At 37.2% G+C, this 230,686-nt stretch carries 217 protein-coding genes, 13 tRNA genes, 6 rRNA genes, 4 pseudogenes and 3 riboswitches (2 of these 243 only partly in view); of the genes and pseudogenes, 73 read left to right on the top strand and 167 right to left on the bottom strand.

All coding sequences use genetic code 11. The annotated features are described in order from the left end of the window. The 6 genes from ACQCPR_RS01470 to ACQCPR_RS01445 all read right to left on the bottom strand — a co-directional run. Positions 1–836, bottom strand: the 5' portion of a protein-coding gene (locus ACQCPR_RS01470) for a DUF2971 domain-containing protein (RefSeq protein WP_090569850.1). Its footprint begins 76 nt before the window's first position; 836 of the gene's 912 nt are visible here — the first part of the coding sequence; the start codon lies at positions 834–836; its stop codon lies beyond the left edge, outside the window. A gap of 304 nt (positions 837–1,140) precedes the next feature. Continuing rightward, positions 1,141–3,195 (bottom strand): bifunctional diguanylate cyclase/phosphodiesterase, encoded by a 2,055-nt coding sequence (locus ACQCPR_RS01465; protein ID WP_427137968.1) that lies wholly within the window; start codon positions 3,193–3,195, stop codon positions 1,141–1,143. 238 nt (positions 3,196–3,433) lie between these two features. After that, positions 3,434–4,645, bottom strand: coding sequence for a glycine betaine/L-proline ABC transporter ATP-binding protein (locus ACQCPR_RS01460; protein WP_340878774.1), 1,212 nt, complete (start codon positions 4,643–4,645; stop codon positions 3,434–3,436). Continuing rightward, positions 4,642–5,502 carry an ABC transporter permease gene (locus ACQCPR_RS01455; RefSeq protein ID WP_093495293.1) on the bottom strand — a complete coding sequence of 287 codons (861 nt, stop codon included), beginning with the start codon at positions 5,500–5,502 and terminating at the stop codon, positions 4,642–4,644. The genes ACQCPR_RS01460 and ACQCPR_RS01455 overlap by 4 nt, the downstream gene beginning before the upstream one ends. A 76-nt stretch (positions 5,503–5,578) precedes the next feature. Further along, on the bottom strand, positions 5,579–6,574 hold the full coding sequence (locus tag ACQCPR_RS01450; RefSeq protein WP_093495294.1) for a glycine betaine ABC transporter substrate-binding protein: 996 nt from the start codon (positions 6,572–6,574) through the stop codon (positions 5,579–5,581). A gap of 442 nt (positions 6,575–7,016) precedes the next feature. Continuing rightward, positions 7,017–7,976 carry a D-glycerate dehydrogenase gene (locus tag ACQCPR_RS01445; RefSeq protein ID WP_340878772.1) on the bottom strand — a complete coding sequence of 320 codons (960 nt, stop codon included), beginning with the start codon at positions 7,974–7,976 and terminating at the stop codon, positions 7,017–7,019. Between the two features lie 310 nt (positions 7,977–8,286). Further along, a riboswitch (TPP riboswitch) is annotated at positions 8,287–8,394 on the top strand. Positions 8,395–8,473: 79 nt separating this feature from the next. On the opposite strand from ACQCPR_RS01445, the gene ACQCPR_RS01440 reads away from it, so the two are divergent. The 6 genes from ACQCPR_RS01440 (at position 8,474) to ACQCPR_RS01415 (ending at position 12,815) form a co-directional block, all read left to right on the top strand. Further along, positions 8,474–9,055 carry a YkoF family thiamine/hydroxymethylpyrimidine-binding protein gene (locus ACQCPR_RS01440; RefSeq protein ID WP_090569858.1) on the top strand — a complete coding sequence of 194 codons (582 nt, stop codon included), beginning with the start codon at positions 8,474–8,476 and terminating at the stop codon, positions 9,053–9,055. Position 9,056: 1 nt separating this feature from the next. Further along, positions 9,057–9,638 (top strand): ECF transporter S component, encoded by a 582-nt coding sequence (locus tag ACQCPR_RS01435; RefSeq protein WP_090569861.1) that lies wholly within the window; start codon positions 9,057–9,059, stop codon positions 9,636–9,638. Continuing rightward, entirely contained in the window at positions 9,631–11,001 is a 1,371-nt protein-coding gene (locus tag ACQCPR_RS01430) for an ABC transporter ATP-binding protein (RefSeq protein ID WP_427137967.1), read from the top strand. Before ACQCPR_RS01435 ends, ACQCPR_RS01430 begins: the two co-directional genes overlap by 8 nt. Continuing rightward, the gene (locus ACQCPR_RS01425) at positions 10,982–11,740 is read left to right on the top strand and encodes an energy-coupling factor transporter transmembrane component T family protein (protein WP_269922821.1); all 759 of its coding nucleotides are present in this window, start codon (positions 10,982–10,984) and stop codon (positions 11,738–11,740) included. The genes ACQCPR_RS01430 and ACQCPR_RS01425 overlap by 20 nt, the downstream gene beginning before the upstream one ends. A 63-nt stretch (positions 11,741–11,803) precedes the next feature. Continuing rightward, positions 11,804–12,304, top strand: a complete 501-nt coding sequence (locus ACQCPR_RS01420; protein ID WP_269922820.1) for a DUF1697 domain-containing protein — start codon at positions 11,804–11,806, stop codon at positions 12,302–12,304. Between the two features lie 142 nt (positions 12,305–12,446). Next, positions 12,447–12,815, top strand: a complete 369-nt coding sequence (locus ACQCPR_RS01415) for a VOC family protein (RefSeq protein WP_340878768.1) — start codon at positions 12,447–12,449, stop codon at positions 12,813–12,815. 38 nt (positions 12,816–12,853) lie between these two features. Here ACQCPR_RS01415 and ACQCPR_RS01410 read toward each other — a convergent pair whose 3' ends face one another. Next, positions 12,854–14,056 (bottom strand): DUF418 domain-containing protein, encoded by a 1,203-nt coding sequence (locus ACQCPR_RS01410; protein WP_427138890.1) that lies wholly within the window; start codon positions 14,054–14,056, stop codon positions 12,854–12,856. A gap of 115 nt (positions 14,057–14,171) precedes the next feature. Here ACQCPR_RS01410 and ACQCPR_RS01405 point away from each other — a divergent pair, with 115 nt between their 5' ends. Both ACQCPR_RS01405 and ACQCPR_RS01400 read left to right on the top strand, forming a co-directional pair. Further along, positions 14,172–14,876: a response regulator transcription factor gene (locus tag ACQCPR_RS01405; RefSeq protein ID WP_420877789.1), complete on the top strand. Its 705-nt coding sequence runs from the start codon at positions 14,172–14,174 to the stop codon at positions 14,874–14,876. A gap of 1 nt (position 14,877) precedes the next feature. Further along, positions 14,878–16,548, top strand: a complete 1,671-nt coding sequence (locus tag ACQCPR_RS01400; protein WP_340878766.1) for a HAMP domain-containing sensor histidine kinase — start codon at positions 14,878–14,880, stop codon at positions 16,546–16,548. 58 nt (positions 16,549–16,606) lie between these two features. On the opposite strand, the gene ACQCPR_RS01395 is transcribed toward ACQCPR_RS01400, so the two are convergent. The 4 genes from ACQCPR_RS01395 to ACQCPR_RS01380 all read right to left on the bottom strand — a co-directional run bounded on the left by ACQCPR_RS01395 (position 16,607) and on the right by ACQCPR_RS01380 (position 21,941). Beyond that, positions 16,607–17,638: a ribonucleotide-diphosphate reductase subunit beta gene (locus ACQCPR_RS01395; RefSeq protein WP_090569883.1), complete on the bottom strand. Its 1,032-nt coding sequence runs from the start codon at positions 17,636–17,638 to the stop codon at positions 16,607–16,609. After that, entirely contained in the window at positions 17,610–18,053 is a 444-nt protein-coding gene (locus tag ACQCPR_RS01390; RefSeq protein ID WP_427137966.1) for a flavodoxin, read from the bottom strand. The genes ACQCPR_RS01395 and ACQCPR_RS01390 overlap by 29 nt, the downstream gene beginning before the upstream one ends. After that, positions 18,053–20,278 carry a ribonucleoside-diphosphate reductase subunit alpha gene (locus ACQCPR_RS01385; protein ID WP_427137965.1) on the bottom strand — a complete coding sequence of 742 codons (2,226 nt, stop codon included), beginning with the start codon at positions 20,276–20,278 and terminating at the stop codon, positions 18,053–18,055. The genes ACQCPR_RS01390 and ACQCPR_RS01385 overlap by 1 nt, the downstream gene beginning before the upstream one ends. Positions 20,279–20,470: 192 nt before the next feature. After that, a riboswitch (cobalamin riboswitch) is annotated at positions 20,471–20,649 on the bottom strand. A gap of 410 nt (positions 20,650–21,059) precedes the next feature. Continuing rightward, a complete protein-coding gene (locus ACQCPR_RS01380) occupies positions 21,060–21,941 on the bottom strand; it encodes a DMT family transporter (RefSeq protein WP_090569893.1) in 882 nt (293 codons plus the stop codon). 114 nt (positions 21,942–22,055) lie between these two features. Between ACQCPR_RS01380 and ACQCPR_RS01375 the strand changes: the two are divergent. Beyond that, positions 22,056–22,668, top strand: a pseudogene (locus tag ACQCPR_RS01375) (helix-turn-helix domain-containing protein). A 275-nt stretch (positions 22,669–22,943) separates the two neighbouring features. Here the strand turns inward: ACQCPR_RS01375 and ACQCPR_RS01370 are convergent. Both ACQCPR_RS01370 and ACQCPR_RS01365 read right to left on the bottom strand, forming a co-directional pair. After that, the gene (locus ACQCPR_RS01370) at positions 22,944–23,225 is read right to left on the bottom strand and encodes a hypothetical protein (protein ID WP_427137964.1); all 282 of its coding nucleotides are present in this window, start codon (positions 23,223–23,225) and stop codon (positions 22,944–22,946) included. A gap of 56 nt (positions 23,226–23,281) precedes the next feature. Further along, positions 23,282–23,515, bottom strand: coding sequence for a DUF3953 domain-containing protein (locus ACQCPR_RS01365; RefSeq protein ID WP_340878761.1), 234 nt, complete (start codon positions 23,513–23,515; stop codon positions 23,282–23,284). Positions 23,516–24,091: 576 nt separating this feature from the next. Between ACQCPR_RS01365 and ACQCPR_RS01360 the strand changes: the two genes are divergently transcribed. Then, positions 24,092–25,227 (top strand): IS3 family transposase gene (locus tag ACQCPR_RS01360; protein ID WP_093496363.1). Its coding sequence is split into 2 segments (ribosomal slippage): positions 24,092–24,317 and positions 24,317–25,227, totalling 1,137 coding nucleotides; the frame shifts between segments, so codons are not numbered across the junction. Between the two features lie 210 nt (positions 25,228–25,437). On the opposite strand, the gene ACQCPR_RS01355 is transcribed toward ACQCPR_RS01360, so the two are convergent. Next, the gene (locus ACQCPR_RS01355; RefSeq protein ID WP_427137963.1) at positions 25,438–25,797 is read right to left on the bottom strand and encodes a hypothetical protein; all 360 of its coding nucleotides are present in this window, start codon (positions 25,795–25,797) and stop codon (positions 25,438–25,440) included. Between the two features lie 217 nt (positions 25,798–26,014). Here ACQCPR_RS01355 and ACQCPR_RS01350 point away from each other — a divergent pair, with 217 nt between their 5' ends. Further along, entirely contained in the window at positions 26,015–26,173 is a 159-nt protein-coding gene (locus ACQCPR_RS01350) for a hypothetical protein (protein WP_427137962.1), read from the top strand. A gap of 109 nt (positions 26,174–26,282) precedes the next feature. Beyond that, positions 26,283–26,852: a tyrosine-type recombinase/integrase gene (locus ACQCPR_RS01345; protein WP_427138889.1), complete on the top strand. Its 570-nt coding sequence runs from the start codon at positions 26,283–26,285 to the stop codon at positions 26,850–26,852. A 199-nt stretch (positions 26,853–27,051) separates the two neighbouring features. On the opposite strand, the gene ACQCPR_RS01340 is transcribed toward ACQCPR_RS01345, so the two are convergent. From ACQCPR_RS01340 to ACQCPR_RS01315, 6 genes are all read right to left on the bottom strand, one after another. After that, positions 27,052–27,786, bottom strand: a complete 735-nt coding sequence (locus ACQCPR_RS01340; protein WP_427137961.1) for a DUF4386 domain-containing protein — start codon at positions 27,784–27,786, stop codon at positions 27,052–27,054. Positions 27,787–27,832: 46 nt separating this feature from the next. Then, a complete protein-coding gene (locus ACQCPR_RS01335; protein WP_090569905.1) occupies positions 27,833–28,066 on the bottom strand; it encodes a helix-turn-helix domain-containing protein in 234 nt (77 codons plus the stop codon). 1 nt (position 28,067) lies between these two features. Then, positions 28,068–28,514: a hypothetical protein gene (locus ACQCPR_RS01330; RefSeq protein WP_427137960.1), complete on the bottom strand. Its 447-nt coding sequence runs from the start codon at positions 28,512–28,514 to the stop codon at positions 28,068–28,070. Between the two features lie 432 nt (positions 28,515–28,946). After that, positions 28,947–29,774: an undecaprenyl-diphosphate phosphatase gene (locus tag ACQCPR_RS01325; protein WP_340878756.1), complete on the bottom strand. Its 828-nt coding sequence runs from the start codon at positions 29,772–29,774 to the stop codon at positions 28,947–28,949. Between the two features lie 9 nt (positions 29,775–29,783). Further along, the gene (locus ACQCPR_RS01320; protein ID WP_090569914.1) at positions 29,784–30,386 is read right to left on the bottom strand and encodes a DedA family protein; all 603 of its coding nucleotides are present in this window, start codon (positions 30,384–30,386) and stop codon (positions 29,784–29,786) included. Next, complete coding sequence (locus ACQCPR_RS01315) at positions 30,386–31,474, bottom strand: metallophosphoesterase (RefSeq protein WP_340878755.1); 1,089 nt, start codon at positions 31,472–31,474, stop codon at positions 30,386–30,388. The genes ACQCPR_RS01320 and ACQCPR_RS01315 overlap by 1 nt, the downstream gene beginning before the upstream one ends. Before the next feature lie 205 nt (positions 31,475–31,679). Between ACQCPR_RS01315 and ACQCPR_RS01310 the strand changes: the two genes are divergently transcribed. The 6 genes from ACQCPR_RS01310 to ACQCPR_RS01285 all read left to right on the top strand — a co-directional run bounded on the left by ACQCPR_RS01310 (position 31,680) and on the right by ACQCPR_RS01285 (position 35,898). Then, the gene (locus tag ACQCPR_RS01310; RefSeq protein WP_090569920.1) at positions 31,680–32,033 is read left to right on the top strand and encodes an ABC transporter permease; all 354 of its coding nucleotides are present in this window, start codon (positions 31,680–31,682) and stop codon (positions 32,031–32,033) included. Between the two features lie 13 nt (positions 32,034–32,046). After that, complete coding sequence (locus ACQCPR_RS01305; RefSeq protein WP_090569923.1) at positions 32,047–32,685, top strand: PspA/IM30 family protein; 639 nt, start codon at positions 32,047–32,049, stop codon at positions 32,683–32,685. A gap of 340 nt (positions 32,686–33,025) precedes the next feature. Next, positions 33,026–33,727, top strand: coding sequence for a cell wall-active antibiotics response protein LiaF (gene liaF / locus ACQCPR_RS01300; RefSeq protein ID WP_090569926.1), 702 nt, complete (start codon positions 33,026–33,028; stop codon positions 33,725–33,727). Then, entirely contained in the window at positions 33,724–34,812 is a 1,089-nt protein-coding gene (locus ACQCPR_RS01295; RefSeq protein ID WP_427137959.1) for a sensor histidine kinase, read from the top strand. The genes liaF and ACQCPR_RS01295 overlap by 4 nt, the downstream gene beginning before the upstream one ends. Further along, the gene (locus ACQCPR_RS01290) at positions 34,787–35,428 is read left to right on the top strand and encodes a response regulator transcription factor (protein WP_090569931.1); all 642 of its coding nucleotides are present in this window, start codon (positions 34,787–34,789) and stop codon (positions 35,426–35,428) included. The genes ACQCPR_RS01295 and ACQCPR_RS01290 overlap by 26 nt, the downstream gene beginning before the upstream one ends. Before the next feature lie 188 nt (positions 35,429–35,616). Then, positions 35,617–35,898, top strand: coding sequence for a hypothetical protein (locus tag ACQCPR_RS01285; protein ID WP_090569933.1), 282 nt, complete (start codon positions 35,617–35,619; stop codon positions 35,896–35,898). A gap of 25 nt (positions 35,899–35,923) precedes the next feature. Here the strand turns inward: ACQCPR_RS01285 and ACQCPR_RS01280 are convergent, their stop codons facing one another. The 3 genes from ACQCPR_RS01280 to helD all read right to left on the bottom strand — a co-directional run bounded on the left by ACQCPR_RS01280 (position 35,924) and on the right by helD (position 39,520). After that, on the bottom strand, positions 35,924–36,439 hold the full coding sequence (locus tag ACQCPR_RS01280) for an AAA family ATPase (RefSeq protein WP_427137958.1): 516 nt from the start codon (positions 36,437–36,439) through the stop codon (positions 35,924–35,926). A gap of 2 nt (positions 36,440–36,441) precedes the next feature. Next, a complete protein-coding gene (locus tag ACQCPR_RS01275) occupies positions 36,442–36,906 on the bottom strand; it encodes a DinB family protein (protein ID WP_427137957.1) in 465 nt (154 codons plus the stop codon). 277 nt (positions 36,907–37,183) lie between these two features. Next, complete coding sequence (helD, locus tag ACQCPR_RS01270; RefSeq protein ID WP_427137956.1) at positions 37,184–39,520, bottom strand: RNA polymerase recycling motor HelD; 2,337 nt, start codon at positions 39,518–39,520, stop codon at positions 37,184–37,186. Positions 39,521–39,933: 413 nt separating this feature from the next. Here helD and ACQCPR_RS01265 point away from each other — a divergent pair. After that, positions 39,934–40,337, top strand: a pseudogene (locus tag ACQCPR_RS01265) (transposase); the annotation flags it as partial. Between the two features lie 183 nt (positions 40,338–40,520). On the opposite strand, the gene ACQCPR_RS01260 reads toward ACQCPR_RS01265, so the two are convergent. Further along, the gene (locus ACQCPR_RS01260; protein WP_427137955.1) at positions 40,521–42,632 is read right to left on the bottom strand and encodes a histidine kinase dimerization/phospho-acceptor domain-containing protein; all 2,112 of its coding nucleotides are present in this window, start codon (positions 42,630–42,632) and stop codon (positions 40,521–40,523) included. A 141-nt stretch (positions 42,633–42,773) separates the two neighbouring features. Continuing rightward, on the bottom strand, positions 42,774–43,466 hold the full coding sequence (locus ACQCPR_RS01255; protein ID WP_093495326.1) for a response regulator transcription factor: 693 nt from the start codon (positions 43,464–43,466) through the stop codon (positions 42,774–42,776). Positions 43,467–43,646: 180 nt separating this feature from the next. Here ACQCPR_RS01255 and ACQCPR_RS01250 point away from each other — a divergent pair, with 180 nt between their 5' ends. From ACQCPR_RS01250 to ACQCPR_RS01240, 3 genes are all read left to right on the top strand, one after another. Then, positions 43,647–44,513 carry a BsuPI-related putative proteinase inhibitor gene (locus tag ACQCPR_RS01250; RefSeq protein ID WP_427137954.1) on the top strand — a complete coding sequence of 289 codons (867 nt, stop codon included), beginning with the start codon at positions 43,647–43,649 and terminating at the stop codon, positions 44,511–44,513. Between the two features lie 84 nt (positions 44,514–44,597). Further along, positions 44,598–44,945 carry an ASCH domain-containing protein gene (locus ACQCPR_RS01245; RefSeq protein WP_090569951.1) on the top strand — a complete coding sequence of 116 codons (348 nt, stop codon included), beginning with the start codon at positions 44,598–44,600 and terminating at the stop codon, positions 44,943–44,945. Positions 44,946–45,287: 342 nt separating this feature from the next. Beyond that, positions 45,288–45,971, top strand: coding sequence for a BsuPI-related putative proteinase inhibitor (locus tag ACQCPR_RS01240; protein ID WP_090569954.1), 684 nt, complete (start codon positions 45,288–45,290; stop codon positions 45,969–45,971). A gap of 194 nt (positions 45,972–46,165) precedes the next feature. Here the strand turns inward: ACQCPR_RS01240 and ACQCPR_RS01235 are convergent, their stop codons facing one another. The 5 genes from ACQCPR_RS01235 to aceA all read right to left on the bottom strand — a co-directional run bounded on the left by ACQCPR_RS01235 (position 46,166) and on the right by aceA (position 51,790). Beyond that, positions 46,166–46,459: an RNA polymerase alpha subunit C-terminal domain-containing protein gene (locus tag ACQCPR_RS01235; RefSeq protein ID WP_427137953.1), complete on the bottom strand. Its 294-nt coding sequence runs from the start codon at positions 46,457–46,459 to the stop codon at positions 46,166–46,168. Positions 46,460–46,578: 119 nt separating this feature from the next. Beyond that, entirely contained in the window at positions 46,579–48,324 is a 1,746-nt protein-coding gene (locus ACQCPR_RS01230) for a methyl-accepting chemotaxis protein (protein ID WP_427137952.1), read from the bottom strand. Between the two features lie 399 nt (positions 48,325–48,723). Continuing rightward, positions 48,724–48,846 (bottom strand): protein YhfH, encoded by a 123-nt coding sequence (yhfH, locus tag ACQCPR_RS01225; RefSeq protein ID WP_139219695.1) that lies wholly within the window; start codon positions 48,844–48,846, stop codon positions 48,724–48,726. A gap of 30 nt (positions 48,847–48,876) precedes the next feature. Continuing rightward, on the bottom strand, positions 48,877–50,475 hold the full coding sequence (gene aceB / locus ACQCPR_RS01220) for a malate synthase A (RefSeq protein WP_427137951.1): 1,599 nt from the start codon (positions 50,473–50,475) through the stop codon (positions 48,877–48,879). Positions 50,476–50,506: 31 nt separating this feature from the next. After that, a complete protein-coding gene (gene aceA, locus ACQCPR_RS01215; protein ID WP_340878746.1) occupies positions 50,507–51,790 on the bottom strand; it encodes an isocitrate lyase in 1,284 nt (427 codons plus the stop codon). Positions 51,791–51,995: 205 nt separating this feature from the next. Between aceA and ACQCPR_RS01210 the strand changes: the two genes are divergently transcribed. The 4 genes from ACQCPR_RS01210 (at position 51,996) to ACQCPR_RS01195 (ending at position 54,924) form a co-directional block, all read left to right on the top strand. After that, positions 51,996–52,652, top strand: a complete 657-nt coding sequence (locus tag ACQCPR_RS01210) for a LytR/AlgR family response regulator transcription factor (protein WP_269922793.1) — start codon at positions 51,996–51,998, stop codon at positions 52,650–52,652. A 397-nt stretch (positions 52,653–53,049) separates the two neighbouring features. Next, complete coding sequence (locus ACQCPR_RS01205; protein WP_427137950.1) at positions 53,050–53,217, top strand: hypothetical protein; 168 nt, start codon at positions 53,050–53,052, stop codon at positions 53,215–53,217. Positions 53,218–53,401: 184 nt separating this feature from the next. Further along, positions 53,402–53,935, top strand: a complete 534-nt coding sequence (locus ACQCPR_RS01200; RefSeq protein ID WP_090569967.1) for a sigma-70 family RNA polymerase sigma factor — start codon at positions 53,402–53,404, stop codon at positions 53,933–53,935. A 5-nt stretch (positions 53,936–53,940) separates the two neighbouring features. Next, entirely contained in the window at positions 53,941–54,924 is a 984-nt protein-coding gene (locus ACQCPR_RS01195; protein WP_427137949.1) for a DUF4179 domain-containing protein, read from the top strand. 294 nt (positions 54,925–55,218) lie between these two features. Here the strand turns inward: ACQCPR_RS01195 and ACQCPR_RS01190 are convergent, their stop codons facing one another. Beyond that, on the bottom strand, positions 55,219–56,091 hold the full coding sequence (locus ACQCPR_RS01190) for a DMT family transporter (RefSeq protein WP_427137948.1): 873 nt from the start codon (positions 56,089–56,091) through the stop codon (positions 55,219–55,221). A 98-nt stretch (positions 56,092–56,189) separates the two neighbouring features. Here ACQCPR_RS01190 and ACQCPR_RS01185 point away from each other — a divergent pair, with 98 nt between their 5' ends. Beyond that, positions 56,190–56,420, top strand: coding sequence for an excisionase family DNA-binding protein (locus ACQCPR_RS01185; RefSeq protein ID WP_090569977.1), 231 nt, complete (start codon positions 56,190–56,192; stop codon positions 56,418–56,420). A 395-nt stretch (positions 56,421–56,815) separates the two neighbouring features. Here the strand turns inward: ACQCPR_RS01185 and ACQCPR_RS01180 are convergent, their stop codons facing one another. Beyond that, on the bottom strand, positions 56,816–57,802 hold the full coding sequence (locus ACQCPR_RS01180) for a homoserine dehydrogenase (RefSeq protein ID WP_427137947.1): 987 nt from the start codon (positions 57,800–57,802) through the stop codon (positions 56,816–56,818). A gap of 130 nt (positions 57,803–57,932) precedes the next feature. After that, positions 57,933–59,225: an O-acetylhomoserine aminocarboxypropyltransferase/cysteine synthase family protein gene (locus tag ACQCPR_RS01175; RefSeq protein WP_340878742.1), complete on the bottom strand. Its 1,293-nt coding sequence runs from the start codon at positions 59,223–59,225 to the stop codon at positions 57,933–57,935. Positions 59,226–59,338: 113 nt separating this feature from the next. Beyond that, a riboswitch (SAM riboswitch) is annotated at positions 59,339–59,453 on the bottom strand. 273 nt (positions 59,454–59,726) lie between these two features. Here ACQCPR_RS01175 and ACQCPR_RS01170 point away from each other — a divergent pair. Both ACQCPR_RS01170 and ACQCPR_RS01165 read left to right on the top strand, forming a co-directional pair. Next, positions 59,727–61,370 (top strand): pyridoxal phosphate-dependent decarboxylase family protein, encoded by a 1,644-nt coding sequence (locus ACQCPR_RS01170; RefSeq protein ID WP_427137946.1) that lies wholly within the window; start codon positions 59,727–59,729, stop codon positions 61,368–61,370. After that, positions 61,354–63,051 (top strand): methyl-accepting chemotaxis protein, encoded by a 1,698-nt coding sequence (locus tag ACQCPR_RS01165; protein ID WP_269922785.1) that lies wholly within the window; start codon positions 61,354–61,356, stop codon positions 63,049–63,051. Before ACQCPR_RS01170 ends, ACQCPR_RS01165 begins: the two co-directional genes overlap by 17 nt. A gap of 79 nt (positions 63,052–63,130) precedes the next feature. On the opposite strand, the gene ACQCPR_RS01160 is transcribed toward ACQCPR_RS01165, so the two are convergent. Continuing rightward, a complete protein-coding gene (locus tag ACQCPR_RS01160) occupies positions 63,131–63,706 on the bottom strand; it encodes a GNAT family N-acetyltransferase (RefSeq protein ID WP_427137945.1) in 576 nt (191 codons plus the stop codon). 501 nt (positions 63,707–64,207) lie between these two features. Between ACQCPR_RS01160 and ACQCPR_RS01155 the strand changes: the two genes are divergently transcribed. The 3 genes from ACQCPR_RS01155 to ACQCPR_RS01145 all read left to right on the top strand — a co-directional run bounded on the left by ACQCPR_RS01155 (position 64,208) and on the right by ACQCPR_RS01145 (position 66,547). Beyond that, positions 64,208–65,110 carry a M23 family metallopeptidase gene (locus ACQCPR_RS01155; RefSeq protein ID WP_427137944.1) on the top strand — a complete coding sequence of 301 codons (903 nt, stop codon included), beginning with the start codon at positions 64,208–64,210 and terminating at the stop codon, positions 65,108–65,110. Between the two features lie 194 nt (positions 65,111–65,304). Beyond that, positions 65,305–65,946, top strand: a complete 642-nt coding sequence (locus ACQCPR_RS01150; RefSeq protein WP_093495342.1) for a glycerol-3-phosphate acyltransferase — start codon at positions 65,305–65,307, stop codon at positions 65,944–65,946. A 13-nt stretch (positions 65,947–65,959) separates the two neighbouring features. Continuing rightward, positions 65,960–66,547 carry a YdcF family protein gene (locus tag ACQCPR_RS01145; RefSeq protein ID WP_093495343.1) on the top strand — a complete coding sequence of 196 codons (588 nt, stop codon included), beginning with the start codon at positions 65,960–65,962 and terminating at the stop codon, positions 66,545–66,547. Positions 66,548–66,610: 63 nt separating this feature from the next. Here ACQCPR_RS01145 and ACQCPR_RS01140 read toward each other — a convergent pair. The 3 genes and pseudogenes from ACQCPR_RS01140 to ACQCPR_RS01130 form a co-directional block, all read right to left on the bottom strand. Continuing rightward, positions 66,611–66,954, bottom strand: a pseudogene (locus ACQCPR_RS01140) (DUF6176 family protein). Between the two features lie 29 nt (positions 66,955–66,983). Beyond that, positions 66,984–67,331: a GIY-YIG nuclease family protein gene (locus ACQCPR_RS01135; RefSeq protein ID WP_241600506.1), complete on the bottom strand. Its 348-nt coding sequence runs from the start codon at positions 67,329–67,331 to the stop codon at positions 66,984–66,986. Positions 67,332–67,352: 21 nt separating this feature from the next. Continuing rightward, positions 67,353–68,108 carry a DUF2087 domain-containing protein gene (locus ACQCPR_RS01130; protein ID WP_093495345.1) on the bottom strand — a complete coding sequence of 252 codons (756 nt, stop codon included), beginning with the start codon at positions 68,106–68,108 and terminating at the stop codon, positions 67,353–67,355. Between the two features lie 159 nt (positions 68,109–68,267). Between ACQCPR_RS01130 and ACQCPR_RS01125 the strand changes: the two genes are divergently transcribed. After that, on the top strand, positions 68,268–69,965 hold the full coding sequence (locus ACQCPR_RS01125) for a M3 family oligoendopeptidase (RefSeq protein WP_427137943.1): 1,698 nt from the start codon (positions 68,268–68,270) through the stop codon (positions 69,963–69,965). Positions 69,966–69,987: 22 nt separating this feature from the next. Beyond that, positions 69,988–70,392, top strand: coding sequence for an RDD family protein (locus ACQCPR_RS01120; RefSeq protein ID WP_269922782.1), 405 nt, complete (start codon positions 69,988–69,990; stop codon positions 70,390–70,392). A 128-nt stretch (positions 70,393–70,520) separates the two neighbouring features. Here the strand turns inward: ACQCPR_RS01120 and ACQCPR_RS01115 are convergent, their stop codons facing one another. Together ACQCPR_RS01115 and ACQCPR_RS01110 are read right to left on the bottom strand one after the other, a co-directional pair. After that, the gene (locus ACQCPR_RS01115; RefSeq protein WP_427137942.1) at positions 70,521–72,425 is read right to left on the bottom strand and encodes a methyl-accepting chemotaxis protein; all 1,905 of its coding nucleotides are present in this window, start codon (positions 72,423–72,425) and stop codon (positions 70,521–70,523) included. Positions 72,426–72,891: 466 nt separating this feature from the next. Beyond that, positions 72,892–73,470 carry a TetR/AcrR family transcriptional regulator gene (locus tag ACQCPR_RS01110; RefSeq protein WP_090570025.1) on the bottom strand — a complete coding sequence of 193 codons (579 nt, stop codon included), beginning with the start codon at positions 73,468–73,470 and terminating at the stop codon, positions 72,892–72,894. A gap of 144 nt (positions 73,471–73,614) precedes the next feature. On the opposite strand from ACQCPR_RS01110, the gene ACQCPR_RS01105 reads away from it, so the two are divergent. Then, on the top strand, positions 73,615–74,373 hold the full coding sequence (locus ACQCPR_RS01105) for an SDR family oxidoreductase (RefSeq protein WP_093495350.1): 759 nt from the start codon (positions 73,615–73,617) through the stop codon (positions 74,371–74,373). Positions 74,374–74,641: 268 nt separating this feature from the next. Here ACQCPR_RS01105 and ACQCPR_RS01100 read toward each other — a convergent pair whose 3' ends face one another. From ACQCPR_RS01100 to ltrA, 3 genes are all read right to left on the bottom strand, one after another. Further along, a complete protein-coding gene (locus ACQCPR_RS01100; RefSeq protein ID WP_090570034.1) occupies positions 74,642–75,118 on the bottom strand; it encodes a hypothetical protein in 477 nt (158 codons plus the stop codon). Positions 75,119–75,242: 124 nt separating this feature from the next. Then, on the bottom strand, positions 75,243–75,869 hold the full coding sequence (locus tag ACQCPR_RS01095) for an immunity protein Imm33 domain-containing protein (protein ID WP_241600495.1): 627 nt from the start codon (positions 75,867–75,869) through the stop codon (positions 75,243–75,245). 147 nt (positions 75,870–76,016) lie between these two features. Next, the gene (gene ltrA, locus ACQCPR_RS01090; RefSeq protein ID WP_241600493.1) at positions 76,017–77,345 is read right to left on the bottom strand and encodes a group II intron reverse transcriptase/maturase; all 1,329 of its coding nucleotides are present in this window, start codon (positions 77,343–77,345) and stop codon (positions 76,017–76,019) included. Positions 77,346–78,172: 827 nt separating this feature from the next. Between ltrA and ACQCPR_RS01085 the strand changes: the two genes are divergently transcribed. Further along, positions 78,173–79,396, top strand: a complete 1,224-nt coding sequence (locus ACQCPR_RS01085) for an IS110 family transposase (protein WP_340878735.1) — start codon at positions 78,173–78,175, stop codon at positions 79,394–79,396. A 143-nt stretch (positions 79,397–79,539) separates the two neighbouring features. On the opposite strand, the gene ACQCPR_RS01080 is transcribed toward ACQCPR_RS01085, so the two are convergent. Continuing rightward, positions 79,540–79,716, bottom strand: coding sequence for a hypothetical protein (locus tag ACQCPR_RS01080; protein WP_241600805.1), 177 nt, complete (start codon positions 79,714–79,716; stop codon positions 79,540–79,542). A gap of 176 nt (positions 79,717–79,892) precedes the next feature. Between ACQCPR_RS01080 and ACQCPR_RS01075 the strand changes: the two genes are divergently transcribed. From ACQCPR_RS01075 to ACQCPR_RS01065, 3 genes are read left to right on the top strand one after another with little or no spacing between them, the layout of a single operon-like run. Beyond that, positions 79,893–80,285, top strand: a complete 393-nt coding sequence (locus ACQCPR_RS01075; protein WP_427137941.1) for a helix-turn-helix domain-containing protein — start codon at positions 79,893–79,895, stop codon at positions 80,283–80,285. A gap of 8 nt (positions 80,286–80,293) precedes the next feature. Further along, positions 80,294–80,452, top strand: a complete 159-nt coding sequence (locus ACQCPR_RS01070) for a hypothetical protein (protein WP_427137940.1) — start codon at positions 80,294–80,296, stop codon at positions 80,450–80,452. Beyond that, positions 80,416–81,279 carry an IS3 family transposase gene (locus ACQCPR_RS01065; RefSeq protein ID WP_427138888.1) on the top strand — a complete coding sequence of 288 codons (864 nt, stop codon included), beginning with the start codon at positions 80,416–80,418 and terminating at the stop codon, positions 81,277–81,279. The genes ACQCPR_RS01070 and ACQCPR_RS01065 overlap by 37 nt, the downstream gene beginning before the upstream one ends. 447 nt (positions 81,280–81,726) lie before the next feature. Here the strand turns inward: ACQCPR_RS01065 and ACQCPR_RS01060 are convergent, their stop codons facing one another. From ACQCPR_RS01060 to ACQCPR_RS01045, 4 genes are all read right to left on the bottom strand, one after another. Beyond that, complete coding sequence (locus ACQCPR_RS01060) at positions 81,727–82,158, bottom strand: hypothetical protein (RefSeq protein WP_093496838.1); 432 nt, start codon at positions 82,156–82,158, stop codon at positions 81,727–81,729. A gap of 276 nt (positions 82,159–82,434) precedes the next feature. Continuing rightward, positions 82,435–82,917 (bottom strand): hypothetical protein, encoded by a 483-nt coding sequence (locus ACQCPR_RS01055; RefSeq protein ID WP_093496837.1) that lies wholly within the window; start codon positions 82,915–82,917, stop codon positions 82,435–82,437. Beyond that, the gene (locus ACQCPR_RS01050; RefSeq protein WP_093496836.1) at positions 82,914–83,120 is read right to left on the bottom strand and encodes a helix-turn-helix transcriptional regulator; all 207 of its coding nucleotides are present in this window, start codon (positions 83,118–83,120) and stop codon (positions 82,914–82,916) included. Before ACQCPR_RS01050 ends, ACQCPR_RS01055 begins: the two co-directional genes overlap by 4 nt. Before the next feature lie 220 nt (positions 83,121–83,340). Next, positions 83,341–83,472: a hypothetical protein gene (locus ACQCPR_RS01045; protein ID WP_269915870.1), complete on the bottom strand. Its 132-nt coding sequence runs from the start codon at positions 83,470–83,472 to the stop codon at positions 83,341–83,343. 95 nt (positions 83,473–83,567) lie between these two features. On the opposite strand from ACQCPR_RS01045, the gene xerA reads away from it, so the two are divergent. Further along, entirely contained in the window at positions 83,568–84,407 is an 840-nt protein-coding gene (xerA, locus tag ACQCPR_RS01040) for a site-specific tyrosine recombinase/integron integrase (RefSeq protein WP_427137939.1), read from the top strand. A gap of 128 nt (positions 84,408–84,535) precedes the next feature. On the opposite strand, the gene ACQCPR_RS01035 is transcribed toward xerA, so the two are convergent. Together ACQCPR_RS01035 and ACQCPR_RS01030 are read right to left on the bottom strand one after the other, a co-directional pair. Then, positions 84,536–85,198, bottom strand: a complete 663-nt coding sequence (locus tag ACQCPR_RS01035; protein WP_241600771.1) for a zf-HC2 domain-containing protein — start codon at positions 85,196–85,198, stop codon at positions 84,536–84,538. A gap of 4 nt (positions 85,199–85,202) precedes the next feature. Next, the gene (locus tag ACQCPR_RS01030; RefSeq protein WP_093496835.1) at positions 85,203–85,685 is read right to left on the bottom strand and encodes an RNA polymerase sigma factor; all 483 of its coding nucleotides are present in this window, start codon (positions 85,683–85,685) and stop codon (positions 85,203–85,205) included. Between the two features lie 487 nt (positions 85,686–86,172). Between ACQCPR_RS01030 and ACQCPR_RS01025 the strand changes: the two genes are divergently transcribed. Next, positions 86,173–87,396 carry an IS110 family transposase gene (locus ACQCPR_RS01025; protein ID WP_340765914.1) on the top strand — a complete coding sequence of 408 codons (1,224 nt, stop codon included), beginning with the start codon at positions 86,173–86,175 and terminating at the stop codon, positions 87,394–87,396. A 126-nt stretch (positions 87,397–87,522) separates the two neighbouring features. Here the strand turns inward: ACQCPR_RS01025 and ACQCPR_RS01020 are convergent, their stop codons facing one another. The 3 genes from ACQCPR_RS01020 to ACQCPR_RS01010 all read right to left on the bottom strand — a co-directional run bounded on the left by ACQCPR_RS01020 (position 87,523) and on the right by ACQCPR_RS01010 (position 89,038). Next, positions 87,523–87,771: a hypothetical protein gene (locus ACQCPR_RS01020; protein ID WP_427137938.1), complete on the bottom strand. Its 249-nt coding sequence runs from the start codon at positions 87,769–87,771 to the stop codon at positions 87,523–87,525. Between the two features lie 107 nt (positions 87,772–87,878). Further along, positions 87,879–88,067: a hypothetical protein gene (locus ACQCPR_RS01015; RefSeq protein ID WP_427137937.1), complete on the bottom strand. Its 189-nt coding sequence runs from the start codon at positions 88,065–88,067 to the stop codon at positions 87,879–87,881. A 767-nt stretch (positions 88,068–88,834) separates the two neighbouring features. Beyond that, positions 88,835–89,038 carry a hypothetical protein gene (locus ACQCPR_RS01010; protein WP_241600669.1) on the bottom strand — a complete coding sequence of 68 codons (204 nt, stop codon included), beginning with the start codon at positions 89,036–89,038 and terminating at the stop codon, positions 88,835–88,837. A 154-nt stretch (positions 89,039–89,192) separates the two neighbouring features. Here ACQCPR_RS01010 and ACQCPR_RS01005 point away from each other — a divergent pair, with 154 nt between their 5' ends. From ACQCPR_RS01005 to ACQCPR_RS00995, 3 genes are read left to right on the top strand one after another with little or no spacing between them, the layout of a single operon-like run. Further along, positions 89,193–90,668, top strand: coding sequence for a spore germination protein (locus ACQCPR_RS01005; RefSeq protein ID WP_241600668.1), 1,476 nt, complete (start codon positions 89,193–89,195; stop codon positions 90,666–90,668). 4 nt (positions 90,669–90,672) lie between these two features. Then, on the top strand, positions 90,673–91,815 hold the full coding sequence (locus ACQCPR_RS01000; RefSeq protein WP_241600667.1) for a GerAB/ArcD/ProY family transporter: 1,143 nt from the start codon (positions 90,673–90,675) through the stop codon (positions 91,813–91,815). Continuing rightward, positions 91,790–92,884 carry a Ger(x)C family spore germination protein gene (locus tag ACQCPR_RS00995; RefSeq protein ID WP_340878734.1) on the top strand — a complete coding sequence of 365 codons (1,095 nt, stop codon included), beginning with the start codon at positions 91,790–91,792 and terminating at the stop codon, positions 92,882–92,884. The genes ACQCPR_RS01000 and ACQCPR_RS00995 overlap by 26 nt, the downstream gene beginning before the upstream one ends. Before the next feature lie 1,126 nt (positions 92,885–94,010). Here ACQCPR_RS00995 and ACQCPR_RS00990 read toward each other — a convergent pair. Both ACQCPR_RS00990 and ACQCPR_RS00985 read right to left on the bottom strand, forming a co-directional pair. Beyond that, entirely contained in the window at positions 94,011–94,655 is a 645-nt protein-coding gene (locus ACQCPR_RS00990) for a DUF6518 family protein (RefSeq protein WP_340878733.1), read from the bottom strand. Positions 94,656–95,109: 454 nt separating this feature from the next. Further along, positions 95,110–95,373 (bottom strand): hypothetical protein, encoded by a 264-nt coding sequence (locus tag ACQCPR_RS00985; protein ID WP_269923045.1) that lies wholly within the window; start codon positions 95,371–95,373, stop codon positions 95,110–95,112. A gap of 559 nt (positions 95,374–95,932) precedes the next feature. Here ACQCPR_RS00985 and ACQCPR_RS00980 point away from each other — a divergent pair. The 3 genes from ACQCPR_RS00980 to ACQCPR_RS00970 are packed head-to-tail and all read left to right on the top strand — an operon-like array spanning position 95,933 to position 98,821. Continuing rightward, entirely contained in the window at positions 95,933–96,580 is a 648-nt protein-coding gene (locus ACQCPR_RS00980) for a lysoplasmalogenase (protein WP_241600399.1), read from the top strand. A 36-nt stretch (positions 96,581–96,616) separates the two neighbouring features. Further along, positions 96,617–97,843 carry a peptidase T gene (pepT, locus tag ACQCPR_RS00975; protein ID WP_241600397.1) on the top strand — a complete coding sequence of 409 codons (1,227 nt, stop codon included), beginning with the start codon at positions 96,617–96,619 and terminating at the stop codon, positions 97,841–97,843. A 12-nt stretch (positions 97,844–97,855) separates the two neighbouring features. Then, positions 97,856–98,821 (top strand): DMT family transporter, encoded by a 966-nt coding sequence (locus ACQCPR_RS00970; RefSeq protein ID WP_241600396.1) that lies wholly within the window; start codon positions 97,856–97,858, stop codon positions 98,819–98,821. Between the two features lie 48 nt (positions 98,822–98,869). On the opposite strand, the gene ACQCPR_RS00965 is transcribed toward ACQCPR_RS00970, so the two are convergent. Next, entirely contained in the window at positions 98,870–100,066 is a 1,197-nt protein-coding gene (locus ACQCPR_RS00965; protein ID WP_269923046.1) for an NAD(P)-dependent malic enzyme, read from the bottom strand. Positions 100,067–100,772: 706 nt separating this feature from the next. Between ACQCPR_RS00965 and ACQCPR_RS00960 the strand changes: the two genes are divergently transcribed. From ACQCPR_RS00960 to ACQCPR_RS00950, 3 genes are all read left to right on the top strand, one after another. After that, positions 100,773–101,465: a hypothetical protein gene (locus ACQCPR_RS00960; RefSeq protein WP_340878731.1), complete on the top strand. Its 693-nt coding sequence runs from the start codon at positions 100,773–100,775 to the stop codon at positions 101,463–101,465. Between the two features lie 79 nt (positions 101,466–101,544). Then, on the top strand, positions 101,545–101,856 hold the full coding sequence (locus ACQCPR_RS00955) for a DUF3243 domain-containing protein (protein WP_090570057.1): 312 nt from the start codon (positions 101,545–101,547) through the stop codon (positions 101,854–101,856). Then, positions 101,849–102,058, top strand: a complete 210-nt coding sequence (locus ACQCPR_RS00950; RefSeq protein WP_090570060.1) for a hypothetical protein — start codon at positions 101,849–101,851, stop codon at positions 102,056–102,058. The genes ACQCPR_RS00955 and ACQCPR_RS00950 overlap by 8 nt, the downstream gene beginning before the upstream one ends. A 98-nt stretch (positions 102,059–102,156) precedes the next feature. Here the strand turns inward: ACQCPR_RS00950 and ACQCPR_RS00945 are convergent, their stop codons facing one another. The 4 genes from ACQCPR_RS00945 to ACQCPR_RS00930 all read right to left on the bottom strand — a co-directional run bounded on the left by ACQCPR_RS00945 (position 102,157) and on the right by ACQCPR_RS00930 (position 104,883). Continuing rightward, complete coding sequence (locus ACQCPR_RS00945) at positions 102,157–102,696, bottom strand: biotin transporter BioY (RefSeq protein ID WP_427137936.1); 540 nt, start codon at positions 102,694–102,696, stop codon at positions 102,157–102,159. Between the two features lie 163 nt (positions 102,697–102,859). Next, positions 102,860–103,246 carry a DnaJ family domain-containing protein gene (locus tag ACQCPR_RS00940; RefSeq protein WP_427137935.1) on the bottom strand — a complete coding sequence of 129 codons (387 nt, stop codon included), beginning with the start codon at positions 103,244–103,246 and terminating at the stop codon, positions 102,860–102,862. Between the two features lie 89 nt (positions 103,247–103,335). Further along, positions 103,336–103,791, bottom strand: a complete 456-nt coding sequence (locus ACQCPR_RS00935; RefSeq protein ID WP_427137934.1) for a PH domain-containing protein — start codon at positions 103,789–103,791, stop codon at positions 103,336–103,338. Between the two features lie 12 nt (positions 103,792–103,803). Then, complete coding sequence (locus ACQCPR_RS00930; protein ID WP_269923051.1) at positions 103,804–104,883, bottom strand: AI-2E family transporter; 1,080 nt, start codon at positions 104,881–104,883, stop codon at positions 103,804–103,806. Positions 104,884–105,017: 134 nt separating this feature from the next. Between ACQCPR_RS00930 and ACQCPR_RS00925 the strand changes: the two genes are divergently transcribed. After that, positions 105,018–105,458: an NUDIX hydrolase gene (locus tag ACQCPR_RS00925; RefSeq protein ID WP_427137933.1), complete on the top strand. Its 441-nt coding sequence runs from the start codon at positions 105,018–105,020 to the stop codon at positions 105,456–105,458. A gap of 217 nt (positions 105,459–105,675) precedes the next feature. Here the strand turns inward: ACQCPR_RS00925 and ACQCPR_RS00920 are convergent, their stop codons facing one another. After that, the gene (locus tag ACQCPR_RS00920) at positions 105,676–107,115 is read right to left on the bottom strand and encodes a DEAD/DEAH box helicase (RefSeq protein WP_427138887.1); all 1,440 of its coding nucleotides are present in this window, start codon (positions 107,113–107,115) and stop codon (positions 105,676–105,678) included. Between the two features lie 13 nt (positions 107,116–107,128). Continuing rightward, positions 107,129–107,428 carry a cupin domain-containing protein gene (locus ACQCPR_RS00915; RefSeq protein ID WP_340878725.1) on the bottom strand — a complete coding sequence of 100 codons (300 nt, stop codon included), beginning with the start codon at positions 107,426–107,428 and terminating at the stop codon, positions 107,129–107,131. A gap of 202 nt (positions 107,429–107,630) precedes the next feature. On the opposite strand from ACQCPR_RS00915, the gene ACQCPR_RS00910 reads away from it, so the two are divergent. Further along, positions 107,631–107,852, top strand: coding sequence for a DUF2187 family protein (locus tag ACQCPR_RS00910; RefSeq protein WP_090570704.1), 222 nt, complete (start codon positions 107,631–107,633; stop codon positions 107,850–107,852). Here ACQCPR_RS00910 and recQ read toward each other — a convergent pair. Beyond that, positions 107,837–109,603 carry a DNA helicase RecQ gene (recQ, locus tag ACQCPR_RS00905; protein ID WP_340878724.1) on the bottom strand — a complete coding sequence of 589 codons (1,767 nt, stop codon included), beginning with the start codon at positions 109,601–109,603 and terminating at the stop codon, positions 107,837–107,839. The two genes, ACQCPR_RS00910 and recQ, sit on opposite strands and share 16 nt — an antisense overlap. Positions 109,604–109,631: 28 nt before the next feature. Continuing rightward, positions 109,632–109,877, bottom strand: a complete 246-nt coding sequence (locus ACQCPR_RS00900) for a hypothetical protein (protein ID WP_090570698.1) — start codon at positions 109,875–109,877, stop codon at positions 109,632–109,634. A 114-nt stretch (positions 109,878–109,991) separates the two neighbouring features. On the opposite strand from ACQCPR_RS00900, the gene ACQCPR_RS00895 reads away from it, so the two are divergent. After that, on the top strand, positions 109,992–111,182 hold the full coding sequence (locus ACQCPR_RS00895; RefSeq protein WP_340878723.1) for a class I SAM-dependent rRNA methyltransferase: 1,191 nt from the start codon (positions 109,992–109,994) through the stop codon (positions 111,180–111,182). A 53-nt stretch (positions 111,183–111,235) separates the two neighbouring features. Here the strand turns inward: ACQCPR_RS00895 and ACQCPR_RS00890 are convergent, their stop codons facing one another. The 9 genes from ACQCPR_RS00890 to ACQCPR_RS00850 form a co-directional block, all read right to left on the bottom strand. Next, complete coding sequence (locus tag ACQCPR_RS00890) at positions 111,236–111,661, bottom strand: GatB/YqeY domain-containing protein (RefSeq protein WP_340878722.1); 426 nt, start codon at positions 111,659–111,661, stop codon at positions 111,236–111,238. Between the two features lie 244 nt (positions 111,662–111,905). Beyond that, on the bottom strand, positions 111,906–112,412 hold the full coding sequence (locus ACQCPR_RS00885) for a ferritin (protein ID WP_427137932.1): 507 nt from the start codon (positions 112,410–112,412) through the stop codon (positions 111,906–111,908). 151 nt (positions 112,413–112,563) lie between these two features. Continuing rightward, on the bottom strand, positions 112,564–113,385 hold the full coding sequence (locus ACQCPR_RS00880; protein WP_090570687.1) for a squalene/phytoene synthase family protein: 822 nt from the start codon (positions 113,383–113,385) through the stop codon (positions 112,564–112,566). A gap of 279 nt (positions 113,386–113,664) precedes the next feature. Then, positions 113,665–114,849, bottom strand: a complete 1,185-nt coding sequence (locus tag ACQCPR_RS00875) for an MFS transporter (protein ID WP_090570685.1) — start codon at positions 114,847–114,849, stop codon at positions 113,665–113,667. Positions 114,850–115,021: 172 nt separating this feature from the next. Next, positions 115,022–115,861: a MerR family transcriptional regulator gene (locus ACQCPR_RS00870; protein WP_427137931.1), complete on the bottom strand. Its 840-nt coding sequence runs from the start codon at positions 115,859–115,861 to the stop codon at positions 115,022–115,024. A gap of 633 nt (positions 115,862–116,494) precedes the next feature. Next, a complete protein-coding gene (locus ACQCPR_RS00865) occupies positions 116,495–118,153 on the bottom strand; it encodes a hypothetical protein (RefSeq protein WP_427137930.1) in 1,659 nt (552 codons plus the stop codon). A 115-nt stretch (positions 118,154–118,268) separates the two neighbouring features. After that, entirely contained in the window at positions 118,269–119,498 is a 1,230-nt protein-coding gene (locus ACQCPR_RS00860; RefSeq protein WP_427137929.1) for an MFS transporter, read from the bottom strand. Positions 119,499–119,774: 276 nt separating this feature from the next. Further along, positions 119,775–120,464 (bottom strand): GNAT family N-acetyltransferase, encoded by a 690-nt coding sequence (locus ACQCPR_RS00855; protein WP_340878719.1) that lies wholly within the window; start codon positions 120,462–120,464, stop codon positions 119,775–119,777. Positions 120,465–120,478: 14 nt separating this feature from the next. Beyond that, positions 120,479–121,591, bottom strand: a complete 1,113-nt coding sequence (locus tag ACQCPR_RS00850; protein ID WP_241600382.1) for a mandelate racemase/muconate lactonizing enzyme family protein — start codon at positions 121,589–121,591, stop codon at positions 120,479–120,481. Positions 121,592–121,680: 89 nt separating this feature from the next. On the opposite strand from ACQCPR_RS00850, the gene ACQCPR_RS00845 reads away from it, so the two are divergent. After that, positions 121,681–122,922 (top strand): hypothetical protein, encoded by a 1,242-nt coding sequence (locus ACQCPR_RS00845; protein WP_090570666.1) that lies wholly within the window; start codon positions 121,681–121,683, stop codon positions 122,920–122,922. A gap of 108 nt (positions 122,923–123,030) precedes the next feature. On the opposite strand, the gene nhaC is transcribed toward ACQCPR_RS00845, so the two are convergent. The 3 genes from nhaC to ACQCPR_RS00830 form a co-directional block, all read right to left on the bottom strand. Next, on the bottom strand, positions 123,031–124,434 hold the full coding sequence (gene nhaC, locus ACQCPR_RS00840) for a Na+/H+ antiporter NhaC (RefSeq protein WP_090570726.1): 1,404 nt from the start codon (positions 124,432–124,434) through the stop codon (positions 123,031–123,033). A gap of 129 nt (positions 124,435–124,563) precedes the next feature. Next, entirely contained in the window at positions 124,564–125,661 is a 1,098-nt protein-coding gene (locus tag ACQCPR_RS00835; protein WP_241600380.1) for an amidohydrolase, read from the bottom strand. A gap of 30 nt (positions 125,662–125,691) precedes the next feature. Further along, positions 125,692–125,886: a YwbE family protein gene (locus ACQCPR_RS00830; RefSeq protein WP_090570660.1), complete on the bottom strand. Its 195-nt coding sequence runs from the start codon at positions 125,884–125,886 to the stop codon at positions 125,692–125,694. A 148-nt stretch (positions 125,887–126,034) separates the two neighbouring features. Between ACQCPR_RS00830 and ACQCPR_RS00825 the strand changes: the two genes are divergently transcribed. Next, positions 126,035–126,583, top strand: coding sequence for a DUF488 family protein (locus ACQCPR_RS00825; RefSeq protein ID WP_241600378.1), 549 nt, complete (start codon positions 126,035–126,037; stop codon positions 126,581–126,583). Positions 126,584–126,679: 96 nt separating this feature from the next. On the opposite strand, the gene ACQCPR_RS00820 is transcribed toward ACQCPR_RS00825, so the two are convergent. Then, the gene (locus ACQCPR_RS00820) at positions 126,680–128,164 is read right to left on the bottom strand and encodes a DHA2 family efflux MFS transporter permease subunit (protein ID WP_241600376.1); all 1,485 of its coding nucleotides are present in this window, start codon (positions 128,162–128,164) and stop codon (positions 126,680–126,682) included. A gap of 163 nt (positions 128,165–128,327) precedes the next feature. On the opposite strand from ACQCPR_RS00820, the gene ACQCPR_RS00815 reads away from it, so the two are divergent. Beyond that, entirely contained in the window at positions 128,328–129,209 is an 882-nt protein-coding gene (locus tag ACQCPR_RS00815) for a TetR/AcrR family transcriptional regulator (protein ID WP_241600375.1), read from the top strand. Positions 129,210–129,784: 575 nt separating this feature from the next. Here ACQCPR_RS00815 and ACQCPR_RS00810 read toward each other — a convergent pair. Continuing rightward, positions 129,785–131,995 carry a YcdB/YcdC domain-containing protein gene (locus tag ACQCPR_RS00810; protein WP_427137928.1) on the bottom strand — a complete coding sequence of 737 codons (2,211 nt, stop codon included), beginning with the start codon at positions 131,993–131,995 and terminating at the stop codon, positions 129,785–129,787. 320 nt (positions 131,996–132,315) lie between these two features. On the opposite strand from ACQCPR_RS00810, the gene ACQCPR_RS00805 reads away from it, so the two are divergent. Further along, positions 132,316–132,756 carry a peptidylprolyl isomerase gene (locus ACQCPR_RS00805; protein WP_090570652.1) on the top strand — a complete coding sequence of 147 codons (441 nt, stop codon included), beginning with the start codon at positions 132,316–132,318 and terminating at the stop codon, positions 132,754–132,756. 99 nt (positions 132,757–132,855) lie between these two features. Here the strand turns inward: ACQCPR_RS00805 and ACQCPR_RS00800 are convergent, their stop codons facing one another. The 10 genes from ACQCPR_RS00800 to ACQCPR_RS00755 all read right to left on the bottom strand — a co-directional run bounded on the left by ACQCPR_RS00800 (position 132,856) and on the right by ACQCPR_RS00755 (position 143,293). After that, on the bottom strand, positions 132,856–133,962 hold the full coding sequence (locus ACQCPR_RS00800; RefSeq protein WP_427137927.1) for a DUF1648 domain-containing protein: 1,107 nt from the start codon (positions 133,960–133,962) through the stop codon (positions 132,856–132,858). Beyond that, entirely contained in the window at positions 133,959–134,348 is a 390-nt protein-coding gene (locus ACQCPR_RS00795; RefSeq protein ID WP_090570646.1) for a GntR family transcriptional regulator, read from the bottom strand. Before ACQCPR_RS00795 ends, ACQCPR_RS00800 begins: the two co-directional genes overlap by 4 nt. 190 nt (positions 134,349–134,538) lie before the next feature. After that, the gene (locus tag ACQCPR_RS00790) at positions 134,539–135,843 is read right to left on the bottom strand and encodes a D-serine ammonia-lyase (RefSeq protein ID WP_427137926.1); all 1,305 of its coding nucleotides are present in this window, start codon (positions 135,841–135,843) and stop codon (positions 134,539–134,541) included. 14 nt (positions 135,844–135,857) lie between these two features. Further along, positions 135,858–136,304, bottom strand: a complete 447-nt coding sequence (locus ACQCPR_RS00785; RefSeq protein ID WP_093495394.1) for a GNAT family N-acetyltransferase — start codon at positions 136,302–136,304, stop codon at positions 135,858–135,860. A 265-nt stretch (positions 136,305–136,569) separates the two neighbouring features. Next, the gene (locus ACQCPR_RS00780) at positions 136,570–137,517 is read right to left on the bottom strand and encodes a rhodanese-related sulfurtransferase (protein ID WP_090570639.1); all 948 of its coding nucleotides are present in this window, start codon (positions 137,515–137,517) and stop codon (positions 136,570–136,572) included. Positions 137,518–137,750: 233 nt separating this feature from the next. Next, positions 137,751–138,803 carry a calcium/proton exchanger gene (gene cax, locus ACQCPR_RS00775; RefSeq protein ID WP_241600372.1) on the bottom strand — a complete coding sequence of 351 codons (1,053 nt, stop codon included), beginning with the start codon at positions 138,801–138,803 and terminating at the stop codon, positions 137,751–137,753. A 237-nt stretch (positions 138,804–139,040) separates the two neighbouring features. Further along, positions 139,041–140,408, bottom strand: a complete 1,368-nt coding sequence (locus ACQCPR_RS00770) for an ABC transporter substrate-binding protein (protein WP_093495397.1) — start codon at positions 140,406–140,408, stop codon at positions 139,041–139,043. A 37-nt stretch (positions 140,409–140,445) separates the two neighbouring features. Continuing rightward, the gene (locus ACQCPR_RS00765; protein ID WP_427137925.1) at positions 140,446–141,258 is read right to left on the bottom strand and encodes a carbohydrate ABC transporter permease; all 813 of its coding nucleotides are present in this window, start codon (positions 141,256–141,258) and stop codon (positions 140,446–140,448) included. Continuing rightward, the gene (locus tag ACQCPR_RS00760; protein ID WP_090570628.1) at positions 141,255–142,166 is read right to left on the bottom strand and encodes a carbohydrate ABC transporter permease; all 912 of its coding nucleotides are present in this window, start codon (positions 142,164–142,166) and stop codon (positions 141,255–141,257) included. Before ACQCPR_RS00760 ends, ACQCPR_RS00765 begins: the two co-directional genes overlap by 4 nt. Then, the gene (locus ACQCPR_RS00755) at positions 142,163–143,293 is read right to left on the bottom strand and encodes an ABC transporter ATP-binding protein (RefSeq protein WP_427137924.1); all 1,131 of its coding nucleotides are present in this window, start codon (positions 143,291–143,293) and stop codon (positions 142,163–142,165) included. Before ACQCPR_RS00755 ends, ACQCPR_RS00760 begins: the two co-directional genes overlap by 4 nt. 188 nt (positions 143,294–143,481) lie before the next feature. Between ACQCPR_RS00755 and ACQCPR_RS00750 the strand changes: the two genes are divergently transcribed. Continuing rightward, on the top strand, positions 143,482–144,348 hold the full coding sequence (locus ACQCPR_RS00750; protein ID WP_093495399.1) for a glycerophosphodiester phosphodiesterase family protein: 867 nt from the start codon (positions 143,482–143,484) through the stop codon (positions 144,346–144,348). On the opposite strand, the gene ACQCPR_RS00745 is transcribed toward ACQCPR_RS00750, so the two are convergent. The 4 genes from ACQCPR_RS00745 to ACQCPR_RS00730 form a co-directional block, all read right to left on the bottom strand. Next, positions 144,345–144,797, bottom strand: coding sequence for a YaiI/YqxD family protein (locus ACQCPR_RS00745; protein ID WP_090570619.1), 453 nt, complete (start codon positions 144,795–144,797; stop codon positions 144,345–144,347). The genes ACQCPR_RS00750 and ACQCPR_RS00745 overlap by 4 nt on opposite strands. A gap of 174 nt (positions 144,798–144,971) precedes the next feature. After that, positions 144,972–146,057: an ABC transporter substrate-binding protein gene (locus ACQCPR_RS00740; RefSeq protein ID WP_090570616.1), complete on the bottom strand. Its 1,086-nt coding sequence runs from the start codon at positions 146,055–146,057 to the stop codon at positions 144,972–144,974. Positions 146,058–146,068: 11 nt separating this feature from the next. Beyond that, positions 146,069–146,848, bottom strand: a complete 780-nt coding sequence (locus ACQCPR_RS00735) for an ABC transporter ATP-binding protein (RefSeq protein ID WP_090570613.1) — start codon at positions 146,846–146,848, stop codon at positions 146,069–146,071. A gap of 4 nt (positions 146,849–146,852) precedes the next feature. Beyond that, entirely contained in the window at positions 146,853–147,674 is an 822-nt protein-coding gene (locus tag ACQCPR_RS00730; protein WP_090570610.1) for an ABC transporter permease, read from the bottom strand. A 119-nt stretch (positions 147,675–147,793) separates the two neighbouring features. Between ACQCPR_RS00730 and ACQCPR_RS00725 the strand changes: the two genes are divergently transcribed. Next, entirely contained in the window at positions 147,794–149,149 is a 1,356-nt protein-coding gene (locus ACQCPR_RS00725; RefSeq protein ID WP_427137923.1) for a M48 family metallopeptidase, read from the top strand. A gap of 312 nt (positions 149,150–149,461) precedes the next feature. Here the strand turns inward: ACQCPR_RS00725 and ACQCPR_RS00720 are convergent, their stop codons facing one another. The 4 genes from ACQCPR_RS00720 to ACQCPR_RS00705 all read right to left on the bottom strand — a co-directional run bounded on the left by ACQCPR_RS00720 (position 149,462) and on the right by ACQCPR_RS00705 (position 156,219). After that, entirely contained in the window at positions 149,462–151,015 is a 1,554-nt protein-coding gene (locus ACQCPR_RS00720) for a histidine kinase N-terminal 7TM domain-containing protein (RefSeq protein ID WP_427137922.1), read from the bottom strand. A 172-nt stretch (positions 151,016–151,187) separates the two neighbouring features. Continuing rightward, complete coding sequence (locus ACQCPR_RS00715; protein WP_427138886.1) at positions 151,188–151,709, bottom strand: nucleoside deaminase; 522 nt, start codon at positions 151,707–151,709, stop codon at positions 151,188–151,190. A gap of 269 nt (positions 151,710–151,978) precedes the next feature. Continuing rightward, a complete protein-coding gene (locus tag ACQCPR_RS00710; RefSeq protein ID WP_427137921.1) occupies positions 151,979–155,059 on the bottom strand; it encodes an AAA family ATPase in 3,081 nt (1,026 codons plus the stop codon). Further along, positions 155,056–156,219 carry an exonuclease SbcCD subunit D gene (locus ACQCPR_RS00705; RefSeq protein WP_427137920.1) on the bottom strand — a complete coding sequence of 388 codons (1,164 nt, stop codon included), beginning with the start codon at positions 156,217–156,219 and terminating at the stop codon, positions 155,056–155,058. The genes ACQCPR_RS00710 and ACQCPR_RS00705 overlap by 4 nt, the downstream gene beginning before the upstream one ends. 132 nt (positions 156,220–156,351) lie before the next feature. Between ACQCPR_RS00705 and putP the strand changes: the two genes are divergently transcribed. Beyond that, complete coding sequence (putP, locus tag ACQCPR_RS00700; protein WP_340878710.1) at positions 156,352–157,839, top strand: sodium/proline symporter PutP; 1,488 nt, start codon at positions 156,352–156,354, stop codon at positions 157,837–157,839. Between the two features lie 176 nt (positions 157,840–158,015). Here the strand turns inward: putP and ACQCPR_RS00695 are convergent, their stop codons facing one another. The 11 genes from ACQCPR_RS00695 to ACQCPR_RS00645 form a co-directional block, all read right to left on the bottom strand. Continuing rightward, entirely contained in the window at positions 158,016–158,204 is a 189-nt protein-coding gene (locus ACQCPR_RS00695) for a hypothetical protein (protein ID WP_340878709.1), read from the bottom strand. 67 nt (positions 158,205–158,271) lie between these two features. Continuing rightward, complete coding sequence (locus tag ACQCPR_RS00690) at positions 158,272–158,538, bottom strand: hypothetical protein (protein ID WP_340878708.1); 267 nt, start codon at positions 158,536–158,538, stop codon at positions 158,272–158,274. 13 nt (positions 158,539–158,551) lie between these two features. After that, positions 158,552–159,055 (bottom strand): M15 family metallopeptidase, encoded by a 504-nt coding sequence (locus tag ACQCPR_RS00685; RefSeq protein ID WP_340880778.1) that lies wholly within the window; start codon positions 159,053–159,055, stop codon positions 158,552–158,554. 20 nt (positions 159,056–159,075) lie between these two features. Continuing rightward, a complete protein-coding gene (locus ACQCPR_RS00680; RefSeq protein WP_340878707.1) occupies positions 159,076–159,354 on the bottom strand; it encodes a phage holin in 279 nt (92 codons plus the stop codon). Beyond that, a complete protein-coding gene (locus ACQCPR_RS00675) occupies positions 159,351–159,896 on the bottom strand; it encodes a phage holin family protein (RefSeq protein ID WP_340878706.1) in 546 nt (181 codons plus the stop codon). The genes ACQCPR_RS00680 and ACQCPR_RS00675 overlap by 4 nt, the downstream gene beginning before the upstream one ends. Before the next feature lie 91 nt (positions 159,897–159,987). Beyond that, positions 159,988–160,275 (bottom strand): hypothetical protein, encoded by a 288-nt coding sequence (locus ACQCPR_RS00670; protein ID WP_340878705.1) that lies wholly within the window; start codon positions 160,273–160,275, stop codon positions 159,988–159,990. A gap of 294 nt (positions 160,276–160,569) precedes the next feature. Then, on the bottom strand, positions 160,570–161,223 hold the full coding sequence (locus ACQCPR_RS00665) for a hypothetical protein (protein ID WP_340878704.1): 654 nt from the start codon (positions 161,221–161,223) through the stop codon (positions 160,570–160,572). Positions 161,224–161,259: 36 nt separating this feature from the next. After that, on the bottom strand, positions 161,260–161,763 hold the full coding sequence (locus ACQCPR_RS00660) for a zinc-dependent metalloprotease family protein (RefSeq protein ID WP_340878703.1): 504 nt from the start codon (positions 161,761–161,763) through the stop codon (positions 161,260–161,262). A gap of 448 nt (positions 161,764–162,211) precedes the next feature. After that, on the bottom strand, positions 162,212–162,580 hold the full coding sequence (locus tag ACQCPR_RS00655; RefSeq protein ID WP_340878702.1) for a hypothetical protein: 369 nt from the start codon (positions 162,578–162,580) through the stop codon (positions 162,212–162,214). A gap of 86 nt (positions 162,581–162,666) precedes the next feature. Further along, positions 162,667–162,789, bottom strand: coding sequence for a CD1375 family protein (locus ACQCPR_RS00650; protein ID WP_340878701.1), 123 nt, complete (start codon positions 162,787–162,789; stop codon positions 162,667–162,669). Then, positions 162,789–163,085 carry a hypothetical protein gene (locus tag ACQCPR_RS00645; RefSeq protein ID WP_340928214.1) on the bottom strand — a complete coding sequence of 99 codons (297 nt, stop codon included), beginning with the start codon at positions 163,083–163,085 and terminating at the stop codon, positions 162,789–162,791. The genes ACQCPR_RS00650 and ACQCPR_RS00645 overlap by 1 nt, the downstream gene beginning before the upstream one ends. 123 nt (positions 163,086–163,208) lie before the next feature. Here ACQCPR_RS00645 and ACQCPR_RS00640 point away from each other — a divergent pair, with 123 nt between their 5' ends. The 7 genes from ACQCPR_RS00640 to ACQCPR_RS00610 all read left to right on the top strand — a co-directional run bounded on the left by ACQCPR_RS00640 (position 163,209) and on the right by ACQCPR_RS00610 (position 169,235). Then, positions 163,209–164,375: a tyrosine-type recombinase/integrase gene (locus ACQCPR_RS00640; protein WP_340878699.1), complete on the top strand. Its 1,167-nt coding sequence runs from the start codon at positions 163,209–163,211 to the stop codon at positions 164,373–164,375. Positions 164,376–164,731: 356 nt separating this feature from the next. Further along, positions 164,732–165,784, top strand: coding sequence for a fatty acid desaturase (locus ACQCPR_RS00635; RefSeq protein WP_427137919.1), 1,053 nt, complete (start codon positions 164,732–164,734; stop codon positions 165,782–165,784). An 86-nt stretch (positions 165,785–165,870) separates the two neighbouring features. Further along, positions 165,871–167,001: a sensor histidine kinase gene (locus ACQCPR_RS00630; protein WP_427137918.1), complete on the top strand. Its 1,131-nt coding sequence runs from the start codon at positions 165,871–165,873 to the stop codon at positions 166,999–167,001. 5 nt (positions 167,002–167,006) lie between these two features. After that, positions 167,007–167,606 (top strand): response regulator, encoded by a 600-nt coding sequence (locus ACQCPR_RS00625; protein ID WP_427137917.1) that lies wholly within the window; start codon positions 167,007–167,009, stop codon positions 167,604–167,606. 105 nt (positions 167,607–167,711) lie between these two features. Then, entirely contained in the window at positions 167,712–168,242 is a 531-nt protein-coding gene (locus tag ACQCPR_RS00620; protein WP_427137916.1) for an RNA polymerase sigma factor, read from the top strand. Beyond that, the gene (locus ACQCPR_RS00615) at positions 168,242–168,982 is read left to right on the top strand and encodes a hypothetical protein (RefSeq protein ID WP_427137915.1); all 741 of its coding nucleotides are present in this window, start codon (positions 168,242–168,244) and stop codon (positions 168,980–168,982) included. The genes ACQCPR_RS00620 and ACQCPR_RS00615 overlap by 1 nt, the downstream gene beginning before the upstream one ends. 64 nt (positions 168,983–169,046) lie before the next feature. Then, positions 169,047–169,235 (top strand): CsbD family protein, encoded by a 189-nt coding sequence (locus tag ACQCPR_RS00610; RefSeq protein ID WP_090570570.1) that lies wholly within the window; start codon positions 169,047–169,049, stop codon positions 169,233–169,235. A gap of 47 nt (positions 169,236–169,282) precedes the next feature. Here the strand turns inward: ACQCPR_RS00610 and ACQCPR_RS00605 are convergent, their stop codons facing one another. The 7 genes from ACQCPR_RS00605 to ACQCPR_RS00575 all read right to left on the bottom strand — a co-directional run bounded on the left by ACQCPR_RS00605 (position 169,283) and on the right by ACQCPR_RS00575 (position 173,860). Continuing rightward, positions 169,283–170,080 (bottom strand): metallophosphoesterase, encoded by a 798-nt coding sequence (locus tag ACQCPR_RS00605; RefSeq protein ID WP_427137914.1) that lies wholly within the window; start codon positions 170,078–170,080, stop codon positions 169,283–169,285. Between the two features lie 10 nt (positions 170,081–170,090). Continuing rightward, positions 170,091–170,717, bottom strand: coding sequence for an NAD(P)-dependent oxidoreductase (locus tag ACQCPR_RS00600; protein ID WP_427137913.1), 627 nt, complete (start codon positions 170,715–170,717; stop codon positions 170,091–170,093). A gap of 183 nt (positions 170,718–170,900) precedes the next feature. After that, positions 170,901–171,173 (bottom strand): hypothetical protein, encoded by a 273-nt coding sequence (locus ACQCPR_RS00595; protein ID WP_241600360.1) that lies wholly within the window; start codon positions 171,171–171,173, stop codon positions 170,901–170,903. Between the two features lie 89 nt (positions 171,174–171,262). Then, positions 171,263–171,967, bottom strand: coding sequence for a CBS domain-containing protein (locus tag ACQCPR_RS00590; RefSeq protein ID WP_093495412.1), 705 nt, complete (start codon positions 171,965–171,967; stop codon positions 171,263–171,265). 18 nt (positions 171,968–171,985) lie between these two features. Beyond that, positions 171,986–172,768: an ABC transporter permease gene (locus tag ACQCPR_RS00585; protein WP_427137912.1), complete on the bottom strand. Its 783-nt coding sequence runs from the start codon at positions 172,766–172,768 to the stop codon at positions 171,986–171,988. After that, entirely contained in the window at positions 172,761–173,666 is a 906-nt protein-coding gene (locus ACQCPR_RS00580) for an ABC transporter ATP-binding protein (RefSeq protein ID WP_090570556.1), read from the bottom strand. Before ACQCPR_RS00580 ends, ACQCPR_RS00585 begins: the two co-directional genes overlap by 8 nt. Further along, complete coding sequence (locus ACQCPR_RS00575) at positions 173,663–173,860, bottom strand: PLDc N-terminal domain-containing protein (RefSeq protein WP_093495415.1); 198 nt, start codon at positions 173,858–173,860, stop codon at positions 173,663–173,665. The genes ACQCPR_RS00580 and ACQCPR_RS00575 overlap by 4 nt, the downstream gene beginning before the upstream one ends. Positions 173,861–174,012: 152 nt before the next feature. On the opposite strand from ACQCPR_RS00575, the gene ACQCPR_RS00570 reads away from it, so the two are divergent. The 4 genes from ACQCPR_RS00570 (at position 174,013) to ACQCPR_RS00555 (ending at position 176,984) form a co-directional block, all read left to right on the top strand. Then, a complete protein-coding gene (locus ACQCPR_RS00570) occupies positions 174,013–174,585 on the top strand; it encodes a GNAT family N-acetyltransferase (protein WP_427137911.1) in 573 nt (190 codons plus the stop codon). Positions 174,586–174,598: 13 nt separating this feature from the next. Next, positions 174,599–175,501, top strand: a complete 903-nt coding sequence (locus tag ACQCPR_RS00565; RefSeq protein WP_427137910.1) for an EamA family transporter — start codon at positions 174,599–174,601, stop codon at positions 175,499–175,501. Between the two features lie 92 nt (positions 175,502–175,593). Then, complete coding sequence (locus tag ACQCPR_RS00560; RefSeq protein ID WP_427137909.1) at positions 175,594–176,157, top strand: transposase; 564 nt, start codon at positions 175,594–175,596, stop codon at positions 176,155–176,157. After that, a complete protein-coding gene (locus ACQCPR_RS00555) occupies positions 176,121–176,984 on the top strand; it encodes an IS3 family transposase (RefSeq protein ID WP_427137908.1) in 864 nt (287 codons plus the stop codon). The genes ACQCPR_RS00560 and ACQCPR_RS00555 overlap by 37 nt, the downstream gene beginning before the upstream one ends. 84 nt (positions 176,985–177,068) lie before the next feature. Here the strand turns inward: ACQCPR_RS00555 and ACQCPR_RS00550 are convergent, their stop codons facing one another. From ACQCPR_RS00550 to ACQCPR_RS00355, 40 genes and pseudogenes are all read right to left on the bottom strand, one after another. Then, the gene (locus ACQCPR_RS00550; protein ID WP_427137907.1) at positions 177,069–178,361 is read right to left on the bottom strand and encodes an alpha/beta hydrolase family protein; all 1,293 of its coding nucleotides are present in this window, start codon (positions 178,359–178,361) and stop codon (positions 177,069–177,071) included. A gap of 93 nt (positions 178,362–178,454) precedes the next feature. Further along, positions 178,455–178,856 carry a hypothetical protein gene (locus ACQCPR_RS00545; RefSeq protein WP_090570543.1) on the bottom strand — a complete coding sequence of 134 codons (402 nt, stop codon included), beginning with the start codon at positions 178,854–178,856 and terminating at the stop codon, positions 178,455–178,457. Between the two features lie 12 nt (positions 178,857–178,868). Further along, a complete protein-coding gene (locus tag ACQCPR_RS00540) occupies positions 178,869–180,830 on the bottom strand; it encodes an MMPL family transporter (RefSeq protein ID WP_427137906.1) in 1,962 nt (653 codons plus the stop codon). Positions 180,831–180,904: 74 nt separating this feature from the next. After that, the gene (locus tag ACQCPR_RS00535; RefSeq protein ID WP_427137905.1) at positions 180,905–182,287 is read right to left on the bottom strand and encodes an ATP-binding protein; all 1,383 of its coding nucleotides are present in this window, start codon (positions 182,285–182,287) and stop codon (positions 180,905–180,907) included. After that, positions 182,284–182,958 carry a response regulator transcription factor gene (locus ACQCPR_RS00530; protein ID WP_090570538.1) on the bottom strand — a complete coding sequence of 225 codons (675 nt, stop codon included), beginning with the start codon at positions 182,956–182,958 and terminating at the stop codon, positions 182,284–182,286. Before ACQCPR_RS00530 ends, ACQCPR_RS00535 begins: the two co-directional genes overlap by 4 nt. A 1,136-nt stretch (positions 182,959–184,094) precedes the next feature. Further along, positions 184,095–184,210 (bottom strand): 5S ribosomal RNA (rrf, locus tag ACQCPR_RS00525). 185 nt (positions 184,211–184,395) lie between these two features. Further along, a 23S ribosomal RNA gene (locus ACQCPR_RS00520) occupies positions 184,396–187,324 on the bottom strand. A gap of 153 nt (positions 187,325–187,477) precedes the next feature. Continuing rightward, positions 187,478–187,553: transfer RNA gene (locus ACQCPR_RS00515), tRNA-Ala, on the bottom strand. A gap of 17 nt (positions 187,554–187,570) precedes the next feature. Further along, positions 187,571–187,647, bottom strand: a tRNA-Ile gene (locus tag ACQCPR_RS00510). A 94-nt stretch (positions 187,648–187,741) separates the two neighbouring features. Beyond that, positions 187,742–189,295, bottom strand: a 16S ribosomal RNA gene (locus tag ACQCPR_RS00505). Positions 189,296–189,431: 136 nt separating this feature from the next. Further along, positions 189,432–189,507, bottom strand: a tRNA-Ala gene (locus tag ACQCPR_RS00500). Between the two features lie 13 nt (positions 189,508–189,520). Then, positions 189,521–189,597 (bottom strand) — tRNA-Pro (locus ACQCPR_RS00495). 5 nt (positions 189,598–189,602) lie between these two features. Next, a tRNA-Arg gene (locus tag ACQCPR_RS00490) sits at positions 189,603–189,679 on the bottom strand. A 15-nt stretch (positions 189,680–189,694) separates the two neighbouring features. Beyond that, positions 189,695–189,783: transfer RNA gene (locus tag ACQCPR_RS00485), tRNA-Leu, on the bottom strand. A 15-nt stretch (positions 189,784–189,798) separates the two neighbouring features. Next, positions 189,799–189,873: transfer RNA gene (locus tag ACQCPR_RS00480), tRNA-Gly, on the bottom strand. Between the two features lie 17 nt (positions 189,874–189,890). Beyond that, a tRNA-Leu gene (locus tag ACQCPR_RS00475) sits at positions 189,891–189,975 on the bottom strand. A 24-nt stretch (positions 189,976–189,999) separates the two neighbouring features. Further along, positions 190,000–190,072 (bottom strand) — tRNA-Lys (locus tag ACQCPR_RS00470). A gap of 6 nt (positions 190,073–190,078) precedes the next feature. Next, positions 190,079–190,154: transfer RNA gene (locus ACQCPR_RS00465), tRNA-Thr, on the bottom strand. Between the two features lie 13 nt (positions 190,155–190,167). Then, positions 190,168–190,243 (bottom strand) — tRNA-Val (locus tag ACQCPR_RS00460). Between the two features lie 24 nt (positions 190,244–190,267). After that, positions 190,268–190,383, bottom strand: a 5S ribosomal RNA gene (rrf, locus tag ACQCPR_RS00455). 120 nt (positions 190,384–190,503) lie between these two features. Continuing rightward, positions 190,504–193,432, bottom strand: a 23S ribosomal RNA gene (locus ACQCPR_RS00450). Positions 193,433–193,666: 234 nt separating this feature from the next. Further along, positions 193,667–195,221: ribosomal RNA gene (locus ACQCPR_RS00445) — 16S ribosomal RNA — on the bottom strand. Together the 16S, 23S and 5S rRNA genes with 11 tRNA genes alongside form the textbook arrangement of a ribosomal RNA operon. A gap of 398 nt (positions 195,222–195,619) precedes the next feature. After that, positions 195,620–197,110 (bottom strand): lysine--tRNA ligase, encoded by a 1,491-nt coding sequence (gene lysS, locus ACQCPR_RS00440; protein ID WP_340878691.1) that lies wholly within the window; start codon positions 197,108–197,110, stop codon positions 195,620–195,622. Positions 197,111–197,286: 176 nt separating this feature from the next. Continuing rightward, positions 197,287–198,312 carry a tRNA dihydrouridine synthase DusB gene (gene dusB / locus ACQCPR_RS00435; protein ID WP_090570879.1) on the bottom strand — a complete coding sequence of 342 codons (1,026 nt, stop codon included), beginning with the start codon at positions 198,310–198,312 and terminating at the stop codon, positions 197,287–197,289. Positions 198,313–198,314: 2 nt separating this feature from the next. Then, positions 198,315–198,482: a helix-turn-helix transcriptional regulator gene (locus ACQCPR_RS00430; protein WP_336286020.1), complete on the bottom strand. Its 168-nt coding sequence runs from the start codon at positions 198,480–198,482 to the stop codon at positions 198,315–198,317. 2 nt (positions 198,483–198,484) lie between these two features. After that, positions 198,485–199,006: a 2-amino-4-hydroxy-6-hydroxymethyldihydropteridine diphosphokinase gene (folK, locus tag ACQCPR_RS00425; protein ID WP_090570872.1), complete on the bottom strand. Its 522-nt coding sequence runs from the start codon at positions 199,004–199,006 to the stop codon at positions 198,485–198,487. Then, positions 199,003–199,368: a dihydroneopterin aldolase gene (folB, locus tag ACQCPR_RS00420; RefSeq protein ID WP_427137904.1), complete on the bottom strand. Its 366-nt coding sequence runs from the start codon at positions 199,366–199,368 to the stop codon at positions 199,003–199,005. Before folB ends, folK begins: the two co-directional genes overlap by 4 nt. A 5-nt stretch (positions 199,369–199,373) precedes the next feature. Continuing rightward, a complete protein-coding gene (gene folP / locus ACQCPR_RS00415) occupies positions 199,374–200,231 on the bottom strand; it encodes a dihydropteroate synthase (protein WP_427138885.1) in 858 nt (285 codons plus the stop codon). After that, the gene (gene pabC / locus ACQCPR_RS00410; RefSeq protein ID WP_427137903.1) at positions 200,231–201,070 is read right to left on the bottom strand and encodes an aminodeoxychorismate lyase; all 840 of its coding nucleotides are present in this window, start codon (positions 201,068–201,070) and stop codon (positions 200,231–200,233) included. Before pabC ends, folP begins: the two co-directional genes overlap by 1 nt. Next, a complete protein-coding gene (gene pabA, locus ACQCPR_RS00405; RefSeq protein ID WP_090570863.1) occupies positions 201,071–201,661 on the bottom strand; it encodes an aminodeoxychorismate/anthranilate synthase component II in 591 nt (196 codons plus the stop codon). Continuing rightward, on the bottom strand, positions 201,658–203,037 hold the full coding sequence (locus ACQCPR_RS00400; RefSeq protein WP_427138884.1) for an anthranilate synthase component I family protein: 1,380 nt from the start codon (positions 203,035–203,037) through the stop codon (positions 201,658–201,660). The genes pabA and ACQCPR_RS00400 overlap by 4 nt, the downstream gene beginning before the upstream one ends. A gap of 197 nt (positions 203,038–203,234) precedes the next feature. After that, positions 203,235–204,158, bottom strand: a complete 924-nt coding sequence (cysK, locus tag ACQCPR_RS00395) for a cysteine synthase A (RefSeq protein ID WP_427137902.1) — start codon at positions 204,156–204,158, stop codon at positions 203,235–203,237. Positions 204,159–204,587: 429 nt separating this feature from the next. Continuing rightward, a pseudogene (locus tag ACQCPR_RS00390) lies at positions 204,588–205,970 on the bottom strand (Glu/Leu/Phe/Val family dehydrogenase). Positions 205,971–206,089: 119 nt separating this feature from the next. After that, complete coding sequence (locus ACQCPR_RS00385) at positions 206,090–207,013, bottom strand: peptidyl-prolyl cis-trans isomerase (RefSeq protein ID WP_427137901.1); 924 nt, start codon at positions 207,011–207,013, stop codon at positions 206,090–206,092. Continuing rightward, positions 206,997–207,878, bottom strand: coding sequence for an Hsp33 family molecular chaperone HslO (hslO, locus tag ACQCPR_RS00380; protein ID WP_090570851.1), 882 nt, complete (start codon positions 207,876–207,878; stop codon positions 206,997–206,999). The genes ACQCPR_RS00385 and hslO overlap by 17 nt, the downstream gene beginning before the upstream one ends. Continuing rightward, on the bottom strand, positions 207,875–208,660 hold the full coding sequence (locus ACQCPR_RS00375) for a type III pantothenate kinase (protein WP_090570848.1): 786 nt from the start codon (positions 208,658–208,660) through the stop codon (positions 207,875–207,877). The genes hslO and ACQCPR_RS00375 overlap by 4 nt, the downstream gene beginning before the upstream one ends. A gap of 116 nt (positions 208,661–208,776) precedes the next feature. Continuing rightward, entirely contained in the window at positions 208,777–210,780 is a 2,004-nt protein-coding gene (gene ftsH, locus ACQCPR_RS00370; protein WP_090570845.1) for an ATP-dependent zinc metalloprotease FtsH, read from the bottom strand. Positions 210,781–210,877: 97 nt separating this feature from the next. After that, entirely contained in the window at positions 210,878–211,420 is a 543-nt protein-coding gene (gene hpt / locus ACQCPR_RS00365; protein WP_090570842.1) for a hypoxanthine phosphoribosyltransferase, read from the bottom strand. Between the two features lie 18 nt (positions 211,421–211,438). After that, entirely contained in the window at positions 211,439–212,830 is a 1,392-nt protein-coding gene (gene tilS / locus ACQCPR_RS00360; RefSeq protein WP_427137900.1) for a tRNA lysidine(34) synthetase TilS, read from the bottom strand. 528 nt (positions 212,831–213,358) lie between these two features. Continuing rightward, complete coding sequence (locus ACQCPR_RS00355; protein WP_427137899.1) at positions 213,359–215,734, bottom strand: SpoIIE family protein phosphatase; 2,376 nt, start codon at positions 215,732–215,734, stop codon at positions 213,359–213,361. Between the two features lie 226 nt (positions 215,735–215,960). On the opposite strand from ACQCPR_RS00355, the gene ACQCPR_RS00350 reads away from it, so the two are divergent. Together ACQCPR_RS00350 and ACQCPR_RS00345 are read left to right on the top strand one after the other, a co-directional pair. Further along, positions 215,961–216,034 (top strand) — tRNA-Met (locus ACQCPR_RS00350). Between the two features lie 7 nt (positions 216,035–216,041). Then, positions 216,042–216,113 (top strand) — tRNA-Glu (locus ACQCPR_RS00345). 120 nt (positions 216,114–216,233) lie between these two features. On the opposite strand, the gene ACQCPR_RS00340 is transcribed toward ACQCPR_RS00345, so the two are convergent. From ACQCPR_RS00340 to ACQCPR_RS00275, 14 genes are all read right to left on the bottom strand, one after another. Continuing rightward, positions 216,234–216,683, bottom strand: a complete 450-nt coding sequence (locus ACQCPR_RS00340; protein ID WP_090570836.1) for a DinB family protein — start codon at positions 216,681–216,683, stop codon at positions 216,234–216,236. A gap of 123 nt (positions 216,684–216,806) precedes the next feature. Then, a complete protein-coding gene (locus ACQCPR_RS00335; RefSeq protein WP_427137898.1) occupies positions 216,807–218,012 on the bottom strand; it encodes an EAL-associated domain-containing protein in 1,206 nt (401 codons plus the stop codon). Positions 218,013–218,230: 218 nt separating this feature from the next. Next, positions 218,231–218,662: a S1 domain-containing RNA-binding protein gene (locus ACQCPR_RS00330; protein WP_090570830.1), complete on the bottom strand. Its 432-nt coding sequence runs from the start codon at positions 218,660–218,662 to the stop codon at positions 218,231–218,233. Positions 218,663–218,801: 139 nt separating this feature from the next. Next, on the bottom strand, positions 218,802–219,197 hold the full coding sequence (locus ACQCPR_RS00325; protein ID WP_427137897.1) for an FtsB family cell division protein: 396 nt from the start codon (positions 219,195–219,197) through the stop codon (positions 218,802–218,804). A gap of 19 nt (positions 219,198–219,216) precedes the next feature. Further along, on the bottom strand, positions 219,217–219,720 hold the full coding sequence (gene yabQ / locus ACQCPR_RS00320) for a spore cortex biosynthesis protein YabQ (protein ID WP_427137896.1): 504 nt from the start codon (positions 219,718–219,720) through the stop codon (positions 219,217–219,219). Further along, positions 219,717–220,007 carry a YabP/YqfC family sporulation protein gene (locus tag ACQCPR_RS00315; protein ID WP_427137895.1) on the bottom strand — a complete coding sequence of 97 codons (291 nt, stop codon included), beginning with the start codon at positions 220,005–220,007 and terminating at the stop codon, positions 219,717–219,719. Before ACQCPR_RS00315 ends, yabQ begins: the two co-directional genes overlap by 4 nt. A gap of 751 nt (positions 220,008–220,758) precedes the next feature. Continuing rightward, the gene (locus ACQCPR_RS00310) at positions 220,759–221,049 is read right to left on the bottom strand and encodes an RNA-binding S4 domain-containing protein (RefSeq protein WP_090570816.1); all 291 of its coding nucleotides are present in this window, start codon (positions 221,047–221,049) and stop codon (positions 220,759–220,761) included. A 9-nt stretch (positions 221,050–221,058) separates the two neighbouring features. After that, the gene (gene mazG, locus ACQCPR_RS00305; protein ID WP_427137894.1) at positions 221,059–222,516 is read right to left on the bottom strand and encodes a nucleoside triphosphate pyrophosphohydrolase; all 1,458 of its coding nucleotides are present in this window, start codon (positions 222,514–222,516) and stop codon (positions 221,059–221,061) included. Between the two features lie 13 nt (positions 222,517–222,529). Beyond that, positions 222,530–224,143 carry a putative polysaccharide biosynthesis protein gene (locus tag ACQCPR_RS00300; protein WP_427137893.1) on the bottom strand — a complete coding sequence of 538 codons (1,614 nt, stop codon included), beginning with the start codon at positions 224,141–224,143 and terminating at the stop codon, positions 222,530–222,532. Positions 224,144–225,081: 938 nt separating this feature from the next. After that, entirely contained in the window at positions 225,082–225,618 is a 537-nt protein-coding gene (gene spoVT, locus ACQCPR_RS00295; protein WP_090570896.1) for a stage V sporulation protein T, read from the bottom strand. Between the two features lie 86 nt (positions 225,619–225,704). Further along, a complete protein-coding gene (gene mfd / locus ACQCPR_RS00290; protein ID WP_090570801.1) occupies positions 225,705–229,238 on the bottom strand; it encodes a transcription-repair coupling factor in 3,534 nt (1,177 codons plus the stop codon). Positions 229,239–229,299: 61 nt separating this feature from the next. Beyond that, entirely contained in the window at positions 229,300–229,536 is a 237-nt protein-coding gene (locus tag ACQCPR_RS00285; RefSeq protein WP_241600580.1) for an anti-sigma-F factor Fin, read from the bottom strand. Positions 229,537–229,578: 42 nt separating this feature from the next. Continuing rightward, positions 229,579–230,142 (bottom strand): aminoacyl-tRNA hydrolase, encoded by a 564-nt coding sequence (pth, locus tag ACQCPR_RS00280; RefSeq protein WP_090570798.1) that lies wholly within the window; start codon positions 230,140–230,142, stop codon positions 229,579–229,581. 89 nt (positions 230,143–230,231) lie between these two features. Then, on the bottom strand, positions 230,232–230,686 hold the 3' portion of the coding sequence (locus tag ACQCPR_RS00275; RefSeq protein ID WP_241600581.1) for a 50S ribosomal protein L25/general stress protein Ctc. It continues 145 nt past the right edge of the window; only the last 455 of its 600 coding nucleotides appear in the window; its start codon lies beyond the right edge, outside the window — the gene reads right to left on this strand; its stop codon occupies positions 230,232–230,234.

Here is a 230,686-nt window from a genome sequence, read left to right as displayed (position 1 = left end):
CTTGCTGTGAATTCATTGGTTCCAGAAGGACCGATAATGATTTGATTGACAGGAAGCCTATTGTCATTTTGAAGTACTTTGTTATGCGTCTCTAACTCAATATATGGCAAAATAATATTATCTCGTGCACGGAATTTGAGTTCATGCTGATACGACATACTCTTGGAGTTCGTCACAATAATTCGCCATTCCTTTTCCTCTGAAAAAGTAGCATGTTTAAACAGTGGGAGAAAGTATCCAATCGTTCTTGCCACTTCCTTTGGAGAGAACTGTGGTTTCACTCCACTTAGCTCTAAGCTAAGGAGCGAGACGTTTATAATTCTGCGAATAATTCTTTCTTGTAGCTTATGATCGTATATGACCTTTCTAGGAAAAAAGTTTTCTTCACTTAAATGAAAAGAAACATCAAATAAGGATGAAAAGTCAAAGCCAATAGAGATTCCATGCTGACTTCTGCTATATCCTCGCCACTGACTTAGTAGGTCTCCACTTTCACAAAATGACACTACAAAAATATCCGTATCCTGTTCCTCTAGAATCGTAAAAACTTCTTCTAAATAAGCTCTTCTAGGATTTTCTACCGGTAATTCTTGAATGAGCTTTTGTACGATACTTTCACAAACCTCTAACCCATGACTATATTCTTTCGAGTCATTCATAAACTTTATATGCGAAGCCCAAAAGGTTTTATTGCTAATTATTCCTTGCGCTCCTTCTAAATTTGTATAATGATATAAAGCTTTAATATTTTTGGTAAAGTATTTTTTGAATTCCTTACTGATTAAAGGGATAAGAGCCTTCATATCGATTTTTGAAATAGGGTTTTGCTCAGACATTTCAATAGCACCTCCTATACTTTTATAGTATCACTTCCCTCTTTTTATGTACAAAACTGGTAATTCGAAACAGGACCAGCTAAATAAACGAGAATTATATGATAAAAAGTCCACCTGATACGTAAATCAGCAGGATTATTATTCTTGAAAGTGTCGAGAACCCGGTGTTTACTGGACATTTTTATATACTTTCTTATCTTTTAAGAAAAACCAAGAGAATGACATACCCGGTTCTTTAAGATCAAAACCTATTTCTATGGGTTTTGTATATACTTCATCTAAAAAAACCAGAAATGGAAAGATTTCAATCTTCCATTCTGGTTTCTAGATACCACTTGATAAGGTCATGAGGTTTCATCGGTTTTGCAAAATAATATCCCTGAAAAATTGGATTTTTACTGGTGTTCGTTAAGAAATTTACTTGCTCCTTTGTTTCTACTCCTTCGATGACTACATTTAAGTCTAAAGATTCACCTAATGTAACAATAGCTTGGATAATAGCTGAATCTTTAGCAGAGGTCGGCACATCATCTATAAAAGATTTATCTACTTTTAAGGTTGATATCGGCATTTGCTTTAAATAAGAAAGTGATGATACTCCGGTACCAAAGTCGTCTAATGCGACAGAGAAGCCTTCTCTTCTAAATGCTCCTACCGCACGCATAGCTTCTTCCATATTCTCAACAAAGCTATTCTCTGTTATTTCTAATTCTATTTGCGATGGTTCCAGACCATAGTCATTCAGTTTCTGTGTTAATACTTTTAATAGTAGCGGTGAAGTTACATACTCGCCTGGTATATTAATAGCAATTTGCTGAAAGGAAATATCCTGTTGTTTCCAGTTAGCTATTTGTTGACACACTCTGTCTATTATCCAATCTGTCACTTTAATCATACGATGATATTCCTCTAAAATAGGAATAAAAACAGCTGGTGATAGAACTCCATACTTCGGATGGTCCCATCTTAATAATGTTTCAAGCCCTACAATATTTTGTGAATTTAAACGAACCTTCGGCTGGTAAACAAGAAACAATTCATCATCTCTCATAGCTCGGTTTATGTCTTCTGCTATTTCGCGTTCAAATGTATACGTATGAATATTAGAGTCATAGTAAACAATATCATGATTATACGTAATGGATGGATAGTTTAGAACTGCTAGAACATTTGTATAAATATTAGAAGCATCACCCAAATGATCTGTCTCAGATATTGCACATACGCCATATGAAAAAACTTCTTGATCCTTTACGAGTATAGGTTGACGAAGAACATCTGATATTTCCTTCAAAGCCTCTATTAGTTGTTTTGCACTATCCACATCCCTAGTTAGTAGAGCAATGCGATGCCCCTCAATTCGATAAATCTCTGTTTTTGACGGTGTTCTAGACTTGAAGAGATGTACTAAAGCAAGAATCACATCATCGCCGAAGGAATAGTCAAACTGTCTATTAATATATTCTAAATCATGTATATGCCAGACCGCTAAAACTTTAGGTGATTGAAGTTTTTTCTCAAACAATCGGCGATTTGGTAATTGAGTTAATGCATCATAATAGTTTGCTCTGTACTGGATGTAACGGTCTATCAAACTCGATAGTAATAATATACTCAAAAGCATAGCCATTCCCACTGTCACAATAACTGCTAGTCCATACATTTCTGTCATATGAGAATGAACTAAGTGTAATTCATACCCCTCTGGAATATAAAAGTTCATAGCAGCCATGCCCGTGTAATGCATACTTGAAATAGCCAAACCCATGATCAAGGATATTAAAAGCTGAATTATATAATTTATTTTATAGGATTGGACAGTTGAAAAAATGTAGACTGCAATTATAGAAACAAATATGGCAATACAAATAGAGGCTACAAACAGTAAAGGATCATAAGTATAAACAACATCCATTTCCATTGCATACATTCCTATATAATGCATAGAGGAAATTCCTGTCCCCATTGCAATCCCAGCGAAAGTATAAGACCAAAAGTTTCGTTGTGGAAGATTCGCCAAATAGAAAGCTATAAATGATGCTAGCATAGCTGGGACAATTGAAATTAGCGTAATAATATTATTGTAACTCATATTTACCGGTAACGAAAAAGCCCCCATCCCTACAAAATGCATAGACCATATACCAAATCCTAAACTGAGAGAGGCTAGCAATAACCAGAAATTCTTATGAAAAAAACTATTTTCTTTCGCTCGTTTATTCAATGACAGGGCTGTATAGGATGCCACCACTGCAATAACTATTGAAAATAATACTATTAACCCGGAATATTCCCCATTTATCTCCATATATGAATTATTCACAGGACTATTGTTATTAATATTGAATATATTCTCCACCCCTCTCTATCCTTTAGACTATATCACATCTATTCCTTAGTCATAAATTAAGCAAAATTTTAAAAAATTATCATTTTTATAATAACCAAATATATCTATTTAAGAGGAATAAAGAATACTAAAAAACAGTTTGCAACATGATCATCGATGCTTAAATAACGAGAAGACTGGCCTCGTATTAGCAAGTAGCTCCCGCCTTTTAACATTTAAAATTTTTTAAAAAAAACACAGAAACTAGTTAAAGTTTCTGTGCATCGTTTTGTTCATTGTTACTCTCACTAATGAGACTTGCTAATACATGAACCCTCAGTATGATTCCCTTAATGGTTTGTTCTTCATCCGTAACGACGATTGGATATTTCGAGTCTAATACGTACGGTATAATATCTTGAACATATTCATCAGGTAGTACGGTTTTAACTTCTGTAGACATGACTTCTTGTAATGTTTTTTTCTCTTTCAGACCATCAATTGCTTGGTCAACCGTTACAATTCCTTGCAGCTGGCGTTTGCGATCTGTAACGAAAGCACTTGAGATACCACTTTCTCGCATAACTTGGATAGCTACATTAAGTCCATCCTTTAAGGAAACTAAACCATATGGTTTGGACATGATATGCTCTGCCTGAAGAATTTTAGAGCGATCAATATCCCGAATAAATTCCGAAATGTAGTTGCTAGCCGGTTTTTCCAAAATTTCTTCCGGTGTGCCAATTTGTTCTACTTTTCCATCCTTCATCACCGCTACACGGTCACCAATTTTAAATGCCTCATTTACATCATGTGTAATGAAGATAATTGTCTTTTGTAATTTGTTTTGAATATCAAGCAGCTCTAATTGCATTTCGCGTCGAATTAAAGGATCCAACGCACTAAATGGCTCATCCATCAGTAAAATATCCGGATCATTAGCGAGTGCTCTTGCAATTCCTACTCGTTGGCGCATTCCACCAGATAATTCATCAGGATACTGATTTTCATATCCTTTTAGGCCAACCGTCTCTAAATGCTTTTGGGCAATTTCTCGACGTTCTGTTTTTGACATTCCTCGTATTTCCAAGCCATATTCAATATTTTCCAATACAGTTCTATGGCTAAATAATCCAAAATGTTGAAATACCATGGCAATTTTTTTCTGACGAAAATATTTTAATTGGTTTTTATTATATCCGACTACATTTTCTCCATCGACATAAATAGCTCCATAGGTTGGTTTGTTCAACAAATTTAGGCAACGAATTAACGTTGACTTTCCGCTTCCCGAGAGTCCCATGATGACAAAGGTCTCACCTTCCATAATTTCCATGGAGGCATTATAGACACCTACAGTGTGCCCCGTTTTTGCTAGAATTTCATCCTTTGGAACACCCTTTTCAATCATAGGGATGACTTTTTTAGGTCTTGGTCCAAAGATTTTAGATACATTTTCAACCTTAAGTTTTACTGTCATGCTGCATCCCTCCTATGTTTCTGAAGGCGGTTTGCAATTCCTCCTGTAATTCGGTCAATAATAATTGCTAGGAATACAATACTAATCCCTGCTTCAAACCCTAGCGAAATATCAATTCGATTTATGGCGTATAGTACACGTTCACCAAGACCTTGGGCACCAACCATGGATCCGACAACTGCCATCGATAGTGCCATCATTGTCGTTTGGTTTACACCAGCCATAATAGTAGGCAAAGCTTGGGGCAATTGTACTTTCATTAACATTTGGGAAGTAGAAGAACCAAAGGATTGTGCAGATTCTACTACTTCTTTATCTACATTACGAATTCCTAGCTCAGTCAATCGAATAACTGGTGGAAGTGCATAAATAATAGTAGCAATAACCGCTGGAACATTTCCTAGAGGGAAGAAGAATATTACTGGTATTAAATAGACAAAGCTTGGCATTGTTTGCATTGCATCCAAAACAGGTCTCATTATTGTCGACATTGTTTTACTAAATGCAGTCCCAACTCCTAGTGGAATCCCAATTACAAGAGAAAGTATAACTGAGATTAATACAATGGATATAGTGGTCATTGTTTCGGGCCACAAATCGAATGTACCTATTAGGAATATAAAGAGGCCAAAAAGAAGTCCTCCATATAAATTTGTAAAGTACCACCCTAAAAGAAAGATAATTATGATAAAAATCCACCATGGGATTGCTAAAAGACCTGCTTCTAGCCCCTTAATCATGGAAGAAGATATAACAAAGATAAAATCAAAGAATGCTTCAAAATTCATCGCTAAAAAGTCAATGAAATTTTCTACTACATCTCCAATTGGAATTCTTACTTCAGGAAATTCTGTCATACATTTTGGACTGTATCAAAAAGAACAGTCGCATACACCTCACTTTTTATGGTTAAATTACTATGATCATGAACCATTATTTCAAAGCTGCTTTCACTTTTTCTGCAACTTCTTCAGACACCCAAGTAGTCCAAATATCTTCATGCTCATTCATCCACCACTGTGCGGCTTCATCTGCTTCTACTTCGTTTTCATTCATATATTTTAATGCTTCTTCTGTTAGAGCATTACTAGTTTCATATTTGCTTAAGAAATCAGTTACGTCTTTTGCTTGCGTTGGAAAATCTTTGTGTACTGCGATTACAACATCATTCGGAGGAAATTCAGTTCCTTTAGATTCTTCCCAAGTTGCTGCATCATAAGGAGTATCCTCAAGTAATGTTAAGTCATAACTAGCTGTTACCCATGTCGGCGACCAGTAATACCCTACCCATGGTTCACCCTTTTTATATGCTCCCGCTAAATCTGCTACTATTGCAGAGTCAGATCCAGGTGCTAAGTAATTGTAGTTCGCGTCAAGGCCATATGTTTCAAGTTTCGTCTCCAAGTGTTCACTTACAGCCCAGCTAGAAGGTGCACCAATTATTCTACCTTTGGTGTTGTCTTCAGGGTCTTGGAAAATATCTGGATATTTCTCTAGGTCTTGGACAGTTTTCAAATCAGGTGCAACTGCTTCAATCCCTCTTTCTTTATCCCCTTTTATCACGTAAGTTGGAACATATAGTCCTTGCGTATTATCATTGAAATTAGTTGCTAATTTCACAATGTTTCCACTATCAATTGCTTTTTCATAAATCTCCTTTGTATTATCTGTCCATATCTCCATATAAACATTGATGTCCCCTTGTTCAAGTGATTGCAATGTAGCTGCCGTAGTTCCACTTGTAACCTCGGTTTCATAGCCATAACCTTCTTCGACAATTAATTGGGCTATACTATTGTGAACACGTATACTATCCCACCCTGCATCTGCAAATTTAATCACTTCAATACTGTCTTTGCTAGATTCACTACTACATGCACCTAGTACTAAAAATGCACACAAAGAAATAAACAACATAATTTTCCTCATTATTTTTCCCCTTTTCTCTATTTATTAAAATAGACACATAGTCCTACCCTCCAATACATACCCTTTTTTCTCAAGTTTAATCATTTGAATATTATTATAGAACTATGCCCCCAAATTTCCAAAATTCTGGTACGTCTATTTTATGAGTTCCCATGTTACTAGAGTTTATGAAGTGAAGCAAATAAGAGATGGTTAAAAACAGTATATTATTCAATAATTACGAGTAATAAGAATTATATTTACAGACTATTAGTTATAGAGTTATGGTATTTATTATGTAATTTAAGATATTTTTTGTAGGTATTATGATTCAATCTGGGATTTATTGAATTTTCTACTTTTAGGAAGGGATATTAAATGTAATTTCTATAAATGAGAGATAATTGGTTTTATAAATTAATAAAAAAAGTGGTCACTAAATTTTAGGACCACCGCTTAAGTATTATACAATTCTATTCTGAGGCTCTCTGTTTTCTAACACTGCTTCTATATCTTTTGCGTTCAATTGCATCATTGCTTGACGAGTTCGAATACTAGCACTGCCAATATGAGGCAACACAGTTACGTTAGGTAATGTCAACAAAGGATGATCTAACGGCACAGGTTCTTGTTCAAATACATCAAGTCCAGCAGCCCATATTTTTTTAGATGTTAATGCGTTAAATAGAGCTTGTTCATCTACAATGCCCCCTCGTGCGACATTAATAATTGTTGCAGTATTCTTCATAAGATTGAGTTCACGTTCACTTATAAGTCCTTTTGTTTCTGGAGTAAGTGGAGTTAGAAGTATAACAAAATCAGATTGCTTTAGTAAGTCGTCTAATTCAGCATAAGTAAAACCATACATTTCTTCCGCTTCTAGTTTTCTAGATCGATTATGATATAACACATTCATGTCAAAGCCTTTCGCACGCCTCGCAACTGCTTCTCCTATACGACCCATCCCAACAATACCAAGCGTTGCACCGAAAATATCCATGCCTGTATATTGCATTGGCGACCAGGACGTCCAATTACCTGAACGAATTTCTTGTTCTACTTCTGTTATTCTTCGAGCTGTCGCTAACAATAAAGCAAATGTTAAGTCTGCTGTTGTCTCTGTTAATACACCCGGCGTATTAGTTACGATAATACCCTGTTCTTTTGCAGCTTCCACATCTATATTGTTATAGCCAACAGCAAAATTACTAATTACTTTTAAATTTGACAGACTTTCAATTAGTGCACGATCGATATTATCAGATAGCATCGTCCATAAAGCATGTGCACCTTTAGCATTTATTTTTATTTCTTCATATGTCATCGCAATACTTTCGCTATGCCACATATGTACATCAAATTTCGCCCTTAAAGGCTCGACGATTTCTTCAGGTAGTTTACGTGTAATGTATATTTTGTCCATAACTTCTTCCCCCTTTGTTGTATTAACCAAATCATGGACGAAAGTACGAAATTTTGCAAACATATTTACATCTTTTAATAGCTACGTTATACTTTGGGCACATAAGAAAAGTGCGAGCACCTATGTTAGCTTCAACAATGTTCTTTTGCGATAAGCTTTGCGCAGAAGCAGGCTCTGGATAGAAATTCACGTAAAGACGTCCTTATGCCTTTGCTGAAATTCCGAAGCGTCTCAAGCGAGCTAGGTGCTGAACTAGATAGATATGCGTAACAGCACATATTTTCTAGTCTTTTAAAAAACTACATACCGTTTTCTGCACTAGGGGTGCCCACTTTGGCTGTGATGAGAGCTTTTTAGCTCCGATCCCTTATTACTCGATCAGGATAATACCTGCGTGAGGAAGTGCGGTGACTTTCCTAATATTTTTGTATTGGATTAGTGACTGCATCTTCACGGATGTGGCCTTTTTTTATGAAAAAATTTAGGAGGTTTTACAAATGGAATGTGGATTAAGCCCAATTATCGGATTTCGTTTTTCGTTACATCCGATGAACAATGATTTTATTAAGGTAATTAAAGAAGCTTTGAAGGAGACGGATACGTCGAATGTGTGGATGCATACGGATGATGTGTCGACAGTCATTCGCGGGAAACAAGTGCACGTGTTTAATGTAGCAAAAGCTCTAACTTTACATGCAGCTAAAACAGGTGTACATGTTGCTTTATCTGGCACTTTCTCTGCTGGTTGCCCAGGTGACTCTGCTGGAGATGCCTATCTAGATAAGGGCGATATAATCGCCAACACAGATATTACAAAACAATATGTTTCCTCTCAATTTGCGCTATATCCGATGAATAATCCCAATTACATGGACGTTATTTATCGTGAAGTAGATCGTGCTAAAGAACAAGGTGTATTCAATGAATCGATGCACTATGCAAGTGGTATTCATGGTGATATACACGATGTGTTTGCGTTTTATGAAGAAGCATTCACGAATGCACGCTCAGAAAAACATAAGCATTTGGTCATGACAGTTTCTATGAGTCTTAATAGCCCTTCTCACGGAGGTCGCTGATATGCTGAAATCATGGAAGTTAAAAGAGATTGTACTAATGTCCTTGTTTGCGGTTGTCTTTGGTATTGTTTATCTATTGTTCTTGCATGTCGGCAATATTTGGGCTGGGTTCATCGGTCCAATTGCGTATGAATGGATTTTTGGAATTTGGTTTATAGTATCAATTATTTGTATGTATATTATCCGCAAACCTGGTGCAGCAGTCGTTTCCGAGACGATTGCAGCTGCGATTGAAGTATTATTAGGTAATGCTGTAGGACCCCGCTTAATACTTTCGGGAGTTATCCAAGGCCTAGGTGCTGAAGCAGTTTTCGCTGCTACACGATATAAACGCTTTGATCTATGGGTTCTGATGCTCGCTGGTGTTGGATCGTCAATCTTTAGTTTTGCTTATGGATACTTTCTAGGTGGATTTACAGTGTTCAGCACGGGTTATGTTGCATTAATGCTTGGAATTCGTATAGTAAGTGGTGCTTTGCTTGCCGGTGTCGGTGGAAAAGCAGTAGCAGATGGTCTACTAGCAACTGGTTCTCTTCGTGGATATGCCATTTCTCGATCGAAAAAAGGTGAAGTTCGTGCATGAAGTTATCGAATTTGAGAAAGTAAGTTTTCGTTATCCTGACGAGGAAAAATGGGTACTGGAGGGTCTTTCGTTTACTGTTTTGCGAGGGGAACGTATAGTCATCACTGGTCCAAGTGGATGTGGAAAAACGACTTTACTGTATTTATGCAATCGATTGTATCCGGATAATTGCGATGGTATTTTGTCTGGTTCAATAAAACTTTTTGGGAAAGAGAGCCTTTCCTTTATTCCCGGGGAAATAAACCATCGCATAGCGACAGTCTTTCAAGACCCTGATGCACAATTTTGCATGCAAACAGTTGAAGAAGAACTTGCTTTTACACTTGAAAATTTGCATACTAAACGCGATGAAATGGAGAAAAGAATTTCTGACGTACTGACTCTAACCGATTTAACTGAGTTTCGCCATGCAATCATACAAAAACTTTCTGGTGGTCAGAAGCAACGTATTGCCACTGCATGTGCACTTATAATGGAGCCAGAAATTCTGTTACTAGATGAACCACTCTCCCATTTAGACCCTTTCACAGCCAAAAAGTATGTGGAGTGGTTAGATAATTTACAACAAAAAAGATCGATGACAATTATAGCTATTGAGCATCGATTGGATTTATGGGAGGACTTTTTCGAAAGAAATATTCCCTTGCATAATGGCAAAGTAACTTCTAAATTAGAAAAACGAACAAGCAGTACACAAGAAAATAATTCGCTAGTCGTTAGTAAAGTACAGGCAATGCCTTTTTTGAAAGAAACTACTTTCACATTAAATCATGGAGAAGTAACAGTACTTGCCGGACCAAATGGTAGCGGAAAATCTACTTTGTTGAAAGCATTATGTCAGCTAATTCCTACTACAGGGACTGTAGTACCTCTAAATTTAGGATATGTCCCTCAATCTCCTGAGTTTTTATTTCTCACACAAAATGTGTTAGATGAAGTTAGTTTTGGTGGTGGAAATAGTTCAATGGAAATGATGACTAGATTGCAGCTGTTACCTATTGGGGATTCCCATCCATTTTCAGTAAGTCATGGACAAAAGCGACGAGTGGCTATTGCAGCAATGCTTTGTGATGGTAGAGAAATTATTCTAATGGATGAACCAACTTCTGGCCAGGACTCAGCAGCTTTGTTCGAATTATTCCATTTAATCGATGAGCGTGCGCGTGAAGGTACCACATTTTTGATCGTTACGCATGATATGGAGTTCGCTCATTATCTAGCTGACTCGGTTTTATTGATGAAAGATGGCCAATTGACTGGAAAGTTTAACGCTGAAGCTGTATGGGAAGACAGGCAATTGTTAATGGATCATCACCTACTCCGCCCGAAAGGAGTGATAGGTCATGAAGAATGCTTTGCATAAGATGAATCCTTCGATTAAATTTTTGGCGATTACAATTTGTATGTTTACGATGGCATTCTTCTTCGATCCTTGGACGCCACTTGTTTTTTGGATCGGCGTACTAGTGCTACAATTGTTGTTCACCCAGATCAGCTGGAAAAAATGGTTGTTGTTTATGCTTCCTTTTTTTGTTACTGCTTTCGGTTATTTTTGGACTACACTTGTGTTCGCAGAAGATCAATCAGGTCCTGTTGTATGGTCCATTTGGAATTTGCACGTTACCCAAACACAATTGAATCATGCTCTATCTTTAAGTTTTCGAGTGATGGCATTTTCCAGCTTGTCCTTATTATTCGCTTTAACGACGAATCCAGTGACATTCATTTTAAGTCTTATGCAACAATTAAAGCTCTCACCCAAAATTGCTTACGGAGTGATGGTTGGATACCAATTTTTGCCCGTCTTGAAAGATGAATTTGTGCAAATTAGGCAGGCCCACCGATTAAGAGGTGCTAACAAGGAAAAAAATGCGTTGCAAAGATTACTTGGCATACGACGTATTTTGATTCCTATGCTTGCAGGAGCTGTACGAAAAGCAGAGCGTGCGGCGTTTGCAATGGAAGCGAGAGGTTTCACTGGTGATCGAAGAAGTAGTTATTTTCATGTGATTACCATCGGGAAAGTAGACTTTGCATTAGTTAGCTTATTTTTAGTTGTGTTAGTTTTAAGCTGTTCGAATATGTTGTGGCTCCGTTTATAGATTTTGTTTCTCTTACTCTCTTACGATAATATAAAAGTATGTGAAATTTGGGGAGTGAGGATATTGTCATTTGTTGCTTTACTGCGTGGTATTAATCTCGGTGCTAAAAATAAAGTGGACATGAAGTCATTGAAGCTACTTTTTGAAGAGATGGGTTATGAAAATGTACGGACTTATATACAAACTGGGAATGTTATATTTGATAATAAAACTTATGACGTGCTTCAGTTGCAGAATACTCTTCGAGAAACTTACGGCTTTGACATACCAGTTGTTGTCCGTTCGAAGGACGCGTTTGAAGAGATTCAGCAGCATCCCATTTTCTTAAAAGAACAGGTATATGTAATGTTCTTAGAAAAAGATGTGTCGGATGAACAGCTTGCTGTCCTCGAAAACCTTGTGGATGATGAATTTATCGTATGGAATCGCTGCAATATCATTATTAATCTATCGAAAACCTATCATCAAACTAAATTTACAAATACTTTCTTTGAGCGAAAACTTGGTATGACATCCACGGCACGCAATCAGAATACGGTGAATAAAATATTGAAGAAAATGTGAATGAGCTCCCACCTTGTTAATAGGTGGGAGCTTTTTTACAGTTATATAAGTAATTTTTATACTTCTGTATAAAAATTATAAATTTTCCAAATGACCTAGCCTCACGTATGATTACAATAGAATATAACAAGGGGGATTTATGATGTCATTTGCTTTTAAATCAATAGACCATGTACAGCTAGCTGCTCCCAAAGGTTCAGAAATTATCGCGAAACATTTCTTTGGAGAAATTTTAGGATTTCAGGAAGTAGAAAAGCCTGAAGTCTTGAAAAAAAGAGGCGGAGTATGGTTTCAATTTGGCAATTATCAAATTCATATTGGTATTGAAGAGCCATTCTCACCCGCTAAAAAAGCCCACCCAGCATTTCAAGTCGAGAACTTAGAGGCATTGAAAACTCATTTGATGAAACATGAAGTCCACTTCATCGTGGATACCGATTTACCTGGAGCAAATAGAATTTATGTAAATGATCCATTTGGTAACCGCATTGAAATTTTAGAATGGACTTAATACGATAGATTTTTGCAGAAAAAACACCTTAGTTTACATTAAACCAAGGTGTTTTCCATCTCTGTTTTCTTAGATTTTTTCGAACGTTTTTTTCTTTTCTTCACTGCACCATTCCATGAGAAGTTCGTACCCATTCTTAATATAACCTCGAGTGGACCTCGTTGAAATTTCTTTAAATACAAGGAACTGCATACACACTGCAAAACGAATATAACAAGTCCAAGAATAATACTATTTAACATTCCAAGATTTCCAAACAGTCCTAAGCCGTAACCGTAAAAAATAGTCGTACATATTACGCTTTGCATAATATAGTTCGTAAAGGACAACTTTCCAACACTTTCAAAACCATGAAATACGTTTGAATTAGAATAGCTTACAAATAAAAGTGCAAATAAAGAAATATAGCCAAGAGAAAGGAACTGTGCACCGACATTTAATAATATTGCAGACCAATCATTTTGTAGAAGAAGTATACTACTTGCCTTTAACGCTAATCCGATTGGCAAAAAAACTACGCCTATTTTATACCATTTTTGTTCCAAACTAGGTCTAGTAAAAAGTTTCCCTTTTGCTGCTGCCATCCCAAACAAAAATAAGGGAGCCGTCATAAAAGGTGCTAAAATCATAACGAACAAGAGGAAAAATTCATCGTCGAAAAATAGTGGACTTTCATTATTTCTATGATCCATTATTTCTGTATAGTTGCCATTTGTATATACATCATTTGTTTTTACAATATAAGAGGATAACTCTTTTACCTCTTCATTTGTTTCTTCCACTACTCCATAGCCCATTGCACTTGTCAAAAGAAGTAAAATAATTCCCCAAATAATAAGAGTCTTTTTCTTTCTGTTTATAAAGAGGAATAAGAAGAATCCCATAAATCCATAAAAAGCTAAAATATCTCCTTCCCATAAGTATGTTCCATGCAAAGTACCAAAAATTATAAGTAAAATAAACCGTCTAACTAAATGCCACCTAGCCTTTACTTCTTTTTTCCTCAAAGATTCCACCAATTTGATAAGTGAGTACCCAAATAAGAATGTAAAGATCGGCATAAAACTGCCTTCTACTACAATTTTTATAAACTTGTATGCTCCTATGTCAAGATCTGACAAAGAGAAGTAAGAAATCTCATCTTTCCCCCACATTCCATATTGAAATATAAGCATATTTGCCAATAGTATTCCGAACAGACTAAGACCCCTTAGGCTGTCTATCAATCTTACTCTTTCCATTTTCACTAGAAATCCTCCTAGAGTTTTATATCGCTCATTTGTTAGTATAAAATAAGTAGCTTATATCAGTATGAAACGTACCTTAAAGAAATCTTAAATTTTGGAGTGGATATTGGTGTTAAAGGTAAAAATTTTAGTTGTGGATGACGAACAAGCAATTGGTGACATGGTAGATATCATTTTAAGAAAAGAAGGATTTAATCAGATAGATGTATGCACGAGTTTTATCGCTGCCGAAACACTTATCGCACAATATAACTATGACCTATTTATATTCGACATTATGTTACCAGATGGTACTGGACTTGACCTAGCAGAAAAGGTACGTACTAAATCAGATGCACCTATCTTTTTCCTAACAGCAAAAGCAAGTGATGCAGACAAGCTTCGCGGCTTTATGTACGGTGCGGATGATTATATTACAAAACCATTTAACCCTATGGAACTAGCTGCTCGTGTCAAAGTGCAGATGAAACGATATAAATCGCCTTCATCTGCCCCTACATGTAAACAAGTATTTGACTTCGGTCGTTTCCAATTAGATGTCGCTGCAGCTGAATTAACTGTTGCTGGGGATAAAATGAATTTAGCAGGGAAGCTCTTTTACTTACTGCAACTTTTTTGCGAACATCCAGGACAGGTTCTATCCAAGGAACAAATTTATGCTCACGTTTGGGGTGAAGAACATTTTATAGATGACAATACGATAATGGTTCATATCCGAAAACTTCGCGAAAAGATTGAGGTGCAACCTGGTAATCCAAAACTTCTTTTAACTATTCGCGGTATAGGATATAAACTTATAAGCGAGGAACATTAAAATGCGCTTATCTACAAAAATGACTACACGTTTTTTAGCTTATTTTGTTGTTTTTTATGCAGTATTGCTCATTGTATCGATTGGACTTATCGTATATTTTGTTTATGATGTAATGAATAGTAATAGTTATACAGATATTCGTGAATTAGATGCGTTTGAACTTGAGTCGGATTTTACAAAGGATTCAAATGGGACCTATCATTTGTCCCAAGACTTAATTGATTCAGCACATGAAAACAAAGGACTAGTTCAGTTAGTCAATAAAAACGGCAAGGTACTTGCTAGCTCGGAGAAGAGTAGTGATTGTTGCAACAGTTACACTATTTCTCAGTTCGTTGCCATGACAAAAACGAAGGAAGCATTTGTATGGGAGCAGGGTAACGGCTTGTATATTGTGTTTATCGAAAAACATCCTGCAACACAGTTACTTTCTATGATTGTTCAAGAAAACGGGACTGAATTATCGAATAACATACAAAAGAAACTAAAAGAAGCAGATGCCAGTTTTGAAATTTATACGCCAGATGGCAAGCGGGGAAAAGTTGTTTTCGGGCCATCCAATCCTGCTCTTAGTGGGATCGAAATACTAACCAGTTCACATAATTACTCTGAAAGAAAAGAAGTAATTGCCTCTGAGGTATTAGAAGATGGAAACGTTGCTGTTGTCAGAGTCAATAATTCAAACTATAACCCTTTCGAACCTGCATTTGAAGATGGGATGAAAAAGTTTGGGATAGGTCTTCTATTATTTCATCTTATTCTTTTTTTCTTTACTATATTGTTTTCTTTTTGGATCGGAAGTCGATTTGGTCGTCCTGTTTTATACTTTCTTAAGCGTATCGAGAAATTAGCCAAACAAGACTATGAAGTTTTAGATGATCGGAAATTAAGGAATCATAAAACCGGGCGATTAAAACGAAAATATCGTGTGTACGAAGATATTGACCAATCACTCTCCCATTTAGCGTTTACACAGGAAGCAAATGAGCGAAAAATTATGCAAACCGAAAAGTTAAGAGAGGACTGGATTACTGGTCTATCACATGATTTGAAAACACCACTTAGTTCGATCTATGGTTATTCAACCATGCTATCATCTGATAACTACGCTTGGTCAAATGAAGAGGTAAGATCCTTTGCTAAGATAATGCAAGAAAAGTCGACCTATATGAATGCTTTAATAGAAGATTTAACTTACACTTATCAACTAAAAAACAATGCTATCTCTATAGAAAAGATTAATGTTAACTTATTTGAATTTGTAAAAGCCTATTCGTCTAAATCTGTTTGGAAGGATATCCAAGATCCCATAGGAGACGAAGGTGCACAAGTTTATATTGATCCAAAGCTATTTGAACGAGTGCTCGATAATTTAGTAGGAAATGCCATTAAACATACACCGGAAGGAACAAAAGTACTTTTAATAATTGAACAAAATAAAGATAATGTGTTGTTAACTATTAAAGATGAAGGAAAAGGAATTCCGATAGAGGAATTAGAAAATCTATTCAATCGTTACTATCGTGGAACAAATACAACTACTGAAGTTTCGGGAACAGGCCTTGGTCTTGCTATAGCAAAACAACTTGTAGAAGCACATAACGGAGACATTCAGGTAAAATCGAGTGAGTTTGGCACAATTGTAACCATAACATTACCCTCTACAACATAAGAGTATTTTTAAAAAAAAGCGTCTATAAGTCAAAAGTGACTCATAGACGCTTGTTTACTTATAGGTCATCAAATCCATTATCAATGGCATTTACTTTTACGTATTGGCGAGACTTTTGTTCAAAGAAATCTGTTTTTGTTCCATCAATATTATCTGCATACGCACGTATCCATTTCATCGGATTATCCACATATTCGGGATAGATTTCATTAAGCCCAATTAGTCTCAGCATTTTGTTGGCACGGTATTTAATATACCCATGCATTTCTTCTAAATTGATTCCCTCAATATCCGCTAGTACATATTGCGACCACTCTATTTCTAATTCTACGGATTCTTTATATTGCTCGTATACCCATTCAATCATTTCTTCGTTATTCAGTTCTGGGTTTTCAGATAGTGTTGCTCTAAATAGTTCGGATATAAATCGACCATGCTCTAGTTCGTCTCGGTTAATATAGCTGATCATTGTAGAAGTCCCTACCATCTTGTTGTATCTAGCAAGATTATAGAAGTAGGCAAAGCCTGAATAGAAAAATAAACCTTCTAGCAGAGTTGTGTACGTTAGCGTTTTTAATATATTTTCTGTAGTCGGGTTTTCTACGAAGTCATTATAATACTTCGCGATATTTTGATTACGCTTGAGTAAAATTTTGTCGGTTCTTCCAAATTCGAATGCCTTATTTTGTTGATCCAGCGAAACTATAGAAGATAAAACATAGGAATAGCTTTCATTATGTACCGCTTCCTGTTGCGCTATGACTGCCATAATCGATTGAACCGACGAATCGGTTGCGTATAACGACAATAGCAGAGCAGTGCGTGTTTGAGGTGCATCCAATGTTGCAAGCAAGCCAATAATCTTCAAATAAGCATCTTGTTCTGATGTACTAAGGCTCGCGAACTGCTTAATATCGTTTGACATATTGATCTCATCTGCCTGCCAGTAGTTACCTAACAAACGCTTGTACATCTTATGCCAGTGGGGATACGCAATATCGTTCCAATTTAATATTCCACTTGACCTACCATTGAAAATTCCTGTCGATTTATTTGGATTTCTAGGATCTAATGTTTTTGCCTTCTGCATGTTCCAAAACTCCTTCTAACCATTTACTTACCAGCTGCTCCTGGCTACCTCTTGGCGATTGCTCAATTTTTAAACCTGGATAACCACTGTTATAGAAATTAACTAATTTTTCTACAGCATTACAAAACAGTTCATCTCCGCCAAACTGTGTGTCGCCAGAGCCGAATACATAGACATTATTTGGCTTACCTCCAACTTCTTTTGCAAAGTCCTTAATTTCCTCTGGTGTACTTCCCCTATCCCAAGTAAAAGTTCCAATAAAAATAAGATCATATTCAAACAAATTCGGTACCACTCCATAGCCAATGCTATGCATATCTATATCGATATCGCTAGCTTTTAATTGCTCTTTCAATAGTTCCGCGACTTCCTCGGTATTTCCGCTATAGCTTAGATAACAAATGATAGCTTTCATTAGCTTGAACAAGACTCACAATCTATTAATTCTACGGATGTAGAACGAACGTAATAAGTTGTTTTCAGTCCACTATTCCAGGCATCTAAGTGTAAATCTAATAATTCTTTTGCTTTGATCGTATTTTGCACGTATAGGTTTAACGAAACACCTTGGTCTATATGGCGTCCGCGTGCAGCATTTTGTTTAAGTGTCCAATGCTGATCGATGAAATAGGCTGATTTGTAATACCATGTAGTTTCAGAATTCAAATCTGGTACAGTAACCGGAATTTTATAATCCTTCTTCTCTTCCGAGTAAGACTTTTGGAAAATAGGATCGATACTTGCAGTACTTCCAGCTATGATGGATGTCGACGAATTCGGAGCAACTGCCATTAAATAACCATTGCGTAATCCATTATTACTCACTTGCTCTCGTAGTTCGTTCCATGATTCGCTCTCGTACCCGCGCTTGTCAAAATAGACTCCCGTTTGCCAATCCGATCCTTCAAATAATGGATATGCCCCTTTTTCTACTGCAAGCTCCGCAGATGCTTTAATCGTTAAGTATGCAATTTTTTCGTATAATGCATCTGCAAGCTCTACAGCTTCATCTGATTCCCAGCGAATATTCTTAAGTGCGAGTAAATGATGCCATCCAAACGTTCCTAAACCGATCCCTCTGTATCTAGAATTCGTCCGTTCTGCTTGAGGAACTGGAATCATGTTTAGGTCAATCACGTTATCAAGCATTCGAACCTGAATTTTTATAAGCTTTTCCAAAACATCCGCTGGAACTGCTCGTCCTAAATTTATAGACGATAAATTACATACGACAAAGTCCCCTGGCTTACGACGAGTGACAATTATATCGTCCTCTATTTGAATGGACTCGAATGTTGTTGCGCTTTGATTTTGAAAAATTTCTGTACAAAGATTACTACTATAAATCATCCCGGCATGTTTATTTGGATTGCTACGATTGACCTCATCGCGGTAAAACATAAACGGAACACCCGTCTCTAGCTGAGAGCGCATAATTCGCTTCATCAAATCGATAGCAGGAACTGTTTCTCGAGACAAACGATGATCGATTACACATTCCTCATATTTTTGGCGGAAGGAACCATCTCCACGTTTTTCATCATAAAAATCTTCTAACGAATAGCCCTTTAGCTGACGAACTTCTTGCGGGTCAAATAAATGCCATTCCTCTCTAGCATCCACTTTTTCCATAAATAAATCTGGCAAGCACACCCCAGTAAAAATATCGTGAGCTCTCAAGCGTTCATCTCCGTTATTTAAACGTAGATCTAAAAATGTAAAAATATCTTTATGCCAAACATCTAAATAAACAGCCACCGCACCTTGACGCTGGCCAAGCTGATCTACACTTACTGCAGTGTTATTGAGTTGTTTAATCCAAGGAAGTACACCGCTTGAAGCACCAACAAAACCTCTAATGGAAGACCCTCGGCTACGCACCTTACCCATATAAACACCAATGCCGCCACCAAATTTCGAAAGAGTCGCTACATCCGTATTGCTATCGTAGATACCTTGAAGACTATCGTCTACCGTGTCGATAAAACAACTAGAAAGCTGACCATGAGGTTTACCGGCATTTGAAAGTGTTGGTGTTGCTACTGTCATATATAAATTACTCATTGCCCAATATGATTCTTTTATTTTTTCTAAACGATTTTCATGCTCGTCTTTCATAAGTGTCATAGCAATAATAAGCCAGCGTTCCTGAGGCAGTTCTACAATTGTTTTATCAAAGTTCTTCGCTACATACCGATCCAATAGTGTTTTAAGGCCGATATAAGTAAATAAATAATCTCTTTCCTGTACGAGAACTTCAGATAGCTGCTCTAATTCTTGCTGGGAGTATGCTTGTTTAAGACGTTTGTCATAAATTCCTTTTTCACTTAACAGTTGAACATTACTAGCAAATTTTGTATACACTGCATCCGCAGTTGTGCTTCTTCTCTCAGCTACTTGTTCATAAACCTCTGCTAAATGCACTCTTGCTGCTACAAAGGTCCAATAAGTTTCTTGTTCATCTAGAAAACTTAATGCTTCCAGTGACATTGTCTTAGACCAAGCAGCTATTGTACCTTCCGGGTGCTTTTGCATCCATCTTTCATGTGTTTTTATAAGAGGAGCAATTTTTTCCTCCCCAAATTCTTTGATTAGATTATGTAATACTTCTTGTTTAGTAGTGTTTGAGATGATTGTCATTTTGAATTCCTCCTATTTTTTAATTGAATCATTTATGTGGTACTCCCCTTTGAAATAGAGCACAAAAAAGCGATGTCACAGCCATCTTCGGCTGAGACATCGCTCAAAATTAAAAGTGTAGGATACAACAAGACATATCAAGCATTCGAGATATTGGCCTTCGCTCCCACCTCTCAACCCCCGAAGAAAGTGTTGCTTACCGATGAAAAGGCAGGTCTACTGGCTCGTGTTTCACTCTCCTGTTGGCCTTCCCACGATTGCTCGCAGTGGCTATTCCAACAGTCGTCCACACTTACAGTTGCGGGGACAGCTTCGGCATTTTACCGAATTCCCTTTTAAACCATAAAGGTACCTTCTCATCGTTAACATACTATATATTGTGTTTAGTTCATTTATATAATCTAACATATTGTGTTTACAGGAGCAATAGATAATATATTATTAAACAAGAAATCTATAAAAAGTCCCATATGTATAAAATTTCTTCACTATTTTCAAGTGACTAAAATAATATAATATAGCTCCAACATTATATTTCCCATTGTTAAACTACCTCCCCTTCCTCTCAGGAGTTTTAAGTATCAAACAGATTCTATACAGTTCTGACTTCACTTTATACTTCCTTAAAATTAAGTTAATAAGAAAAGGGACCCTAGAGGTTTTTCAGAGGCTCTTTTGTTATGCAGTTTTATAGATTTTGAGCGTTTATTAATTAAAAGGTATTATTCTAATATGTGTTTTAATTTAATCTATTCACGTACCGCCAATTAGTCTCTATTATTTATTCTTTATTTCTATTCTGTAGTAAAAATAATGCTAGACCGATTAAGATAAGTACGATACCCATACCTTGTTGTAAAGAAATGACTTCATCCAAAATGAAATACGCGAGTATACAGGTTCCAATTGTCTCTCCTAATATACTCATTGAAATAATGGAGGTACTTAGCCATTTCAACAACCAATTGAAAATTGTTTGCCCTAAAATTGTCGCAATAAACGCTAATCCAATAAAGGACCACCATGTTTGTACAGAGTAATTAAAGAAGGGTGTTTGCTGACAAAAAGCAAAAACACCTAAAAGTAATGTACTGCTCCCGTAACTAATAACTGAATATGGGATAAGAGATAGCCTTTTACGTACATGCTGACCAATGAAAAAGTAAGCTGTTATGATGCCTGCCGCAATAAGTGCAAGTATATCGCCAAATAATGCTAGCCCACTAATTTGAAAATCCTGCCATCCAATGACAATACTTCCGGCAATCGCTACAAGAAAGCCCATTATAGCCCCTTTACTGAAACGCTCCTTGAATAAAAAATAACCGCCAATCATCGAAAAGAGTGGTTGTAATGTGACAATAACCGTCGAGCTTGCAACAGATGTGTAATTTAATGATTCAAACCACAATACATAATGTGCTGCTAGAAATGCCCCTGATAATAATCCGAGTCCCCATTGTTTTTTTGATAACAAACGTAATTCTTGTCGGTTCTTTTTATTAACTAATAAAAATGGAAAAAGTATTACAGTCGCAAAAAACATTCGATAAAATGCTGTAATTGTAGCAGGTGCATCTGCTAATTTCACAAAGATAGCTGAAGACGATAATGCGAATACGCCAAAAAATAAGAGTGCGTAAGAAATATGAGGAGATTTCAATTCTGGTCCTCCTAGATAATTATTTACAATAATAAAATTAATTTATTATAATGTACAAAGGTAAGTATAAAATATTTATGTAATTGAAAAAAGTATTATTTCGCTTTGTTTAGTATGTCAGCACAAAATGAGTTAAACATACATTATTGTAGAAAGGGGTTTTACTATGAATGATCATCGTCTCGGACAAACCGTATTAAATTATCGTAAAAAGAGTGGTATGACAATTCGTGAGTTCGCTGATTATGCTGGGATTAGCACTTCACTTATTAGCCAAATAGAAAGAGGACAAGCAAATCCATCTTTAAGTGTACTAAAACTAATTGCAAAGGCATTAAATGTACCACTTTTTACCCTCTTCATTAATGAAATTGATACGGATTCGCTCATTTCGAGAAAACATGATCGAAAGAAAGTATATCGTGAGAATAGTGACCATATTGTCTATGATGTGTTAACACCAGATTTCATGAAAGCACATATTGAACTCTTACTAATGGATTTAAATGCACACGCAAGTACTACTGAAAGTCACTATTCACACGATAACCAAGAAGAAATTGCTGTCGTGATGAAAGGACAAGCGTATGTCGAACTGGAAGGCACCGAATACTTTCTAAATGAAGGAGATGTCGTGCGCATTCCACCAAATGTTAAACACCGGTTTTTGAACAAAAGTGATGAATCGAATCATATATTATTCGTCCTAACTCCATCATTAATCTAAATAGCCCATCCCCATGTAAATATTTAAGAAAGAGGGATTTTAACCAATAAAAAGGGCAGTCCCAAAAATCGATCAAATATCGACTTGGAACTGCCCCGTAAAAAAGCGTTATTCAATCTGGCCTGATTGAATAACATGACCGGTGATTTCACAACTAGGATCCGAATTTTACAGCATTTCTTCTTCAACTAAAATGCTTCGTTACTTTAGTAAGAAAAAGACTTTACTCCCTCTTGAAGTAAAGCACCTGTTAGTTGAATAATATTGCTTTTTGATTAATATCGTTTTTTTAAATTTGGAAATTTATTATTATAAATTTTGTTCCAAATTTTCAAGGCACTTGGATAACAATCACTAATCGAAGGTACTCTACTCCTCGAAAACATTGCACCAAAGACTACATGTATAACTCCAGCTAATTTTTCAACAGATGCAGTTGGTAAGTGCGATACAATGCGACTTATTTCTGGATCATATTCATCCTCAGATGTGTAACTTAAAAGGCACATTGGGTCCCAATCATTAATTACTTCTTTTATAATTTGGTAGTAGTTCATACTATCCCTCATTCAAAATGTATTTATAGTTCGCCTTATTTAGCTAATATGCTTCTTTAGTTCAATAAGAAACCCATTATGGTAACAGTGAAAATAAATAAAGAAACAATAATGAATAAATACCCTTCAAATCTTTTTCGGTCTTTCTGAAGTTCGGATAATCCTGACGCTAACATAAATGTCCCTAAGCACATCATTACAATCGGCATTAAATCAAAATCTCTACTTATCAGACTATAACTTGATAAGGAAAAAGCAATTATTGCAAATACAATTCTAGTTATTTTCATCAAGATATCCCCCCTAAAATTATCTTAGCTTTAATTTCTCTTTTATTACACACTATGGTCGAACTGATACTTAGTTATTATTTAAACTTTTGAAACTTGTTGATTTCAGATACGTATAATAGATAATAAATATTTAGAAAGTTGGTATACTACCATGTTTAAATCAGAAGTAACCAACGGAATTTTATATATCTTATCCTTGTTTGTATTAATGGCCGTATTATTATCCAACGACTTAAACACCACATTTTCTAGAGTATTTGTAATCCTTGTATTATCAGCAATGATTTTAAAAAATATATACAGAGTTATTAAAATCAAGAAACAGAAAGCTGATTAAATTTCGGCTTTTTTACTACGCTTTATATGTCAAATACAAGATAAAAATTCTCATTCTATTATTGAACTAAGCGCTTTAGTTCAATAAAAAAAGGCCTTAACACTACTTGAAGTAAATCACCTGTTAGTTTAGTAAGAACAGAGACGCTTATTAACCATCTTGAATGTAGAATAGATGTATGGACACATCTTGGTTAAGTCAATAAAATTGAACTAACGAAAGGTCGTGTCTGTATTATGAGTAAAAAACGGTATAACCAAGAATTTAAACAAACAGTAGTGGAGCTTCACAGCTCAGGTACCCCGGTCAGCCAACTATCTAGCGAATATGGTGTTTCAGAAGTAACCATCTATAAATGGATTAAACAGTTCTCTACAATCGAAGGGACAAAGGAATTAACTGTATCCGATGTAGAAATGATTCAAAAAGAAAACCTCCGGTTAAAACAGGAGCTTGAAATCCTAAAAAAGGCTATGACCATATTCGCGAGAAAATAGAGGACGAAGAACTGATCAACTACATTACAAATGAAAGCGGGCATCATCCAGTACAAGTGATGTGTCGCATTTTAAAGATGCCTAAAAGTACTTATTATCATTCATTTCATAAGAAACCGAACAGCTACCACGTGGCCAATGAGGCAATATTGGATCGTATAATAGCCATTCATAAAGGAAGCAAAGGTATCTATGGCGCTCCCAAAATACATCGAGTACTTTTAAAAGAAGGCTATTCTTGCAGTATAAAAAGAGTCCAACGTCTGATGAAACAAGCAGGCATCCAGTCAAACATTGTGAAGAAATACCGTCCAGCAAGCACACAGACACCAGTGGAAGAACGAGAAAATGTGTTGAAGCAAGATTTTACAACAACCACAATCAATGAAAAATGGGTGGCAGATATCACGTATATCCATACACTTCGAGATGGCTGGTGTTATCTAGCGTCTGTCCTCGATTTGCATTCAAAGAAAATAGTAGGCTACAAGTTTTCCCATACGATGACCACAGAAATCGTGTTGGATGCTTTAAAAAGTGCCGTCGATTCCCAAAATCCTTCACCGGGATTGATCATCCATACGGATCTAGGTACCCAATATACAAGTGAGGCATTTCAAGAACAGTTAAAAAAATATGAAATGATTGCATCATTCAGTCGTAAAGGATGCCCTTATGACAATGCATGCATCGAGTCCTTTCATGCCACACTCAAAAAAGAAGAGGTCTATCGGAAACGATATGAAGATTTTGAGAATGCGAGAATCTCCCTATTTCAATATATAGAAGGCTGGTATAATCGTAGACGAATTCATGGAAGCATCGGCTTTGTAACGCCAGAGGCGTATGAAATAATGTGTCGCGCAGCAGCCTGAGTCTTAAGGGTAAAAGCCAATCCCCCTCCACATTTTTCATGCACAACATCCATTGGTTAATCTCTCCACGTCCCAAGTAGATTGTCAAAGGCTCTTTTCACTTTGACGATCTACTTGGGATGTGGAACACTCCATGAATGGTGGTTGTGCAGAAAAAACTTAATCTTTTTGTGTCCAGAATCTTGACGTAGATCCATCTTTCTTATTTATTTAAAACAGATAGATATAAGCAATTAGTACGGAAATCCCTATTGATATCATAGCAATACACTTAAAGGTACTTTCCTCTCCTTTAATCAGACCTACTACCCAAATTACAAACCAACCAAATAGTGCTAAAGCGATTCCCAAATCACGTAAGACTTTTATGTCAGATGCTACAACAGAGCCTGTAAGATATACGAGCAAACCAATAAAACCAGGTATAATACCTAAAATAGATAAAGGATTTCTCCATTCTTTTATAAGCTCTATCTGTTTCTTTTTCTCCATTTTTTTGAAGGAATACCAAGAACCCAGACTAGGTATTGTCCATATAAGCACTATATATATAACTTGAATTAGGCTCAATCAATCACCTTTTCCTTTCCCCTCGATTTTCCTTAAACAAAATGCCAGATTGTTGAACAGGTGTTAAACAACCCTTTTCAACTAACCTACTCATTTTCTTTAGTACGTTTGAAGTAAATAGGAATTCCAAAATCATCGTAAAAAACACGCCCTATGTCTATAATTCTATTAAACTAGCAGTAATCCTTTTAATATTACTATTTTAGGGGAAATCAAATTGATACTGTTAAAAGCTTGGGCTTCTTTTGAAGCTGACAAGCGAATAGGGGGCTTTTCGCCACAAACGTTGAAGGCCTACCTGTTAAAGTCTTTGCTACTAATTGATTATTTTAAGGATGTAGAGATGGAATTACTGGATACAAATAAACTGAAATAGTATCTCGCTGTATCCGGCAAGCATTTAAAACCGGCCAGTCTTGCACACCGTATCCGCTTTATGAAATCATTTTTTCGTTGGTCCCATGAAGAAGGTTACTTGAGTAAGAATCCAACTTCCAAAAATAAAGAACCCAGTAGGGAAGCGAATACCCAAGTATTTAACCGAAAGGGAGATTGAACACCTTCGTGAATCCTGTCATTCCCCAATGGAAAAAGTGATTTTTGAATTCATGTTTTCTACCGGATGTCGAATTGGAGAAATAGTTGATTTGGAAAAGAACCACATTAATTGGTCCAATCGATCCGCAATCGTTAGAGGAAAAGGCGATAAAGAAAGAGAGGTTTATTATAATACACGTTGCGACATATGGTTGAAACGCTATATAGAAAGCCGTGATGATCACAACTCTGCTATTTTTGTAACAGCTAGACAACCACATAAAAAGAGCGTCGCCCAAATGCGATACATCATCAAACGGATCTCCAATCGTGCAGAAATTAATAAAGAGATTCATCCGCACCAACTTAGACACAGCTACGCAACTCATTTGATGAATAATGGAGCTCCTATTGAAGTCATACAAAGCCTTATGGGGCATGAGAAAAGTGAAACCACTAGGATCTACGCTCAGTTAAGCGGAAGACTAAGGAAAGAGTATTATCAGAAGTACTTTTAAATGTAAAAGGAGCAACATCTAAATAGACGTTGCTCTACTTGACTAAATCACCCGATAGTTGAATAAGGTCACAATCGCGTACTTGAAATAACTTACGATAATTTCCTAGTTTGGAAAGAATAACAAGAATTATTAGAATAGATGAAATAAAAGAGTACAGTATTGTGACGATGTCATTATCCTGTACTCTTTTTTTTAATTAATGCAGTCGACCTGCATAAGCTAACCTATTGTCATTTTCTATTTTTGACAAGGAAGAAAGTGCAGATTCATTGAATCCCTTAACAAGGAGCCATACAGCTAAAATCATTTCAAATGCTGCTATTGGAAGCGCCATAATACCCCAAGCAGAAAGTTGTTCAACTACACCGAACAGTACTAATAGAGCATTAATGAATACTATCACCGCTCCTGACATACCCAAAATGGATAAAGGTCTGGGTACAAGCTTTAATTTATAAAATATATAACTATACATGATTGTGTTGATGCCTAACATGAATAGTGGTCCTAGCATAAACGTCCAGTCATGTATAGCTTTTAATAATGTTCCCGAAGCTTGATAAGAGCTAGCGTCTGCGACTCCAGCTGTTACGAAGTTCTGGCTTAATGTCAATAGAGACAGTACGCTAATTATACCAATAGTAATTATAACCGCTTCAAGAAACCTAAAGTAAACATGCCAAAGAGCTATAGTTTCATTATACTTTCTTAAAATTGGAAACATTGTCGTCGCCGTTCCAATCACTGATACGACAAGAATTAACTCCAAAAGTGCTCCTAGTGTCACCTGATTGGCATTTTCGGAACCCTTAATCAAGTAATCGGAACTGTTTAGGATAGGATCGTACAACAAAAGGCCAATTACCGCCGAAAGCGCTGCTAATAAAAATAGTACCCCCACAATCTTTGCTGCTTTCTGATTTGAACTCATTTTTTTATCCCCTTTTTTAATATTCATAAACGATAAGGAAAAACGATCATTGTTTTTTCAAGTTTGTGGTGTCCCCATAAAAGAAAACCTCTTCCAATGGCAAGTTAAAGGCTAAGGAAATGCGAAAGGCCAGTTCTAGTGATGGCGAATAATTTCCTTTCTCGAGAGCCACGATAGTTTGTCTTGTAACACCCGCCTTGTCAGCTAATTGCTGCTGGGTCATTTCATCATGGTTAAAGCGTAATTTTCGGATGTGATTGCCGACAAGATTTTTGCTCATATTAGACACCTTTCCGATAGTAATATAGCTTAGATAAAGAGCCAACCACATCTGAGATGAATCCTGAAGCAATTAGAATAATAAACATCATCTGTGACCACTGCTCAATAAATAACGATCCCATTGCAATAACAAAACCGATGATAAATACAAAGAAAGAGTTTCGATGTGCTTTCAAGTCAATTAATTTATCCAACTCATCTGCGAATGCTGGTTCTTTTTCTCTTGTTGTAATTCTAAACAAAATGTTAAATATAATGCTAATTACGATGTGTGCTACTATAGAGACCACAGTTAAGATGAGAATGAAGAAACCCCAATAGCGAAAGGTTTCGGACGAGTCTAGCCCCCCTTCTGGATAATGCGGATACATATACAAGCAGAAGGATATAAAAATGAAAATAGCGCTGAATAACGAGACGATACTTTTCTTTTCTTGATAGGTCATGCTTACATACCCCCTTTAAAATTAAGTAAGTGCTGTTTTACATATTGTATTGTATGCTAAACATTATGTAAGGTTGACTATACATGACATAAAATTTATTAAATGAATAATGAGCGAGTATAAATGAAGATCCAACCGGTTAGGAAAACTTAAAAATGAACTAAGACATAAATGATTTTCTGAACTTCATAGCATCAAAAAAAGCAATGCTAAGAGACAGCAATGCTTTTTTAAAAAAATATATTCCAAGCGATTTAGATTTCTCTTGTTCAACTAAATGCACCGTTAGTTTAAGTGTAATGTTTCACAAACTTTCTCCCTACACTCCATATTAAGATTTGATCACTTTGAAAAAAGCACTGCCAGCGGCAATGCTTTTTTCTATATTTTGTATCGCTCCTCGGACACGGATCACTTTATCAAATTCATTATTTACATAAATACAATAACGGCCAGAATCGCCGCTAAAATAAGGCGATAAATTGCAAATGGCATTAATTTAACGCGCGAAATTAATTTCAGGAAGAACTTAATAGAAATAAGGGCGAACACAAACGCACTAATAAATCCTACAACGTAAAAACTTAAATGGTTCATATCAATGTCTTCCCAGTTTTTAACAACAGATATTAGACTTGCTCCAGCCATTATCGGCACAGCCATTATAAATGTAAAATCTGCTGCTGTTTTATGGCTCATTCCAAATAATACCCCGCCAGATATGGTTGCTCCTGAACGAGAGAAGCCAGGCCATAAAGAAAGACATTGCACTAACCCTACCTTAAAAGCCTTTGCATATGTAATTTGGTCCAAGCTTACGATAGAAGGTTTTTTAGGCCCAAACTTATCTGCAACAATCATTAAAATAGAGCCCGCTACAAGACTAAATATTACTGTTTCTACTCCAAATAAATTTTTATCTATAAAGTCTTCTAATAAAACTCCTAATACTCCTGCTGGAATAATACCAACAATAACGTGCAGTAAATTGAACTGCTTACTCGACTCTTCTGTATCTATTTTGTATAACCCGACTAAACTAAATAGTCGTTTCCACATAACCACTACTACAGCTAAAATTGAACCTAATTGGACTACAATTTTAAACGTATTAGCAGAATACTTCCCTAAAAACTCCTCTGTTTTCAACCACATATCATCGACAATAATCATATGACCTGTAGATGAAACCGGTGCAAACTCTGTCATTCCCTCAACAAACCCTAGTATAAGTGCTTTTAATAGCTCTAAAAATTCCATATAATCTCCTTAATCTCGTTTTTTAAAATACCAAATAAGAAATGCAATACCACAAATAGCTATAAGTGCGTACACAATGTTAGAGTAAATATCCATATACCCAACAATTTCATCCCAATTATCTCCTACCGCTGCTCCTACCGAAACTAATACCGTATTCCATATTAATGTTCCAAGTGTCGTAAATAGAAGAAATAATCCAAACTTCATATTCGACATCCCCGCAGGTATCGATATAAGACTTCTTACAAGTGGTATCAATCTTCCAAAAAACACTGCCCAGACACCGTATTTATCGAACCAAGCATCAGCTTTGTGTATGTCCTTGATAGTTAATCTTAAGAATTTCCCGTACTTCCCAATGATTTTCTCCAAACGCTCAACATCTAACAGTGTCCCGATACAGTACAAAATAGCTGCACCAATGACAGAACCTGCCGTGGAAGCAATAATAATACCAAGCTTCGTCATGCTAGTAGTCGTCGTCATAAATCCTCCAAGTGTTAAAATCACTTCAGATGGAATTGGGGGAAACATATTTTCTGCCAAAATTAATAAAAATACTCCTAGATAACCAAACTGATTCATCCAGTCTGTAATCCATGCTTCCATTATACTTCCACATCCTCTAACTTAATGTTTACTGACCATAGCTCTGATTGACTACCTAACCTTATAGGTGGTCCCCAAAAGCCAAACCCAGAAGATACAATGGCATGTAAACTTCCTTTACATCTGTACCCATAATCTAATTCAAATATCCTTCTCGTAAATAAATGGTTTGGCCACATTTGTCCTAAATGCGTATGACCAGACACATGGAAATCTACCTTTTCCTTCTCAGGTATCAGTAAATTAGAAGGTGTATGATCCATAACAAACCAAGGTAGATCTCTTTCTTCTGGAGATAATTCAGATAATTGCTTTCTGTTTTTATTCGTCAAGTCTTCACGACCTGTCAAATAGAACGAATCTGCTACTAAAATAGTTTCATCTAATAACATACGGACATTCGATGCTTCCATCTCTTCTACTAATAGAGGAATCTTTTTTCCATAATACTCATGATTTCCAAGCACCCCATATATACCATACGTAGACTCGAGTTGTTTCATCACTTCGGACATGCCATTTTGAACAAACCAAATAGGATCATCGTCGACTAAATCTCCTGCTAATAATATTAAATCCGGCTTCTCTGCATTTGCTTTTTTCACAAAGCGACTTAAATGCGCCTTATTGGATAATAAACCAAGGTGGAAATCAGATGCAACCACTACTTTAACAGATTCTAGCTTAGATCCTTTTTTCGGCATTACAATAGAAAGTTCTCGAACAACAGGTGTGTATGCATTATAGGTCCCAAATATTAATATAAAGAGGAAAATCAAGAAAACCGTCCACCCTATTAAGTTCAAAGAAGATGGGAAGATCCACAGTAGTAAGGTAGCGATTGGAAAAAGGATAATCCCGTACTGCATGACAATAAACCAGTAGGATCCTATTATACTAAATAGCCGTAGCTTATGACTGAATCTTCCAATAACAAAGCCAAAAGCAATTAGTCCCCAGACAACACCAAATAACCAACTATTTATAGGAAAGTAAAGTTCTAACCACTTGGAAATGCCCCAGCCAAAGTAAAAGACAATGGCAGAATATAAGAGGATTGCTACTATTGCTCCAATAATTCTTTTCATGTATCAGTTCTCCAATGTATGTATTTTTTAACTCAACAAAGTATCAGGTACTACACTAATTCATGACTACTTTTCCATAAGTATAGCAGATTTTGTCTTAGTACTCCTAAGCCTCTAGACTGATAGGAAAATCAATTCTAAGCCCGTTTGGATTAGTTTCTAGAATTGGTAAGCTTGTAATACAAACGAGAGGAGGAACAAATATATGAAAAAATTTGGTTTATTAACACTAGGAATTATCGCAGGGATTGTAGCATTAGCTAACTTAGGTTCACTTTTAGCTCTTGGAGTTTCCGCTGCAGTTGTCTTTGCAGGGGTACATTTTTACTTGAAGAGTGATTCAACCTTTTTGAAAATCTTTTGGGCAAGCGTGGGTATCGTTGGTTTAATCACTGCAGTTGTAAACGTACCTGCATTTTTCGCTATCTTAGCAATTCTAGCAGTTTGGTATGTAGTGAAAAAATGGAACAACGAAACACTAAGCTTTTCATCACCAATCGTTAAAACAGACGACCCATTTGTAAACTTTGAAAAACAATGGAATGAGCTTTCAAAATAAGGAGGAAACTAACATGACATCATTATTAAACAGATTAAAATATTCAATAGAAGCAGACTTACACAAGTTATTTGATAAAAAAGAAGAAAAAAACCCGATTGCAATGCTAAACCAATATATTCGGGAAGCAGAAAAACAAACCGAACAAACCGGTAAATGGTTAGAGCGCCAAGGAAACCTAAAGCAAGAATTAGAAAAAGAACTAACCGAAACTATGCAAATGGTTGAAAAACGTAAAAATCAAGTAAACCTTGCAACTAACAGCGGTGAGGAAGACCTAGCTGCTTTCGCTTTAGCGGAAGTAAACGCATACGAGGAACGTGCCGCTGTATTACAAAATAGCATTCATCAAACAACAGAAGAGCTTTTCGGATTAGAACGTAAATACGAAGAGATGAAACATAAAATCAAAGACATGAAAGTTCGCCAATTGCAATTGATGGGCAAAGAGAATGTAACTCGTGCTCACCATCAAATGGATCGTATTTTACAGCCTGAGCAAAAAGAAAAGAATTTCGGCACATTTGAAGACATGGAACAATACATCGAACGTCTTGGAACAAAGATCGAAAAAGAGCATGAAATCACTTCAATGGAACAACGTTTAGAAATGTTAGAAAAAAACGCACAAACTAAAGCAGAAATTGTGTAAACTAGAAGAAAGGCGCAGGACGCGTTCTGCTGCGAAAAGCACTGGAAGGCTTGAAGTAAAGGCTCCCTTTACTTTTCAGTAAGTCTGAAGTGATCGAGCAGCTGGTGTCTGGAGCTAGACAGATAGAAAGATTAGCGGGTTATAGAGGAGGAGGCACTTGCCTTCTCCTTACTAATCTTTATCCCAGTTAAACATCCTGGGTCAACAGATCAGTGATCAATCAGGCATTGCCGCACGATGCGGTGTTATTTGACTTAGATTAATTTTACAATCAGCGGGAGGTGAAGAAACCCCCACTGATGGAAGCTTCACCTTATGCGAAGAAGGAGGAATACTCGTTATGAAAGAAAACCAGACAAACAGATTAGCTTTTATACTCATTTGTTTTGTTTTCCTTATGTTCATAGAGGCTACAATTTTTGGAAACGGCAGTATTGTATTAGTTCTTCTTGGCATTGGGATGATGTATTTTAGCATGCGAAAACGAACTCGCTTTTTATTTTGGACCGGATTTATCTTTTTGATCATTGCTGTTTTTTCTATGTGGAGCTTGAGACTCCTACTACTAGCTATAATGGGTTATATTTTGTTCAAATTATGGAAAAATGAACCCATTCAAAAAATGGTACGTCCATTTGACACCGTATATAAAGAAACTCCAAATAGTATTATTCAAAATAAGTTATTTTCTTCTCAAACGACTCCATTTAACGCTTACGAGTGGCAAGATGTCCACGTGCAAAGCTTTTATGGAGAACAAGTAATTGATGTAACACAAACAGTTTTGCCAAAGGGTACATCCTTCGTTTCTATTCGTCAGTCCCTTGGGAAAGTGACCATCTATGTACCATATGAAATTCCAGTAAGGATACATTACGCAACCGTTATTGGAGAAGCAGATATTTTTGGTCGCGGTGTACAACGATTATGGAACCAATCTGTCTTAGTGAAAGATGGTTATTTAGAGGATGTCACATACGCTTCTGAATTAGTTATTACCGTATCTACATGGATTGGGGATATTGAGGTGATCCGTAAATGAAGATTGTTTTTGGGCAAGGTCTCTCTATTTTTACCATTTTACTTACACTGGCAGCACTTCTACTCTATGCACTATGGGGATGGCCAAATGAAGATGCCTGGTGGTCCCTACTAGAAATAAAGTATGCAGAGGTTCCTTTTGGAGCATGGATTATTATCATTCTTGCAATTATGAGTTTTAGTTTTTCAATGAACACACTACAAAAGGTTCGAGATCAGGAAAAAAAGATTGATACTAGCCTACGCCCTTTGCTGGAGGCAGAAACATTTACACCAGCGAAGAAAAAGTATACCTATTCAAAGCGATTACATGTTACAACAACTCAATTAGAGCAACTTATCGTAACACAGCGTAAGACACTGCAGCGTATTACGAATGAAAAAGCGGAGGCTCAAGATAAGCTTATTCAGGAACGGATTGTGCAAGAAAGGCAACGATTAGCTAGAGAGCTACATGATTCCGTGTCTCAGCAATTGTTTGCTGCATCCATGCTATTATCCGCTATGGTGGAAATTGAAGAAACTCAGCATGAAAAAGCTCCAAAAACATTGCTACAAACTGAAAAAATTGTACAGCAGGCTCAATTAGAAATGCGCGCATTATTACTGCATCTCCGACCTGCAGCCTTACATGATAAAACGTTAAAAGAAGGTTTAGAAGAGTTACTTATGGAATTACAGGAAAAGGTATTTTTCACGATTCGTTACCGCTTGGAAGACGTTCCTTTATCAAAAGGTGCTGAGGATCATTTGTTCCGCATTGCACAGGAAACGTTATCCAATACACTGCGGCATGCAAACGCTACTGAAGTCGATATATTATTCGTTGAACGAGATAATCTTGCTATCTTCCGCGTTCAAGACAACGGTGTTGGATTTGAACATGTAGATTCCAAAAACGGTTCTTATGGATTGCAAAGTGTACAGGAACGGGCTGTTGAAATCGGCGCAATAAGTAAAATTGTTTCTGTTCCTTCTCAAGGCACAATTGTTGAGGTGAAGCTGCCAATTGAAAAAACAGATATTGAAAAAATTCAGTTAGAGAAAGGAGTGCGAGAGAATGATCCGAATCTTATTAGCGGATGATCATGAAATGGTACGCATCGGCGTTTCCGCATACTTGCAGGCACAGCCGGATATGGAAGTAGTAGCAGAAGCTATTAATGGAAAAGAAGCAGTGAACATGGCTCTTGAGCATAGACCAGATATAATTTTAATGGATATGGTTATGCCGATAATGAGTGGGGCAGAAGCTACACGTGAAATTGTTCAACAATGGCCTGAAGCAAAAGTAATGATTGTCACAAGCTTTATTGATGATGACAAAGTGTACCCTGCACTCGAAGCTGGCGCTATCAGTTATTTATTAAAAACTTCCAAAGCCTCTCATATTGCTGACTCTATTCGTAAAACATTAAACGGAGATGCGGTGTTAGAGCCCGAAGTAACCAATAAAATGATGAAACGTATGCGCCAAGGCTCGGACCATGCTCTTCATGATGATCTAACAGACCGAGAACATGAAGTACTGCTACTCATGGCTGAGGGCAAAACAAATCAAGACATAGCCGACACTCTCTTTATAGCATTGAAAACAGCCAAAACACATGTCAGCAATATTTTATCGAAGCTCGAGGTAAGCGACCGCACACAAGCCGTTATCTATGCATTTGAACATAAACTGGTTCCCACAAAAAAATAACTTATTCGTTCGCGTCATCATATGCTACTAAGAAAAGCGCAAGCGCCTATGGCAGCCTTGACAAGCGCTGGAAGAATTTCACTTAAAGGCGTCCTTTGCCTTTGCTGAAATTCTGAAGCGACTCGAGGGGCTAGGCGCTGGAGCTGGACAATAAAGCTAAAAAGACAGCATAAAGGATGTTAGTGCGCATGAATCCACCACTAGACCCTATTGAGCCGGAGAACGAGGAAACGACTAACCTAGCTGCAAAGGTTGGATTTTTAGGAACCGTTATTGTAACAATTGGGTACATTATTGAAACCATTGGCGAAGGCATCGCCCTTTCCGAACTAGCACAGGAAGAAAAGAATATTGAACAAAAAAAGCAAGTAAATCAACAGCAATTATCAGACATACAAAGTAAATTGGATTATTTAATAAAAGAAATAGATACGATGAAAAAAAAGGATGACCATTTCAGAAGATGGTGATCCTTTTTTACATTGACTTGTTTAGCTAGCTTTTTCCCACTGAAATCTCTCGCAACCAATTTTTTACTTCTTCATTTGTTCGAAGATAATGCACTTTTGTGCCATAAACTTCAAATTTTTGTATGAACTCCGGTTTCATTTGTTCTTCGAAGTATCTATTCCACCGAAACATCTTCCAGAATATAGTTAGGGTCGGTTTATAATTTACCTTTTCTATTTTTAGAAGCTGACGGATGTATCGTCTTATAATGCGCCATGTTCTTTTGTTCACGGGGATGTCTAAAAAAATAATTTGATCGGCTACTAGTAATGCCTCGTCAGTCCAATTGATATGAACGCCCTCTATTACCCATTTACTTTGCTGTACTGCATCACTAAATAATTCATTTCTGACATCCATTTCATTTCTAACGTCACCCGTTGGCTGATGATTCCATACAAAATTATCGGTTTCGAAGTGCGGAACTTGAAGCTCAGCAGCAACTTTACGAGCTAGTGTAGTTTTGCCACTCCCCACTGACCCTACAATGTAAATTTTCATCATTACGCACTTGTAGCACGGTTCAATGCGTGGATTATCCCCGCATGAACTCCCTCATGCCAAACTATGAATTGCACTAGTGCCTCTACTGTATTCATTTCATGTAGGTTCCCGATTGACATGGACTCTATTAGAAAATTAGATAAATTGTTGTCTAGCACTGTTTTTATCCGCTCTGTTTGTTCCTGTAAAGCACTGACTAATTCATTTGAAGTAGGAGGCTCAATACCCCATTCACTTGGTTTTGTTCCAGGGACGAATAGAGTTAGCCATTCTGGATGAACAATTTCATACGAAGGAATTGCCTTTTTCGCTAGCATCTCTGAATTTACAAAAATATGACCTACATTCCAACGAATAGTGTTATTGAAACCAGGTGGTTGTATATCCCATGCGACATCTTTCACCTGTTTAATCCTACCTAATGTATATATTCGTGCAAAATTAAATTGACCCAACGTTTCCATTTTCTCATCCCCATTCTTCATTTCAATATGTATATAACAGATTAGTACCTATCTAAAATATACCATAGATATCATGGGTTTCGATTTTAAACAATGTCTGAGTCCAAGCAACACAGGAGCACCTAACAGTGGATGTTCAGTCGGTTGGAAAAATAGGACTGCATTTTTATAAAAAAAGCCAAAAACATGTAAGCAGTGAACTTTACATATTTTTGGCTGATTAATTATTCTTTATTAGATAATCGCTCATGTGTTTATCGTTAAAATTACAATAATGTCAAGATTGGATTAAACTCTCCTGCAATACGTTTCCCAATAATCGGGTTGGTTCACCTACGCTGTAAAGTTGTAAATAATGCATAGCTCTAGTACAAGAAGTATAGAAAACTCTACGAAGGCTCTCATCGCCGTATACTAGCTCTGATGCATCATAAATGATGACAGCATCGAATTCGATGCCTTTGGATAAGTATGACGGTATGACAACAACACCTTCTTCATATTCACTAGAGCTGTTCTTCACGAGCTTAATATCATCAATATGAGACAGGGATTCGTATGCACTCTTACTCTCCTCATCTGATTTACATATTATAGCAATACTCTTATAACGAAGATTTCGCAAAGTCGCGACTTTGGATGTGATGCAGCGGTGTAGTTCTGTGTGATTCAGCAATTGTGTCAAAACGGGTTGCTCGCCGTCGCGATCGAATGGGATAATCCGTTCGCCGTTAGGTACTAGCTTGCGTGTAAACTCGATAATCGGCTTTGTGGATCGATAGCTACGTGTCATGTTAATCACTTCCGTTTCAGGCTGTCCGTATAAGCTCATCAGTGCGTCAAAGTTATCCTTTTCGCTTGCATGGGCAAATATCGCCTGATTAAAGTCACCTAACACAGTCATTTTTGCTGAAGGAAATAAACGCTTTAGAAACTCGAATTGAAACGGCGAATAATCCTGAGCTTCGTCAACAAGTATGTGCTTAATAGAACCGTTCGTTTGAAATCCTTGAATCAGCTCTTTCATAAGTAAGAATGGAGTAGCATCCTCGTAAGATAGCTTTCCTTCATTTAGCATCTCCATCGTCGCTTGACAAATCTCCGTCCATTCCGAGGGCACTTCCCCCTTTATCCACTGTTTAATTTTCAGTGAATCAGAAAAAAGTTGCTCGTATATCCCCTTAATGTCGATGAAACTAAATGTTTTTACTCTTTTACGCAACGGCTTTAGTTTCTGTTGAACAATTAATCGCGCAAGCGCTTCATGCTCGGGCTCATAATCTGCAATCGATTCTGCTTTATAACCGTGTTTTTTCGCCAAGTAGGTCTGGGCCTTATGATAATCCTCGTTGCTAAGCAGTTCGATTTTCTCCTGTACCCATTGCTTAGTTAATTCAACCTTTTGGGTTTCATTTATTTTCTTTGTTAGCCAGTCCTTTAACTTTTCAAGTCTATTATGGAAGCGGAGTGATGTGTCGTTACTATAAAATCTATCTGCTATTTGGCCAGCTGTAACAATAGGCTTTCCTCTGAAAATTATATCCTTGAATAACATTCCAGATAACTCTAACGACTTCCTATATGCTTCGATAGCTTCAAAAAAGAGTGGAGATGCTTTGAATCGAATGCTCTCAACTCTTGACCTGTAGGAAGGGGTATTCGCAGCAGTTAAAACATACTCCAATTGCTCGTAGGGATTTTCAACTTGAAACTCTCCACTCAGCCGACGGTCTAAATATTCCTGAAATGTGACCTGTTGCATATTCTCTTCTCCAAGTTCTGGTAAAACATTGGACACATAACTGTTAAACATCGAATTAGGAGAAAATAGAATAATTTGATCGGCATTTATACTATCTCGATATTTGTAGAGCAAAAAAGCAATCCGCTGCAGCGCTGCGGATGTTTTTCCACTGCCGGCTGCACCATGTACAATGAGCAATCTTCCACGATCGTGGCGGATAATTCGGTTTTGCTCCTCTTGAATGGTAGCTACTATATTGTGCATATGTTTGTCTGTACCTTTGCCCAGCACCTGTTGTAAAATCTCATCTCCAATGGTTAGACTTGTATCGAACATGGATTGGAGAACACCGCCTCGGATAAGATATTGCCATTTTTTCTCTAATATGCCTTGGACTTCGCCCGCAGGAGTTGCATACTTAGCCGATCCATTCTGGTACTCATAGTAGACGCTTGAGACAGGTGCCCTCCAGTCATAGACAAGAAACTCTTCACCACTTGCATCTCTAAGTGTGGAGATTCCAATATAAATTTGTTCATGAGTAGAATCTCCTTCTTCAATGAAATCGATTCTGCCGAAGTAGGGAACCTCTTGCATACGTTTAAGCGTGGATAATTTCTTAGTTACATGTCTATCGGTACTTTGAATAATTGATAGAGCTTGAGTCTCTTGTCTCAAGCCAATGATGGTCTCAAGATAATCGTCGAAGGTATCAACATTCACCTTGACTTCATCCCAAAAGTGTTTGCGTATATTAACCAGTTCGTTCCGACTCCGAGAAGTTTCTTCTTCTAATCTGATGACTTGCGCTGTTATTGTCTCAATTACACTATCCACTCGTTTTTGCTCCAGCTGAAATTCAGAATCCATAGCAACCACTCCTTATAAAGTTTGGGTTTGACAAACGAAAAAGTATAATGTATAATTTAAAATAGGGATATAATGCTACTTTATATTTTTAGCATATATCTATATAAATTTAACACAAATTCTCGTCTTTTACAATGTATTTGACGTGTTTTTTTGACCGCAATTTTTCTACATGACAAACTAAAAATAGTAGTGAAGCTGGGACAAAACCCACCTCAAAATTAGAACTGCTTTATTTTTCTATATACTTCGTAGCCGTTGTTTTCCGTTACGGCGTACGCTTTCCTGGGGGCACAGGTCGAGCCTGTAGTCTCTCCCACACGCTTGTCCCCTGGTAGTCGCCGCCTTCACTCCAAACAACAAATATCCCGTCTATATTAAGTAAACCCTACATAATTCAAGTATAAAAAAAGGACAGCTATACTTGTCCAAATGAAAAGCAACTAACCTTCCAATACAATGCCACACGTACCGATAAAACATGATTCCAGTGCCAATTCAAAATGTATGAATGTGAAAATTGTACAGGTTGTCCGCTGCGAACGTTATGTACAAAGTCACAAGAAGGTACGAATCGTGGGCTAATGGTCCAGGTGAAATGGGAACAACAAAAAGAATATGTACGAACAAAGCTTTCAGAAGAAAAACAGGTGCCATTTATCGTCAACGTAAGATTGACTTGGAACCAGTTTTTGGATACTAAAAGGCTAATTTAGGTTTTACCCGATTTTCAGTTCGTGGAAAATCTAAGGTCGAACACGAAATCGGCCTTGCATTAATGGCTGTGAATATCCGGAAATATGCGGCAAGCGTATAAAATCTTATCCGTATAATCTTAAAAATAAAGTAAAAAAAGTGAAATCGCGCTTGCGATTTCACTTTTTTTCATACATAGAGGCTACTTCTGTCCCAGTCTCATTACTATTTTTAGATTTATATAACAAGTTAAATTTTATTTTTTCGAGGTAACAGAACCCTTCACTCGTTTGGATTTCTTTTTTTAAATTATAGCTATTATTACAGTGACTTTGAACAAATCTCCGTCAACATCCATTCGCAGACTGCCCCCATGTAAATCCACTATAGACTGCGCGATAGCAAGACCAAGTCCGGAGCCTTCTGTATGACGAGATGTGTCTGCTCTCTTGAATCGCTCGGTTAATTCATTCACGTCGTTACCTAGCTCATATTTCGCTATATTTTTGATAACAAAAACTGCTTCTCCGTCGATTTGATCTAAATTAATATACACCCGAGTATTAGGCATTGCGTACTTCAGCGTATTGATGATTAGGTTATCAAGAACCCTCCACCACTTTTGTCCATCTACATATGACATGATTGGCTTTGTGCCAATGGCTACACGATACTCTAGCCCCGATTTATTAATATCTTCCTGATGCTCAGCGATTGCTTGCTGCAGGAGTTGGGTTAAATCCACTTTTCGTTTGTCTAATTCGATATTTCCTGTCGCCATTTTAGATACTTCAAATAAATCTTCAATTAGTGTTTTCAAACGCATTGACTTTTTATCCAAAATCGCAATATAGGATGCTCGCTCTTCATCCGTAATGCTTGGATTTTTCAACAAATCAGTATATGTGATAATAGATGTTAGCGGTGTACGCAAATCATGACTAACATTTGTGATAAGCTCTGTTTTCAAGCGTTCACTTTTTGCTTGCTCGGAATGCGAGGACTTTATTCGTTCACGAAGTCTGTTTAAGTTAGCCGCATGCTCAGCAATCGGTGACTTCCCTCTCACTTCGATTTCATTGCCAATAACGCCTCTTGCCATTTCTTCTGTTTTCACAATAATTCGGTTCAGGTATGACATTCTGGACAATAAAAACACAAGTACTGGTATACCAATAAACATCGTTGCAGGAACCCAAACGATAAAAGCAATTGGCATAACAACTGACAGTAATGTGCCAAACCCCCAGAAGAAAATGACCACAAGCATGATCAAAGTTTGTACACCAATCGTGCGTTTTAGGAAAAATCCTTCTAATGACTTAAACCAACTGTACACGAGACTTTTCTTCCACTCTATATTTCCATACACTTTTTCTATCCACATCCATTGATAAAATGCGAATACTGTAGATAGTAGTGCAATGATAAGCGTAAAGATAGGGATATCATAACCACCATAATGTATAATACCGATTCTTAACTCATTTATTGCAGTAAAAACAATAAAAATAGTGAGAAAAAATAATCCCCATTGAACATCTACCGGTAAGCTACGATATCTATACTTTCCATCCTCATTCTGAAAATGACTCTTGTTTTTTCTCCATATAAAAATAAATGCAATAGCTGCTAGAGTACCTAGGATAAGTATTCCGAAAAATAATCTCTCTTCTTTTTTAAAATACTGATAGCTCTCTGCTCGATCACCATTCATAATACTCGCTTCTGATATAGCAATAGTTCCTTCAAATTGAGGGAAACTGTAAGCAATTAACTCTTCCACATACCCAGAGTTTTCTATATATTCATTTACAACATTTTCTCTTAAAAAATTTGACTTATTAGAGTATTCCTTTTTGTAAGCAAGTTTAGAGTCCATGTCTCCGTTTGAAAATTCTTCACCTGTTTCTTTATTTGTTAAGCTATAAATAAACCCACCATTAAAGTTTAAAAACTCATTTTTACTTCGCTCTAATCCTCGAAAATACTCATCCACTTGTTTTTCTTTCTCTATTATTACCTTGTCTCTCACATAGACATTATCCTCAAAGTTTTTCGTAATGTCTTCCATTTTTTTATTGCGTTCTGCAATGGATTCATCGTCCGTTCTTGCTTCATACTGATATATGATGGAGTCAAGTTGCTCTTGTAGACTACCAAAACGGTAACGATATTCTTCTATTTCTTCCTCAGTAACGGTAATATTTTTCTTAACTTCTTCAATCTTAGGAACAGCTAAAACAAGGGAAACAACAGACGACTCAAAGTTACTCACTTCTTCATTAAAACCATCGCTGTCAAAATAGGTTTTACCTATATAATTTCCACCGTCTCTAATTAGCGTAAAGAATGCTAAAATTATCATTACCGCTAACAAAGATACTAGTAAATCCTTTATAATTGGTTTTTTCACCCCACTACCCCCTCTTTCATGTTTTGAATAATTTCAACAAAGCTCTCTCTAATTTCTACCACTGGCAATAGGTTGGTTAGACAATAAAACAAACAGAGTAACCCACAGACAATTGCAACTATAGATAAAAGAAAACTCATTTTACTTGTCGATTTTATAGCCAACGCCCCACACCACCTTTAAATATCTAGGATTTTTAGGATCTGCTTCTATTTTTTCTCGAATTTTTCGGATATGAACTGCTACTATATTTTCAGCGTTATATGCAGGTTCCTTCCAAACACGTTCATATATTTCATTGATGGAAAAAACGCGCCCCGCATTAGTCATCAGCAGCTCTGTAATTTTAAATTCAATCGGCGTTAGTTTAACGGACTCACCTTCTATAGAAAGATCCTTCGCTTCTTTATTCAAAATCAGACCATCTATTTCAATCACTTGCTGCTGTCCTTGGTAATTTCCTAATTTTGTATATCTTCTTAACTGAGACTTCACACGTGCCACCAATTCCATCGGATGAAAAGGCTTCGTCACATAATCATCTGCACCAATAGAGAGCCCATGAATCTTATCCGAATCCTCTGCTTTTGCACTCAGCATAATAATAGGAATATTTTTTTGCTCTCTAATTTTAAATGTCGCTGCAATTCCATCCATTTTCGGCATCATTATATCTAATATGATGACATGAACTTCGTTTTCTTCTATTAACTGCAATGCTTCTAAACCATTCGCAGCTTTTAAAACTCTGTAGCCTTCATTTTTCAAATAAATTTCAATACCATCTCGAATATCTTGGTCATCATCTGTTACTAATACCGTAAACTGTGTCATTTATTTACCTCCTTTGCCCATTCGATTCCATTCCTTATCGTTCTATGTTACTTATTGTACCCCTCATTCCTTAACATTCCAGTAGGGAAAATATGAAGAAATTCTTAAGAAAAAAAGACTATTTATTAAAATGTAACTTTCTACGTGTGAAACTGTCTAATTTGCAAAGGAGTGAATAGAGTGAATAGAATAATTGGAAGTGTATTTACCATTTTTCTCATATTTATCCTAACTAGCTGCGGAACAGATAATTCAGGTATTACAACCGTAAACGAACCTGAGCAACAGGAAGATAAAAGTGTCACCACAAAGATAGAAGTTGAAGAGGATGGTAATGCTAAGTTTACGATTAAAAATGAAACAGATGAAGAAGTGACTTTAACGTATCCTAATGGTCAAGATTTAGAATACCAACTTTTAGACAATGAAAAGAATACTGTATTTACTTATTCTGCTAATAAAGTATTTGTCCTAATGATTTCTGAAAAAGTGCTGAAACCAAGTGAAGAAATAGTCATTCCGCTTGATTTGAAAACAGAATTAGCAGAAGTGTCGGCTGGATCATACACTCTTGTGGCTTGGGCAACCGCTGAAGAATTAAGTGAGCAGAAACAAGAGATAGCGTACGAATGGGCTGGACATGAAGGAGAGAATGTAGTGCCTTCAGATACTACAGAAACACTTGTAGTCTTTAAAGGTGATGAAAATGCGGAAAACGTGGTGCCATACGAGGCCACTTTTGAATTCTCCGAAGACCTATTCCATCAAATTTTCGAAGAAATTATGGAGCTTGATGTCGAGCTGATTGATTATCGAATTGAAAACGATAATAAGAAACTAGTTTTAAATATGAAGGGATTAGATAATGTACAAGGAAGTGCTGGGGAGAATATTTTTATTGGAACAATTGTTCATTCCTATTTTGAAAACTTTCCGGATTTAGAGGAAATATATTTTGAAGAAGAAGGCAAGACTCCTGTTGAGCTCGCTCATACAGTTGTATCGGAGCCATTTACACGAGATCAGAACTATACAAATAAAAAATAGTCTTTTTATCCTCATAGTAAGAAACCCAATTAAAGTGTACACTTAGTTTTAAATAGCAAAATTTTTAAACAAGGTGGGCTAATTATGACAAATCACGAAGAAACGAATTTACCTGCAAAGACGTGTTCCGTTGAAAGATTAGTAACTATGGAATCCGATGTTGCTTTAGTATTACAAGGAAAAAAAACTGCCACGCGACGTAATGGCCGCTATGCTGATGTAGGCGAAATAATGGAGCTTCAAGGTCAGTCTTTCGTTGTAGACCGTGTATATATACAAACATTAGGCGATTTGACAGATGAACATGCAAAACAAGAAGGATTTGAATCAGTAGAGGACTATAAACAATCTATCCTGGCTTACCATCCCGGTATGCCTTGGTTGCCCCATATGACTGTGTGGGTTCATGAATTTAGCCCAGTAAAAGCGTAGTAACTACTTCCCTGTGTCTCACACAGGGAAGTTTTTTTAATGATATAGGTTATATAATTTTTAAGAATTAACAATTCCACTGAATTACATTTCAGCCGGAAGCTTGCCTTTTCAGATCGGACTTTCTCGCTTACCCCTGTTGGAGTCGACACTTTGTATTTCACTTAGTATTAGATTTTCTTTTAAACACATTGAACGTACTATATACAGGTTTTAGTTTCAACTGACGCATCATTTTTTCTTTGATGGTACTTTCGCTTTTCTTGCAAAAAATTATTGTTCTCATCGAGTGTAACTTTTTATCCAGGAAGCGGTCTAATTCTTAAACAGGAGGTGTACAACATGAGAAGAGGTAAAAAAGTAAGTTGGTTCTTACTATTCTTAATCCCTCTCTTTATCTTGGCTAGCTGTGGATCCGGTACAACTGAATCCAAAACAGGAACTGACGCGATAGAGGAACATATATCCACACAACTTGATCTAACAGGTGATGGAGAGGGTACTTTTACGATTAAAAATGAATCATCAGAAGAGGCTGTTTTGGAAATGTCGAGTGGGCAACAAATCGAATTCCAGTTATTGAATAAAGCGAATACAGTCATTTACACATATTCAACAAACAAATCATTCACAAATGAAATGCAAGAAAAGAAACTACGGCCTAGTGAAGAATGGACAGTTCCACTCAATCTAGAAGAAGAACTTGCAGGAGTACCTGCGGGGTCTTATACATTAATTGTTTGGTCAACGGCAAATGGGTTAAACGAGCAAAAAGAAAAAGTAGCTTATGAATTATTGACGTCACCTGGAAAACTTGTCGTTCAAACACAGGAAGTCACCTTTATCGGCCTAGTAGATCCTCACTCCATTGAAGTGAAAAATGTAGATGGCGGTACAGAAGTAATGCAATTATCAGAAGTGGCAATATCTCAGTTTGAAAACCTGGAGGAAGGCACACAACTAATCATTGAATATGTAGAGAAAAGTGGGCAAAAGACCGTTCAAACAACATTTCCTGCTGAATAGGTTTTTAAACACTACTAAAAAATGCATCGTGATTAAGCGATGCATTTTGTATTCTTTAAGGAATTATAAAATCTTATGGCGTAGGGATAACTTTTCACAAGTGATTATTCTTCCAAACTCGTGTGCGAGCTAGTCGAAAATAATTACGTTTGTAGGGGCTGTGGAACTACCTACTCACTAATATTCCGATGATTTTAATTTCTAAAGGACAAACTCTCTCTCTCCAAACTAGATTTAAGTGTCGGTATGGAGGCTGGTCCTATACCGTGAAATTTCAAAATTTCTTTTTCACTGAATTTAGAGAGTTCCTCCAAAGAAGTCACACCATTGTGGACTAATGCACGTCTTGCTGGTGCAGAGAGCAGCGAAAGAAATCCACTGTCTGGTTTGTTTTCTAACTCACAAGTTGGACATGTTCGACAGTTACTACTTTTATAAAACTTGTGCCCTTTGTTGCAAACCCTTAAATCTTTTTTAGCAGACGACATATTAACACCTCACTTGTTTTCCCGGTATCATTGAATCACTACTATTATGACACAAACACTCACTAAAATTATAAATACCCCTAACAAAATCCAAATGATTGAGGTCAGGGGGTTCTATTTTATATTTTAAACTTACTTACAAGTTCTTGTAGATTCATAGCCATTTCAGATAGATTGTTAGAAGCTGATGAAATTTCCTCCATAGAAGCAAGCTGTTCTTCCGTAGCTGCCGCAACTGTTTGGGAGTTCGCGGACGAATCTCTTGACATCGAAGTGCTACTAGCCACATTGGCAGAAACCTCTTGGGCACTGGCAGACATTTGTTCAGCTGTCGCAGCCATATCATCTATCTGCATACCTACTTGATCCAAGGAAACCAAGATTACTTCAAAGCTTTCTTCCGTTTTTCCAACTATCGTCAATCCTTCTTCCACATCCGATTTAACTTGATTAATTGATTCGTTAGACCGAGTCATTTCTACTTGAATTTCATTTATTAACTCAGAAATTTGTTGAGATGATTGTTGAGATTGTTCTGCCAACTTACGAACTTCATCTGCTACTACTGCAAATCCTTTTCCATGTTCTCCAGCTCTTGCTGCTTCGATTGCAGCATTTAATGCCAATAAGTTGGTTTGATTTGCAATTTCCGTAATAACCTTTGTAATCTCCCCAATTTCCTGTGATCGTTTACCTAAAGACCTAATGGCTTCGCTACTCTCATTTACCGATTCATTGATCGCATGCATTTGTTGAGTCGTTTTACCAACATACTCCCCTCCCATTTTCGCTTGAGAAGTTGCATTTGAGCTAGCTTCTGAGATACTATTCGAGCTTTCTGCAATGTTCTGTATCCCTAGTGTCACTTCTTCTAGACCTGTTGAACTTTCTTCTAGGCTAGCTGTAGAAGTTTCTGCCCCTAAGGCTATTCCTTGGATTGAATTTGTTATTTCCTCTGTTGCACGACTAGTATGTTCAGCACTTGCCGTTAACTCCTCAGATGATGCGGCTACTTGTTGAGATGTATTCATTACGTCTTGCATCAACTTACGCAAACTTATTACCATTGCATTCATCGATGTAGCTAGAACTCCCACTTCGTCTTTTGTATCAATATTTGTTGAGTGTGTTAAATCACCATTTGCTACTTGACCAACTAAAGTTACCACCTTTTTCAATGGTCTTGAAATCATTTGAGCAAAACCGTACCCTATAGCAATACTTAATAACACAGCAAATAGAATAACAATTATAGTCATAGTTTGCGCTTGATAATACTGTGCATTTGAATCTTCATTTGATTTTTTTGCTAAATCAATGTTCAGACTAATAAGATCACTAATAATACCTTCTACTGTATCTCCTGATACCTTAAATTCTGGAGCAATACCTAAATATCCCTCCTGATCGTTTGCGTATGCATACGCAACAGCTCTATCTAATATAGAGTAATATCCTTCTAAAGCAGGATATAAATCATTGAGAATTGCCTGTTCAGAATCAAGCATAATAGAACCAGTTTCATATGCCTTTAGTTCAGCATCAATCTCTTCTTTTATTGTGTTAATAACATTTTCAAACTCTTGCTTTTTAGAAGTTGTCTCTGCCACGAATACCATATCACGAATACTTACACGAATTCGCTGATATGAAGTCTCAACATCCCCAAGATTACTTATCGGAACAACCCGTTCATCAAACATAAATTGTAATTGTCCATTGGATTTCCCTAAATTCTTCACTCCGTATGACCCTACAGCACCAATAATGATGCCCATGAATACAAATGCAGCTATCAACTTTACTGATGTTTTTAAATTAAAAAACAACTTCACGACGAATCCCTCAATTCTCTTATTTCCCATTTCAAATTTCCATTTAAATTAGGTATTTTATGATACTGGATTTACAATTATTCAAAATTTATAAATTAACAATTATTTACTTTCATTATCTATTCAAATTAGAATATTATTATCTTCCTATAACATATAGTACTTAATAATTATTTTATCCAGAAAAGGATTATACCATAAGACCCAATAATTTTGTTGGGTTAGCTTGATGAAGTGTGTCTTTTTTGTGAATTTTTAGCGGTATTTGATTTAATAACTACTAAAATTTTATACTTGAAAAATAAACAAAAAATATCAATTAATGTGCATAGAACATTCACTGATACCCAACTTCCATATATATAATTGTAAAAAGCACGCAAAAAAACAGTGACGGCGATCTAACTCCTTCACTGTTTTTTATGTTCGTTATTCCTCATTCAAGCCGATACAACGTTCGCACTCGTAAAGGGATGATTCTACTTGCTCATTAATAACACATCCACATTCACGACAAACCTTTGTGTTTAGTTCTTGAGTAGTTGTTTTCACACAAATCACCTCCTTGAATGGTTTCATTATTCAGCTAATTTTTTCATAGCCTGGTAATGTTAGAAATTCGATAAATTCATCTTCTCTTATTAACAATAGGAATAGCTCCGCTGCCTCTGTATAGCTACCATTTCCGAATACTTCATTACCAAATGCGGCTTTTAGTTTTCCTAACTCCTCTGTTAACACTTGTTCTACTAAAGGTATGGTAATTTTTCGACCATCCTCTAATTTTCCTTCCGGATGTCTAATCCATTGCCATACTTGTGTACGAGAAATTTCTGCTGTTGCAGCATCTTCCATTAAGTTATTAATCGGAGCTGCTCCGTTCCCACGTAGCCAAGATGCTATATATTGAACCCCTACGCTACAATTCATGCGAAGACCCTCTTCGGTAATAGTCCCAATAGGTACCTCTAATAAGTCTGCTGCCGTTATATGAACATCCTCTCGTTTACGATGTATCTGGTTTGGTGTAGGCATATGCTCTTGGAATTCTTCCAAAGCGACTGATACAAGACCCGGATGTGCTACCCATGTTCCATCATGCCCCTCCATTGCTTCTCTTCGTTTGTCTTCACTTACTTTCGCAAAAGCTGCTGCGTTTGCTGCATCGTCCCCTTTAATCGGAATTTGTGCAGCCATTCCACCGATAGCAGATGCATTTCGTCGATGACAGGTTTGGATACATAATTGCGAATAAGCACGCATAAATGGGGATATCATGGTCACTTGACTTCGGTCTGGCAAAATCACCTGAGACTGGTTGCGGAGTCGTTTAATATAACTAAAGATATAGTCCCAACGCCCACAGTTTAGACCTGCAGAATGATCACGAAGCTCATATAAAATTTCGTCCATTTCGAATGCAGCCATAATCGTTTCGATTAATACAGTTGCCTTAATCGTCCCGTTAGGAACTCCCAATTGTTGTTGAGAATATATGAAAATATCATTCCATAACCGTGCTTCTAAATGGCTTTCTAACTTCGGCAAGTAAAAATAAGGGCCAGTTCCTTGAGAAATTGCTTCCTTTGCATTATGGAAGAAATAAATTCCAAAGTCGAAGAAGCTACCCGCGATTGCCTCACCATCAATTTGGATATTTTTCTCCAAAAGGTGGAGCCCCCTAGGTCTTACTATAAGTACAGCCGGCTGTTCTTGCAGACTATATACTTTACCGGTGTCAGGCTGTGTATAGGAGATTGTCTTGCGAACAGCAGCACGCATATTTAGCTGACCTTCAATCATATTTTCCCAAGTTGGTGAAGTAGCGTCTTCAAAACAAGCCATAAATGTCTTTGCACCTGAATTTAATGCATTGATGACCATTTTACGATTAACCGGACCGGTAATTTCGACCCGACGATCCTTTAAATCCTCTGGGAGTGGAGCTATTGTCCAATCCCCTTCTCGAATCACTTTTGTTTCTGGTAAAAAGTCTAATGTTCCACCGTTATCTAGCTTTCCCTGACGAACTTGCCTTTCTTCTAGCAATTTTTTTCTTCTATTATCAAAGAGATAATGAAGGGAAGCTACAAAATCTAATGCTTCTGGCGTTAAGATTCCGTGAATCCCTTCAACCTCTGTCCCTAAAATTTCAATTCTTCTAGTCGTTATTTGTTCCATTTTTCGCTAACCTCCCATCCCCATATTTGGTTTAAGCAAATTGTGCTACTTCAGTAGAGCCTTTCATCGCTGTTGTAGAAGAAGTTCCCCCTGAAACGATTTGTGAAATTTCATCAAAGTATCCAGTTCCTACTTCACGCTGATGTTTAGTAGCGGTATACCCTTTTGCCTCGTTTGCGAATTCTGCTTGTTGAAGCTTAGAGTACGCAGCCATGCCATTTGTTTTATAGTCATGCGCTAGTTCGAACATACTATGATTTAATGCGTGGAAACCGGCAAGCGTTACGAACTGGAATTTGTACCCCATTTTGCCCAGCTCTACTTGATATTTTGCAATTGTTTCTTGGTCCAGGTTTGCTTTCCAGTTGAACGATGGTGAACAGTTGTACGCTAGTAATTTGTCTGGGAATTCTGCATGAATAGCATCAGCGAATTGTTTTGCTTCCTCTAAACTTGGGTGTGACGTTTCACACCAAATCAGATCTGCATATGGTGCATACGCTAAACCACGCGCAATTGCTTGTTCTATTCCTGATTTTGTTTTGAAGAATCCCTCAGGTGTTCGGGCACCGGTTAAGAAATTTGCATCACGCGGATCAATATCACTTGTAATCATATCTGCAGCGTCTGCATCTGTACGTGCAATGAGTACAGTTGGTACACCCATTACATCTGCTGCTAGTCTAGCTGAAACTAAATTACGAATAGCATTTTGAGTAGGTAGAAGAACCTTTCCACCAAGGTGACCACATTTCTTTTCTGATGCAAGCTGATCTTCTAAATGTACACCCGCTGCTCCAGCTTCAATCATACCTTTCATTAATTCAAAAACATTTAATGGCCCTCCAAATCCGGCTTCTGCATCTGCAATAATTGGTGCGAACCAGTCAAAATCATCTTCTCTACCTTCTGCCAGATCAATCTGATCTGCACGTTGTAATGCTTGGTTAATACGCTTAACTACCGCCGGGACACTGTTAGCAGGGTATAAGCTTTGGTCTGGATACATATGACCCGAAAGGTTTGCATCTGCTGCAACTTGCCAACCACTTAAATAGATTGCTTGGAGTCCGGCTTTTACTTGCTGAACTGCCTGGTTTCCAGTTAAAGCTCCAAGTGCATTGATGAAATCTTCTTGATGAAGCGATCTCCATAAACGCTCTGAGCCTTTGCGAGCTAATGTTTGTTCAATCATTACAGATCCCCGTAATTTCACTACATCCTCTGCGGAATATGGACGTTCAATCCCTATCCAACGACTTTCTTCTTTCCATTGTTTCTGAAGTTCTTCTACCTGTTGTTTTCTTTTGGACATTTCCAAACACCCCTTAATAGTTTGTCGAGGAACATTATTTAAAAATACGACTTTTTCACTGTATCATAACAGTTCCTTTTCTTGTAATCTAATATATAACACGATGACTATTATTGTATTGGTTTTTGGATGAAATATCCTTTAATAAGGATGAATGAAGAATTGGAAAGACGAATGTTAAATATATGATTTCGGGGGTGTACTAGTGAATTTTAGAAAGGAACAATTAAAACAGTACAGTTTAATAATGGAGGAATGGATACCGAAAGGGGCATCTATTGCTATAGCAGCATGGGATCGGTATATATACTATCTTGCAGGGGGACATGATCTTCATTTGAAAGAGGGACAAAAAATCCAGACTAATAGTTTAGCGGATTTGGTACTAAAAAAAGGATGTAGAACAGAAGCTGTACTAGAGGATGCATTATTCCAGGTTCCTTATTACGGAATCGGTTATCCAATTGAGATTAATGGAGAGAAGGCTGCATTAGTTGTTTTCCTCCCCCTTCATCATGCTGTACCCATTACTTCTCCGTATAAGTATTTAACTGGGAAGCAAGAGGATGAGTGGAAGCCTATACCAATTGAAAAAGTGTCCCATATAGAAAGTCTTCAAAAAAAGACATGGTTCTATGCCAATAAAGAACCATATAAAACAAGTATCACTTTGAAAGACTTGCAGCCACGTCTACCAGATAGCTTTTTACGAATTCACCGCTCTTATATAGTAAATATTTTATTTATTGACCGAATTGTACGCGATTTTTCTTCCAATTTATTAATACAGTTGCAGGATGGGACCGAATTGCCTGTAAGTCAGTCTCATATGACGGAAGTTCGAGGAACGTTGGGATTTTAAACACGGAGATAGATGTATGCCCTTTTAATACAAAAACACTTAATCACTTACCTGAATCAATTTCATAAAGAATATTATATAGTTAAATCCGAACAACGCTGATTTCCGCTCTAGGCGGATGCTTTCCGCGGGCACGGCTTCAATCTCCTCGTCACTACGAAAACATATGCTCCTGCGGGGCTTTCAGCTCGCGCTGTTCCCGCTGGAGTCGCAGCCTGCCACTCCAATCAACGGAATCGCTTTTCAAAAAAAAAATAAAAACGAATAATATATTACGATATTAAGTAAACACTCATATTTTAATATGAAACAAGTAATTATGAAATTGACTTACCTAAATTTATTTAACAGTATTTTCTAGTTATGCTATAGTTTTAAAAAAGGAGGAGAGCATTTTATGAATACTTTTATTGCACTGATACCCTTACTTATTTTCTTGGCTTTTTGGGTTTTTATTATTTGGTTTGTTATTACACTTGTTAAATCTAGCAATGAACGCACTATGCTTTTAAAAGAGATTTCTAGAAAGTTAGACGGTTTACAGAATAACAACAAGATTGGTTAAGCAAGATATATTGTAAGGAGGGCATGACTCACGTCACACCCTCCTTTTTGCATTATACAGATTTTAGTTATATCGATAATGAATTTTAATCTAGTAATGTTTTATTTTTATATTTGATAGGATTTTATAACATTAAACGTATTAATAAGCAGGTACCGAATATAGAAAAAAAGGAGGAACTGAATTGAGGGTTACGGAACAAAACGTTGTACAACAAATAAAATATAAAAATGAAGATAGTATCTCTTACGTACTTCAATCATATGGTGGGCTGCTTAACACGATTATCCGTAAATATCTGCAAGGAAATCAACAAGATATAGAGGAATGTTTAGCAGATGTATTAGTTTCGATTTGGTTCCATATTAATTCATTTGATTCTACAAAAAATGAATTTAAACAGTGGATTGCAGCTATAGCAAAATATCGCGCAATTGACTATGTACGTAGATCCGAAAAATCAAAGCAATATATAAGTAAATTTGAATTGGAAGAAGCATCTAGTCAATCTATTTCAAAACAATCTGAGTTTGATATTACGTACTTGTTCAATAAATTAAATAGTACCGAACGTTCTATTTTTGAAAAGTATTATGTTGAAGGAGTGTCATCTAAAGAAATTGCAAACGAGTTTCAAGCAAAGGAATCCTGGGTGCACAATAAACTCTCCCGGGGAAGAAAAAAATTAAAAACAATTTTACAGAAGGGCGAGGTGTAAGGTGAATGTCTATTTATAAAGATTTGAATGACATTAAGTTAGATATAAGTGAATTTCAAGAAACTCAGTTGTCTCATCTGGAGCAAAAACGTATCTTAAAGGGTTTTAAAAACAAAATAATGCCAATTAGACAAAAGAGACACTGGTTATTAGCAAGTGTATCGGTTGTAGCATTAGCTTTATTCAGCTTGTCACTGGCAATAGATAAAGGAACAATTGCTAGTATGCCATTTGTAGGTGGAGTAGTTGAAAAATATAACTATCCAAACATTGAAAACCTAGATTTTTCATCGTATAAAACAGCAATTGGGGAAACAGCAGAAAATGAACTTGGAAAACTCACCTTAAACGAAGTTATGTTAGATGACCAACAAGTAGTTTTAAGTTCAACATTTGAACCAGCTGATGATGTAAAGTTTGATTACCAAACACATATTAGACCTGTAGTAAAAGTGAATGGACAAGATTACACGATAACAACAGGTAGTCAATCCATCGAATTAAACGATTCAATGTTTACTATTTATAACGATATTGATTTAAACCAAGCAATTGAAACAGAAGATATTCATATACAACTTAGTTACGAAACTCTGGGTCGAAGTATGGAAGATTCTATAAGAATAGAACAACCATGGACGTTCGATGTACAAGTATCACAAGCAAATTTGCTTGCAGCGAAAAAAGTGTTTGAAATGAAAAAGCCAATCACATTAAATAATGGAGAACAGGTTACAATAGAAAGGGTTGTTTCCACTCCTATTTCCACAACTATTTATTATGATTTATCGCTGGCTTCTAGTGAAAATATTTATTTTACCATTCAATCTGAGGATGGCGTACAACAAAGGTTTTCAACAGGTTTTACTAGCTTAGATCAGCAATCCTTTGGACGATTTAATGGCCTCACATTGACAGAAAATAGTTATTATCTAATTGCTCATGATTCCAATCATAATCCGCTAAGTGAACGAATCCCTATAAATTAATAATAAGAATAAACGAGCAAAATTAATGCCCATACCTTTAAGTTCAAAACCTCATTTCCGGAAGGGCTCTGGACAGACTTTCCGCTATATTATTACCGAGTGAATTTTTAGTGATATTGGTTGTGACATCCGTGACAACCAATATCACTTTTCTTAGGTAATCTTATGGCATTTGTCTGTCGCCCACCTATCACTTTTAGAAACAGGTTAATTCTTTTTTGGATAACTAGGGAAAAAATGCTTTCTTATTCATTAGGGGATGACAGTCACGAACATTTTACCTTCTTATAGCGCTTACGTGACTACCTTACCAGATTTACTCCCTAACGTTAAAATAACGATACTCCCGAGTAATAAACCAATCCCTACCCAAGACGTTGTACTAAGAACTTCACCCACCACAACAACCCCCAGTAAAGCGGCAGTTGTCGGTTCCGCCAGGGACAAAGTTAACGCTGAGGAAGCTGGGATTTTGCGAAGCCCCCAGCCGTATAATACATAAGCAATACTAGTGGTAGCTATTCCTAAATAAAAAATGATTCCTACGTTTCCAGCATCCCGCAACCAACTTACGTCAAGTATAAAATAGAAAGGTGTTAACAGTAGGGCACTAAGCGAGAAGGTCATCGCAACAACCGATATGGCATCTTCTTTTTGCAGCAAAGATTTGCTATTCATTGTATACAATGCAAAAATAAGACCAGCGACCAATGAATACAAAACCCCTATTGGATTAATGCTCACTTCACCTTTTGTAATAAATAAAAACATACATCCAGTAATCGCTAAACCAGTTGATATTCCCCAAACTTTTGTAGGAGGCATCTTTAAAAATATCCACTCAATCAATCCTGAAAATACCGGAGCACTTCCGATAGCAACCACACTCGCTATAGCTACCCCTGTTAAACGAACTGATGAAAAGAATAAGAGCTGAAACAATGAAATACAAATAGCGGCGTATAATGTTTGTTTCCAAGGCCATGAACGGAATTTAATTTTTTTTAATAGAATCATAATGATTAGAAGGAATAATCCTCCCGTTGCGGAACGTCCAGCACTAATTATAAATGGGTGTGCATTGTCTGGTAAAAATGTTTGTGCAGTTCCTGTTGTCCCCCATAGAATAGCACCTAATAGTACGAATATGTATGGTAATACGGTCAAGTTTTCCCCCACCTTCCCACATTTTCTAACTTCCAATATAGCACATATTGAGTTACTGCCAATCGTATCTTATACTAATACGATAGGAGGCATTTTACATGTATATGACAGTAGAAGAAACTGCGAATTATTTATCAATGCCTATTGATCAAGTAAAACGATATATTTCAGAAAAGAAGATTCGTGCTATTTTTGATGGTGAAGAGTATTACGTAAATAGCGCCCAATTTGAAACCCACTTACAGCAGATTGAGGATTTGAAGCGACAAATCGACGAATGGCGAAATACTCCTATTCCAGATGATATTGATGTAAAGGACGAAGATTAATACAAAGGAAAAGGACGTTCTCCGAATGAGGAGAATGTCCTTTTGTATTAATTGGGCATCCATACTTCTGTTGATTTCCGCTCCAGGCGGACGCTTTCCGTGGGCACAGCTTCAATCTCCTCGTCACTGCGAAAACATATGCTCCTGCGGTTACTCGTCGCAAAGACGTTGGCCAAACAAAGTTTGACCAATGTCTTTCCTGCGGGGCTTTCAGCTCGTGCACCTGTCGCTTCGCTATCGGTGCAGAAAACATTTGCTATTCCCACTGGAGTCACCGCCTTGCGCTCCAATTAACAAAGTCCACTTTAAATAAACCGATAATATCACATAAATATTCGTATTTTCTATGGTAATAAATAATTATGAAATTGACTCTGGTACCACTAAAATTAAACTTAGATCGTAATGAAAAAACCTGCTCTTTTACCGATTATCTCCGCGTAATCCTCTACCATTACACTTGCCGTTGGATACATTCCTGCTCCTGGACCGACTAATGTTAATGTTCCAATATAGTTTGTATCTAAAGCCACCGCGTTGTTTACTCCTTCAATCGAGTACAAAGGATGATCTGGTCCTACGAGCTGAGGTCCTACGGAAGCGTATAGTTCTCCATTTTCGTCTTGCTCTATTTCTGCCACGTGACGGTATCGTAGTCCCTGTTCTTTCGCTTTACGGACGTCCTCTAATGAGATTTCGTCTATACCTACTACTCGAACATCATTCCAATTGGGCTGTTTTTTAAATGCAAGTGCACTTAGAATCATCAGTTTACGGAATGCATCTTGCCCGGACACATCGTTAAATGGATCTGCTTCTGCATAGCCAAGGTCCTGCGCTTCTTTTAATGACTCATCAAATTGACATTCATCTTGTCTCATTTGTGTCAGGATGTAATTTGAAGTGCCGTTTAAGATACCTTGAATTCTTTTTACTGAGTTAACTTGTAGTAAATTTTTCAATGTCTTAATAACTGGAACTCCGCCTGCTGTTGTTGCCTCATATCCGATAAATACTCCACGAGACTTTGCACGCTCATGCAATGGGATACTATACTTGGAAAACATCACTTTATTAGCTGTTACAACGTGACACCCTTTATCAATTGCTCTACATAGATAGTTATATGCAGGTTCCTCATTTACGATTGCCTCGAAGACTACTTGAAGACCAGGAATATTGATAATATCCTCAAAGTTATCAGTAACTAGGACACCGGGTGTAGCTATTCTCTCTTTTCCAACATTGTTTACGAGAACCGCACTAATTTCTAAATCTAAGCCTAAAGACTTTTTAAGATCTTCTCTTTTTTCATTTACAATGTGGTAAATCCCTTGCCCCACTGTTCCGAAACCTAGGATTGCTGCTTTTATCGTCGCCATGCTATCTCCTCCAAATGAATCCGCACAATTGAGTTCCAATTTGCTTTTATTAGTAAAATTTATTCGCAGTTATATTAGAAGAACTATTTTACACATTGTAGCCTATTTTCACTCAATTATCAATAAAATTCTACCTAGAGAGGACATTTGTTTTTTCTAGGAGTACCTTTTCGAGTGCAGTCTGTAAATCTTCGACTGCCTCTAGCCCTACAGACAAGCGGATTAAGTCTTCTGAAACTCCCGATTTCACTAAGTCCTCTGGAGTTAACTGCTGATGTGTTGTAGATGCTGGGTGGATTATTAGTGATTTGGCATCGCCAACGTTAGCTACATGCGACCAAATTTCTATATTATCGATAATATTGCGTCCTGCTTCTTTACCACCTTTAACCCCAAAAGTTAGGATCGAGCCAAAACCATTCTGTAAGTATTTTTTAGCAAGCTCATGTGAAGGATGACTTTCTAAACCTAAGTAATTAACCCAAGTCACTTCTTCATTGTTTTCTAAGTACTCCGCAATTTTCTGCGCATTTTCATTGTGCTTTGGTACGCGTAAATGAAGTGTTTCTAATCCTTGTAGAAAGGAGAAAGCTGCTTCAGGACTTAGAGTTGGACCAAAATCACGAAGCAATTGAACACGTAATTTCACTGCAAACGCTACACTTGGAACATCTATTCCGTATCTTAAACCATGGTAGGTTACATCCGGCTGTGTGAATCCAGGGAATTTATCAGAGTTCCAATTGAAATTTCCTCCATCTATGACAACCCCACCGATAGTTGTTCCATGACCGCCAATCCATTTAGTTGCCGAGTGAATCACTACATGTGCACCATGCTTAATCGGATTCGATCCATAGGGAGTAGCAAAAGTACTGTCTACCAACAATGGAACTCCTACTTCGTTAGCAATAGCTGCAACGTTTTCAACATCTAATACATTTAAGCTAGGGTTTCCAATGATTTCTGCAAAAAACGCTTTTGTCTTATCCGTAACTGCTGCTCGGAAATTTTCTGGATTAGTTGAATCTACAAACTTCACTGTAATTCCATATCTCGGCAATGTATGAGCGAATAAATTAAATGTACCACCATACAAATTTTCGGCAGCAATAATTTCATCTCCCGCTCCTGCAATATTTAAAATAGAAAATGCAATAGCTGCCATTCCAGAAGAAAGTGCAACTGCTGCTGTCCCTCCTTCTAATAATGCAATTCGTTGTTCAAAAACATCCACCGTTGGATTCGTAATACGAGAATAGATATTACCAGTTTCCGCAAGAGCAAATAGGTTTTGCGCATGTTCTGTATTTTTGAAAACGAATGATGTAGTCTTGTGAATAGGTACTGCTCGTGAGCCTGTCACTGGATCTGGTTGTTGGCCACCATGTAAAAGTAGTGTTTCTTTTTGAAGATTTGTCATTTGAATTCCTCCTAAAATGTAGTTTAGATGGACGCTTATGGAGGCGAAGGAGGATTAGAACAAACAAAAAACCCTCTTCAATTAAGAAGAGGGTGCAAATTCGCATGTTCCTCCTCTTATCTTCCAAATTCGTATTAGAATTTGTAGGATTTAGCACCTTTCCAAGTTAAGAACTTGTTGGTTGCCGGGCATCGTAGGGCCTATTCCCTCCGCCACTCTTGATAAGAGTATTTAGATTTAGTTTTCCATCTTGTTACACAGTATAGATTTCTATCAAACTATTTGTCAACACTTTTTCGAAAAGTTAAAAAATATTTTGTTTACCCCCCTTCAAAATCTCCCCTTGCATAAATATTACAAATATTCTAAAGTATTCTTTATTTTCTATTTGCGACGAAATTTCTAGTCTTTTATAGTCTAATAAGTATATACTATACGGGAGTATAACGGACTATAAAATATATCTATCTATAGTAAATATTGACCAAGAAGGGTGAAAAAATGAAGAATATACAACAGCTTTTCCAAAGTGAAGATGGTAATGGAAAACAGAGAGAACAGCTATTAGGCTACGTAGAAACAATATTAACATCCATGGATGCTTTGAAAGATCCAAATAAAACGATGCTTGGACCGATACAAGAACGTTCCGCAAACTTTTATAAAGAGTTAATGGAAGATTACGAAGTACCGCTAAATAGCAAAGGAATGGACGAAGTAGTTGGAGAATTGACTGATTTAATGAAGGGTCATCCATATCATACACGAAACTTCGTAACAAATGTTTTGCCAATGGCAAGTATTCCCGGCGTCCTTGGACTATTAACTAACTCATTATTAAATGGTAATAACTTATGGGATGTTTACGGACCAGCTGCAGCTGAATGTGAAGTAAAAGTGGTCTCCATGATGTCGAAGCTAGTTGGATATGATTTTACTGAAAGCTTTGGTTACACAACTTGGGGCGGACAAGGCGCTGTGTTCAGTGGCTTGCGTATGGCAATAGCAAAACAGTTCCCTAACGCAAAAGAAGAAGGCGTTCCAAATAATTTATACTGTTTTGCATCTGAAAATGCACATTATAGTTTATTGAAGTCTGTAGAGGCTGTTGGTATTGGAAGCAATCATCTAGTTCGTGTCAAAGCTGGGACGGATCATTCTATGGATATGGAAGATCTAGAAATGCGATTAACGGAAGTTATTGAAAAAGGCGGCATTCCTGTGTATATAGTTGCAACTACTGGTGCAACAGATAACTTTGCTATTGACGATGTAAAAGCGATTAAAGAAATGGCCACAGCTTTCGAAGGTAAATATAATTTGAAACCTATCCATATTCATGCCGATTCTGCACTTGGTGGATTTTATGCATTCTTTAATGATTATGATTTTGAAAATAACCCTCTACATTTTGAACAAGAAGTACTAGTAAGTCTTCAACATATTCGTGAACGAATGCAGTATATATCATTGGCTGATAGTTTATGTTTTGATTTCCAAAAGCTTGGACAAACTCCTTACTTAACGAGTCTGTTTTTAGTGAAGGAAGGTAAATATCTAGGTTTATTGGACTTAGAAGATTTTGATACGCCGTATGTTGGAAATAGAGGGTATGGATCGTATCACACTGGTTATACGTTAGAATGCTCACGTATGGGTAGTTCGATTGCCATTTATGCTGCATTGTTGGCGTTTGGTAAGACGGGATACCAACAGCTCCTAGCAAATTATGTTCGTGTGAATTTAGCATTCCAGGAGCAAATAGCTATAAAGATTCCTTCATTATATGTGGTAAATGAATCGAATATCGGACCTATTACTGCTTATCGCTATTATGAAAAAGGATTGAATTGGAGAGATGAACAAGCAGGCCGTTATTCACTGGCACAAGTAAAAGAAATCAACGCTTTAAATTCATCGCTATTTGAAGTGTTAGGGAAACATCGTGATGATGTCTTTTTCGGTGATACAACTCGTGTATGCACTGTAGCAGTTTGTGATTCAGATGAACTGGTTCCTGTTGCAGCAGCGAAATTCTTTTCTATTTCACCGTATACCGAAGTGGAGCACATCTCAGCAATGGTAGATTCCCTTCATCATTCCATCACTACATTGGAGGCTGTAAAAGATGAAGTTATTTACTAAACTAAAGAGTTCTATGTTATATAAATATATTCTAAGTTTTATAGTACCGATCGCGCTATTCTCCATCATTTTTAGTTTAATATTGTTCATCTTCTCTAAAGCAATTATAGACGATTACGTTATCGACCAATTCGAAACTACACTACAATTAGTATCTGATGATGTTTTTGACGATCTAGATTCTGATCTAGTTGTAAGTGCTGATAGTGATAATGACGAACAATACAGTACATTACTAGACAAATTAAATGAAGCAAAAGCGAACCACGATGTGGAAAATGTGTATGTTCTTTCACGTTCAAATGGAACTGAACATATTGTTGCATTGAGTGATACGGATGACCGTAATGCCTCTTATACATTTGATGAAAAAATGAATGAAGCTATTGACAAAGGGGAAGTCAAAATTAGTGACATCTATACAGATGAGTATGGGACCCACAAATCTATTTTCATTCCCTTCAAGAATACAGATATAATTCTAGGATTAGATATGGATGCATCATTCATTACTTTACTAGAAAGCCAAATTATTAGGTTATCCATATCGATTACATTGATCTTTATTGTATTAGGTACGATAATTGCTTATTTCGTAAGTAAACGCATTATAAATCCTATTAAAGCTGTTACCGACTTTGTAGAAGAAGTAGCGAAAGGGAATCTAACAGTAGAGCATTTGCAAATTAAAGGCAATGATGAGATTGCACAGCTCTCTCATGGTATTAATAATATGACTGGGGATTTACGTTCCTTAATTACTCATATTGGCGAAAATGCTGAGCAAGTAGCAGCAACGTCGGAGGAGTTATCAGCGAGTTCTGAAGAAACAAGCGCGTCAATTCAGCAAATCACTTCCTCCATGCAAGAAGTTTCCGTTGGTTCAGAAAAACAAACAGCGGCTATAGAAGAAGTGGAGAAAAATGTTTCTACTATTTCTGAAGCTATGAGTAAAGTGGCATTAGAAGTTAATAGCGTGTCTGGCAAGGCTTTAAACGCATCTGAAATTGCCTCAAAAGGTAATGATACCATCCACATGGCCGTTCAAAAAATGGACACCACATCCGATGCTATTAATGCTACTTCAGATGTTGTAAAACGTTTAAGCGATTATACGCAAGAAATTGGGGATATTGTTTCATTAATTACAGAAATAACTGATCAAACAAACTTACTTGCATTAAATGCTTCAATTGAAGCAGCACGTGCAGGAGAGCATGGTAAAGGATTCGCAGTTGTTGCAGAAGAAGTACGAAAATTGGCAGATCAATCGCGTGAAGCTGCCAATAGTATTAGTACTCGTATTGATACGATTAAATCAGAATCTTCTCATGCGGTTAAATCGATGGCAATAAGCTATGATAATTTAAGAGATAGCGTTACTACATTTGATGAGGCGGGCAATGCCTTTAAAGATATCTATACAGCTGTGAGCGAGTTAACCAAACAAATGAATGATGTTAACAGCGTCGTTGAAGGTATGAACAAGGGTGTACTTAACATTGCTGGTTCCATGGAACAAGTAAGTGCTATATCTATTCAAGCATCTGGGAATATCCAGAATGTAGCGGCAGCATCTGAAGAACAAGCAGCGAGTATGGAAGAGATTACAAATTCCTCTAATAACTTGGCTGGTATGTCGGAACAATTACGTAACGCTGTTCATAGATTTGATATTTAATGTTAAGAGAGTCTCAATTCCATGTAAATGGTATTGAGGCTTTTTTATTTTCAGATTTAATTTGTTTTAAAACCCAGCACTATAAAATACTTGTATAGTCCCCTTTAAGAATGCCGTATATTTCTAAATCTATTATTCCTTTACCAGACCATATAGTAGCTTGTCTTAATAATCCTTCTTTCATAAAACCGTTTTTTAAGAGGACTTTCTTTGATACCTCGTTTGCAGGCATAACCTCAGCTTGAATTCTGTTTACATTAACTTCTTCAAATAAAAACTTTACTACCATCCCAACCGATTCAGTTGCAATTCCCTTACCCCAATTATCCTCTGCCAAAAAGTATCCAATAGAGACCGTGTTCACTTTTTGGTTAAAATCCATAGCTTCTATAATTCCCACTAATTTATCACTTTGATGTTTCTGAAAGATTCCCCACTTCACTCTACTTTTTTTGTGATAGTCTCTATCAAAATGCCCAATCATCTTCCTTACCGTTTGTACATTATGCTTTGGAATGATTCCACAATACTCAAATACATTTTCGTTATCGTAAATTTTATATACTTCCTCTAAGTGCACATCATCTATTTTTTTTAATACTAGATTAGCAGATTCCAATACTGGGAAATCTCCAAAAACTATTTCTACATTCATATTTTTCTCTCCTTAAGTTACGCCAAATAGACAGTCATTTTCTTTTCATTTGTTTTTTTATAATTTGGAAGCCCATATTAATTAGACCATAATGCTATTCACTCGGCTGAATTCCCATTAAGTCTTATTTCTTCAAAAAAATAGCTAATAGGACTTCCTTTGTATCCATACCGACGAAAGCTAAAAATTAGATACGGTAATTTTAATACGTTTTTCATAATCGATAGTTTCAATTTTAAGAGACTCTATTAAAGGACAAGATTGATTAATCATTGATCAATACGGAGAATGCGGTACTCATATAACTCTAGGTATTTATGTTAAAATAAATGTGAGATTTTAGGAGCATTCACTTAAACTAATGGTCCAGTTTAGTTGAATAAGAAGGTATTTTTGCGATTGTGTTGAATAAGTAAATTATTATATGGGAATTCAAGTAAATCAACATCTCTCATATTAGCGACATACTATACGAAAAACCCCTTTATAAGGAGAAAGCATATGACAACACTTGCAATTTTGGAGCTATTCATAATCCAATTGATATTACCGACAGTGTTTATTATTTCATTATGGAAAGGAAACTTTCCTAGTAAATTGAACTGGTTGACACTGGTAGTGTTTACAGTTCTATTTACAACCTGGCAATTTTTTTCATCGTCATGGGATTGGTTCAGTTATTATCTAAGATTCATAATGATGTTCTTTTTGTTACTGTCGACTTATAGTTCATGGAAAAAAGTACGTTCACTTCCATTTCGCATCAAATTCAACCGTAGCCAAAAGATGTCACTGAGTTTCAACGTGCTTCTTTTACTTGTTTTCGGTGCTTATAATATTTTGACATTCAGTGGTTTTACAACTAAAGATGATGCCGTTGAACTCGACTTTCCGCTGAAAAACGGGACTTATTATGTTGGTCAGGGTGGAAATCATGTGCTAATTAACTATCATAATGCTTATGCCAGTCAGCAATATGCCATAGACGTTGTTAAGTTGAATAAATTCGGGATACGAGCAGCCGGTATTTACCCAGAAGAACTTGATAATTTTTTCATATATGGAGAACAATTATATAGTCCGTGTACCGGTATAGTTCTCGAAGTCCGAAATGATTTACCAGATTTGACACCTCCCGATGCTGATTCTGAAAATGCAGAAGGAAATTTCCTCAACTTACTCTGTGAGGATGAAGATGTAAATGTCTATATCGCACATATGCAAAAAGGAACTGTTGTTGCAAAAGAAGGAGAAAGAATACAGAAAGGACAGCCAATTGGGTTAGTCGGCAATTCAGGAAATACATCCGAACCACATTTACACATCCATGCTGAAAAAAACGGGGTAGGTGTGCCAATCCATTTCAATGGAAGATTTCTAATAAGAAACAGCTTGGTGTGGTAAGCGGAGGTATTTAAGTTTTAGTCTTATACAACGACCGGGTTCTTTACTTCAAAAAGGAGTAAAGATATTATTTTAATTCAGCCTCTACCTTTAACATAGCCTGAACAAAATACATAGAACACTTCCACTTTAAAATTCTGAAACTTCTTATCTTTTCATTCGTTTAATATATTGAAGTTAGTGGGAGGTGAAAAATGGTTGTTTCAATGATTAGTATCCTCGTTATTAGTTATCTGATTGGATCCATTCATGGTTCTAAATTAGCACAATATCTAAGTGGTGTGAATATTAAAAAAGAAGGTTTAAAGAACTCGGGCGCATCAAATGCAGCTATTGTTTTGGGTGCAAAATATGGTGTTTTAGTTGCAATTATTGATATTTTAAAAGGAGTTATAGTCGTAATCGGGACGCGTTTCTTGGTGTTAAAGTACACAGATTTTACGTTAGTTGAGCAGGACATACTGCTATATAGTGTAGGTGCCGCGGTAATACTCGGGCATAACTTTCCTATTTACACTAAATTTAAAGGTGGAAAAGGCACTGCCACCCTTATCGGAGTGCTCTTAGCTCTTAGCTGGCCACTTGGCTTAATCGGACTTATATTATTGATAGGAACTACATTTTTAACGGATTACTTATTAATAGGTGTTTTTGTTTTTTACTTTGTCTTTATCGGTGCATCTATTTGGTTTGCAGAGGGAATTGGACCAATGGCTATTGCCGGATTTCTATTTTTGATGGCAGTTGTTTTACATATCGAGAATTTTCGTCGCTTAATGCGAAAGGAAGAGATGAAAATTTCCACCTTTTTAAGTAAGAAGAAACCGTCTGTATGAAATGAGGATAATTATGAAGAAAAAAATGAGGTGGATAGTGCTTGTCCCATTAGTCGTTGTTGCTTCTAGTGGAATTGGTATCTGGTTACTGACAAGTAAATGGTTAGAGGATGGTCTAGAACCAAAAGCAGACGGTACAAATGAGTATGCTATTGTTCTTGGTGCCAAAGTGAAAAAAGGTAATATCCCTTCTCTCGCCTTACAGTATAGATTGGATGCCGCTCTTATCTATGCCAAAGAGTATCCACATGTAAAATTAGTTCTTTCAGGAGGGCGAGGTCCCGATGAAGATATTGAAGAGGCTGTTGTTATGAAAGATTTTCTATTGGAAAATGGAATTGATGAAGACAGGCTCCTCTTAGAAGATAAAGCGACTTCTACGTATGAAAATCTTTTGCTTTCTCAAGAAATGTTACCAAGTGGTATTAATTCCGTTACACTTATTACAAGCGACTACCATTTGCACCGTGCCAAAATACTAGCAAATAAGCTAGGTTGGGATTCGGATGTAGTAGCTGCTAAAACTCCAAAAGTTGTCGAACTCAAGGTTCGTACACGAGAACGTGCAGCATTGTTAAAGGCATATATATTCGGAAAATAATCATATTAATAAGACGGGTGTAGGAAAGTAACGCCTCTACTTTCCTTTCACCCATCTTATAAGTTATTTCATAGAATTACGTATTCGATTGGGAATCATTACTACCTCTGCTTGTAATTCTACTGCTGGATAAGACTTATCTATGCATTCTTCCCAATAGGCAAGGTGTTTTATATCAATCCAATGCTTTGACTCTTCAACAGCTTGTCCACCTTTTCCTTGTACAGAATACCAATAAAGATATTCATGCTCGTTTATAAACTCTCTAAAATTGTTTCTATATACATTTTTTCACCTTCAAGAGTAACTAATACTTCCTCCATGTGTTCATTCAAAAAAGCTAACCATTCATTTACTTTGTCTGTTTTACCTTCATTCACTCTAAACCTTGTGCATTCAATATTCACGGTTAAACCATCCAGTCTTCGTTAGCTTGTTAACACGAATGATACCCCTCTTCCCCATAGGGCTGCAGCTTTTGCAACCATTTCTCCAGTAACTTTTGTAATTCTTTCTTTTCATCCGTGTATTGATTTTCTGATTTCTTTAAAACTTCCACTTGCTCAATGGTGAAATTATCTTTGCCATATTCAAACCATTCTTTTTGTAGCTCTTTATTTGTATGTGTCCCGCTTTCTAGCGTAAATCTAGTTCCGTTCAATGTCTTAAAATTAGGTGTTGATGACACAAATTTTTTACCGTTTTGTTTATTTGTGATGACGTAAATCCCTCCTTCTATCTTTATTTCTTTATATTCTTGTTTTAGCTCTTTCTTACGATCCATTTGTATTCCATCCTTCTTAGTTTATTTTTTTACCCAATATTCGCTACCATCATCTTTCCTATCTAAAAACCCATATTCTATTAAGTAACGTCTTAATGTTACGAAGTCTTCGTATGCTTTCTTTAAGACATGATTTATTTCTTTTTCTGTGTATGTTTTTTCTTTTTCAAATCTTTGTATAAGAACCCTCAAAGTTGCTAGTTTTTGCTTTTCTTTCTTCGGGAATTTCATAAGAGGGCCATCAATTCCATTAGGAAAAAATTTCGCTTCTACATCTTCCTGTTCTTCTTGGGTAATGTTATAGCGATCGTCCACCATCGTTGCTGTTTTATGAAGAGGCAAAAATGCGGGAGCGTGATCGTCTTTTTCCTTTAACAATTCCATCATTGCAAGAAATACTTTTGCTTGTCGCTCTTTTTCTTTTAGCACAAAACGATGATTACGAATCGTCGATGAGCTTCCAATATCCAATTCTTTCTGTACTTCTGCATCACTTCTACCCTCATAAAATAGACGTAATAAGCTATTTTGATGATCAGTTAACCCAGTCAACTTTTTGTTTAATCCTATTAAATAATGAAAAACAGATTCATGCTCCGCTTCAATATGGAATTTCATGAATTTTTCTGCTTCATATAACATATTATTCTTTGGATAAATGAATCCTTTTTCTACTTTATTTCCACATAAAAGACACACATACATGTCTTCCTTTTCGATATAACCCTTCTTTAACTGTTCTGAAGATGCATTCCATAATAATTCCGATAACTCCATATACAAACACAACCATTCTTTGTTTACTAATTTACAAACATTATATAATAACGTTTACTTTTTATCAACTTGTAAAAATGTGGTTGCAATTTATCTGAAAATAATAAACAATATGAATAAGACGTTTCGTAAAGCGAAACGATAGAGAGGGGAATTTAAATGGTCACATTCAAGGACTACGAATACAAACGTCCAAATTTAGAACAAGATAAGGCTACATTTCAAGAGTTATTAACAAAGTTTAAGGAAGCCACAACAGTTGAAGAACAAAATACTGCGATAGAGAATATCAATTCATTTCGCAATGATTACTCTACACATGCAAACTTAGTTTATATTCGTGCATCTATCGATACTAATGATGAATTCTATCAAAAAGAGCGTGATTATTTTGATGAGACCAACCCAGAAATAGAAGAGATGGTTACGGAATATTACAAGGAGTTAGTTGCATCACCGTTCCGAAATGAACTGGAAGCGAAATGGGGCAATCAGCTTTTTGACTTGGCGGATTATCAAATCAAGGCATTTTCTCCGGAAATCATTTCTCTTATGCAAAAAGAAAATAAGCTTTCTTCCGACTACTCAAAGCTCGTTGCTTCTGCACAGGTAGAATTTAATGGTGAGACATTAACACTTGCACAGCTAGGACCGTATGCAGAATCAACGGATCGTGATACTCGTAAGAAGGCTAAGGAAACTAGTAGTGGATTTTTCCATGAAAATGAAGCGAAATTTGATGACCTTTATGATCAACTGGTAAAAGTACGTCATGAAATAGCTACGACACTTGGATACAAGAACTTTGTAGAGCTCGGTTATATTCGTATGAACCGAATCGATTACAATGCGGAAATGGTTAAAAAGTTCCGTGACCAGGTGCGTGATTTTATTGTACCTGTTGCGACTAAGCTTTATGAACGCCAGGCAAAACGTATTGGGGTAGACAGTCTGAAATATTACGATGAACCTTTTAACTTCCTCAGTGGGAACGCTACGCCACAAGGTTCTCCTGAATGGATTGTGGAAAATGGAAAGAAAATGTATGAGGAGTTATCTCCTGAAACCGCTGAATTCTTCCAATTTATGATTGACCGCGATCTTATGGATTTAGTTGCGAAAAAAGGGAAAGAGGCTGGTGGTTATTGTACATTTATCGATAATTACGAATCTCCTTATATATTCTCTAATTTCAATGGAACTTCCGGAGATATTGATGTACTAACACATGAAGCGGGTCATGCTTTCCAAGTGTACACAAGTCGCAACATAGGGATCCCAGAATATGTATGGCCAACATTTGAGTCCTGTGAGATTCATTCGATGAGTATGGAATTCTTTACATGGCCTTGGATGGAGTTATTCTTTAAGGATCAAACCGACAAATATAAGTTTGCCCATTTAAGTAGCGGACTTCTCTTCCTCCCATATGGAGTTGCAGTTGACGAATACCAGCATGTTGTATATGAAAATCCGGAGATGACTCCTACTGAACGCAAGGCTGCTTGGAAGAAAATTGAGGAGATTTATTTACCTCACCTCGATTATGACGGAAATAGTTATTATGAGTCTGGCGGGTTCTGGCAACGTCAAGGACATATTTATGCTAGTCCGTTCTATTATATCGACTACACACTTGCTCAAATTTGTGCATTTCAATTTTGGAAACGCTCAAGAGAGGATCACAAAGCTGCTTGGAAAGATTATTTACATCTTTGTCAGCTTGGTGGCTCGAAATCTTTCACTAAACTAGTAGGTGAAGCTAATTTGATCTCACCTTTTGAGGATGGTTGTGTAGAATCAGTTATTGGTTCGATTGAGGAATATTTAAATAGTGTGGATGACTCTGTACTATAGTTAGTTGAAAGGAGTTGAAGCATTGAATCCAGCTGGATTTTGGATTAGGCTTGGTGCCAATCTTTTAGATGGCATTATTATGAGCCTGCCGCTTGCCATTATTAGTTACCTTATTCTTGGAGAAAGTGATACGTGGTTCACTACTTTAGGAACGTATTTATATTTCATATTACTCCCTGTATTTTGGGTAGGATATACTGTAGGAAAGAAAATTCTTGGTATCCGCATCGTGAATTTAGATGAGACCGATGTCAGTTTTTGGACAATGATTAAACGACAGTTAATTGCTAATATTTTTTACATTTTAACCTTAGGAATTGGTGTTATTGTTAGTGCATTTATGGTGGGGATTCGCGAGGATAAACGAGCAATTCATGATTTTATAGCGGGTACTTATGTAACTTTCCATCCTCCATGGCAAAAATGAATTTTAAAACAAGCATTCAGCAGGATGCTTGTTCTTTTTCACATTGAGTTGAAGAATGTACTATTAATAAAAACATATCTGCTTCTTACTCCAAAATGGAATAAGAAGCAGATATGTTATTTTGTTTATTAATATTTAAATTGCGAGATTACATCTTTTAGTTCCTGAGCCATGGAAGAAAGAGATTGAGCAGATGCTGAAATCTCTTCCATTGAAGCTAGTTGTTCCTCTGCAGAGGCTGCTACTTCTTCTGAAGTTGCTGCATTTCCTTGTGCAAGGATAGCTATATCATTGGCGATATGAGAAGTTTCCTGGACAGATGCAGATACCTGTTGTGCTGTTGCAGAAACGTCTTCCATTTGTGGTGTAATTTCTTTCATACTTTGCATAATTAGAGTGAACTTTTTAATAGCATCATTGGATACTTCAACACCTGCTTGAACATCTGCTGTCACACGTGCCATGATTTGGACAGAACTCTCCGTATCTTCCTGAATACCTAAAATAATTTCATGGATATCTTTAGCTGATTGTTGAGATTGTTCGGCAAGCTTTCTAACCTCATCTGCCACAACAGCAAACCCTTTTCCATATTCGCCAGCTCTTGCAGCTTCGATTGCTGCATTTAGAGCTAGAAGGTTCGTTTGGTCAGCAATTTCGGTAATAACATTTAATATAGAACGTACTTCTTGTGAACGGACGGATAATGAGTTGATCTTTGTGTTAGATTCAATTACGGATGTATGGATAGAACTCATTTGATTGACCGTATTTGTAATTGCCTGACCACCCATCTCCGCCTGTGTTGTTGCTTCATAAGAGAGTTCAGAAACTTTTGAAGCATGATTTGCAATTCTATCGATACCTATGGAGATTTCAGCTAGGGACTGAGCGTTTGAGTCAACACTATTCGTTTGTTTTTCTGCATTTTGAGAAACTTCTTGGATGGAAGTTGATACCATCTCTGTGGTGTCACTAGTTTGTTGCGCATTTGCCGACAATTCCTCAGAAGAAGAAGCCACTATTTCAGCGGTTTGTTCAACTTTATCAATGAGTGACCGAAGACTTTCCAGCATTGTGTTGAAAGCATCGCCTAAATGTCCAATTTCATCCTTGGAATTTACGATAATATTTTCAGTTAAGTCACCTTGACTAATCGTTAAAGCTTTTTCTCTTAACTTAACAATTGGTTTTATCACAGATTTTATTATAAAGTAAACAACTATTATCCCAATAATAATAGACAGAAGTATTACTAAACCAGTTTTATGCAATATTGGTGCAGTCGCTTCATTGATCTCCGAATAAATTACATTACCACCAATTTTCCATCCGGTCATCTCATTAGTTACGTAGCTCATTACTTTATTGTCGTCGTTTAATACATATTCAAAATTTCCTTTTTCATGTTTATACATATTATTATAAAAACTTCCTGACTCACTTCCTATTTCAGCTGTAGGATGTGAGATGAACTTTTTCTTGGCATCTAATAGAAGTGCGTATCCTTTATCGCCAATCTGTACCTGATTCGTAAGTTCTTGTATATAAGTTAGTTTTATATCAATGGCTACTACTCCCGACCCATCTTGAGTAGTTTTTGAAACAGTTACTACCATGTTATTTGTAGTTGCCGAAATATAAGGATCTGATATTACAACTTTTCCTTCTTGGGTCATTGCGTTTTTATACCAATCTCTATTTTTAGGATCATAATCTGATGACATTTTGGTATTCGGCTCTTGGATAAATAATCCTGTCTCAGTACCTAAATAAATAAGTTCAACTTCTGGATGTAACTGCATATATTGACCAAATTGTGTTCTTAACTCTGGGTTGCTATCGAAATTATATTGAGTGCTAGATACTTTTTGGGAAAAAGTATCTACATCATGTAATTTTGATTGAATCATATTGTTAATTGAGATATTTAATAAATTTAAGTTTTCCTCTATTCCATCTAATATTTCATTTACAACTGATTCTTTTGCGGTGGAATAAGAAAGATATCCTATAAAAATTCCTGGAATCATTAAAACTAACAAAAAAGAAACAAACAGTTTTACTTTTTAATTTCTGAACGCTTGGAAGATTTTTTTCATATAACTTGCCTCTCAATTCACTTTAATAAGCACAATATCCTATTACTTAATAGGAAAATGTACACTAGGTATCACTTTACTACTTAATAAGGCAAGATAGTTTGACAACTTTGTGTACAATACATGAAATAATAATAATATTATTATAATTTTTCATTAAAAACTGTAGTAAATAAAACTTTAACCATTAGCAATAGTATTATTGGTGAAAATAGACCTAATGATGATTCTTCAAAATTTTGATTGTTCATGTGAGGGAATGAAAGGAATTGCATTAGTCGGAGCTAATCAAGCGCTCGAGGAAACGGGTATTAATTAGAACACGTTTGCAAGAACTAGTAGAGGTATTAAGAACAAGAACTCCTAGATTTCTTGTTCTTTTTTCTAAATATTATCTTCATCTTCCCGTAGTTACATTTAAAGTTTCAACTAAATGTAGATTCATAACATCTACCGATTCTTCAAAGTCATTTCTATACCATTCAATAATTAATCCTATGATTGCATTTGTCATAAAGGAATATACGAATTTTTTAGATTCATCATATTTCCCTATTTTACTATCCTCCATGAAGTTTGAACGAATCGCATCAAAAAACATATAATAGTATGTTGTCGATACATTATCTGATAAAATGATTCGATAAAAATCTTCATACTTTTTGACATGATGAAAAATACGAACTGTTTTTGGATCTAAATTTTTAAAAGCTGAAGTTTTTAATTGGAGTGCAGAAATATATTTGTATGGTTCTTTATAGGATTCTTCTAAATCCACGATTACCTCTTCAAAAAATTCCTTAAAAACATCGCCAACTTCTTCATAGTGAAAGTAAAAAGTCCCTCTATTTATACTAGCTTCTCTACACAACTCTGACACTTTGATATCCGTAAGACGTTTATCTTTCAGTAAATGAGTTAAAGCCTGATAGATAGCTTTCTTTGTCTTTACGACTCTTAAATCTTTTGCTCTCAATAATATCTCCCCTTATCGAACACATACATCAAAACATGTTTAATATTGTACAACTATTGTGAAAACTGTTGATTGAATGCGTTTCCATTTTAAATTATACTGTTATTGTACAACTGTATAATAACATATGAGGAGGAAATAATAATGAGATTACAAGACAAAGTAGCTATCGTTACAGGCGCAGCTTCTGGGATGGGAAAAGCAATCGCTGAAGCTTATGCAAAACAAGGTGCAAAGGTCGTTGTTTCCGACTACAATTTGGAAGGTGCAGAAACTGTAGTAGCAGCTATTAAAGCGTCAGGTGGCGAGGCAATTGCTAACCGCACAAACGTAGCAGAACTTGCTGACTTAGAAAACTTATTCGCTGAAACAAAAACAGCATTCGGTAAATTAGATATTTTAGTAAACAATGCAGGTATTATGGATGGAATGGAGCCTGTTGGTGAAATTTCAGATGAAAAATGGGATCGTTTATTCGCAGTAAATACTACTGGTGTTATGCGTGCAATGCGTATCGCAACTAATATCTTCTTAGAACAAGGCCACGGAGTTTTCGTTAATAACATCTCTGCAGGTGGTTTACGTGGAGCTCGTGCTGGTGCAGCGTACACCGCTTCTAAACATGCAGTTACAGGTTTAACTAAAAATACAGCTTATATGTATGCAAACTCAGGAATTCGTTGTAACGGAATTGCTCCAGGTGGCGTAATGACAAATATTCAAGCTTCTATGACTAGCCTTTCTGAATTTGGTATGGGTCGCCAGCAAACTGGTAGCGGGACAATGCCACGTGTTGGTCAACCTGAAGAAATTGCACAACTTGCAGTATTCTTAGGTTCCGACGAGTCAAGTTTTGTTAATGGACAAATTATTGCTGCTGATGCTGGTTGGACTGCTTACTAATACTTCTTAAAAAGCAAGACAGAATTATATAAATATGAACTTAAATAAACCAGTTACCGATATTCAATCGGTGACTGGTTTTTCTTAACAGATAAGAGAGTATATAAAAATGCGGCATGATTACTAGGTTTACAGAATTTTTGAATAACAATACTGATTTCCGGTTCAGGTGGGGTACAAAGGCTAAAAGCGCCACCACGTGTGGCAACGCCTTCGTCACCAACATCCTGTTGGCCTCCGCGGGGTGAGAGATGAACCATCACCGCCCCTACGGGTACGTTGAGTTACAATTTAATTGTTTTTTCGCTTCTTTTATGATGTTTGTAATTAGAGATTCCCTTGTAATTTCCTCTACATTATCACCATATCGATAGTCGTCAATCATTTCGCTAATCTCATACCATACATTTAATTCTTCGCTAACAAATTCTTCACGAACTACCTGATAAATTTCATATGCATAGTTAATTGCATTAGATTCATTATCTATTATTTGTTTTAGCAAATACCAGAAGTAATACTTAGAACACTCAACCTGTGAAGGTTCTTCCATACCTAATTCTCTTACTGCCCTATGAAAATAATCTTCTACCTCAAAAATATTTAAAGTTTCACTTAGGGAAGAAAGTATATTTAGGGATGTAGATGTATCACTATTTTCTAACATTTTGATAGCCCAATTAACATAATCAACAGGTTCTACTTTTTTTTCGAATATTTTATAATACAACATTTTAGTTTCCATCACTTACTCCTCTTATTTCTCTCTTCTTATTGAACTACCCTGCGGCGTTAGTACAATAAGAAAAGGCTTTACTCCTTCTTGAAGTAAAGCACACCGTTAGCTTAATAAGAAAGTGTATCACTACTTATTCATTAAGATAAGTATCCCAATCATAATCATCTATTTTGTAAAACAAATAATTGTCATTTCTCTCATATGCACACAAAGGTGGTTCTTCAATAAAAGTTAAAATAGAATCATCTATATTTAAAATTACTCCTATGGAAATATATTGTAGGTTATCAGGATTATTTAGAAATTCATCATCTTCATAACCACTTAATACAGACCACCCAGAGTCTTGTTCATCTTTTGGATTCTCTCTTAGCATAAAGTTAAATTCTTTTCTTTTAAGAACATCATTGCTAACTATTATCTTGGCGTCAAAATAGTAATCCCATTCAGAAGAAGTAGGGTCATCATATTCGGTGTCACAGATATGTTCTGTTTGAAACGTGATTTCTTGACCATATTTTAAATTTTTTATATTTAATGGTTCATTCGTAAGTGTCCCCTTGAGATTATTCCCTTCGATACAGGTAATTTCAACCCACATTCTCTCGCCTGCATCTCCATCGTTCTCTTTTTCTACAAATCTTAACTTAACAATATCCCCTATATTTAACATATCTATTACTTGTTTGCTTGGAACATAAAAAGTATAAGGAAATTCTTTATTTCTTTCAAAAACATTATCTAAATACCAAGACATTTTTATTCCTCCTTGAACTTTTGCACGCTAACTTGTTCAACTAGTCGAGTAGAAGAGAACCTCTCTACCTCACGGTAGATTGTGTTCCTCCCCCCTCACAGAACCGTGCTTGCGCTATTTACGCACACGGCTCTTCCTAGTCACCATTCACAAAATGTAGCTAATCTCTTTTCTTAAGTTGTATATATTCACCTTAATTCTTGGTGAAAGTAACGGATATTTATGAAGAAAGAGATTGAATTTATCCCAGGTAAAGGATTTTCTTTGACTTCTTCTGTTGAGCCATCTAAACAGTAAATATTGGATTTTGTCTTTAAAGCGGTGAACACTTGGAGTGTTATCCGTGATGCAATAGTAGTTGTAATAACCTATAAGAGAGCGTTTAAATCTATCCATAATCATATGAATATCAGTATTTCGGTTATTCTTTATCCATTCCTTCGATTCCTTTAGTTTACCTTGTAGCTTTTTCCTGCTTGATTTCCGTTTCACACGAAAGTATCCAGATTTACTCTTTCCACAATAGTGTGTAAAACCTAGGAAATCAAAGGTGTCAGGTTTTCCATTTCCCTTTAGTTTTGCATCTTTCTCCGCAAATCTCCCGAAGGGAATTATTTTGGTTTTATCCTCCGCTATTTCTAAATTAAACTTCTGTAATCTCAGCTTCAATGATTGAAAGAACTCCTGAGCTTCGCTCTTATATTGGAAGCAACAAACAAAATCATCTGCATAACGAACTATGTATGCTTCTCCTTTACACTGTTTTCTAACTTCCTTATCAAACCACAGGTCCAGGACATAATGGAGGTACAGATTGGCAAGGACCGGAGATATGACTCCACCTTGCGGTGTGCCTTTATCTGTCTTGTATTTCTTTCCTTCCTCCATGTATCCACCTTTAAGAAACCTACCAATTATTCTTAGTAAGTTAGGGTCAGCAATTCGCAGTTTTAAGAACTTCATCATCCATATGTGGTCAACGTTGTCAAAGAACCCTTTAATATCTACATCTACTATATAATTTACTGATTTCTTTTCAATATAATGATTTAATATTTTCAAAGCATCGTGGCAGTTACGATTTGGGCGAAACCCAAAAGAGCAGTCTAGAAAATCATTTTCATAGATGGCATTTAGTATTTTGGTAATGCCTTTCTGTACAATCTTATCTTCGTGTTCCGGTATCCCCAATGGTCTTTTCTTGTTGGAGTTTAGCTTAGGGATATACATTCTCCTTACGGGAACAGGATGATAACTTTTACTTTTAAGCCTACTTACTAAATCCTCTATATTTTCCTCTAGTGTTTCACTGTATTGCTCTTTAGTTGTGCCATTAATCCCCGTTGCCTTCTTATTAGGTAATTCAAGATGACATTGAACTAGAGATTCCTTATTTAGTAAATGTACAATAGATGTAAATTTCATTTTCGGATCAGATTTTGCTAATTCTGCTATCCTTAATAGTTTTGTTTCCATTTAGTATTCCTACCTCCGCGTGTAGTAAATGTGTCCCTAGTAAGGGTGATAACTTGGTAGCAGCCTTTCCTCCATCAGCATTACCCAACTTCATTGGTACTACGCTGCTATCCGACTCCCTAAACGGCATTTGGTTTCCTTGCTTATTATCACTTGTACACCATACTCTTCAATTAAGAAGAGACCGGTAGGGTCTCCCGAGTTGCCGTATCATATCCATGTGTGACGTGCCAAGGTCTCTGACCCCAGAGAGGTTTTATCCTTCTTGCCTTTACCGAAGAATAAAATGTAGTTTTCTGCCGCAGGTAAGGCATCAACCCTCTCGATTTACTAACATTATGGGGCTCAATCCCTTCAACCATTTGGCTTTCGGCCCGCCACCTAACTGTCTACGCTTAAAGGCTACTGTTACCATTAGCCCTCCAAGACTCGCTACGAGTGAATGGCTAGTTCTTTCTCGACGGGAATCCCACCCGCTATATGATACGACCTAGGCTCGGCCGCACACCTGCTGCGTTAGTTCAATAAGAAAAAAGGCTTTACCCCTTCTTGAAGTAAAGCACCCGTTAGCCATCCATGAAGCGCAAAATCAGCGCTTCACCACAGAGAATGAAAATGTGAAAATCGGGTATAGGATACTACGGCTGGCGAAGAAGGTCGATGAACTATGGTGCCATAGAGCCCATCCGTTAGTCTGACTCCAACGACCACGGTGCATCACAGACTGTCGCACTCTATACGAGTAGCACTCATGGGAGATTAATCCTACTCTGGTTATTGCACCAGCCTCCAATACTATTTGCCGTGCCGTAGAAAGGATGATTACAATGGAAGTAATCATTGAACGTGCTTGTGGAATGGATGTCCATAAGGATTCCATTACTGCTTGTATTATTACCCCAAAAGGAAAGGAGATTCAAACGTTTTCCACTAAAACTGTATTTCTATTACAGTTAATTGACTGGATTAAGGAGCATGATTGTACTCACGTAGCAATGGAAAGTACAGGTGTATTTTGGAAGCCTATTGTTAACTTGCTAGAAGCCGAGAGCATTGAGTTTTTAGTAGTGAACGCTCAACATATGAAAGCAGTACCAGGTCGTAAGACCGATGTAAAAGATGCAGAATGGATTGCCAAACTTCTTCGTCACGGTCTACTTAAAGCAAGTTTTATTCCAGACCGAAATCAGCGGGAATTAAGAGAGTTAGTTCGATACCGTCGAAGTATTATTGAAGAGCGTGCGAGACAACATAATCGGATTCAAAAGGTTTTAGAAGGAGCGAATATCAAACTCGGTTCCGTTGTCTCCGACATCATGGGTGTTTCGTCTCTTGATATGCTCCGTGCTATCGCCGATGGCGAAAATGATCCTGAGAAATTAGCTAGCTTTGCCCGCCGATCAATGAAGAAGAAAAAGAGTGAACTGGAGCTAGCTCTTCGAGGGTATATCAATCCACATCAACGTCTCATGTTAAAAACCATTCTGGTCCATATAGAATTTCTAACTGAGCAGATTGAGCTATTAAACGAAGAGGTTGCTACTAGGTTATCCTCCCATCAAGAAGATATAGAACGATTGGATTCCATTCCTGGCATCGCCACTCGAATGGCCGAACAAATCTTAGCCGAAGTCGGTACAGATGTGGAGAAGCAATTTCCCAGTTCGGCGCACTTATGTTCCTGGGCAGGATTAGTACCTGGGCATAATGAAAGTGCGGGCAAGAGGAAATCAACCAACATGAAAAAAGGAAACAAGTACTTGAAATCGGCATTAATTGAAGCAGCTCATTCTGTTAGAGGATCCAAAACCTACTTGGGAGCCCTGTATAGGCGTACTGCATCAAGAAAGGGTAAAAAGCGTGCAGGGATATCAGTCGCTCATGCCATTTTAAGAATCAGCTATTATCTCCTAACACGCAAAGAAATGTACCTAGACTTAGGGGAAGATTACTTTGACAAACAAAAAGAACAATCGATTGTACGATATTCTGTTCGAAGACTTGAAAACTTAGGTTACAACGTTACAATCACTGAACCAAATGCCTCCTAGTCCAACCCATAATTTAATTCTCATTTAGGCGCTGCACTTTTTTAAAAAATTATTGAGCTGCGTCCGATTTCGTATTGCCTTTTTCTATAAATCGAAGATTTTAATTTTCATGGGAGTGAAATAAGAAAAGAGAGCTGAGCTACCTATGCTTGAACATTCTTTAACCCTTTATTTTTCTTGTCATTATAAAGCAGAATTGATGCCACAATTATCCCAATCAAAAGATACTTGAAAAAACCGCCTTCAATAAAATAATCGACAATACCTATGCCTACCAACATTGTTATGACACTAAATAAGATCCTTATATATACTTTCATTAAATCACATCCTTGATGTATCAAATTGAACTAAACTGTTGCTTTAGTTTAAGTGTAACATTTCTCAATGCATATCTGAGATCAACTTATTGTTTTGGACATAAAAATAGACCATCAAAATGGGTGCTGCACCCCAAAAGTTAGAGTAATAAATCTAACTTTTGGGGTGTTTTTATATGGCGAAATATAACCAAGGTTTTAAATTAAAGGTTGTTCAAGAGTATTTAAACGGGCACCTGGGATACTTACTCTTAGCGCAAAAATATGGTATTCCATCTTCAACGGCAATCAAACATTGGGTTAGGGCTTATAAAGCTTTTGGAGAAGAAGGCTTACAACGGAAAACCAAGCATGAAGAATATCCTGTTCAATTCAAATTAGATGTATTAAACTTTATGAAACAAACAGGTGCTTCTTACCAAGACACAGCGATTCGATTTAACATGAATCAGCCTAGTATAATCGCGACTTGGAATAGTAAGTTTTTAAAAGAAGGAGTAGAGGGCCTGACAAATGTGAAGGGAAGGCCATCTATGCCTAAAAAACAAAAGATACGCCGACTAAAGTAGAAAAAGCAATGTCTCGTGAGGAACAGTTAGAACGTGAAAATGAACTGCTTCGTCTGGAGGTTGCGTATTTAGAAAAGTTGAAGGCTTTTCGAGAGAACCCGGATGCCTTCCTCGAAAAGCACAAGCAGAGATTGCCTTTGAACTTAAAGAAGAAGGATTCCGATTAAAAGACATCTTTAAACAAGTTGATATTCCCGAAGCAACTTATCATTATCATATCAAGCAAATGAAGCAGGAAGACCCAGATCAAGCTTGGAAAACGTTGATTATAGAAATATTTGAGCAACATGAAGGTCGATATGGGTATCGTCGAATTCATGCGGAATTAAAAGTACAAGGACATAAAATCAATCATAAAAAGGTGCAGCGAATCATGAATGCATTGAATTTAAAGTGTGTAAAATTCGTACGTAAATCTCGCTATAAATCGTACAAAGGGACTGTTGGCAAAGTAGCGAAGAATCGTTTAAACCGTCGTTTCAACACACCTTATGCCTTACAAAAACTGGTGACTGATGTAACAGAATTCAAGTGCACAAATAATGAGAAACTATATTTAAGCGCGATTATGGATTTATATAACAGTGAAATACTCGGTTTCAGTATGTCTAAACGACCTACACTGGAATTTGTGATGGATTCACTGAAACAAGCGCTCCCAATCATTCATGAACGTGCAGAATATCGTACAACCATTCATTCGGATCAAGGCTGGCACTACCAACATAATTCGTGGGTGAAAACCTTAAAGCAAAACAAGATTTTCCAAAGCATGTCTCGTAAAGCAACATGTGCGGACAATGCGGTAATGGAGAACTTCTTTGGCTTACTCAAACAAGAAATGTATTACGGGGAGGAATTGATGAACTACGAAGTGTTACAGAAGAAAATCGAGAAGTATATCGATTACTATAACAACGATCGAATTAAACAAAAACTGGCCGGCATGAGTCCGGTAAAATACCGAACTCATGCCAGCCAATTAGCTGCATAAATAAAACTCTAACTTTAAGGGGTCACTACCATGATGGTCATATTTTGCTAAAGCACACCTTTAGTGCAATAAGAAGTATGAAAAAGAAAGAGCTAAAATTATAGATACAATAATTCTAATCCAAATCAATTTTTTACTTATTCCTGCTCTCTTTTCTAAGTAATTGATATAGGTAATCGTTAAAAGAAAGCCAAAATATATACTTATGTATCCGATATAATCATTTTCTTTAATCATATACCTCACTGCAGCTAAAAAAATGAGTACAGGTCCAATTGTAATACAGAGCCTGTTTATTTTCTTTCAAAACCATCCATCCCACCCACTAATGTTATTTTACCGAAATATCCCAATTATTTGTTTAACTAATCTGCCGCTTTAGTTCAATAAAAAAATGGTTTTACTCCTTCTTCAAGTAAAGCACACCGTTAGTTTAAGTGAAAAGTTTCACAATTGACCATCATCTATTTTTTTTACCTCTTCCGGAAATAAAAAACTAATAAGTTCTTTAAACATACTTTGTTGATACATAGATAGGAGGATTTCTTGAATAATCCCTTCATATTTTATATTTAAAGTAGATGAAATGATTGTAATTGTTTGATTTAAAGATGGTAAATCTTTTTCGAATAATTCGGGAGGGAATTCTGGGTCTTTCCTTAAACTATCATGTTCTTGATGTAAACGACTTGATAGATAGGACATAATATATTCAAGTTTCTTTTTATCCTCTTCAAAAATACCTAGAGAAAGGAGTTTATGCCAGTATGGGTATTTTAAATTAGGTTCAATTAAGCTAGAAAGGCGTTTTAAACTATTTTCTAAAGAATAAATTTTCCCCTCTAATTCTTCAATTTTTTTTTGCTGTTTATCTTTCACGTTAATTCCTCTCTTCCTACATTTGCCGAAATCCTCTATGCCCTTTTAATTCTTTATTCAACTAAACTGCTGCTTTAGTTCAATAAGAAAAAAGCTTTACTCCTTCTTGAAGTAAAGCACGACGTTAGTACAAGAACGATATTAGTTATTTTCTCATCTTTTTTGCTGACACGATTAAATGATAATTATCCATCATCCAAACATCTTGTTCTTTTATTAACGCGTATACTTGACTTTGAGATGTGCTGCCAAAGAAATCTCTCGGTGCATTTTTAGTTATTTATTATACTCAATGCACCATGCTATAGCGTAAGCAATGCTTGATGCCACTATTGTTGACGCAAATAAATAGATAGAAAATGCAGGATAAAGATAAATGTAATTTGTAGAAAGAACCATAATCAACATTGCTATCATCACAGCCAATGTAAACGTAACATGAGAAGCCCTAGTTGCTTTATTGGTGATGATCAGCTCCCGTTCATCCGCTTCTTGGAATTCTCCGAATTTCAACAGGATGTCGGCCCGCTTTCTTGGTTTCAATTTTACAGACAAAATGATTTGAAGCAGCATTAACAGGATACTGACGATGAATGGCCATAAATTAAATTTTACATCAACTAAAAGGATTTCACCATTCGCCAACCCTCGATTAAATTCATCCATCAACCAGATGTTTTCAAAAGTAAATCCCACTGCATATGCGAACACGCCTATAATAATGATTTTGCTGATACTTTCAAATAGAACAGTCTTCACTTGCCATCCCCCTTGAAAAATATTTTTTCGATTGGCTCCTGAAACACTTCCGCTATATTCATCGCGAGTAACAGCGATGGCACATAGGTTCCTTTCTCCAACGAGACAATGGTCTGACGTGTTACGCCTACTTTTTCTGACAAGTCCTTTTGCGTAAGGTTGGATCTTGCCCTCAGTTCTTTTAATCGATTCTTTATCTCCATATTTTCCCTCCCCAGATTGCTATCTCAAATGTAAAAAACTCCGGACAAAAAGTCAAGTATTTCTTACTTTTAATAGTTGGGAAAATGAAAGGGAAAAACCGTTCTTACACATCTTTTTGCCCAAAATTTTATTCAACATCTGAGTTTCACTAGCTTGCTTCCAAATATGAAACCTCAGGCATTTCACAGAATGGAGTTCTACTCCATTAAGCCCAAAATATTAAGCGGTTTTTTCTGTTTCTTCAGCAGGATAAACTTCTTGCTTTGTCTCCTTTAATTCTTCTGAAAATTGCTTTATATCTCGTTTCAATTCCGACAGCTCTCTTTTAGATTCAAATACTCCGTTATTCAACTAAACTGCTGCGTTAGTAAAAAAACACCCTATGTCTATAATTCTATTAAATTGGCAATAATCCTTTTAATATTACTATTTTAGGGGGAATAGAATTGTTACTATCAAAAGCATGGGCTTCGTTTGAAGCTGATAAGCGAATAGAGGGCTTTTCGCCACAAACATTGAAAGCCTACCAGTTACAGTCTTCGTTACTAATTGGTTATTTTAAAGATGTAGAGATGGCATTGCTGGATACAAATCAACTAAAGGAATATCTTGCTATATCCTGTAAGCATTTAAAACCAGCCAGTCTTGCACATCGTATTCGCTTTATGAAATCATTTTTTCGTTGGTCTCATGAAGAAGGCCTTCTTAGTAAGAATCCAACTTCCAAGATTAAAGAACCCAAAGTAGGGAAGCGGATACCTAAGTATTTAACCGAACGGGAGGCTGAACACCTTCGTGAATCCTGTCATTCCCCAATAGAAAAAGCAATTTTTGAATTCATGTTTTCTACCGGTTGTCGAATTGGCGAAATAGTTTCCTTAGAAAAGAATCATATTAATTGGTCCAATCAATCCGCGATCGTGAGAGGTAAGGGTGATAAGGAAAGGGAAGTTTATTTTAATACACGTTGTGATATATGGCTTAAACGCTATATGGAAAGCCGTAATGACCATAATCCAGCAATCTTTGTAACTGCCAGACAGCCACATAAAATGAGCGTCGCCCAAATGAGATACATCATCAAGCGGATCTCCAATCGTGCGGAAATAAATAAAGAGATTCACCCACACCAACTTAGACACAGTTACGCAACTCATTTGATGAATAATGGAGCTCCTATTGAAGTCATACAAAGTCTTATGGGGCATGAGAAAAGTGAAACAACTAGGATCTACGCTCAATTAAGCGGAAGGTTAAGGAAAGAGTATTATCAGAAATACTTTTAAATATAAAGGAGCAACGTCATAGTGACGTTGCTCTATTTTGACTAACGCACCCATTAGTTGAATAAGAAAAGTGAAGCTTATTCAACAATCGCGCCCGTTTGCGGTATAACCTCTATCCCATTTTTAAATCATTCAGCATCGTTACCTTTATCATATAATTCTTTTATGGGTATTACATCGGTTTTATCTTTATATTGTATAGTTACCTTATCTTCATCCGTTAGTTTTTTCTTCTTCCCATTGTACAGTAATAATGTGTTTTCATCTGAAAATGTGAAAGAAATGCCACTCCCATCTTTTAGGAGTTTGGCTGGGGTAGAAAAATCGTTCCTTTTTTCATACACAAATATAGTATCTGTATATCCCTCATCTGTTTTTGCATCTGTTAAAATTATATAATGATTGTCCTTTTTTGCTTTGAATAAGAGCGTAGCCATCTTGCCCTGACTCTGAATGTTTGTTTCAACATTACTGGAACTTGCTTGCCACATATTTACAAACACAAAGTAATAAGCAGTTATCAGAACAAGAAACATTGCTAGTAGTGATGATACGATAACTAAGATCTTTTTTCTATTTTTCGAGCGTACCTTTTTGAAATAATCAATGTTCCTTTTAACTTTTCTTCTCTCAATTTCATCTTCTAAAAATAAATCTCCCTTCATTTTGTTTAAATAATTTCGGCATTCTTCACATTGATCCATATGTTTTTCTATCTGTTCGTTTGTTTCTTCACTTGTTAATTTATCAATATAAGCAGGAGCCAAATCCTTAAATACACTATGTTTCATAACCCTACTCACCCTTTCTGATTTCAAGTTTTGCTCTATAAAAAGTCACTCTTGCCCAGTTTTCTGTCCTTTCAAAAATAGAACCAATTTCTTTGAACGATAAGTCACCCAACAATCTTAAATAAAGTATTTCTCGTTTATCCTGACTGAGTTGATGAGCCTTTTTAAAAAACATAACTTTATCCTCGTTTTTTATATACTCATCTTCCAAGTCGTAAAATGTTGCGCTTTCACTTTTTAGTGAGTCCTTCAATTGTTGGTTTTTATTTTTATGGTTTAATTCTTGCAGCCATACGTTTTTAGCAATTGCACAGAGCCACGTGGAAAACTTGGCTTTACCATTATCGTGAAAGTTATTAATGGATTTAATCGCTTGATAAAATGTTTCTTGAGTTAGCTCCTCTGCTAAATCAAGGTTGTTTGTCAAAGTTAACAAGTATTTAAAAATAAAATCCCCATATTCTTGGTATATATTGTCCTTATCCACTGCCACCCCTCCCTTTTCCGTCTGGCCATTCACCTATTTATCACAAAATTATTGATTTCGTTACAACATTTTTTAATAAAAAAACTGCATCTTTATAACAGATGCAGATATTCACTTATTCAATTAAATGGCCCGATTGTTGAACACATGATAAACAACACTCTTCAACTAACCTGCGGCTTTAGTTCAATAAGAAAAAGGCTTTACTCCTTCTTGAAGTAAAGCACCCGTTAGCCATCCATGTAGCGCAAAATCAGCGCTACACCACAGAGAATGAAAATGTGAAAACCTGGGTATAGGATACTACGGCTGGGAGAGGAAGGTCGATGAACTATGGTGCCATAGAGCCCATCCGTTAGTCTGACTCCAACGACCACGGTGCATCACAGACTGTCGCTCCATTACGGGAAGCACTCATGGGAGATTAATCCTACTCTGGTTATTGCACCAGCCTCCAATACTATTTGCCGTAGAAAGGATGATTACAATGGAAGTAATCATTGAACGTGCTTGTGGAATGGATGTCCATAAGGATTCCATTACTGCTTGTATTATTACCCCAAAAGGAAAGGAGATTCAAACGTTTTCCACTAAAACTGTTTTTCTATTACAGTTAATTGACTGGATTAAGGAGCATGATTGTACTCACGTAGCAATGGAAAGTACAGGTGTATTTTGGAAGCCTATTGTCAACTTGCTAGAAGCCGAGAGCATTGAGTTTTTAGTAGTGAACGCTCAACATATGAAAGCAGTACCAGGTCGTAAGACCGATGTAAAAGATGCAGAATGGATTGCCAAACTTCTTCGTCACGGTCTACTTAAAGCAAGTTTTATTCCAGACCGAAATCAGCGGGAATTAAGAGAGTTAGTTCGATACCGTCGAAGTATTATTGAAGAGCGTGCGAGACAACATAATCGGATTCAAAAGGTTTTAGAAGGAGCGAATATCAAACTCGGTTCCGTTGTCTCCGACATCATGGGTGTTTCGTCTCTTGATATGCTCCGTGCTATCGCCGATGGCGAAAATGATCCTGAGAAATTAGCTAGCTTTGCCCGCCGATCAATGAAGAAGAAAAAGAGTGAACTGGAGCTAGCTCTTCGAGGGTATATCAATCCACATCAACGTCTCATGTTAAAAACCATTCTGGTCCATATAGAATTTCTAACTGAGCAGATTGAGCTATTAAACGAAGAGGTTGCTACTAGGTTATCCTCCCATCAAGAAGATATAGAACGATTGGATTCCATTCCTGGCATCGCCACTCGAATGGCCGAACAAATCTTAGCCGAAGTCGGTACAGATGTGGAGAAGCAATTTCCCAGTTCGGCGCACTTATGTTCCTGGGCAGGATTAGTACCTGGACATAATGAAAGTGCGGGCAAGAGGAAATCAACCAACATGAAAAAAGGAAACAAGTACTTGAAATCGGCATTAATTGAAGCAGCTCATTCTGTTAGAGGATCCAAAACCTACTTGGGAGCCCTGTATAGGCGTACTGCATCAAGAAAGGGTAAAAAGCGTGCAGGGATATCAGTCGCTCATGCCATTTTAAGAATCAGCTATTATCTCCTAACACGCAAAGAAATGTACGTAGACTTAGGGGAAGATTACTTTGACAAACAAAAAGAACAATCGATTGTACGATATTCTGTTCGAAGACTTGAAAACTTAGGTTACAACGTTACAATCACTGAACCAAATGCCTCCTAGTCCAACCCATAATTTAATTCTCATTTAGGCGCTGCACTTTTTTTAAAAATTATTGAGCTGCGTCCGATTTCGTATTGCCTTTTTCTATAAATCGAAGATTTTAATTTTCATGGGAGTTGAAGAAGACTATTTATTAATACTCTTTTTAAGTTTTAATTCTTCATATTCTCCCCATACGATATAAAGAATACCTACAAGTAGAGAGAGCACACTAAAAATGTTTAAAGTATATCCTACATAAGTTAACATCCCATCGAATAAATCTTGACTCCAACTTGAAACCCCTGAACCAAAAATTGCAGCACTTATATATTTCGTTGATATTAAAAAAGCAGATATAGCAATAAATGCAATTCCAGTACCTCGTCTTGTCATTTTAAATACTCCTTTCTCTATAAAATGAATAATACCATATATTGTATATGAACAAATTCTTCTTTTTTTTCTGTATTACCTTTATTGAACTAAATTCATTCTTTAGTTCAATAAGAAAAAGGCTTATCATTTTCTACTTTGAAAATCAAGAAGTCATCATCTTCCTCTACAACTTCTTTTTCATATCTCATTTCTTTGTCGATAATTTCAAAATAGTTTGTTTCCGTATTTAGTTCAAAGACTGGACATTGGTCAAATCTGACATCACCAATATATATTGCCCTAATTTTTTTCATCTAATGTCGTCTTCTTCTTGAAGTAAAGCTCCCGTTAGCCATCCATGAAGCGCAAAATCAGCGCTTCACCACAGAGAATGAAAATGTGAAAATCGGGTATAGGATACTACGGCTGGCGAAGAAGGTCGATCAACTATGGTGCCATTGAGCCCATCCGTTAGTCTGACTCCGACGACCACGGTGCATCACAGACTGTCGCACTCTATACGAGTAGCACTCATGGGAGATTAATCCTACTCTGGTTATTGCACCAGCCTGCCTTTATTCTTACAAGAATGGAGTTGATTCTTGATTTACCTTGCAACTTAATATAACTCCACTCTAAAGGCTCAGCCTTTTTTTAAAAAAGCTATTTCTGAGTCTCTTTTGTTATGCAATTTTGTTGATTTTGAACATTTTTTAATTTTCATGGGAGTTGAACAAGGGGTGCCAATATTGTTTAGCCAATATATTGACTAATTTACTAATTTCCTTTTGGCATTCAATACTTTAATTTCATAAGAGTCAATATTAGATACAGAATTTAGTTCCTTAGAATGTAGGATTTCATTCACTGTCTCTTCAATTTCCATTGCTAACTATGTGCATCTTTATCTGAACCTTATATTGAAGTTTGAATGGTAATGGATTTTTGATACTCAGTATTTATATTTCCGAATACGTGTTTATATCTATGTCAACAATGGATTTAATTACATTTTTTGCAATGGAATCAATATCCTTTTTTACTGAATTAAAATATTCTTTATTCTCTTTAACTTTTACCTTCATTCTATTTCCGAGTTCGAACTTACTGTAAATTCCAAATTCCCATATTTATCATAATTTTTTTCAGTTACCGTATTCAATGTAGAAAATTGTAATTCTCGTTCTTTAGTAGATAAAGGTTCTGGTTCATCCTTATTCAACAGGCTAAATGATGCTATTCCCACTATAAGTATCCCATTAATAATCAATATCCTTTTTAACATATAATCCCTCCTGTTAAGAAGGTAAGGGTGTGCCTCTGCATCTTATTAATTTAGTTTCGTATATTTTAAACTTAAAAAGCTAACAATGGAATTAATATGGAATTTTACCGTTCTTCCAAAAATGCTTTTTTACATATAGAAGTGAGGAATGTACATGTTTTGGAAAAAACAATCAAATGAAAATAAGCCTGTTTCTCAATCAAACGCAGAATCAGAAATATCAATAGAGACTCTAAAAAAAGCCCTCGTTCAAATGGATGATGCGGAATTTGTGGAAATCAACATTTCTGAAAATCAAAATGTTGATCTTATCTACGTAAGAACTCTGATTGACCAAGAAAGATTAAATGAAAGCATTCTAAAACCTTTATCTAACTGTTCCAAACAATCCATTCAGGAATGCATTGTTCACTCAACAATAAATTCCATTTCCACTTTTAATGAGGCAAAAAAGCAGCTGTTTAAAGGATCTGTCTTGTTATTTGACTCTTCGTCAAACCTTTGGTTCGCTATCCCTTTAGAAAATCCACTTGGACGTGCAATTGAACCATCCGATACTGAAACCATCCTTTTAGGAGCAAAAGACAGCTTTAGTGAACAGCTAGAACAAAATATTACGCTCATTCGTAGACGTCTTCCAACACATGAACTGAAAACAGAGAAGTTCACCGTTGGTTCTTTAAGTGAGACAAATGTGGTCTTATTGTACATAGAAGGGCTGACCAATCCAGAATTTGTTTCAACCGCCAAAAAGAAGATTTCGGAAATTAATTATGATCTCTTCTTTGAATCTTCTCAAGTAGCTGCATTCATGGAGGAAAATCCAGACAGTATTTTTCCTCAGTTTCAGCAAACTGACCGACCTGATGTTGTTGCTTATTCTCTGGGGTTAGGAAAAATTACGATTTTGGTAGATAATACACCTTTTGCTCTAGTTGCCCCAATTACTATTTTTCATTTGTTCCAATCACCAGAGGATTATATTAATCGATGGGTAGTTGCCAGTTTTTTGCGCACCATGCGATATGTAAGTTTTATTCTATCTATCACATTGATCCCATTCTATGTGGCACTAACAACTCATCACTATCAAATGATTCCTTTACAAACACTTTTCGTCTTGGTGGAGTCAAGGAGCAAGCTTCCGTTCACACCTTTTTGGGAAGCGTTTATCATGTTGATTTTTATTGAAATTATAAAAGAAGCAAGTTTAAGGATGCCAACAAAGACTGGTCAAACGCTTGGGGTTATTGGGGGCATTGTAATTGGTCAAGCAGCAGTTGAGGCTGGTTTGGCAAGTAAGGTGTTAATTGTTATGGTAGGGATTTCAACTATCGGATCCTTTCTTGTTCCTAATTACCTTGTGACAAAGGCGAATTCAATGATTCAACTCATTCTTCTTGTATTTTCTTCGTTTCTTGGGATAGTAGGGATTGTTCTGGCAATGATTATCATTTTAGCACACCTTAATGGCTTGTCTTCACTCAAGCAGCCATATTTATCCCCTGTTACCCCTTTCTATGGAAAAGATTGGCTAGACCTATTCATTCGAGGTCCTTTAGTCAAAATGAAAGAGCGTCCAGCACATCTTAAACCACTGAAGAAGAAGAGATATCAAACTAGGAGATGAACTGATGGAAGCTCTTCAATTATTTAATAAGAATGAAACCTATAACGGGTTCTATGTCATGTTGATGGTAAATCGCCTCCAAATGCTTTACTTTTTTTTGATTATGCCAAGATTTTTAATCCATCCATATATGATTTGGGTGATTATAGTGGTCGGCATATTGTCTCAACTAAACATTCTTCTTTTATCCAAATGGTTTTTAACCCGGTTTTCTAGCGAGGGTTACAACGGATTTGTCCAATTATTCGGGAAAAAACTTGTACGTCTCCTCTCATTCATCGGTTTATTCTTTATCCTGCTAAAACTTTTCGTGATTATGTTAGGATTCTCGGAAATGATACAAATATTTATGTTTCCAGCTACAGATTCAAATTGGCTTATCTTTTTTATACTGTTGTCTTGTTTGTATGTAGCATGGAAGGGTGTTGAAAAAACTATACGTTTTGTTGTAATTTCATTTTTGTGTACATTTTGGATGTTCTTATTCTTTGCCTATTTCTTCTTTCCTCCAATAGCTCAACTCAGTGATTTGTATCCGATTATTCCAATGGAATTAAGTGAGGATTCCTGGAAAGGAATATTATTAATATTATCTTCATTTTCAGGGCCTGAATTTCTGGTATTTTTGGGCCCGTGGTTTAAAACAAATAATAAAACATTTCGTTATTTGTCTTATGGGAATGCTCTAACCGTTACAGAGTATGTATCCTTATATATGGCGTCCTTATTCTATTTCGGTTCCAATTATTTAAGCAAAAGTCCATTTCCAATTGTCACTATGGCCCGTTATTTTCAAAACCCAGTAATTGAACGTATTGATATGGTCATGCTTTCTTTGGAATTATTTAACATCGTTTTTGCAGGTTCAATTTTTCTTCTGTTGTTTTATGGAGCATCTAAAATAGCTAATGGGAAAGTGGATAAACCATCAAGTCGAGTAGGCTTTTTATTCAGTGTATTCATTATTTTAATTGGAATGATTCTTGTGAATGAATGGATTTGGAAGGCTGATGAAAAGCAGGTTATTTTACTTAATCTTCAGATTTTAGCAGGAAGCTTAAGTTATTTAATGGTTCCAATTATTATTATCGTAGCGATGAAGATAAAGGGGGTTAATAAACATGCGACTACGAAAGAAAATGGCTAAAAGTTTTTCAATTATATTTATTGCATTATGGTTAACTGGATGTGCCCCTTTTGCTGAAAACAACATTATTGAAGAGCTTGCTCCAGTCACATTTTTATCACTTAGTAAAGGGGAAGAAGGTAAAATAAAAATCAGTACGATATTGCCTCCTCTAAGCAAAGAAAAAAAGAGTGTAATGACGCAAGAAGTAAGCTTAATGAAGGAGGGATTAATGGATTTTAATTTAAACTTCTACCAGGAAATGAAATCTGGGCAAATGCGAATGCTGATAATTAATGAAGACCTCGGAAAAGAGGGGATTATGTCCGTTATTAATGTGTTATTAAATGATCCGGATATTTCTTTGAGAATTTATTTAGTTATTGTAAAAGGAAATTTTGAAAAATACTTGGAAAATCAATTGGAGAAACAAGAAAATCTTGATTACTCCTTTTACCGAATGCTGAAGCATTATGAGGAAAAAAATCAGGGCGATATTAGTATTGTTAATCTACATGAATTTAAAAATTTGTTATATACTCCTTATTCAGATCCTTTCTTACCTGTATTCAAAATAGAAAGTGACGCAATCAGCTATGAAGGTACAGCCCTGTTTCAAAATGATAAGCTAGTTGAAATAATAACAAATTTTGATGATCGCATCTTCCAGCTGTTAAACAACGGTCACTACTTATCTGTTTTGCCGATCCCAGAATTAAAAGTTGTTCTAGGTCATGTTAGATCTAAAACGAAAGTGGATATTAATAAAAGCTTGTCTACAATGACCTATACCGTGAATATAGACTCAAGAATTGAAGAATACCGGGGAGAAAAGCAAATATTTGAACCAAAGGATTTAGAAGACTTGAAAAAAGAAATCCAATCCAATCTTGAAAAACAAACACAAGAACTAGTAAAAAAGATGCAAGAATTGACTGTAGATCCATTACAGCTAGGCATTCATACATTAAAACCATTTTCAAAATCAATGGATGAAAAAAAATGGATTGAACTATTCATGAAGATGGATATTAAGATTGATTATCAGCTTAATATTGAGCCTTTGACGGATTCAAACGCAAAAAGTTAATTATAATAAAAGAAAAAAGCGCACTCACTTGAGTGGTTAAGTCTTTTTAAAAAACTACAGATTGCTTATTAGAGAATAAAAAAGCGATTTAAATCCCACCTTAAAACCAAATAGAAAATACTATAAATGAAAAATCATTCTCGGTAAAGATTTGAGAAGGACCTTCAACAATAAGATTCCCTTTTACTGCACGTATTTTAAATTCGGCAGAGTTACAAGAAATGACGATCAAATAAGTCACGTCAAATACCTATGTATACATCATAGCTGCTAGATGTCCTGTCGAGCAAGCGAAGCGCAGTAGGAAAGAAGAACAATTTATAATCTAGGAAAAGAGCAATATGTGACAACTATCTTGACAAACACCAAGTTATTGTTTCACTATCTCGATTATTTCCGTATAAGTTACAGTGGCATAATTACTTAGTCGCTCACTTAATTCCTCGCCAAGATTTCTATATTCACTATTGCTTTTTCAGAAAGATTGCAAAATTTCTCTTCCAAACTTTCATAATGAGGTTCTTCACTTTTACTATTTTCTACCGCTAAAAATAATCTCCATATTTACTCGATATAATTTTTTTCTATTTCTGCGTATTCATGAGCTTCAACTTTTTCAAGCATTATCGTCAATCTATTTAAGTAGGTTTGAATATCACAAAAATAATTAAACAAAATTAAGAAATCGTTCCTTTTCTCGTCGTCCGTCGGAAAAATGTATTCTCCATAGGCTGATAAAACAGCATTCCCAATGTCATCGTTAGTTTACAATTCACTACGATTTACTTTAATTTTAATAACTAATTATTCTCCCCTAATTCTGATTTTTAAATTGAAGAAGCAATATCAAAAACTACATACATTTCAGGAATTTCTTAACGTACCACAACAACAACTTCCCGTAGCATAGTGATTTTTCAATAGTTGAGTCGTTGGTTTCTCGAAGAATTAGCTAATCCCTTATTCAACTAAACTGCTTCGTTAGTTTAAGTGTAACATTTCACATTGTATATAAAAATAGACCATCATTTTTGATGGTCTATGGTCATGTTTAACTAAAGCACCCGTTACTTTAAGATTAACATTTCACAAACTTTGATATTTTTAATAATTGTAGATAAAAAACCTACAACATTCCCCAGAATAAATTGGTTTGTGCCGTAAGGAAGAAAATAATTAACCCTATGGAAAGCACTTTGATTATTTGTTTTCGAGACTGATATAGAACAAAAATTGTGGCAATCCAGAGTAGAAACTCCAATATATTTCGGATATCAAAATACCAAAACCCAAATGCGAAAGCCTGTCTTGAAATAATCACAAATATTATAGATGAAATAGAAATAGAAATTATACCTTTCCCTTTTGCATACCAACATATAAGAGCAAAAAGAGGAGAAATACAAGTCATTATAATCCAAATCATCATATAAGATTTAGGAAAAAAACCAGCTACCAGAACTGTGTATAGATAATAGCTACCTACCATACCTATGAAAAACAATAAAACATTTAAAGCAGATTGAACAGGCGATTTACTACACACAGATATCATTACCGCAAGGAAAATCCAAATCCCTATACGAGAAAAAAAGTTACTTAAATCAAACATTTCGAGAAGATAGGGTAAATAATTACTTGGGGTTGTGTCAAGTGCCTTCGAAACAACGCCTAAAATAACCCCTGCGATAAATATTAAAACCGAATATAAAAACTTCTTGGATAGCGATATTCTCGTTGGTCTACGAATCTCATTTAAAAAGTCTACCATATATTCCCTCCCGAAACATTGTTTCTCGGATTTTTACATTAGGTGAATACAATACATATTGTAACTTCTTGTTGAACTAAACTGCCCCGTTAGCCATCCATGAAGCGCAAAATCAGCGCTTCACCACAGAGAATGAAAATGTGAAAATCGGGTATAGGATACTACGGCTGGCGAAGAAGGTCGATCAACTATGGTGCCATTGAGCCCATCCGTTAGTCTGACTCCGACGACCACGGTGCATCACAGACTGTCGCACTCTATACGAGTAGCACTCATGGGAGATTAATCCTACTCTGGTTATTGCACCAGCCTGCCTTTATTCTTACAAGAATGGAGTTGATTCTTGATTTACCTTGCAACTTAATATAACTCCACTCTAAAGGCTCAGCCTTTTTTTAAAAAAGCTATTTCTGAGTCTCTTTTGTTATGCAATTTTGTTGATTTTGAACATTTTTTAATTTTCATGGGAGTTGACGAGTTTTATTATAATTCCGCATAAAACAGCTACTCCTACAAATGTGAATAGGTAAAGAAAAGGAGAATGAGAATTAACCTTACTAAAAACCACTTCACTTTGAAGTGTCTCTACATTATCCCAAGCACTTTCAAAATCTGGTTTATAATTTCTTGTTTTTATATAACCGACTAACATCATACCGAAAAAATAGACTACATGAATTACAATTGAACTAATAAATGCTTGAAGGAACAACATCATTTAGACACCACCTTTACAACCCCTTATCACCATAATAACCTATATGTCTTGTTCAACTAAACTGCCGCGTTAGTTTAAGTGTAAACCTTCACAAACTTTTTCTCATTTTAACATAAATATCCAGTTAAAGTGAATTTACTATTAACAGATATAGGGTAGGTGTCACCATACCATTTCACTATAAATCAACCTTTACCTTTAACATTGTCTAAAACATAAAACACGTATTTCGGTGGTTTTATACCCAATTATCCGATTATATAAAGTGGATCTAGTTGATTGGAGCGTAGAGCGGCGACTCCAGTGGGAACAGCACGAGCTGAAGACCCTGGACTGAGCAGCGCGAGGGAAGCGGCTGAAGCCGTGCCCACGGAAAGCATCCGCTCGCAGCGGAAATCAACGGCATATCTACATTATTAATTTTAAGGAACGGGCGTCTTTTACCCGGTTTTTCTTTAATTTGAAATTTGACCTGTATTTTAATCATATAAATTTGTAGAATGTGGAGGAAGTTTCACCTCCAGTAACGAATCATAAGAAAAGGGGAGTGTTTGTTTTTATGTGGAGTAAAATTATTGGGTTATTAATAGGAGTTATGGGAATCATTTATATTTTCTTCATACCAGGTGACCCTGTTTCAACGAAGATTCTTTTTAAGCTTATTCCGATGCTGCTTATTATTTTGTTTGCGTTTCTTCAACCCGTCGGAGAATCTAGAAAATATAAGACCCTTATTTTAATCGGTCTTACGGTATGTATGCTTGCTGACGGATTAATATATTGGTTTATAGTCGGACTTATCACATTTTTAATCGGTCATATTTGGTATATCTTTGCATTTAAACAAATTAAACAAACGTCTATTCCGAAATGGGCTATTGTATTACTCCTAGCATATGGGTTCGTAATGGTTATTTGGCTTGCAGGAACTCTTTTGTCACAAGGAGATACAATATTGGCATTTGCAGTCATTATTTATATTGCTGTTATTTTGATGATGGGATGGAATGCTTTTCAAACTGCCAATAAGTTCGCAATTATCGGTGCTATTTTATTTATATTTTCGGATTCTACACTCGCTATCAATAAATTCATAGTAGATGTCCCTTTCTCTGATGCTCTTATTATGATCTCCTATTACGGAGCGCAATTCATGTTTGCTCTTAGTATTCATTATTCCGTATCTCGAAAGAATCTGTTAAAATAAGAAGTAGCTTTTCAAATCGAAAGGAGATTTAATCTCATGAAAGAAACTTTAATCGAGCGTTTAGTACGCTACGCAAAAATAGATACACAATCAGATGCTTCAAGTAAAAACTGCCCATCTACTGAAGGTCAATGGGATTTACTTCATGAGCTTCAAAAAGAATTAGCAAATGTAGGATTAGAGGAAATTACATTAGACGAGAATGGGTATCTTTTCGCAACCTTACCTGCTAATACAGACAAAGATATACCAACTATTGGTTTCTTAGCTCATGTTGATACAGCTACAGATTACACAGGAAAAAATGTTAAGCCCCAGAGAATCGACAGTTATGACGGACAAGATATCACCCTAAATGAACAGACAATCATGACAGTTCAAGACTTCCCTGAATTAAAAAATTATGCTGGTCACACACTTTTAACTACAGACGGAACTACGCTTCTTGGTGCAGACGATAAAGCCGGAATTGCTATCATCATGACCGCAATGGAATATTTCATCCAACATCCAGAAGTAAAACACGGGAAAATTCGTGTTGCGTTCACACCTGACGAAGAAATCGGACGTGGTCCACATAAATTTGATGTGGAAAAATTTGGAGCAAAATTCGCTTATACAATGGATGGTGGCCCTTTAGGAGAATTACAATTTGAAAGCTTTAACGCAGCTGGTGCCAAGGTTATAACGAATGGTAAAAGTGTTCACCCAGGTTCTGCAAAGGACAAAATGGTGAACTCCATTACTATGGCTACAAAATTCCAATCTCATATGCCAATAGATGCTGTTCCTGAAAAAACGGACGGTTATGAAGGTTTTATACATTTGATGAATTTTACTGGAGACACGGAAAAAACAGAGCTTAGTTATATCATTCGAGATCATAATCGTGAAAAGTTTGAAGCGAAAAAACAATTGTTCATAGACACAGCAGAGAAGATTAAAGCAGAGTATGGCGAAAATGCTATAACTGTGGAACTAAACGATCAATATTACAATATGGGTGAAAAAATCACACCTGTAATGGAAATTGTAAATGTAGCAAAAGATGTGATGATTGCACTAGATATCGAACCACTTATTATTCCAGTCCGTGGTGGAACAGATGGCTCTCAGCTTTCCTATATGGGAATGCCTACACCTAACGTATTTACAGGTGGAGAAAACTATCACGGAAAATACGAGTTCATCTCTGTAGATGTCATGGAAAAATCAACCGAGGTAGTAAAAGGGATTATTCAATCGTTTGAAAAACAAGCTTAAGTTGGTGTGAATATGCGTGAAATATTACTAGGAGTTTTAGCTTCTTTGTTTTTTGCTGTTACCTTTATACTTAATCGTTCTATGGAAATATCGGGAGGGAGCTGGATTTGGAGCTCCTCCCTTCGATATTTTTTCATGTTGCCCTTTTTATTCTTCATTGTTTATTATCGAAAAGGTTTATCTACTACTTTCAAAGAAATAAAATCTGCTCCAGCCGCTTGGTTACTATGGAGCTTTGTAGGTTTTGTATTATTTTACGCACCACTCACTTTTGCAGCAGCATATGGACCTGGTTGGTTAATATCTGGTATGTGGCAATTCACGATTGTCGCAGGGGTTCTACTTGCACCATTATTTTTGATGAAAGTAGAAAACAGAGTCATTAAACAAAAAATCCCAGTCGTCTCACTATTTATTTCTCTCCTCATTTTAATAGGTATCATCCTTATACAAATTCCAAATACCGAATCAGTAAATTTGCAAATGTTTATTTTAGGGATTTTACCTGTACTGATTGCAGCATTCGCCTACCCTTTGGGTAATCGTAAAATGATGGGACATTTAAATGGACGTTTAGATACATTTCAGCGCGTTTTAGGAATGACTTTAGCGTCTATGCCAGCTTGGATTTTACTGGCGATTTACGCTGTATTCACTGTAGGCTTACCATCTTCAGGTCAAGTATTTCAATCCTTTATTGTAGCTATTAGCTCGGGAGTTATAGCTACTATATTGTTCTTCATGGCAACCGATCGGGTTCGAGATCATCAAGGTAAATTAGCAGCCGTAGAAGCAACACAGTCAACTGAAATCATTTTCGTTATTATTGGTGAAATGTTCTTATTGCATGTGCCTCTACCAACACCAATTGCTCTTATAGGACTCGGAATTATTATTTTAGGTATGTTCTTGCATAGTTACTACACGAAAATATTAAATGCAAAAGCTCTAACTGTACAAACAAAAACAGGGCAATAGAAAAGATAAAGTGGAGTGCCGTGAAAATTAGCGACACTCCATTTTAAATTAGCCCTTTAACACCGGCTGATAAAGTAGAGACACTCCCGAAGAAATTGCTGCTTCACTTACTGCTGCAGCCACTACTTGAACCACTCTCTCATCTAAAGCTCTTGGAATGATGTAGTCATCTCTAAGTTCGTTTTCATCAACTAGCGATGCAATTGCCTCGACAGCAGCTAACTTCATACGCTCATTAATATCCGTTGCTCTTACATCTAGTGCTCCTCTGAATATCCCTGGGAAAGCCAACACATTATTTACTTGGTTTGGATAATCAGAGCGCCCAGTAGCTATCACTCTAACTCCCCATTCTTTTGCAAGTTCATATGAAACTTCCGGAGTAGGATTGGCAAGAGCGAAAATAATGGAGTCGTTATTCATTGATTGAACTAGATCTTTTGTAAGTAGATTAGCTACGGATACACCGATAAATATATCCGATTTATCCATCGCATCTTTTAGCGAACCAGTTAAACCAAGTGGATTTGTTAAATTTGCAATCGATTGTTTAACAGGATTCATGCCTCGTTCTCGACCTTCATAAATAATTCCTGTTGAATCACACATAATAATATTAGTATATCCTAACTGAAGAAGCACTTTTAGAATTGCCATTCCCGCAGCACCAGCTCCATTAATCACAACTTTAACATTATTATTTGTTTTATTTACTAGTTTCATCGCATTTTTAAGCCCAGCACCTACGACAATCGCTGTCCCGTGTTGATCATCATGAAATACAGGTATATCTAGCTCCATGCGAAGTCGATCTTCTATTTCAAAACAACGTGGAGCCGAGATGTCTTCTAAGTTTATAGCACCAAAAGTTGGACTAAGTGCTTTTACGATCTGGACTATTTCATCTACATTTTTTGTGTCCAAACAAATCGGAAACGCGTCAACCCCAGCAAACCTTTTTAATAATATTGCTTTTCCTTCCATGACAGGTAAAGCAGCTCCTGGCCCAATATCACCGAGTCCTAATACGGCAGTACCATCAGTTACTACAGCAACTAAATTCCCTTTTGCAGTATAATCGTAAATAGTGGATGGATTGTTATGAATTTCAATACACGGTTCTGCAACACCTGGTGAGTAGGCCAAACTTAAATCCTCCATGCTATCCATTGGAACTTTAAAGACAACCTCCATCTTTCCCTTACTTTCACGATGCAATCGTAGCGCTCTTGATTTCAAATCCATCTTCACACCATCCCTTTCATATTTTCCCCTTTGATAAGGATTATTAGAGTTTCCACTCAACAATCTTTATATTCTGAAAATTATAGATATTCTTAAACTGGATGTCAATGGTTAATACTTAGTGAATATCTTCACAAATAAATTCCTATGATTATATTTTATTGGAAAATAAAGTTTAATTTTTAGATGAGAATCAATAATCAAATTCATAAAAAATATTATATTGTTAAATCCAAACAACGCTAATTTTAGCTTTCGGTGGGCACGGCTTCAATCTCCTCGTAACTACGAAAACATATGCTCCTGCGGTTACTCGTCGCAAAGACATTGGTCAAACAAATCTTTCCTGCGAGCTTTCAGCAAGGGCTGTTCCCGCTGGAGTCGCCGCCTGCCACTCCAATACACGGGATCATTGCGATATTAAGTAAACATTGCATTTTTAAATGAAACAAGTAATTATGAAATTTACTCATGTAAATTTTAAGTAAAAATTTGCACAAAAAAATCGGCAACCACTTTTTGGCTACCGACATAGTAATGCACTATCTCAACTTTGAGGGGGTTAAGGTGTGCCTTGCATCAGCTACAATTTGGAGAAAAGTCGCTGTTTAGAATTTCTCAATTAGGAGAAACTTTCTATATGGTAATGATAATCATTTTCAATTAAAAAGTCAACTATTTGTATAAAAAAATGTATACTACATGTATGACAATTTTATCGAATGACCAAATCCAACAACTAAATAACTACAGTGTTTATACTCAGGCTAATGGAACAACGCTTTTTCACGGTAATAACGTTGCTAACGCGCTCCCTACTATTAAGCTAATTTCTTCTGCACCTAATGAAACGGTTGCAGCTTCTTACTTTATGAGAAGAGTTGGCATGTTCATCTCCATGCAGTTTTACATGATGACTATGTATGATGAAATTTGGGATGGCCCGTTAGAACAGCTTCAGTTTTTTGGTACGACTGAATATGGAAATAAAACAATTAGTACATTTATTCCTCTAGAATACTTCCGAGATGTACAAGAAAATCGTGGAGTGGATATTCAGCTTATTTGGGAACTACAATGTTCTCCTATTATTGAACAGCTTCGTTCAGCATGCAGTATTTCTCCTCTTACTCTTTGGGAAAATGTTTTTGGATACTTGCTATGGCATTACTATATGTTTTTTGAAAATCCAGTGTTAGAAGAAAAAGCGAGACATGACTGGTATCTGTTAAAGGATTCATCAATTTGGAAGGCGTTTTCTTCAAAAGAATATTTACAATTTTATTTAAAAGACCAAAATCCTTCAGAGCTCATAAATACAACAGTCAGAACCACTTGTTGCTTTTCAAAGGATATACCTGGATTACAAAAATGTGGTTTTTGCCCACAAATTAAATAATTATATTAAACAAATTATGCATGTTTGCTCACTCTTTGGACATACCTAAGAAGAGTTCAATAAAAAGGAGTGAGGAAGATTGGGAAACAATATAGATGAACGTGTCGAAGCTAAACTTGAAAGTATTGGTCAAGAAGAAAAAGAAGAAATTCTAAAAAACTTTTCTAGCTTTAAATCGTACTTATCTGGAAAAGTTGCAGCTGGCGAAAAAATGGGACTTAGTGATGAAACCTTAGCTAAAGCTACTGAAAAAGTAGCTGGTTATTTAGCTAACCATGAAGAACCGCGTAATCGAGAAGAACATGTTCTTCAACAATTATGGAAAAGTGGAGACAAAGAACAGCAACAAGCTCTTAGCCATATGCTTTTAAACATGGTTAAAAATGGCTAATATTCGCAAGGATGCAACTGGAAGGTTCCTCGACAATCCCGATGGTGTTCGCACCACCAAGGAAAGTTTGTTTGATATGCATGAGGACATGCAAACGGTAGATGCCCTACCTGTGGAGGATATAAATATTGAGTTTCTAGATGAAAAAGACCACAACCACACAAAAAATCGTTCACTCAGTTCAGAACGATACCCCAAATAAAAAAACGCTTGCTCCATCCACGCAGGAGCAAGTTTTTTTATGCGACGAGCTTTGCGCAGGAGCAAGTCTTTTATGCGACGAGCTTCTGTGTTCTAACCTTATATAAGTTTTGCTGCTACCAGTCTTGTGCGAATTATAATGCCTATTAGTGCAGCAACAACTGCTTTTGCTAGGTCAGGAAGGACAAATGGTAACATTCCACCTTTGAAAGCTGCACCCCAAGGAAGTTCAGCAGCTACCTTTAGCCAAATTGAGCCAAGTACTAATATGATAAATACAGCTAATATATTTGCAATAATTGCTTGTATCTTTACATACTGAAATGTATCTAAATACCAACCGACAAATAGAGCAGCCGGAATTATAGCTACAAGGTATCCACCTGTTGGTCCTAGTATAATACCAAATCCACCCTTCATTCCAGCAAATACCGGAATTCCAATTCCCCCCATTAATACATACACAGTTACAGCCAGTGTGCCATACTTCGCTCCTAATATGGTGGCCGTTAGCATTACCGCTATCGTCATTAATGTAAATGGTACTGGTGGTATATTAATCATAATTTGTGCAGCAACAGCTATGATTGCAGCAAATAATGCGGCTACAATCATCATTTTTAAACGTTTATTTCTCATAAGTATTCCACCTCATTAATATAAGTTAACTTATTAAGATTTAAAGTAAACTCTTTTATATTTTAGTTAGTAATGTAAAGCACGTCAATATAAATATTGGGAGATGCTATAACTGGCATTAAAAATGCATCACACTTCCCTGGGGAGTGTGATGCATTCATTATTACCATCTACTACTAGCATTATCTATTGTTTCTAATCTCACTGTTCCTTTCTGCAAAGGTGGTGGACAAGCTTTGTTGTACTCCATTATTCGCTCATTCACTTTTGTCACTCTAAATTGTAAACCTTCTTTTTCACCAACTGTAAATTTTCGGGCAATCTCAGCCAATTCATCTTTTATCTCATGCTGCAGTTTTAACCAGTGTGGTTTAAAGCCAGCATCCTTCGCAATCTTTTGAAAGTGCTGAAAGATATCACCAGAGAAGTACTCTTCTGATATCGGCTTACCTGCTCCCTTTAAATTATCCATACCACCTGTTTTGGTGTACTCCTTTAAAATATCTCCTATCAAATCACTACTTGGCTTATTGAAGCTGTCATTATCCATAGTGCACCTCTTTCATGAATGATTGGTTCCATCTGGGAATGCGCTTGTAAATTATCCTATACGAAAGTGACTGTTGTATATTTGAGCAATCATGCTTTTCCATGATTAATATGTGCTGCTTTTTCTATTAATACTTTTACAAACTGTTCTTGATTGTCGGGAGAAATTATTACACTCCCCATTAACGAGTGTTTATAATGAATTTCTAGTGCATCCTTGGAAGAAAGTATACGATATCCAACTAATATATTGGATGATTTATTTACCTTTGTCATATCCTTATACTTTATTTTACTCCGAAAAGGACCACCTTTGACATACAAATAATCATCGTAAAATGTGTAATGGATGTCTACGAAAATCCAAAGAAGCATACCAGCAATTACTACAAATAGAGCAATCATTATCCAAATTGCAGGGTATTCAGGGTGCTTTGTAAAAAACAGCTCATATACTACTGGCCATAACGTTGCAACCGCAATAATTATGAGAGCAATTACTAGCAAAATTATAAATGTCCAGTCCCTTTTTGAACGGAACGCCATAACTTTTCCCTCCTATACCGATTTCGTAGCTGCATCCTTTATGCCTTCCCGGTGGGCATAAATGTTTTTCAAAATTACTTTAATCACTGCATAGGTAGGAATAGCTAGTATAATTCCCCATAATCCAGCGATATTCCCCGCTGCCAAAATAACTGTAATAACCGTCAGTGGATGAATATCTAGTGATTTCCCCATTACGTTTGGCGTGATAAAATTACTTTCAATTTGCTGTGCTACTAACATTATAATTGCTACATAAATTGCCAGCTTTGGCTCTTGGATAAGCGCAATTATGATAGCTGGAACAACCGAAATATATGGACCTAAAAAAGGGATGACATTCATCACCATTCCAAATATAGCTAGTAATAAAGCATATTCTAAACCAATAACAAAATATCCAATCAACAACATTAGTCCAACTAAAAAACTAACAAATAATTGACCCTGTATATACGAACGGAGTGTATCATCGATATCCGCTAATGTCTTTCTTATCCAAGTCTTTTTCTCCCCTTTAACAAAGCTAGATACAAAAGGGGCAAACTTTTCATGGTCTTTTAACATATATACCAAGAAAAACGGTACTAATACAAGCAGGAAAATACCTTGGAATACATTTTGGATAAATTTGAAAAGTAAAGAACCAGCAGAAACAGCTATATCATTAATCTTACCTGTAGCATCATTTACCGTATATTGAAACTTCTCTGGTAGAAGGTCTTTTTGAGAAAGCACATATTTTGTAAAATGCTCGACGTCTTTTACAATCTCCGGTGTGTTTTTAACTAATGTATTCACCTGTGTTGTAAGATGAGGCCCAATTAGAGCATAAAATAGCCACCCAATTAGACCAATCACAACAAACACGGAAATAATGCTTGCCCACCTTGGAAATTTGACTGACTCCAGCAAATTTAGGAGCGGACGTGATAGATAAAAAAGTACACCACCTATAAGTAAAGGTAAAAAAATCGTTTGTCCAATTATCAAAAGTGGTGAAAAAATACCTTTGACTTCCATGAACATACGAATAATAACTAATGTCAGTAGTATAGCTACTCCTGTTTGAAACCATAGTTTCTTTGTCATGTGATGCTCACATCCTCTATTATTAATAACTACTACATGGTACGGTTTTAGCGGCTTAAAGTTTCATTTATTACATATCGTACCATTATTAAGGTACACTTTTAAATAAATTGTTATCGGAAGGATGATTTAATATGGAGTACTATAAGCAAATCAGAAAATACGTTGGCCATCAGCCCCTTATATTACCAGGCTCGAATGTACTTATATTGAATGCGGAAGGGCAAGTACTACTGCAAGAACGGGAACCAGGCATTTATGGTCTACCTGGCGGATTAATGGAACTAGGCGAAAGTTTCGAGGATACAGCTATACGTGAAGTACTTGAGGAAACTGGACTACATATAGGAGCACTTCAGCTTTGCAATGTATATTCTGGTCCAGACTATTATATTGAAAATCCAAACGGAGATAAGTTCTACTCAGTTTCTGCAGTTTACAAAACATCTGAATACAGCGGGGATATTTTAGCAGATGAAATTGAATCTCTTAGCCTTCAATTCTTCCCTCCTACTCAATTGCCTGATGGTATTATGGTTAGTTATCGCACGTTTATTGAGGATGCTTTGCTTTAATCTTTACTGTTCCTTAAATTTATCCTTTTAGAAAGCGGATATCCCTTTTTGAATTTTACTTGCTCTATGTCTCTATTTACTTGCTGTCGATTACATTTTACTTGCTAAAGGGATAATTTTCCCAAAAATTCTTTTTAGTTTACACCTCAGATTTTATTAGGTATCAGATCAATAGAGTAAATGGAGAAAGGCTATCCTATGTAGGATAGCCTCTTTTTTATTTATTGGCGATATGAACTTTCAGCAGTTTACCTTTGACTGTTGTATTTCTCATCTTTTTCAATACAAGTGGACCTTTGCCATTTAATATCTCAACATAAGATACGGTGTCTTGAATAGTGATAATTCCTATATCATCTGCGGAGACTCCTTCGATTTTAGCAATAGTTCCAACAAAATCTACCGCCCGGATTTTCTTTTTCTTTCCACCATTGAAATACAGTTTTGTTATATTCATATTTAGTTGCTCACCCTTAGATTTTTTAACCTCGGGTTGCTCCTGCATTTTCTCATCGAATGAAGCACGGCTTTTTACAACATCTTCTTTAGTAGGCTCTGATTCTGCAGTAATTTCAAAACCAATAAATGTCTCAATTTCTCTTACAAACTTATCCTCAAATGGAGTTGCCAGCATAATCGATTTACCACTTCGCCCAGCTCGCCCTGTTCTACCTGTACGATGTACATAGCTTTCTTGCTCCAATGGTACATCATAATGAATAACATGTGTAATATCATCAATATCAATCCCACGAGCTGCAACATCAGTCGCAATTAAGTAACGAAACTCTCCTTTACGGAAATCATCCATCACCTCGAAGCGATCTTCCTGCATCATGCCACCATGTATTTTGTCCGCAGTATAACCTTTTTCATCTAATACATCCACAAGCTGCTCTACGCGCTCCTTGGTACGACAGAAGATAATACAACTGTCCGGGTTCTCGACAATTGTTAGCTTTTCAAGTAACGAAAGCTTTAGCTCCTCTACTACAACATACTTCACATGCTCTATATTTGGAGCATTTTCTTCAGATGCATCAATTTCAATGGATACTGCTTGTTTCATATACTTACTGCTTAATTTTTTTATTTGTTCGGAAAGAGTTGCCGAAAATAACATGGTCGTACGCGTTTTCGGAAGTAATTTAATAATAGACTCCACTTGTTCTAAAAAGCCCATATTTAGCATCTCATCTGCTTCATCAATAACAAGATACTCTATTTTAGATACATCTAGTGTCCCTTTTTCTATATGGTCTAATACTCTACCGGGCGTTCCTACAATGATATGCGTCTTTTGCTTTAGAGCTAACTTTTGTCTAGCGAAAGGTGATTTCCCGTATAAGGCAAGTCCTTTTATACGTTTGTAGCGTCCGATATTTGTAATATCCTCTTGAACTTGAACTGCCAATTCTCGTGTAGGCGTTAATACTAGCGCCTGTGGTTTGTTTTCTTCCCAATCTACAAGCTCACATAATGGTGTAGCAAAAGAAGCTGTTTTCCCACTGCCTGTTTTAGATTTTACTAAAACATCCTGTTTTTCTAAAACAACAGGTATTACTTTTTGTTGCACTTCTGTCGGCTCTGTATAACCTAATTGTTCTATGGCACGCAAAATCTTCTCTTCTAACTTAAACTCTTTAAAATGCACTATGCATAATCTCCTCTTACAAACTAATTTTAGTCACAACTATATCCGAATCTTCAAATGCTTTTAAGGCATGTTTTTCTAATGGTTTCATATGCAAAATGTTCCCGGTCGTAACAGTATGCTCCGCACCATCCACTGTAAACTGTACTTTCCCTTTTCTTACAACAATCAAAACATTTGCGTTGGCATGATGTTCTTTCACTTTTTCCCCAGCTCGTAATTGAATATTCATCAAGTCAAAATCTTCTGTTTTAAGAACGCTTGTTATTTGCTTCTCTGTATCGTCCAATACATAAGGTGTTTCGACTAAATTCATCTTATATTACTCCCCTTCATACTAGGTCAAAAATTCTCTTTATACCTTATCATATACGTAGTTTCTCCATTATATCGAAAATATTCGACAAGATGCCCTTGTATTCGAGTATTTAAAATCTATTTTTCAGAATTTCAACCTAATCTATGGTATAATTAAACTATCGCTAATCGCGTAATAAAACTAGAAAAGAGGCAGACACATGAGTTTCCAACGACAACCTAAGGAAGTTTCACCCTTTGTGGCAGCTAGGAAAATTGATGAGAAGATCTCTTTCACTCGTAATGATCACGAAGTACAAGGTACTATTTTTAAAATTTTAGAGCAATCGGTAATTGTTGAAATTTCTACCGAAGATGCTAAAAAGATTAATGTTCCTTCGAATCTTACAGTAGTGTCTCATAAAAACTACACGGTAATATAATTGTGAATTTCCTCGAGAAAAGCTTGTCCATATTTTTCTCGTTTATTTTCGCCTATTCCGTGAATTTCTAACAATTGTTCTTCGGTTTGCGGACGCTCTGCACACATATGCTGTAGAGTCTTATCTGAAAAAATAACAAATGGTGGTACACCTGCTTCGTCCGCAATTTTTTTCCGAAGTATCCTTAGTTTTTCAAACAATGGATCATTATTAGCAATTTGCTTTGTTACAGCTACGCCTTTGCGCTCCACTAATCTATTCCCCAGTAGTACTTCTTTTCCTGCATCTGATACATAAATGGTTGGTAAGCTTCCATGATCCACCGAAAGTAATCCTTCCGCAATCATAAACTCCATTAACCCTGACACTTCTTTTAATGATTTACCCTTTAATATGCCATATGTTGATAATTTCGTAAAACCAAAATCGACCACTTTTTTGTTTTGAGAACCAGTCAATACTTGCGCAGTAATTGTCTTGCCAAATCTTTGTCCCATTCGAACAACACATGAAAGAACCATTTGTACTTCCTTTGTTACGTTTTGGACTTCTCTTGAATCTGTACAGTTTCCACAACGACCACATTTTGTAGCATTTTGCTCTCCAAAATAAGTAACAACAAACTGCTGCAGGCAATTTTCGGTATGGCAATAATCTACCATGCCCTGTAGTTTTTCTAATTCCTGAGGAATCCGTTCACGATCCAATGCTTGGTCTATTAAAAATCGCTGCGTTTGAACGTCTTGTGATGCATACAAAACGATACATTCACTTGGTAGTCCATCTCGACCTGCTCTTCCAGCTTCCTGATAGTAGCTTTCCATATTTTTCGGCAATTGATAGTGAATCACATAACGGACATTGGATTTATCGATCCCCATACCAAATGCATTGGTTGCAACCATTACTTGTGCTTCATCTGTTAGAAAACGTTCTTGTTCTTTGTTTCGAAATGCTTCTGGAAGACCTGCATGATATTTAGCAGTCTGGATACCCGCCTTATTTAGCAAATCATATAAAAGGTCTACAGCTTTTCTTGTTGCTGCGTAAATAATTCCAACTTCGTTCGTATTTTTTTTAATAAATTCTTTTAAAAACTTATTTTTATCCTGTCCTAATACGACTGAAAATGCCAGGTTTGATCTTGCAAACCCAGTAATAACTGTATTATCCTCTTGGATTTGTAGTAATCGACATATATCATCACGCACAGCTGGAGTTGCGGTTGCAGTTAGGGCAAGTACCGTTGGTTGCTCTTTAAATACTTCCTTTAATCGATGAATAGCACGATAACTTGGCCGGAAATCATGGCCCCATTGTGAAATACAATGTGCCTCGTCCACTGCTATTAATGGGACCTTAACTTTTTTTAATTGATTTAAAAAAGTAGGCGATTCTAAACGCTCTGGGGCTATATAAAGTAAACGATATTGACCATTTTGTACTTCTTCCATCGTTTCTCTTACTTCTTCTGCAGTTAGCGTACTGTTTATGAAGGTTGCAGGAATACCAGCTTGAATTAGAGTATCTACCTGGTCTTTCATAAGGGAAATCAATGGAGAGATAACAATCGTAGTGCCTTCTAACATCAACGCCGGGATTTGGTAACAAAGAGACTTCCCTCCCCCAGTCGGCATAACACATAAACTAGAGTTCTCATCTAATACATAGTTTATAACAGTTTCTTGACCCTCTCGAAAAGAATCATATCCAAAATAAGTTTGTAATAATTGACGTGCTTTATCTAACACTTAGGTCACTCCTTTAATTAGAAACCCTCTACTTTCTTCTACTGTTTTTCTTCAGTGTCTTATTTACTGTGTTATTAGTTGGTTTAGGGTCGACTTTATCCACATCCGCTCCTAGTAGAAAATAACCGATCACAGAAGATACGATAGCCGCTCCTGCTGTAATAAGTAATTTATTTATAAATGTTACTTCTGAATATTCCTCTTGGTTTAGAATAATGGTTGCCAATACTGCCACAACTACCATAATCGGCAGGATTATTTTTGACTTTTTCATAGCAAACTTCCTTCCTCTGCACATGTATAGTATATTGTACCATAAGACTATCAAGGGTTTTTACCCATACGTATGAGATACTATATAAAAAAAACATATAAGGATGAATACATGATGCGAAATGAATTAGATATCAAAGTAACTGAAACACTTGCTCAAGATTTACAAAAAGGCGTTCCAATTTTAATGAAAGATGGCTTCCACGAAAAAGATTCTCTTGAGGAAGGAAGTATTTTAAAGCTGCAAAACCCGTCTGGTAAATTTATCGGAAAAGGGTATGTCGGCAAACAAAATAAAGGCATCGGTTGGCTGTTAACGAAAAATGAAAACGAAAAAATTGATAAATCATTTTTCCAAAAGAAAATTGAGACGGCAATTCAACATCGTAACGATTTCTACACTAGTACCGATACAACAGCCTTTCGCGTATTTAACGGTGAAGGAGACGGTATCGGTGGTTTAATCATTGACTATTTTGATGGATTCTATTTAATCAGCTGGTATAGTGAAGGAATTTTTTCCTTTAAAGATATAATTTTAGAGGCATTAGAAACTTCAGTTTCTTATAGAGGGGTTTATGAAAAGAAACGATTTGATACAAAAGGACAATACGTAGAAGACGATGATTTTGTTAAAGGCGAACGCGGAGAATTCCCACTCATCGTTAAAGAAAATGGGCAAAAATTTGCAATTTACTTAAATGACGGGGCGATGGTCGGGGTGTTTTTAGACCAACGTGATGTTCGTAAAACAATTCGAGATAACTATTCAAAAGGAAAAACAGTATTGAATACATTTTCATATACTGGTGCTTTTTCTGTATTTGCTGCAGCTGGTGGTGCTACGAAAACAACCAGTGTGGATTTAGCCAAACGAAGCTTAAGTAAAACAGCCGAGCAATTTGAAGTTAATGGAATCGATATCGAAGAGCAAGACATAATCGTGATGGATGTATTTGATTACTTTAAATATGCGAAACGTAAGGAACTATCCTTCGATATGGTCATTCTCGACCCACCTAGCTTTGCCCGTTCTAAAAAATATACTTTTAGTTCTGCCAAAGACTACACAAAATTACTTTTGGATGCCATTAATATTACAGAAAAAAACGGTGTAATTGTAGCATCTACTAATAATGCAACCTTTGGGATGAAAAAGTTCAAAACGTTTGTGGAAAAAGCTTTCAAGGAAAGCAATCGAAATTACACAATCGAGGAAGAGTTTTCACTTCCAAACGATTTTAAAACTTCTCCTCTCTTTAAAGAAGGTAATTATTTGAAGGTTTTATTTATACGTGCAAAATAAATGAGTAATAATATTTAAAAAACAAAGGAGGACGCACTTGCGCCCTTCTTTGTTTATATCATACTTTTCACTACTTTAGACATCATTGATCCATCTGCTTTACCAACAAGTAATGGTTTAGCAATTTTCATTGCCTCTCCCATGTTCATGCCTTTTGTAACTCCAGCTTCTGTTAAGACTGACACAATTTCATCTTCATTTAATTGTGTTGGTAAGAAGCTAGCAAGTAGTTTTAGTTTTGCATTTTCTTTTTCTATTAAATCCTCACGATTGGCTTCTTTTGCACCTTCTAAAGCTTGATTTGTTTGTTTTACTTCCCTATTTACGATGGCAATTTCTTCTTCTGGTGTAAGGGCAGACCCTTTTTCTTTTTCCGCATTATCAAGTGCAGATTTTAGTATGGTTAATACTCCTTTAGCTAGCACGTCTTTCTCTTTCATGGCGCTTTTTATTTGGTCAAAAACTATCGTTTTCAACATAATTTATACTTCCTCTCTTTTATATTTACTTATTTATTAATGGTATAGATAATAAAACGTTTAGTCTAGAATCTTTTCTCGGTCTTGCTTCTCGGATACCCTAGTCCACCAAAAATAAGCAGACGACTACAATAATTGAAGAAAAGCTCAAGTGGACGAAGAAAACTTCAGAACACAAGAGCTTTTTAGAAAAGTTATATTAACTTATCTCGCATTAACGGGCAGATTGGATCAAAATTATGTATTATGCTTCATCCGGCGTGAAAGTTCTGGATGCTAACTCAGAATCTAGCATAAACATAGCATTGGAATCACTTTCAATACGTTTAATTTTGTTAATCAGCGTATCAAATGATGCCTCTTCCTCTACTTGCTCATCAATGAACCATTTTAAGAATGCCATCGTTGCATGTTCACGTTCATCTAATGCAATATCAGAGAGATGATAAATACGACGTGTCACTTCTTTTTCATGTTTTAAGGAAGTTTCAAAAACATCTAAAGTCGAAGTAAATTCATTGCGCGGCTCGGCAAATCCATCAATTGTAGCTCGGTAGCCTAAATCACTTAAAAAGTTATAAAACTTCATAGCATGGAAACGTTCTTCTTCTGCCTGAACTAAAAAGAAATTAGCAAATCCATCGTATGCTTCAGCGGTACAATAAGCGGCAGCAGCAAGGTACGTATGTGCAGAATAAAATTCAAAGTTCATTTGATCGTTTAATGCTTCATGTAAATTGTTAGACAACATTGTAAAACTCCTCTCATATTAGCAAGATTGAATTGCACTTTAAGTATACAACTTTATCCATTTTAAAAACAAACAATAAGTGATAATGATTATCAATTAAACAAAGCATTAAGAGGAGTTTCTTCTTTCACTTGGAGTTTTAAGTATACTTTTAAACTTCTGCTTGTACTTCCTCGACAGTTTGCTCTACTTCTGATCGGGTCATTTTTTCCTTCCCGTTCTTTAGTGCTTTCAATGTTTTGTGAGCAAGTGCAAGAGGTAATTTACAGAATAACAATATACTCTTCCGATTAATACTTTTGATGTATTCATCGGCTTGCGCTAAATTGCCTGCTGCGTACTCGAACATATCCGACCTTGTCCATCCTTCTGGGAAGAATTGTACACCTCGCTGACTATCTTCGTCTTTATTTCGCAATATATTTACTGCTTGAAGTCCACGGCCGTATGCAATTGCCAATTCACGGTCCGTTTCAATATCTGCATTCCATTTCCACAAATCCGAAAGCATCACTCCAACAAGACCAGCTACGTAATAGGTATACTCATCGAGATCTTCTTTTGTCTTCACTTGCCAATTTTTACCTACCCACTTAGCCATTCCTTCTGCCATTTCACTAGTATAGGTTTTTACAGTTTCTAATAAGTCAGTAGGACAAATTTCCAGCCAATCTCCTAATCTAAGGGACACAGGAGGTAGTATGTCTTGATAGTCCTCTACCAGTTTCGCATACGCCTGCTTATCAAAATCTGCTAACAAGAGCTTACTTGTGGATAGCAGTATTTCTTGTTTATCTTTTGGATCTAATGATTCATGATCTTCAATCTCGTCTATTGCTCGCATGCATAAATAAGCAGAGGCAACCGCTTTTTTTAGTTTGGGTTCTAAAAAGGTGATTGGGATATAAAAAGTTCTACTTGTTTTCTTTAGCATGTCCATCGCTTCTTTTTGTAACGTTGCTACATCATGCACGATTAGTCCCCCGTTTCAATCAATTACGCCTCGGCGTAATTGCGTCCAGAAATTGAATTGAGCTTTGGCCTGCTTGGTGCAGGTTAGGTAGCCGTTGTCGCATGGAAGCGACCCACATGGGCTAACACCCTTCAAAATCTATGACATCCGCCGGAGGCTTAACTTGAATTCTGCTGATTCAAGTTAAATCTTATACACTCTATTGTATAGGATTTTAACAAAAAGATAAAATGACTACCGTTTATGCGTAAGACAACTATAAAAGGTACAGCTATGTTGTTATTTTGCTGTTTCCTTAAATACTGTTTTTTGCTCCTTCCAAAATAACGAAATTACAAAACTAATTGCGAGTATAAACATTGCCAATACATATGGATAATCAATATGAACATCAAATAAAATCCCTGCAATACTTGGCCCGATGATATTTCCTATACTCGTAAACGTAGAGTTTAGTCCTCCAACAAAGCCCTGCTCATTTCCAGCTATTTTAGATAAATACGTGGTCAGCGCAGGTCTCATTAAGTCGAACAACAAGAAAATCACAAAGGTCACGAGTAATATAGACCAGTAAGCTGAGACCTTAATCATCGCAAAAATGAAGATCGTTGATACACCTATACAAATTTGTATCAACCTAATTTCCCCAATTTTTCCTACAAGGCGATCAAAGGTAAGGACTTGGAATATTATTCCCAGAATACCACTTACAGTAATGATTAACGCAATATCCTTTGGCGTAAATCCATATTTATGATCTACAAATAGTGAATAAACTGTTTCAAAAGCAGCTAATCCAAAGCTAGATACTAAAATGATAATCATTGGAATCAAATAAATTGGTTCCAATACTTTCCGAAAACGTGGTTTAGCTACTCCTTCTTTTTCTTCCCGCGCTCTTTCAGGCTCCTTCAAAATAACAAGCGAAAATACTCCTCCTATTAATCCTAGAACCGCAGCAACAAAGAAAGGAAGTCTAGTTCCATATTCGGCTAAAAAGCCCCCAATTCCTGGTCCGATTATAAACCCAGCACTTATTGCTGCTGCAACATAGCCCATCGCTTTTGGTCGATCTCTTAAAGAGGTAACATCTGCAACAAAAGCCGTCACAGCTGGCATAATGAATGCCGCACTAATACCTCCCAATATTCTAGAAATATATAATACCTTCACATCTTGGCCAAGACCGAAGAGCATTTCCGACACTCCAAATATGAACATACCAATTACAATAATTTTTTTTCGACCAATTGAATCTACCCATTTACCTGCAATTGGAGAAATTAACAATTGTGCGAATGCGAATGCCGCTACTAAATAACCCATTGTAGAACCTTCTAAGCTCATTTCTCGCATTAATGTAGGCATTACAGGAATAATTAGTCCCATTCCTAAAAATACAATAAATAAATTTACTAATACAAAATAAATCACCTTATTTAAACCACTTCTTTGTGCAACCATCTTCAAACTCCTTATAATTCTGATTCAGCTTATTAAGTCAATTACATAATGTCCACTTTAAGTAAACGGATAATTAAATATGATTTCATATAAATATTCGAATTTTATTTTAAAATAAATAATTATGAATTTGCCTCTAATAATAAAAATAAACCCTATAGTAAATATAGGGTCAAGTAGTTTGAATTGGTATTTTAAGTTCCACTAAGAATTCATCCTCTTTGGAAGCTGTATAATTTATGGGCATCCATATATCATATACAATCGGGTTTACGACTATTTGGTGTTTTTCTATATAGTCGATTAACTTCTGATAGCATACTTCATATTCATCGTTCTCTAAAACAAAAGAAATGCTAAGATACTCTCCAGCTGGTAACGTGCTAATTTCTACATCTTCGTATTTTTCTTTAAAATCCTTGTCTGTCACAATATATGCAAATAGATAATCATAGTTGATATCATATAAGAATTCATACCTCTGCAAAGGAAATGCTCCACCATATAACGTATCAAATATACTACCTTCATCCTCTAACACCTTACTTATACGCCCAAATTCTCTATTTGGGATATCATCCACTTTCATATTATCGGTTTTTATCTTCACTATTTTTTGAGCTGGTTCTTTCTTAATTGATACGGTCATCATATTCGGATCCAATGCAAAAGCTTGTATTTGCTCTTTTTTCCTTTGCAGTACCTGCTTCGTCTTCTTAAGCCGTTGAAATTGTTCTTCAATTCTTTTCTCTTGGTTCTCAAGATATACAACTAGCTCTTCTGGCTTTAATGTTAAGGCAGATTGAACTTCCTCTAATGATAACCCAAGATACTTTAATGATTTTATAATATCCAAATAGTATAATTGTGTATTTCGGTAGTATCTATATTGATTACTTGGATGTATCTCAATAGGTTTGAACAAATTTATCCGGTCATAGTATCGTAAAGTTTGAACGGATATATTACTTAGCTTTGCAACTTCACCTATCGTCAAATAATGAATTTTCAAGTAATCTCCCCGTTTCTTCTCAAGAAATTTTGTGTCTTTTATATTTTCATTATATAGCTCTCCCACTACAACCTCTAGTATCAACGGCGTATTCCAATAATATTTGAGTAAGTAAATTGATTACTAAATAGATAGAAGGATACATAACTTTAGTAGATTGATCAAATGAAGGGTTCAGGATGTATATAGATAAAATAACCGAGAGAAAAAAAGTGGCTGGGACAGAACCCCAAAACAGCATTTTTCTCAGTGAGAAAAATGCTGTTTTTTTTCCTGTACACAAAATTGATTTCCATTCCAGGGAGCTTTCCACGGGCGTGGCCTGAGCCTGTACTCTCAGGCGTCACGCTATTCCCGTAGGAGTCGCCCCTCCATTCCAATCAATTTTATTAAATATCCATTATTTGGTAAAGCTTTCTCCTTATTCAATAAAATTTCTACTTCTGTCCCAGCCTCTTAACGATACTATACAAAATAGTAGCATTCTTAATTCAAATTGGATTACAAATAATTGAATCACTCTTTAAAACCCGACCAATTTCATCTAAGCAATACCTATTGTTCACCGGAAATTTATTTTTTCCCTCAAAAAATCTACCCCTAAATTACGGGATAGATTTTTTAAATTGTACTCTATTCAATTCCTTGAATTATTACCTCTTTTACAGGCAAGAAAAGTTCTCCTGTATTTAAGAAAGTCACTTGTACTTTATCTCCTTCTTGCATATAAACTGCAAGAGGAGCAACTTCTGAAGATACGATATAGCTTTGTTTGTTATCCAATAGGAACGACACTTGTGTAAAGTCACCTACACGTTCCTTAAAGACACGTACAACTGTACCGGCTATCGATTTCTCTTCAGCATTGGAGCTACCGTCTACGGAGCTTCCTCCACGTTGAATCGCTGTTTTATATAGTTTTAACGCTTCGTTTGGCGTATTGCCATAGACAGAGATCTCTGGATTTGCAGCTGATACTATAAAGTAATTTTGCAGGAATCCATTAGAGTCTAATACTGGCGTTAACCAGCTTGCTTCCCCGTAAAAATTGTACAACACCGGCATTTCGCCAGACCATTTTTTCTCGATAAATTTCTTTTCAATAATTTGCAGTGCTCCTTGAGAGTCCATATAAGAATCCTCTAGGTTTCCTGTGTAGAAAGTAGCTTCACCAGTTCGACCGTCTGTTAAAGAGTAACCTAGCATCGAATCTACTCCCTCTTTCGGACTCGTAAAGTCAGTAAAGTAATACATTTGTCCATCTTCACCAAATATTGGACTTACATTCGCTTCGGTTCCTTCATCTGACGGTAATCTCACATCTTTTTTACCAAATAGACTGTTGATGAATCCATGAACGTACTTACCAAAATAGCTATTTTGCAAGCTAACTGTTTCAGGAGATACTGCCCCATCTATAAACGTTGGTACGTCTGCTATTTCATAGGAATCTGTCTGACCTGTAGCTGGATCGACTGCCACGATTCCTTTTACTTCAAATCCATTACGTGCAGAGATGAAGCTACCGTAAGATCTGATGTAATATGGTTTTCCATCCTCGTCAATTTCTAACTGTGGATCTCCATAGAAAATTTTAGTTGGATGCTTCATACGCATATGTCTTTCTAAGTTTTTATGGAAATAAGAGGATGGTGTATAACTCATTTCAGCCTCTACAAATTTTGGATTATCCGAGGAGTCGGTTGCACTCATTGTAAAATACCCCGGTGTAACGTCTCCATTCCACCACTTGAAAAGTCCTGAAAATTCTACTGGAGCAATGTATACATACTCATCTTTTACTTTTTGAATTTGTAAGCTTCCTAATTCATAATAACTCGTATTTGGAACTTGCCCAAAAGCTTTTTTCATTTTATTGCGTGCAAACTTTGGCGGTACACTAGCTGGTGTCTTCGTTTCGTCAAATGCTTCAATTTCTACCTCTTGTTGCATTTCCGCCACTTTGTATTTTTCGTCTGCATTCCAAAAAGACGCTGTTAACATGAAGATAGTCAATACCAAACTTCCTAAAAACAGAATACCTTTTGCTTTTTGTTCTTTACCTTTTGCAAGCACCATCCCTGCTAATGTTGCAATAACTAGTAATGGCCATAACGCTGTCCAATTACGATCTAAGTTCGTTACATAATATATAATCGCAAGTACGATAAAAGTTAAAACCGCTAGACCAATGATGGAAGTTACCATGTCTTTTCTTTTAGCTGTCAACGGGACTACTAACAATGCGGTAAGTATCGCTGCAACTGCCGAAATAATAAATACGCTGGTCATTTTCTCAAACCCTCTCTTTTTTTCTGTCTAGTTATACTACGGATGAGAAGGAAAATGGTTTCATAAATACAACATGAAAACGATAGCATTTTATACTTCAAGCAAAAATAACTAACTAAGCATTTGCTATGACCTTACAATCTTTTTCTTTTACTTTAAAACCTTTTTTCCATGATACAACTACGAAGAACAAAGAAAGTAATAAAATTGCACTTAATACAATGAAACAATAAATGATGAGCTCTGAAGATACCATTTCAGTAAAGAGAGCAAGTAAAAGGATCCTGATTAAAAGACCTAATGTACGAAACAAACTATCGACCCTCCCTATTATATTATTAGGAATAGAGTCCATTAAGAAAGAGTTTCTAGCAACTCTAGTACTGCTGTTACCTATTGCCAAAAATAACATAAGTGATAGATATACAGGTAAATCTACGAACACGATTAATGATATAGCAATCGTATAAACGAATACTCCCAAGATAATCGTTTTCTCATTTCCTAATTTACTTGATAATGTTGGTACGAAGATCCCTGCAATTATTGCTCCTATTGCAAAAATCATCCCTTCAAGCCCATACACACTCGCATCTGCTTCAAGTACATCCACTAGATAGACAGGGAATAAGTAATTCGTTAACATAACCCCGATAAAAGGCATGAAAGAAAACAATAAAAAAAGAAATACGGAAGGACGTGCTAACATGTACCTAAGCCCTTCACTTGCTTGTGATTTAACTACTTTCCCTGTCTTTTCAATGGTTAATCTCACATACGGTAACTTCATGTAAAAATAGATGGCAGCGCCGTAAGATAACGTATCTAATAATAAAATGTAGTGTAAATCCCATTTTAATAATAAGATACTAGCTAATGCGCCCGCAATCATACTAGAAAGCTGTCCCTGTACTTCCATCGTTCCATTTAGTGATTTATATTGATTCTTCGTAAATAATTCTTGATTTAATGCAAACATAGTCGGATAAAAAATGGTGTAGTATAAACTACCAATCATATAGATAATCATATAATGCCAAATTTCATATGATAGGCCAAGAAATCCTATGAGGGAAAACATAAACAATAGTGTAAAGCATATGATTTCACTTGTTATTAATAATTTTTTTCGAGATACTCTATCAACCAAATTCCCTACGAATGGGGTAAGGATAAAACTCAAAATGGTCATACCAATTGTTATATATCCAAATACCTTATTGCCATTATCACTTGATACAAGCATCCATGGAATCGCAATCATCGTTATCCCCGAACCAATAGAGGAAGCAATATTAGCGAAAATAATGAGGCGGAATCGGGAGTCTTTGTATAGATTTTTCATTTGTAACACTCCTTAACTTTATCTTATTATTTCACTATAATTGAAAATTCAGCAATTTAGTTCAGTCATTGGTCTTAAGTCTTTCTCATACATTTGACGGAAGAAAAGAACAAAAGCGCAAGCGTCTAAGTAAGCCCTGACAACGTTCTTCTGCGACGAGCTTTGCGCAGGAGTCTGGACGGATAATCACTTGTAAGTAGTTATCCACCTGTAATAGATTTATAATTCCTAAACACTAAAAAACACTCAGTGAATTTAATCACCAAGTGTTTTCATTTAGATGTATGTTCCTTTTCCTTCATAGGTTACATACCAGTTATTATCTTTTTGTAAAATTGCTGTCCCAATCCAACCATCTGCAATTAGTTGCTGTTGTTTTTCAATCGCATCCATAGGAACTTCTATAAACGTTTCTTCGTTATTACGATCTACATGAATTTTTTTATAAAATACATATCGTAGCATGTCTCCGTATTTTTTCTTTAATGCACCTATTACCATTCCTTGGCTTAGTTTGTCCTTTAAGCTTGCAATGTTAAATGGTGCAACTGTTGCACATACATGTGTATACGGTGAAGCGTCTAGTAGTTCCATGACAATAACCCCGAGTTTCTTTTGCAATCCAAATCCACGGTAATTAGGATGAACATTTGTTATTTCTTGATAAACGACCTTCTCGAGTTGATCTTTTGAAAGACCAATATCATATCCTAAATGTTGATCATCAATTGGTGGTAATGCCAATGCACGGAAGGCGATTAGTTCATTGTCTATAAATGCTCCAATCATTAAGTTACAAGCTATCGAATCCTCATATTCTCCTATTGTTAATGGAGATAAGAAATTATCATTTTCCATTGCTCCAAGGACCACATGCTGCAAGCGTAAAATGCTATCCAGATGTTCTTGCGTCAATTGACGAACAATATATTCTTTCACACCAAGTTTACCTTTCCATTCTTTCACGTAAACACTTCCTCTTATTTTGTTACTTTTGTAGAGAACTCAGTTAACTCTTGTAGAGTTTCTTCATCAATATCAATCCCTAGTCCAGGACGTTCATTTAATTGTATAAATGGAACGTCATAATGTAAATTTCCAACGTCTTTAGAGAATTTTAGAGGACCTGTTAACTCTACACTCGTAAACACTTTTTTAGAAAATGCTACTTGAAATCCTGCTGAAGACCCAATAGAGGACTCCACCATGGAACCGATTTGACACTCGATGCCTGCCATCTCTGCCATATGAGCTAGCTTCATCGCTGGATATATCCCACCACACTTCATCAGTTTAATATTTACTTTATGTGCTGCTTGTTTCTCGATCAACTCGCGCATATCACGTAAGTTTCGCAAGCCTTCGTCCATCATAAGAGGGGTACTTGTCTTAGCTTTTACTTCTACCATACCATTAAAGTCATCCGCGATTACCGGTTGCTCTAGCCAGTCTAATCCCTCTTTTTCCAACTGCCGCATAGCCACAATAGTAGTAGCGCTATTTTTCCATCCTTGATTTACATCTACACGAATAGCGATTTCTTCTCCGACTTTTGCGCGCACTGCTTGAATACGTTTTACATCAACTTGCACGTCTGTCCCGACCTTCATTTTAAAGGAGGAATACCCTTCTTTCATCCTTCTTTCTGCTTCTTCTGCCATGTCAGCTGGCTTTCCTATACTTAATACATGAGTGACAGGGAACTTTTCGTGATAGCGTCCACCTAATAATTGGTACACAGGAACACCAAGTTTTTTCCCTGCCAAATCATAACAAGCAATATCTATCGCTGCTTTTGCTGCAGGTGCCTGGTAAACCGCTTTATTCATTTTCTCATGTAAACGCTCAAACTCCATAGGATTTTCTCCAATAATAGCTGGAGCTAGCGTTTCTTTCAATAATGCATATGTACTTTCCCAAGTCTCACCTGTCACATGCTCATCTGCAACAGCTTCCCCATAACCTACTAAACCCTCATCCGTTGTTATTTTTACAATAATAGATGGCATATCATCATAAGTGTGATAACTTATGATAAAAGGATCTACTAATGGTAAACGGATTGCATAAATATCAATTTCTTTAATTTTCATTTGAATTTCCTACTTTCTTTACATATTAGATTAAGTTCGTTATAGTTGTCGTTAAATAGTCGTTAAAAAATAAAAAAAGAGGTGACCAAATGTTAACACGCATTGCAGTTCTAGGATCGGCCACTTTCATCGAACGCTTAAGAAGTATTGAACATGAACTTCCATCCACTCGATTGGATTATTATACATACAATATACCTTCTGATGCAAAGGATATAGTACCAACGATAAAACCTTGTGATGCAGTATTTTTTTCCGGTTCATTTCCATTTACCTATGCAAAAGACTCAATCGCAAAACTACCTATTCCAACTTTTTATCTGAAACAAGATGAAAACGCTATCATGACTACTCTACTTTCACTTAGTTTTACTAACCCTACCGCCGTAAATAAGCTATCCATTGATCTAGTCCATCCAGAGGGTGTAAAAAATGTTTTGGAGGATATCGGGTTAACCGATCAAACACCATTTTTAATGAAAATTGATACCTCTTTCGATCTGGAAGAAATAGTTGCATTCCATACAGGTTTACAAAAGAACGGCACCACTTTGCTAGCGATTACTAGTATTCATGCAGTGTATCAAAGATTGCGAGACAATGGTCTATCTGTCATTCGAATGATTGATCCGAAAAGCTCCATTATTAAAGCAATAGAGGATACAAAATCCCTTGCCCTTCTATTTAAAAGTCAGTCTGCTAAAATTGCAGTTGGTTATATCCAAACAAATAAAGAGCTTTCCATATCAGAAGAAAAAGTTAAGCAAATTGCAGCCTCTATTCAAGCAAATACCGTAAAAGAAGCCGACAATTTATATACCTTATTTTCAACTCAAGGTGATGTGCAGGAAGCTTTAAACAATAACTCGATTACTTCTTGGATGAACTCCTCTCCCACAGTTAAAATTGCATTTGGCTATGGAAAAACAGTTTTGGAAGCTACTCAAAATGCAAGGGATGCCTTATCTTATGCAACTGATAATACAGCCTACCTATTAACCGATTCTAAGGAATTGCTTGGGCCATATCCATATAGTAATAAGCAAGTGCGTTTAAAAAATGTTGAACCACAGTTTGTGCAAATTGCGAAAGAGACTACATTAAGTCCAGCGAACTTATCTAAGGTCATACAGTTTAGTCGTTCTAGAAAGTCCACAGAGTTTACTGCATATGACTTAGAAGTCTATTTACAAGTTAGTAGACGTACAACTGAACGAATACTAAAAAAACTAGCAGATCATGGATATGCACAAATCATAGGGGAAGAAATGACCTATCAGCAAGGTCGTCCACGCGCTATTTATGAGCTGAACTTTCCAACTTATAATTAGAAGATTCATCTCAATATAGTAACAACATCACTTTTTTTAATAGGACTTATAACAAAAGGGAGTTCCATATGAACTCCCTTTTGTTTTCCAGGCTTGCACATTTCCTTTTTATGCTTCTACAGTTTCTTTATTTAATATCGCTAGTTTTTCAGCCTCAGAGATTTTTTGAATCGTGAAGCCTGTCATTGCATAGATAATTGATATAATTGGTACTATAAAGTTTAATACGGCAAATAATGCATACTCTGCTACTCCTACACCTAATGTCGCTAATATAAATACTCCACACGTATTCCAAGGAATAAAGACCGAAGTAAGTGTACCTCCATCTTCTAAAGCACGAGAGAGATTTTTAGAATGTAGTCCCATTTTTGTATATGTTTTTGAGAACATTCGAGCTGGCACAACGATAGAAATGTATTGCTCTGAGCAAGAGGCATTTGTTGCAATACACGCAACAATTGTTGAAGCAATAAGTGATCCTGCTGTTTTAGCAAACTTTAAAATTTGATCCATAATGGATTGCAGCATTCCAGAGTATTCCAATATACCACCAAATGTCATGGCAACAATCGTCATGGAGACCGTATACATCATCGAATCTAATCCACCACGATTAAATAATTCATCAACCATTGCATTTCCAGTATCGATAACATATCCACTTTGCAAAGCTCCAACTGCCTCTGCAACGCTTCCACCTTGGATGAGTATTTGAGATAAGAAGCCAAATAAAATTCCAACAATCAATGCTGGTATAGCTGGAACTTTAAGTGCTACTAAGACAATTACTGCTAGAGGTATTAACAATAACCATGGAGAAATGACAAAGCTTTGATCTAACATTGATATTGTTTGGTTGATACCCTCTTGGTCAATATTACTTGATTTATATCTGTTTCCTAGGAAACCATATACACCAAGAGCTATTAGAATTCCTGGTATCGTCGTAAATAACATATGTTTAATATGTACAAAAAGATCTGTTCCTGTTAGTCCGGCTGCAAGGTTTGTTGTATCGGATAATGGGGACATCTTATCTCCAAAGTATGCTCCTGAAATTACGGCTCCAGCGATCATTCCAGCTGGAATTCCCATGCTAAGTCCAATACCCATTCCCGCAACACCGATTGTCCCCATAGTTGACCAAGAACTACCGATTGCAAGTGCAACAATTGCACAAATAATACAAATAGCCACTAAGAAGAAAGCAGGAGTAATAATTTTTAGGCCATAATAGATCATCGTTGCGACAACTCCGCCACCTATCCATGCACCAATGATTAGTCCTACTAAAATAATTATGACTACTGCTGGTAATGCTAGTTTTATACCTTTATACATCATTTCTTCAATTTCAGACCATTTAAATCCATGTTTCCATGCAACAATCGCTGCAACTGTTGTTCCAACAATCAATGGAATATGCGGCCCCTGTTCTAAATATATAATTGTAATAACCATAGTAACAACCATGAGTAGTAGCGGCATAATCGCCCATATTAAAGACATCTCTTTTTTAGTAACCGCTTTCTTTTCCTGCAAAATATTTCCTCCTTACAACTATAGAGACAATTCTAAATTGACGTTTAATAGTCGTTAATAAAGTAATATTAAATGGAAATCAGATGCTAGTCAATACTATTTCGAAACATTTGTAAGCGTTTTCGATATAACTTTAGCCCCCAAAATTAATGCATCTCTGTTAAAAGTCATATTTGGATGATGCAATCCCGGTGACAAGTCAGCTCCGATACCAATCATTGCTGCCTTCACTTCAGGATGTCTAATTGTATAAAAATGAAAATCATCGCTTCCCGAAGTAATTACTTCATCTGCAAGGTTTTCCATACCTACGGTTTCAATTATTGCTGCTTTAGAAATTGCCGCCGCTTCCTTCGATACTTCAGCACCTGGTGTAATATCTTGAAATTCCCACTCGATTTCTATATCAAATAATTGTTGAATGATATTTAAATCTTTGTCAATGCGATCTTTCAACTGTGATAATATGCTATTCTTTGCTGCTCTTACATCAATTGAAAATGTTGCAATACCAGGAATAATATTAGCATTCTCTCCACCTGCTTGAATTTTTGTTAGCTTTGCAGAGTATGATTCGGATGGAGAAAAATACATATTTTTCAGTGCTTGTTGAATGGCCATTACTACGTCAATCGCATTGTTTCCTTGATGTGGTCTAGCTCCATGAGCATCGATACCTTTTATTTTGCCCTCTACAAATAAAGCCGCTCCATGATGTATAGCTGGTGCTACTTTGCCGAAAGGAAGTTCCTCAATCGGTCGTAAATGCACGCCAAAAAGATGTGTCACGTCATCGAGTGCCCCACGGTCTATCATGGAATTCGCTCCGTTACCTTTTTCTTCTGCTGGCTGAAAGATAAAGCGAATTCGTTTGTTTAATTTTTCATCCTTTAATAGCAATAACGCTCCTAGCACCATAGAGATATTGGCATCATGTCCACAGGAATGATTGGCACGGAACTCTCCATCTACTTCTTGCCAAAGAGCATCAATATCTGCACGTACAGCTATTACTTCTGATCCTTCTCCGATTTCTGCTAGTAATCCAGTTACATCATCAAATCTTCGATAGGAAATACTTAAACCATCCAATATTTCCGCAAGCTTATTTGTAGTTTCATATTCCTTCCAGCTAACTTCAGGATACTGATGAAAGTGGTTAAACCACTGTAAAATTTGATTTTCTACTTGCACTTCACTTACACTCCCTTTTTACGCGGTAATTTATCCTATGATTTCACAAACTCGTCCTATTTGTCCATCTGTTAATCGTACTTTTATGCCATGTGGATGAAATGACGAATTCGTTAATAAGTCCTTCACAATTCCTTTTGTTTTCTCCCCTGATCGTTGATCTTTTTTTAATATTATATATACTTCTAATCCAGGTTTTACATCTTTTCTATTTTGACCATTCATTTAGCTTCACCTCTTTTTGTATCGTACCACTTTCATGGTTTGGTTTCAGTATTTTGCTTCATAAATTATAACTGTAGAATATGTTTGGTCCAACAAAGGAACAGGAATAATAATAGGAAGGATATTCGTGGAGAAAGAGGCGATAAGATTGGAAATATACACAATTGGACATTCTAGCCACACACAAAAATTTTTCGGAAGCATGCTAAAAAAGAATAACATCGAGCTTTTGGCGGATGTAAGGGCATTTCCAGGTAGTAGAAAATGGCCGCAATTTTCAAAGGATGATTTTCCAAAATGGCTTATAAGAGAAGACATTTCATATGAACACCTCTCCAAACTAGGAGGTAGACGTAGAAAGTCTAAAAAAATTAGTGAAGAAGTGAACGCAGGGTGGAACAACCAATCATTTCATAATTATGCGGATTATACTTTGACGGAAGAGTTTCAAATAGGTATAAATGAACTTTTGGAAAAAGCAGCAAATAAAAGAACTGCCTATTGTTGTTCGGAGCGTCATCCTTCCCGTTGTCATCGTTTGCTTATCAGCAACTTTCTCGTAGCAAACGGGCATGTCGTGAAACATATTATTGACGTAAATGAAAATGAAATTGAAATTGTAAATCACGAAGTTGGGATGTGGGGAGCTCCTGCACAAGTTAATGAAGATGGAATTGTAACATACCCTTTTTGTTAATCTACCAAATTAATAGACAAGAGATATGAATAAAAAGCAACAAAAATAGGGCTATCCTAGAAGTGATTTAATACCACTTATGAGATAGCCCCATGATTAACTTTTCACTTCTTTTTCAATGTCAGCAAGTGCCGTTGCGCTTACGTCCACACGTTTTAAGAAGAATGATAATACTAATGCAACACATGTTACAACAGCGGCAACGATGAATGATAGTTGAACACCATGTAATAAGCTTTGTGCCTGTATTTGTTTCATTACTTCTTCTGTCATGGATGCAGGGTCCATTGATGCAGCTAACTCCTTACCACGAGTAGCCGCAGCACTAGTCATAATCGTAACAAAAATAGCTGTACCGATTGAACCGATCACTTGTTGCGCTGTATTGTTAACAGCTGTACCATGTGGGTTTAAACGTGTAGGTAATTGGTTTAAACCATTTGTCATAATCGGCATCATAACCATCGACATACCAAACATGCGTATTGTGTAAATACCAATAATGTAAGCATAGGATGATTCAAGATCTAAACCTGCAAGCATGAATGTTGAAATAGCGGTAATACCTAAACCAATAACCGCTAAAATTCGGGGTCCAAATTTATCGAATAATTTCCCTGTGATTGGCGACATAACTCCCATAATAATAGCACCAGGTAACATCATTAATCCAGATTCTAAAGGGTCAATACCTCGCACGTCTTGTACATAGGCAGGCGTTAAAATCATCCCAGAGAATAATGCCGCGGCATTTACCATTGAAATAACAGAACCAAGTGCGAACATTGGATATTTATAAACTCGCAAGTCCAATAATGGTTCCTCTAATTTGAATTGGCGTGTAATGAATAAAAACAATGCAACAGCACCAACAATAATTGTTGTCAAAACAACTGTGTCTCCCCAACCATTTGAACTAGCCATTGAACATCCATATAAAATACCACCAAAACCAATTACAGATAACACAATTGAGAAGTAATCAAGAGATACTTTACGTGTATCCATCACATTTTCAAGTTTCCAAAACGCTAGAATTATGGAAAGAATCGCAAAGGGTAAAATCATCTCAAACAGTACGCGCCAATCGTAGTATTGTACGATATATCCTGACAATGTAGGCCCAATTGCTGGAGCTGTAATCATAACTAAACCGAAAACACCCATAGCTGCACCACGTTTTTCACGTGGGAAGCTAACTAACATAACATTCATTAACAATGGTCCCATAACTGCCGAACCGGCTGCTTGTACCATACGCCCCGCTAAGAGGAATCCAAAGTTTGGTGCTAGAGCAGCCATTGCTGTACCAATTGTAAATAAAATCATTGATACAATAAATAATGTTCGGTTTTTAAAGCGTGTAATTAAAAATGCTGAAACAGGTATTAACACACCACTTACTAGCATGTAACCTGTGGCTAACCATTGTACCGTTGAATAGTCTTTACCAAAATCATCACGGATTGATGGTAATGCTACGTTTAATAATGAGTTATTTAAGAAAGAAACAAAGGCACCAAAAAATAAAATTGCCAGCATTAAATACGGTGGTTTCTTCTCTATCGTTGAAGTATTCATTTGTAATTTCTCCTTATTTTATATATTCCTTTTTTTATTCACTTGAAAGATTTTATACCAGCGGTCCAATTTTGTCTATAAAAAAGTCTCTCCAGTACAAATAGAGGGTTTTGAACAAAAATATGTTGTATAATGACCGTAACAAGTTAAAGAAGGAGTCATTATGAATAAACGTAAAAAAGCAGTGGTCGACCATGCAATCTCTTTATTTGTAGAGCAAGGAATCGCTAATACATCGATACAAGATATTTTAGAAAGGGCAAGTATCTCTAAGGGAACCTTTTATAATTATTTTTCATCTAAAAATGATTGTGTAGAAGCAATTTTAGAACAGGCACGCTACGATGCTACATTAATGCGGAGCGGGCAAATGTTAGGTAAGGATGCAAAGGATCTGGATGTATTAGTAGAACAAATTACAGTTTTATTACTAATTAACCAGTCTAGAGGATTAGATATGATTTATGAAGAAATCTTACATTCAGGCGACAAAGAGTTAAAGAAATTAGTACTAAAATCAAGAGTACTTGAGCTACAGTGGTTAGGCCAGCGTTTTATCGAAGTATTTGGGGAAGAACTACGAAGTCATTCATTTGAAGCAGCAGTCATTTATTACGGGATTTTACAGCACTTAACATTCACAGGTCGATTAATGAATCAGCAGGATTTTAAGTTTGAAATTGTTATAAAAAACGCATTACGTTATATAGAAAAAATTGTGGAGATGCTCATGCATGAACAGACGAGCGTTTTAAATACAGATGACTTACATAAATTCATAAGTTCATTTGTAGCTATTGAATTGACTCGTAAGGAAGTCGTTGAACAATTAGAACAGTTTAAAAAAAGTAACGATTTCACCAAAAATCAGCAGGAGATTATGGAAGCCGTTACACAGGAGCTTGAGCATCAGCCAATACGAAATATTGTACTAGAATCATTATTACGAACAATGACCAATGAATTTAGCGATAGCGAAATGATACAAATAGTAAAAGAACTTACTAGTGGGCTTTGGTATTTAATGAAGCAACAGAAATTATAAAGTAATGTTCTTAAATATGTTTTCATTATTTATGCCCATGTTCTGAAAAAATTAGAAGTAAATACAGGTGATTTATTTCCGGTAAATTTAGCACATTGGGCCATTACTAGAGCTATTTCTTTTTTATGAAGAGACCACAAACTCCTGGACAGCTTATCTATGTACGCTCTAAGTATTGTTAAGGATGTTTATCAATAGTTAGAAACTTCAAATTTGTATCAATGATGACCGATATAAAAAATTAAAACTCGAAACAAAGCAATTAACCATCCCTTAATTAAATGGTAAGTATACCGGATGATTTTGCGGAAAAACTATTATATTGATTCTAGTGAAGGGTGGCGGTGATGGTTCATTCCCCCCCGTGCAGAATGCGGACACCTATTCAACTAACTAAAGCTCATTATCATAAAAAGAACTTTTTTACACTTTTCCTTCTTTTAACCATGTCCCAATTTAGTTGATTAAAGAAAGTAGCTGTTTCCAATTTAGTTTACTTTTCCCATTAAAATAGAGGGTCGTGACTGTTGTCATAACCCTCTTGTTATATTGTCGATTATTTACTTGGTTGAGATTTAGTAATCATATCTGAAATCTCTTCCCTTATTGGCGATTTCATATGCTAGGCGGATAGAGGACACTGCTAAATCCGCATAGGTTACTTCTTTTGTTGGATTAAACTGGTTTTTTTCTGCCTTTACTAATCCAAGTGAGTGCGCCAAAACCACGTATCCTGTGTTTTCCACTTTCACTTTTTTGCTGTCTGTAAATTCATTTTTAAAAATATTGTTTTGTTTTGCTGCTTGCTCAAGACCTAGTGCCCGAATATACCATACTGCTAGTTCTTCTTTCGTAATAGGACTATTTAAATCAAAGATCTTCTGGTCAGTTTTCAAAATCCCCGCTTCCACTGCACGCTCAATTGCTTGATAGGAGGCATGTTTAGGGTCAACGTTTGTATAGGATTGCTTTATACTCTCTGAATCTCTATGAATGCTTGTCTCATAAATATACGTTAAGGAATTCATCATAATCTTAATTGCTTCCCCTCTAGACACTGTTGCATCCCCGTTAAAGGTTTTTGGATCATTAACAGTTAATACCTTTGCCTTAATCAAATAGTTCAGCTCTTCAGCTGCAGTTGGATGAGAAACCTCAGGGGTCACTTCCATATTGTACTGGTTAATCCAATTGCCCGAATCGGCTTCTAACACATTAAAGGCAGTTTCATTAAATGTTGGAGAGTATATTAAATTATAATGTTTATTTTCTTTCTTTTGATTTTCTTTCCAATAGCTCATTTTTATATTTAACGCTTTATTCAAAATATCCTCAGCTTCTTTTGAAGAGATTACCCCCTCTAAAGACGGCCACTCCTCAATCTGTGGTCTAACTACATTTAAATTGTCTAAAGAACCATCTTTATGAATATTTACACTAATTTGATCTCCCATAACCATAACTCCATTAACTATTCGAGGGAAGGTTATATAGTAATTGCCCATTGTTTCATCGTAATAACCTTCCTCTAAAGGCATAGCGTATTCATGAAGGTATGAAGGTACCAATTCCTTTAAATACTTAACTGCTTGAGCAATCGCCTCTTCTTTAGAAATTGTGACCTCCTCTTTAGTCTCATCCATTTCGACCAATAAACCATTTTGGGTATTATGATACTGGAGCAGCTCACCTGTTTTCTTATCAAATTCTAATGTAGACCCACTTCCACTATTACCGTAATTATACATATAGTGAACACTAAATATATCTTGGCCATTACTGTTTTTTACTTCTTCAACGGATTGAATGCTTAACTTAACTTTGTTTGATTTTACTTGTAATAACTTTTCTGCAGATTTCTTTGCCTCTTCCTTTGTTATCCCATTATGTTTGGCTGGCAATGCAGTTTCTGTAACCTTTACATATTTCTTTTTATTTGGTTGTTCTACTACAAATTCTTTACCGTTAAACCACTCACCTGTAATAGCATTTATGCTTAGAACATCAGGCACATAAACCAGCTTCACATCATTTTCACCAGTTTCATAGTTAGTGTTAACTTGATATTGAAGTTTCGCAGTTAGATTTCCTTTAACTTTTTCTAATGCTTCTTTTCGGTCATTTACTTTTTTTACATCTTCAAAAGTAGGAGATTTAGTTATATGTGAACCAGAGAAGCCTACAATTTCCCCGTTTCCGAGAACGGTTACGCTTACACTTTGGTCAGCGATTTCAACATCATCCTTCATACGATTAAAAGAAAAGGAATAACTTATGGGCCTAGTTAAAATTTGCTTTGAATAATTATAGTAATCATTATAATCCTCACCTAGTTTATAATTGCCATCTTTGAGGAATTTCTTAACAAAATCGGTTGCAACTTTTTTTGCTTCCTCTTTAGAGAACTTAGCTGGAAACAACGCGTCTGGAGTGCTAACAGGGTCGTAGTTAAAGGATTCTATCTCGAAATCTTCTCCATAAAATCCTATGCTTCCATGAATATCCTTCCCATTTTGCAGCTTATTAAAAAATAAATGATACCTTGTTGTCTCATCCTCAGGATACGTATTAGAACTCATATGAAAATCACTAGCATTCACAAAGTCGAAAATCCCAGGAAAAGTAGAACGAAACTTTTTAAGCAAGTCCTCCTTAGTAACAATCTCTCCTGTAGAAGCCACCTGCGCTACAAGTTGCTCTTCTACTGTACTTACTGCACTAGTAGCCGATGAAAACATACTAATTGATAAAACTGATGCTGTTAATATAATTCCTATCTTCTTCAAATCAAATTGCCCCCTTTTACGGTAATAATTATATTGTAAAGCAAATTCTGGAAATTTGGAAATGATATTTTTTAATTATTATAACTATTCTTTGAATTTAGAGACCATACTTAATGAAGTATGGTCTGCATATATTAGTGGTGTTTAACTATTTCATCTTGTTCAACTTGCCTTTACTTTTATTAGTTAAGCATTTGAGAACGCTAGGCTCGTTCTTCAACAACATTACATAAAATTATTGTACAGTCTCTGTTTTTGGAAAATGCTCCGGGTACATGCTATACTAATGAAGGATTTATACGAAAAAGGAGTGTTTTTAAATGACAAAAAAAGGTTATTTCTTAATGGATTCTGGAGAAAAAATTGAATTTGATTTATTCCCTAATGAGGCACCAAACACAGTAGCAAACTTCGAAGAGTTAGCAAACAGTGGATTTTATAACGGAGTAGTTTTCCATCGCGTAATTCCTGGTTTCGTAAGCCAAGGTGGAGACCCAACTGGTACAGGTATGGGTGGAAGCGGAAAAACAATTAAATGTGAAACTGAAGGAAACCCACACAAACACCAAGCAGGAAGTCTTTCTATGGCGCATGCTGGTAAAGATACAGGTTCTAGCCAATTTTTCATCGTTCACGAGCCACAGCCACATTTAAACGGTGTTCATACTGTTTTTGGACAAGTTACAAGTGGGCTTGAAGTAGCAAAAGCTATGAAAAATGGCGCTAAAATGGAAAAAGTAGAAGTTTTCGACGCTGAATAGAAAATCGGCAGACTCCGCATTGTAGCGAAAAGAGCTAGACAGTACTGAAAAAAATATCTTTTAAAAAGCAGCTCCCAATAACTAGGGTAGCTGCTTTTCTTATAATACAATCGATATTCCAACTATAAGAATTAGAGGTACTAGTAAGACAATCCAACTGATAGGATGAGCAAAATTTAACGTCCAACCTACACCAAATCGCTTTTCTACCATAATACTTGGATCATTTTTGTTCATGTAAAATAATCCACCCTTCCAGTATTGGTCGTCGTCAATAGCAATTTTGTTTTCTATGGTTACACTGTTTCTTTCTGCTTTTAATCGTGATCCGCTTTGCCCTACTTTTAGAGCATAAATACCAACAACCGCACATGTTAATACTAAAAAGGTCAGAGGTAGGGTCCACATGATTATCGGTGATGATATTTCTGGATGAATTGTTTGTAAGTGAAAGTAACCCATCATAAGCGTTATACCAATTGTGATAAAGAGCGCTAATAAACTTGTATATTTTCGAAACGCGAGTTGCTGTGCAAGGGAAGATTTTTTATTGGTCGGATTAATTCGAGCACCTGAAAATTTTATACCTTCACTCACCGAAAGGAACAAAACCTGCATAACTAGTAAAATTAGTGGCAGTGCAATTACACTAAAATATGTTTTTTTGCTAAATGCATCCGCTTCCCCAGTAGGTCCCCAATGAGTAGGAATCATCTCTGGCATTTGATCATATTTCATAAATGTATAAATGATTAGCCCTACAGTAACTATCATCGGAATGATAAAGATTACACGAGGTATTAGTTTGAGCTTTTCTTGAAACTTTACATCGACTACTCTCACTTCGCTTTTACCACTTAACCACCTTTGCATTTCTTTCCTTTTTTTAACCCGAAGGTGCATCATAAAATAATAACCAATGCTCACGAATAATGTTGTAAACTGAACACTTACGCCTGCTAGAGCCAGTGTTTCCTCTGTTGGTTTTTGTGTCATTCCCCACCACAGATAGCTTATCAATATGATCAAACCAAATGTTAACACAAACGTAGTGTATTTACTTTTCAGCTTCATCACTACCGGATCTTTTGCGTGGCTATCCGGTACATACACTCCAAACGCTTCTGTTGGCTTTAAAAACTTTGGTGTAAATGCTTGTAAAACTGTGATAAAAAATAGGATGAATCCAAACAAAACAATAGTCATTCGTTCCCCTCCTCAATATTTTGCACAAGCTTACGTACCATAACCACTAGTTCTTCTTCCGAGAGCTTTAGGACTAACCCCTCTGTTACAAATGGTCGTAGTTGTGCTTCTAATTTATGCTTTTCTTCCTCTGAAGCCTTCGGAATACCATTCGGCTGAATTATTACTCCCGATTTTGCCACTATTTGTATAAACTCTTTTTCCTCTAGATAGTGATAAGCCTTATTTACTGTATGCATATTCATTCCTAAATCGCTCGCAAATGCTCTTACAGATGGTAGCGAGTCACCTGGTTTTAATTCACCTCGTACCATACCCTCCATAAGTTGGTGGGCTAGCTGCAAATAGATGGGGACATCAGAATCAGATTTTATTTCAATAAACATGAAGTCACCCTCCTTAGTTTTTGTTCTATATATAGCATAACACATTTGTTCTATGTATAGTAGAGCAAAATTAAAAAATCCTACTTTTAAATATAAGTAGGATCAGAATATACTTCGTCCCGCATTAACTAGCAGGATTATTACACCACGACTTGTATGTCGTGAGACTCTAACTACAAGGCTTGTAGTTTTATTTTTCAAGAAATTGCTTTCCTTTTTCATAATAAACCTTCATTTCCTGAGAAGGAACCATTCCTCCTCCTGTTGCCCACACAATATGTGTTGCATTTTGTATGGAAACTCCTAGTTTCTTAAGTTGAATTGGTCCTGTCATACCTGCCAATGCAGATGGCTCTAATAGAATATTCTCTGTGTCTGCCAATAAGGCAAGTAGCTCATACATGGTTTGATCACTTATAGTGATGCTTCCGCTAATAAGCTGCTCAAGATTTTTACCTACAAATCCAGATGGTCGTCCCACCGCTAATCCATCCGCATCCGTTTTGTTATCTAGCCCAATATCAGCCACTGATATTTTTTCATGTAGCCCGGTCATTAACCCAAGTAGCATGCAAGGCGAGTTCGTAGGCTCCGCAAAAAAACAATGCACATGATCTCCGAATAAAAGCTTTAGTCCAAATGCAACTCCACCTGGTCCACCACCAACTCCGCAAGGTAAGTATACAAACAATGGGTGTTCGGCGTCGACAATGGTTTGCATTTGTTCCAGTTGAGTTTTCAATCTACTTGCTGCAACGGCATACCCGACAAATAAGTCAACAGAATTTTCGTCGTCGATAAAAAAGCAAGACGAATCCTTGTCCGCTTGTTTTCTGCCTTCCTTTACCGCAATACTATAATCAAAATCGTACTCTACGACTGTTACGCCTTTTGCACGGAGCATATCTTTTTTCCATTGCTTCGCATCACTAGACATATGCACAGTCACTTGAAACCCAAACTTAGCACTGATTATCCCGATGCTAAGTCCTAAATTTCCAGTCGACCCTACTGCAATTGAATAGTTAGAAAAAAATTGTGTGAATTTTTCTGTTGCGAGTAGTGCATAATCATCTGTTATTTTCAATAAATTCTCTTGTATAGCAATTTGCTCTGCAATTTTAAGTACCTCATAGATACCACCACGAGCCTTTATAGATCCTGATATTGGTAAGGCATTATCACATTTTAATAATAATTCTCCATCAAAATCTGTGTGAAAGAATTCCTTTAAGCTGGATTCCATAGTTGGAATTTTTACAAGCGGTGACTCAATAATCCCTTTTGCTTTTGCAGTCTCTGGAAAAGCAATACGCAAATAAGATGCAAAACGATCTAAACGATCGCTTGCATCTTGTACCATTTCAGCAGTAATAAATACGTTTTTCAACGCATCCTCTGAATTTATTTTGTTTGGATTGAACCATATTATTTCTTCCTTGTTTTGCATATTGGAGATTAAGGGAAATCTCCCTTCTAATTGCTGTTTATCCATTAATATAACCCTTTCTACTCTAAGCTCATCACATGAGTGACATCTGGCGAACGCTCGTCAAACAAAAATCCATTTGCACGATAAAATGAATCTGCTTTTGCGGATTCTGTTTTAGTCGTTATTTCTTTAAAGTGTCCTTTGGCATTTTCAGAAACAACCTTTAAGAGTTCACTTCCTACACCTTTCCTACGGTATTCCGGTAAAGTATAAAATCGGTATAGTCGAGCAGAGTTGTCAGCTTCACTAGCGTTATTTCGAAACAAACCGCCAATCGCCACTAGCTCATCTTCATCCCATGCTCCATAGATTGCCTCTCCCTGTTCACTGAAGCGATGCGTTCCGTCCTCATATTCTGATGCTAACCTTGATACGAAACGATAACCTTCTTTTTCACTTTCTTGAATTAGTTTGGATACGTTGACTGCATTCAAATCTGAAATATTTTTCACTTCGATTGACATATACGTTCCTCCATTCTATTTTTGAAAAATGAACTCTTTGTTACTTTCTATACAGGGTGGCGAATCCCCTCTATACGTTTAATATATTTCAATCACCCATTTATTATACTGTGACGTCTTTGTTACAAATAATTAATAGAATAGCTAAACTAACTAAGTTTAACCACTTATTGTTTTAGCGAGACTACACTTCATTATAAAGAGTTAACCCCGTTGAAATTCAGCCAAAAAATAAGCCCATGCTAAAAATTAGCATGGGCGGAACTTATTTTATAGCAGCTAGTCTAGCTTCTACTTCTTCTTCTGATAATTTATGTTCTACGATGTAGCGGTTGCGTGGATGTTCACGGCATTCATCGGAACAGCTTCGTAAATACTTATGTTCGTTTTCTTCTGAGCAAAGAATTTTATCATTACAATCAGGGTTTGCGCAGTTAACATAACGCTCACATGGCTCTCCTGTGAAATGGTCCTTTCCAACAACGACATGCTCTACTTGGTTGATTGGCACAGCTATACGCTCATCAAATACGTACATTTGACCATCCCAAAGCTGGCCGCGCACTTCTGGATCTTTGGCGTAAGTTGCGATTCCGCCGTGTAGTTGACCCACACCTTCAAAACCTTCTCTAACTAACCAACCCGAGAATTTTTCACAACGTATCCCACCAGTACAATAGGTAAGTACTTTTTTACCTTCGAACATTTCTTTGTTCTCTAGCATCCAGTCTGGCAGGTCACGGAAGTTGCGAATTTCTGGACGGATTGCTCCGCGGAAGTGACCTAGGTCAAATTCATAATCATTACGAGCATCAATAACAACCGTATCTTCTGCTTGCATTTGTTCAAAGAACTCTTTTGGAGAAAGGTATTGTCCTGTTATTTCATTTGGATTAATATCATCAGCTAATCCTAAATGCACAATCTCTTTCTTAGGACGAACATGCATTTTCTTGAAGGCATGTCCTTCTGTTTCATCTATTTTATACACCATGTCGGCAAAGCGTTCATCTGCCTTCATCATGTTCATGTATGCGTCAGTTTGTTCTATCGTTCCTGAGCAAGTTCCGTTTATTCCTTCGTCTGATACTAAAATACGCCCTTTTAACCCAAGTTCCTTACATGCAGCAAGATGTTCTTGTGCAAATGTTACTGGATCTTCAATCGGGACATATTTATAGTAAAGTAATACTCTGTATGCATTTGTTTCCATTTTTTACTCCACCTTTTCTAATTTTGTCCACCGTCTAATATACCAAAAAACAACTCTAATGTTAAATAGATTGTTTCTTTTAAAATATACCAGTTTTAAAAACAATTCAGTTTTTTCAAAACTGCTCCCTTACAGTGGATTCGCAACTCTCAATCTATAGTTCAGGTAGCACGCCCGGAGCACAAAGAAAGTCAGTATCCGTCTCTCGGACACTGACTTTTTAACTTGCACTCTTAAAGCAGATAAAATCCAATTCCCATAATCAAATATGCCGCGAAAAGAGTTAATCCTTCAAACCAATTCGATTCCCCATCATTTGAAAGGTTAATGACAAGAAGTGCTGCGGTAACCATCGCCACAAGTTCAGGCCATGTGAAAACGAGCGACATCGGTTCAGGCATAAACAAAGAGACAATTACTAATATCGGCGCTACGAACATGGCAACCTGCAGTGTTGAACCTACTGCAATTTCCACAGATACATCCATTTTGTTTTTAACGGCCATCGTAATGGCTGAAACATGTTCAGCCGCATTACCAACAATCGCTACAATAATGACACCGATAAACAACTCTGTCCATCCAAACTTTTCACCGAGCATTTCAAATGTATGTACTAGTTGTTCAGATACAAAAGCAACTACTACTGTGGCTAACAGTAGTATTAAAATGGACTTACCTTTCGTCCATTCCGGTACTTCTGTTTCCTTTTCAGGTTGGTCGGAGGAAGCGAATACGCCTCGATGCGTAACGAGTTTGAAAAATAGCCCTGCTAGATAAAGTGTGATTAATATAATGGCAATTCCAATGCTCAAGTACAATGTTTTTTGCGGATTCATACTCATTGAAAATACTTCAGGAATTACAAACGCGATGATAACAGCAAAAATAAGCAATCCTGCATTATATCTAGAATCATGAACACTAAATTTTTGACGTTTAAACTTGATGCCTCCTGCAAAAAATGAAAGACCAAGTACAAGCAGTAAATTACCGAGAACCGATCCAGTCAGTGAAGCTAGAACGATTCCAACCATTCCAGCCTTCAATGTAAATATAGAAATAATAAGTTCAACTGCGTTTCCAAAGGTAGCATTTAACAATCCGCCAATCCTTGGTCCGCTTACAATCGCCAGGCTTTCCGTTGCCCTCCCTATATACCCTGAAAGCCCAATAATACTTGTGCAGCAAAGAAAGAACATAACCATATCTGACCAATTGAAAAAGGCACCCACTAGAACTAAGGGTACACCCACAAAAACAAGAACTGCAAAGAGTTTATCCAAAAAATCACCTCTTCATTAAAACGACCCTCTCCTGAGTCTCTACTCTATCTTTCCCTTTTCTAATAAATAAGAAACACTACTTCCAATTATTCATTATGAAAAAAATTAAATGCTCTTTCACCGTAACCTTCATAATATGTGTAGTGAATGGAAAAGAGCGATATATAATGAAAGGTACCCGGTACTAATACAATTCAGAATTGTTTTAGTACCGAGTACCTTAATGTGTGTTCTTGTCTATTTTGTTTTATTAGCAATTTCTATTGCACGATTGGTTCCTTCTGCTGCTGTATCTAGTACTTCTTGTGGGTCCATTCCCTGATATAGATTTTCTAATGCAGTTACAATTTGTTGACGGGATTCAGGGAATACAGATATTAAAGCACCTTGTGTTGCGATAGAAGGCTCAGTACTTTGCAATTGATCTACAGTTACTTTTAACTGTGGTGTAACCTCCCATGCATCTTTGACGATTTGTTCGTCGTATGCAGATGGGTTGATCGCAAAGTAACCTGTTTCTAAATGCCATTTTGCTTGAACTTCAGGAGTAGTTAAGTATTTCATAAATTCCCATGCTGCCTCTTGCTCTGCCTCCGCAATTCCTTTAGACATCCATAGTGATGCTCCACCTATAACAACGCCATTACGCTTTACTTCATCTGCGTATGGGATATATGCTGCACCTACTTCAAATGGAGCGTTATCAATAATACCTTTTATACCCGCAGAGGAATCCATATACATTGCAACTTTTCCAGATTGGAATGCTGCACGGATATCATCCCAGTTTGTTCCGAAGTTTCCGAAAGTCCCTGCTTTGTTCATAGTATCTAGGAACCTAAATACATTAAGTCCTTCTGGTCCATTGAAAGTAGCTTTTGTTGCATCTCCTGCACGACCATTTTCTTCATCTACATATAGTCCACCTTGCGTTGCCACTAACTCTTCAAAAAACCATCCGTATGTTAGCATGGAGAAGCCCTTCATATCATCTGTTTTCAATTTTGCAGCTGCATCAATAACCTCCGAAAATGTTTCTGGGGCTTTTTCTGGATCAAGTCCTGCTGCTTTAAATGCATCTTTGTTATATAGCATTACTGGTGTGGATGAGTTAAACGGCATAGAGTATAACTGATCATCTACTGTGTAGTAATTTAAAATATTTTCTTCAAGTTGAGAAATGTCGTATTTATCTTTATCAATAAATTTCTGAATCGGCTCTACAAAGCCACTATCAATCATATATTTTGTTCCAACTTCAAACACCTGCGTTATGGCAGGGGCATCTTTTGTACCTCCAACACTACGAAGCTTTGTTAATGATTCTTCATATGACCCTTGGAATTCTGCCTGCACTTCATATTTATCTTGAGATGTATTAAAGTCTGCAACAATTGCATCTAAGGAAACTTGACCTGCTCCAGACATTGCATGCCAAAAAGAAATGACAGTTTTGCCTTCTTCATTGGTTACTACTTCTTTTTCGGTTTCCGCCTCATTACCGTCCGTTTCAGACGAACTACTCTCACTGTTTGTACATGCTACTAAAGCAAAAAGACTAAGTAATAATAAAGCTAATAATGCAAATTTTGATGAGTTCTTCATATTTAAAGTACACCTCTTTTTTAGTTTTGAACAACCGTTATTTTAGAGCTCCTTGCGTTAACCCTTTTTGTAATTGCTTTTGACCTAAAAATAATAATAGTAGTGTTGGTATGATAACTACAATTACCCCCGCCATAACCACCCCCCATTCTGTAGCTACTTCTTGCGATTGAAGTTGCTTCAAACCAATTTGGACGGTTCGAACGGAATTATTAGTAGTCACTAGAAGTGGCCATAAATACATATTCCATGTCGTCAAAAACCCATAAGCACCTAATGTAACAAGACTTGTCTTAGAAACAGGCAAAACTACGCGAAAGAAAAATCCAAACTTACTTAGTCCTGCTATTTGTGAAGCCTCATGGAGCTCTTTTGGAATAGTTTTAAAATGCTGTCTCAGTAAAAAAGTACCAAATGCCAAAGCAAAAAACGGTAATGTCATTCCTTGATAAGTATTAATCCAGTCTAGTTTTTGAATGGTGAAGAAGTTAGGAATCATTGTAGCTTCCCATGGAATCATCATCGTTGATATAAATAAGAAAAAGATAAAATCTCTACCCTTAAACGGGATAAATACAAATGCATATGCAGCCAAACTACAAACGACTAACTGACCAAGCATTACACCGAGTGAAACGACAAAACTATTTATCAAATAATTAAATAAAGGAAGCCGTTCAAATACCTTTACATAATTATCTATACTAAAGGTAGAAGGCAGTAACTTACCGGATAAAATCTCACCGCCAGTCATGAAACTTATCATAAATGCATAAATGATAGGAAAAAACAGGATTAATGAAGTAACAATTAATAAGAAGTAAAGAACTAGCTTTTTCCATAATCTCATTGGTAATGCACCTTCTTTTCCCCAAGCTTAAATTGTAAAATCGTAACGATTAAAATGCATATAAACAAGAACACAGCTTGGGCACTAGCGGTTCCGAATTGATAATTGATAAATGCTTCTTTATATATAGAATATACGATTAAATTGGTAGACTGAGATGGACCACCTTTAGTTAAGATATCGATCTGTCCAAACGTTTGAAATGCATTAATAAGTGAAATCGTAATGATGAAAAACAAAGTTGGAGAGAGCATCGGAATAGTAATCCTCTTTAGCCGATACCAATAACTAGCACCATCAATACGAGCACTTTCATATAAATGCTCATCTATATTTTGCAATCCCCCAAGTATTATCAAGAAGGAAAACCCTGTATTTAGCCATATAGTTGAGAGTGACACTGAAAATAATGCCCAAGTTGGATCTAATAGCCATTCAATTTGTGGCAGATTAAAGATATTTAATAATTTATTGAACATACCAACACTCGGATGAAACAAGAATAGCCAAACTACAGAGGACGCTGCAACCGATATTCCCATTGTCGAAGCGTAGATAGTCCTGAAAATACCAATTCCTCTCAGTTTTTCATTTGCGAGTAACGCTAAAATGAGTGCAATAATAATCCCAGTCGGAACTGTATATAAAACGAATAAGAATGTTGCTTTAATACTGTTAAGGAAGGCATCCGATTCCAGTAAATAAGTATAGTTTTCTAAACCTACGAAAATTGCGGCTTCTCCTGCTTGGTCTGTTAAAAAGAAACTTAAGTAGATGGTCCGAAACATCGGATAAAAAACAAATACAGAAAATAATATAATGGAAGGCAATAAATACAATAATGCGATTCGAGCATTAGAGGAACGTTTCCAATAGCTTATCTTTTTAGGTTTAGATACGACCATCATACAAATACCTCTTTACCAAAAACATGGTTTTCGACATCTGATGGAGTTTTCATAATTTCCTTTGTCTCACTATTGAAGAAACAAAAGGATTCATAATTCATCATTAAAGGAATTTTATCTCCTATTTCTATTTGCCACTGTCCACTCCACTTAACTTGCCAGGATTCCTCATTTAGTAAAAAAGTAAAAATCGTTTCATTCCCTAAAATTTCCACGTTTGAAACTTCCACAACGAATTTGTCTTTTTCCTCAGTCTCTTTGGTTGCTGCTTTTATATGTTCTGGTCTTATCCCTACAATTACTCGCTCGGTTAGAAAGTGTGCATCTACTGTTGGAACTGGAATTAGAATCGAATCATTTAACCTAATCGTACTCGTCAGGTTGTCCCCAACCCCGCTTGCTAGATTCATAGGGGGTGAACCGATAAATGTAGCTACGAAAGGATTAGCTGGGTTGTTATAAATGTCGATAGGCTTTCCTATTTGCTGGATAGATCCTTCATGAAGAATCATTATTCGGTCTCCCATAGTCATTGCTTCGATTTGATCATGTGTCACATAAATCATAGTAATACCTAAGCGTCTTTGAATTTGTCTTATTTCGGAACGCATATGCGCTCGGAGCTTTGCATCTAAATTAGATAATGGTTCATCCATTAAACAAATAGGTGCTTCGTTAACTATAGCTCGAGCTAACGCCACCCTTTGACGCTGTCCACCTGATAATTCTCTAGGTTTTCGCTTTAAATATTCCGTTAAACCAAGCATTGCTGCCACTTCACTTGTACGTTTAGCTCGCTCTTTTTTATCGATTTTTTTTACATGTAAACCGAATTGAATATTTTCTTCAACCGATAGGTGAGGGTATAACGCATAATTTTGAAACACCATGGATAAATCTCGTTTACTTGGAGGCAAATCATTTACTTCTGTATCACCAATTTTAAGTGTCCCACCTGTTATATCTTCTAGTCCTGCAATCATTCGAAGCATGGTACTTTTTCCACAACCAGAAGGACCGACTAGAACAAAAAATTCCCCCGGTTCAATAGTTACGTTAATATTAGAAATAACATTAGATTGCTTATCATACGATTTGGAGATATCAATTAGTTCGACCCTTTTCAAAGACATTTCATCCTCTCTACCATTCATCATATAAGTTTATAGTGACGCCATAGCTAATAAAGGTGGTAAAATTCCAGTAGCTTCATTTTACAAGACATACCATCAATGTATATAGAAATAACCAATTTTTACATAATATTTACATTTTTACTAAACCTTATAAAATCTTTACAAGAATGGAGTCTCTCATGCGGTTAATATTTTTTATACTAGTAATTTTATGTTTAGTTGCAGGCTGTGATGACCAGGAAAGTAATATACAGCCTCTTTCCAATGAAAAGTTTTTAATTATCGCGCACCGCGGGGCTTCTGCTATTGCGCCTGAACATACCATTGTTGCTTACGAAATTGCTCATCAGGCTGATGTCGACTATATTGAAATAGATTTACAAATGACTAAGGATGGAGTCCTTGTTGCCATGCACGATGAAAAAGTGGATCGTACAACGGATGGAACAGGATTTGTAAAGGAGTATACTTTGGAGGAATTAGAACAGTTAAATGCAGGGAAATGGTTTAATGAAGCATTTCCAGGGTTAGCTAATAGAGAGTTTGAACAAGAAGGAGTGCCTACTTTAGAGGAAATCTTTCTCCATTTCGGAGATGATGTAAACTACTATATCGAATTGAAGTCTCCAAGTATCTACGAGGGAATGGAAGAAAAGCTATTTACTTTATTAAGAAAATATAATTTAATTCGAGATACAGGGGACTTACCAAAAGTAATTGTGGAGTCGTTTAATGAAGATAGCTTAACAAAGTTTCATGCACTAGAACCGCAGCTTCCTCTGATTCAACTATTTAGTTTCAAAGAGAAAGCTGCTTTATCCCATTCTGATTATAAACGATTACAAACTTATGCTAGTGGAATTGGGGTCAATATAAAATCGGTTGATCAAGACTTTATCCATGATGCACAATTAAATGGATTTAAGGTTCATCTTTTTTCTATTAAAAATGAAATAGAAATGAAAAATGCATACCATCTTGATGCAAATGGGGTTTTCACAGATACCCCCACCCTAGGCGATATTCTTTTGCAAGAAGAAAGTTAGTTTCCAACTTGTAGGGCATGTTCGCATAGTTTACGGAAGCTTGCTTCAAATTTTTCATTGTCTTCTTTTTGGCGTTTTTTTGGTCCCTTCAAACGACCACCAGCCTGTCTAATTTTCTTGGATATATGGCGACTATCTAGAAGCTGGTCAATGTTTTCAGGGGTATACCATCGCCCGTTTTGATCGATAGCAAACCCTTGTTTGGCTAAAACCATCGCAGCTAGACCATAATCTTGCGTCACTACTATGTCACCCTTGTTTACTCTATTCACTAAAACAAAATCTACTGCATCTGCTCCTTTAGATACCATTACTGTATCTGCACCTTCTCTTTGCATATAATGCGCGGTATCACATAGTAATGTTACGTTCATTTTAAACTTTTTCGCCACATGAATAGTCAAATCCACTACTGGACATCCATCTGCATCGACCAAAATACTTACCATCTTACGCACCTCTTTTTAACTTCCTTGCATTCCATTGTATTATACCCAATCGTTTAAAGTACAATGTATTGAGAAAAGCACTTCTAAAGTTTTAAGTCAGCAATCTTACTTTAATAAAAACATTTGTTTATACTTTCTTATCTTTTGAAAAAAACGTCCAAGATTCTGGACGTTTTACTTTTCATATGCTCCTAATAGTTCTACCGCTTTTTCTGTCATCGATGTATCTACCGCCTTATCAAAGTCTACATCCCCACTTATTGCTCCGTTTTCTTTGTATGCATTATATTGCTTTAATACATCATCTAAAAACATTTTACCATCTGGGTCTAATCCAGTAACATAAACTTTCTCCCAGAGTTCAGAATCTTTTAGCGAAGTATGCTGCTTCATAATATCTATAATCTCGGTTTTATTTTCACCTTTGATAAAGGCATCATTGTAGTCTCGAACACCTTTTAAATAGGCAGCCATAAATCGAAGAGATACATCCTGTTCATCGCTCATAAACTGTGGAGACCCTAAAACCATTGCAATTTGAGACTCTGGCGCATAATCAGTCGCATCTCCAAAGCGCTGATGAAAACCATTTTCAATTCCCTGAGCTATCAAAGGCTCAATCTGTAACGCCGCATCAATAGATCCGTTTTCAATTGCACCCAACATACTTCCGAAATCGGCAAGTAATATAAGCTCCACGTCCTCAGATGTTAATCCAGCGTGCTTTAGCATTTCCAAATAGATATATTCATCAATCGAGTTTTTAGAGGATATTGCAATTTTTTTGCCTTTAAAATCTTCGTATTCTTTTATTTCATCTACCATATGATTACCAATAACAAATGAGAAATAGGATTTCCCTGGAACATTATGCCCTTTGTCTGCGATAATCTTCACGTCAATTCCTTGTGCAATGGCATTAAAGAACGATGCAGTTGATACCCCTCCTGCGATATCTACATCCCCAGACGCAAGGGCTGGTAACATTTCATCACTATTCGAGAATACTGCAAACTCTACATCTATATTGTAATCCTCAAAGTATCCTTTTTCTTTTGCAATATAAAACCCTGCTCCAGAAGCGGATCCATCCTCTGCAATAATTACTTTCACTTTTTCATCCAGCGGTGCAAGGTCTCCTGAAGGATTGTCTTTACTAACTTCATCGTCCACTCCAGTTGTACCTTCCTTGTCTTTGGAACTACATGCACCTAGTAAAAGTACAACTGATGCTATAATTATAAACCACCATTTTTTCACATATGTCCTCCTTACTTTCTTGACTTTTGCACTTCCTGTTGCAAGTGATTCCAGATTGCTATAAACTGCTCCGCCATTTCTAAATTCGCACGAACTTGTTCCATTGTGCGTGGTCTAGGAAGAGGAACTTTTATTTGATCTACTATTTCTCCTGGTTGAGAGCTCATTAGCACTATGCGGTCACTTAATAGCAAAGCCTCATCAATACTATGCGTTATAAATATCACCGTTTTTTTCGTTTCGGACCAAATAGAAAGTAGTTCCTCCTGTAATATAAATTTGTTCTGTTCATCCAGTGCTGCAAATGGTTCATCCATTAGTAGTATTTCCGGGTCATTAGCAAATGCCCGCGCAATGCTTATTCGTTGTTTCATACCACCAGAGAGTTCTTTTGGGTATAGCTTCGAAAATTTGGAGAGACCGACTTTTTTCAAGTAATAATTGGTTTGCTTTCGAACAAACTCTTTTGGCAAATGACGCATATTAAGTCCGAACGCAACATTTTCTTCTACTGTTAACCAAGGAATAACTCCCTTTTCTTGAAAAACCATTGATTGTAGCGGCCGAAAATCTGTATCCGATTCTATAGAAAATGTACCCGAACTTGGCTGCTCTAGCCCTGCTAGTATTCGTAGTAAAGTTGTTTTCCCACAACCACTCGGGCCAACTATACAGACAAACTCACCTTCTTCTACACTTAACGTAATATTTTGTATAGCTGTTACACTATTATTTTTCTTGTAAAATACTTTCGTTAGGTCATTAATAGAAATCTTCGCTGATTGGTCCATCTATTCACCTCCACGGGACAATTTTTCTTTGTACCCCACGTAAGAAAAGAGAAAACAAAAATCCAAAAAAAGAAATGAGTATTAATCCTACAAACATCTCTTTCAACATAAATGCTTTATAAGAAGTCCAGATTAAATATCCGATACCTGATGTAGCTCCCATCATCTCCGCTGCAACAATCGTAAGAAGTGCAATCGCCTGACCCATTTGAATGCCTTCTAACATAACCGGCAGTGCTCCTGGAAATGCAATTCTGATAAAGAAATCACTTGGACTTGCTCCATAATTTTTGGCCACATCTAAATGAACTTTTTCGATATTCAACACACCAGCGACAGTATTAATAACCACTGGGAAAAATACACTACCAGCAATGGTAACAACTTTTGAAAAATCCCCAATACCAAAAAGGATGATTATGATTGGAAGTAACGCTAAAGTCGGAATGGGCATAAATGCCATGACAATCGGCGAGATAAAATGACGGATCGGAGCATACAACCCCATGAGTAGTCCAATGATTATTCCTGGTATTACCCCCAATAAAAATCCAGCAGCTATTCTATATAAAGAGACGGAAATATGTGTCCATAGCATGCCGCTTGTCATTAACTCAAAAAACGTAGAAACAATTGCAGATGGCGGTGGAAAGAACCGTATATCAAGTACACCTGTGCGTGAACAAATTTCCCACAGCAATAGAATAAAAATAGGTGAAATAATAGTAAGTAATTGCTTTCCGCGTTCTTTTACCTGTCGCTTCTTCCATTCCTGTTGTTCCATTTCGTAGGGATTGTATAGTTTGCCCTCTTTTTCTTCGTGCATTTTTCACCACCTCTTCTAAAAATAATATGACGAAAGAGGAATTTGTGTGAAAGACAGCCTATTTTTAAATTGACTTAAAATGTATCGTTTGGTAACTTTAAAGCAAAAGGAGGAATAATATGACAGATATACAGTTAAGATCGAGTCGCGAAATTCCATATTTTATTTTATCTATTATATTCAGTGTACTCATTTACTTTTTAGCAATCGCTTCAATAATCGGAATAGCTATTTTACTAGCACTTATTTTATTTAGTATTTATGCACTTTACATGTCGTTGGGTTATATCCGTGCAAATGGAATTCGCATTAGTGAAAAGCAATTTCCGGATGTATATGAAAGAATTGTACATATTTCTCAGGAAATGGGTTTAAAAAAGGTGCCAGATGTATTCGTGGTTCACTCAGAAGGGGCATTCAATGCTTTTGCAACCCGTTTTTTAGGAAAACATATGGTAGTTCTCTATTCAGAAGTTTTTGAGCTTGCTAGAGAGCAAGGGAATGCTGAACTCGATTTCATCATTGCTCATGAACTTACACATATAAAACGTAATCACGTTTTAAAAAACACGTTTATCTTGCCAGCACGTTTAGTGCCTTTTCTATCGCAAGCATATAGTCGTTCCTGTGAGTATACTTGTGACCGACATGCAGCATTCTTTATACGTGATGGGGCTGCTGCAAAACGTGGACTAACCATATTGAGTATTGGGAAACAGCTATATAAAGAGGTTAATGAGGATGCTTACTTAGAACAAATCAATACCGAATCGAATGTATTTATATGGTTGAGTGAAGTACTGTCATCTCACCCGACTACTCCAAAAAGGGTCCAAGCAGTTGGACATTTCATGCAAGTAGAGGGCACTCCACTTTATTATCCTAATACTTCAAAAATCGCACTTGGTATTGGTGCATTACTAGGTATTTTCATCATTGGATATATAGGAGTCATAGCAGTTATGGTAACTGGTGCAGTAAAGTATGAAAATTTCTTTACAGGTGACTTGTTGCAAGAAGAAGTGTTATCATCTGAGGCTTCCACTACAGAAACTTCGACACTAGAGAGCACTGCACCTTTAACAGAGGAATCACTTAATTTGACTCCACTTATGGATGCAGTTCTAGCTGATGATGAAGAAGCAATTCGTGAGCTTGTGGCTAATGGAGTCAATTTAGAGGAAAGAGATGCAGAAGATACAACTGCTTTACACCATGCCGTTTATTCTGATAATAATGCAATTGCTGAGTTATTATTGATCTCTGGTGCTAACCCAAACACAGAAGATCAATACACTAATGCGTTAACAGCTTCGTTTTATTATGAGAATTACGACATGGCAGCACTACTATATAAATATGGTGCTAATCCTGCTGCTCTTGATCCAGAAGGATATTCAGGCAACAACATAATGGGAGTCAATAGTGATGATGAATTTCTTGATTCACTAAGTGAATTCACTAGTGCTCCATAGTTGTAGGCACCAAATTAAAGAGTAATATTATGATATAAACTCATGCCTAAGTAAAAAGCAGGCTCCCGACGATACGTTTCGGGAGTCTGCTCTATTTATATATTGAATCAATTCATAAAAAGATAATTAGTAATAAACTCTGTTGATTTATGCTCCAAAGTACTTTCATGTCGCTACCTAGCGCATCTGTTAAAAAGTAGGATGTTCATATCGGTTATAGATTTGTAATAACATTTGACTTTAAAAACGCTATTAATATATACGAATACAATAGCATATTTTTAAGAAGTAATTTTAGGTGAGTTGTTCATACTAAACTTGCATATAGATATCATTCGCCTCGTAGACTTCCACACAGTTTCTACCTTTACGTTTTGCAGCATATAAAGCCTGATCGGCTTGTCGAATAAGTTGTTGGACAGAATATCTATCCTCTCCCGCTGACATTTGAACATAGGATACCCCAAAACTTGAAGTTACAAGAATTTCTCTTTCATTAAAGGTCGTAAAACTTTCTTCTATCGCTTGTCGAATTCTATTCGCTCTAGATGTAGCCTCCATTAGAGTGGTTTCTGGCATGCATATAATGAATTCTTCCCCTCCGTAACGCCCCATAAAGTCTGTTACTCGTAATTCTTCCTTAGTAATGCTTGTAATATGGGTCAATACTATATCCCCTGCCTCATGACCAAATGTGTCATTTACCCTTTTAAAATGATCGATGTCAAACAATATAATGGATACAACCCCACCGTCGGCTTTTAAGTCATCAAATATCATTTCAGATTTTCTCATAAAGAACGTGCGATTATACAACTGTGTCAAGCCATCTAAACTTGCTAATTGCTTTAACTTTTCTTCCATTCGCACTTTTTCAGTAACATCGACAAAGGTAACAATTTTGCCCACATGTAATCCACTTTTATTCTCAACTTTGGAAAAATTAATCCGGAAGTGTGTAACCCCTGATTCTAGAGAACTGGTGTAATCGCACTCCTGCTCCTCTTCTAACATTTCTGCAAGTAAGGGATTTTGAATGAGAACTTCGTCAACTGGTTTACCGATATGGTTCGAGCTCATAGTAGGGATAACATTTAATGCGGCTTTATTGTAGTCAACTATCACCCGATTTTGATTTAACACAATCACGCCTTCTTTCAAACTTTCAAATACACTTTCCCTAGCAATCGGTGCCACATTGAACATCTGTAAGGATAAAAGGGCCACACCGTGGAACATAAAAGTGACACTTAATGAAACTGGCCCAAGATCAATGCCATTGCTCCAATCCTTTAGATAAAAGTAATTTGCTATGATTGGAGTGAGCAAGCCTGCTACCATCAATAGAATTTGCATACGAAACATGAATAAAGATTTTCGAAATTCCCTTAGCAATATCAGAACGGACATTGTTAAACATACAAACAGGAAAATGGCATGAACATAAAACCATGGACCCCATTCTAAATCTAGTAGTGGCAAAGGCCCATTCTTATCCACCTTTATTGTTCTGTAATAAAAATGATGAAGTTCATTTGTTTGCACCATAAATATTGTAGTGAGGGGAATGACAAAAAGAGCGTAATTCCACGTCTTTATTTTATGCCCTACATACTCCATACACATGAATAGGACAAATATTGGTATAAGTGGCATGACGAGATACTCGATACCAAGCCAAAACTTCATTTGTTTTAAGGATGTACTTGCTAATTCAAAAGCATAAGCAAAGATAAAGATTGATGATAATAATGTAACTACAATGTACGACTTTGCACCAGGAGCATCTTTAGCTTTTACTCGTATGTACAAGCTAAGAAATAAACTTATTGTGCCCGCCAATATAACTATCAGAATGTATGACAAGTATATTTCTCCGTTCCCAATTATTTCATTTTGTAATACTTATTATATAGTAGATTATTGTCTTATGACTAGATAGCTCCGCAGCATGATGGCTACTCACTCCCTGATATCACCAGTTTTAAAGTTTTACGAATTAAATGTTCTTGGCACATTTAAATTTACTTCTATAGGATTAATTAATACTTGCTACTTGCGCCTTCTTACGTAGTGAAACCACATTATTAGGATTCGTTGCCCACTTTGTCATTAAATCTAACTGTCTCTTTTTCAAATCTTCCAATGGTTCCTCTAGCATTTCCACCCTTTTAAACTTTTCTAGAAAAACTGAGGAATCTTTTATCTTTTTATATCCCCCGAATCCTTGGTCGTCATTTAGTAGCCAGACCACTCGTTGAATTTTAGCAAACAAAATTCCTCCGGTACACATAGGACAAGGTTCTAATGTGCTATAAAGCGTGAACTTTTTGTTGTTAATTTTAGCATCAAACATTGTGGACCCTGCATTTCGAATTGCTTCTATTTCAGCATGCGCCGTAATATCTTGGCTAGTATGCACTCTATTTCTACCTTTACCAATTACGTTGAAATCCTCATCTACGATAACCGCACCTACCGGATACGTATTCTCCTGAAGTGCTTTCTCCGCCTCTTCCAATGCCAACTCTAAGAAGACTCTATCCTGATCCATTTGAATATCTCCTCTATTTGAATCTATTTCATAAAGAATATTATATAGTTAAATCCGAACAACGCTGATTTCCGCTCTAGGCGGACGCTTTCCGCGGGCACGGCTTCAATCTCCTCGTCACCACGTTCCTACGGGGCTTTCAGCTCGCGCTGTTCCCGCTGGAGTCGCCGCCTGACACTCCAATCAACGGGATCGCTATTAAAAAAAGAATATTATATTACGATATTAAATAAACATTCGTATTTTTAAATGAAACAAGTAATTATGAAATTGACTCATTTAAAAACAAATTTTGTTCGACTATAGCCTTCTTTTTGTTTCTCAACTTCTAAAATGGCAGGAATAGCTGCTTTTAGCTCTGCCACATGGGAGATGACACCAATCATACGACCAGACTTTTGTAAGTCGATCAATGTATCAATTGCTTTGTTTAGAGACTCTTCATCGAGAGATCCGAAGCCTTCATCAATGAACATTGTCTCGATACGTATATTCCCTTGGAAGCTTTGGATGACATCTGCCATTCCCAGTGCAAGACATAATGAGGCATTAAACTTTTCTCCGCCTGACAGTGTTTTTACGTCTCGTTTTTGACCCGTATATGCATCGTATACATCTAACCCCAGACCACTTTGTTTCCCATGCGTTTCTTGTCTGTCACTTCGTAGCAATTGGAATTGACCACTCGACATATGTTTTAATCGTTCGTTTGCAGCTTGGACAATTTGCTCCAAATACTCAATTTGCACATATCGTTCAAATGATATTTTCAGCTGATTATGTCCTCTCAATATGTCATAAAGGTCCATAATTCGATGAACTTGTTCCTCTAATAGTGTAATCCTTTCACTAGTTGAGGTAATCTTTTCTTCTATTTCTCTTCCTGCTTTTTCGTATTCCTTTGTACTATTACATTCTGCTAAAGCTTGCTCATATACTTCTTTTAACTGATGCAACTCTTCCTCGAGAGGTCCCAGTTCCACTTTTGTTTTGTTTTCAAGTTGGACTTTTCCTTCTCTTACTTGTTCCGTTACTGTATGAAGCTGTTGTCTATACTCATTACATTGAATTTTCAAGAATGACCGATCCGATTCAGGTAGCTTCGCCGACATATATGCTTCCACAGTTTCAAAGGATGCTTTGTTTAAGGCTTTATGGAACTGCTCTTGAGCTTTTTCTCGTTTTAGTTCAGTTTCTTGTAAAGACACTTTTGAATGCTCAAGTACCAACTGGGCTTTTGTATTTAATTCTTGGGCAATTTTCATCTTGTTTTGTGCTTCTTCCCACGCTTGCTCGAAGAGATCTTTTTGTTTCTTCGCCTGAGTAATTTCTATTTTTAAATGCTGTAGGGTTGGTATATGGCTAGGTATTGTATCTAACTTTGATGCATACACAGCTTTTGCTTGCTTCGCTTGGCTACACTTCTCTCTGTATAATGTATCGACATCTAGCTTTTCCTGTTCTAGCTTTTCAACTTTGGCTAAAGCATCTTTATAAGATTGTTTCAATGAAGACAGTGTTTCTTTTTCTAGACGAAGTTGTTGAACTTCTCTTTGCATATCTAGTAGATCCGTTTCTACCTGCTCCACTAATCCAGCATCTACTTCATATTCCTCTAACTGAACGAGTACTTTTTGTATTTGCGCTTCCGCTGTCTCTTTTTTTGCTTTATAGGTTAATAGTGTAGATTCTTCCTTATTAAGTGTTGCCTTCGCTAAGCGAAGCTCACTTTCTTCCACCTTACGCTCTCCTGTAGCAACATGTGAATCTATATGATTCTTACTTCCACATACTGGACAGGGTTCTCCCATTACTAGCTTAGATGCTAGTATACTTGCCTGACTTCCTATCCATTTTTGTTCAATGACATCATATGTTTCTTTACATTGCTCGAACTTGTTTTGCTGTTTTATTTCCTCCGTAATAAGTATATTTAGTTGCTGATCAACCACCTTATATTCTTGCAGCTTACTGTGCTGTGTTTGTAACAAAGCAAGCTGTTGTCCTTTGTTGTCTAAAGATTCAACACGTTCTTCTAACATCTCTATTTGATGCTTTTGTTGCTTACTAGCTTCTTTTTGACCTTGAAGACTTGCAGTGATTTTCTCAAGCTGTTGTTCCAACTGTTCGTTATTTTTTTCTAAACTTAAAAGCTCAGTTTTTTTAATCTCTAAATCTTCAAATATAGGTAATAATCCGCTTAAGTGAATAACTGTCTCTATATTTTTTTCACGAATTTCCTTATTTTTAGATTCTTTTATAAAGACAGCTTCTACTTGCTGCAATTTGTCTTCTGCAGCAACCTTTTCTATTTTCGATTTCTCAAATAAATTCTGTTTCCCTTTTACATCTAGCTCAAGCTCATTAAAATAACTTTCGACGGGCTCTATATTGCTTGCAAGGTCAGCAAAATCTAATTGTTGCTGTTTCTGTATGAATTCTTCTTTACGTGCCTCCAGGTCTGCTAGCTGCTGCACCTTTGCTTCTAACTCATTGAAGCGGTCATTTACCATCTTAGATTCATGGTAAGACTTTTGTTTGTTTATATGTTTTTCATACGCTTCTTCACACTTACGTTCGTCTAGTGTGATTTTCTCTTCATAAAAGTTAGTCTCTTCTTTTAATGCTTCCACTAATTGAAAAATATTAAAGTTATCTTCTTCTATTATTTGAAAAAGATTTGACTCTCGCTTTGGAAATGAAGCAATAATTTTTTCCGTGAAATTTTCCTGCGTTAATTGTTCTGTTTTAAGTTCCGCCTCTGCAACTACCTTTTTCTCTTTTAGCTTTTCATGAATCATTTTGTATGGTTCTGTTTTAAAAATCTTGCGTAATATTGCTTCTTTGTTTTCAGTCGTAGAGGTTAATAGTTTTCTAAATTCGCCCTGGGGTAACATGACAATCTGACTGAACTGATCTAAAGTCAATCCAATGGTTTCTTCTACCTTTTTATTAATCTCCGATACAATCTGTCGTTCTACAGCTGGTATTTCTCTTGTTGCTTGTATCTCAAAAAATTCGTATCTTTCACCTGTTGCACTTTTATTGCCTTTTTTCACATGAGGTAGCTGTCGCAAAATACGGTAACGTCGATTATGAATCTCAAAAATCAACTCAACAGAAGTATGTGTATCATCTGTTGCGAAATCGCTTCGCATCATTTTCGTATCGCGGCGATCCTCTCCGCTTCCGGCACCGTAAAGCGCGAAACAAATCCCATCAAATATAGTCGTTTTTCCAGCCCCAGTTGCTCCAGAAATAACAAAAAGCTGATTTTCATTTAGCTCTGTAAAATCAATCGTTTCGGTAAGTTTGTATGGTCCAAAGGCACTCATTTTCAGTTGAATTGGTTTCAATTAATTTTTCCTCCTTCCCGCTCTTCCTGTGCTAATAGAGTTAATACTTCTTTAAAAATTTGTTCAGTTTCTTCAGACGCTTCTTTTCCACTGACCTCGGTGTAAAACGAACGAAATAATGTGAATTCATCCTTTTTCGTCCTTCCAACTTCTTGTTCTTTTGACAAACCTATTAATTGGAAAATTTTTCGTTCCACATGCATGGCGTTAGGATAGACTGTTCGTATTTGCTCCATCGGAGATAGAATTGGCGTATCGTCTAATAGTTTTACAAACACATAGTCTTCACTAACTGTTTGTTTTAAAATATCCTGCAGGAATCCCTCTACTGTCCGCATATCCCGAGTAGGTTCAAGTAGTCGTTTTTCCACAGTCGTTTTTCCTTTTCCATCTATCTCCACGATCAAAAAGCCTTTTTTATGGTGTTCCTCCGAAATTGAATATTTCAACGGGGATCCCGAATATCGAATTGTTTCATTTAATACGTAGTGAGCTTGGTGTAAATGTCCTAGAGCTGTGTAATGAAAAGGTTCGAATAGATTTGCATCTACATATTCTGCTCCACCTATAGCTAAAGGTCGTTCAGAATCACTTGTATTTTCCTCTTCTTGACCATGAGGAGTCACGAATGCATGTCCTATAAACACATGCCTTTTCGTTTTGTCCATTGTCTCTTCTATTGATTCTATTATTTTTTTCATGGCCTGGTTATGTGTAATAATTGTCTCTTCTTCCAATAGGTATCGAACTTGCGAAGGATCTGCGTATGGTACAAGGTGGAAATGCACTTCTCCGTATGTATCATTTAAAATGATAGTCTGCATATTTCGACTTAATTGACCCACAATATGTAAGCCTGTTTCTTTCATGAGCTTACTACCAAAGTTTAAGCGACCAGGACTATCATGATTTCCTGCAATCGTTAATAAGGGGGTTTTACGTTTTAACACAATCTCTGCAAACATTTCATCTAGTAGATGCACTGCTTCCGTTGGGGGAACAGCTCGATCGTATAAATCCCCCGCAATAATCACTGCATCTGGTTTTTCTATATCGATTGCTTCAAGAAATTGTTGTAATACAATGCGTTGATCGTTGGTCATATATACACCTTGCACTAATTTACCAAGATGCCAATCTGCTGTATGGAAAAATTTCAAAGATATACACTCCTTTTTTAAATAGGTTTATTTCATCATTCTAAATTAATAGTAAATTGTGGGTATTGCAAAATATTTAATGCACCTTAAATCTTACCGTGTTATGATAACAATCGGGAGGAGGATGTTAACATGTCTACAGAAACTTATCAACTCGCGGCCATTATTATTTATATGATCGCTATGTTAGCAATTGGCTGGTACTCTTACAAAAAGACTGCCAATTTAACGGATTACATGCTCGGCGGACGCTCACTAGGTCCTGCTGTTACTGCACTTAGTGCGGGAGCTGCAGATATGTCTGGTTGGTTACTAATGGGTTTACCTGGTGCAATTTACTTATCAGGTATGGGTGAAGCTTGGATTGCAATAGGCCTTACAATAGGTGCCTATCTTAACTGGCTTTATGTAGCACCAAGACTTCGTGTATATACAGAAGTATCAAGCAATTCTATTACAATTCCTAGTTATTTAGAAAGTCGTTTAAAGCAATCATCTCGTTTATTACGTGTAGCATCTGGTTTAATTATTTTACTATTTTTCACGTTTTATGTATCCTCTGGAATGGTAGCAGGAGGAGTTTTCTTTGAAAGCTCATTCGGTTTAGACTATCATACAGGACTTTTAGTTGTATCTGCAGTAGTTGTAGCTTATACATTATTTGGAGGATTCCTTGCTGTTAGTTATACAGATTTCCTTCAAGGGCTGCTTATGTTCCTTGCATTAATATGTGTACCGATCTTTGGTGTATTTATGACTGGTGGAATTGGTGAAACAGTGGAATCTATTAAAGCTGTGAACCCAACTCATTTAAGTTTAATCGCTGGTACTACAGCTGCCGGTATTATTTCCTCTATAGCTTGGGGACTTGGTTACTTTGGTCAGCCACATATTATCGTTCGCTTTATGGCTATTAGTTCTGTTAAAGAAACTAAACAAGCTCGTAGAATCGGTATTGGTTGGATGATTTTAAGTCTTGTAGGTGCAATTTCAACAGCACTAGTAGGGGTTGCGTATTACCAACAAAATCCGGATTTAGAACTATCAAGTCCTGAGGCAATATTCATCGCACTAGGACAAGTTGTTTTCCATCCATTTATAGCTGGTTTAGTATTAGCTGCAGTTTTAGCTGCTATTATGAGTACAATTTCTTCTCAGTTAATCGTTACTTCTTCCGCATTAATAGAAGATTTATACAAAGCAATTATTAAAACAGATGCATCTGACAGAACGTACGTCAACTATGGTCGTATCGCTGTATTAGTTGTTTCCATTGCAGCTGCAATTCTTGCTTGGGAACAAAATGAAACAATCTTAGGTCTTGTAGCATTTGCATGGGCAGGCTTTGGTGCAGCATTTGGTCCAGTTATCTTACTAACACTTTACTGGAGAAAAATTACTTCAGCTGGTGCATTAGCAAGTATGGTCGTAGGTGCTGTAGTTGTTGTAGTCTGGGGTACAAATGATGCACTTTCTGGAGCATTATATGAAATCGTCCCTGGTTTTGTACTTGCATTAATCGTTGCGGTTGTAGTCAGCTTAATGACATACAAGCCGAATGCGGAGATTGAAAAAGAATTTGATGAAACATTACGTTTGTTGAAGTCGAGTAAAGAATAAGTTAATCAACATCAAAAGCCAGTAATAGTGCGAATTTGTAAAAGTCACCAACACAATGTAGTTCAATGAATACTTAGTGTTTGGTATTCAAATGGTATTCAATAACTGGGCAAGGGTAATTATTTTATATGTATGCAGCATCTCTATTTTAGAGGTGCTGTTTTTTATATTGATGTTTAAATTTTACTATCCACAGATAGCCACTTATCAATAGCATCTAAATCAAAAATCAGTACTCGACTACTAACACGAATATAAGGAATTTCATTTGTTCTAATTAATTTATCAACTGTGGATCTACTCATTGGACAATTGATTGATTGAAGATATTCTAGTAAAGCTCCTACAGTTCGGATTCTTCTCATGGATTACACCCCCGTTAATATAAGTAGTACTATGATAAAACCGCCTGTCAACGTAGTTTATTTTTGATTACCACTCGTCCATTATTTCTTGCATTACCTTTAAGCTCGGTTCATAGAACCAAAATCGTTTTCCTTTTTCTTTGCGACGTTCTAATAATTTCATTCGAGAATCATGTAGAAATTCTTGTTCATGAAATGTTCTGCTCATACAAGTTCTTTTAGCTATTTCTATAATGTCCCAAGTGAATAAAGTTTGTCGCAAAGATTCATCTAATTTTTCATTAATGTAGTTTCGAATTTCATCTTGCTCCACATTAACTTCTATATTTATCAATTTTCATCACCTCCTATACTAATAATTCTAGTTTGTGTAATATTTTTCCTCTTGGAAATGTTGGACGTTTACCAGCTTTCAATTGAGCGATAGACAATCCCTTGGTAAATTGCAAATGAGGATAGTCTCTAAAACTTGTCCAATCTCCACCCCACTCAAATCCCATAGATTTAGCGATAGCTCCTACCCGTTTCCATTTATCATTGACCGTCCACAATGATTGATTACCGTCGTCACTAACTAAAAAATAATCGATAGCTAGACCATAATTGTGAACGGACGTACCAGGTTTAGCTTTTGATACGATAGATCCACTAGAACCATATTTTTTATTGTTCCAAGTATACGAAGGTCTACCTTGACCATAGATATAGGCTTGTTCCTCATTTGAACGGAATCCAGATGATATTTGAACTAATATACCCTCGTTATAACATCGAGTGAGTAACTCTACAGTGTATTCTTTTAAAGAAGGATGAACATCTCCTAAACGTTTAACAGAACGATCTACAAGAATTTTTTAATGATACAGTCATATTATTTCACCTCTTTAGGTTTGTCATATCGCATTACCTGTTGAGAATCCGAATGACTTCGAGTCGTCGGATCTGTAACAGCATTATATCCTGCATAAATCATAGTCCCCAGTAAAACTGGATTTGAATATGCTTGCACAAATAAATCACCTAATGTCGCCCAAGTAGTAATGTCGGCAAGACTTAAACCTGTGTAAATTAATACTGGCGACAGTATTGCAGACACTAATTGAAATAAAAATACAGGGTTCTTAAAACGTACTTTCCAGTTGATTTTCATTGTGTTTCCTCCTTAGTGTCTGTTTCTTTCTTTAGTATTTCACTTTGTAAAATTTCATTTTCCTTAAGCAATGTAAGTTTATCCAAACGAGCCAATTCAGGATGGCGATCAATACTTATTTCTTTTCCAGTAGGCGCCTTATGAAGTTTTTCTAAAGCATTATAAAGGATTGGTGGAATAGGTAACCCGATTTGTGCGGTATTCTCCAATATCGATATGCATTCATTGACAATGAAAAAACTTGTCACTCCAAGAATTACAAGCCCCTTGCTGTCTTGTCCTGCAGACAAAGCTACATATTCTACAGCTCCAGCCATACCTATAAGGACGAATATGGCTACTTTTTTTATAACACCAGACATTCCCACCATACTGTTCCAACTCTCGGTCATAAAAGACCTCATGACACCTGTTACCATATCTAATAACATTAGAAAAACGAGTACCACAATGGCCTCGTTTACGATTTGTAGCATATACATACCGAAGCTTGCAATTAATGCTCCAATAGATTTAAATCCAGTTATCTGCAAACGTGTCACCTGCTTTCTCTCCTTCCATCATCCTCAGTCCCCCTTCAGATTATGGATAAATAAATAAAAGAGCACCCAATTGGATGCCCTTCAGTGTTGATTATTTTTTAACCATAGATAATATTTTATCTAAAACCTCTATTTTGAATGAAGCATGAGGAACTATTTGTGCTATTTCTCCTTTATATGGGTCACTATGGTTATATGCTGAAACTGTCACTCCACTATTATGCCTCAAGTAATTCATATCCACTTGATCATTTTCAAGTTCGGTGCAAATAGTACGATAAACTACATTTCTTTGCTCAACACTATCAAAACTGTATGATAAGTGTTTGCTCTGTTCACCATCTGCATATTCAATGTTAATCTGATACTCTACTCTCATAGCAGTCACTCCCCTTTTATTCACAATTCGACAAAAGAGGAAGGGAATCCTGCCTAGATATTTAACAATCGTTACGACACATAATGTTCCTAATGCTTAGTAACAATAGCTTTGCCTCAGTGAGACATTTACCGTTGACACTTACCCTCAAGCTGATTATCATTTTTAGGTCCAATGTAAAGCATTATTTACAACTCGAAGTCAAAGAAAAAAAAGAGGGTAGCTATTGCTACTCTCTTTAGTCAGATTACCCTATATTTTCAATACTCATTACTTTAACAAAATGCAAGAAAGTTATTCTAAGCTTGAAGCATATTTTTTTAATGCTTCTTCTCTAATAGAATCTTGTTGAGCCATTCTTGACAATACTTCTTTTGCATAATCAGATTTTGCTTTTTGTAAAGAATTCTTTAAAACGCTAGTTTCATCTTGTAAAGGAACTTTCCCATAATTAACACCCGTCACTAGATAATATGGATCTGTTTCCGATTGTCTTAAAAACAATAAATATTCATTATCTGTTTTCATCAATTCATATCCAGCAATATTATAAGTTACATCCTCTTTTTCATTATATGCTTCATTTTCCAGAATTGTAATTTCTGTTCCTGGGGTAACCGAATTTCCACTTATAACTTTCTCAATTGAAAAATTAGACAGAGTATAAGCTATATCAATTCGACCTTCTTGACTATATTTAATTGTCGGCTCTTCTTGCTTAACCTTTTTACCAATAACAATAATATCTGTTTGACTTTCAACAGTATTTAAATCAGGAAATTCATCCATTTTTGCATCTAAGATTAAGTTCCCATCAAATAAATGATCTGCCATACCATTATCAAATTGTTCATCACTATTAGCCGATTTTTCCTCCTTGTTATCAAAAATTAAAAATCCAACTAAAAAAACACATAACACCCCTGTTATAGCAAGTATTTTTTTCACAATCATGCACCACCTTTTCTATATTTATATACATAATCAATATTTAGCATTAATTCCTGCTTTATCGTCAGATAATGGAGCTGCTATATTATTAAATCCAAATTCTCTCATTACTGCATTGGCATCATTTACAGTTTGAGTATGACGCAAACCAATTGCATGACCAACTTCATGAACTACCGTTTCATTTCTGACAGCAGGAGAAGCATTTTTAAATAATCTATAATAACGAATATCACTTTCACGACTAGTATTATAATAACAAACTCCATAGGTTCCATTGTCCGTATCAACAAATCCTTGATAAATATTTACGGTACCACTGCCAGTATATTCTGAAAGAAATACTTTACCACCCGTATAAGTCCATTTTTCAGCATTCTTAAGATGAGGCAAATAAGCATTAGCTGAAGATAAATTCGTATATTGAGGGTTATAGCCAACGTTTTGATTATTAAGCACGTATGCTTTTGAATTTGTAGGATAAGTTATTATCATTGCTAATACTAAACAACAAAAAAACAGCAAACTTTTTTTCATGTAATCATCCTCCTATCTTTCCAATTTATGTATCTACTTAAAATGTAACCTCATAACCATATTGAGCAAAAGCAGATGGAGCTCCTAAGGAAAACAGTAGTACTGATATTAGTAGTAAACTTGAGAACTTTTTTTCATCGATTAGTTTTCTCCTGTATACTTTTTTGGTCGGCCAACCACCTAAATCATAACACTGTAAACTATCACAATCTATTAAATCAAGTTGTGAAAGTTACTAATAAAAACTATCTTTAAAAGGCATTTTACTTAAACAACTTTCATTTAAAACATGAAATAATAAAGAAGTAAATAAATTTTGAATTGAAGGGATAAAGTGTAAAGAATTTCTCCCCCCAATACTGCTGTCACAAAAATAACGCTAGCTTATGCTGAGTTTTATGTTACGAAGACATAAATAGAGCACCCAAATGGATGCTCCTACTTTTGTTTATTTAATTTTCTTACTCTCTTGGGTAACGACTAATGTCAGTATTAATACGACGCACATTGCAAGTATGTTTATGATAAGATAAATTTTATTCACCAGCAAAAACAAATCTATTTGTGCTATCAAAAAAGTTATTAAGCTCGTAAAAGCAATCACAATGGTAGCTTCTGTGAGTTTGCTTTGTAGTTTTTTATCTTGCGCATAACCAATAGATAATGCGCCAACACCAACAGAGATAGCAACATTTAACTGCGCTAAGGATACTAAGACACCTTTCAATTCTTCTTCAGGAATTGAAAATGCTACATAGATTCCTAACGCCACCATTACCACAACAAGGAATATAAAAATAAATTTGTTTTCTCTCATAAAAAAACTTCCTCTCCGTATTCTATGATATATACGGCAAGAGAATAGAAAAGTTTCATAATTCGACAATAAAAATAACGCTAGCTTTAAGCTGCGTTTTCATCTGCATCTAATAAAGTTTGTACGTCTGATTTCCAACGTGTTGGTACATTTTCAATCGTCCATTGTGGAGGATTTGCAGTTATGAGATTGTAGTAAATTTTAGCCATTATACTTCACCTCCTGTTACTAACATTGCTAATTCAGCTATGGCAACTTGGGTCTCCATCTTATCCTGCTCTGCAGACATGCCTAATTCTGCGACAGCTATCATTAATTCATTCAATTGATCTTCTATGGGGTTAGTTGGAGGTAATGCGTAGTCCGCTAATATTTTGTTAATATGATTTTGCGCCGATTCTTCCATTGTTGCTCCCGGATAAGGAATATTATTTGCCGGTTGTTCAATCCAAGGGACTCCATTATTAAATATAACGTACCCCACTTCTTTATGAGGAATTATCACCAGACGAAAAAACCATGCTGATATTTAATTTATTAAGTATTAGAGCGGTTAGAGAAAGTAAAAAAAATAACTAAGCACTCTCCCTTAATTGCCCTTGCCCGGACATATAAGGAGAGAAACAAAATGACTACTATAAAAAAATACACAAAAAAAGACGGATCTACCGCCTTCATGTTTAATGTCTATCTTGGTACAGATCCTCTTACTGGTAAACCTAAACGTACAACAAGACGTGGATTTTCTTCTATGAAAGAAGCGAAATTAACCCTAGCTAGGCTAGAACTAGATATTGAGGCAAATGGCTTTAAATCGAATGAAAAGATGACTTTTATAGAGGTCTATGAATTGTGGTTAGAGAACTATAGGCATACTGTGAAACTTTCGACCGTTAATACGACAGTAAATATGTTTAAAGTGGCCATACTTCCTAAGTTCGGTTCTCTTTCTATTGAAAAGATTAATACGACTTACTGTCAAAAGGTCATTAATGGATGGTCCAAGCATTATGTTAATTTCAGAACGTATTCGAGTTATGTAAAAATGGTGTTGGATCACGCAACTGTTCTAAAAATCATAGATGATAATCCAATGCGAAAAATTATCAAGCCTAAACCAGTAACAAAAGTGGACAAGGAAGAACAATTGGAGAATTTTTACGATAAGCAACAATTAGAACATTTCTTGAATACCATTAAAAAAAATGAAAACATGAAAGTATATGTTCTATTTAGATTGCTTGCTTTCACTGGAGGAAGAAAAGGTGAGGTACTAGCTTTAACGTGGGATGATATTGATTTCAAAGAAAAGACAATTCGCTTTAATAAAACACTTGCAGCAACTGAAGATTCATTAAAATACCTTCAGACTCCTAAAACTGCTCAGTCTAAACGTGTTATAAGTGTGGATGACAAAACGTTAGCAACACTTGATAAGTGGCGGAAAATGCAAACTAAATTACTTTTGACGTATGGAATTAATACATCCTTTAATCCTAATCAACCTGTTTTAACTTCCACAGATAAAAGATCTACAAACGGTTATCACGTGACCACATATCCCAACCAACAACTAAAAACTTTGATAAAGAAATATGAATTTCCGCACATTACTATCCATGGATTTAGACATACTCATGCTTCTCTTCTATTTGAAGCTGGAGCAAGTATAAAAGATGTGCAAGATCGCATTGGCCATACTGATATAAAAACGACCATGAATGTGTATACGCATGTTACTCAAAAGATGAAAGATAACACTGCTGAGAAGTTCGCTAAATACATCAATTTTTGATATTTGGTATTCAGTCCATTGTGGAATCTTCAATAAACATTACTGAAATTGAGTTATATCAAGGGTTTTGAATGTTATTATCACACTTGAAAAATTCTATTCGATGAAACATTACGTTTGTTGAAAAAAGATCGTTAATATGTTTATTTAAAAGCTGGCCGAATCTTTGGTCAGCTTTTTTTGCTCGAAAATTGATTAAGAAAGAATATCTAAAAAGACAATAGCCAGTTACTAAAGTTATATAACCTATATGTCCTATATGACACTTGTCATACTTATGACTTGACGTTTATGCCTACTACTAATTTTCGATTTTCCTTATTATTAAGATAATAATTCTTAATAGGAGGAATACAATGAGCAGAGAAAAAACGCTTGAATTACGTAAAAATGTAAAGCCTTTTGAAAACTCGGAGTTAAAAAAGAGTATTGTCCAACTAATTAACACTATTCCACCATTTTTTATTCTATGGTTTTTAGCATATATAAGTTTAGATGTATCTGTTTGGCTAACCGTTGCTTTATCTGTTATCGCTGCTGGGTTTGTCGTTCGTATTTTTATTATCTTTCATGATTGTACACATGGATCTTTCTTTAAAAATAAAAAAGCCAATGATATTACTGGAACAATTACAGGAATCATTACGCTCTTCGCTTATGAAAAATGGAAACGTGAGCATAATATCCACCATGCTACTAGTGGAAATTTAGATAAACGTGGAGTCGGCGATATTTGGATGATGACTGTTGAAGAATATATTGAAGCATCTCCAATGAAGCGACTTTCTTATCGACTATATAGAAATCCTATTGTTATGTTCGGTTTAGGACCGGCGTTACTTTTCTTAGTTAGCAATCGTATTAACCGTAAAGGTGCTCGTGGCAAAGAACGTAACAATACGTATCTCATTAATATTTCAGTAATTGTTATTTATGCATTAATGATTTGGTTAATTGGATGGCAGGCATTTGCGATCATTCAAGGAACTATACTTTTCGTTGCTGGTTCATTAGGAATTTGGTTATTTTATGTTCAGCATCAATTTGAGGATTCTTATTTCGAAGATGAGTCCGAATGGGATTATGTAAAAGCTGCTATAGAGGGAAGTTCTTATTACAAGTTACCTAAGATTTTACAATGGGTAACTGGAAATATTGGATTCCACCATGTGCACCATCTAAGTCCACGTGTTCCTAACTATAACTTAGAAAAAGCTCATGATTCTACACCTCCTTTACACAAGGCTACTACAATTAACTTACGTAAGAGTTTGGAGTCTATCCATTTCCGACTATTCGATGAAGACAATAAGAGTTTTGTGAACTTTAAACAGATAAAACACTTATTAAATAATTCTAATCGAGCTGTAAAGTTAGATTCAAAAAACTCAACCTTTGAAAGTAAGTAAAATTCTGCAAAAACCATTCCCAGAATTACCTAGGAATGGTTTTTGCATTATAATGGAGAAAAGTTTAACTAGAAGAGGTGAGATAATTGCCCAAATGGTATCAAATATTTCCCAAATATCCTTGGTTAAGTATTTATGCTTGGATTGTTTTTTGTATCTTTCCATTCTTTTTTATATTTAGATCTACGGGTCCAGTAGAGATAGTTATAGGGTTAGCACTGACGTTATTATTTTTTATTTCCTACCGACTATCTTTTTCTACTAAAGGCTGGTTATTATATTTTTTCGTTGCTTTAGAAATCTCCATCAGTGTTTGGATGACTTATTTATATGGTTACATATACTTCTCCATTTTCTTATCCTTTTTCATTGGGAATATAAAAAGACGATTGAGCTTCTTTGTTATTTATAGTATTCATTTAGTAGCAACTATTGCGGCTGTTATTATAGGTTTTTTCATCCAAACCGACTTATTTCTCTCTCATTTACCTTTTCTAATAGTTTGTTTAATCGGAGTTATTCTGTTGCCCTTTAATACATATACACGAAATCAGCGTGAAGCACTGGAAGGTCAATTAGAAGAAGCGCAAATCAAAATTTCTCAGTATACTATAGTTGAGGAAAGAGAGCGAATTGCACGAGATTTGCATGACACACTTGGACAAAAGCTCTCCCTTATCGGGCTGAAAAGTGATTTGGCCAGCCGATTGATTGAAAAGAACCCTGAAGCTGCTAAAACTGAAATATTGGATATAAACCAGACGGCACGTTCAGTCTTAAAAGAAGTTCGAGAACTCGTAACAAATATGCGTGGAACAAAACTGGAAGAGGAATTATTCCGGATCAATCAAATCCTAAATGCCGCGCAAATAAAGTGCACCGTTACTGGCTCATCTAAATTAGTGAAGACACCTCTACTAGTAGAAAATGTTCTCAGTATGTGTTTAAAAGAAGCAGTAAATAATGTAGTAAAGCATAGTGGCGCTACTTCCTGCTCAATATCCATTAAACAATCGGCGAAGGAAACATTGCTAAAGGTATATGACAATGGTAAAGGATTAGAAGAGAAAAAAAGTCTGTCAAAGGGACATGGTCTTCTAGGTATTAAAGAACGACTAGAATTTGTGAATGGGACATTAGATATTCATTCAAAAAACGGTACTACATTGAATATACGTGTTCCTAACGTTATACAACAACCCAGTCAGGAGGAATAATAGACATGATACGAATTGTCATTGCAGAAGATCAGCGAATGGTACTAGGTGCTCTTGGATCGCTACTCGATCTAGAAGAGGATATGAAAGTTGTTGGAAAAGCAAATAATGGTGAAGAAGTATTGAAACTAATTGAACAATTACAACCAGACGTTTGTATTATGGATATTGAGATGCCTATCAAAACTGGATTGGATGCAGCGGAGGAACTAAAAGAAAATGATTGTAAAGTGATTATCTTAACCACATTCGCAAGGTCTGGTTATTTTGAACGTGCACGTAAAGCGGGCGTTAATGGATACTTATTGAAGGATAGCCCAAGTGAAGAGCTAGCAAATTCTATTCGTGTAATCATGGATGGTCGTCGAATATATGCTCCTGAGCTTGTTGACATGGCTTACGAAGAGGAAAATCCACTTACAGACCGCGAAAGTCAGGTGCTGGGGTTAATCGCAAATGGAAAAAACACTAAAGAAATTGCCAGTGAGCTGTTTATCACAACTGGTACTGTCCGCAACTATATCTCCGTCATTTTAGATAAACTAGACGTTGGAAATCGAATAGAAGCTATTTCTAGATTTAAAGAAAAAGGATGGTTTAAATAATAATGGTACAAGCTTAAAGCAAATTGCTTTGAGCTTTTTTTATTTTGGACTAAACTTTTTGCCAACTCGCAGGGTATATATAGTGAAAGGAGTGAAAAAGCGTACATGAATGATGACATCTTAGAAGGAATTATAAATGGCAGTCGTGATGCTTTTAAACAGTTCTATGATACGTATGAAAATTACGCGATTCGAACAGCAAAAGCAATTACTAGAAATGATGAACATGCAAAGGATGCCGTGCAAGAAACTTTTATAAGAGTATATCGCAATATATCTTCCTATAATTCCAATTTATCATTTGATGCATGGTTTTATCGCATTTTAGTAAATGAGTGTTATCGTATCATAAATAAAGAGAAAAAGACCCCCTCAGTGGATACTTCTACAATGGAAGATAATGAACTACTGACTGAGCATTCGAAAGAGAATCTGTCGGACTTGTATAGCGTGATTCAAAATATGGCTGACTTATATCGTATTCCTATATTACTGAAATATATAAAAGGCTTTTCGGAAAAAGAAATTGCTGCTATTTTAAATTTGAATCATAATACTGTGAAATCCAGGCTATTTAATGGGAGAAACTTGTTAAAGACTCAATTAGAGATGATAGAAATGGAGGGAAGCCAATAATGGATCAATTAGATAAGCGAGTAAAAAAAGAGATCTTTGATCATACGGAGGAAACTTCTTCTACATTAAAGGATGAAATTTGGAACCATATAGATCAAGAGCTTTTCCAATCGAAAAGCAGAAGGGATAAAAAAGTGAAAAAGAAATCGAAGGTAATTCCAATTGTTATTGCTGCAGCTGCTGGTGTAATGATTTTGTTTAGCACACAAACGGAATCAGGCAGTGCTTTTATTAAACAAATTAAAGATATATTCATTCCAGAAAAAGAGATTATTCAAAGTATCGAAGGAAGCGAAGAAGAAACAGATGTAAACCTGCAGGAAGGAAAAGATTCCGAGTACATTATTTATATCGATGAAGAGCGTTATAAGCTTGTGAAAGGCGAAGAATCTGATGTTATCACAACAAAAGAACCACTAGAAGAAAGGTATCCAGAAGTATCAATGGAAATAAAACAATATAAGGACGTTTCCCCTGATACAATGATATCTACTCTAAAAACAGAGCTTGCTTCAGAATATACTAAAGTTACGGCAGAATCTGTTACAGAACCATTAGATGGCTTTAAATTACACGGCATTAGCGGATCGGAATGGGATAGCCCTGTTACAAACGTATATGTTATTGATAACTTAAATGGCGGGAGCTTTATCATTACGGAGAAATACTTTTTAGAGGCAGCAGAAGGCCATGGTGCAAGATTCTACGCTATGCTGCAAGAGTTTGAAATAATAGAGTAAGTTTAGATTTCCTCTTCCAGGGTAAATAAAAAGTAGAGTTAATAAATTTGGAGGAGGAATATACATGAGTGGATTATCCGACAAAGTAAAGGGTGCAGTGAACAAAACTAAAGGAGAAGCAAAAGACCAATTTGGTAATGCAACCGACGATCATAAATTGCAAGCAGAGGGTAAAATAGATAAATTAAAAGGTGAAGTTCAAAAAGAAGTTGGAGAATTAAAAGATCGCCACGACCGTAAAAAAGATCATTGATAAAAGCAGGACCGCTGACAATATACTCTATTCAGCGGTCTTTTTATTTACAAGCTTTTTAAGGTTACCACAACGATTTCTGGTGAGTTGAATATTCTTACAGGAATAGCACTATTCCCTAGTCCTCTACTTACAATCATATGTGTAGTATTTTCGCTGTACATTCCCGCTGTATAGCTCGGGAATAGACCCTGTCCTGGTGCAACTAGCCCTCCTAGACCTGGAAGTCGAAACTGTCCTCCATGTGCATGTCCAGAAAAAACAACATCCATTTTGTAATCAACGTAATCTTGAAAGGTCTCTGGCCGATGGGATAGCACGAGAGTGAATAAATCACTCTCCTCAAATTGACTTAAAGCCTCATTCACTAGAATCCCATTAAGAGGATCTTCAATACCAATGATACGAATATCTTCCCCTTTATGCTCAATTATTTGTTCCTCATTAGAAAGTACATTTACCCCTAGTTCAGTTAATGAATTCTTTATATTCTCGATATCATTAGTAGCGATTTCATGATTTCCCGTCACATAATAGATGGGAGCAAGATCCACAATCTGTCTTACCAATTCTAAACTTTGTTCTAAGTTATATCGGTTACTATCTATAAGGTCTCCAGTTATAAAAATAAGGTCCGGGTCTGTTTTCTTTACTTTCTTTACTAGTTTTTCCTGATTATCTCCGAAAGTTGCATCATGTAAGTCAGAAATTTGCAGTATCTTTACTCCATCGAAACTAGTAGGAACTCTATGCGACTCTACGCTAATTTCAGTAGTCTGAATCCAACTATTGCTTATGTACAGTAGAATGATGACCGCTACGATAAACATTAAAAATTTCTTCATTTATTTTCTCCTAATATTGTGGACTCATGATTCCTACTCGGTAGCCAATATGTTCATTATTCAATAGCTCATTTACAGTGAATAAAGCGGTATCTCCTGTTGTGGTTTGAATCGCTTCTGTTGGCAACTTATCTCTCAGTACAATATATTCTTCTGTTGCGGCTCCAGATGGTAAATATGTCGGACAAACAATTGTCCAATCCAGTGAACTAGCTTTTAATGATTCAAACACTTTATGGTGTTCTTTCGCAGCTGTTGTAGATTTACGCTTAGATTCAGGTGATTGATATCTTAGAAAACCTGGTTCTTCTCTACTATCCAATATTCCTGCAGTACCAATTGTAATAATTCGCTTTAGTTGCTGCTTATGCATAATAGAAATTATATGTGTGATGGAATCTGTTAATACACTTGTTTTATCGGTGCCGAGTGCACTTATAACTGCATCCACTCCTGCAAGGGTTTCTATTATATCCTCAATATTTCTTGCATCGCCTTGTAGGACGGTTAAACCATCCTGAGGTTGCACTCTTTCAGGATTTCTTACTAATGAGGTAACTTTTATATTTTTTTCTAATAATAACGTGAGAATAGCATTTCCCACACGTCCGGTTGCTCCAAAGAGTGCTACTTTCATCTATGCCATCTCCTTTTTTATGTATCTTTCTTACTTCAGGTGCTAGCCTCTCGAGACGCTTCAGACAAACTGTCAAGGCAGAGGGCACCTTCCGCTTTTCTTAGTATAACATCAAAAAGAGCATTCCTTCTTATACGAAGGAACACTCTTTTATGTCGAACTATGTTATTTCCCAGGAAATAATTAATAATTATTGAAAGATAAAATAAATGCCAATACTGCTCCATAAAAAATAATCATAAGTCCGATACCAATTGCCATCCAAATAAGTGAAGCTCGTGCATAATTACGTCTTGGATCAGGATTCCCAAATCCCCAGATGAACAGCATAACAAGATTGACGATTGGTATGATTAGTATAAGCATTGTTATTAACCAATCTCCAACGGACATGTCTTTACTAGTTTTTTCATGGTTCTCATAGCCCTGTTCTTGCACTTTCTCTAAAGAATCCATTATATCCCCCCTTTTCAACTTTCGTTAGGCACTTTAGTGTCTACATTAATATTATGACAGTTTCTAAGAAAAAGACTACCCCATAAGAATTATTCTATCTTCAGTAAACTCATAGGAGTTACAATCCCTATTAATTTATCGCTGGATTTACCATCTTCTGTAATAAGAAGTGCTTCTAAACGTCTGCCCTTCACTACAGATGACTTAAAGATCTCTACAGCCTCGAAAACGGATGCCTCTGCTTGTATAAAACGATGATTATCTCTAGTACTTTCATGTGCTAGTATTTCCGATAACATCGTTCTTTTTCTCGAAAAGGATTCTGAATCCACTTTTCTAGCCATCCACATAGTAATGCCTACCGGGGTAACAAGTCCTTTAAATGTTTTCCCACTGTATACAGGAAATTGATTGTACTTTTTATCTTTTATAACCTTTAGTGCGTAACTAAGGGAATCTGTCTCTTGAAAAATCGTCACATTTGTCTGGAACATTTGAGCAACTGTAATCGGTTTAGCTAATGCGCTTTCGATTTCTTCCATTTTTGTCACAACTTCATCATGAGGTTCAGCAATAGCAAATTCTAAAGATGTACGATGATGTATTATGGCGTTTCTTAAGTCCCCATACTCCCGTAAATCTGCTTCATATCTTCTAATAATTGCGTTTTTCTTTTTAGCAAAATCAATTAAACGAAAAAATGCCATATGCTCATTTGTACCAATCAGATCCTTCATCAATTGGTCTAGTCGGTTGTAGGATACAATAAATCGATCAGAATTACGAGCCACCATCTAAATCACTACCCATCATTATATTTTTGCTTTAGCTACATTTCTCTTAGCTATATATATGGCTCCTACTATTAACAATACAACCATCAGTATTGTTACAGATAAACTCCATAAATACGGTGTTTTGTCAAAACTTCCAGTTAAAATTTGCCCTGCATACATTGGTAACTTCCAAGGTGAAATGGTCCAGTAAGCACCAAGCAGACCATCCACTAATTGCAGGATTACCAACCAAAAAATTGATATAACAGAAGCAATTCCTGTAGGAAAAGCCGCACTGGCACAAATAACAACACTAATAGCAAATAATAACCAGATGCTATACGTTCCTAAGAATCCAATAAACGCAACTGCATCTACTGCTCCATACAAAATATACGTATAATAGACATTTGCTAAAAGACCAATACATGCGCTTCCAATAATTAAGATACACATAATGGCTAGCTTACTAAACACATAACTAGTATAAGCAATCGGTCTTACATATAACATAGTTGCTGTTCCATTTCTGCGTTCTCTAGCAATGATTCCTGCAAATCCAAACGCTACAATTAACATCCCTATAAATTGATACTGACCAATTGTTGACATAATTATTTGTTCAGGTGTGTAATCTGGCAATGGAAACACCATATCACTTGGCATATTTCCAACAGCATTTAAAATTTGTGGTAAATAATGATACATTAATGGTTCGGAAATACCGAATAAGATAAATACAAGTGGTATCCAAAGAATCTTAAAGTTTCGTACATTTTCACGCCACTCTTTTTGAAATAGTATAGAGAAATTATTCATGCTTATTCACCACCTGTAAAAATATTTCTTCTAAGCTAGCTGATGCTCGCTCTACCCTTGATAATCGTAGGTTACTATTAGCAAGTACTTGTAATACCTCATTCATCAGTGGTTTGTTTTCCAAAAGATGAATAAAAACAATCTCATTCTCCTGTCTAGCAGGCCATGGAGCGATTTCGATAAACTTTGCTGCTTCCTCCGAATCCGAAAAAAGAATTTTAAATAATGGATTTGCATACTTGTCTCTTACTTCCTTTAACGATCCTTGCTCTACTAATTGCCCTTTTCTTAAAAATAACAACTGATCAGTCATTTCCTCTGCATCATTTAAAATATGGGTAGAATATAAAATGGTTGTATGCTCTTGTAGTTCTTTTAATAAATTCAAAACTTCTCGTCTTCCCACTGGATCCAAGGCAGAAACAGGCTCATCAAGTAAAAGTAACCCTGGTTTATGCACAATTGCTTGGGCTAAACCTAATCGTTGTTTCATCCCACCAGAGAATGTTCCTGTTTTTTTATTTTTAGCATCGCCTAAGCCAACAAAGTCTAATGTTCTTACTGCTTGTGATTTAGTGAATTTTCCATCTAGTCCACTTAACTTTGCTACCATTTCAATAAATTCAAGTGCTGTTAACCACGAAAAAAATTGAGGATATTGTGGTAAGAATCCTATCTCTTTTCGACTATCTCCTTTTAAGTCCCCATCAATCACTACTGTTCCACTTGTTTGTCTTAATAGTCCGGCTAGTATAGACAGAGTAGTCGTCTTTCCGGCACCGTTTGGTCCAATTAAAGCGGTTGCAGTATTTTTATTTAGTGAAAAAGTAATTTGATCTACTGCTTTTTCATTCCCGTAATCCTTTGTTAGCCCCTGAACATGAAGTAATGTTTTCATTCATTTCGTCTCCCAACTATAAAATAAATAACAGGTCCAATGATACTGATTAAAATAATAATAATCGCCCACATCCACTTTGATCCATTGGTATTCTTTACGCGTAACAGATCTATCAGTGCTACCACGACTAATAATAATTGAATTATTAGTACAGGTAAGATGAGCAACCAAGGTACAGAATCCCATTCCATCGTTATTCCCCCTCTCTTTTTCTATTCTACTACATATAGAACAGAAAAGTTTCAAATATTTTCAAATCTTTCTATTATTATTTACCCTCTACTGTCTTTAAGTACTTTAAGAGTCGCTATGGTATAATGAAAAGTTGGAAGGTGAATATATAATGGAAGTATTGATTAGAAAAGCTTACAAAGAAGATGCAACCGAAGCTATCCCACTTATAATGGAGGCTATCGGAGACATCTCGAGGCAGATGACTGGAGAAACAGAAAAAACTGCCATATACAATGAATTTATACAACTATTTACACGTACGGATAATCGACACTCTTATTTAAATACGTATATTGCAGAAATGAATGGACGTGTCGCGGGGGTATTGGTATTTTATACTGCCGAGCAGGCAATTATCCTAGATGCAAATTTAGAAGCATACCTTTCTAATAAAAAAGGTACTGCTGTTACAATAGACCCAGAAACTGCACCTGGAGAATGGTATATCGATACAGTTGTAGTTGACCCGACATATCGTGGACATGGTATAGGTACAACATTATTGAGCTACGCAGAGCAATTAGTGAAAGATTCTGGGGGCGGGAAACTATCCTTGAATGTGGAGCTTGAAAAAGATGCTGCTATCCGCTTGTATAATCGTTTAGGATTTGTTACCCTATGTCCTTGGACAATTATTGGTGAGCCTTTTCATCATATGGTGAAAACCGTTTTCGCAGATTAAAGGAGAAATTTTTATGAAATTATGGATTTATCCCCTAATGGTTGTGTTTGCAGCAAGCAGTTATGGGACTTTATCAACTATGGTTAAACTAGCAATCGGAGATGGCTACACGGCTTCGGAAGCGATTTCTAGTCAATATATCGTTGGATTTCTTTTAGCATTAGTAATATATTTACTAACTCAACGAAAACTGCCCCGTTTATATGGAGGCTTTAAAATTATTTTATTGGCAGGTGTGTTTACTGCTACGACGGGAATCGTTTATGGTATGTCACTTATATACCTGCCCGCTTCCCTTGCAGTTGTTATGCTATTCCAATTTACATGGATTGGAACGCTAATCGATTGTATTATTAGAAAAAGACTTCCATCTAGAGCAGAGACGATTTCTCTTATTATCTTATTTTTAGGTACTATCTTAGCTGCTGGAATACTGGATGTCGACTTAAGTGGAATTGACTGGAGAGGCTGGGTTTATGGTTTTGCTGCTGCTGTTTCATTCTCCTTGAATATGAATGTTAACACAAAGCAAGTCAAAGGCATGAATACAACAACTCGTTTATTATTTGTTTCCTTTATAGCAGCGCTAATGATTTCCTTCTTCCAAAGTCCGGAAATTATGTGGAATGGAAAACTATTTACGGAGCCATTACTGTTTTATGGACTAGCCCTTGGATTACTAGGTATCATCATCCCAATTTACTTCTTTGTTATTGCAGTACCTAAAGTGGGAGGCGCGGTTTCTTCTATATTAAGTGCCATGGAGTTACCAGTGGCTGTAATCGTTTCAGTACTTGTGTTAAGCGAGGCATTATCATGGCTACAGATTTTAGGAATAGTCGTGATTTTAGTTGGTATGTGTATTCCAACATTAGCCACTATTTCGAAAAACAAAAAGCGACAAACCGCTTTATAAGCGTAAACAAAAAGGGCCTAAATTCATATGCGAATTGGTGCTGCACCCCAAAAGTTAGAGTAAAAAAATCTAACTTTTGGGGTGTTTTTTCTATGGCAAAATATAGTGAAGAATTTAAATTGCAGGTGGTACAAGAATATCAAAATGGTCTTCTTGGGTTTAGTTTACTAGCGAAGAAATATGAAATTCCAAATAAATCACAAATCAATAAGTGGGTACTTGCTTATAAGGAATTTGGGGTAGAGGGCTTATCCAGAAAAAAGACAAAGCAGGTTTATTCTGTTCAATTCAAGCTCGATGTATTAAACTTTATGAGACAAACAGGTGCTTCTTATCAAGATACGGCAATTGAATTTAATATGAATAATCCAGCGTTAATAGTGAGTTGGAGCCGCATTTTTTTAAAAGAAGGGATAGAAGGCCTGCAAGAAAAAGCGAAGGGACGGCCTCCTATGTCTAAAAAACCCAAAACCAAACCTACCAAACAAGAAAGTACAATGTCTCGTGAAGAAGAATTAGAACGTGAAAACGAGCTTCTTCGCCTTGAGGTCGCATATCTAAAAAAGTTAAAAGCTTTTCAGGAGAACCCGGATGCCTATCTCGAAAAGTACAAGCTACGTTGGCATTCGAACTCAAGCAAGAAGGATTCCGATTAAAAGATGTACTAAAAATCGTTGAGATTCCTGAAGCGACCTATCATTATCACATCAATCAAATGAACAATGAAGATTCAGATCAGGAATGGAAAACACTGATTTCAGCACTATTTGAAAAGCATGAAGGACGATATGGTTATCGTCGAATCCATGCGGAATTACAAGCGCAGGGACCTGTGATTAATCATAAGAAAGTACAACGAATCATGAAGGAAATGGATTTAAAGTGTGTGAAATTCGTTCGTAAATCTCGTTATAGATCGTATAAAGGCAAAGTAGGTAAAGTCTCAAAAAACCGATTAAACCGCCGATTCAAAACGCCACACGCCTTACAAAAACTTGTGACAGATGTAACAGAACTCAAGTGTACAGGAGAAGAAAAACTATATTTAAGTCCGATTATGGATTTGTACAACTGTGAAATCATTAGCTTTAGTATGTCTAAACGTCCTACACTTGACTTTGTGATGGCATCTTTAGAGCAGGTAATACCGATTATTAAAGCGCACGCAAATTACCGTACAACGATACATTCGGATCAAGGATGGCATTATCAACACAATACTTGGGTGAAGACTTTAAAGCGAAACAAGATATTCCAGAGTATGTCTCGTAAAGCAACGTGTGCAGACAATGCGGCGATGGAAAACTTCTTTGGCTTACTCAAACAAGAAATGTATTACGGTGAAGAATTGATGTCTTATGATGCGTTAAAACAAAGGATTGAAACGTACATCAATTACTATAACAATGAACGGATTAAACAAAAATTAGCCGGCATGAGTCCTGTAAAATATCGAACTCATGCCAGCCAATTAGCTGCATAATAAAAACTCTAACTTTAAGGGGTCACTACCATTTAGACTCTTTTTGTTTTTTAATTGTTGCTCATTTTATAATTAACTGTTACTTTATTTCACATGTGCTTGTAAGAAGCTAACTATACCATCTATTAAGCCCTCCGCTAATGGAAGATCCGGATTTGAATAGGCAGCGATATTTCCTTCTCTATCAGCAGGGGCTTCTTTCAACACATGGTTCATCTTATCAACAATGAGTAAATCTGAATCTTCTTTTGCTTGATGTAATAGCTCTGCATCTTTCACAGAGACTTGAATATCTAAATTTCCATTTACTATTAGTACTGACCCAGTTAACTTTTGCAGTTGTTCCGCTGGATCATATTGAAGCCAGGAAATCATATATGGTTGAACCGATAGGCGGAATACACTTTGCAATTCCTGACTTACTGTCTTTACTTGCTCACCTTGTTTTAATTTTTCAAGAATATTAGTGGATTCTTCCAATAGGTTCTCTGGAAGTTGAGCTTGTAGTTGTTCAAGAAGTATCTGATCAATTGGTCTTCCAGCTCCAGCAATGGAAATGAACGCATCTGCATCTGCTTTATGGCTAGCCACCATTCCAATTAAAGAGCCCTCGCTATGGCCAATTACTCCAACCTTTGAAAAGCGTTCATCACTTTTGGCAAACTGGACCCATGCAGTAGCATCATTAATATATTGATCAAATCGCAAATCTTCTTCCCCGCCTGCTAAGCTCGTATTGATTCCAACTCCCCGCTTGTCATAGCGGATAGTTGCGATCCCATTACCTGCTAACTCCTCAGCAAGCATCTTTAAACTATTATTTTTTCCAGGCAATGCTATCGAGTTTCCGTTTCGATCAGTAGGACCAGAACCAGCAATAATAACCATAAGAGGGAAAGGTCCTTCTCCTTTAGGAATTTCCAATTGACCAGACATGGTTCCATCTTCTACCTTCACTTCTATCAACCTATCTTTTTCTACTTCTTCCTCTTTACTTCCCTTCAACAATTTAAAAGGGAATGCCTGCCCTTGCTGAGTAAATGTTCCCGTTATATTTTCTTGTTCGACTTTACCATTAAAGGTTAAATTCTGACCTTGAATATTCATGCTAAAAAAAACGTCCGATTCATTTAGTTTCACATTTGTTAGTGGGTAGTTGCTTACTCCTTGTACTGGAATACTAATCTTCCCTTTATCTAATTCAAACTCAATGATAATTGGTAAGGGTTGATTGGGAGTATCAATGGTCCCTTCCCATACACCTTCTATGTTTTCTAATGAACCCATCTCTGACGCCTCCTCTTTTTCTTTAACACACGCAGTAAGCAATAAAAAGACAATTGCTAATGAACAAAAAACAATTGATAATCTCCTCATACTAATTCCTCCACTTCTGTTATACAACTAATATAACAGAAGTGGAGTGGATGGTAAAGATAGTAAATTTAAATAAAATTGCAGAAACGCAGATTAAATGGCGCTTCTACTTTTCTCTACTTTAAAAGTCACTAAAACAAATATAGCAAAACTAATCAACAATATCGTGCCGCCTACAATATACGTGATCAACGCAAAGGTCTCATCTATTTGGAAAGGGTGTATAAACTGTAAATACATACCCAATGTCAATCCAATTGCTCCTATAATAGCGGTCGTACCATGGATTGCTACTAGCTTAGGAGACTTAATCTTATATAGTTTATAAAATAGCCCATAAACAAACAATGATAACCATCCCACCAATAAAATATGGGCATGTATAGGACGGAGTGCATAAGATCCCGCTCCTGCCATATGAGAACCTAGATAGGCCCCCAGTAAACCAAATAATGCTCCTGCACGTATTAATCGTAAACTCCATTTTTCTTGCATAATCATTTCCCCCTATTTTTTAATCGTGATTGATAATAACGCTGGTAATAATAACGGTCGAACGATAAACGTATCCAACAGTACACCAACTGCGACGGCAAAACCAAATAGTTTAAGCTCCATGACTGGCTGTGATATTAAAACAGCAAATGTAGCCGCAAGTATTAATCCTGCAGAAGAAATAACACCTCCTGTTTTTTCAACCGTTTTCGCAATCGCTTCCTGTTCCTCATACTGTTTGCGTTCTTCTTTCAATCTACTCATTAACATAATAGAATAATCTACCCCTAGCGCTACCAAAAATACAAATGTATAAAGGGGAATTCGATAACTAAAAGACGTATACCCAAAGAAGAAGTCAAAAGTCCATGTGGAGAATCCTAACGCTGCTCCGAAGGACAGTAAAATGGATAACATCATCAACATCGATGCTCGAATCGATCTAGTTTGTAAAGCAAGCATTAATCCGATCAATACCGTCATTAACCCCATTACGAGTGCCGTATCTCTCTTGTTAATATTACGAATATCTACCTGTTTTACTGTCTCTCCACTTACTATAACCTGTTGATCTTCTAATTTTTCTCTAATCGTTTCCACTTCATTTAGAGCTTCTTTGCTATAAGGATTTACTTTTAATATGATAGAAAACTGTGTGTACTTATTACTTTCTGAAGACGATGGCCTTACCTGACTAACAAGTGGTCTATCTTCTAATTTCTCTTGAACATCTGCAACCACTTTCTCGTCTTTTGATTTTATTAGAATTGTCGTTGGAGCTATTTCTCCTTCTGAAAATGCTTCTCCTAGCTTTGTAAAACCGTCTCTGGAAGATAACTCTTCAGGGAAAGATGCCAGCAAATCATATGAATAAATAATTGTCGTTGAATGCCAAGTGCCAATCCCTAGCAGTAACAAGATCGGTATCGCTACTGTCCATGGTTTTTTCGTACTAACATTACCGGCATTAGCCCAAATTTTAGTTTTAGCTTCTTTCTTTTTTGGTACTTTCACTACCGCAAACAACGCTGGTAATAATGTAAGTCCCGCGATTAACATGATAACTACTGCAATCACAAACACTGGAGCAAAATTACGATACGGTTCATAAACTGCAAAAGCAAGTGTTGCAACACCCGCTAGAATAGTACCTCCACTAAACAATATTGTTTCTCTTGTTCGAGCAAGTGCCACTTTCATATTCTGTTCTTCTTTATAACGGGCATAAAGTAGTAGTGAATAATCAGTAACGACGGCAAACAATAAAATCATCATAATTGAGAGTGCCTGGTTTTCAATCGTAATGGATGTGAATTTCCCAGTAAGACCTATTACTCTATCCACTACTCCATATACAATTCCAGCTCCGATAAGTGGAATGATAGCAAGAATGAGTGAGCGATAAATTACGATTAATATGATAAAAATAATCACTACTGTAGCTAGAAGTAATACTACATCAGCCTGCGAAAAAAGCTCGATTGTATCGCTAGCTATGCCAGCGGGTCCCGTATAATAAGTATTAAAATCTGACGGGATTATATTAGATATATTTTCTTTTATTTCACTTACTTTTTCATGAATCTCTTTGCTTTCTAGCTGTCCTTCTAAAATTAGTGGCACAAAGAAAGTCTTTTTATCTTCGGATACAAAAGAATCTCGTTGCTCCATAGGAATCTTAGAAAACTTCGGAATACTAGAGTAATTTTGTTCCATTAATTCTAATACTCTTTGAATTTCTTCATCATTGGTAGCTTTATTACTTTCAAAAACAATAATTAAAGGTATTCCTTCGTTACTAGAAAAGTTTTCTTTAATAACTTTATCTGCTTGAATGGATAAAGCCGTGTCTGGAAGTCCTGCATTTTTTGATGTACTTGCAACTTCTTTACTGGAAGGAGCAAAGAGTGAAAGTAATCCTACTACCATTAGCCAACTAATGATAATAACTAACCAGTTCCGTTTATTTCTCATATCTGTACCTCCTATTGTATTTCCTTATAAGAGGCACTATACAAGTTGAAAGTGAACGGAAGATGAACAGATAATTACAGCTTTTTTAATCGGATGATTACTTTAGTGCCATGAGGTTCTATACTTTCAAAAGAAAGTTCTCCTTCATGTGATTGAATTACTTCCTGGACAATCGCTAAGCCTAGTCCACTTCCCTCAATTTGCGTTGAACGAGCTTCATCCTCCCTATAAAACCTTTCCGTCCATTGGTTGTATTTTGTCTGCTTATTCCCACTGCCAGTATCTTGAATTGTGGCGATTACACATTCTTCACTTTCTTCTAAAGTAATATGTATTTGCCCCGGAGAACGATTATACTTTATAGCATTAGAAAGAAGATTTTCCCAAACATATTCAAGCATCTCACTTTCACCGTATATATTTACCGGTTTTATCTTTATATTAATAGATATTTCTTTTTCATCGAGTAACCATCTAAACTTTTGAATGACTTCTTTTAACTGTATATCTAGTGAAAAGACTTCTTTTTTTGTACGGCTATTTACTTGATCAAACGAAGTAAGAACTAATAACTGCTTCATAACATTGGAGAGCCGCTTTGACTCTTGTTGAATAATCGTAACGTACTTTAAATGATCATTTCCACTTAGCTCTCCATCTTTCAGTAGATGAGCGTAACCTTGTATATTCAATAGCGGTGTTTGAAAATCATGGGATACCCTAGAGATAAATTCTTTTTTGTAACGATCGCTAGCATCCAGCTGCATTGCCATGTTTCGAACGCTATCTGCAAGTTGTCCTATTTCATCACGCTGATAGACTGGTAACTCTGCATGGAAATCCTCATTTGCAATTCTATTTGTCGCTATTGTCAATTTAGTTAACGGATCAATCATTATCTTCGCAACTATCAACATTGCTATCACACTTAAAATAATCATTATTACTACTAGTCCGCCTAACAACAGATGAATCTCATTAAATAAGAATTTAATATTCGGTCGTTGGAACAGGGCATACTTTTTTCCTTCATAGGTAAATGGCACACCAACCGTGTTCGTTAATTCATTAGAAAAATAACCTGTAATAAATGTTTCTTTAGGGAACTCTCTCATACCGTGGTACGTTTCCCCGTTTATAACATTTTCAACAATTGATGTATTAATCTCCTCAACGCGAAACTCGCCTCCGTAAGCTCTTTCTTCCCCATCCTCGTTTACGATGTATAACTGATATCCAGTATTGCCAATTGAATGGAGAAAGGGGTCCAGTTCATTTATATTAGCCATATTAATACTTTCAACGATTGATTTCGCGACTAATACATTTTTTTCATCATTCTTTTCCTTTAGATTTTGATGGTAGTATGTATTTACTATCATAAATCCTAATGTTCCACTCGATAACATTATGAGCAATGTTATCCAAACGAACTTACTATATAAAGTTCTCATCATATAGACTCTTCCAATTTATAACCAATTCCACGTACTGTAGTAATCTGAATTGCTGTCTCTAATTTAGTTAATCGCTCTCTTATCCTTTTAATATGAACGCTTAATGTTTGTTCGTCTCCTTCAAAATCAACTCCCCACACTGTTTCTATTAATTGATCTCGAGTAAAGACTTGGTTTGGCTTAGAAGCTAATTTGGACAGTAGTTCAAACTCCTTTAAAGGTAAAACTAGTACCTCTTCTCCAACCTGAACCTCGAAGCTTTTCCTATTAATTAACATATTGCCAATCCGAATATTAACATCACTCGTTTTATCATATCTTCTTAAAATAGCGCGGATACGAAATAATAATTCTTTTGGTTCAAACGGTTTTACTAAATAGTCATCCGATCCAGCAATATATCCTTTTTCTTTATCCTCAAGTTTCCCTTTTGCTGTTAAGAGTAATACTGGAATATTATATTGTTCGCGTATTATTTTAGTTAATTGAAAACCATCCATTATAGGCATCATGACATCTATAATTGCTAAATCAGGGAGTTCATGTTCCAATATGTCTAACCCTTCTTTTCCATTTATACCTTTAATAACGCGGTATCCAGATTGAGATAAATAAATAGAGATTAATTCAAGTGTATGTATGTCATCATCTACTGCTAATATTACTACCACTTTGTCCCTCCTATATAAATGTAGTTACTTCATATTCTGTCTGTTAAGTTGTAAAACAGCAAGTAATTAAAATAATTTAATAATCGAATAAAGGAGAGTAACAATAGAACAGTTGAAGGAAATTATAAACTTTAGTAATAGATAAAAAAGCCGCTACCTATAATTCGGTAACGACTTTCAGACTGTAGACAAACTCAATTTTTGGTGCATAGAGTTGTATACTAAAATCGGCAAGGACCACCACTTCGCTTTCCGTGGGCTTGTCTTCAGCCTCCTCGTCCCTGTGAAAACATATGCTCCTGCGGTTACTCGTCGCAAAGACATTGGTCAAACAAAGTTCGACCAATGTCTTTCCTGCGGGGTCTTCTACTCAAGCTGTTCCCACAGGAGTCTTCGTGGTGGTCCTTGCCTTATAAACAACTCCTTAAAGGTTTCCACTATATATACTTTTATTTAGATAAAGCAACCTCTTTAAAGATATTTATTATTACTCATAGCAGTTTTAAAAATATTTTTGTCGTCAAGCTGAAAGTCGTTACCAATTACTCGGTAACGACTTTTCTTTGGTGCCTAGCGACATTTTACTCTCACAGGGGGAGACCCCCAACTACCATCGGCGCAAGAGCTTTACTTCCGTGTCCGGGGCTGCAACAGCAGATAGGCGACAGATTTCTTCGTCAGCCGCACTCGTTCAATTCTCGCGTATGTTATACGCTCCCAGTCTCTCTCGCTTGCTTCCTCGAACTCTTTGCCCCTCTACTTTCTTATAGATATAGACTGCCTACGGCTTATTTATTTATACAAAAAAGCCGCTACCGATAATTCGGTAACGACCTTTTCTTTAGTGCCCAGCGACGTCCTACTCTCACAGGGGGAGACCCCCAACTACCATCGGCGCAAGAGCTTTACTTCCGTGTCCGGGGCTGCGAAAGCAGATAGGCGGCAGATTTCCTTCGTCAGCCGCACTCGTTCAATTCTCGCGTATGTTATACGCTCCGAGTCTCTCTCGCTTGCTTCCTCGAACTCTTTGCCCCTCTACTTTCTCGCATACTTTCTTATAGATATAGACTGCCTACGGCTTATTTATTTATATAAAAAAGCCGCTACCGATAATTCGGTAACGACTTTTTCTTGGTGCCCAGCGACGTCCTACTCTCACAGGGGGAGACCCCCAACTACCATCGGCGCTGAAGAGCTTAACTTCCGTGTTCGGTATGGGAACGGGTGTGACCTCTTCGCCATCATCACTAGACTCATTCGGCTTTCAATATACGGCGCATTGCGTTGTCAACTTCATTCGATCTGTCAGTCACGTACGTTAGTACGTTCCTTCCTTCTCTCACTTGTTTCCTAGCACTGCTTGTATCTTGAAACCCTCATATATTGAGTGTTTGTTCACTCAAAACTGGATAAACGACATTGTTACGTTAAACAAATTTGGTTAAGTCCTCGATCGATTAGTATTCGTCAGCTGCACGTGTCGCCACGCTTCCACCCCGAACCTATCTACCTCATCGTCTTTGAGGGATCTTACTTACTTGCGTAATGGGAAATCTCATCTTGAGGGGGGCTTCGTGCTTAGATGCTTTCAGCACTTATCCCGTCCACACATAGCTACCCAGCGATGCTCTTGGCAGAACAACTGGTACACCAGCGGTGTGTCCATCCCGGTCCTCTCGTACTAAGGACAGCTCCTCTCAAATTTCCTACGCCCACGACGGATAGGGACCGAACTGTCTCACGACGTTCTGAACCCAGCTCGCGTACCGCTTTAATGGGCGAACAGCCCAACCCTTGGGACCGACTACAGCCCCAGGATGCGATGAGCCGACATCGAGGTGCCAAACCTCCCCGTCGATGTGGACTCTTGGGGGAGATAAGCCTGTTATCCCCGGGGTAGCTTTTATCCGTTGAGCGATGGCCCTTCCATGCGGAACCACCGGATCACTAAGCCCGTCTTTCGACCCTGCTCGACTTGTAGGTCTCGCAGTCAAGCTCCCTTCTGCCTTTACACTCTTCGAATGATTTCCAACCATTCTGAGGGAACCTTTGGGCGCCTCCGTTACACTTTAGGAGGCGACCGCCCCAGTCAAACTACCCGCCTGACACTGTCTCCTACCCGGGTTACGGGTATGGGTTAGAATTTCAATACAACCAGGGCAGTATCCCACCGACGCCTCCTCCGAAGCTGGCGCTCCGGGCTCTAAGGCTCCTGCCTATCCTGTACAAGTTGCACCAAAATTCAATATCAAGCTATAGTAAAGCTCCACGGGGTCTTTCCGTCCTGTCGCGGGTAACCTGCATCTTCACAGGTACTATAATTTCACCGAGTCTCTCGTTGAGACAGTGCCCAGATCGTTACGCCTTTCGTGCGGGTCGGAACTTACCCGACAAGGAATTTCGCTACCTTAGGACCGTTATAGTTACGGCCGCCGTTTACTGGGGCTTCAATTCGCACCTTCGCTTGCGCTAAGCACTCCTCTTAACCTTCCAGCACCGGGCAGGCGTCAGCCCCTATACTTCACCTTACGGTTTTGCAGAGACCTGTGTTTTTGCTAAACAGTCGCCTGGGCCTATTCACTGCGGCTCTTCTAGGCTATGCACCCAAAAGAGCACCCCTTCTCCCGAAGTTACGGGGTCATTTTGCCGAGTTCCTTAACGAGAGTTCTCTCGCTCACCTTAGGATTCTCTCCTCGACTACCTGTGTCGGTTTGCGGTACGGGCACCTATCACCTCGCTAGAGGCTTTTCTTGGCAGTGTGAAATCAGGAACTCCGGACATACGTCCTCGCCATCACAGCTCAATGTTACAGAATGCGGATTTGCCTACATTCACACCTTACTGCTTGGACATGCATAACCAACAGCATGCTTACCCTATCCTTCTGCGTCCCCCCATTACTCAAACGGTGGTTTGGTGGTACAGGAATATCAACCTGTTATCCATCGCCTACGCCTATCGGCCTCGGCTTAGGTCCCGACTAACCCTGAGCGGACGAGCCTTCCTCAGGAAACCTTAGTCATACGGTGGACGGGATTCTCACCCGTCTTTCGCTACTCATACCGGCATTCTCACTTCTAAGCGCTCCACCAGTCCTTCCGGTCTGACTTCAACGCCCTTAGAACGCTCTCCTACCACTGATACCAAAGGTATCAATCCACAGCTTCGGTGATTTGTTTAGCCCCGATACATTTTCGGCGCAGCGTCACTCGACCAGTGAGCTATTACGCACTCTTTAAATGATGGCTGCTTCTAAGCCAACATCCTGGTTGTCTAAGCAACGCCACATCCTTTTCCACTTAACAAATACTTTGGGACCTTAGCTGGTGGTCTGGGCTGTTTCCCTCTTGACTACGGATCTTATCACTCGCAGTCTGACTCCCAAACATAAATCATTGGCATTCGGAGTTTGTCTGAATTCGGTAACCCGGGATGGGCCCCTAGTCCAAACAGTGCTCTACCTCCAAGATTCTAACGTTTGAGGCTAGCCCTAAAGCTATTTCGGAGAGAACCAGCTATCTCCAGGTTCGATTGGAATTTCTCCGCTACCCACACCTCATCCCCGCACTTTTCAACGTGCGTGGGTTCGGACCTCCAGTAAGTGTTACCTTACCTTCATCCTGGACATGGGTAGATCACCTGGTTTCGGGTCTACGACCACATACTCATTCGCCCTATTCAGACTCGCTTTCGCTGCGGCTCCGTCTTCTCAACTTAACCTTGCATGTAATCGTAACTCGCCGGTTCATTCTACAAAAGGCACGCTATCACCCATTAACGGGCTCTAACTACTTGTAGGCACACGGTTTCAGGATCTATTTCACTCCCCTTCCGGGGTGCTTTTCACCTTTCCCTCACGGTACTGGTTCACTATCGGTCACTAGGTAGTATTTAGCCTTGGGAGATGGTCCTCCCGGATTCCGACGGAATTTCACGTGTTCCGCCGTACTCAGGATACACTCAAGAGAGAATGAATTTTGGACTACGGGGCTTTTACCCTATCCTGCGGACCTTTCCAGATCGCTTCGTCTAACTCATTCCTTTGTAACTCTATGTAGAGTGTCCTACAACCCCAAGAGGCAAGCCTCTTGGTTTGGGCTATTCCCGTTTCGCTCGCCGCTACTCAGGGAATCGATTTTTCTTTCTCTTCCTCCAGGTACTTAGATGTTTCAGTTCCCTGGGTGTGTCTCAGATGCGCTATGTATTCACGCAAATGTACTGCTCCATTACGAACAGTGGGTTTCCCCATTCGGAAATCTCCGGATCAAAGCTCACTTACAGCTCCCCGAAGCATATCGGTGTTAGTGCCGTCCTTCGTCGACTCCTAGTGCCAAGGCATTCACCGTGCGCCCTTATTAACTTAACCTAAAAGTTAAAAAGTCTTACACGTTGTAATTACGTAAATAATCACAACAGAATTTCTTGTTGTTTATTGTTTCAATGTCGTTTTATCCAGTTTTCAAAGAACAAAGATTTTGTTCCTTTGCGACGAGTAATCGCAGGAGCAAATAATATAATTTGGTGGAGCCTAGCGGGATCGAACCGCTGACCTCCTGCGTGCAAGGCAGGCGCTCTCCCAGCTGAGCTAAGGCCCCGAAACAAAAAAAGGGTATGGTGGGCCTAAATGGACTCGAACCATCGACCTCACGCTTATCAGGCGTGCGCTCTAACCAGCTGAGCTATAGGCCCTCTTTGAATTTCCATATATTAATATGAACATTCAAAACTGAACTGCAAAACGTTAAGATACGAATAAAGATTCGTATTCCGATATTATCCTTAGAAAGGAGGTGATCCAGCCGCACCTTCCGATACGGCTACCTTGTTACGACTTCACCCCAATCATCTGTCCCACCTTCGGCGGCTGGCTCCCGTAAGGGTTACCCCACCGACTTCGGGTGTTACAAACTCTCGTGGTGTGACGGGCGGTGTGTACAAGGCCCGGGAACGTATTCACCGTGGCATGCTGATCCACGATTACTAGCGATTCCGGCTTCATGTAGGCGAGTTGCAGCCTACAATCCGAACTGAGAACGGTTTTATGGGATTTGCTCACCCTCGCGGGGTTGCGACCCTCTGTACCGTCCATTGTAGCACGTGTGTAGCCCAGGTCATAAGGGGCATGATGATTTGACGTCATCCCCACCTTCCTCCGGTTTATCACCGGCAGTCACCTTAGAGTGCCCAACTGAATGCTGGCAACTAAGATCAAGGGTTGCGCTCGTTGCGGGACTTAACCCAACATCTCACGACACGAGCTGACGACAACCATGCACCACCTGTCACCGCTGTCCCCGAAGGGAAAAACCTATCTCTAGGCCGGTCAGCGGGATGTCAAGACCTGGTAAGGTTCTTCGCGTTGCTTCGAATTAAACCACATGCTCCACCGCTTGTGCGGGCCCCCGTCAATTCCTTTGAGTTTCAGTCTTGCGACCGTACTCCCCAGGCGGAGTGCTTAATGCGTTAGCTGCAGCACTAAGGGGCGGAAACCCCCTAACACTTAGCACTCATCGTTTACGGCGTGGACTACCAGGGTATCTAATCCTGTTTGCTCCCCACGCTTTCGCGCCTCAGCGTCAGTTACAGACCAGAAAGCCGCCTTCGCCACTGGTGTTCCTCCAAATCTCTACGCATTTCACCGCTACACTTGGAATTCCGCTTTCCTCTTCTGTACTCAAGTCCCCCAGTTTCCAATGACCTTCCACGGTTGAGCCGTGGGATTTCACATCAGACTTAAAGGACCGCCTGCGCGCGCTTTACGCCCAATAATTCCGGACAACGCTTGCCACCTACGTATTACCGCGGCTGCTGGCACGTAGTTAGCCGTGGCTTTCTAATGAGGTACCGTCAAGGTACGAGCAGTTACTCTCGTACTTGTTCTTCCCTCACAACAGAGTTTTACGATCCGAAAACCTTCTTCACTCACGCGGCATTGCTCCATCAGACTTTCGTCCATTGTGGAAGATTCCCTACTGCTGCCTCCCGTAGGAGTCTGGGCCGTGTCTCAGTCCCAGTGTGGCCGATCACCCTCTCAGGTCGGCTACGCATCGTCGCCTTGGTGAGCCGTTACCTCACCAACTAGCTAATGCGCCGCGGGCCCATCCTGTAGTGACAGCCGAAACCGTCTTTTAACATCTCCCCATGTGAGGAAATGGATTATTCGGTATTAGCCCCGGTTTCCCGGAGTTATCCCAATCTACAGGGCAGGTTGCCCACGTGTTACTCACCCGTCCGCCGCTAAATCAGAAGAAGCAAGCTTCTTCGTCATTCGCTCGACTTGCATGTATTAGGCATGCCGCCAGCGTTCGTCCTGAGCCAGGATCAAACTCTCCATAATAGAGAACTTAAAAAGCTCATTTTGTTTTGCTGGCATCATCATTAAATGATGTCAAAATTGTTTTGCTATCAGACTAACAAAGTTAGTTGATAGGCTGTATGTCTTAACGTTTTGCATGTTCAGTTTTCAATGTTCATGGTGGAGCCTAGCGGGATCGAACCGCTGACCTCCTGCGTGCAAGGCAGGCGCTCTCCCAGCTGAGCTAAGGCCCCAAAAAGTAATAACTGGTCGGGAAGACAGGATTCGAACCTGCGACCCCTTGGTCCCAAACCAAGTGCTCTACCAAGCTGAGCTACTTCCCGTTATATGGTGCGCTCGGCAGGACTCGAACCTGCAACCTCTTGATTCGTAGTCAAGTGCTCTATCCAATTGAGCTACGAGCGCAATATTTCATAAAAGTGGTGCCGAGGACCGGAATCGAACCGGTACGGTAGTCACCTACCGCAGGATTTTAAGTCCTGTGCGTCTGCCAGTTCCGCCACCCCGGCACTTTAATGAATCTTTGGAGCGGAAGACGAGGTTCGAACTCGCGACCCCCACCTTGGCAAGGTGGTGTTCTACCACTGAACTACTTCCGCTCGGTTATTAAATTAAATGGTGCGGGTGAAGGGAGTCGAACCCCCACGCCTTGCGGCGCTAGATCCTAAGTCTAGTGCGTCTGCCAGTTCCGCCACACCCGCATACATAATTCACTTAAAAAGTGATGAGCCATGTAGGATTCGAACCTACGACCCTCTGATTAAAAGTCAGATGCTCTACCAACTGAGCTAATGGCTCTAAAAATGGTGCCGGAGAAAGGACTTGAACCCTCAACCTACTGATTACAAGTCAGTTGCTCTACCAGTTGAGCTACTCCGGCAGGAGTAAATATATGGTGGAGGATGACGGGCTCGAACCGCCGACCCTCTGCTTGTAAGGCAGATGCTCTCCCAGCTGAGCTAATCCTCCATGGGAAATATAATTTTATTACAAGCCCAGCGACGTCCTACTCTCACAGGGGGAGACCCCCAACTACCATCGGCGCTGAAGAGCTTAACTTCCGTGTTCGGTATGGGAACGGGTGTGACCTCTTCGCCATCATCACTAGACTTGAATACTTTTGAAAGACATGCTTTATTATAACAACTCTGTAGAATTTTTCAAGGGTTATTTAATAAAAAATTTATTCTTTCAAAACTGGATAAACGACATTGTTACGTTAAACAAATTTGGTTAAGTCCTCGATCGATTAGTATTCGTCAGCTGCACGTGTCGCCACGCTTCCACCCCGAACCTATCTACCTCATCGTCTTTGAGGGATCTTACTTACTTGCGTAATGGGAAATCTCATCTTGAGGGGGGCTTCGTGCTTAGATGCTTTCAGCACTTATCCCGTCCACACATAGCTACCCAGCGATGCTCTTGGCAGAACAACTGGTACACCAGCGGTGTGTCCATCCCGGTCCTCTCGTACTAAGGACAGCTCCTCTCAAATTTCCTACGCCCACGACGGATAGGGACCGAACTGTCTCACGACGTTCTGAACCCAGCTCGCGTACCGCTTTAATGGGCGAACAGCCCAACCCTTGGGACCGACTACAGCCCCAGGATGCGATGAGCCGACATCGAGGTGCCAAACCTCCCCGTCGATGTGGACTCTTGGGGGAGATAAGCCTGTTATCCCCGGGGTAGCTTTTATCCGTTGAGCGATGGCCCTTCCATGCGGAACCACCGGATCACTAAGCCCGTCTTTCGACCCTGCTCGACTTGTAGGTCTCGCAGTCAAGCTCCCTTCTGCCTTTACACTCTTCGAATGATTTCCAACCATTCTGAGGGAACCTTTGGGCGCCTCCGTTACACTTTAGGAGGCGACCGCCCCAGTCAAACTACCCGCCTGACACTGTCTCCTACCCGGGTTACGGGTATGGGTTAGAATTTCAATACAACCAGGGCAGTATCCCACCGACGCCTCCTCCGAAGCTGGCGCTCCGGGCTCTAAGGCTCCTGCCTATCCTGTACAAGTTGCACCAAAATTCAATATCAAGCTATAGTAAAGCTCCACGGGGTCTTTCCGTCCTGTCGCGGGTAACCTGCATCTTCACAGGTACTATAATTTCACCGAGTCTCTCGTTGAGACAGTGCCCAGATCGTTACGCCTTTCGTGCGGGTCGGAACTTACCCGACAAGGAATTTCGCTACCTTAGGACCGTTATAGTTACGGCCGCCGTTTACTGGGGCTTCAATTCGCACCTTCGCTTGCGCTAAGCACTCCTCTTAACCTTCCAGCACCGGGCAGGCGTCAGCCCCTATACTTCACCTTACGGTTTTGCAGAGACCTGTGTTTTTGCTAAACAGTCGCCTGGGCCTATTCACTGCGGCTCTTCTAGGCTATGCACCCAAAAGAGCACCCCTTCTCCCGAAGTTACGGGGTCATTTTGCCGAGTTCCTTAACGAGAGTTCTCTCGCTCACCTTAGGATTCTCTCCTCGACTACCTGTGTCGGTTTGCGGTACGGGCACCTATCACCTCGCTAGAGGCTTTTCTTGGCAGTGTGAAATCAGGAACTCCGGACATACGTCCTCGCCATCACAGCTCAATGTTACAGAATGCGGATTTGCCTACATTCACACCTTACTGCTTGGACATGCATAACCAACAGCATGCTTACCCTATCCTTCTGCGTCCCCCCATTACTCAAACGGTGGTTTGGTGGTACAGGAATATCAACCTGTTATCCATCGCCTACGCCTATCGGCCTCGGCTTAGGTCCCGACTAACCCTGAGCGGACGAGCCTTCCTCAGGAAACCTTAGTCATACGGTGGACGGGATTCTCACCCGTCTTTCGCTACTCATACCGGCATTCTCACTTCTAAGCGCTCCACCAGTCCTTCCGGTCTGACTTCAACGCCCTTAGAACGCTCTCCTACCACTGATACCAAAGGTATCAATCCACAGCTTCGGTGATTTGTTTAGCCCCGATACATTTTCGGCGCAGCGTCACTCGACCAGTGAGCTATTACGCACTCTTTAAATGATGGCTGCTTCTAAGCCAACATCCTGGTTGTCTAAGCAACGCCACATCCTTTTCCACTTAACAAATACTTTGGGACCTTAGCTGGTGGTCTGGGCTGTTTCCCTCTTGACTACGGATCTTATCACTCGCAGTCTGACTCCCAAACATAAATCATTGGCATTCGGAGTTTGTCTGAATTCGGTAACCCGGGATGGGCCCCTAGTCCAAACAGTGCTCTACCTCCAAGATTCTAACGTTTGAGGCTAGCCCTAAAGCTATTTCGGAGAGAACCAGCTATCTCCAGGTTCGATTGGAATTTCTCCGCTACCCACACCTCATCCCCGCACTTTTCAACGTGCGTGGGTTCGGACCTCCAGTAAGTGTTACCTTACCTTCATCCTGGACATGGGTAGATCACCTGGTTTCGGGTCTACGACCACATACTCATTCGCCCTATTCAGACTCGCTTTCGCTGCGGCTCCGTCTTCTCAACTTAACCTTGCATGTAATCGTAACTCGCCGGTTCATTCTACAAAAGGCACGCTATCACCCATTAACGGGCTCTAACTACTTGTAGGCACACGGTTTCAGGATCTATTTCACTCCCCTTCCGGGGTGCTTTTCACCTTTCCCTCACGGTACTGGTTCACTATCGGTCACTAGGTAGTATTTAGCCTTGGGAGATGGTCCTCCCGGATTCCGACGGAATTTCACGTGTTCCGCCGTACTCAGGATACACTCAAGAGAGAATGAATTTTGGACTACGGGGCTTTTACCCTATCCTGCGGACCTTTCCAGATCGCTTCGTCTAACTCATTCCTTTGTAACTCTATGTAGAGTGTCCTACAACCCCAAGAGGCAAGCCTCTTGGTTTGGGCTATTCCCGTTTCGCTCGCCGCTACTCAGGGAATCGATTTTTCTTTCTCTTCCTCCAGGTACTTAGATGTTTCAGTTCCCTGGGTGTGTCTCAGATGCGCTATGTATTCACGCAAATGTACTGCTCCATTACGAACAGTGGGTTTCCCCATTCGGAAATCTCCGGATCAAAGCTCACTTACAGCTCCCCGAAGCATATCGGTGTTAGTGCCGTCCTTCGTCGACTCCTAGTGCCAAGGCATTCACCGTGCGCCCTTATTAACTTAACCTAAAAGTTAAAAAGTCTTACACGTTGTGATTACGTAAATAATCACAACAGAATTTCTTGTTGTTTATTGTTTCAATGTCGTTTTATCCAGTTTTCAAAGAACAAAGGTTTACTCACTTTGCGACGAGTAATCGCAGGAGCAAGAGTTGAATCTTCATATAAAAATGAACATTCAAAACTGAACTGCAAAACGTTAAGATACGAATAAAGATTCGTATTCCGATATTATCCTTAGAAAGGAGGTGATCCAGCCGCACCTTCCGATACGGCTACCTTGTTACGACTTCACCCCAATCATCTGTCCCACCTTCGGCGGCTGGCTCCCGTAAGGGTTACCCCACCGACTTCGGGTGTTACAAACTCTCGTGGTGTGACGGGCGGTGTGTACAAGGCCCGGGAACGTATTCACCGTGGCATGCTGATCCACGATTACTAGCGATTCCGGCTTCATGTAGGCGAGTTGCAGCCTACAATCCGAACTGAGAACGGTTTTATGGGATTTGCTCACCCTCGCGGGGTTGCGACCCTCTGTACCGTCCATTGTAGCACGTGTGTAGCCCAGGTCATAAGGGGCATGATGATTTGACGTCATCCCCACCTTCCTCCGGTTTATCACCGGCAGTCACCTTAGAGTGCCCAACTGAATGCTGGCAACTAAGATCAAGGGTTGCGCTCGTTGCGGGACTTAACCCAACATCTCACGACACGAGCTGACGACAACCATGCACCACCTGTCACCGCTGTCCCCGAAGGGAAAAACCTATCTCTAGGCCGGTCAGCGGGATGTCAAGACCTGGTAAGGTTCTTCGCGTTGCTTCGAATTAAACCACATGCTCCACCGCTTGTGCGGGCCCCCGTCAATTCCTTTGAGTTTCAGTCTTGCGACCGTACTCCCCAGGCGGAGTGCTTAATGCGTTAGCTGCAGCACTAAGGGGCGGAAACCCCCTAACACTTAGCACTCATCGTTTACGGCGTGGACTACCAGGGTATCTAATCCTGTTTGCTCCCCACGCTTTCGCGCCTCAGCGTCAGTTACAGACCAGAAAGCCGCCTTCGCCACTGGTGTTCCTCCAAATCTCTACGCATTTCACCGCTACACTTGGAATTCCGCTTTCCTCTTCTGTACTCAAGTCCCCCAGTTTCCAATGACCTTCCACGGTTGAGCCGTGGGATTTCACATCAGACTTAAAGGACCGCCTGCGCGCGCTTTACGCCCAATAATTCCGGACAACGCTTGCCACCTACGTATTACCGCGGCTGCTGGCACGTAGTTAGCCGTGGCTTTCTAATGAGGTACCGTCAAGGTACGAGCAGTTACTCTCGTACTTGTTCTTCCCTCACAACAGAGTTTTACGATCCGAAAACCTTCTTCACTCACGCGGCATTGCTCCATCAGACTTTCGTCCATTGTGGAAGATTCCCTACTGCTGCCTCCCGTAGGAGTCTGGGCCGTGTCTCAGTCCCAGTGTGGCCGATCACCCTCTCAGGTCGGCTACGCATCGTCGCCTTGGTGAGCCGTTACCTCACCAACTAGCTAATGCGCCGCGGGCCCATCCTGTAGTGACAGCGAGATGCCGTCTTTTAACATCTCCCCATGTGAGGAAATGGATTATTCGGTATTAGCCCCGGTTTCCCGGAGTTATCCCAATCTACAGGGCAGGTTGCCCACGTGTTACTCACCCGTCCGCCGCTAAATCAGAAGAAGCAAGCTTCTTCGTCATTCGCTCGACTTGCATGTATTAGGCATGCCGCCAGCGTTCGTCCTGAGCCAGGATCAAACTCTCCATAATAGAGAACTTAAAAAGCTCATTTTGTTTTGCTGGCATCATCATTAAATGATGTCAAAATTGTTTTGCTATCAGACTAACAAAGTTAGTTGATAGGCTGTATGTCTTAACGTTTTGCATGTTCAGTTTTCAATGTTCAGTTCGTTATGTCGTTTTGGCGACTTTAATATCATATCAAATCTCGATATCGTTGTCAACAACTTTTTTTATTTGTTTTTCGTGTAAGTCACTAATGAAAATGACAACTTGATAACTATACCACCTGTAAATAGTTATGGCAAGTGGTTTTCTCAACTTTTTATAAAAAACTTTTAAAGCTCGTAATATACACAATATGTAGCGGAATTATAAAAAGAGAGCCACTACCAATAGTAGTAACTCCCAATTCACATTCTTCTATCTTAATCTTTATGACGCATTGTTGGGAATAACAGTACATCACGGATAGATGCTGAATTAGTTAACAACATCACTAATCGGTCTATTCCGATACCAAGACCACCTGTTGGCGGCATACCATATTCCAACGCTTCTAAGAAATCTTCATCCATTTCATGAGCTTCATCGTTACCAGCTTCTTTTTCTACCATTTGTGCTTCAAAACGCTGACGCTGATCAATAGGATCGTTTAACTCTGTAAAAGCATTTGCATGTTCACGACGTACGATAAATAATTCAAAGCGATCAGTAAATCGACCGTCTTCTGGATTTTTCTTCGCAAGTGGCGATACTTCTACTGGATGACCAAAGATAAATGTTGGTTGCACTAATGTTTCTTCTACTTTTTGTTCGAAGAATTCATTTAACACATGTCCTACTTCCATAGAAGGTTTCACTTCTACTCCATGTTCCTTAGCTAATGCGTGTGCCTCTTCCTTCGTTAGCTCTGCCCAGAAATCAACACCCGTAGTTTCTTTCACCGCATCAGCCATATGCCAACGTCTCCAACCTGGAGCAAGATTAATCTGATCTTCTCCGTAAGTTACTGTAGTCGTCCCTAAAACATCTTGGGCTACATGAGCAACTAGGTTCTCCGTTAAATTCATAATATCATTGTAGTCTGCATAAGCCTCATATAATTCAATCATTGTAAACTCTGGGTTATGACGCGTAGAGACCCCTTCATTACGGAATACTCGACCAATTTCATACACTTTCTCTAACCCACCAACAATAAGGCGTTTTAAGTGCAATTCAATTGCGATACGCATATATAGTTCCATATCTAGCGCATTATGATGAGTGATGAAAGGACGAGCTGCTGCTCCACCTGCTATTGTATGTAGCATTGGTGTCTCCACCTCTAAATAACCTTCGTTATCTAAGTAACGACGCATAGCACGAATTATACGACTTCTAGTAATAAACGTATTTTTACTTTCTTCACTTGTCATTAAATCTAAGTAGCGTTGACGGTAACGTTGCTCCACATCTTTTAAGCCATGGAATTTCTCTGGCATCGGGCGTAGAGATTTTGTTAGGAAAGTAAATTCAGTCGCTTTTACAGATAGCTCTCCAACTTGTGTACGGAATACATTTCCACGGACACCAACGATATCACCTAGGTCAGCAGTATTAAATAATTCGTATGCATCATCACCAATTGCATCTTTACGTACATAAATTTGAATTTGGCCACCAAGATCTTGAATATGAGCAAATCCGGCTTTCCCTTTTCCACGCTTAGTCATAATACGACCAGCAATGACTACTTCATGTAGATTTTCTTCTAGTTGTTCTTTTGTATATTGATCGAACTCAGTAACTACTTCATTACTTAAATGTGAACGCACGAATTTACTACCAAAAGCATCTAGCCCTTTTTCTTGTATTGCAGTCATCTTTTGTCTTCTCACCAAAAGTTGATCGTTTAATTCTTCCATATTAGACATATTCGTCACTCCTCCACTACCTATTATCCGCAATTACATTTCACGTTGCATTTATTGTACACAATTTCTGCATTCTAATCATCTTTTTCTAATAGAAGAAAACTTTTTCTATTATTCTGTTATTGAATCGCAACGAAAAAAGCTGCCACCTATAGTGACAGCCCTTTGTTTTACAATTAGATCACGATAGATTTTACATCTTCATATTCTTTAGAAGATTCTTCTGCAAAGAAACGCAAATAGTCTCTTAACTCTTGTGCAGATTCTGTTTGGTTAATCTTGTTTCTTGCTGTTCCATTTCCGCGAATACCTTTTAAGTACCAAGATGCATGTTTGCGCATTTCTCTAACTGCTATATTTTCACCTTTTAAAGCCACTAAGCGATCAAAGTGAAGTAAGCATATGTCCATCTTTTCTTGTACTGTAGGTTCTGGTTTTAGCAGACCAGATTCCAAGTACTCTACCGTACGATAAATCATCCATGGATCACCAAGTGCTGCGCGACCAATCATCACTGCATCTACGCCCGTTTCATCTAGCATACGTTTTGCATCTTGAGGTGTATTTACGTCACCATTTCCGATAACAGGAATATCCACCGCCTCTTTCACTTGACGTATTAAATCCCAATTTGCATGGCCTTCATACATTTGAACGCGTGTACGACCATGTACAGCTACCGCTGATCCACCAGCACGCTCGATTGCTTGGGCGTTTTCCACCATATAAAGATGTTCTTCATCCCAACCAGTACGCATTTTAACACTAACAGGCTTTTTAACGCTATCCACTACTGCCGCTACCATTTCATAAATCTTGTTAGGATCCAGAAGCATTCTAGCTCCCGCTTCACACTTAATGATTTTGTTGACGGGGCAGCCCATGTTGATATCAATGATATCCGCTGACGTATGTTGGTCAACATATTTAGCTGCCTCTACAAGTGTTTCTTTTTCTCCACCGAAAATTTGAAGTGACAGCGGATTTTCACGCTCGTCAATATAAAGCATGCTCAATGTTTTTTCGTTTTTTTGTACGATTCCTTTGTCAGAGATCATCTCCGCATATACTAAACCCGCTCCAAATTCTTTTACAGTCAATCGGAATGCAGAGTTACAAATTCCAGCCATTGGTGCTAACACTACTCGGTTATCCATTACGTGATTACCTATTTTAAATGGTTTTGTTGATGCATTTGTCATCATTATTCACCTACCTTTGTTTCTCCCTTTAATTCTCCTACTTGTATATGAAGTAACGAGGCAATTTTTTCTAATTGCTCTTCACTCGGAACTCGTTTACCTTGCTCTATTTGACCAAGTATAGACACAGACATATCCATTTCTTTTGCAAGTTCAACTTGCTTTACCATTTTTAACCTGCGAAATGCACGAATGCGCCGACCCCATCGAATGTTTTCCATAAATGGACGCCTTCTTTCTGAACATGCGCAACATCTGATATTAACCGCTTAGATTGTGGATCTACTAAATTAGCTTGTAATTCCACAAGAGGTATAAGCACGAAACCTCTTTCCATCATCCGAGGATGTGGGATAATAAGGTCCGCCGTTTTCATATTCTCTTCATTATACAACAAAATGTCAAGGTCTACGGTTCGAGGTCCCCAATGAATCTCTCTAGTCCGCCCTAGTCCAGCCTCTATTTCATTGCACTTTTTTAATATTTCATGCGGAGTCAATAAAGTTTCGATTTCCACTACCATATTCAAAAATGCCGCTTGCTCCTCATACCCAACCGGGTCTGTCTCATAAACTGAAGATACATTGACTACATTCACCTGTTCGACCTGTTGCAACAAACCTACCGCCTGCTGAAGATACCCAAAACGATTCCCTATATTTGACCCAAGCGATATAAAAACAGTGTTCATCATAATGTCCCTCTAGTAATATCGACAGCTACAGAAGCATAGTGTCCGACAATTGGGGGGTTCGGTTTTACCAATTGGATACGACAGCCACTAACCTTGGCTGCATATGTATGCAAGATGGACGAAGCAATTTTTTCCGCAACTGCTTCTATTAATAAATATGGTCTACCTCCTACTATTTCTTTGCATAATTCAAAAACCTCTGCGTAATTTACAGTTTCCTCTAAATTATCGGTTTCACCAGCTCTTTTTAAATCACACGCTAAGGTGATGGTCACCCGAAAAATTTGACCTAGCTTCGTTTCCTCTGGTAACGCTCCGTGAAATCCGTAAAATTCTAAATCATTCAAATGTATATAATCCATTTAGATTAAGCCTCACTTTCTGTATAGTGCACTTTTCCAGTCAACACATCCATCATTTTTGTCATACGAGACATTTCTTTTACATCATGTACTCGTACCATATGACATCCAACCTGAACACCATAACAAACTGTTGCTCCAGTTCCTTCCATCCGTTCATCGACAGGAAGATTCAATACATTTCCGATTAATCGTTTGCGCGATGTTGCCAATAGCACAGGGTAGCCCATATCTACTAATTCATTTAAATGCTGCATCATCAAAATATTTTGTGTTGTTGATTTGGCAAAGCCAATTCCTGGATCAAGCCATATATGCTCATCTGGAACTCCAGCAGCTTTCGTTATTTGAATACTCTCTACTAGATCTTGTTTCGCATTAGACCAGAAATCTGTATACTCTTCATTGTCCCTATTGTGCATCAATATTATCGGAACGCCATATTCTGCTGCAACTTTTGCTATTTTAGGTTCTCTCTTCGCTCCCCAAATATCATTTATCACATGTGCACCTGCGATTATCGCAGCTTTTGCAACTGCTGATTTATATGTATCAATGGAGATTACTGCATTTACCTCTGCCCTTATTGCTTTAATGACAGGTACAACACGGGCGATTTCCTCTTCATCTGTGATAAGTGTATAGCCAGGTCTAGTAGACTCGCCGCCGACATCTATAATTTTTGCACCATCCGCTACCATTTGCTTTGCTCTTGTAACAGCTGCTTCTATTTCATTAAATTTACCACCGTCCGAAAAAGAATCTGGAGTAACATTCAGTATGCCCATTACAATTGTTTCCTTGTCGAAGTTTAATGTAACTCCACCTGCTTCAAATCTGCCACTATTATTATGTAAATTCATCATTCAATCCTTTCTAACTGTATGCATCTTGTAAAGGCTTCGTGTAACGCCTTATAAACAGCTCCAGTGTTACCCAAAAACCGAATTCCCTCTATTTGCTTAATCGGAATGATTTCTTGTACTGCATTTGTAATGAAAACCTCATCTGCCTTTTCTAATACTTCTTTCGTGAAGAAACCTTCTTCTATTTCAAACAAAGAACAGTTCATCATCCACTCCCGAGTTGTACCCGCTAAAATACCTGTTTCCAAAGATGGAGTATATACCTTTCCATTACTTGACCAGAAGATATTCGAAGTTATCCCCTCTGCTACAAATCCTTCCGACGTTAGGAAGAAACCTTCACAAGAAGCTAGCGACTCTACTTCAAACCTAGCGTGGACGTTATTGGCATAGTGGTGCGATTTATGACGTATACCACTTTCTGGAGTATTTCTTATTGTATCTAGCCAGACCGCAGATTTTTCTGTGCCCCTAGGTGCGATATGTAATGCCTTCCGATATAAAATAACAGTTGGCTTCTTATAATGCGTCGGTTGAAGACCAATGTCATGGATGCCAGCAGAAATATTCAAGCGAAAATAACCATCCTCCATATTGTTAGCAGCTGTGAGTGCTTCTACCGCAGATAATATATCGCGTTCTTCATACGGCATTGCTACTCGAAAATCCTCAAGTGCCCGACACAACCTATTCCAGTGAGCATCCCATAAAAAAACTTGCCCATTGTATGTCCGGAATGTCTCAAAAAAGCCAAGTCCATATAAAAAACCATGGTCATATGCAGAGACCACTAAATCCTCCGCCCGGTAAAGCCTTCCATCTTTCCAAGCATCCATTTATCTGCTCTCCTTTGCAGTTAAACTATAAGTTTCAACAAAGTTACGGATAATCTTTTTCCCTTCCTCCGTCATAATTGACTCTGGGTGGTATTGAACGCCCTCTACTGCATATTTTTTATGGCGAAGTCCCATAATTTCTCCTTCTTCTGTCCAAGCTGTTATCTCCAAACATCCGGGTAACGATTCTCTCTCCACAAGTAAGGAATGATATCTTGTTGCCCTAAAAGGATTTGGCATATCGGCATTTACACCTTCGCTATTATGAAAAACAGGGGACACTTTCCCATGCATTAATCTATCAGCACGGATAACCTTTCCACCAAATGCTTGTCCAATAGCCTGATGACCTAAACAAACACCCAAAATGGGAATTTTTCCTGCAAAATGACTGATTACCTCCAAACTAATACCTGCTTCATTTGGTGTACACGGACCAGGTGATACAACGATGACTTGAGGATTTATCGCTTGAATAACGTCTATGGTTAGCTCGTCATTACGGGCCACCTTCACTTCAATTCCTAACTCTCCAATATATTGAACGAGATTGTACGTAAACGAATCGTAGTTATCAATCATTAAAATCATTTGTGCACTCCTTCTGCCATCGCCTTCGCCTGCCATAATGCTTTTGCTTTATTTAAAGATTCCACGTATTCCGCACCCGGTAGAGAATCAATAACAATACCCGCCCCCGCTTGAATATGTGCTATCCCATCTTGAATAAACGCGGTGCGGATCACAATATTAAATTCTAAGTCTCCTGAAAATCCTAACCAACCAATTGATCCCGTATATAATCCTCTACGAACCGGCTCTAGCTCTTCAATTATCTCCATTGTTCTAATTTTAGGTGCTCCTGTGATTGTGCCTCCTGGGAACATCGCCCTAATGATCTCTGCGTTAGATGTGTTAGAACGAAGTGTCCCTTTTACATTAGAGACAATATGCATTACATGGGAGTATCTTTCAATAACCATGAACTCATCCACTTCCACTGTTCCATAAGAGGAAACACGACCGAGGTCGTTTCGCTCCAGGTCGACAAGCATAACATGCTCTGCCCGTTCTTTTTCGTTTTCTATCAGTTCATTTGCTAAAAAAATATCTTCCTCACTACTTTTACCACGTGGTCTTGTCCCAGCTATTGGTCTCGTAGATAACTCGGTTCCTTTTTTCTTCACTAATAATTCGGGTGACCCAGAGACAACCGAAAATTCCGGCGCTTGTATATAGACCATGTATGGCGAAGGATTGAATGCACGCAGCGCCTCATACATCGTTATAGGACTTACTTTCAATTGCTTTGATTGTCTTACAGATAAGTTGACTTGAAAAATGTCACCTTGCGCTATATATTGTTGGATTTTCAGTACGGCAGACTCAAACTCACTTGAGCTTACCGATACACTTAATTCAGAATTATCTTCCGCTATTTCCATTGCAGCCCCAGGATAGAATAACCTTAAATCTATTCCTTTTTTAGCAGCTTCCATATATTCTTTCTCTAGTTCCACTAAATCCACATCACATGTAGATAACTTCATTAAAGTGACTATCTCTGTTTCAACATCTAACACTGCCCAGCAATCATATACATGGAAATAGATATCCGGTATATGCAAATCATCTTTAGCTAGATTCGGCAAAACTTCTATTTTTCTTGCATAATCATAGCTAACAAAACCTATTGCTCCACCTTGAAAGTCTGGTAAGTCCTGCTGAAACGGCAATTTATAATTAGATACAAGCTTTTCTAGATTCTCTAGCGCTTCTCCTCCACGAACTTCTTGCTCTCCACCTCTCCAGAGAATATGCAGATCACTATCTACCGATTTAGCAACAGCTATTGGATTCCAAGCTGCAACAGATAAGCGACCACCCCTGCCACTTTCTAAAAATACATTATACGACTCATCTTTTGTTAGTGTTTTATATGCATAGAAAAAAGCATCTTTCGACATATGAAAAGTATGTGTTTCCAGTTTGATATCCACTTCCTCAAATCCCCCTAAAAACGATTTGACTTCATCTTAACTTGAAACTACTACTTTTCGCCACTAGAAAAAATGAATTTACTAAAGCTCCACATGACTGTTATACAAAAAAAGAGAGGAAGCATTAGCTGCTCCCTCTCTTTACATTTTCTATTCGTTTGCTATTAATCTTCGAATTGGTATAGAGGTGTACTTAAGTAACGCTCTCCATTATCTGGAATAATCGCTAATACTTTCTTACCTTTTCCGAGCTTTTTAGCTAGCTGAAGAGCCGCGTAGATTGCTGCACCTGCAGAAACTCCCCCTAGTATCCCTTCTGACTTCGCTACCTCACGAGAAGTTGCATATGCATCATCATTGGTTACTTCAATAATGGAGTCATAAAGCTTTGTATCAAGAACTTCTGGTACAAATCCCGCACCAATACCTTGAATTTTATGAGGACCTGGTTTACCACCAGATAAAATATTAGAATCTGTAGGTTCTACAGCCGCAATATGGATGTCCGGGAATTTCTCTTTTAACACAGCTCCAGCTCCAGTAATTGTTCCACCAGTACCGATACCCGAAACAAAGCCATCTAACTGGTCAAATGCTTCCACGATTTCAGGTCCTGTTGTTAAACGATGTATTTCTGGATTCGCTTCGTTATTGAATTGCTGTGGCATAAACCAGCCATTTTCGTTTGCAAGTTCCTCTGCTTTTGCAATAGCACCTTTCATACCATCGGCTCCAGGAGTCAGTATAAGATCAGCTCCATATGCTCGAAGTAAGTTTCTACGCTCTAAGCTCATCGTGTCAGGCATAACTAAAACAGCGTTATACCCTTTCGCTGCCGCAATCATCGCAAGACCAATACCAGTATTACCACTTGTAGGTTCAATAATTGTACCAGTTTCTTTTAATTTCCCATCTTTTTCAGCAGCTTGGATCATGGCAAATGCAATACGATCTTTCACGCTACTACCTGGGTTAAAGTATTCTAATTTTACGTATACTTCTGCATCCTCAGGGTTTACTACACGGTTTAATTTTACGATTGGTGTCTTTCCGATTAAATCCAATACAGATTGCGCTAACTTCGTCATTTTCCCACTCCCAATCCCTACTTGTCTAATAGGTTTTATTTTTTATCATACCAATGAAATAGAAGAATTGTCAATAAAGTCGCATAATAATATTTTAAATATTTAGCCAAATACATCCACTAACCGCTTTTTGAGTGATTTATATATAACCAGCATCAAGGATAATCCGTCCAATAGTTTTTTGAATCAGAGGATTTATATATAATTTCAAAGCATTGCATAGTGATTTCACGTGCCTATGATCTCCTTAAATAAATCGAATGTCATTTTCATCATCGATGTTTTTTTAAAAGTGTAATGCACAGGTATTGTTCATATAAATAAAAGTTTAGACGATTTCAACCCCTATGCTAACAAAAGCATGGAAAGTACTTTATACTTCACAACTAGAGACCATCTATATTACAAAGATGGTCTCTAGAAGTGTTTTTAATATAATTTACCTTGTCTATACAGCACCTCTGAAAGTCTGGAGACCGCGTGTATAAAGGCATTTTGACGTAAAGCAAACGGATCTGAAAAGTATTGAGGGAGTATCGTTTCCATCGTTTCGCTCATTTTTTCAAATAGCTTTTGAAAAACATCCTCTTCAGTCATGAACTGTGTTTCTCTGCCTTGTAACCATTCCAAATAGGAGACAATTACACCACCTGCATTCGCAAGAATATCAGGAATAATGACAACCCCTTTTTTCGCAAGTTCCTTGTCCGCTTCCTGGGTGATTGGTGCATTAGCCCCTTCTACTATGATTGGTGCCTTAATGTCTTTCCAGTTATCTTGATGAATTTGATCCTCTAAGGCCGCTAAGAAGAGCACATCTATATCCACCATTGTCAGAATTGACTCACGCGTTTCTACATTTGCTTTAACACCGATAGATTCTAGTTGTTCCTTTGATACAGGAAGATCTCCTTTATTGTTAGCTGTAAACTCTACTAAAGTTGGAATATCCAGACCGTCCTCATTAATAAGTGTCACATTGCGATCACTAACTGCTATAACTTTATTTTGTAATTTTTCACAACGATACGCCTCTAGTGCAGTAACTGAACCTACATTACCAAAGCCCTGTGTAGCCATTGTTTAAGGTTTACCAGCATATTCAAGTGCCGTTTTAGCAAATATATTATCTCCACTGTTCATACTTGCTTTATTTTTATTCACAAAGTCATGTATTAGATATCGGAATGTAAAGTAGACACCTTTGCCTGTTGCTTCTCTTCGACCAAGTGAACCTCCGTTGGCAACACTCTTGCCCGTGAAACTCCCAAGATATGGTTGACCATGATTTATTTTTTTATATTCAGCCATCATCCAATCCATTTCACGTTCGCCCGAGCCTACATCAGGTGCAGGTATGTCTTTATCAGGTCCTAATACATCATTGAAATTACGGACAAATTTAACGGAAAGTATGTGCAATTCTTTTTCAGTTAATGCCTTTGGATTGATGACAATGCCACCCTTTCCTCCACCATAAGGAACATTATGAAGAGCGTTCTTTAATGTCATTAGAAAAGAAAGATTAACAACCTCGTGTTCATTAACCGATTCATGAAACCGAATTCCACCTTTATATGGACCTAGCGCATTATTGTGCTGAACCCGAAATGCTGGTATTCGGACAATTTCACCCTTTTCCATTGGCATTCGAATATACGCTTTGTGAATCTGATTTGGTGTAGATAAAATCGCTTCCATCGACTTAAATGCTTGTTCTCTATATTCCCCTTTACAGGTTGGAAGAAAATCTTCCTTCTTTAATAATACTCCAAGTGCTTCCTTGACAATTGGATGGGACACTTGACTCATCCTTTCCACCTCCATGAATTATTTATTCACACAAAAGTTATACCCTTCCATTGTTGAATTAAACGGAAGGGTATGGATAAGTCAGCTATTCTTTTAGAAAGATACTATAGTTCTATTAATCATTCACTATAAACCCAGTCTGCATCGAATTCCTTCCAAAAAGCCTCTTGGGTAACAGATTGTGGCAACTGGTCAAGTGCAAGTTCTCTTCGAATATGGTCTTTTACATCGGCATATGAAAAGGATTGACCTTTAAATACACTTTTCACCATTGATATGGCAAATCTACCGTCACTTAAAGCGATTGGTTTACTCCATTTATCTTTATCTAGATTCTGAATTGCACTAACTAAAGCTTCATCCACCGATTCATTTCCTTCTGACACGTAACCGATGTCCCCACCGAGACTTGCCGAACTTGCATCAGCAGATCGTTCTCTGGCTAGTCCCTCAAATGATGAACCATTTTCTAGCTCATCCACAACTTCGTTTGCTTCAGCTTCTGTATTGACATAAATGATACTTGTTCGATAAGAGGTCGAAGTATTGTAAAGATTTTTGTTATTTTCATAGAACTCTTTGATTGTCTCGTCTTCAATGACGATATCCTTGGCTAATACTTTTTCTAAAATTAAGCGAGAGCGAATATCCTTGCGCACAACCTTCTCATCATAGGATTGTAAGGAAGTACCCTCTTGTGTAGAACGGATTAAAGCGAGTTCTAAGTCTACTTCCGAATCCGTTACTTTAATCTTATATTTTTTAGCTGCAGCTTCCATAACCTCTGCATTCACCATATCTAGCAATACTTCTTTCCCATAAATGGACTCCATAGAAGCCATCCATTGTTCCTTCGTAATAACTTTACCTTCTACGGATGCCACTTCCTCTGAATCATCGGTCTTATTCGTATTATTTGGTATTAACCATGCGATAAACCACAACAGATTACCTATTAAAAGGATACTCATCACAACTAGTACCGGCTTAGTTTTTAGACGTTTTTTAGTTGGGGCATTATCATAATTACGCGTTGATTTCATCGATAAATGACTCCAATTCATCTACTGAGTAATTGTATTTCTCCATACAGAAATGACAGTGTGCTTCTGCTCCTCCATCTTCTTCAATCATATCGCGAATTTCCTTTTCACCAAGCGTGATAATGGCATTCCCAAATCTTTCTTTGGAACAATTACATTCAAATGATACAGGAGCAGAGTCTAATATTTGCACATTATCTTTACCTAAAATTTCAAATAGTATTTCTTCCGGAGTTAAGCCTCTTTCGATTAGTTTTGAAACGGGTTCCATATTAGACAAATGTTCCTCAATCACTGTAATTGTTTCATCATCTATTCCAGGCATTAGTTGAATTATAAACCCTCCAGCAGCCAAAATAGAGTTGTCCGGATTTACAAGCACTCCAAGTCCAACGGATGAAGGAACCTGTTCCGAAACAGCAAAATAATAGGTGAAGTCTTCGCCAATTTCACCCGAAACAATCGGCACTTGTCCAGTAAAAAAGTCTCTCATGCCCAAATCTTTTACAATTGTAAGTGTACCTTCTGTTCCTACAGCACGTCGAACATCTAATTTTCCATGCTCATTTAAATCGAAGTGGGTTTGAGGATTAGTCACATAGCCACGTACTTCTCCTTTTGCATTACTATCTATAATCATTGGACCAATCGGACCATTACCTTCTACTTTCACCGTTATCTTATCTTCACCTTTTAGCATAGCGCCCATCATTAGCGCAGCTGTCATCGACCTTCCAAGTGCAGCAGATGCAGTCGGCCAAGTGCCGTGACGTCTTTGTCCTTCTCCTACTGTATCAGTTGTACGAGCCGCAAATGCACGTACACTTCCTTCAAAAGCTAAAGCTCTTACTAAATAATCACTCATCTATTATTACCTCTTTCATCATTATTTCTTTGATATATCAAATATAAACCCTTCAATGTTAAGAATGGATCAATAACATCCATTATAGTAGTTTCGCCCCCAATTAAGGAAGCCATACCACCTGTAGCTATAACTTTAGGATTTTTCTTAGATACTTTTTTCATGCGATTCACTATACCCTCAACTTGCCCTACATAACCGTACACTATTCCCGCTTGCATTGCAGCAACCGTGTTTTTCCCAATAACACTCTCAGGTGTTGTCAACTCTATACGTGGAAGCTTACTAGCTCTATTAAAAAGGGCTTCTGTTGAGATACCGATACCTGGAGCAATTGCTCCGCCCATGTACTCTCCGTGTTCATTGATAAAACAATAGGTTGTAGCAGTTCCGAAATCTACAATGATTAATGGACTTCCATATTCATGAATTGCAGCTACTGCATTTACTATACGATCCGCTCCAACCTCGCGTGGATTCTCATACTTAATATTTAGTCCAGTTTTTACTCCTGGACCTACTACAAGTGGTTTTATACCAAAATATTTTTTGCACATCGCTTCTAAGGAAAACATAATAGGTGGAACTACAGAAGAAATAATAATGCCCTCTATTTGATCGAAAGAGATAGCAGCATGAGAAAACAACGCTTTAACCTGCATCCCATATTCGTCTTCTGTTTTCAAACGATCTGTCTCCATTCGCCAGTGATGGATTAGCTTATCACTTTCGTAAACCCCTAAAACAATATTAGTATTTCCCGTATCTAAGACAAGTATCATCTAGCTTTTCCTCACTTTTTTGTTGAGTTTCCCACACATCATACCATATAAAGAGACCAAGAAAAAAGCTGATTGCCTCGAGTATAAAGGAGACAATCAGCTTTTATTCTTATCTATTAATCTCTACGTTCTTCTTGAACTGGGCTTTCTACTTCTTTCAGTGAACCTTCTTCTTTTGGCAAATCACTAATAGATGGATCAGCAGGAGCACCTACTGCATCCGATACTTCTTCTTCTTTTTTAAGCTCAATAGCTGCTTTTTGATCTAACTCATCATATGAGCGTTCAGGAAGTGTACCATGCTCTTCTAGATGTTTAATCTGAGCAGCATCTAGTGTCTCTACCTCTAATAACGTTTTAGCGATTAATGTTAATAATTCACGTTTTTCCGTTAATATTTGTTTCGTACGAGCATATTGATCTTTAATCATTGTTTGCATTTCTTGATCAATTTCATAAGCAATTGCATCTGAATAGTTTTGTTCTGAGTTGAAGTCACGACCTAAGAAGACATTGCCCCCTTGTGCTTGACCGAATTGCATTGGTCCAAGCTTGTCACTCATTCCATATTCTGTAACCATTTTTCTAGCAATGCCCGTTGCGCGTTGGAAATCATTATGAGCTCCGGTAGAAACTTCACCGAAAATAATATCCTCTGCTACACGACCACCAAGTAATCCAGAAATTTTATCTAGTAACTCTGGTTTTGTCATGAAATAGCGATCTTCTTTAGGAAGCATTACTGCGTAGCCACCTGCTTGACCACGAGGAACAATCGTCACTTTATGTACGATTTCAGCATCGTCTAAAGTTAAACCAACAACCACATGTCCTGCTTCATGGTATGCAACAATATTTCGTTCTTTTTCAGAGATGACTTTTCCTGATTTAGCCGGACCTGCAATAACTCTGTCCGTAGCTTCATCAATATCTCGCATATCAACTTTTTTCTTATCTCTTCTAGCCGCTACTAGAGCTGCTTCGTTTAATAAGTTCTCTAAGTCTGCTCCAGAAAATCCTGGTGTGCGTTGTGCAATCGCTTTTAAGTCCACTGACTCGTCAAGTGGCTTATTACGAGCATGTACTCGAAGTACCGCTTCACGACCTTTAACGTCTGGGCGACCTACAGTAATTTGACGGTCAAAACGGCCTGGACGAAGAAGTGCCGGGTCTAAAACGTCTGGTCTATTTGTTGCAGCAACGATAATAATACCTTCATTTGCACCGAAGCCATCCATTTCAACAAGTAATTGGTTTAGTGTTTGCTCACGTTCATCGTGACCTCCACCAAGTCCTGCTCCACGTTGACGACCAACTGCATCAATTTCATCAATAAAGATAATACAAGGTGCATTTTTCTTCGCATTTTCAAATAAATCACGAACACGAGAAGCTCCTACTCCGACAAACATTTCAACGAAGTCCGATCCACTTATAGAGAAGAACGGCACACCTGATTCACCCGCAACTGCACGAGCAAGTAATGTTTTACCAGTACCCGGAGGACCTACTAAAAGAATCCCTTTAGGTATACGAGCTCCAATTTCCACGAATTTACGTGGATCTTTTAAGAAATCTACTACTTCCACTAGTTCAGCTTTTTCTTCATCTGCACCAGCAACATCATTAAATCTAACTTTTTTCTTATCATTATCGTACAACTTCGCTTTACTCTTACCGAAGTTCATCACGCGGTTACCACCGCCTTGTGATTGGCTTAATAAGAAGAAGAATAAAATAATAATAATTAAGAACGGCAATAATCCTGTGAAGAATTGAACCCAACCACTTGTTTTAGGCGTTTCTTTGTATTCCACGTCTACAGAATTGGATGTTGCCAACGTATAAATTTTCGTTTGTAGTTCTTCGCTATTATAAGGGAGAATCGCTAAATATTTCTCTCCTTCTTTATAGCCTTTCATTTCACCTTCAGCGTAATACACACCCGCATCAGGTTGTAAATCAACAGTTGTTATTTCTCCTTTTTCTAAAGAAGTCATAAATTCGTTAAAACTAATATTTTTGGTTGTTGTATTACTAGTATTAAACGTAGCAAAAATCCCAACGATCACAAAAAATATTAATAAGTATAATATGGCGTAGCGCAATGCTCGATTCATTCCCAGCCTCCTCACAAGGTAAACAAAAAACTAATGATAATCTTATCACACGAATTTTTGGACGTACAATGAAAAGCCTTCCAAACTAGGGTAAAAACTAAAAACTATAAACTTCTTTCTTCAATACGCCTACATATGGTAAGTTACGATACTTTTCTGCATAATCTAAACCGTATCCAACTACAAATGCATCTGGTACTTCAAAGCCAACGAAATCAGCTTTTAAGTCTACTTTTCTACCAGTTGGTTTGTCTAATAATGTAACGATCTTAATCGATTTTGCTTTACGATATTTGAAAAGATCAACTAAGTAACTTAATGTCATCCCACTATCGATGATGTCTTCGATTATTAGAATGTCTCGACCTTCAACACTTGTGTTTAAATCTTTTACAATTTTAACTTCTCCAGAAGAAACAGTTGCATTTCCATAACTAGATACATCCATATAATCCATTTCAATATATGTATCTACACGTTTCATCAAATCGGACATGAAAGGCATTGCACCTTTTAAAATCCCAATTGCAAGTGGGTACTGATCTTTGTACTCCTCCGTTAACAAGGCTCCTAACTCACGTGTTTTTTGATTGATTTGATCCTCAGATAACAAGACTTCTAAAATATCCTTTTCTAACATGGTTAATCCTCCTATGGGTTAATAACTCTTTACGTGTAATACAAAGTTTTGCGTATTTCTATTCTTTTCAAATTGAGACCCGTAACGAAGACCTATTACAGCCATTATATCATTTTTAGCAGATACAAGTATTGGCCAAACCACTCGTTCTTCGGTCGAAACTTTTTCATCAATAAACAATCGTGAAACTTTTTTTTGAGTAGACATCCCTTTTAAATGTATTCGATCTCCTTCCATTTTCGGTCGTACAGAAAGAGGTAAAGAATCATTTTCCAGTTGGATAAACCATTTTTCATCGGAAGGAACCTGCTCGTTTAAGTTTCTAGTCAGGTATATAGAATAACCAGCACCAACTGCTCTCCAACAATCTTCATCAATTATTTGACTTTGAAATGGTAGAGATTGTAGCGGTTTTGAGGAAAACTGAACTTGACTGTAATGACGTATGAGGAAAAAATCTTTGGGCAAATGAATCACTGCATTACCATCCTGCTCATTACAAACAGTTAAAATGGATTCAATTAGGCGATTATTTAATAGCGTATTGGAGCTATCATACAGATACTTTAATAGTATTAGAATCACTCTTCTTTGTAAAGCAACTGGGACTTCGCTAAACTGTTTTGTATCCATAAAAAAGCTCGATTTGCTTTTAATTGTCACAAGCTGATCAAATTTTTCTTTAGCAAGTGTCTGTAAAAAAGTATCATCTTGTTGTTGTTTTTCTACGAACGTCCGGATACTATCTGCCACATGCAAATTTTCTTGACGTAGAAGAGGTAACACGGTATGACGTAAACGATTTCTTGTATATGTATGTTTATCGTTACTAGGATCATGTCTGAAGGATTGCTCCTTAAACTGAACAAAATCCAAAATCTCTTCTTTCGTCACACATAGGAACGGGCGAATGATACTTCCATTAGAAAAGGGTCTTGTTATCGGGATTCCTGTAAGAGAAGACGCCAAAGAACCTCTTACTAATGACATAATTATTGTTTCAATTTGATCATCTGCATGATGCCCAAGGACCAACTTATCAAAATGCTCTTGCTTCATAACAGTGTCAAAGTAAGCGTACCGTTCCTCACGACATATTACCTGAACATTTCCACCCTCTACCTCCATTCTAGAAGGCACTTCAAGTGTAGTTCCATAGAAAGGTACGTCCAACCTTGTAGCTACTTGTTCTACGAATTGCATATCTTCGGCAGACTCTTCTCCGCGAAGCTGGTGGTCCGTGTGAACAATCCCTAGCTGTACGTTATATATTTCTTTAAGTTCATGAAATATAAGGACCACAGCAATGGAATCTGCTCCACCTGAACAAGCTAAAAGAAGACGGTCCCCACTTTGAATCAACCGATACTTATCTATATACTTTTTCACTTTTTTAATAAAAGGATGCATCTTTTCACCTCAATTATTGATCATTCTTCTGGTAAATAGTCCGTCAGTACGTGGACTAGGCGGACATTTACTCATCACTCGCTTTTACTTCTCAAGAGCTTAAGAAGAGGCGCACAGGATGGGGGTCATGCAGTCGTTGCGACATGATGTCTCGTTCTTAGACTGTATTCCCCAAATAGGCGCTTCCGCTTTTCTTTTCTGGCCAGCTGCAGGTGCCAGCCTTTCGAGTCGCTTCAGACAGACGGTTAAGGCAAAGAACGCCTTTACCGTTTGTCTTCCAGCGCTTGTCAAGGCTAACGGGCACCTTTTGCTTTTCTTTTCTGGCCAGCTTCAGCGCCTTGCCCCTCGGGTCGCTTCAGAATTTCGAGAAAGGCAAAGGACGCCTTTCCAGGAAATTCTTCCAGCGCCTGTGGGCCCGCACGATGCGGGTCATGCAGTCGTCGCGACACGATGCGGGTCATGCAGTCGTCGCGACACGATGTCGCGAACTTAGACTGCCTTCCCCTAGTAGGCGCTTCCGCTTTTCTTTTAGTGTACCATTTTTTCTTGGTATTTGGCTGTTTGACGTGGTGTGAAGAGGGACCATTCTGGTACTACATGCTCTACTTGCATGAAAATTACAGTTCGATCATCCCCTGGTAGTGAGTATGTCTCTTCTAACATTTTCACAAAACGCTCTGCATTCATGGATGGGTCCTGTAATATTTTTTGGTAATATTGCTCCTGTTTTTCGACAGTCGTATTCCCTGAGAATACACCATCTGATAGCATAACCAATACATCTCCGTCTTTCAGGTCCATTTTTCTAGCTTCAATCGAGAAGGTCGGCAGGAAACCGAATGGGACGTGTTTGCTTTCTATTTTTCTCATTTCATTTCCACGTATGAGGTATGTCGACATACTTCCGGCCTTCCAAGACCATAACTCCCCTTTTTGCAAATCAATCAACGCTAGGTCTACTGTCGCATAACTATCATTGTCGTTTTGTAAACTCATCATGTAATGGAGGGTATGCATTGTTGTTTCTGGATCCATTTTTTTATTTAAACATTCCCTCATAAACTGCATGACACGTCTACTTTCCCGGTGTGCTTCCACATCATTCCCCATTCCATCCGATAAGATAACAGCCATCAATCCTGGGTGTAACGGGAACACCGCGTGGGCATCACCCGAATAGATTGTATTTTTACTAGAGGATGTATACACATCATGCGTAATTTGAAAACGAACGGACGATTTACAGGTCAATTGAATATGTTCATATGGGTGGTGGATTTCTTTCATAGCCGTAATTTCAAACGGTTCATTCCACAGTTCATATAATAGAGGCACTATTAAACGCTCTCCTACCATTTTTGCTCGTGCTTCAATAGGTAAACAACAAACAATCTCCATTTGTGCAATTTCTATGTTTAATACGTCTATTTGAAAGAAAGGTATATTTGCTTGTTGGAGTTTTTGTTTAATCACTTCCTCATGAGACGAGTACATTGTTATATTATTTTCCAAATTGTTCATTAGTTCACTCATGTGATTGCCCATATCTTTCAGTTTGAGTGCAAACATCTTTTTTCCGTGCTGTAATTCATATGTTAGCTGTTGTTTGGCTTCTTTTTCCTTCAACTCATGCATCACTTGAATTGGTTTTACACATTTATACTGAATTCTAGTCTCTGTTTGCATTCTAGATTTTTTAGGCTGTTCCTCCCACTCCTTTATCAATGCAGGCATACCGTTAGATTTCTCTCCCCAACACTTTTCGTATTGAAAACACGATTGACAAATAGGTAGTGGCTCTGTTTTTTCATCTTTTCTCAAAGCTTTTGAGTCAAATCTTTCCGATATAAATCTGGTAATGAAGTCGACAAAATGCTGGAATTCTTGGAGCTGATGATTTACTTTTTCCGTCATCCACTTTTGTCTTCTTAACAAAACACTTGTTGTATCCGGATATAACTGATTCCTTAATTGCTTAATCCATGAAGAAGGAACAATAAAAAATAATAGTGAGGCGATAACAAGCGATCCTATATAAACAGAGTCTAGAGGTAGTGTACGGTCATATAAAATAAAGAAAAACGTTGCGCCTAGCATACTAAATGCTTGCCACAGTCTCCCAAAAGGCTTATGCAGTCCTGCTAGGAAGCCTGTAACCGCGTAGACTGCAATCATTCCGCTAAAGCTAAGTTTAGAAATACTCAATATCGTACCTGAAAGTACCGCAACTACAGTGGCAAGTTGTACACCACCAATAGCTGCTGACACTGCAATTACTAGATGGGCTGCCATCAGTGGAATCGAAACATATCCAAATATATACGAAGACATTCCAGTTAAAACAAGTGCTCCTATAAGCAATGCTGCCCCCATTCTTTCTACCGTCCACCTTTTATGCAATAAATCTGGAAACGGAAGGAATAATTGAAACAAAAATATTGTCATGAATAAACTTAATATGCCTTCGTATGCAATGGCTAACCAAATAGAAACTGGAATCTCTCCACCATACGAAACAAACTGCCATACAATCTGTATACATACAACATCTAACAGTACAAATATAGGTAAAGGAATTTTATTAATAAATCGATTTTGATAAAACGGAAATAATAATGCCTGAATTGCATGGATAATTACTTGTCCAAACCCTAGAGTAAAACTACCTAGTATAGCACCTACAACTGTCCAAGGTACAAAGCGTTGAAACCTTAGATTAACTAACGCCCAAAGGGGGAGAAAAAACGGAACTGAGGCCTCGAACAATACAACCTGTGCTAGAAAAAATGAGAGTAGTAGGAAAACTATAGAAAAGAAAAGAGTAATTCTTTTAGCTTTAAAACCCTCCGTGATTCTTCTCAACGATATACTGCGTTTTTGTTCCTGTTCATAAATCGTCTTCAAAGCGAATACCTCCTATTCAACTATTGATGGAAGTATACCTATTATCTTCTCAAAAAGTATGTCTGTTTCTGACATGTATCTCAAATAACTTTTCGACGTCATCAGCTAATAAACTAAAAAGTTTAATTATTTAGAACAAACTTTCTTTTGATGTTTATAAAATTCCTTTAAAGAAGCATTGACACTTCGACAAAACGATTGTAATATATAATTTGTTCGGTAAAACGGCGGCCTAGCTCAGCTGGCTAGAGCGTACGGTTCATACCCGTGAGGTCGGGGGTTCGATCCCCTCGGCCGCCATAATTCCGGCCCCTTGGTCAAGCGGTTAAGACACCGCCCTTTCACGGCGGTAACACGGGTTCGAATCCCGTAGGGGTCATCTAATAAAAAGCAGTTCCTAAACCTATGTTTAGGAACTGCTTTTTTATTTTTGGATATATACAATTTGTCGAAGTCCTAAATAAAACCTCACAATCGGAAATCGAGGTTGAATCGCTACTTATACGGAGGAGATTTGTTCTCTGTGATGGTCGTCATGCTCTAAAAACCCTGTGAAATAACTACGAATAGAGGATTTACTTTCTCCAATGTAAAAAGCTTTGTCCCATTCTATTTCATCCGTTTGCTGAAGCTTTTCGATAATACGTTCACGTTGTTTTTTTGCAAAAGAAAGGGTTTCTTTAAATGCTTGTTCATGAGTAAGGGCTGCGGCTTTTGCGTTAAATGTTTCAAAATCTGGAAACCTTTCAAGCTTTTCACCTTCTTTCATATTAGGCAAACGTTGTTCGAGAGTAAATCGATCCCATTCTGCAAGATGCATTATTATCTCATTTGGCGACCATTTCCCTTTGGCATATGGAGCATTTGCTGTCGTTTCGTCTAAAGTAGTCAAAGTGTCTAGCCACTGGATATACTCACTATGCGCTCTAAGTAGTTCTTCTTTTTTCACAGGATAACCCCCATTTATTTATATACCTTGGCCAAAAGTACATTCATATAGTGAAATCTTACAACGCTCATTTTCGCTTCAGGTAATTCTTATTTTTCAAAGTAATTATGGAAGCAACTAAGCCTACCTAAAAATATTATGTCTAAACAAATAGTCGTACGATATATCAATAAACAAGTACTCACTATTATTAAGAGGGATTGAGAAAGTACGCATCATTTCGCCCGTAACAATGTCACTATACATGTCCGAAAACTCACCACTTTGGTCATTACGCATTTTTATAATAGTTTTTAAAAAATATGGACGCCAACTCCAGTTTTTATTGACCGCATCTTCTTGCACACCCCATTTTTTGTCGACACGCATAATATTAGGAGAAAGTTGGAATCCGTCTTCATCACAAATATATATTCGGAATGAACAATCATTTAGTTCTTCTGCAAGTAATAATAATTGCGCTACATTTTCGCTATTCGGATTTATAAGCTCAACTGCTTTTTCTAACATATTTTGCAGGTTTTTCAATTCATTGTATTTTTCTTCAAGTAATCGCTTTTCTGTCGTAATAAATTGTTGACACTTCTCTTTGAAATGATCTTTTAGCGAATCTTTTAAAATTATGTTTCTCTGAGCATGCGCTAGGTACTTCCCTTGATAATATCGCCCTCCATTTTTCCAAGCAAATTGAAGTTGATGCACACTATCAATTCCTTCAAACAACATATTTGCTCCCATTTTACGAGCCAGCGATCCTAAGGAAGCAAATAAGTCATTTTGCGCACTCCACGATTCATAGCTCAGTTTTTCTATATTTACTTTTAATATATTTGGTGACAACATCTTTATATAATCTATATGACTTTCAGAACCTACTTGATTTATAGCTATTTTCATACCGTATGTACGGTAATATCTGAGTATATTACTAAGTTGGCTAAAATCACCTTTATAATCATGTTCTGAAAGTACAAGTACAATTCGTGAAAGTGAATCCTCTGAGACATACTCATTTAAAATATTGAAATAACTCTCTCCATAATCTAGTATGAGTAAATTTGCGTTGCATGGTAAATATATATCGTAGTCTTTTGTCTTTTCCATTAACTCTGAAAGGGCTAAACGAAGTATTTTATGTTCAATTTCAACACGATATTCTACTGGAATATCCTCATCATATGCTAAAGCGTTTAAATTAATAAGCTTTTCTTTATTAATAAGCTTTCCTAAAACTTCATAAGCAACAACAATATGTTCGTCCGCACTAAAAATCGGTTGATAATATGCTTTTATATGTTCTATATTCGTTAGTACATCAATTGCATCCAACTAATAAACCTCCTTGAAAGATCAAAGAATACCTATGTGAGTTAATCTCATAATAAAGTAGTTATGAAATTAATTCATGTTTATTTGAAATACTAGAGTACACCTTACTTTAAGGATATGCTGAATCTCATATTTTGTGTACAAAAAAAAGGTGTTAGCAAAGCCAAACACCTTTTCATCTATATGACATTTTTTCTACCTATAAAACAGACAGCATATTATCCTCTTTTAGCGCCTCTGCCACCGCGCTTAGATTCTGTCGCGCGCTTTAACGTAGACAAACGATCTTCACTATCTTTCAAGAATCTAGCCATTTTTTGCTCAAAATTCTCTTTGCTAGGACGATCGCGATCATTTGGGCGATTGTTGTTTCTAGGACGCTGAGGACGTTCGGGTCTCTCTGGTCTTTCCGCTTGAGGCTTTGCTTTTCGAATAGATAATCCGATTTTGCCATCCGCTTCAACATTCATCACCTTAACTTCAACAACATCTCCAACCTTCAGATGCTCATTAATATCTTTTACATAATTGTCCGCCACTTCACTAATGTGAACTAGACCTGTTGAGCCTCCTGGTAGTTCGACGAATGCTCCGAAATTTGTGATTCCTGTTACTTTACCTTCTACCTTGCTGCCTACTTCAATTGACATAAAAAAAATGCTCCTCCTTAAAATTTAAGCGACTCTTTTTCGAACTTATATGCTTTTTACATACAAATCCCTACCCTTATTATAGCTAACAAAAAAAGAGTGTCAATAAGACTACTCTTTTGCTTTTGGTTTTTTAAAATTATTTTTCCTCTTTACCAGGTAAAGTGAATATAATTTCACCCTCCTCTGAAAGGAAATACTGCTTTCTTAATAGTTTGCCAATGTACTCATCGTCGTTCAACTTTGAAATTTGCACTTTAAGCATTTCTTGCTCTTCTTTCACTTGCTCCAACTCTTGAGCCACTTGCTCTTTTTGCAATTGTTTTTCTTCATATGCACTTTTACTGTTCAATAAGGTAGATATTAACAATCCAACTAAGGCAACAGATAAAATTGTAAACATGAATAATCTTCTCGCTAAACGAACCTTTTTTGTTTTATTTCGATTTTCTTGGCGTTCGATAGAGCGAACATAATCAGTATTAATCGATGCAATTTGTTTCTTTACAGGTACGTTTCTTTGCTTCTCACTCATTTTGCTCTCTCCTATCAAACTATTTCATTTTTTTAGTGTACTTTCTATTATAACGGATGTTTGGCTTTTTCTGAAGGGCCAAATGCCACGTTTTTTGAAATAAAAAATGAAATGGTTTAAAAATAAATGAGATAAGCGTCCATATAAGCAAAAAAGTTTTATTAACTACTAACCAGATGAAACAAATTATCCACCAAATTGGTTGGATGATTAGGCGTAAAAAGATTCTACCAATTAGACGAAACACTGGCTGAAATAATTGATCGTATAAGAGAATACCTACAATTTGCGCAAGCGGATCATAAATTCTCCATACGCCATCTCGTACTTCAAAAAGTATAAAAAAAGAACATAGTCCAAGTGCAATCCAAACAAATATTTCAAGAACAATACGATATTTATAAACGTAGGAACGCCTAGGGAAACTTCCCGTTACAAAGCGCGTCCCTTCGATTATTGCCCCTACCAATATCCCACTAAAGACCATTAGTAACAGACTAAAGAATTGTAATGAGAGTGTCATCCGAATAATTTATGAAGTAATCCTCTAGCGCCGTCTAAACTTTGCTCTTCATCATATTGCATCGCCCGAACGATTCCTTCCAGTGTTACAACATCCAGATGGACAATTTTTAAGTCTTCTCCCTTGATGTGAAGTATACCTTGAGAAGTTCTCACATAAAATTCTTGTTGATCGAATCTTTCAATAGATTTTACAGATGTCAGGTCCATACGTTTACGATTTCTAAGAGAAATCAAGTGGTCCCCCGATGGAATTGTGATAGTTTGGTTTTCTGCTTGATATTGCATATATACTCTCTCCTCTCCTTGTCCTACTTTATTGTATGCGCATAAAAAAAAAGCATGACAACTACCATGATTTTTTTCTAATTTTATAAGAAACTATTTAATTTCTATTTGGTATTACTAAAGATTCCATTGCACTTGGAAATAAAGGGATCAAATCTACCGAATATAAATACTTCTAATTTTCCATTTCAGGTGGAGCTTTCCGCGGGGTGAGATGAGCTATCACCGTCGCTAACGCGTCGCTGTTTCACTTATCCTGACGGAGTCGCCACCTTTCACTACAACGCTTAACACTTAGATAATAAGATTAGTCCAGTTAATGTAGGGAAAAACTATTTGCAATCATTGTTGACTTAGAAATGCGATTATTTCATGATGAATGAAGGAATCAGACTTTCTTTTAACTAGTGGAAATAAAGAGAAGTAGTAAGTATTTGCTTCGTAAAGAAGCGAAGTAGGTCACGAAATTACTTCTTCGTGAGCTTCCTCTATGAATAGGCAAGTGTGTTATCCCTAGTTATCCAAACATGCACTAACCTGTTTTTTTAGCTTTGTAGGATGACGACGGACAGACAAACGCCATAAGATTACCGAAAAAAAGTGATATTGGATGTGACGGACGTCACAACCAATATCACTAAAAATGCACTAGGTAATCATATAGCAAAACGTTTGTCCAAAGCACTTTGAAAACGTTAGAAACAGGTTTTGATCTTAAAGGAGCTAGAGTGTTTTTGTCCAGTTTTTCTTATTAATCTTCATCATCAATAAATTCTGGATCTACTTTTTCTAATCTCTCTTCTTTTATAATCGTAAACATCAATGAAGCTTCTTCTTTTTTTGCAGAGTCTCTAACCGCATCAACCGTTGCAGTTACCACTTTTTGTCCGAACCTAATTGACAATTCATCTCCAGCTTTCACATCTGAGCTCGCTTTTGCTACTTTTCCATTAATTGTTATTCTACCTTGGTCCGCCACTTCTTTTGCTAATGTTCTACGCTTTATAAGTCTGGAAACCTTTAAATATTTGTCTAATCTCATTTTTGGTCACTACCCCTCTAATTTTTTTGCATCTTTCCAATATTGGTCTAGCTCTTCTAAGGTATAATAGGAAAAGTCACCTTTTCCGTTCTTTACACTCTGTTCTATAAATTGGAATCTGCTTTTAAACTTCTTATTAGCCTGAATCATAGCTTGCTCTGGAGATAAACTATAAAAACGAGCTAAATTTACAATTGTGAATAACACATCACCTAATTCATCTACTTGAGTGTCCTTCGTACCCTCTGCTAATTCTATCTTCCATTCGTCCAATTCTTCCTCGAACTTTTCCCAAGCACCTGAAACATCAGGCCAATCAAAACCTATCTTCGCAACTTTTTTTTGATAATTAAAAGAAGTAAGTAGGGATGAATCAGTTCGCATTTCCCCTTCTAACAATGAATCCCCAGAATTTCTATTTTCTTCGGATTTTATTTGTTGCCAATTACGCAGAACATCCTCTGTGTTATCTGCTTTTACATTACCAAATACATGAGGGTGCCTACGAATCATCTTGTCTGCAATAGAGTTCAATACATCCTCCATACTAAAGTATCCGTTATCTTCCCCTATTTGGGCATGTAAAAATACTTGTAACAGGACGTCGCCTAACTCTTCTACGATATGATCATCATCTTCCTCGTCAATCGCTTGCAGAAGCTCATACACCTCTTCTATGGCATACTTCTTTAAAGTTGTATGTGTTTGTTCCTTATCCCAAGGACACCCGTTAGGACCACGCAGTTCTGCTACAATTTGACGAAGAGTTTGCCACTCTTTTAAGCGATTTTCTTTTTCATGAATTGGAGGAACATATAAGGTAGTTAAATTATCTAACTTCATCACTCGGTCCAATTCAAATAATGGAACTTTCGTCAAACTTTCGGCAGTAGATCCTGCAGCAGTGACAATCGTTACTTCATAATCATCAGGATATTTTTCCATTAGTGTCAGCTTTACTTCAGACGCACTAAATGCGTCATATACCTGTCCAATAAGCACATGTGCATTCATTTGAACTTCATCTCGCTTGAAGCTAGTACCGTCAAGTAATTGAAAACCTTCAATTGGGTCAATTCGCAAAGCACCAAAAATGGGGTCTAGAAAACTTTGGCCACCTTCTATACGGATTTTAACCTTCTCTTGTTTTTCTGCTTCTATTAAAAGCTGTACTGTTTGTTCGGCAACTAACGGATGACCAGGTACAGCGTATACAATTGAATGCTCCTTTGCTAACTCTAGAAGTTGGCGTACAATCTCTTGATAGACATCTTCGAACTGGTCATTTTTTTCATATATAGCATCGAAACTTGTAAAGTATAGGCCTTCTGCTCTTAATTCCTCCAAAACTGGGTGTTGCTCCGTTCGAACATATAAATATTGGGCGGACTTTAACTTTTTATATATACCTAATGGCAACTGTTCTAAATCACTTGCTCCAAGGCCAATTATCGTAATTTCATTCATTTTACTCACAACCTTACTTTTCTTTATTTAACCAAAGCTGAAAAGTAGCCATCCTTCTGCCAAATGGCAATAAAAACCACTCTTTTTCTGCTATCACACGTTTTTTTGCTATGTTTACTAAAAAAACTGTGGCACCGAGCATAACTGCAGTTAGCGAAATTACAATCGATTGAATTCTACTAGAGAGATTATCAAATAATACAGCATCTCCTAATATTATATAAGCTACCACACACACTATCATCAAAATAGATGCTTTTAAAATTCCTTTATAGAAAACTGCTGGAGCAAATTGGATATTCCAAGTCTTTTTAAAATAATAACACATTAACACATAGATAATCGCTAAACTAATATTCCCTGAGATAGCTGCTCCTAATACTCCATATGTAGGAACTAGTATGCTATTTAATAGCCACTTACTCAAGACCCCGAGCAACAAGAAAAGTGTAGGAATCTTTACCATTCCACTACCCTGTAGCATAGCCATTAAAGTAAGAATTAAAGACATCCATACAATTTGAAAAGAAAAAACCATTAAAGTCGTAGATTCCTCTTTTGTTTGAAATAGCATCTCATTGACGTATGGGAGTACAACAATTAGCCCCATCGCTGCAGCAACTCCAAACGTAAAAGCTACGCGATACGTTAGTTGCATGAATGGGACGGCTGTTCTACCTGAACCTTTTCCCATCCGATGTGCTACTAATGGAACGATAGCTAAGGAAAGTGTAGAGGCTATGACAATCCCTAATTGGACAAGCGGTTGCCCTCTATCATAGACTCCTTTTTTCTCCATTGCCTGATGTTTATCCATTCCACTTTCTACAAGAGTCTGAAAAACCGTAAACGAATCGACCAGCTGAAACAGTAAGAATAGTAATGCACTGATACTAGCACTTATACTAATAAGTGTTAAATTTTTTACAATTGTCCAAATTGGAACATCATCTCGTTTAACCGTTTCCTTCTTTGGTTGTTTCATTGATTTCCAATAAATAGAGGAAAGTAGTATGACACCCGCAAGTTCTCCTGCTACTGCACCGTACATAGCCATACTTCCAGCTTTATATAAATCAAAACTATTGGAAATGATAAGCCACGTACCAAATAAAATGACAAAAACACGAACCGCCTGCTCCACCACTTGCGCATAAGCGACCGGCTGCATTCGACCATCTGATTGAAAGTCTCCCTTTAGTACAGCAAGCATTGGCATCAGTAAAATTACGTAGGATCCTGCTTTCAATAACTGGGCAAGATTTGCATCACCCATAGCTTTCGCAAGGAACCCAGCTCCCATAAACAATAAAATAAAAAATATAATAGAAATAAATCCAATATAATAAAAAGCAATCCTCTTTACCCTTGGAATAGCATAGTCTTTCCCAAGTACTTTATAGTCCGACAAAATTTTAGACAAAGCTACTGCGAACCCAAATGAAGTCCAAGTAGTGATAATGCCGATGAACGGATACACTTGTTGATAAATATAAAACCCTTCATCCCCCACTAAGTTTTGAAAAGGCACCCGGTAAACGGCACTAAGTAATTTGACGATAATAGCCGCAATCGTTAGCATAGCTGCACCCTTCATATAAGTTTTCATATTCCAGTCATTACCCATAACCAATCCTACTCCCATAATACGATAGGAATATTATACTCTAGAAAAGCGCAAGCGCCTATGTTTGCACCGAAAAGCGTTGGAAGAATGGCGATAAAGGCGTACTTTGCCTTTATCCGACATTCTGAAACGTCTCGAGGTGCAAGGCGCTGGAGACTAGACACTATAAGAAATGCGAAAGGCGCCCGTTTAGTTGTGAAAAGGAAGGATTTCACGGAAAGGCGTACTTTGCTTTTATCAAAATAGATAAACCATGTAAAGAAACCCAGTCTTTTAGGTCAAAATGAATCAGTTTCTTGCGTTTTCGAAGTGCTATTGGACAGACCTTCGCTATACTATAACCGATTATTATAGAGAAATATTGGTCATGACTGACGTCATGACCAATATTATTTTCGCAGTAATTTTATGGCGATTGTCTATGCGTCGCCCTTCTACAACTACAGGAACTGCTTTAGTACATTTTTGTATAATGAAAGAAAAGATACATTCTAATTCATTGAGTAAGCTCTCGAAGATGCAATTTCGTTCGCTATTTCGATACTTTATTAGATAGACACTAACTATTTCTCTTCCTCCTCCATTACAGAATAGTATCTATAATTCAATAGTCAAATACCTATTTTTAAGCGATAGGCTTTGCTAAATCTAATTGTTGGGTTCTACTCATCCCATTGATTGTAGTGAAAGGTGGCGACTCCGGCGGGAACAGCACGAGCTGAAAGCCCCGCAGAAACGTAGTGACGAGGAGATTGAAGCCGTGCCCGCGGAAAGCGTCCAACTGAAACGGAAATCAGTAGTATTTCCCAACGGTCTAACTTGCCGTCATGCCCTAGTTCTTTATTAAATTACTTTTCACTATTATTTCTAAATTAACTTAATCTCATTGAACCTAAAACAAAAAAAGTCTTCCTCTTTTGTAGAAGAGGAAGACTTTTTTAACTTTCCATTTGTTTTGCCAAAAAGTTTGCAGCTGTCTCAATTGACTTTAGCTCAGATTCTCCAATAAAGTGTACTTTTGAAATAATAAATACAGCGCCTATTGGATCTCCCGAAGCAATAATGGGTGCAATACAATAAGATTTAACTGTTTCTACTACTCCAGGAACCCATTCAACCGAGTTTTCATGTTTCTCCATTACAATAGAGCGCTTACTAATAATGTCTTCTACATCTGGACTTAGTCTGCGATTCAAGTAATCCTTCTTTGATAACCCAGCTGCTGCAATCATTTCATCACGATCACTTATTAATACAGGGGTTCCTAAAGTTTCATATAAAGTATCCGCATATTCCTTCGCAAAATCTCCGAGCTCACTAATAGGTGAATATTTTTTTAAAATTACTTCTCCTTCTCGATCCGTAAAAATTTCCAATGGATCTCCTTCTCGGATACGAAGGGTTCGACGTATTTCTTTCGGAATTACCACTCTACCTAAATCATCAATACGACGTACGATGCCTGTTGCTTTCATGTAATATGCCTCACTTTCGACAGATTGGAAATTAAAGTTCATTTCTGCCATAGTATGCATCATATTACCAAAAAATATGCAAAGAGCTATTTGACGTCTGCTATTTCTTTTTTTGCTTCCGGTAATAATCTAACCATATCTTCTAATACATCGAATGAATTGAATTTACCTGTTTTACGTTCATCAATTGTCAGTACAAGACTGCCATTGTCCATATTAAAGCCAACCGCACGTCCGTATTTCATAGATTCTTCTACCAGTTTTGCTCCATCTATAGCCTTAGTTCCCTCTGCATTTAAAGAAATCGAAATAATTTTATTTATTTCTTTAATAGACTCTACCCCTACTGCTATACCCCAAATTTTCATACGTGCAATACGTAGTAACGTTTCTGCCTCGAGAGGTATATCTCCAAATCGGTCTTGTAATTCATCTATGAGGTCGAAGTACTCTTCTTCTTTTTCCATTGCTTTTACCCGTTTGTACATTTGAATCTTTTGATAACCATCCGGGATGTATTCATCAGAAATATAAGCATCAGTAGAGAGTGCTATTTCTATGTCTGGTAAATCCTCTTTTTTAATACCAGTACGTTTTTCCGCAATTGCATCCTCCAACATTTGTGTATAAAGATCAAACCCTACTGAGTCTATAAATCCATGTTGTTGAGAACCCAGTAAGTTTCCAGCACCTCGAATAGACAAGTCTCGCATAGCAATCTTAAACCCAGAACCAAGCTCTGTGAATTCTTTAACAGCCTGCAATCTTTTTTCTGCCACATCTGTCAATACCTTATCTCGTTGATGCATTAAATAAGCATAAGCAACACGATTGGAGCGACCTACACGACCTCTTAATTGATACAATTGTGATAGCCCCATTTTATCTGCATCTTGAATAATAAGTGTATTTACATTTGGAATATCAATGCCTGTTTCAATAATGGTCGTAGTAACTAAGACATCGTATTCTCCCTCTATAAAGCTAATAATAATGGACTCTAGCTCCGTTTCACTCATTTGACCATGTGCAAACCCTACTCTAGCAGTCGGTACTAACATTTGTATTTCGTCCACTTTTCTCGTAATATCTTCTACCCGATTATACAGATAAAATGCCTGTCCCCCACGTGCAAGTTCCCTTTCAATCGCTTCTCGAACTAGAGCACCATTTTGTTCCATCACGTACGTTTGAACTGGAAAACGATTTTTGGGGGGAGTTTCAATGACAGATAGGTCACGTACACCAATCATCGACATATGTAATGTACGAGGTATAGGTGTAGCAGTTAAAGTCATGACATCTACATTTGTTTTCAGTTGCTTAATCCGTTCTTTATGTTTTACACCAAATCGTTGTTCCTCATCTACAACAAGAAGACCTAAATCGTGATACTCCACATCTTTAGAGAGAATTCGATGTGTACCTACTACAACATCTACTAATCCTTTTTTCAATCCACTAATCGTTTCACTTTGTTGTTTTTTGTTTCGGAAACGGCTTAGTAAACCTATTTCAATCGGAAAATCTTGAAAGCGCTCTATCATTGTTTCATAATGTTGTTGTGCCAATATAGTTGTAGGACATAGAAAAGCCACCTGTTTTCCTTCCATGACAGCTTTAAATGCCGCTCGTATTGCTACCTCCGTTTTACCGTAACCTACATCACCGCAGACAAGGCGATCCATCGGTCGAGCTTTTTCCATATCTTTTTTCACTTCTTGAATAGTACGAAGTTGGTCATCCGTTTCCTCGTATGGAAATGCCGCTTCAAAGGACTGCTGCATTTCACTATCTGGTTCAAATGCATATCCAACTTCTGCTTCTCGTTTGGCATATAGCTTTATTAGCTCATCAGCAATGTCTTGGACTGCTGCTGAAACCTTTGTTTTGGTCTTCTTCCAATCTGCACCACCCAGCTTATGAAGCTTTGGATCCTTTTCGCCAGATGCAACATATTTTTGAATAAGATCTATTTGATCTACTGGAACAAATAGTTTATCCTCCCCACGATAACGGATATGAAGATAGTCTTTATGAATACCATTAACAAGCAATGTTTCAATTCCAATATATTTCCCAATACCATGGTGTATATGTACAACATTATCTCCAGGTTTTATCTCGGAGTAACTTTTGATACGCTCAGCATTCGTTACCTTTTGAGCTCTCGCTTTTTTCTTATGCTTTTGTTTAAAAAGTTCGGAATCGGTAATAACTGCAATTCGTTGTAATGGAAGTTCAAAACCAGCTTCTAGATCACCCTCCACGATAAAAATACCAGGTGATTTCATATCACCCTCAGTAGCACCAATTTGAGAAGTAATCTCGTAATCTTCTAACACTGCGTGTATTTTTTGGATACGTTCTTTGCCATCTGCAAGTATAAATAAGCGGAACTTTCCTTGGGTAAATCGCTCCATTTCATTTTTTAATAAATGCATTTGACCATGGAAATTTTGCATTGGTTTACATGAAAAACTAATATTCTTTTTAATCGTAATTCCCGAAAAAGTACGAGAAAACAAAGAAAAGTACAACTTTTCGTTAGAAAACATCTGAATAATTTCTTTAAGACGGAAAGAAGGTTTTACCCGATGTACAGTTTTTCCTTCTTCTAATAAAGATAGAATCCAATCATTTTCTTCTCTTTCTAGTGTCTCTGTCACTTCTTGAACTCTGCCAAGCTCGTCAAATAAAACCATTCCATTTTCGTTAAAATAGTTTCCTAAAAAACTATTACTCTCTTCCAATAAAGACACATACTTCATATATTCTTTTGGTTGCTCACCTTGCTTTAACAACTCAATATCTTGTTGAATATTTTGATAGAAAAGATCTTTCACTTCAGGAATTTTAACTTTCTCCAAACTCTCCGCTAGTGCCTCTTCTAACTTGTGGGCTAGAAGAATTTTCTTTTCATCGGTTAGTACGTATTCGGTGGCTGGTAAGATTCGTATATCTTTCCTCTTTTCTAACGAGCGCTGATCTTCAGCAGAAAATGTACGAATGGAGTCAACCTCTGTATCAAACAATTCAATACGAATAGGATTTTCTAGGTATAATGGATAGATATCAATAATTCCACCTCGTAAAGCGAATTCTCCAGGAGCAGTAACCATTGGCTGTCGTACATATCCCATATTCACCAGTCTTTGTAAAAAGGAATCTAAACTAATTTCTTCACCTTCCGTAATAGACATGCTACTAGCTTGCCAGTCTTTCTTAGTTGGCATATGCTTTTTAAGACCAGCGATAGGAACAACATAAACACCCTTATCGTGTGTTAACATGTGGTCTAATGCTTCTAGTCTTTGTGCACGAAGTTCAGGACTAGTAATAGATATATCAGCTGCAATTAGCTCATCCGCCGGATATAATCGCACAAGGTCCTCACCAATTAGTTTTACTAAATCCTCAGTTAGTTTTTGAGCATGAAGGAGGTTAGGCGTTACGATCAGTATAGCTTTCTCCCGTGTTCTATATAACATGTTAGTAAAAACTGCTCTAGCACTAGAAGTAAGACCTGTTATTAGCTGTTGGTCTCTACCACTCTCTAACTCTTTTACTAGCTTTTGTATTTGTGTATCTTCAATCAATAAATTACTTAAAGGTTCCATCTGTGTACCCCCAATCTAAATAGAAAAAGGCTTTGTGCACGAAATCGTGCCAAAGCATTACCTACTGTATCCATTTTTTTAACGCATAGTAATTTGGGAACTTTTGAAGGGAATCCTGACACTCTTCACAAATACATTGCACAGTGAAATCTCCCTCTGCCCCATTTTTAATATATATATGTTGTTCTTCTTGAGTAATCTCATGTTTTTTTAAAAACTGGTCATCTATGCTATCAAATGGCAACTGCCCGATTTCTGTTTCACAATGGCGACATTTATAACGTATTGGCATGGCCATAAAAACCTCCTTTTTAGGAAGTATAGACCTGTTCTTCACTTTTTATGCACCATTGTATGTATTCATTACATCTAAAAATTTTTTTCCAAACCAATCTTCGCAAGCATCTGCACTATTCTTCACGGCCTGTATAATTTCTATTTTTTCATTTTCATTAAATTTAGATAGTACATAGTCGGGAACCTTCATCCCGTTATTAGGACGGTCCACTCCAATGCGGATTCGATTAAATTCTTGGGAACCTAAGTGTTGGATGATCGATTTAATACCATTATGTCCACCTGCACTTCCTTTTTGTCTTAGACGTAGCTTTCCAACCTGTAAGTCTAAATCATCATAAATAACGACTATTTCATCATCATTCACTTCGTAGTAATCCATCATAGGTACAATACATTCACCCGACAGGTTCATATACGTTAATGGTTTTAAAAGCATAACCTTTTCCGTACCGATATGACCGATTCCAAACATCCCATTAAACTTAGACTGTGTAAGTGGTATATTTAATCGATTAGAAAGTTCATCAATTACATGAAACCCAATATTATGGCGAGTACCTTCATATTGTTTTCCAGGGTTTCCAAGACCAATGATAATTTTCATTTTCGTTCCATTCCTTTATTACAAGTTTTTATTAATCTTACCATATTCAAAACAAAAGAGGTTGCCTTAGGACAACCTCTTTTGTTTAATTATTCTTCTGTTGTTTCTTCTGTCTCTGACTCAGTCTCAGTTTCCTCTGTTTCTGCTTCCACTCGAGGTGCTGAAACTGTAACTAATGTAAAATCGTCATCGTTCGATATTGGATATCCAACTTTATCTCTAACATCTGCAACCGTTAATGTATCTCCAATAGCCATGCCAGACACGTCAATATCAATACTATCCGGAATATCTGAAGGTTTCACTGTAATGGTAATTTCACGATTTGGCTGTTGAAGCATACCACCCTCTGAAACACCAACTGAATCTCCCGTCACATTAACCGCAACATTTACTTCTAACTCTTCTTTCATATTGATCGCCAAAAAGTCTGCATGAATCATTTGTCCTTTTAGAATATTCATCTGATAATCACTCAACACGACGTTTACTGATTTACCATCAACATCAAGTTTTATAACACCATTACGACCAACCTCACGAA

It is taken from the genome of Psychrobacillus psychrodurans (assembly GCF_050209195.1).
Classification (GTDB): Bacteria; Bacillota; Bacilli; order Bacillales_A; family Planococcaceae; genus Psychrobacillus; species Psychrobacillus psychrodurans.
This window is presented reverse-complemented; position numbering and strand designations above follow the sequence as displayed.

What these genes read in the sequence shown, in the direction of transcription:
- ACQCPR_RS00315 (WP_427137895.1), bottom strand. Translation starts at nt 220,007, where the DNA reads ATGCAATATCAAGCAGAAAACCAAACTATCACAATTCCATCGGGGGAC.
- ACQCPR_RS01105 (WP_093495350.1), top strand. Translation starts at nt 73,615, where the DNA reads ATGAGATTACAAGACAAAGTAGCTATCGTTACAGGCGCAGCTTCTGGG.
- ACQCPR_RS01195 (WP_427137949.1), top strand. Translation starts at nt 53,941, where the DNA reads ATGTCTATTTATAAAGATTTGAATGACATTAAGTTAGATATAAGTGAA.
- ACQCPR_RS01175 (WP_340878742.1), bottom strand. Translation starts at nt 59,225, where the DNA reads ATGACAAATCTTCAAAAAGAAACACTACTTTTACATGGTGGCCAACAA.
- ACQCPR_RS01160 (WP_427137945.1), bottom strand. Translation starts at nt 63,706, where the DNA reads ATGAATGTAGAAATAGTTTTTGGAGATTTCCCAGTATTGGAATCTGCT.
- ACQCPR_RS01425 (WP_269922821.1), top strand. Translation starts at nt 10,982, where the DNA reads ATGAAGAATGCTTTGCATAAGATGAATCCTTCGATTAAATTTTTGGCG.
- ACQCPR_RS00960 (WP_340878731.1), top strand. Translation starts at nt 100,773, where the DNA reads ATGACAATTTTATCGAATGACCAAATCCAACAACTAAATAACTACAGT.
- ACQCPR_RS00695 (WP_340878709.1), bottom strand. Translation starts at nt 158,204, where the DNA reads ATGAGAAGAATCCGAACTGTAGGAGCTTTACTAGAATATCTTCAATCA.
- ACQCPR_RS00780 (WP_090570639.1), bottom strand. Translation starts at nt 137,517, where the DNA reads ATGGAAACAAATGCATACAGAGTATTACTTTACTATAAATATGTCCCG.
- ACQCPR_RS01455 (WP_093495293.1), bottom strand. Translation starts at nt 5,502, where the DNA reads ATGACAGAATTTCCTGAAGTAAGAATTCCAATTGGAGATGTAGTAGAA.
- ACQCPR_RS01445 (WP_340878772.1), bottom strand. Translation starts at nt 7,976, where the DNA reads ATGGACAAAATATACATTACACGTAAACTACCTGAAGAAATCGTCGAG.
- ACQCPR_RS00885 (WP_427137932.1), bottom strand. Translation starts at nt 112,412, where the DNA reads ATGTTGTCTAACAATTTACATGAAGCATTAAACGATCAAATGAACTTT.
- ACQCPR_RS00615 (WP_427137915.1), top strand. Translation starts at nt 168,242, where the DNA reads ATGGATCAATTAGATAAGCGAGTAAAAAAAGAGATCTTTGATCATACG.
- ACQCPR_RS01165 (WP_269922785.1), top strand. Translation starts at nt 61,354, where the DNA reads ATGAAGTTATTTACTAAACTAAAGAGTTCTATGTTATATAAATATATT.
- ACQCPR_RS01325 (WP_340878756.1), bottom strand. Translation starts at nt 29,774, where the DNA reads ATGGAATTTTTAGAGCTATTAAAAGCACTTATACTAGGGTTTGTTGAG.
- ACQCPR_RS01015 (WP_427137937.1), bottom strand. Translation starts at nt 88,067, where the DNA reads ATGAAAAAAATTAGGGCAATATATATTGGTGATGTCAGATTTGACCAA.
- ACQCPR_RS01100 (WP_090570034.1), bottom strand. Translation starts at nt 75,118, where the DNA reads ATGGAAACTAAAATGTTGTATTATAAAATATTCGAAAAAAAAGTAGAA.
- ACQCPR_RS01395 (WP_090569883.1), bottom strand. Translation starts at nt 17,638, where the DNA reads ATGCAGAAGGCAAAAACATTAGATCCTAGAAATCCAAATAAATCGACA.
- ACQCPR_RS00545 (WP_090570543.1), bottom strand. Translation starts at nt 178,856, where the DNA reads ATGCAAGAAAAATGGAGTTTACGATTAATACGTGCAGGAGCATTATTT.
- ACQCPR_RS00600 (WP_427137913.1), bottom strand. Translation starts at nt 170,717, where the DNA reads ATGAAAGTAGCACTCTTTGGAGCAACCGGACGTGTGGGAAATGCTATT.
- ACQCPR_RS00875 (WP_090570685.1), bottom strand. Translation starts at nt 114,849, where the DNA reads ATGGTTGCACAAAGAAGTGGTTTAAATAAGGTGATTTATTTTGTATTA.
- ACQCPR_RS00795 (WP_090570646.1), bottom strand. Translation starts at nt 134,348, where the DNA reads ATGTTTATTGAAATAAAATCTGATTCTGATGTCCCCATCTATTTGCAG.
- ACQCPR_RS01010 (WP_241600669.1), bottom strand. Translation starts at nt 89,038, where the DNA reads ATGTTAAAAAGGATATTGATTATTAATGGGATACTTATAGTGGGAATA.
- ACQCPR_RS00575 (WP_093495415.1), bottom strand. Translation starts at nt 173,860, where the DNA reads ATGGAATGGGATTCTGTACCTTGGTTGCTCATCTTACCTGTACTAATA.
- ACQCPR_RS00625 (WP_427137917.1), top strand. Translation starts at nt 167,007, where the DNA reads ATGATACGAATTGTCATTGCAGAAGATCAGCGAATGGTACTAGGTGCT.
- ACQCPR_RS01080 (WP_241600805.1), bottom strand. Translation starts at nt 79,716, where the DNA reads ATGAAAGTATATATAAGGATCTTATTTAGTGTCATAACAATGTTGGTA.
- ACQCPR_RS00400 (WP_427138884.1), bottom strand. Translation starts at nt 203,037, where the DNA reads ATGTCGAAAGATGCTTTTTTCTATGCATATAAAACACTAACAAAAGAT.
- cysK (WP_427137902.1), bottom strand. Translation starts at nt 204,158, where the DNA reads ATGACGAAGTTAGCGCAATCTGTATTGGATTTAATCGGAAAGACACCA.
- ACQCPR_RS00850 (WP_241600382.1), bottom strand. Translation starts at nt 121,591, where the DNA reads ATGAAAATTAAAGAAATTGATATTTATGCAATCCGTTTACCATTAGTA.
- ACQCPR_RS01400 (WP_340878766.1), top strand. Translation starts at nt 14,878, where the DNA reads ATGCGCTTATCTACAAAAATGACTACACGTTTTTTAGCTTATTTTGTT.
- ACQCPR_RS00650 (WP_340878701.1), bottom strand. Translation starts at nt 162,789, where the DNA reads ATGGCTAAAATTTACTACAATCTCATAACTGCAAATCCTCCACAATGG.
- ACQCPR_RS01310 (WP_090569920.1), top strand. Translation starts at nt 31,680, where the DNA reads ATGAAAAAATTTGGTTTATTAACACTAGGAATTATCGCAGGGATTGTA.
- ACQCPR_RS00300 (WP_427137893.1), bottom strand. Translation starts at nt 224,143, where the DNA reads ATGGGTAATGACTGGAATATGAAAACTTATATGAAGGGTGCAGCTATG.
- ACQCPR_RS01320 (WP_090569914.1), bottom strand. Translation starts at nt 30,386, where the DNA reads ATGGAAGCATGGATTACAGACTGGATGAATCAGTTTGGTTATCTAGGA.
- ACQCPR_RS00770 (WP_093495397.1), bottom strand. Translation starts at nt 140,408, where the DNA reads ATGAAGAACTCATCAAAATTTGCATTATTAGCTTTATTATTACTTAGT.
- ACQCPR_RS00970 (WP_241600396.1), top strand. Translation starts at nt 97,856, where the DNA reads ATGCGTGAAATATTACTAGGAGTTTTAGCTTCTTTGTTTTTTGCTGTT.
- ACQCPR_RS01435 (WP_090569861.1), top strand. Translation starts at nt 9,057, where the DNA reads ATGCTGAAATCATGGAAGTTAAAAGAGATTGTACTAATGTCCTTGTTT.
- ACQCPR_RS01230 (WP_427137952.1), bottom strand. Translation starts at nt 48,324, where the DNA reads ATGGGAAATAAGAGAATTGAGGGATTCGTCGTGAAGTTGTTTTTTAAT.
- tilS (WP_427137900.1), bottom strand. Translation starts at nt 212,830, where the DNA reads ATGCATCCTTTTATTAAAAAAGTGAAAAAGTATATAGATAAGTATCGG.
- ACQCPR_RS01185 (WP_090569977.1), top strand. Translation starts at nt 56,190, where the DNA reads ATGTATATGACAGTAGAAGAAACTGCGAATTATTTATCAATGCCTATT.
- spoVT (WP_090570896.1), bottom strand. Translation starts at nt 225,618, where the DNA reads ATGAAAGCAACAGGCATCGTACGTCGTATTGATGATTTAGGTAGAGTG.
- ACQCPR_RS01170 (WP_427137946.1), top strand. Translation starts at nt 59,727, where the DNA reads ATGAAGAATATACAACAGCTTTTCCAAAGTGAAGATGGTAATGGAAAA.
- ACQCPR_RS00325 (WP_427137897.1), bottom strand. Translation starts at nt 219,197, where the DNA reads ATGAGTGAGAAGCAAAGAAACGTACCTGTAAAGAAACAAATTGCATCG.
- folP (WP_427138885.1), bottom strand. Translation starts at nt 200,231, where the DNA reads ATGAATTTACATAATAATAGTGGCAGATTTGAAGCAGGTGGAGTTACA.
- ACQCPR_RS00950 (WP_090570060.1), top strand. Translation starts at nt 101,849, where the DNA reads ATGGCTAATATTCGCAAGGATGCAACTGGAAGGTTCCTCGACAATCCC.
- ACQCPR_RS01240 (WP_090569954.1), top strand. Translation starts at nt 45,288, where the DNA reads ATGAGAAGAGGTAAAAAAGTAAGTTGGTTCTTACTATTCTTAATCCCT.
- ACQCPR_RS01025 (WP_340765914.1), top strand. Translation starts at nt 86,173, where the DNA reads ATGGAAGTAATCATTGAACGTGCTTGTGGAATGGATGTCCATAAGGAT.
- ACQCPR_RS01440 (WP_090569858.1), top strand. Translation starts at nt 8,474, where the DNA reads ATGGAATGTGGATTAAGCCCAATTATCGGATTTCGTTTTTCGTTACAT.
- ACQCPR_RS01330 (WP_427137960.1), bottom strand. Translation starts at nt 28,514, where the DNA reads ATGACCTATCAAGAAAAGAAAAGTATCGTCTCGTTATTCAGCGCTATT.
- ACQCPR_RS01315 (WP_340878755.1), bottom strand. Translation starts at nt 31,474, where the DNA reads ATGAAAAGAATTATTGGAGCAATAGTAGCAATCCTCTTATATTCTGCC.
- ACQCPR_RS00985 (WP_269923045.1), bottom strand. Translation starts at nt 95,373, where the DNA reads ATGATGTTGTTCCTTCAAGCATTTATTAGTTCAATTGTAATTCATGTA.
- helD (WP_427137956.1), bottom strand. Translation starts at nt 39,520, where the DNA reads ATGGATTCTGAATTTCAGCTGGAGCAAAAACGAGTGGATAGTGTAATT.
- yabQ (WP_427137896.1), bottom strand. Translation starts at nt 219,720, where the DNA reads ATGACACTCTCATTACAATTCTTTAGTCTGTTACTAATGGTCTTTAGT.
- ACQCPR_RS00820 (WP_241600376.1), bottom strand. Translation starts at nt 128,164, where the DNA reads ATGAATACTTCAACGATAGAGAAGAAACCACCGTATTTAATGCTGGCA.
- ACQCPR_RS00565 (WP_427137910.1), top strand. Translation starts at nt 174,599, where the DNA reads ATGAAATTATGGATTTATCCCCTAATGGTTGTGTTTGCAGCAAGCAGT.
- ACQCPR_RS01135 (WP_241600506.1), bottom strand. Translation starts at nt 67,331, where the DNA reads ATGGATCGTAAGAAAGAGCTAAAACAAGAATATAAAGAAATAAAGATA.
- ACQCPR_RS00430 (WP_336286020.1), bottom strand. Translation starts at nt 198,482, where the DNA reads ATGGTAAAGCAAGTTGAACTTGCAAAAGAAATGGATATGTCTGTGTCT.
- ACQCPR_RS01155 (WP_427137944.1), top strand. Translation starts at nt 64,208, where the DNA reads ATGACAACACTTGCAATTTTGGAGCTATTCATAATCCAATTGATATTA.
- ACQCPR_RS00860 (WP_427137929.1), bottom strand. Translation starts at nt 119,498, where the DNA reads ATGAAAAATCTATACAAAGACTCCCGATTCCGCCTCATTATTTTCGCT.
- ACQCPR_RS00935 (WP_427137934.1), bottom strand. Translation starts at nt 103,791, where the DNA reads ATGGCGTTCCGTTCAAAAAGGGACTGGACATTTATAATTTTGCTAGTA.
- ACQCPR_RS00995 (WP_340878734.1), top strand. Translation starts at nt 91,790, where the DNA reads ATGCGACTACGAAAGAAAATGGCTAAAAGTTTTTCAATTATATTTATT.
- ACQCPR_RS01000 (WP_241600667.1), top strand. Translation starts at nt 90,673, where the DNA reads ATGGAAGCTCTTCAATTATTTAATAAGAATGAAACCTATAACGGGTTC.
- lysS (WP_340878691.1), bottom strand. Translation starts at nt 197,110, where the DNA reads ATGTCTAATATGGAAGAATTAAACGATCAACTTTTGGTGAGAAGACAA.
- ACQCPR_RS00735 (WP_090570613.1), bottom strand. Translation starts at nt 146,848, where the DNA reads ATGGACCAATCAGCGAAGATTTCTATTAATGACCTAACGAAAGTATTT.
- ACQCPR_RS00900 (WP_090570698.1), bottom strand. Translation starts at nt 109,877, where the DNA reads ATGAAAAAGTCAAAAATAATCCTGCCGATTATGGTAGTTGTGGCAGTA.
- ACQCPR_RS00655 (WP_340878702.1), bottom strand. Translation starts at nt 162,580, where the DNA reads ATGAGAGAAAACAAATTTATTTTTATATTCCTTGTTGTGGTAATGGTG.
- ACQCPR_RS00330 (WP_090570830.1), bottom strand. Translation starts at nt 218,662, where the DNA reads ATGTCAATTGAAGTAGGCAGCAAGGTAGAAGGTAAAGTAACAGGAATC.
- ACQCPR_RS01115 (WP_427137942.1), bottom strand. Translation starts at nt 72,425, where the DNA reads ATGATTCCAGGAATTTTTATAGGATATCTTTCTTATTCCACCGCAAAA.
- ACQCPR_RS01205 (WP_427137950.1), top strand. Translation starts at nt 53,050, where the DNA reads ATGAATACTTTTATTGCACTGATACCCTTACTTATTTTCTTGGCTTTT.
- ACQCPR_RS01370 (WP_427137964.1), bottom strand. Translation starts at nt 23,225, where the DNA reads ATGAACTACTACCAAATTATAAAAGAAGTAATTAATGATTGGGACCCA.
- ACQCPR_RS01365 (WP_340878761.1), bottom strand. Translation starts at nt 23,515, where the DNA reads ATGAAAATAACTAGAATTGTATTTGCAATAATTGCTTTTTCCTTATCA.
- ACQCPR_RS01145 (WP_093495343.1), top strand. Translation starts at nt 65,960, where the DNA reads ATGAAGAAAAAAATGAGGTGGATAGTGCTTGTCCCATTAGTCGTTGTT.
- ACQCPR_RS01285 (WP_090569933.1), top strand. Translation starts at nt 35,617, where the DNA reads ATGAATCCACCACTAGACCCTATTGAGCCGGAGAACGAGGAAACGACT.
- ACQCPR_RS00640 (WP_340878699.1), top strand. Translation starts at nt 163,209, where the DNA reads ATGACTACTATAAAAAAATACACAAAAAAAGACGGATCTACCGCCTTC.
- ACQCPR_RS01085 (WP_340878735.1), top strand. Translation starts at nt 78,173, where the DNA reads ATGGAAGTAATCATTGAACGTGCTTGTGGAATGGATGTCCATAAGGAT.
- dusB (WP_090570879.1), bottom strand. Translation starts at nt 198,312, where the DNA reads ATGACAAATGCATCAACAAAACCATTTAAAATAGGTAATCACGTAATG.
- ACQCPR_RS01460 (WP_340878774.1), bottom strand. Translation starts at nt 4,645, where the DNA reads ATGACAGTAAAACTTAAGGTTGAAAATGTATCTAAAATCTTTGGACCA.
- ACQCPR_RS00560 (WP_427137909.1), top strand. Translation starts at nt 175,594, where the DNA reads ATGGCAAAATATAGTGAAGAATTTAAATTGCAGGTGGTACAAGAATAT.
- ACQCPR_RS01295 (WP_427137959.1), top strand. Translation starts at nt 33,724, where the DNA reads ATGAAGATTGTTTTTGGGCAAGGTCTCTCTATTTTTACCATTTTACTT.
- ACQCPR_RS00570 (WP_427137911.1), top strand. Translation starts at nt 174,013, where the DNA reads ATGGAAGTATTGATTAGAAAAGCTTACAAAGAAGATGCAACCGAAGCT.
- ACQCPR_RS00540 (WP_427137906.1), bottom strand. Translation starts at nt 180,830, where the DNA reads ATGAGAAATAAACGGAACTGGTTAGTTATTATCATTAGTTGGCTAATG.
- ACQCPR_RS00660 (WP_340878703.1), bottom strand. Translation starts at nt 161,763, where the DNA reads ATGAAAAAAAGTTTGCTGTTTTTTTGTTGTTTAGTATTAGCAATGATA.
- ACQCPR_RS00805 (WP_090570652.1), top strand. Translation starts at nt 132,316, where the DNA reads ATGACAAAAAAAGGTTATTTCTTAATGGATTCTGGAGAAAAAATTGAA.
- folB (WP_427137904.1), bottom strand. Translation starts at nt 199,368, where the DNA reads ATGGATTATATACATTTGAATGATTTAGAATTTTACGGATTTCACGGA.
- ACQCPR_RS00980 (WP_241600399.1), top strand. Translation starts at nt 95,933, where the DNA reads ATGTGGAGTAAAATTATTGGGTTATTAATAGGAGTTATGGGAATCATT.
- ACQCPR_RS01390 (WP_427137966.1), bottom strand. Translation starts at nt 18,053, where the DNA reads ATGAAAGCTATCATTTGTTATCTAAGCTATAGCGGAAATACCGAGGAA.
- ACQCPR_RS00730 (WP_090570610.1), bottom strand. Translation starts at nt 147,674, where the DNA reads ATGCACGAAGAAAAAGAGGGCAAACTATACAATCCCTACGAAATGGAA.
- ACQCPR_RS01255 (WP_093495326.1), bottom strand. Translation starts at nt 43,466, where the DNA reads ATGACACAGTTTACGGTATTAGTAACAGATGATGACCAAGATATTCGA.
- ACQCPR_RS01245 (WP_090569951.1), top strand. Translation starts at nt 44,598, where the DNA reads ATGACAAATCACGAAGAAACGAATTTACCTGCAAAGACGTGTTCCGTT.
- ACQCPR_RS01415 (WP_340878768.1), top strand. Translation starts at nt 12,447, where the DNA reads ATGTCATTTGCTTTTAAATCAATAGACCATGTACAGCTAGCTGCTCCC.
- putP (WP_340878710.1), top strand. Translation starts at nt 156,352, where the DNA reads ATGTCTACAGAAACTTATCAACTCGCGGCCATTATTATTTATATGATC.
- ACQCPR_RS01340 (WP_427137961.1), bottom strand. Translation starts at nt 27,786, where the DNA reads ATGAGTTCAAATCAGAAAGCAGCAAAGATTGTGGGGGTACTATTTTTA.
- ACQCPR_RS01005 (WP_241600668.1), top strand. Translation starts at nt 89,193, where the DNA reads ATGTTTTGGAAAAAACAATCAAATGAAAATAAGCCTGTTTCTCAATCA.
- ACQCPR_RS00535 (WP_427137905.1), bottom strand. Translation starts at nt 182,287, where the DNA reads ATGATGAGAACTTTATATAGTAAGTTCGTTTGGATAACATTGCTCATA.
- aceA (WP_340878746.1), bottom strand. Translation starts at nt 51,790, where the DNA reads ATGTCCAAAAGAAAACAACAGGTAGAAGAACTTCAGAAACAATGGAAA.
- ACQCPR_RS01305 (WP_090569923.1), top strand. Translation starts at nt 32,047, where the DNA reads ATGACATCATTATTAAACAGATTAAAATATTCAATAGAAGCAGACTTA.
- ACQCPR_RS00760 (WP_090570628.1), bottom strand. Translation starts at nt 142,166, where the DNA reads ATGATGGTCGTATCTAAACCTAAAAAGATAAGCTATTGGAAACGTTCC.
- ACQCPR_RS00585 (WP_427137912.1), bottom strand. Translation starts at nt 172,768, where the DNA reads ATGAATAATTTCTCTATACTATTTCAAAAAGAGTGGCGTGAAAATGTA.
- ACQCPR_RS00635 (WP_427137919.1), top strand. Translation starts at nt 164,732, where the DNA reads ATGAGCAGAGAAAAAACGCTTGAATTACGTAAAAATGTAAAGCCTTTT.
- ACQCPR_RS00680 (WP_340878707.1), bottom strand. Translation starts at nt 159,354, where the DNA reads ATGAAAATCAACTGGAAAGTACGTTTTAAGAACCCTGTATTTTTATTT.
- ACQCPR_RS00310 (WP_090570816.1), bottom strand. Translation starts at nt 221,049, where the DNA reads ATGAGATTAGACAAATATTTAAAGGTTTCCAGACTTATAAAGCGTAGA.
- ACQCPR_RS01410 (WP_427138890.1), bottom strand. Translation starts at nt 14,056, where the DNA reads ATGGAAAGAGTAAGATTGATAGACAGCCTAAGGGGTCTTAGTCTGTTC.
- ACQCPR_RS00745 (WP_090570619.1), bottom strand. Translation starts at nt 144,797, where the DNA reads ATGGTAAGTATTTTGGTCGATGCAGATGGATGTCCAGTAGTGGATTTG.
- ACQCPR_RS01050 (WP_093496836.1), bottom strand. Translation starts at nt 83,120, where the DNA reads ATGGAGATAAAGAATCGATTAAAAGAACTGAGGGCAAGATCCAACCTT.
- hslO (WP_090570851.1), bottom strand. Translation starts at nt 207,878, where the DNA reads ATGAGTGATTATTTAGTAAGAGCTTTAGCTTTTGAAGGAAGTGTACGT.
- ltrA (WP_241600493.1), bottom strand. Translation starts at nt 77,345, where the DNA reads ATGGAAACAAAACTATTAAGGATAGCAGAATTAGCAAAATCTGATCCG.
- ACQCPR_RS01280 (WP_427137958.1), bottom strand. Translation starts at nt 36,439, where the DNA reads ATGAAAATTTACATTGTAGGGTCAGTGGGGAGTGGCAAAACTACACTA.
- ACQCPR_RS01075 (WP_427137941.1), top strand. Translation starts at nt 79,893, where the DNA reads ATGGCGAAATATAACCAAGGTTTTAAATTAAAGGTTGTTCAAGAGTAT.
- liaF (WP_090569926.1), top strand. Translation starts at nt 33,026, where the DNA reads ATGAAAGAAAACCAGACAAACAGATTAGCTTTTATACTCATTTGTTTT.
- ACQCPR_RS00895 (WP_340878723.1), top strand. Translation starts at nt 109,992, where the DNA reads ATGCGAAATGAATTAGATATCAAAGTAACTGAAACACTTGCTCAAGAT.
- ACQCPR_RS01275 (WP_427137957.1), bottom strand. Translation starts at nt 36,906, where the DNA reads ATGGAAACGTTGGGTCAATTTAATTTTGCACGAATATATACATTAGGT.
- ACQCPR_RS00830 (WP_090570660.1), bottom strand. Translation starts at nt 125,886, where the DNA reads ATGAATGGTCAAAATAGAAAAGATGTAAAACCTGGATTAGAAGTATAT.
- ACQCPR_RS01035 (WP_241600771.1), bottom strand. Translation starts at nt 85,198, where the DNA reads ATGAAACATAGTGTATTTAAGGATTTGGCTCCTGCTTATATTGATAAA.
- ACQCPR_RS00800 (WP_427137927.1), bottom strand. Translation starts at nt 133,962, where the DNA reads ATGACTATTGTTTTGTTTGGATTCATCCTATTTTTTATCACAGTTTTA.
- ACQCPR_RS01235 (WP_427137953.1), bottom strand. Translation starts at nt 46,459, where the DNA reads ATGTCGTCTGCTAAAAAAGATTTAAGGGTTTGCAACAAAGGGCACAAG.
- pepT (WP_241600397.1), top strand. Translation starts at nt 96,617, where the DNA reads ATGAAAGAAACTTTAATCGAGCGTTTAGTACGCTACGCAAAAATAGAT.
- ACQCPR_RS01070 (WP_427137940.1), top strand. Translation starts at nt 80,294, where the DNA reads ATGTCTCGTGAGGAACAGTTAGAACGTGAAAATGAACTGCTTCGTCTG.
- ACQCPR_RS01095 (WP_241600495.1), bottom strand. Translation starts at nt 75,869, where the DNA reads ATGTCTTGGTATTTAGATAATGTTTTTGAAAGAAATAAAGAATTTCCT.
- aceB (WP_427137951.1), bottom strand. Translation starts at nt 50,475, where the DNA reads ATGGAACAAATAACGACTAGAAGAATTGAAATTTTAGGGACAGAGGTT.
- pabC (WP_427137903.1), bottom strand. Translation starts at nt 201,070, where the DNA reads ATGGATGCTTGGAAAGATGGAAGGCTTTACCGGGCGGAGGATTTAGTG.
- ACQCPR_RS00990 (WP_340878733.1), bottom strand. Translation starts at nt 94,655, where the DNA reads ATGGTAGACTTTTTAAATGAGATTCGTAGACCAACGAGAATATCGCTA.
- ACQCPR_RS00620 (WP_427137916.1), top strand. Translation starts at nt 167,712, where the DNA reads ATGAATGATGACATCTTAGAAGGAATTATAAATGGCAGTCGTGATGCT.
- ACQCPR_RS01020 (WP_427137938.1), bottom strand. Translation starts at nt 87,771, where the DNA reads ATGACAAGACGAGGTACTGGAATTGCATTTATTGCTATATCTGCTTTT.
- nhaC (WP_090570726.1), bottom strand. Translation starts at nt 124,434, where the DNA reads ATGTCTTTAATATGGGCGATTATGCCGCTACTACTCATGGTTGTTACT.
- ACQCPR_RS00375 (WP_090570848.1), bottom strand. Translation starts at nt 208,660, where the DNA reads ATGATACTTGTCTTAGATACGGGAAATACTAATATTGTTTTAGGGGTT.
- ACQCPR_RS00670 (WP_340878705.1), bottom strand. Translation starts at nt 160,275, where the DNA reads ATGAGAGTAGAGTATCAGATTAACATTGAATATGCAGATGGTGAACAG.
- hpt (WP_090570842.1), bottom strand. Translation starts at nt 211,420, where the DNA reads ATGTTAGAAAAGGATATTTTAGAAGTCTTGTTATCTGAGGATCAAATC.
- ACQCPR_RS00385 (WP_427137901.1), bottom strand. Translation starts at nt 207,013, where the DNA reads ATGAAATCAACGCGTAATTATGATAATGCCCCAACTAAAAAACGTCTA.
- ACQCPR_RS00930 (WP_269923051.1), bottom strand. Translation starts at nt 104,883, where the DNA reads ATGACAAAGAAACTATGGTTTCAAACAGGAGTAGCTATACTACTGACA.
- mfd (WP_090570801.1), bottom strand. Translation starts at nt 229,238, where the DNA reads ATGGAACCTTTAAGTAATTTATTGATTGAAGATACACAAATACAAAAG.
- ACQCPR_RS01125 (WP_427137943.1), top strand. Translation starts at nt 68,268, where the DNA reads ATGGTCACATTCAAGGACTACGAATACAAACGTCCAAATTTAGAACAA.
- ACQCPR_RS00940 (WP_427137935.1), bottom strand. Translation starts at nt 103,246, where the DNA reads ATGGATAATGACAGCTTCAATAAGCCAAGTAGTGATTTGATAGGAGAT.
- ACQCPR_RS00550 (WP_427137907.1), bottom strand. Translation starts at nt 178,361, where the DNA reads ATGAGGAGATTATCAATTGTTTTTTGTTCATTAGCAATTGTCTTTTTA.
- ACQCPR_RS01290 (WP_090569931.1), top strand. Translation starts at nt 34,787, where the DNA reads ATGATCCGAATCTTATTAGCGGATGATCATGAAATGGTACGCATCGGC.
- ACQCPR_RS00725 (WP_427137923.1), top strand. Translation starts at nt 147,794, where the DNA reads ATGACAGATATACAGTTAAGATCGAGTCGCGAAATTCCATATTTTATT.
- ftsH (WP_090570845.1), bottom strand. Translation starts at nt 210,780, where the DNA reads ATGAATCGAGCATTGCGCTACGCCATATTATACTTATTAATATTTTTT.
- ACQCPR_RS00845 (WP_090570666.1), top strand. Translation starts at nt 121,681, where the DNA reads ATGTTAACACGCATTGCAGTTCTAGGATCGGCCACTTTCATCGAACGC.
- ACQCPR_RS01335 (WP_090569905.1), bottom strand. Translation starts at nt 28,066, where the DNA reads ATGAGCAAAAATCTTGTCGGCAATCACATCCGAAAATTACGCTTTAAC.
- ACQCPR_RS00915 (WP_340878725.1), bottom strand. Translation starts at nt 107,428, where the DNA reads ATGAATTTAGTCGAAACACCTTATGTATTGGACGATACAGAGAAGCAA.
- ACQCPR_RS00815 (WP_241600375.1), top strand. Translation starts at nt 128,328, where the DNA reads ATGAATAAACGTAAAAAAGCAGTGGTCGACCATGCAATCTCTTTATTT.
- ACQCPR_RS01180 (WP_427137947.1), bottom strand. Translation starts at nt 57,802, where the DNA reads ATGGCGACGATAAAAGCAGCAATCCTAGGTTTCGGAACAGTGGGGCAA.
- ACQCPR_RS00595 (WP_241600360.1), bottom strand. Translation starts at nt 171,173, where the DNA reads ATGGATTCTTTAGAGAAAGTGCAAGAACAGGGCTATGAGAACCATGAA.
- ACQCPR_RS01385 (WP_427137965.1), bottom strand. Translation starts at nt 20,278, where the DNA reads ATGACAATCATCTCAAACACTACTAAACAAGAAGTATTACATAATCTA.
- ACQCPR_RS00285 (WP_241600580.1), bottom strand. Translation starts at nt 229,536, where the DNA reads ATGGCCATGCCAATACGTTATAAATGTCGCCATTGTGAAACAGAAATC.
- ACQCPR_RS01130 (WP_093495345.1), bottom strand. Translation starts at nt 68,108, where the DNA reads ATGGAGTTATCGGAATTATTATGGAATGCATCTTCAGAACAGTTAAAG.
- folK (WP_090570872.1), bottom strand. Translation starts at nt 199,006, where the DNA reads ATGATGAACACTGTTTTTATATCGCTTGGGTCAAATATAGGGAATCGT.
- ACQCPR_RS00750 (WP_093495399.1), top strand. Translation starts at nt 143,482, where the DNA reads ATGCGGTTAATATTTTTTATACTAGTAATTTTATGTTTAGTTGCAGGC.
- ACQCPR_RS00965 (WP_269923046.1), bottom strand. Translation starts at nt 100,066, where the DNA reads ATGGATTTGAAATCAAGAGCGCTACGATTGCATCGTGAAAGTAAGGGA.
- ACQCPR_RS00605 (WP_427137914.1), bottom strand. Translation starts at nt 170,080, where the DNA reads ATGAAGAAATTTTTAATGTTTATCGTAGCGGTCATCATTCTACTGTAC.
- ACQCPR_RS00785 (WP_093495394.1), bottom strand. Translation starts at nt 136,304, where the DNA reads ATGTCAATCGAAGTGAAAAATATTTCAGATTTGAATGCAGTCAACGTA.
- pabA (WP_090570863.1), bottom strand. Translation starts at nt 201,661, where the DNA reads ATGATTTTAATGATTGATAACTACGATTCGTTTACGTACAATCTCGTT.
- ACQCPR_RS00910 (WP_090570704.1), top strand. Translation starts at nt 107,631, where the DNA reads ATGAGTTTCCAACGACAACCTAAGGAAGTTTCACCCTTTGTGGCAGCT.
- mazG (WP_427137894.1), bottom strand. Translation starts at nt 222,516, where the DNA reads ATGAATGAAATTACGATAATTGGCCTTGGAGCAAGTGATTTAGAACAG.
- ACQCPR_RS01450 (WP_093495294.1), bottom strand. Translation starts at nt 6,574, where the DNA reads ATGAGGAAAATTATGTTGTTTATTTCTTTGTGTGCATTTTTAGTACTA.
- ACQCPR_RS00945 (WP_427137936.1), bottom strand. Translation starts at nt 102,696, where the DNA reads ATGAGAAATAAACGTTTAAAAATGATGATTGTAGCCGCATTATTTGCT.
- ACQCPR_RS00790 (WP_427137926.1), bottom strand. Translation starts at nt 135,843, where the DNA reads ATGGATAAACAGCAATTAGAAGGGAGATTTCCCTTAATCTCCAATATG.
- ACQCPR_RS00865 (WP_427137930.1), bottom strand. Translation starts at nt 118,153, where the DNA reads ATGACCAGCGTATTTATTATTTCGGCAGTTGCAGCGATACTTACCGCA.
- ACQCPR_RS01150 (WP_093495342.1), top strand. Translation starts at nt 65,305, where the DNA reads ATGGTTGTTTCAATGATTAGTATCCTCGTTATTAGTTATCTGATTGGA.
- ACQCPR_RS00890 (WP_340878722.1), bottom strand. Translation starts at nt 111,661, where the DNA reads ATGTTGAAAACGATAGTTTTTGACCAAATAAAAAGCGCCATGAAAGAG.
- ACQCPR_RS00925 (WP_427137933.1), top strand. Translation starts at nt 105,018, where the DNA reads ATGGAGTACTATAAGCAAATCAGAAAATACGTTGGCCATCAGCCCCTT.
- ACQCPR_RS00590 (WP_093495412.1), bottom strand. Translation starts at nt 171,967, where the DNA reads ATGGTGGCTCGTAATTCTGATCGATTTATTGTATCCTACAACCGACTA.
- ACQCPR_RS00610 (WP_090570570.1), top strand. Translation starts at nt 169,047, where the DNA reads ATGAGTGGATTATCCGACAAAGTAAAGGGTGCAGTGAACAAAACTAAA.
- ACQCPR_RS00580 (WP_090570556.1), bottom strand. Translation starts at nt 173,666, where the DNA reads ATGAAAACATTACTTCATGTTCAGGGGCTAACAAAGGATTACGGGAAT.
- ACQCPR_RS00765 (WP_427137925.1), bottom strand. Translation starts at nt 141,258, where the DNA reads ATGAGATTATGGAAAAAGCTAGTTCTTTACTTCTTATTAATTGTTACT.
- pth (WP_090570798.1), bottom strand. Translation starts at nt 230,142, where the DNA reads ATGAAAATTATCATTGGTCTTGGAAACCCTGGAAAACAATATGAAGGT.